This window comes from Apibacter raozihei (genome assembly GCF_004014855.1).
GTDB classification, from domain to species: domain Bacteria; phylum Bacteroidota; class Bacteroidia; order Flavobacteriales; family Weeksellaceae; genus Apibacter; species Apibacter raozihei.
Genome location: NZ_CP034930.1, coordinates 692,060 through 922,745, shown reverse-complemented (window position 1 = coordinate 922,745; position 230,686 = coordinate 692,060). Strand labels below are relative to the sequence as shown.

Here is a 230,686-nt window from a genome sequence, read left to right as displayed (position 1 = left end):
CTGCATAAGCCTCGTACCGGTTAATTAAAGCTATGTTTTTTATTTCTACAGGAGTAAGATCTTTGTTTACATCTTTTGTGTGAGGGATATACCAATCTTTACTTTCAAAATAATTTCTTAGGTCTGAAGATGTAAAACTCATTCCGTGACGTGCAAATATAGTATTTCTGATTATTCTTAGCTCATGGCGCCTTAAGTTTTCGATATGTGAAGAATTTAATAGTGATACCGACGGATTTGTCTCTATAAGTAATTGATCCTGACCTGCATTCTTATCATATACAAAGTTTATATAACTTAAACCGAAAGTTTTCTTTTTATTTGAATCGGATATCCAATATCCAATGGCAGTACCCTCAAAAATTTTGAAGTCAAAAGTTCCTTTGTTATTGCCCTCTCCAATCTCCTTGCCTTGAAAATGATAGGATTGATCTCTTAATTTAGAAAATTTACCTTCTATTTCATATATATTTCCCGCACAAATAGATCTTCCGGTAAAAGAACTATCGTTGTTTAATGAATAAATTTCTATAGCTAACGAATTTGGTGGTTTTACTTCCCAATAACCGGTGGAAGGGTTAATATAGGTGAATGATTGCAAATGTTGAGGTCTATCTTCAGACTCCAAGTTATTGATTTCCTTCCGGGCTTTCAATTCTTTTTCCGAAAGATCAAATTTTCCGAACCAAAGACCGGTGATTCCTTCACTAATTATAGAATCTTTTTTTTCTGATGGATTTGTTTTATAAGCGGAAGTCTTTTTATCATTAATTTCTTCGTTCAATTTTTTATTACATGATAAAATTAGAAACGGAATGAGAATATATATGTACTTTTGCATAGTAAAAATTTTATTAAACAAGCATTTTTATGCGTTATTTTGCAAATGTAATAAAAATATTAAGTTTAGCTGTACTCGGTTACTATACAATATTGCTACTTAAAATAAGTGTACAATATTTTACATTTGATCAGGATGTTGGGTTTTTACGTATCAAACAAGATTACTTGCATATTAAAATTTGGAAAACAGCATTTTATATTCATGTTTTTACTTCTTTTATATCGGTATTTGCCGGGTTTACTCAGTTTTCCGGTTTCCTAACAAGGAAATATCCGCGTGTTCATAGATACTTAGGTTATGTTTATATTATAGATGTGCTGGTATTTGCAGCTCCGTCAGGACTTGTGATGTCATTTTATGCAAATGGTGGTTTAATTTCCATTCTGGCATTTATAACTCTTTCGGTTGCCTGGTGGTGGACAACTTATAAAGCTTTTATACTGGCAAAAAGAAGGAACATAAAGAGCCATAAGAATTATATGATAAGGAGCTATGCATTGACTCTTTCTGCTATAACGTTACGATTATGGAAAGTAATTATATTTAGCTGTTGGGATTTACCTCCTATGGATGTATACAGACTAATTTCCTGGCTGGGTTTTGGAATTAACGGAATAATTGCTGAGATTATCATAAAAATAAAAAAATAAGAGGAGAAATTAGTTTCTCCTCTTATTTTTTTTAAATTTTACTTTTCAAATCGGCCATTCGTACAGCTACAACTGCGGCTTCAATTCCTTTGTTTCCTAGCTTTCCTCCACTCCTGTCTAAGGATTGTTGAAGATGATCATCCGTTAAAACACAAAATACTACTGGAGTATCAGTATGTGTATTTAAATGAGTTACTCCTTGTGTAACACTCGAACATACATAATCGAAATGGGCCGTTTCACCACGAATCACACACCCTATGACAATGATAGCATCATAGTTGTTTTTTTTACATAGCTGGCTGGCTCCGTACACCAATTCTACAGCACCCGGTACAAAAATAGTTTCTACATTTTTTTCACGGGCTCCTAAATCGAGAAGTGTCTCTAATGCACCTTTATGCATATTATGAGTTACTTCTGAATTCCAGTCAGAAACAACAATACCGAAACGAAAAGTTTCGGCATTGGGTAATATTTTTTTATCGTAAGCGGATAAGTTTGTTGTTGCCATTATTGTTTTCCTGTTGCGTATTTTAATCGTTCTATATATGCTTCAACTTCTCCGGACTGATCAACATCCGGATATTTGTCGTGTATTGTTTGAAAGAATTCTAAAGCCTTTTCATTTTGATTCAACGACATAGCTAAAATTCCGGCTTTTTTATTAAACTGATAAGCAGTAGCAGCATTAGAGCTTTCGTTAGCTGCCTGGGTCATATAGTTTAAAGCCTCTGTTGTATTATTTAATTCTGCATAAGCATCTCCCATAATACCATATTTTACTGCTTTCAAATCTTTGTCTGACGAATCAAAGTTTTGAATAAGATCCAATGCTTTTTGATAGTTTCCGTTTTTAAATTCTGTGGACGCAGCATATAAATAAGCTAATTTTCCGGCTTTGGTATTTTTATATTCTTCACCGATATCAACAAATCCGGAAATACCACTTGATTTACCTCCTAAAGCTTGATCCGTTTTGCCTTCATTATATAAGTTTTCAGCATCAACCATCAAATCTGAAGCTTCTATATTTTTAGGAGTAACCACGTAATTATCATAAAGTACATAACCTAAAACAGCAATAATAACTACACCGAAAATGATTCCGATAGGTTTGGCAAACTTTTCCAGAAATTTTTCACCGGATGATGCGATTTCATTTGCAGAGTTTAAAACATCTTTAGTGGTAGAGTGAACTTCTTTTTTATTTCTTTTAATTGACATGGTTGTCCGATTATATTTTAGCGAGCAAAAATAGACATTTATTCTTTGAAATGCAAATTTTTAACCCGGTCGGTATCCAGATAATTTTTAAAAGTTTTTAATGATATTTCACAGGCTCCCAGCTGAGCAAGATAGGTGGAATAGATTTGACAATCAATTACTTTATATTGATCTTTATATTTTTCAGCAAAATAAGTAAATCCACATTTTGAGGCATTAGATTTTAATGAAAACATACTTTCCCCACAAAAAACGTCAACCAAATCAATACCATAGAAACCGCCGACTAAATCAGTATTTTCCCAGACTTCCAAGCTTTTTGCAATACCTAATCTGTGTAATCGGATATAAGCTTCAATCATATCTTCTGTAATCCATGTACCATCCTGTCCTTCTCTTTTAACAGAAGCACAATGGCGAATTACTTTTTCAAAACAAAGATTTTCTGTAAAGCGAAAATGATTTTTAGAAAGTAATCTCCGTGTAGATTTAGATATTTTGATTTCTTTTGGGAAAAGAATAAATCGGGGATCAGGAGCCCACCATTGAATGATCTCATCGGAGTTAAACCAGGGAAAGATTCCGGATTTATAAGCTAGTAATACCCTTTCAGGGGATAGGTCACCGCCAATAGCAAGAAGACCGTTTTTCAGAGCTAATGAGGTTTCAGGGAATTCTAATTTTTCATTAAGAAGGTAAACTGTTTCCATAAAAAAAAGCACCTGTTGGCAGGTGCTTAAATTGTATTTTATATATGTTTAAAATGGTAAATCGTCATCTTCATCTTCCTGCATAGGAGTTGTTGGGGCAGGAGATACAGGTGGTTGTTGAGACATGGAAGAACCGCCTGAGTTCATAGTTGAATCCATTGTTAACTTTTCAATCCTCCATCCGGTAATGCTGTTAAAATATTTAGTTTCTCCTTGCGGATTAACCCATTCTCTACCTCTGATATTGATCGATACTTTTACATCATCACCTACTTTGAAAGGGTTGATAATATCAGTTCTATCACCCAATAATTCTATTAAAATATGTTGAGGATATTGTTCTTCAGTTGTAATAACCAATTCTCTTTTTTTGAATCCACTATCAAAGGTCTGAATATCAGAAATTAATTTAATCCTTCCAGCTATTTCCATTTTTTAAATTTAATTTAAGTACAAAAATATAAAAAAATTCAGACTGTAAAAAGGATGTTAATAAAAAAATAACAAATAAAAGAGCCTCATTTTGAGGCTCTTTAAACTTAACTAATTATATTTTTAAATTATTTTTTTATATCCATCAATTCCATAAACTGATCCAGTTTAGGCAAGATAACAATTTCAGTTCTCCTGTTAATCGCTTTGTTAGAAGGAGTATCGTTAGCTACTTTTGGTTGGTATTCTCCATGACCACCTGCTAGCATTCTGGCAGGGTTAACACCAAATTTGGTTTGAAGCAATTTTACAATAGAGGTTGCTCTCATAACACTTAAGTCCCAGTTGTCTCTTATACATCCGGCAGAAGAATTTCTAAATTGATCATTGTCAGTATATCCTTGAACCTGAATGTCATAGTCATTGTAGTCGTTAATAATTCTGGCAACTTTTTCCAGAACATTTTCAGCAGAAGGAAGTACTTCATAGCTTCCGGACTTATACAGCATATTGTCAGATAAAGATATAAAAACAACACCTTTTTGTACTTTAACATCTACATCAGTGTCATTTAAATTATCCAGCGAACGTTTAAGCTTATTGGATAAAGCAAGGTTAAGCGAATCATTTTTAGCACGAGCTTCAGTTAATCTTTTGATATACGCATTGGAAGCATTGATTTCTCTAATCAGATTATCTATATTAACAGAACCTGCTTTCCCAGTAGCCATACAGTCAGCAAGGTTTTTCTGTAAAGTTTCGTTCTGTCTTCTCAGTAAGTTCATTTGTTCATCATAAGACTTATTTCTTTCTTCCAGGGTAGCAATTGTTCTGTCTTTTTCTGCATTTCTTTCTAAACAAGACTGATAATTAGCTTTAGCTTGTTCAAACTCTTTCCTGCTTACACAAGACATCGCTAAAAGTCCGATGGAAGACAATAATACTAATTTAATAACTTTCATATTTACCATTTTTTGATATTAGTCAAGATCTCAGTCATCAAAAACAGAGCCAAACGCTGGGTATTTGATATAATTTTTGTTAAATCATGAGAAGGGTTTTGGTATGTTTAAAGTTCATTAAAAAAACGACATAGTCAATTCTTAGATAAATATAAACATTATCTCAAAATATGTTTTTTAATTATTAGCAGTATCTGTCTGTAAAAATGAAGATCAGATTAAAAAATTGTAATTTTGTAAATTAATTAAAAGTTTTCAATGTTATATTTTACAGAAAAAGGTAAGGGTAAGGCTGTAGTATTGTTGCATGGTTTTTTGGAAAATTCCAGAATGTGGAAATATTTTCAGGATGAACTGTCAAAAAGATACCGGGTAATAGCTATAGATCTTCCCGGCCATGGAAAATCCTCTACCAATTCTAAAGATGTCAATAGAATGGAATATATGGCTGAAAAAGTTAATGAAGTTTTGGAATACTTGCATTTGGACGAAGTAGTTATTATAGGTCATTCAATGGGAGGATATGTAGCATTGGCTTTTGCAGACCAATTTAAATATAAAGTACAAGGATTGGGCTTGTTTTATTCAACTACTTTGCCGGATGATGAAGCTAAAAAAGAACAGCGTTTGAAAGCTGCTGAGGTAGTGGTCAAAAATCCTAAAGAATTTTTTCGACTGTCGATACCTAACTTATTTGCGCAAAAAGAGGTGCCAAATTTGAGTGAAGAGATACAACAGGCGGTTTCCTGGGCTGAGGAATCTTCTTTAACGGGTATATCAGCAGCGTTGAAGGGAATGAGATTAAGACAGGATCGTACAGATGTTGTCAGGGATTTAGACAAACCGGTATTAATAATTACTGGAGAGTTCGATAATGCTATAAAAAATGCCGAATTGAAAAAAAGCATTCAAGATTTTCAAAATGTCTCCTTATATGAACTTCCTACCGGCCATATGGGAATGTTAGAAGCACCCAAAGAAAGTCTGGAAATTATACAACAATGGTTGCAGGGTGTAAAATAGGACTTTATGAAGGTATTAAAAAAAATGATTCCTTTTATATATTTTAAACATAATTTGTAACTAATTTTGTAGTAAGTAATTTAATTTAATAAGATTCAACATGATAAAAGTATCTCTAGAAGCAAAGAAAAAAATCATTGGATTAATGGAAGATGATGGCTTTGATTACTCTAAAGATTTTGTAAGAGTAGGAGTGGAAAGTGGTGGTTGTTCCGGATTATCGTATAAGTTAAGTTTTGATCATAATCAAAATCCGGAAGATAAACTATTTGAAGATAATGGTGTCAAGATTTTAGTAGATAAAAAATCATTTCTATATTTAATAGGCACTACCTTAGAATATTCAGGAGGTTTGAATGGCAAAGGATTTATTTTCAATAATCCAAATGCACAAAGAACTTGCGGATGCGGTGAAAGTTTTGCCGTTTAGTTATTTATAAAGGTATAAAATTTAGAAAGGTCTCTTTTATAACAAAAGAGACCTTTTTTGTAATTATTTATTATTTAGCAGTCATTGCGCTCTGTAACTCAGTAGTTAACTTCTGTGTATATTCAGAGAATTTTTTAGCATCTTCGGGGTTTGAAACCAACTTTTTAGAAATTTCGGTTGATTTGTTAGCCCATTCCATAGCTTTTTGCTGTAACTCAGCAGCTTTTGTCATGTCCTTAGCAGTATAAGCAGCTGTTAAATCTTTAACAAAAGAAGTATAGTCTTCAGCGAATTTTTTTATTTCCGGATCAGAAAATTCTGGAATTTCCGCATTGATTGACTCAGTTGGCTGAGAATCTGTTTGAGAAGATTCAGCTTGTGTACTTGATGAAGTCGAATCTGCAGAAGCTGGAGTAGAAGTAGCTTTTTTGTCATTGCAAGCTGACAAAGAAATTAATGAAATTGTTGCTAATGATAATATTATTTTTTTCATATAAATTTTTTTGCTAATTTAATGCAAATTATAAAAATATTATATTTTTATAATAAATATATGTTTTTAATTAAACAGAACCTAGTGTTTTGATATAGTTTACAAATATAAAATTTATCAATCCGTTGCTATATAGTAGCTAATTTCAACAAATTTCGGCTAAAATACAAAAAAGATGTATAACTAGTTTTTTTAAACAAGTTTTATATATTCCATTATTAAAAAAATCTATAGACTATTGGAATATCTAAGTATAAACTCTGTATTTTTGCGGAAGAATTGATAGATGTCAATCCTGAATTTATAATGATAGAAAATTACAATGAGCAAAACTAAATATACAGAAGAAGAACTACGGGTCGATCTTGAAAATAAAGAATATGAACATGGATGGAGCACAGAGCTTGAATATGAAGATTTTCCTATTGGCCTGAATGAAGAAATTGTAAAAGAGATATCTAAAAGAAAAAATGAACCGGACTGGATGCTGGACTGGAGGTTGGAATCTTTTAAGATTTGGAAAAAAATGGCAACTCCTCATTGGGCGAACGTTTCATTTAACGAGCCAGATTTTGAAGGGATAAAATATTATGCTGCACCTAAAAAAAAGGTTGAGCTAAGCAGTTTAGATGAAGTTGACCCTGATTTACTTAAAACATTTGAAAAGCTAGGTATTTCACTTGAGGAGCAAAAGCGACTTTCAGGTGTAGCCGTTGATGCTGTAATTGACAGTATTTCTGTGAAAACTACTTTTTCTGAAACTTTGGCAGAAAAAGGAATTATTTTCTGTTCTATCAGTGAGGCAATTCAAAATCATCCGGAATTAGTAAAAAAATATTTAGGAAAAGTTGTACCTAAAGGGGATAATTTTTATTCCGCTCTTAATTCCGCTGTATTTTCAGATGGCTCTTTTTGTTATGTTCCTAAAGGAGTCAGATGCCCTATGGAATTATCTACTTATTTTAGGATAAATCAATCAGGAACCGGTCAGTTTGAAAGAACTCTTTTAATTGCGGATGAAGGTAGCTATGTTTCTTATCTGGAAGGTTGTACGGCTCCACAACGTGATGAAAATCAGTTGCATGCTGCTGTAGTGGAATTAATAGTTTTAGAAGGAGCTGAAATAAAATATTCAACAGTTCAGAATTGGTATCCCGGTGACAAAGAAGGGAAAGGAGGAGTTTATAATTTTGTGACAAAGAGAGCCGTTTGCGAAAAAAATGCAAAAGTTTCTTGGACCCAGGTAGAAACCGGATCTTCAGTTACCTGGAAATATCCCTCTTGTATTTTAAAAGGAGACAATTCTGTTGGTGAGTTTTATTCAATAGCTGTAACTAATAATTATCAGCAAGCAGATACCGGAACAAAAATGATCCATATTGGTAAAAATACCCGTTCAACGGTTATTTCAAAAGGTATTTCAGCAGGTAAATCACAAAATAGCTACCGAGGATTGGTTAAAGTTATGCCCGGAGCAGAAAATGCAAGAAATTTTTCGCAGTGTGATTCCTTATTAATGGGAAACCAATGTGGAGCGCATACCTTTCCATATATAGAAATAAAAAATAAGTCGGCTCAATTGGAACATGAAGCTACAACTTCAAAGATAGGAGAAGATCAGATTTTTTATTGTAATCAAAGAGGAATTGACACAGAAACAGCAATCGCTTTGATTGTGAACGGATTTAGCCGTGAGGTTTTGGATAAATTACCAATGGAGTTTGCGGTTGAAGCAAAAAAACTTTTGGAAATATCTCTGGAAGGAAGTGTAGGATAAAAAAAATAAAAGTATATTATCATATAAAAGAGCGTGTTAATTCACGCTCTTTTTATTTATAAATTATTCTTGTTCAATTGCTGAAAGTAAAACTTCAATTTGAAAAGAGAATTTGTTGAGTAGGAAATATTGTTATGGAATAAGATAATTTATAAAATAAATAAAAAAATAGTTGCTCATTTTTTATTTAAACGATTAAATAAATGAATTCTATAATAGAAAAGTTAGGTGTTAAATATATAAACATTTTACACAATTAGTTAAGAATTAGTTAATTATCAGTTAAGAAATTAGAATGTAAAAAAAGATGCAAATGTATTCTTTTTCATAAAAAAACAAGTAAACTAAAGTTGTTTTTTTTTAATTATTTCAACTTTATATTTGCTTGCTAAAGAACGTATTATAAAGTACTAACATTGAGGGTAAATATCTTTATTCTATCAAAAAAGTAAGATTATTTCTTTTCATTTATCCTTTACTTATTTAAAATTCAAAAAAATAAAGTATGAGTATTCCAAAATTTACCGAAAAAAAATATTATTTAATATTATCGTTTGTAATATCCTTATTTTTCTTTTGGGCAGTCGCTCTAACGATGGGAGATGTTCTTAATAAGCATTTTCAAAACGTATTAAATATTTCAAAATCAAAGTCAGGTTATATACAGTTATCCATTTTCGGAGCTTATGCACTTATGGGAGTTCCGGCTGGTATTTTTATGAAAAAATATGGATATAAATTAGGTGTAATATTAGGTTTAGCATTATTTTCCTTAGGCTCATTTTTATTTATTCCTGCCGCCAACAATGCATCATTCAACTTTTTTAGATTTGCATTATTTGTAATGGCCCTAGGAATGGCTACCCTTGAAACAGTAGCCCATCCGTTTGTTGCTGCACTCGGAGATGAGCGTACGAGCGATCAGCGGGTAAACTTTGCACAATCATTTAATGGACTGGGAGCTATTGTTGGACCTTTGCTAGGAGGGATTCTTATTTTTGGATCAGTAAAAAACGCAAATGATAACTCATTGGATTCTGTGAAATATTTATACACTTACATAGGAATTTTAATATTAGTTTTAGCTGTTATATTTTCTTTCATAAAAGTTCCTGATTTGATAGATCCTCACGCGAACGAAGATTCAAATGAAGATATAACTTCGGGAGATGAAACAGCTGAATATAACTCAAAAGCACCCTTATGGAAACAAAGACATTTTATAGCAGCAGTGGTGGCACAGTTTTTTAATATTGCTGCACAAGGAGGTACCTGGGCTTACTTTATAAATTATGGAGTTGAAAAAATGCATTTGGCAGAAACAGAGGCCTCATACTATTTTTCATTGAGTATGGCGATGATGATGCTGGGTAGGTTTTTAGGGACTTTTTTAATGAGGTTTATAGCACCGAATAAATTACTGGCAATATTCACATTTTGTAATATTATTTTATGTCTAATAGTGGCTCAAAGTTGGGGCTGGGCATCTTTTATATCTTTGATAGGATTAAACTTATTTTTAAGTATTATGTATCCTACAATATTTAGTTTAGGTCTGAAAAAGCTAGGGACTAATACACAGAATGCTTCTTCATTCTTAGTTATGGCAATGTTTGGAGGAGCAGTGTTCCCTCCTTTAATGGGATATATAGCAGAAAAGAATGTAGCTCATGCTTATTTGTTACCTATACTATGTTATGCTGTAATTATTGTATTCGCTATCAAGTTTTATAAACCTAAAACATTTAAATAATATACAAACACAATAATAAACAGGGCAAACATTATAAATAAGAAGATCAGATGATCAAATGATTTTAATAATAAGCTAAGAATTAACCCAAAAAGAAAATCAATGAAAATTAAATTTGGAGCTTCACTACTTTCCTGGATTACTCCCCAATGGACACCTGAAGCTGGTAAATATGCAATTGAAAAAACAGCAGAAGCAGGATTTGATCTTATAGAAATTTTGTTGCCTACTTCCATGCAATTTGATACCCAAACGGTAAAAAAACAACTTGATGACAATTGTTTAGAGGCTGTATGCTCCATAAATTTACCTAAAGAAAAACATATAGCTTTTTATCCTGAAGAGGCAACCCGTTTAATTAAAGAAGCAATAAATAAAACATCAGAACTGGAAACGGACTTTTTAGGGGGAGTTTTACATGGTGGATTAGGTGCATTTTCCGGAGAACCCTTAAAAGAATCGGAAATTAATGTTATTACGGATGTATGGTCAGAAATATCGGATTATGCAGCCACAAAAGGAGTTAATATAGGGATAGAGCCTATTAACAGATATGAATCTTATGTGTGCAATACAGCGAAAAATGTACTTGATCTTATAGAAAGAACAGGAAAAAATAACCTTTTTCTACATTTGGATACATTTCATATGAATATAGAAGAAAATAATTTTTATGATCCGGTGATTTTGGCAGGGAATAAGTTAAAGCATGTGCATATGACGGATTCTCACAGAGGTATGCTAGGAGAAGGAACGGTTAATTGGCAAGAATTTTTTCAAGCTTTAAAAGATATAGATTTTGAGGGTAATTTAGTTTTGGAAAACTTCTCTTCTTCAGTACCGGGAATGCAGTCAATGGTTTCTCTATGGCAGACTTCTCCATATAATGAATCAGATCTTGCGTTGGGAAGTCTTGAGTTTATGAAAAAGCATTTATCCTAATGCTTGATTTTGGATAAAACTCATAAATGTAAAATATTTAATTGTAAGTTAAATATATAACAAACAAACTAAAAGTTTATTTTGTAAGTTCCCGAAGAAATAGAATTAGCTTTTTCTGCTTTAACATATTCTTTGATCCATTTTTTTCCGGCATTTACCATGCAAGTATTGCTTTTTCCGGAAGTTCTTTCTACAGATGTGACATCTCCGTTTTTATTAACGGTGTAAGAAAAAGTTATAGTTCCGGATTCAGTACAATTATTAACCGGAGCTTTTCCAGATTTACCATTTGTTCCAGGAATCCAACTAACTAGTTTTCGGCCGTTTCCAATACCTACACCGCCGCTACCGCTGCCTCCGGTCTCTACTCCCTGATTTTGTCCTGGTTTTCCTCCGGTTCCCTCACCTTTAGACGATGTACTGGTTCCTTTTCCTTTTAACAATGCACCTAAAGCGGCATTACCTTTAGGATTTCCTCCGGATTGGTTTCCGTTTTTACCGTTAGGTTTATCAGAATTTTTTGAATTTGAAGGATTTGAGGAAATCGTTTTTTTAATTTCCGTTTTCTTTTTCAGTTTCTCAGTTTTTTTAATCGGAGTAGATACAGCATCTTTAGCAGAAGCATCCGTAAGATATTTTTTATTTTCAATAGGCTCTTGTTTATCTGGGATGTCATTATCAGAACTGATATTTTCAGCAAGAGGATCCCCTCCGTTTCCTAATAAAACATCTTGATCTGCAGGTTCTTCATCACCTAATCCTACTTCATCCTGGCCATAGTTAGCTCCAAGTTCATCTGTCTGAAAATTAATATCGATGTACGAAGGAGGATTAACAATGGTATAAGTAGTCTTGAAAAGAAAAATTAGAATTAAAACGATTACAGATATAATAAAAGTTATACATCCGCTTATGATACGCTCTTTCTTATTTTCATTCGTTTGGATTCTATGGGTGCTCATCGCTTATGGAATCTTTATTCGTGGAATCAGGATTGGCAGCTATTAAAACTTTATATTTATTTCGGTTTGCTATATCCATTAAATAGATTACATCTTTATGAAGAGCATCTGCATCAGCAGCAATAACAAATGAAGGAGAAGGATTCGACTGAAATAATTTTTTTAAAGAAGGTTCAATATCTTCTTTGGCAATTTCCTTTTTATTAAGAAAGTATTTTCCTTCGATCGAAACTGCTATGTATACTCTTTCTGCAGGCATTTCTTGCCCTTTAGCATTGGGAAGAGTTACATTTAAGGCCGATTGACTGGCAGAGGCAGTCAGCATAAAGAAGGTTAAAAGTAAAAAGATAACATCTGTGATAGATGCCATACTAAATTCAGGTAAAACTCTGTTTCTTCTTTGTAATTTCATTCCAATTTAAAATTTAAGATTGAGTTACAGGTTTATTTAAAATGTCTAAAAAGTCAATGGCAGTTAATTGTAAAGAGTAGACGAAACGATCGATTTTTATTACCAGAATATTGTAAAAGAGATATGCCAGTAGACCTACTATTAAACCTGCAGCTGTATTAGCCATAGCTGAATAAATACCGCCTGCCAACATTTGAGCACTGGCCTGATCCTGAGAACTGGTAGCAAAAAAAGCTATGATCATACCCACTACAGTACCTAAAAAACCCAGCATAGGAGCTGCTCCTGAGATAGTTCCTAAAACCCCAACATTTTTTTCAAGCTCAAATATTTCCAGTTGTGCCGTATTCTCAATGGCATCACTTATATCCCGTGTAGGTTTACCAATTCTCATAATTCCTTTATATAAAACTCTTCCCTCAGGCGTATGAGTTCTTTTGCATAAATCAAGAGCCGCATCAATTTTACCCTCATGAATAAAATCTCTGACATCATTTAATAAAGTTGATTTTTTATTTGAAAATTTCCGTATAGTTAAAAATCGTTCAAAAAAAATATATAAAGAGATAACAAACAATGCAAAAAGGCAAATCATTACAAAAATACCTACAGGTCCTCCGTGTGTAAGCATTTCGATTAAATTGAAATGAGTAGTTTTTATTTCACCGGTTTGAGTCGCAAGTGCCTGTACAGATTTCAGGGAATCATTCATATAAAATATCTTTTTTAATGTATTTTTACTAACAATAACTATGCAAAACTAATTTTTATTATTCAATGCTGAACAATAAAAGATATAAAAGTATAATATTTGAAAAAATAAAAAAATAGGGTATTTGAGCAGAAAAATTTTTTTAAATCGATAGCGGTAAAGTAAAAATTTTTATGGTTTCAAATGTAAATCTTCTTCATAAATTCTTTCAACAATTACGCCTGCATTTTTCAGAAAATCCACACCCGAGGTATCAGAATATTCATTGATATACACTATACGTTTAATTCCTGCCTGATGAATCAGTTTACTACATTCCTTACAAGGTGATAAAGTGACATATAAAGTAGCTCCTACACAAGACTGAGTTGATGCAGCTACCTTTAAAATAGCATTAGCTTCAGCATGAAGAACATACCATTTTGTGGTTCCATTTTCATCTTCGCAAGTATTTTCAAACCCGGTAGGAGTTCCATTGTAACCATCAGAAATGATCATACGATCTTTAACTATCAATGCCCCTACTTTTTTTCTTTTACAGTAAGATAATTCTCCCCACTCAAGAGCCATACGAAGGTAGGCAATATCGTATTTTGTTTTCATTGCTTAAAAATAATAATTTAATTACAAAGTTTTAGAATACAAATTTAAAGTTTATAAATCTGTATCCAAATGTGAGTATTCCTATAATATTGGTTTGGAATAATTTTTGAATAATTAACAAGGCTTTTAGCTTAAAAGTATTAATTAACAACTAAAAAACCCATATTATGGAAAAATTATTTGATTCTCTAAAAAAAATAATTACACCTGAAGCGATATCTAATATATCCTCAGCTTTAGATGAAGATTCAGGAAAAGTAACTTCTGCTGTAGGGGCAATTATACCCAGCCTATTTGGAGCTATTTTGGAAAAAGGAGAAGATAGTCATCTGGAACATATATTAAAGCAGGCAGGAAATAGTTCTTCTGCTACAAATGTTTCAGGAATTTCTACCGGTCATCTGGATTCGGATACCCAAAAAATAAATACAGGATTTCTTGATTCTTTGTTTGGAAATAAGAAAGAGGAATTTGGAGCACTTATATCTTCTGTATCAGGTCTTGGAAAAGAAAGCACGGATAAACTTATTCAAATAGTATCTCCATTAATTGCTGGATTTTTGGGTCAAAAGTTAAACTCCGGAGTCAATTTCAAAAATATATTAAATCAAATTCATGCAGAAAAAGATCATCTTCTTTCTTCCATACCATCTGGTTTGGTGAGTGTTTTGGGAATATCTTCCTTAGCAGTATTAGGAAGCTCTTTTATAAACAAAGCAGTTAATCAGACAAAGGAAACCGTAGAATCAGCAAAAGAAAAAGTACAGGAAACTTATGAAGAGTATAAAAATAAAGTAGAAAAAAAAACGGGTGCAGGATGGATTAAGTGGGTAATTTTAATAGTACTTATAGGATTATTAATTTTCTGGCTTTTATCAAAAAATTCATGTTCAAAAAACAGTGAAGTAACTTCTGATACTAATATTTCTGGAACCGATTCTTTAGTTCAAGAAGAAGACACAGTGACAATTAATGATCAATCTGCACCATCAGCAAACAGAAATCTGATATTAGTAAGCCTGCCTAGCGGAACTGCTTTAAAAGCTTATCCAGGAGGTATAGAAGATCAGGTAGTTAAATTTCTAGAATCCAGTGATTACAAAAATGCAACTAATGAAGAGTTAAAAGACAAATGGTTTGATTTTGATGCCATTAACTTTGAGTTTGGTAGCGGGACGAAGTTGACTCCGGAATCTGAAGTACAAGGGAAAAATCTGGTAGCTATTCTTAAAGAATTTCCAGAAGCTAAAATAAAGATTGGGGCGTATACAGATAAAAAAGGAAATGAAGAAGCAAACTTAAAGCTTTCTCAGGAAAGAGCAAATACTATTAAAGATTTATTGGTGACTAACGGAATGGGAGATAGGGTAGTAGGAGCAGAAGGGTATGGATCAAAATTTGCAACTGTCAGCGCAACCGCATCAGATAAGGAAAGAGCCAAGGATAGAAGAATATCTTTACGATTTGAAAAAAATTAAAAGTGAAACATCAACTAAAAAACCCTTACTTAGTGAGGGTTTTTTAGTTTATAAAAGCATAAGTTTTAGTTACTATGCTTTTTCGCTCAATTAATAACATTGACTTCTGGTATAAGTTTTGGATGCATAGGAATAATCTTATAATCTAAAAAAATGAAAAGACTGGAAAATAAAGTAGCTTTAATTACGGGTGCCGCATCAGGAATAGGTAGATCAACAGCTTTACTTTTTGCTGCTGAAGGGGCAAATCTGATAATAACAGATACAAATCAGGAGGGTGTAAATCAGGTAGTAGATGAAATATCAAAAAATAAGGGTAATGCAGTAGGATATGTTTTAGATGTATCGGTTGAAGAGGAATGGAAAAAAGTAGTTGCAGAATCTTTGAGTGTTTATAACAAGATTGATATACTTTTTAATAACGCTGGTATTTATATAATAAGTTCGTTACCTGAAATAGAGGTGTCAACCTGGAATAAGCTTATGAATATTAATGTTACAGGTGTTTTTTTAGGAATGAAATATGTGGCACCAATAATGGCTAAGCAGAAAAATGGCTCTATTATCAATGCTTCTTCTATAGCGGGAATAGGAGGAGGAGCAGGTCATGTGCTTTATGGAGCTAGTAAAGGAGCCGTTAGAACCATGACTAAAGATATTGCAATTGAATATGCTTCACATAATGTAAGAGTAAATTCGATTCACCCGGGATATATAAAAACAGAAATGGTAGAGTATGCCTCACATAAGATGAATAAATCATTAGAAGAAATAGGGGAAGCGTATCCTATGAAACGATTAGGGGAGGTAGGGGAAGTAGCTAAAGCAGTATTATTTTTAGCCTCTGACGATTCGTCTTATATAACCGGGACTGAATTGGTCATTGATGGGGGAGTTCTGGCTCAGGCGTAAACTAAAAGCCTTCACTGGATATGTGAAGGCTTATTTATTGTTAAATTCAGTTTTTTAATTCTCATAATCCTCAATAGGGTTACATGTACAAATTAAATTTCTATCTCCAAAGGCATCATCAATTTTACCTACAGATGTCCAGAATTTTTTCTCCGCAATCCAGTTTAACGGATAAGCTGCTTTTTGCCTGCTATAAGAGTGATGCCATTCATTCGAAGTAAGTTCTTCTAAAGTATGAGGGGCATTTTTTATAACACAATCTTCGATTGTATAAGTACCATCAGCTATTTCATCAATTTCTTGTTTGATTGATATTAATGCTTCAGCGAATCGGTTTAACTCTTCCAGACTTTCACTTTCGGTAGGTTCAATCATTAAGGTACCAGCGACAGGGAATGAAACCGTTGGAGCATGGAAGCCATAATCCATCAAACGCTTGGCAATATCTCCCACTTCAATACCTAAATTTTTGAAAGGTCTGAAATCTACAATCAATTCATGACCAACACGCCCATGTTTATTGGTATATAAAATTTCATAATGTGAGGCTAATTTTTCTTTTAAATAATTAGCATTAAGTATGGCCGTTGCAGTAGCTTTTTTTAATCCCTCATACCCAAGCATTCTTATATAAGCGTAGGAAATGGTAGCAACCATTGCAGATCCATAAGGAGAAGAAGAAAAGCTAAGGCGATTTTCTTCATTTTGAGGAGCCTTGATAGTAGGAAGATATGGGAGCAGATGTTCTGCGACACAAATAGGACCTATTCCAGGGCCACCCCCACCATGAGGAATAGCAAATGTTTTATGAAGGTTTAAATGGCAAACATCAGCTCCAATATAACCGGGACTTGTGTAAGCAACCTGGGCATTCATATTGGCACCATCCATATAAACCTGACCTCCGGCTTGATGTACTATAGCTATGATCTCTTTAACATTGGTATCGAAAAAACCATAGGTAGATGGATAAGTAATCATGACGGCTGCCAAATGATCTTTATGTAATTCAGCTTTCTGTTTCAAATCTTCAATATCAAATTCACCATTATCTAAATTTTTTACAACAATAACCTTTAAACCGGCCATTACGGCAGAGGCTGGATTAGTGCCATGTGCAGATTGAGGTATTAAGGCAATATTTCTGTGCCCTTCTCCTTTTGCTTTTAGATATTCACGAATTACCATCAATCCGGCATATTCTCCCTGAGCGCCTGAATTAGGCTGTAATGAAGTACCTGCAAATCCGGTTATTTCAGCCAGATAAGTTTCTAGTTCAGAAAGCATAGTGAGATATCCTTCCGATTGATCTTTTGGTACAAAAGGATGTATTGCATTCCATTCCATCCAGGATAATGGTAGCATCTCGGTAGCTGCATTTAGTTTCATGGTACAGGAACCTAGCGAAATCATCGAATAATTCAAAGCAATATCCTTTTTTTCCAAGCGTTTAACATATCTCATAAATTCTGTTTCAGTATGATACTTCTTGAATACCTCGTGAGTTAGAAAATCAGAATTTCGTATAAGGTTATCCGGAATATTGGGTTCAATCGGTGCGCTTAATTTTTTGAATTCAGTATTTTTAAATTTTAAAAATAAAGATAAAAGAATTGCAAAGCGTTCATCTGAAACTGTTTCATCAAGACTTATACTTACTATTCCCTGAGAAAAATAGTTCAGATTAATCTGAAGAGCTTCAAATAATTTTTTAAGTTCAGTCTTATCCTCTTCCGATACATAGATTTTAATAGTATCAAAGAACGGTTCTTCCGATACATTAAAACCGATAGAAGACAAATGTTCTTTAAGTAAAATAGCCTTGAGATGTATATCAGAAGCAATCGACTTTAATCCTTCAGATCCATGATAGACCGCATACATACCTGCCATTACAGCAAGTAATACCTGAGCAGTACAAATATTGGAAGTTGCTTTTTCTCTTTTAATGTGTTGCTCTCTCGTTTGAAGAGACATTCTTAGCGCTCTGTTCCCGTGTTTATCTTTAGATACTCCTATAATTCTTCCGGGAATGCTTCTTTTGAATTCATCTTTGCAGGCAAAATATGCGGCAGAAGGCCCTCCGAACCCTAATGGAACTCCAAATCTTTGAGTGGAACCTATAGCCACATCAGCTCCAAGCTCAGCAGGATTTTTTAAGACCGCTAAAGCTAGAATATCAGCAGCAAGAACCGTTCTTATAGAATCGTCTTTTGCCTGAGATATGAAATCAGAATAATCGAAAATTTCTCCATGTTTAGCGGGGTATTGGAGTAAAGCACCAAAGAAAGACGAATCAAAGGTAAATTCTTGATGTGAACCTACAACTATTTCTATACCAAGTCCCATGGCCTTGGTTTTAACGACAGCAATGGTTTGAGGATAAACTTCTTCAGAAACGAAAAATTTATTCGAGTCTTTTTTCGACTTATTTCTGGCTTCATATAGCATGTGCAATGCCTCAGCAGCTGCAGTTCCCTCGTCTAAAAGAGAAGCATTAGTTAAAGAAAAACCGGTTAAATCAGAAATTACAGTTTGAAAATTAAGTAATGCTTCCAATCTTCCTTGAGATATCTCTGCCTGATAAGGAGTATAGGCAGTATACCAACCCGGGTTTTCAAAAATGTTTCTTAAAATAGGAGAAGGAGTGATTGTACCGGAATATCCAAATCCAATGTAGGAACTGAAAACTTTATTTTTGCCAGCCAGATTTTTAGATAAGAGAAGCATATCGTATTCAGATAAAGCTTTGGGGAGATTTAATTTATCCTGTCCTAAAATGTCTTTGGGCAACGTTTGTTCAATAAGTTCTTGTACAGTTTCTGTTTTTAATTCTTTAAGTATAATTTGCAGGGAGTCTTCATTGATTCCTATGTGACGAATAGAAAAGTCGGAAGTATTCATGGTTTAAACTTTGTTTGATATTAGTAATAATGTATTTCAAATATAAAGGTTTTTATTGTTATAATTATAAGTTATTTTGGCAACCTTATTGTTAAACGCCTTTAAAATTTAAAAATTTAATTATAGGAACGAATTTTATAATTTTATTCGACAATTTTATAAAATAAATAGAAGTTTATTAAAATATAAATGATTTATCTTATTTTTATAATATATATAAAATGTAATTTTAAATATTATTTTATCGTGTAATAGTAAAAGAATAGTAATTATTTTAAATAAAATGCTATTTTAATTAAAAAAAGTAATAAATTTGAAGCAATTAATTTTTTTAATTATTTAAAAACCTTTACACGTGAAAAAATTATTATTAACACTATTACCTTTATTTATTTTTTCGATAATAAATGCTCAGGTAGGGATTGGTACGGATACTCCCGATGAAAAAGCAGCTTTGCATATAGTATCACCCAATAGCAATCAGGGGGTTTTGATACCTAGTATGACTACCGCACAACGAGATGCAAATATTACTCCAGAAAGTACAGAAAATGGATTATTGATTTTTAATACGGATCAAAATTGTTATAATTATTATCAGGCAACAGATCAATCGTGGTTAAGTATTTGTGGAAATTATAAGTCTTCAACTTATACAGTAGATTGCAGTAAAATCAAGGTAAGCGGAAAGTATACACAGGGATCTTCGTTAAATGATACCAACTATATTACGATTCCAGTGACTGTAACATCCACGGGTACGTATTACATACTGGCAAAAACAAATAATGGATATTATTTTGAAAAATCAGGAATGTTTCCAAATACAGGAACGTATACGGTGACTTTAAAAGGGACAGGAATTCCTACAAACGGGGGTTCGGGCTATCAGGATACCGTTAGCTTTGAATTTTTAGGATTATCTGAGACCTGTTCATCTAATCCGGTTACAATAAGTGTGGCATCTTCACAGATAAGTTATACAATTAATTGTGAAAATTTTACTGTTAATGGAACTTATCTGGCCGGAGTTATACTAGATCCGGATACAAATACGGTTACAGTACCTTTAACAAATGTTGACACCGGTGGTCAGGTAATAATTAATTCGTCTACAAATAACGGGGTAAACTTTACTGCTAATGAAGCCATAACAACGGATAGTAATAGTATAACACTTGTGGGTTCAGGAACTCCACTAAATTCAGGTTCGTATACTTTTACTTTTAAAACTAATGGTGCAAATCTTCAAAAATGTATTTTGATCGTTGACTTTGATACAAGAAAAGGAACATTTGCAGATCCGGCAGATCGTTGCCTGGATATATATAATTTAGGTAAAAGGGAAGATGGTGAATACTGGATTAAACAGGGCTCTGGAAACGTAGCTCCTGTTAAAACGTATTGCGATATGACTAATGGTGGGTATACTTTGGTATGGTCATACTCTGAATTAACAGCCTATAGTCGATATTCTACAACTAGTAGAATGGAAATGAGTGGTGATTACAGGCTAAATCAAAACTTGCCTATAAACAATATAACAGATGAATCCGGAGGAACCATTAATTACTATAACTTCCGATTAGGTCTGGCAGCCATGTCTAATATAAATGATTTGAGTAATTCTGTAGCACAATTGCGTGCAAGGATAGCAGAAAATCCAACGGATATGGAAGATGCGTGGGCAAAACAAAATTATTTAATTTTTTCTCCGACATCCGATCGCTCATCTCCGATTACATCTACCACAACCTATTATTACTATTATCCAATAAGTGGAAAAATATTTAATCAAGATATGTTGATAACACATAATCCTGATTCCCGTACCTATGCAGGAGCGACTCTGGGGGACGCTGCATTTTATGCAGGAGGATCAGCCAGTTATCCGGATCACATTAACATAAATAATAATGTTACTGCAAACAATAATGCTTTTGTGTCTCCTGACGGAACCAACACATTATTGCCATCAAATTTAGACAATACATTTGGATATTTTGGACAAACACAGGTTAACCACCATTTTGGAAAATGTGGAGGATCTTCCGGCGATGAAACCAGTTTTGCTACTGCAACCTGTACTGCCACAGGATTATATCCGCATACAAATTTCAATGGTGGAGAGGGAAGAATACTTCAATGGTTTGTTAAATAAATATTTACATGAAATAGATCAGCTATGCAGATAAAATATTTGTTTACTAAAAAAAAAATAATAACTTTGCTCATGTAAAGAAAAAAGAAATGAAATTAATAACAAATATATCATGGTGGTGGAACTCAGAACTTAAAAAGTCGTGAGCAAGCTGATCTATTTGTTGAATTAAAATAAAAAACAAAAATTTAAAGGCCTATCGTACTCACGATAGGCTTTTTTAGTATAACCCATGTTAAAAAAATAAAAATGCAAAAGTATAATGTTGATCAAAACGGTTTTTATGGTGAATTCGGAGGAGCATATATTCCTGAAATTTTGTACGATAATGTAGAAAACCTGAAAACAAATTATTTAAAAGTTATTGAAGATCCTGAATTCAAAAAAGAATATTACGGTTTATTACAAGATTATGTAGGACGTCCTTCACCTTTATATCTGGCCCAACGGCTTTCTAATAAATATGGTTGTAAGATTTATTTAAAAAGAGAAGATCTCAATCATACCGGAGCTCATAAGATAAACAATACCATTGGTCAGATTTTATTAGCCAGAAGAATGGGGAAAACAAGAATTATAGCCGAAACAGGCGCAGGACAACACGGGGTGGCTACTGCAACGGTTTGTGCACTTATGAATATGGAATGTATTGTTTACATGGGAGCAACTGATGTAGAAAGACAGAAACTTAACGTTGAAAAGATGCAGATGCTGGGTGCTAAAGTTGTGGCAGTAACCAGTGGGAATATGACGTTGAAAGATGCTACCAATGAGGCCATTCGTGATTGGTGTTCAAACCCTTCTAATACTTATTACATAATAGGCTCTACTGTTGGTCCTCATCCTTATCCGGACATGGTTGCGAGATTACAATCCGTAATAAGCGAAGAAATAAGAAAACAATTAAAAGAAAAAGAAGGCCGAGAAGTTCCTGATTATCTCATTGCCTGCGTGGGCGGAGGTAGTAATGCAGCAGGTACCATCTATCATTTTCTGGATGAAGAAGAGGTGAAAATTGTTTTGGCCGAAGCAGCAGGTAAAGGTATTAATTCGGGAGAATCTGCCGCAACTATCCATTTAGGTAAGCTGGGTATTATTCATGGAAGTAAGACCTTATTAATGCAATCAGATGATGGGCAGATTGAAGAGCCTTATTCTATTTCTGCGGGATTGGATTATCCGGGAATAGGTCCTATGCATGCACATTTAGCCCAAACAAACAGATCAGAAGTTCTGGCTGTTTCAGATGATGAAGCACTTGCAGCAGCCTTTGAACTTACCGAGCTAGAAGGAATTATCCCGGCAATTGAATCAGCGCATGCACTGGGGGTTCTGGCTAAAAAAGAATTTTTACCGGAAGATGTAGTTGTTTTATGTTTGTCAGGCAGAGGAGATAAAGATATGGAAACCTATATAAAACATGCAAATGAGCTGTAGTCAATTGAATTACAAAAGAAGGAAAAAACAAATAATTAGATAAATAAAATAGGGTATAAATAAGGGTAAGTTAAATGAGGTTGTTTATCTTTATGGTATAAAAACATAAATAACAAAATTATGAGAAAAACAGTAAAGATTATTTTTTCGCTTATGTTTGTCCTACCACAGTTACAAGCACAAATAAAAGAAGTTAAATTTAACTTAAAAAGTTCGCCTGCACGTATATACACAACATCACAGGCAGATAAGCAAAAAAACAAACTTACAAATGGCCAGCCATTTATATATAAACCGCAGCCTCTGGAAACCGAAATCAGTATTTTTGTAGATCCTACCCACCAATTTGAAGAGTTTATTGGATTTGGAGGAGCTATAACAGATGCATCAGCCGAAGTTTATGCTAAACTTCCAAAAGATAAACAAAAGGAAATCATTAAAGCGTATTACGATTCCAAAGACGGTTTAGGATATCGGGTAGTTCGAACCAATATGAATAGTTGTGATTTTTCAAGTAAAAGCTACACGTATATAAAAGACAACGATGTAGATCTTAAAACCTTTGATATTTCTGTTGATAAACAATATAAAATTCCGATGATAAAAGAAGCTCAGAAAGCCATTGGAAGTGATTTTACCTTTTATTTTAGTCCTTGGTCTCCACCAGCATGGATGAAAACTACCAACTCGATGCTAGCAGGAGGTGAATTGAAAAAAGAATATTATCCGGTTTGGGCTAAATATTATACAAAATTTATAGACGCTTATGAAAAAGAAGGTATACCTGTTTGGGGACTTACTATTCAGAATGAACCAATGGCAGCGACTCCCTGGGAAGCAACTATATATACAGCAGAAAAAGAAAGAGATTTTTTAAAATACCATTTAGGTCCAGAATTGTGGAATGCAGGCAAAAAAGATAAAAAAATTATTATATGGGATCATAATCGAGATTTGGCATATCAATATATATCAACGATTATGAATGATTCAGAAGCTGCAAAATATGTTTGGGGTGCCGGTTTTCACTGGTATGAAACCTGGACAAAAAGTTTGCCCTTATTCGATAATCAACGGTTAGTAAAACAAGCGTTTCCTTCTCTTAATTTATTATTTACTGAAGGCTGTCAGGAAAAATTTGATATGTCAAGAATAGAAGATATTTCTATAGGCGAACTTTACGGACACCATATTTTAAATGATTTAAACAGTGGGTTTGTTGCATGGACGGACTGGAACGTACTTTTGGATGAAAAAGGAGGACCTAACCATTTAAATAATTTTTGTTTCGCACCCATTCATGCAGATACAAAAACAGGAAAAATTTACTATACCTATCCGTACTGGTATATTGGACATTTTTCTAAATACATAAATAAAGGAGCGAGAAGGGTAATAGCATCGTCTAACAGATCTCAGCTCGAAACAACCTCTTTTCTTAACCCGGATGGAAAATTAGTAGTTGTAGTTTTAAACAGAACTGATTCAGATTACGATTACTATTTATGGATAGCTGGAAAAGCTTCACCGGCAAAAAGCCAGGCACATTCAATATCAACATGGGTTTTATAAAAATTATCAAAAAGTACAAGATCAAAAAGTAAAAATATAAACTTTAAAATACGAAATAAATCCAATCAATGGAAATACAAATACAAACGAAAAAATTACTGGCTGATTTACAAACTCCTGTAGGTCTTTATTTAAAGATTAGAGATGTCTTTCCAGAATCTGCACTATTGGAAAGTTCCGATTTTCATGGAGGAGAAGACAGTTCCTCATTTATCGCATTAGATCCCTTAGCTAAAATAATAGTACAGGATCATCAGGTAACTACCGAAGTAAATGGTGCAGCTCAGGTACAAGAGTTAGAAAAACCACTGCCTGAAGTTTTTGACGAGTTTTTAAAAAGTTTTCATATAAAAGGTGATAACCCTACCAAAATAAATGGCTTTTTCGGTTATACATCTTACGATAGTATTCGTTATTTTGAAGCGGTTGATCCGGTTAATACTAAATTAGAAAATGCCGAAGTTCCGGAGTTATATTATATCTTTTACAGATTTATATTAGTTATTAATCATTTAAAGAATGATTTGACTATTATTGAAAATGTACCACAGGGAGAATCCAGTAAAATGGAACAGCTGGAAGCGTTACTTTTAAATAACAATTTTGCATCTTATAACTTTAAGATCAAAGGACCTGAGAATAGTTTCATCACAGACGAAGATTATAGAGAATCTGTGAGAAAAGGGATAGAACACTGTAAAAGAGGAGATGTTTTTCAAATTGTACCTTCAAGATGTTATTCACAAAATTTTGCGGGTGATGACTTTAAAGTTTACCGGGCTTTACGATCCGTAAATCCATCTCCTTATTTATTTTATTTTGACTTTGGCTCTTTCCGTATTTTTGGTTCTTCACCGGAAACACATTGCAAAATAGCAAAAGGCAGGGCATACATAGATCCGATTGCTGGAACCTATAAAAGAACTGGCGACGATGAAAAAGACAGAGTTCTTTCGGAGAAATTGCTAAAAGACGAAAAAGAAAATGCAGAACATGTAATGTTAGTGGATTTAGCCCGAAATGATCTAAGCCGCAATTGCCATGATGTAAAAGTAGATTTTTATAAAAGCGTACAATATTTTTCTCATGTTATTCATTTAGTGTCAAGAGTAAGCGGAACAGTAGATCCAGGTAAAGACAGCATATCTGTTTTTGCGGATACCTTTCCGGCCGGAACTCTTTCCGGAGCTCCTAAAGTAAGAGCCATGCAATTGATACGAGATATAGAAAAGCACATGAGAGGAATATATGGTGGATGCATAGGTTATATTGGTTTGGATGGTGATTTGAACCAGGCCATAACCATACGATCATTCTTAAGTAAAAATAATACTTTGTACTATCAGGCAGGTGCAGGAATTGTTTCCAAATCAGATCCGGAAGCTGAGCTTCAGGAAGTGAATAATAAACTGGGAGCATTAAAAAAAGCCGTGGATTTAGCAGAAACGTTAAAAAATTAAAAATATGAAAGCATTACTTATTGTAGACGTACAAAATGATTATTTTGAAGGAGGAACCATGACTTTGGAAGGCGCTTTGGAAGCCAGTGAAAATGTGAAAAAAGTACTTGAAAAATTCAGATCAGATCGATTACCGGTTATTCATGTACAGCATATAGCATTACGCCCGGATGCTACATTTTTTCTTCCATATACCAAAGGAGCAGAGTTTCATACTAATGTAAAACCTAAAGACGGTGAAATAGTGATAACCAAGTATTATCCTAACAGTTTTATCAAAACCGATCTTCAAAAGTATTTGCAGAAGCTGGAAGTAAAAGAGCTGGTTATTTGTGGTATGATGACTCATATGTGTATAGATGCCACAACCCGTGCAGCAAAAGACTTGGGATACGATTGTACTCTCATTGGAGATGCCTGCGCAACTCGCGAACTTGAAATATCAGGAAATAAAGTTTCAGCACAACAGGTACACACAGCATTTTTATCAGCATTAGGATACTATTATGCCGATGTGAAAGCTGCCAATGAATATATAAAGAGCTAATAGTTATCATTAATGAAAATACTAATATTTGACAATTATGATTCCTTCACATATAACCTGGTTCATATGGTTAAAGAACTAGGTTATATGGAAGTGGATGTATACAGAAATGACCAGATTACAATACCAGAAATTGAAAAGTACGATAAAATTATTCTTTCACCTGGTCCCGGAATACCCTCTGAATCTGGAATACTATTGCAGGTAATTCAAGAATATGCATCCAAAAAACCTATTTTAGGTGTATGCCTGGGAGAGCAGGCAATCGGAGAAAGTTTTGGAGCACAGTTGATTAATCTGGATGATGTATATCATGGAATAGCTACAGAGATTCAAATAACGGAGGAGGATTATATATTTAAAAATATTGAATTCCCGATCCAGGTTGGACGTTACCACTCCTGGATAGTTAGCAGAGAAAATCTTCCGGAAAGCCTTACCGTGACAGCTGTAGATGAAAATAACCAGATTATGGCTTTAAAACATAAAGAATATGATATTCACGGGGTGCAATTCCATCCGGAATCTATTCTGACGCCGGAAGGTAAAATAATGATTAAAAATTTCCTGGAAAACTAAATCTATGAAGCAGATATTAAACAGATTATTTGAACATCAATATTTAAATAGAGACGAAGCAAAAGAAATACTTACTAAAATGGCTGCCGGAGAGTATAACGAATCTCAGATAGCTGCTTTTATTACTGTATTTTTAATGAGAAGCATAAGTATTGATGAGTTTTTTGGATTTAGTGATGCCTTATTAAATTTATGTGCAGATGTAAGTGCTTTGCAAAAGTATAATCCGATAGACATAGTAGGTACCGGTGGAGATAATAAAAATACATTTAATATATCTACACTTTCCTGCTTTGTAGTGGCAAGTGCCGGATATAAAGTTGCCAAACATGGAAATTATGGAGCAACTTCAGTAAGTGGAGCTTCCAACGTTATGGAAAAACATGGAGTTAAATTTACTTCTGAGGTTAGTAAACTGGAAAAATCACTAGATCAACTTAATATAGCCTATCTTCACGCTCCATTGTTTAATGATGCCATGAAAATAGTTGCGCCTATAAGGAAGGCTCTTGGGGTGCGTACTTTTTTTAATATGTTAGGACCTATAGTAAACCCTATCAAACCTAAAAGAAATATGTTAGGGGTTTTCAATCTTCGAATGGCTCGTCTTTACTATTATATATACCAGAACACCGACTGCGATTATTCCATAGTACATAGTCTGGATGGTTATGATGAAATTTCTTTAACGGATAATTTTAAAGTTATAACCAAACTGGGAGAAACCATTTATTCACCGGATGAGGTAGGTCTGTCCAAATGTAAACAGGAAGACTTAGACGGAGGTAATACAGCTTGTGAAGCATCGCAAATTTTTGATAATGTTTTAAATAATAAAGCTACTATAGCTCAAAAAAATGCTGTATTAGCTAATTCAGCTTTTTCAATACAGACTATCAACCCTCAATTATCAATTGAAGAATGCCTTTTCCAGGCCAGAGAAGCCTTAGAAAGTGGTAAAACAAAAGAAACGTTTGTTAAGTTTTTAGAATTAAACTCATAAGTAATATAAATATCATCCATATGAAATTATTATTTTTAACAACTTTCTTTATAACATCCGTTATAGGTTATTCGCAGATAAAAGAAAGAGATTTAAGACTTGTTGGCACCTGGCAGGGATCTGAAAAAGGAAATCAAGAAGAGGGAATGTCAAGGTATTGGGTGCAGCAACGATTTAATGATGGTACTTTTCTTATGCTTTTTGTAACTATTGACAAAGATGGAGAAGGAAGTTCTTTGGTGGATAAAGGAGAATGGTGGACAGAAGGGGGGAAATTTTATGAAATCCACTTTAATACTAAATTAACTGATACCTATTTTTATGAGGTACTCGATGATCAGCATGTGAAATTCAGGCTAGACAGCACGAATCTGGAACTTAATAATTCCAACTATGAATTTATAGATACTAAACTTATAGAAGGATTAGATTACCAGGATTCGGAGAAATAAAATATTTAAAATAATTTAAAGATACTATAATTAATGTCTACCATACTAGATAAGATAATAGCTAATAAAAAAGTAGAAATAGAAAATCATAAGCAGCAAGTTCCTTTGCAAGAGCTGGAAAAGAAGGTGCAACAAGTAAAACCAGTACAATCTTTTAAAGAATCACTGCGAAATTCGTCAACCGGAATTATTTCCGAATTTAAAAGGAGATCACCCTCAAAAGACTGGATTTTTAAAAATGCCCGAATAGAGGAAGTAATACCTTTTTATTCACAAAATGGAGCCAGCGCTATTTCTGTGCTTACAGATTTAGAGTTTTTTGGAGGGACATTACAGGATTTGGAATTAGCAGGAAGTCTTACTCAAACACCGTTGCTTCGAAAAGATTTTATGGTAGATGAGTATCAGCTATATCAGGCTAAACTTTATGGAGCCAGTGCTATTTTATTGATTGCGGCAGCTCTTACAGTTGAAAAGACTAAGGAATTGGCAGTAACTGCAAAAAATTTAGGATTGGATGTTTTACTTGAAATTCACAATGAAGACGAATTAAAACATATCAGCGAATGGGTGGATGTTGTAGGGGTAAATAACCGAAATTTGAAAACATTTGTTACAGATGTACAGGTTTCTTTTAGTCTGGTAAATAAAATACCCGACGAATTTGTTAAAATTTCCGAAAGTGGTCTGTCTTCTTCAAAAACTGTAAAAGAATTAATGCAGGCGGGTTATCAGGGATTTTTAATGGGAGAAAATTTTATGAAAACGGAAGATCCGGGGAAAGCTTTGAAAGAATTTATTACAGAATTGGGTTAATATGGGCATAAACAAAATGAAAATAAAAGTTTGCGGGATGAAAAATCCTCAGAATATTGAAAATATTTCTTTTTTACCTATTGATTTTTTAGGGTTTATATTTTATCCGAAGTCTCCTCGATATGTAGAGAATTTAAATCCTGAAATAATGAATCTTTTATCAGATGATATAAATAAAGTGGGAGTTTTTGTAAATGAACAGGTAGGCTCACTTTTTCATAATATAGAAAAATATAGTCTTGATACGGTTCAGCTTCATGGAAAAGAAAGTCCGGAATATTGTGAAGATCTTCTGGAGGTTTTTCCGGAAACAGCAGTAATTAAGGCATTTAGCATTTCAGATAGTTCAGACATAAAGCACACGGAAAAATATGAAGAAGTGTGTGATTTCTTTTTATTTGATACTAAAACTTCTCAGCATGGAGGTTCCGGACAAAAATTCGATTGGTCTGTGCTGAATTCTTATAAAGGAGAAGTACCTTTTTTCCTGAGTGGTGGTATTTCAATTGAAGATATAGAGAATATAAAGAAAATTCAACACCCTCAATTGTATGGGTTAGATTTAAACAGCCGTTTTGAAATTGAACCAGGATTGAAAAATATTGAATTAGTAAATAAATTTATACAACAGATACGATTATGAATCGAATAAAAAAATTGTTTGAAAAGAAACAAAAAAATATATTTTCCGTATATTTTACTGCAGGATATCCTAAATTAGAAGATACAGTAAAAATCATTAAAGAGCTTGAAAATAATGGGGTTGATTTGATTGAGGTAGGAATTCCTTTTTCAGATCCTATGGCGGATGGACCTACGATTCAGGAAAGCGGAACTCAAGCTTTGCAAAACGGGATGACTTTGAAATTACTTTTTGAACAGATTAAAGAAGTACGAAAAGAAGCTAATCTTCCATTGATCATGATGGGATATTTAAATCCTATTATGCAATATGGATTTGAAGAATTTTGCAAAAAATGCAATGAAGTAGGTGCAGATGGGGCTATTATTCCGGATTTACCTTTTGATGATTATATTAAAGAATATAAAGCAATCGCAGATAAATATGATATTAAGATTATTATGCTGATTACACCGGAAACATCTGATGATAGAATCCGTTTAATTGACGAGCATACCGATGGCTTTATTTATATGGTTTCTTCAGCTTCAACCACGGGAGCACAAAAAAGTTTTGATTCAAATAAACAGGAATACTTTCAGAGAATTAATTCAATGAATTTGAAGAATCCCAGATTAATAGGTTTTGGAATATCTAACAGAGAAACTTTTGAAGCAGCTCAGTCGAATGCAAATGGGGCTATTATCGGCAGTAAGTTTATATCCTTATTAAAAGAATCGTCAGATATAAAAACAGCAGTTTCTAATTTGAAAAAAGAACTTGAAAAATAATAAAAATTAATTAGAGAAATAAGAGGATTTTATTCCGGAGCAATCAAAAGTTTTTGAATCTATAATATAATTTAGAGAACTGGTCCATTTTATAATACAATCTGGTGGAAGACTTTTTATTATATTTTTCTTTTGATCTTCAGTAAGATAATCATCACTCATATGAACTCGTTTTAATGAGCTGTTTTTTCATTGATTTAGGTAGTTCTTTTATTTGAGTTTTGATTAAATATAGATTTTCTAATGAAGATAATTCAGATAATTTTTCAGGAATAGAAGAAATGGGATTGGCACTTAAATCCAGTGTTTTAATATTTTTTAGTTCAAATATTTCTATTGGAAACTCTGAGAAATGGCAATCTTTCAACCCTAATATTTGTAGTTTCTGCAAATTTATCATACTGGCAGGTAGTTTTTTGAAATGATTTATATCTAAAGATAAATAACGGATCGTGTTGTTTTCAGGAATATCCGGAAGCTTAAAAAGATTATTATTACACAAACAAACTTCCTTTAAAGAAGTATTATCAAAAAAAGAAGAAGGTAAATAGCTCAAAAAAGCATTGGTAAATGAGGCTTTTTCCAATTGTGGTAAATTGGTAATATCATTAGGTAATGATTGAAGTTTCCATGAATATCTAAAAGATATTTCTTTAAGTTTTGAATTATTAGCTAAACTTTTGAAGTCTGTTAAATCACTAAATTGTATAATTAAAACTTCAAGATTAGGGAAATATAATTCGGAATTATTTAAAAAATTGTCAGCATCTCTTTTTTTTATATATAGATTTTTCACATCATCTTTATTTTTTAAGGCATATTCCAGTTGAGTATAATAACCATTTTCATTTATTTTATCTTCTACCGCTGCTATTAAATGTTGAGCACTTAGCTTAAAAGATAATAATATGACTAAAAAAAGTAATTTTTTCATAAAAAGTAATTAATTTAAATTATAAAAACCCTAAAAACCAGTTTAGATTTTAGGGTTTTTATATAATTGATTTATCGATTATAAACTAGTATCTACAAGTTCAAAATCCAATTGTTTTCTTTCAAGATTAGCTTTAGTTACTTTTACATGTACTGTATCACCTAGCTGATATTGTGTTCCGGTACGTTGGCCGGTAATAGAATATGTTTTTTCGTCATATCGATAATCATCATCTCTAATATCTCGAAGTCTAATTAAGCCTTCTGCGCCAAATTCGCGAATTTCAACATAAATACCAAAATCGGTAACTCCCGAAATAACTCCGGCAAAACTTTCCCCGACATGCTGTTCCATAAATTTGACCTGCATGTATTTAATACTATCTCTTTCTGCATCAGATGCTAACTTTTCCATTTCGCTGGAATGTTTCGCCATTTCTTCAATATGTTCCTGATTAGCGGAAGGTTTTTTATCCAGAAAATCCTGTAATAATCGATGTGCAATTACGTCGGGATATCTTCTGATAGGCGAGGTAAAATGGCTGTAATAATCGAAAGCCAATCCATAATGACCTATATTTTCCGTAGAATATTTAGCCTTGGACATGGTTCTTACGGCCAGTGTTTCAATCATATTTTCTTCCCCTTTGCCTTTTACATCCGTTAAAAGTTTATTTATAGTGAGATAGGTCTTCTTTTTATTAGTTATATTAATATCGTACCCCAAAGTGTTTACAAACTGTTTAAGTGATAACAGCTTAACAGGATCCGGATCATCGTGAATTCTGTAAATGAATGTTCTACCGCTAGGGTTACCTTTTTTGTTAGTACTTACAAATTCAGAAACTTTTTTGTTGGCAAGCAACATAAATTCCTCAATGAGATGATTACTGTCTTTACTAATTTTAAAAAAGACGCCTACTGGATTTTTATTTTCATCCAAATTAAATTTGACTTCAATTTTATCAAATGAAATCGCACCGTCTTTAAGTCTTTTTTCACGAAGAGTTTTAGCTAATTGATCAAGGATCAGAATTTCTTCTGCAAAATCCCCTTTTTTATCTTCAATAATCTGCTGTGCTTCTTCGTAAGTAAATCTGCGATCGGAATGGGTTACTGTCCTTCCAAACCATTGCTTTATCACATTGGCATTTTCATCCAATTCAAAAACGGCTGAAAATGTATACTTATCTTCATTAGGACGAAGAGAGCATACATTGTTACTTAAAACTTCAGGAAGCATGGGAACCACACGGTCTACAAGATACACAGAGGTGGCTCTGGAATAAGCTTCTTTATCTAATAAAGTGCCAGGTTTTACATAATGAGAAACGTCGGCAATATGAATTCCTATTTCCCAATTACCATTTTCCAGCTTTTCAATGGATAGTGCATCATCAAAATCCTTAGCATCAGTCGGGTCAATAGTAAATGTTGTAATTTTACGCATATCCCTTCTTTTAGCCACTTCTTCTTTCGTGATTCTTATATCCAGTTCTTCAGCCTCTCTTTCAACTTCCACAGGAAATTCATAAGGAAGTCCATAATCTGCCAGTATAGCATGAATCTCGGTTTCATTATCACCGGGATCACCTAACACTTCAATAATTTTACCTGTAGGACTGTCGGCCTTATCGGGCCAGTCCATAAACTCGACCAATACTATCTGACCGTCTTTTGCTCCGTTAAATTTTTCTTTAGGTATAAATATATCGGTATGTAAGGAATGCTTATTTACCACAACAAACCCAAAATTCTTATTGGAAGAGTATTCAAGCTTTCCGACGAACTGAGTTTTAAACCGCTCAATGATTTCTGTAACTTCAGCTTCTGGTTTTCGGTTTTTAAACTGATGAACCAAAACTCTGACTATATCATTCTGAAGTGATTTCCCGGTTTTTCCTTTAGGTATGAAAATATCTTTTTCTAATCCTTCAACTACTAAATAGGCATTTCCATTCTGGCTGAAATCAATTTTCCCCGTTAAAGTTTCTTTTTGGAAATTAATCTGATACTTTCCTGTTTTGACTTCTAGAAGCTGTTTTTCTGTTACCAGCTTTTGGAGCCCCTGTATAATTAGTTCTCTTTGTCTTGGATTCTTTTGATCTAAAGCTGAGGCAATTTGTTTATAATTGTATTGTTTGTTAGGGTTTCTCATAAATAATGAGAGAATTTCCCTGGTTAAATCCCGAAGTTTCGCTTTGTGTTTGGATGGGATTTTATTCTTTTTTTTCGTCATAATTTGTCAATCTGTCAAGCCTTACAAAGGCATTATCTTTTGTAAAGATAATATAAATTTATATTAAACTTTATACTTTATTGATTTATAGCAAAAAGTTAACCAAAAAGCGTTAGAATAAAGAATTTAACCAGTTTATAAGCATTGGAGCAATCAAAGGAGCAAAAATAGCTGTTAAAACTCCGTTTAAAGCCATTCCCAGAGCACTGTAAGCACCCAGCTCTTCTCCGTTTTTCACTACTTCTGCGGTACCCACTGCGTGAGCTGCAGTACCCATTGCAATACCTATCGCTTTTTTATCCTTAATACCTATCGCTTTAAGAAATCCACAACCAAATAGGGCACCTGTAAAACCAGTTATAAAAACAATGGCTATAGTTAATGAAGGTATTCCTCCTAACCCTTTGGAAATTTCCATAGCGATAGGGGTTGTTACTGATTTGGGACATAACGTATAGGCAATTACATCGGATGCTCCCAGTATTTTTGCAATTACAATGACTGAGACTATTCCAACAATACTACCTGACACCATAGCTGTAAATACCCTTAGATAGCTACCTTTCAGGTGTTTTATGTATAAGTATAAAGGTAATCCCAAAGCTACTACTGAGGGCCCCAGCCAAAACGTAATCAGAGAGGTATTTTGGGTGTAATCTTCAAAGGGAGTATTAGTGGTTTTTAGGTATAAGATTAATATCAGGATAGAAATAATGCCGGGATGGAGTATTTTAAGTTTGAACTTATTATATAACAGTGTTGATAACCAGAATACCAGTAAAGTGATCATTAAATGAAATAGTGGAGTATCAAAAAAAGGACTCATTCTTTTTTTCTTTTTATAATTAAACTTACACACAGCAATACTATAAAAGTACTTATAAAAACAGATACGAGTATAGAGAACCATTCTTTTGAAATTAGATTCCATTGGGAAGCTAAGCCAACACCTAGCGGGATGAATAATATAAGCATATTATTCAGGAAAAAAGTTGCAACGTCTTTAATGTCTTCAATTTTAATGATTTGCAATTGTAAAGAGACTAGTAAAAGCAGCATACCTAAAATACTTCCGGGAATTTTTAGTTGCAGATAATAAACTATTAATTCTCCGATGAAATATAGTAATAGAATAATTCCTAATTGCGAGATTAATTTCATGATGTAAAATTACTTCATAAAAAAAGGCAGCCATGATTTTTTTTATAAAAAATAAAAGATTTACTTAATTAAATGCAGATAATATTTTTTAGTAAGCAGAGGATCTTTCAATAAAGTCAATCACATCAATGGAATTTTCAGCATCAACTATTGAAGGTAAATTCTCCTTTAAAGAAATTAAAATATCCTGATATAGATTTTTATGATACAAGTTATCTTTGATGTGGATTTCTGGTTTTTCCAAGGCTTCAACATTATGAAAAAGAAGTTGATCCATGTATTGTCCACCTATTTTTATAGTTCCTTTTTCAGCAATAAGGGTGATGGATGAATCGAAATTTTTTTCAAAGGTTGAAATGGTATAAATCATGCTGCCTAATGCAGATTGAGTTTTAAATTGAAGAATACCGCTATCAGGAAACTCAGTACTGTTTTTGTGTGCATAATTATTACTTATGCCGCTTGTAAGCTTAAGATTGCCAAAAAGATAATGAATAATATCTATAAAATGTGAAAATTGAGTGAACAGAACTCCCCCATCAATATTTTTACTCCCGTGCCATGTACTGTTTTCATAATATTCTTGATTACGGTTCCAAAAGCATTCTACATGAACCATATAGATTTCTCCTAAAGATGTTGTATTTAAAAGCCTTTTAATGTATTGAACATAAGGATTAAAACGTAATTGAAGAGAAGAAAATATACGTACTTGATTTTTTTCGGCTAAAGATACCAGAGATTCCACTTGTTCCTTGTGTAAAGAAACAGGTTTTTCAACCAGCACATTTTTATTTAACTCCAGTATTTTTTTTGCCTGTTCATAGTGTAAAGAGTTAGGAGTAGCAATAACATACAAATCAACATCGGGGAATTGAAGATGACATTGTTCGATATCTTTAAATAAAGGAACATCCTCTTCATTGCCATCGATATCCACGATGGCAACAAGAGTTAAGTTTTTATTTAAAGAAATTACTTTTTTATGTAGTTTACCTATATGTCCAAAACCAACTAAGGCTATTTTTAAACTATTTTCGGTCAATTGTAATTTGGTGTTAACTGGTTAGAGAGGCAGTAAAACAAATTATTTTTTTATTGTAAGAATTTGTTCAAGAATTTTTTGAGTTATCAAATAGGTAGGTTTTACACCAGTTAATCCTAAACCTCCGGAAGCTAATGTGCTTCCTGTTTCCAAAGGATTGTCAGAAGCATAATAAGCATATCTCAGCTTTACGTTTTCTGTAATATGGTGTCGTATTTTTGAAGCTACCTGTATGGCTTTTTGGTAGTGGGCACCTTCCATTTCCAGTCCAATGGCTTTCCATGAAGTTTCCATAAAGTACGTAAGGACATCTTTATTTTGTAAGGATGTACCTAAAACCGTTATCATGGCTCCTTTATAAGCTTTAACATTATATCCTTCAAAATCTTTCAAATCTAATTCGTTATGCAAAGGGTAATTATCTGCCGTTCCTTCAAAAATATGAGCGTCTGGAATCATAATGTCTCCTTTATCTCCTACAAGAATTCCTGCTTTACCTAAAATTGAAATGGAATCAACATTAAGATTGATTTTTTGCTTATTGGTTTCAATAGGACGTAATAATTCATCCATAATCTCAAAAGCCTGCTCACCAAAAGCATAATCAAAAACAATCAGAATATCCTCTTTATTTAAACTCTTGATGTCTTTGAAGGTAGAATTTTTTAAATTGACTTTTGAAAGATCAAAAATCTGAAAATCAATATTTGAACCACTGGTATCCTTCATGTAAATCATTCCGTTATCCAGTGCATGTTGTTTAACGGTATCTGCAAGTTCAGATTTTTTACTTATTTCCTCGTATAATTTAAGTTCTTCTGAAATAACGTGTTTTTTACCTAAGGCTTCAAATGCATATAACATGTTACAAACACTATGCATATTAGAACTTATAATATGAATTTTTTTGTCCTGAAGTTTATTCTTGATAAGAGTTTTTTTAACACTTTCTGCCCATTTATCTCCAAATAAATGGTGTCCTACTCTTTCTTTTAAAATTGAGCTGAAAAAAATTTCTCTTCTTCTCAGATTTGAAAAATCTTCCTTACTAACCTTACCAAGGTTATAAATAATTTTTATAAATCGGTCAGGATCATTAGCTTCCTGAAAGTTTTTATAGGCAGATACAACTTCATCAAAGCTTCTTCCTAACACGGTTGATATATGTGAAAGGATAATTTCGCGCTCTTTACGTTTTAAAGGTTCTGAGCTTAAAGCTGTTTTTTCCAAAGAACCCCATATTCTCCCTGCTTTGCCATTAAAGTCATGGGTTCTCCTTCGTATTTTGTCTGCTTCGTTATATAAGAAAGTGAGGTGAGTAAGAATATCATATATTTCAGATCTACCTAAAAGTAGCTCAATATTCATTTGATGCTCGTCAACCCGATAACAGGTTCTTCTTCTTTTTTTAGGATATATAGGAGTGAACGAGGATTTATCTAACCCTTCATTTGAAGTAAGAAAAATAAAAGAACATTCTTCAATACCCTGCGGAAGTCTATCCAAAACATACATCAGGCCATTGAGTTCCACTTTTTCAGGATCTGCAATAGATCCGTAAATTTCTGGATTTAATTTTAAAAGATAATTTCTTAATTCAAGACCGGAAGTTCCGGTAGGTTTAAAGCCTCCTCTGTTAAACAGATGGCGCATAGTTATGTATAGTCTCTCAATTATATCCGTCGATTCTCTTGCTTTAGAAATTGCCATTTTATTTAAATTTTAACAAATATAGCACTTTCCTCTTGGTTATTATAAAAAATTAATAAGTCTTAACGAATTATTCACAGAAAGAAATAAGGACTAAGAAACTGTTTGGTTTTCCGTCTCTTTCATTATTTTGTTTAGCCATTTTAACAAGGCAAGTCCTATTAAAAATGAAATAGTAAGTAATAAGAAATTGACAAGAAAAAAGTTAGTTTTATGTTCATAGTCATACCACATACCAGCTAAAATACCTGAAAGTTTGTTTCCTATTGAATTAGATAAAAAATATCCTCCCATCATTAATGCAGTAATTCTAGGGGGAGATAGTTTAGAAACCAGAGATAATCCCATAGGGCTAAGACAAAGTTCGCCTACGGTTATCACACCATAAGAAATAACCAGCCATAAGGGAGAGACTTTTACTTCTCCGTTATTACCAACATATACTGCTGTAGCCATTACTAAACAGGAAAGTCCGGAAATAAAAAGTCCCAGAGTCATCTTAGTTGGAGTTGAAGGTTCTTTTTTTCTCTTTCTTAAAAAAGTAAAAAAGCCTATGAGTAGAGGGGTTAGGATTATAACCCAGCCAGGGTTAATGGATTGAAATAATTCAGGGTTAATTAGGTATACAGATTGCCCCTCTGCGGGAAGCTTATATTTATCCATATTACGGAAATAAATATCTTTTCCTTCTTTTTTACTAACGTTTCCCTGACGATCTTTTATAACTCTGTATTGATCATCATATTGAGTAACCTTTTCTGTTTGATATGTAACTTTTTCAACCTGTTTAAGGGTTTCTAAAGGTTTTTCAAAAGATGAAGAAACGGAGCGTTCAGTATAGTATTTTGCCCAATTGGTAAGTGCAGTTCCATTTTGTTTAAAAACAGCCCAGAATACCATGCACACAGCAAAAACGGTTAATAAAGCAGCAATAGGTTTTTTATCCTGTTTGTTTGCGCGGAAATAGAGTGAAAGGTAAAAGATAATAATAGGAATAGTTGCAAAAATAAATGCATCAGTACTATTACTGCCAAATAGGTTGCCGGGAATAAACCAGCCTAAAGCACCAAATACTATAGCAGGAAGAAAAACGAAGATTAAAACCTGTGAGATACCTACGTCTTCTTTTTGTTTAGGCTTTATAAGGTTGGCATGCTTAAAATGACTGATACCTGTTGTAAAAATTAGTAATCCGACAAACATACCTATTCCTGCAGTAGCAAATGCAAATCCCCAGCCATATTGGTTGCGCATAAATGCAGCAATAAAGTTGCAAATAAAAGCTCCGATATTAATTCCCATATAAAATAAATTGTATCCGGCATCTTTATGAGGTTTATATTGTTTTTCAGAATACAAATTCCCTAAAAGAGTAGATATGCTTGGTTTAAAGAAACCATTGCCAACTACAATTAATGCAATGGCTACATAGAAAAAAATAAGGTTCGATGAGGAAAAAGCTAAACTAATATATCCTAATCCCATCAGAGTACCTCCTAAATATGTAGCTTTTATATAGCCCAGTATTCTATCAGCTAAAAATCCTCCTAAAAAAGGAGTTAAATAGGTAAGGGCTATAAAAGAACCGAAAATATCATAAGAAATTTTATCTCCAAAAGCCAATCCACCTGTATCCGCATCAATCATATACAGAACAAATATTCCCAGCATTAGATAATATCCGAATCGTTCCCACATTTCTGTGAAAAATAAAAAATATAGGCCTTTCGGGTGCTTTTCCATTGTTACATATTTTTGAATACTATAAATTGGTTTTGATATAATTAGTCATTTTTTGGTAAAGCTGATAACGGGTTTTACCCCCATAGATTCCGTGATTTTTATCCGGGTAAATAGCCATGTCAAATTGTTTACCTTCCTGAACCAAAGCTTCAATCATTTCTACTGAATTTTGCAAGTGAACATTATCATCAGCGGTACCATGGATAATCAGATAGTTGCCTTTTAATTCTTTAGCATAGTTTATAGGCGAATTTTCATCGTATCCTTTTGAATTTTCCTGAGGTGTTTGAAGAAAACGTTCAGTATAAATGGTATCGTAAAATCTCCAGTTGGTTACAGGAGCGACCGCAATACCCATTTTAAAAGTTCCGTTCCCTTTGGTCATACATAGAGAAGTTAAATACCCTCCAAAACTCCATCCCCAGATTCCTACCCGGTTTTCATCTATGTATGTTTGAGCTTTCAGCCATTGAGCCGCAGCCAGTTGATCTTCCAGTTCTAATTTTCCTAATTGTTTATAAGTAGCTTTTTTAAAAGCTTCTCCTTTTCCTCCAGTCCCTTTTCCATCAACAGAAACGATGATATATCCTTGTTGAGCAAGCATTTGAAACCACCAATAATTAAATGAATCCCAAGAGTTTGTAACAGTTTGATGTCCCGGACCTCCATAAACATACATGAGTACGGGATATTTTTTTTGAGGATCAAAGTTTTTTGGCTTTATAATATATGCATTTAGTGGTTCTCCTTTTCCGTTAGGAAGTGTAAAAAATTCTTGTAATCTGATTTCTTTTTTTATAATGTATGATAGTAATGAAGAGTTATCTTCAAGTGTTTTTAGAATTTTACCGTTTTGATCTCTTAAAGTATAAACCGGAGGAGTGTTTGCTGTGCTGAATTTATCAATAAAATAGGAATAATCGGAACTGAATTCTGCATTATGAACGCCATTTTCCTGTGTTATAAGATGATGTTTTCCCGTTGTTATTTCCGAAGTACCTATTACTTTGTTGGTAGAGCCCTTTTCGGTAGATTGAAAGTAGATTTTTTGTTTATGTTCGTCTAATCCATATACTTCCGTAACCTCCCAGTTCCCTTTGGTTATCTGGTTAAGCTGTTTTCCGTTTTTATCATATAAGTATAAATGGTTAAATCCGTTTTTTTCGGAATTCATGACAAAATTTCCATTAGAAAGTAAATAAAGGAAAATATTATCGGTTTCAATCCATGTACGGGATGTTTCAGATAGTAATTTTTTTATTGAGCCATCCATAACATTAATACGAGACACGTCTACTTTATTTTGAAGTCGGTTAGAGGTTAACGTTATCAGGCTTCCGTCAGGTGCAAATCTGATTTTAACTATATAATATTTTTCGACTGTTGAAAGGTCGATGGCAGATGTTTCTCCGCTTTCCAAATGATAGGAGTGAAGAGTTACCAAAGAATTTTCTTCACCGGCTTTAGGGTATTTAAAAATCAAATGTTGCGGATAAAGATTTTTACCATACATAGGTAAATCCACCTCCTTAACTTTAGATTCATCAAAGCGCACAAACGCTAAGATTTTACCGTCCGGAGACCATTCAAAATTTCGTACAAACCCTAATTCTTCTTCATATACCCAATCTGAAATACCGTTAATAATTTGATTTTTTATACCATCAGTAGTCACTTGTGTTATTTTTAATGAAGGAATTTCCTGGTAGTATAAATTGTTATCAAAGACAAATGCGATTTTCGATCCATCCGGTGAAAATAAAGGTTCTTGGATAGGTTGATTGTTATTTATTTTAAAATAGTGTTTATTTTTAATGTCATATAATTGATATACTCCTAGTTTGGAATGCCTGTAAACCGGAGCAGCTTCCATTTCCAATAAAAGATATTTTTCATCAGGGCTAAACTGGTAGTCAGTAAATCTTCCCTGAACCAAGTCTTCCATTTTTTGAAAATTTTCATAAGAGTGCTTTTCAATTCCTTGTTGAGTTAAAACTGTATAGTGTTTGCCACTTTTCATAGATGTAATACCAGAAATAGACTTAGGAAGAAAACGTCCACTCCAAATTTCTTCTAATGTAATAGTTTGGGAATAAGCAAGGCTATTAATAAAAAAAATAAAAAAAAGGCCAATAATTAATGAGATAGGCTTAGATTGTAAATGAAATTTCATTGCTTGAATTTTTGAATTTCAAAGTTAGTAAATTTGATGTACTGAATATAACAATAAATAAAATATGTCTAGGACCTTTGTTGTGGGGGATATCCACGGTTGTTATGATGAATTGCAGGATCTTCTGAATAAGATAAATCTTACTGAAGATGATATATTAATTTCTGTTGGAGATATTGTAGACAGAGGTATGAAGTCTAAAGAAGTGTATCAATTTTTTAGAGATAGGCCCAATTCCTATGTAGTTATGGGGAATCATGAAAAAAAGCATTTAAAGGGAATTTTAAGTTATTCTCAGGAAATAGTTCGTTTGCAGTTTGGAGATTTATATGATGAATTTATAGACTGGATAAATAAGCTGCCCTACTATATTGAGACTACTGATGCGATAATAGTTCATGCTTCTTTAGAACATGATAAGCAACTTACGGAACAAAAAAATAATGTTTTGTGTGGAACTGAGTCTGGTGAAAAATATTTAAGTAAGAAATACTCAGAAAAAAAAAGCTGGAGAGATTATTATAAAGGTACAAAATCAGTAATTTATGGACATCGGGTAGTGGGAACCTCCCCAAAAATTAAAAATAATACTTATGGTATTGATACTGGAGCTAGCCACGGTGGATATTTAACAGCATTAGAATTGGGTTCATATTATTTTTTTCAGGTAAAATCAGGAATAAGTCGTACAATCAAACAAGATCATTATCAAGTATCGGTATTGAAAACAAAAAATTGGAAAACTATGACATTTGATAGTATAAAAAAACAACTGAAAAAATATGAGCAAATTGAAAATGAGGAGGTTAAAGAATATTTAAATGAAATAAAGCATTGGAGTGAAAATCTAAAACAACTTTATACTGAACTATTCATTGAGATATATAAAATTTTCTGTAAGATGGAGAAAGATAATTTTAATTATTCAAGTTTATTGCTTTCAAATGAACTTAACCTGCTTTTAACCAAGTTTAAAAAAAGAAGATTGAGTGCCCGAGACATGATAGATGTTTATGATAGTCCTGAAAAAATAGAAATGCTCAAGAATTTTATTATGCAACAGATGAATCTTGCGATTAATAAGTTCTAAATTATTTTTGATAAGTTTTAGAATCAAGCATTATAGGAGACCATTGTTCTAAAAAATTTTTAACACGCTCTATGTTATATCCATTTTCTCCATTTTCTAAATAATCCGATTGTTGCGTATGTATTTTTACTCCGTTCTGATTAAGTATTACAAATACAGGAAATCCAAACCTTTGCGGAAATTCATATTTAGTCAACAATTCTTCATTTTTATTTTCTTTTGAATAATTAAGATTATACACTAAAAAATTTTTGTTTATGATATTTTGAATTTCCGGAGTCTCTTTAATAAGTTGGTGGAATCTTAAACACCATTGGCACCAGTTTCCGCCTATTTGTATAAGTACAAATTTATTTTCTTTTTGAGCCACAGACAATAGCGAGTCAATTTTTTGCTCAGCATTTTCCAAAGGACTGTATAATTTTTTAACTTGAGAATGTACCAGCTGAGAAATTATAAATAAAAGGATAATACAAATTTTTTTCATTTTTTCATTTTTTTGTCTTCGCTTTCAGCCTTTTCTTCAGCATTTAAAATGTCTAATTGTTTTGAAGGTAATTTATTTTTTAAATTTTTTATGACTCGGTCATATATGTGTTGCATATCTTCAATATTGGAATAGTAGTAACTGAAACTTTGTTGGAAAGTTTCTTTTGATATTTTATATTTTTTAAAAATAGCAATATAAGTATCAGAAGCTATTTCATCATTTAATGGAAGCTCCGCAGGGGTTTGTTTATAAAGGTAAATATCCGTCATTATATCAACCATTTCCTCCTTAGATAATAGATCTTCAGGTTTATCCAATGCATGCTGGCAAGAGGATAAAACGCACAAAAAAAATAAAGTGATTAATATCTGTTTCATAATTTTCCTGTTAAAGCCATTATTTTCATCTTTATCACTCCAAAAACTGCTTCGCTAATAATTGCACCGCTCATTTTAGATTCTCCTTTAGTTCTATCAGTAAAAATAATGGGTACTTCTACAATTTTAAATTTTTTGCAATAGGTTCTGAATTTCATTTCGATTTGAAACCCGTATCCAACCAATTTCACCTTATCTAAAGGTAAAGATTCTAATACCTTTCTCGTAAAACAAACAAATCCAGCGGTTGAATCATGTATCGGGAGACCTGTTACCATTCGTACATACTTTGATGCAAAAAAAGAAAGTAAAACCCGATTCATGGGCCAGTTGACTACATTTACACCTTGAGAGTATCTGGAGCCTACAGCCATATCAGCACCATTTAAACAAGCCTCATATAAACGGGGTATATCTTCAGGGTTATGAGAAAAGTCTGCATCCATTTCAAAGATATAATCGTATCCTTTTGATAACGCCCATTTAAATCCGTGAATATACGCACGGCCTAATCCGTCTTTTGCTTTTCTTTCCTCCAGAAATAGTTGTTCCGGATATTGGGATTGTAGTTTTTTTACTATAGCTCCGGTACCGTCCGGAGAAGAATCATCAACTACTAAAACATGAAATGTGTTTTCAAGGTTTAGAACTTTTAAAATAATATCCTGAATATTTTCTTTTTCGTTGTAAGTAGGTATGATGACTAATTTGTTTGTCATTATTTATATTAATATATTATTTTAAAAATTAATTTTTGTGTGCGGATTAACCATCAATGTAACCATTATACAAATAGTTTCAATTGTTAGTAACATAAATAAAGAAGAAGTTAATATGTATTTTGAATAGTTATAGTTCATTACTGATAAGCTTCTAAAACGTCTGAAAAATGAGGTTAGTATACTTTCAAACAAAAAATTAAACGTACTCTTTAAATGAGAACAGGAATGAATTTCAACAAATGAGTCTTTTGTCCTAATACATATTTTTGAACCGGCTATTTTCATATAATTGACTAATAGCCATACGAATTGTTGAAAAAACAAACTTCTCATTATTCATTTATATAAACAAAAGTACAAATTTATACACAGAGATTTTTACTTATCTATAAAATATGAAAATTCCAGTAACCCGTCTGTTTCCTCTTCAGCATCTTCGAAAAGAGATATCAGTTTTTGGAATTTGTCTAAAGACGTTAGATTGAGATTATGAAATTCAATTTTTACAGGTAATTCAATCATTCCGGTTAAAGCATCCCATAAGCCGTCTCGATTATTAACGAAATCGGAATTTATCTCGAATTTATTTCTAAATTGGGAGTAAAAATCAGTAGATTTTCTGATAGTATTAAAGTCAAAATTGATTGTTTTCATTTTTTTTCAAATGTTTTATAGTGATCATGAGTTATGAAAATTAATCCATCAGATGAAAATATAACCCGTTCAGCTCCTCTTTGGTTGCATTGATAATTAATGTCAGCTTCAAACCAAATTCTTCCTTTTTTTAAAGGAAGTTTATTTTCTCTATTAGTAAATAGATCTCCGCCAATAATTTTGCCTGGCAGAATTTTACACAGGTTTCCCTGTTCAGGTTTCCAACCTGATTTTCTGGCCTCTTTCTTTGTTATATAATATGCTGGTAAAGAATGATGTAAACGAATATAAGGAATTACAACATTTTCAGAGCTTAATTCTTGTACATTAAATTGCTGTATATTAACATGTTGTTTGGCATTTTTATAGCTGAATATAATGCCGATAATGATTAATAAACCAAAAAGAATTGTATAAATTAGGGTTTGTTTTTTTAATAACATTTGTTAAAAAGATAAAAATAAGAAGTAAAATTATCAAAAAATCAGTAAGTTTCTTATTTTTGGACAAATTTATTGTACATCATGAATATTGAAAGCGATAAAAATCCAAAGATCAAAAACTTAGTCAAACTACTTGAAAAGAGCAGGGAAAGAAAGTCTCAGCGGAAATTTATAGTAGAAGGCAGGCAGGAAAATTTTTTTGCTTTAGAAAATAATTTTCAACCTTTAGAATTTTATATTCAGCCGGAAATATTTAAAAGTTCATTAAAATTGCCTCAGTCAGTACCTTTGTATGAAGTATCAGCTACAGTATATAATAAATTAGCATATCGTAAGATTACCGAAGGAATAATTGGAGTTTTTGAGTATGAAGTAAAAAAGCTTCCTGAAATATCTATGTCCGAAACACCGTTTATCTTAGTTATAGAATCAATTGAAAAGCCGGGTAATTTAGGAGCTATATGCAGAACTGCCGATGCTTTTGGAGCAGATATGGTAATCGTATGTGAAGAAAAAACAGATATTTATAATCCTAATGTCATACGCTCATCTGTTGGAAGCTTTTTCAATGTGCCTGTAATATCGGCAACAAATGAAGAAGTTTACACATTTCTTACTAATAAATCAATAAACCTCTACGGAACCTTTATGAATGAGCAATCGATTAGTGTTCAGAATGCGGATTTGGTTTCTTCCTGTGCTATACTATTTGGTACTGAGCATCAGGGAGTTTCGGATTATTGGAGAGAAAGAATTGATAAAAATGTTTTAATTCCTATGAAAGGGAAGATAGATTCCTTGAATGTAAGCAACGCAGTAGCTATTATAAGTTATGAGGTAGAACGGCAAAGAATTGCTCCAGAAAAGGCATAAAGGGGATTTTTTAAAGTGTTTTTACTTATTATGTCATAAAAATATATTACTTTTGTCCTTTATTTATAGTGATACAGGTGGTTGAAAAAAATAATTAGACAAAGAAAAAGTCCATTAATTTTGTTTTTGTTAATGTAAAGTTCAAAATACAAAATATAATGTAAAAAAATAACACTAAATGACTTAATAAAGTAACACTAAAAATTTGTACACTATGTTTGAAATTTTTAAAGACAAATCAGGGGCTTTTCGTTTTAGACTTAAAGCCAAAAATGGACAGATTATCCTTGCTAGCGAAGGATATACTCAAAAAACGAACTGTCAGAAAGGAGTAAGCTCTGTGAAAAGAAATTCTAAAAATGAAGATCGTTTCGAATTGAAACAGAGTTCTAACAAAAAATGGTTCTTTAATTTAAAGGCAGGTAACGGCCAGATAGTAGGAACCAGCGAACTTTATGACAATGAAGCAAGTGCTAAAAATGGTGTTAAATCAGTGATGAACAATGCACCAACGGCAGAAACAGTTGATTTATCAAAATAATTAATTGTGTAAGCCTAAATTTTTAGGTTTTTGAGTATTTACAAAAAAAGTAACTGTGAAGATTAATCTTCACAGTTTTTTATTTTAATAAACTAAAATTTGTTTATTCTAAAACAGATTTAATTCTACGAACAGCCTCTTTCAGATCCTCTTCAGAAGCAGCGTAAGAAAGACGGATGCAATTTTTGTCACCGAAAGATACTCCGCCAACAGTTGCAACATGAGCTTTTTCTAAAAGCATAAGAGAAAAATCATCTGAATCCTTAATTTCGTGTCCTTGAATAGTTTTTCCAAAAAATGAAGATATATCCGGGAAGAAATAAAATGCACCAGCAGGCTTATTAACTTTAACTCCAGGAATTTCCTGTAGTAGATTAAAAACTAAGTCTCTTCTGTTCTTAAAGCCATCAATCATATAATTGATTACTGAAGGATCTGCTTCCACAGCTGTGATAGATGCCATTTGAGCGATACAGTTAGCACCGGAAGTCATTTGACCCTGTATCTTGTCACAAGCATCTGTGAGCCAGGCCGGAGCGCCCATATAGCCGATTCTCCACCCGGTCATTGAATATGATTTGGATACTCCGTTAATGGTGGCTGTTTGTTCAAAAACTTCAGGGAACTGAGCAATACTTTCGTGTTTTCCTTCGTAATTTATGTATTCATAAATTTCATCTGAGATGATAATAATGTTTGGGTGTTTTGCTAATACTTTAGCCAAGGCATGTAATTCATCTTTAGTATAAACAGTTCCGGATGGGTTACATGGTGAGCTGAATAAGAAAGCTTTGGTTTTTGGAGTAATAGCTTTTTCTAACTGTTCAGGAGTTATTTTAAAATCTGTATCAATGGTAGTGTCAACTACCACGTTTTCTCCTCCGGCAAGTTTAACCATCTCGAAATAGCTAACCCAGTATGGTGCAGGAACAATTACCTCATCTCCATCATTTACGATGGATAATAAAACATTGATGATTGATTGTTTTCCTCCATTGGAAACAATAATTTGATTCGGTTTGTAATCCAAATTGTTATCGCGTTTGAACTTATCAGAGATAGCCTTTCTTAACTCAGCATATCCGGGTACAGGTGTATATGACTTTACACCATCATTAATAGCCTTTATAGCAGATTCCCTTACAAATTCAGGGATATCATAATCAGGTTCACCTAAGGTAAGACTAATGACATTAACTCCTTGAGCTTTTAATTCTCTTGCTTTGTTCGACATTACAAAAGTTTGAGAATAACTGAGACGATTAATACGATCTGATAATAGATTCATTGTTGCGATTATTTTTTTAATACTCAAAATTACAGCATTTTTTCGAAAAATTAATAGTTTTTTATGAGATTAAGAAAATTATTTAATCTATTCATTATCAAGACAAGTTAAGTGTTTTAAGGAATATATTTTTTATGTACTTTTGTAAACTTATTTAATTATTAGGTTTGAGGAGAAAAAGAAATATTCAAATAGATAATCTAGAGCTGGTTACGGCTGGTGCAAAAGGTGTGGCTATAGGCCGGACAGAAGAAGGGAAAACAGTATTAGTTTCCAATGCAGTTCCTGGTGATATAGTTAACGTACAGGTAGTTAAATCGAAAAAAAATTATTTTGAAGCAAAAATAGTAAGTTTTTTAAAGTATTCTGATGACCGAGTAGAGCCAAAATGTATGCATTTTGGAGTTTGTGGAGGTTGTAAATGGCAAAATCTCTCGTACGATAAGCAATTAGAGTATAAAGAGAAAGAAGTATACGGTAATCTAACACGAATAGGGAAAATAGAAAATTTTTCTTACTTACCTATTTGTTCATCTAAAGAGCAGTATAACTATCGTAATAAGATGGAATTTTCTTTTTCAAATGCCCGATGGTTAACTCTTGAAGAAATACAGTCTGGTAATGAAATTCAGGAAAAAGATGCCTTAGGATTTCATATACCTCAACAATGGAGTAAAGTCCTTGATTTAAAAGAGTGTTTTTTACAGGCGGAACCTTCAAATACAATTCGTAATAAGGTTAAAAAATTTGCCTTGGAACAAGAAATGGAATTTTATGATATTAAAGAGCAGAAAGGTTTTTTACGCACATTGATGATACGCTCAAATTCTAAAAATGAGATTCTGATTTTAGTTCAATTTTTTAAAGAAATAAAGGAACAGAGAGAAGCAATTCTCTCATTTATAAAAGAAGAGTTTCCTGAGGTAAAAACAGTTATGTATGCTATTAATCCTAAAGGTAATGATAGTATTTACGATTTAGATGTTCAGATTTATTCCGGAGATGGATATATCACAGAAGAAATTGAAGGTTTAAAATTTAAAATTGGTCCTAAATCCTTTTTTCAAACAAATTATAATCAAGCAGTTAATCTTTATGAGATAACAAGAGATTTTGCAGAATTAAATGGGGATGAAATCGTTTACGATCTATATACAGGTACTGGAACTATTGCTCAGTTTGTTTCCAGAAAAGCAAAAAAAGTTATAGGAGTTGAAGCTGTACCTGAAGCTATTGAAGCGGCAAAAAAGAATGCAGAGTACAATGAGGTTACAAACTGTACATTTTATTGTGGAGATATGAAGGAGATTTTTACTGATGAATTTATCTCACAAAATGGAAGGCCGGATGTAATAATCACTGATCCTCCGAGAGATGGTATGCATAAAAATGTTGTAGAAACGATATTGAGAATAAGTCCGAGAAAATTAGTTTATGTTAGTTGTAATTCAGCAACACAGGCTAGAGATTTGGAACTAATGAGAGATAAATATGAAGTTATCAAAGTTCAGGCGGTAGATATGTTTCCACAGACGCATCACGTAGAAAGTGTTGCACTATTAAAATTGAAGTAAAATGTATATAAAAAGGCTAAATATTATAGGTTTCTGCCTATTATTTATAACTGTTATTAATGCTTGCGTGGATGATGATATATGCGACAAACCTGTTACACCTAGGTTAACAATTGGATTTATAAATTCATTAGGAAGTCGCTATACTGTAGATACGCTATATGTGGATGAAGTAAATTCAGGCGGAATAGTTACTAGAGGAAATAAGTTTGCAAGTATAGATAGTGTTAGATTACCGCTAAACAGTCAAGCAGAACAAACGGTTTTTTATTTTTATAATAGGAAAAATACTATTGACACAGATAAAGATATTATTACTGTAAAATACAACACAAGCCAAAAGTTTATATCAAAAGCATGTGGCTATAAAGTCATATTTGACAATGTCAGCTATGATTTGTCAAGAGCTGTTAATATGAAAGGAATAACTCCAAACACTTCACAAATTCATAATGAATCGAAAAACTTATTTGTTACTTATTAGCTTGTTTCTAGGAGTTTTCTCTTATTCACAACAACCAACAATAGACTCAACCTTTATTAGTCCGAAGCAACGTCAAATGTTTGTAGGAGTAGATTTGTTTAATCCAATAGCTAGTTTTTTTTCAGATAAAAAAAACATTAGCGGATATATTTCCTACAAAATAAAAAATAGATGGGTAGCGGTTGGAGAACTAGGTTACGAAAAAAATATTTATAAATATAATGACTGGGACGTTTCAGCTAAAGGTGTTTTTGCGGAATTTGGAGTTAATTATATACTTACAAATAATTATGAAAATACCGGAGAAGGCTTTTTCATAGGAGCAAGACTCGCTTTTTCTCCCTATAAACAAACAATTAACCAATATCCTGTTAAAGGAGTAAATTCAGATGGTCAGACCCAAATAATTAGTTCATCTTCCTTACCTGAGAAAAATGTAAGTTCAGGGTGGTTTGAAGGTTTAGTTGGTGCAAAAGTACAATTAGGTCAATCTCCTTTTTATTTGGATTTTATGATTCGGCCTAAGTTTCTTATTTTCTCTAAGAAACAGGAAGGTATTGATAATTTGGTTATTCCCGGCTATGGAAAAAATAAAGGAAATGCTAATATATCTTTATTCTGGGGAGTAAGCTATCGAATTTTTTAGATTTTAAATATTTGAAAATTAATAAATTAAATATATTTTTGTAAAATATTTTAATATGAATATTACAATTGTAGGTACAGGATATGTGGGATTAGTCTCAGGAACCTGTTTGGCAGATTTAGGGCATACGGTTCACTGTGTTGATGTTAATGAAGAAAAGGTTGAAATGATGAAGAAAGGTCGTGTGCCTATCTATGAACCGCAGCTTGAAGAAGTTTTCTTAAGAAATATACGAGGAGAGAGATTATTTTTCACCACAAATTTAAGTGAGGCAATAAAGGTTTCGAATGTGATCTTTTTAGCTCTTCCAACTCCTCCGGGAGAAGATGGCTCTGCGGATTTATCTTATGTGTTGGATGTAGCTGGCCAAATCGGAGAATTGATTACAGAATACACAATAGTTGTAAATAAGAGTACTGTTCCTGTAGGAACTTCTGAAAAAGTTAAAAGTATAATGAAGTCTAAAACCAGCATTCCTTTTGACGTTGTATCAAACCCTGAATTTTTGAGAGAAGGATATGCAGTGGAAGATTTTATGAATCCGGAAAGAGTAATTGTGGGTTCAAGTTCTCAACGAGCATTTGAGGTAATGGATCGTATATATTTGCCATTAACAAACATTGGTGTTAAGTTAATTCAAATGGATGAAAAATCTTCAGAGTTAACCAAATATGCTTCCAATTCTTTTCTTGCGACTAAGATCACTTTTATGAACGAAATAGCTAATTATTGTGAGAAAGTAGGAGCAGATGTTGATAAAGTCAGAATGGGAATGGGCTCTGATGAACGAATAGGAAATCGTTTTTTATTTCCAGGGATTGGCTATGGAGGAAGTTGCTTTCCTAAAGATGTTAAGGCCTTAATTAAAAGTGGTAAAGAAGTAGGATATAATTTTAAGATTTTAGAATCAGTTGAAGAAATAAATATAAAGCAAAAAACTATCTTAGTACCTGAAATCGAAAAATATTTAGGAAATTTAAATGGGGCTAAAATTGCAATCTGGGGCTTAGCATTTAAAGATAACACCGATGATATAAGAGAGGCATCTTCATTGGAAATAATAGAAAAACTGTTGGGTAAAGGAGCTAATGTAATTGCGTATGATTCTATAGCAATGGAAAATGTGAAAAAAGTGTTGGGAAATAAGATTTCTTATGCAAAAAACATGTATGAATGTGTAGAAGATGCCGAAGCATTGGTAGTAGTAACCGAATGGGGAGAGTTTAAAAATCCACATTTTGATATTTTAACAAAAAAAATGAAAAACAAAGCTATTTTCGACGGTAGGAACCTATACAATCTGGAAGAATTGGCATCACATGGTTTTTATTATAAAAGTATAGGCAGAAAATTAATTAAATAGTAGAAAAAATGAAAAAAATTATAATAACAGGAGGGGCAGGATTTATAGGGTCACATGTAGTTAGAAGGTTTGTAAATCAATATCCTGAATATCAGATTTTGAATTTGGATTCTTTATCCTATGCTGGGAATTTAGAAAATTTAAAAGATATTGAAGATTGTCAAAATTATTCATTTGTTAAAGCAGATATTACAGATGAGCAACAAATCAGTAAAATATTTTCTGAATTTCAACCTGACGGAATTATACATTTAGCTGCTGAATCTCATGTAGATCGATCTATAACTTCACCGTTGGAATTTGTTAAAACGAATATCATAGGAACTGTTAATTTGCTTCATGCAGCCAAAGAATGCTGGAAAAATTCCTTTGAAGGAAAAAGGTTTCACCACATTTCAACAGACGAAGTATTTGGGGCTTTAGGTAATGAAGGTTTTTTTACTGAAGAAACTAAGTATGATCCGCATTCCCCTTATTCTGCATCCAAGGCATCATCAGATCATTTTGTAAGAGCATATTCAGACACCTATGGTTTACCTATCGTTATTACCAATTGCTCTAATAATTATGGACCTAACCATTTTCCTGAAAAATTAATTCCTTTAATGATTCATAACATTATAAATAAAAAGCCTTTACCGGTTTATGGAGATGGAAATTATACTAGAGATTGGCTATATGTTATAGATCATGCAATAGCTATTGATTTAGTTTTTCATCAAGGTAAAAACCAAGAAAATTATAATGTTGGAGGGTTCAACGAGTGGAAAAACATTGATTTGGTTTATTTATTATGTAATTTAATGGATGAAAAATTAGGGCGGAAAAACGGAGAGAGCGCTGAATTAATAACGTTTGTAAAAGATCGCCCGGGGCATGATTTACGTTATGCCATAGATGCTACAAAAATTAATAAGGAATTAGGCTGGAAGCCTAGTGTCACTTTTGAAGAAGGTCTGGATAAGACCGTTGAATGGTATTTAGCTAATAAAGACTGGTTAGAGAACGTGACCAGTGGGGCTTATCAAAAATATTATCAACAGCAATATCATTAATTTCAAAGGAGATGAAAAATATACAAATACTATTTTTTACAATAATATTCATTGCTTGTTCCTGTTCTCAAAAACAAGAGCAAATACCTGAAGAAAAAAAGTATGAAAAAGAAAATCTGGCTTTTACATTACCGATAGGATGGAGTGTAAAACAAGACAGTATTAATAATGAAGTAAGATATTTGGAGTTAGATAAAGTTGGGAATTATCAAATAGAAAATACGATAGGAATTACTATCTATAGAAAACCACTTTCTTTTGATTCAACAATGAATGATCAAATCAATAAGTTGAAATTTTATTATCAAAAAGTCAATTTTAAAGTAACCGAAGATAAAATCAAATCAAAATTAGCAGGGTTTGAAGTTTTAGTTAGTTCATATGTAGCAGATGATACTAAAAATGCAAAAGTATATGGAGATATATATATTTTTGAAGTTCAAAAAAACACAGTGATTGTTCAGGCCGTTGATTTAAAAAACAAATCGGACAGATCTGATTTTAATAAAATATTTAAAGGATTTATTATAAAATAATATGAAAGGAATTATATTGGCCGGAGGTTCGGGAACAAGATTATACCCATTAACTATTGCTGTTAGTAAACAGCTGATGCCTGTTTATGATAAACCCATGATTTATTATCCTTTGTCTGTTTTGCTTGATGCGGATATTACAGAAATATTAATAATAACCACCCCACATGATCAGGAAGGATTTAAGAAACTTTTAGGAGATGGTTCAGATTTAGGGTGTAAGCTTACTTATGAAATACAATATGAACCTAATGGCCTTGCTCAAGCATTTGTTATAGGAGAACAATTTATAGGGAAAGATTCTGTTGCATTAATATTAGGAGATAATATTTTTTATGGTTCTGGATTAGGGAAATTATTAAGAGAGAAAACCCAATTAAATGGAGCAGTGGTTTTTGCTTATCACGTAAACGATCCGGAACGATATGGCGTAGTTGAATTTGATGAAAATATGAAAGCAATTTCTATTGAAGAAAAGCCAGAAATACCTAAGTCAAACTATGCGGTTCCCGGATTATATTTTTATGATAACAAGGTAGTAAAAATTGCTAAAAATTTACAGCCCTCTAAAAGAGGAGAATATGAAATTACAGATGTCAATAAAGAATATCTTAAAACAGGTGATTTAGAAGTCGGAGTTTTAGATAGAGGGACGGCCTGGCTCGATACTGGAACTTTTGATTCTTTACATGATGCAACAGAATATATTCGGGTAATTGAGAAAAGACAGGGAATAAAAATAGGCTGTATTGAAGAAACCGCTTTTAAAAGAGGTTTCATATCAAGAGAAAAATTGCATGAAATTGCTGATAAGTATGGAAAAAGCGGATATGGTTCCTATCTAAAAAATATTACTTATCATAAACACTAAAAATTAATGGATAATACATTAAAAAATAACAAAGAAGAACAGGTTTGGACAGATGAGATATCTTCGAAACATTCTTTACTTGATTTAAATTTGAATGAAGTCTGGAGATATAGAGATTTAATATACATGCTTGTAAAAAAGGATTTTATAACTTCATTTAAGCAAACTATTTTAGGTCCCATTTGGTTTTTTGTTAACCCTATACTTACTACATTAATGTATATAATTATATTTGGTAGAGTAGCAGGGTTATCTACAGATGGAGCCCCAATGTTGGCATTTTATTTAGCAGGAGTAACATTATGGAATTATTTTTCATCTTGTTTAAACAGTACTTCAAATGTATTTGTGGGTAATGCAGTAGTATTTGGGAAGGTGTATTTTCCGAGATTAGTAATGCCAATTTCAATAGTATTGTCTAACTTGATGAGATTTTTTGTTCAATATATTCTTTTTATAGTCATAGTATTATATTACTATTTCGAAGGACAAATACAACCTAATCTTTGGATTTTATTTACGCCCTTTTTAATTTTGCTAATGGCTGCATTTGCTATGGGAGTTGGAATGATTTTTTCTTCTATGACTACCAAATATAAAGATTTGTCGATGCTCTTAGGTTTTGGTGTATCACTTTATATGTACCTCACTCCAGTCATAGTGCCTATATCTTCATTTCCGAAAAAATATAAATGGTTAATGGACATTAACCCTTTAACAGGTATATTTGAATGTTTTAAATACGGTTATTTAGGTGTTGGTGAATTTGATACTGGCATGTTATTATATTCTACTTTAGTAATTTTTATTATATTTTTTATAGGTATAATAGTTTTTAATAAAGTACAAAAAAGTTTTATGGATACGGTTTAAGCCTATTAAACAATTTTTATATGAGTAAATTATTAGCAATTAAAGCTGAAAATATATCTAAACAATATCGTCTGGGACAAGTAGGAACAGGAACCATTGTTCACGACTTAAACAGGTGGTGGGCTAGTTTGAAAGGAAAAGAAGATCCATATCTGAAAATTGGTGAAATAAACGATCGTACTCACAAAGGAGATACAGATTATGTTTGGTCATTAAAAAATATAAACTTTGAAATTGAAAAAGGAGAGGCCGTAGGAATTATAGGAAGAAATGGTGCAGGGAAATCAACCCTTTTAAAGCTTCTAAGCAAAGTTACCAAGCCCACTACAGGTAATTTTAAAATTAATGGACGTATAGCCTCATTATTAGAAGTAGGAACAGGATTTAATCCAGAAATGACTGGAAGGGAAAATATTTTTTTGAATGGAGCTATTTTAGGAATGACACGTCGTGAAATCAGACGTAAATTTGATGAAATAGTAGATTTTTCAGGATGTGAAAGATATATAGATACCCCTGTTAAAAGATACTCTTCCGGAATGTATGTACGGTTAGCATTTGCTGTTGCGGCATATTTAGAATCTGAAATATTAATTGTAGATGAAGTTTTGGCGGTAGGAGATGCAGAATTCCAAAAAAAATGTTTAGGTAAAATGGGGGATGTTTCAAAAGGTGAGGGAAGAACAGTACTTTTTGTTAGTCATAATATGGCAGCAGTAGAAAAACTATGCACAAGTGGCATTTTTCTTAAAAATGGAATGATTGATTTAATAGGTTCTACTAAACAGGTAGTTGAACATTATTTGAATACAGGAGTTAAAGATACTTTCGGCTCTAGAGAATGGAACGAAGAAGAAGCTCCTGGAAATCAAAATATAAAAATAGTAGGATTTGATATTAAAGGACATAAGAATGAATTATTAGATACAACTTCAGGATTTGACTTAAGTTTTGTTATAAGAAATTTTAAAAAAGAAACAACCGTAGGCTTTAATGCTAAAATACTTAATCAATATGATTCTGTAATGTTTACAATGGTTCAGCCCTTAGCACAAGGAGATTCTAAAGATGGTATATATAAAATAAATATATCTATTCCTTATCCTTTATTAAACCAAGGTTTTTACAAAATTAAAGTATGGTTTGGAGAAAAAGGTGTTCTTATAGCAGATTTTGATGAAAATTTATTTCAATTTGAAATTATTCCAAAAATCACAAAAAATAATGTCAATCCAGATCGGTTGCCAGGAGCTGTAATACCCGAAATAGAATATCACATTGACTTTCTTTAATATGGTAAAAAAAACGATAAAACATATAATCCAATTAGTCAAACGAATATTGGGTAATAATAAATATTTCAAACTTCAATTAGCTAGAATTAATTTTTTACATAGTCAATCGTTAAGAAAAATTAGAAAAAAGTATAGGAAAAATCAAAAAATTAATGTTTTATTTTTTTTAATTCACGAACCTGTTTGGAAATATAGCTTATTGTATAAATTATTTGAAAATGATGAAAGATTTGAGCCATTGATATTGGTTTGCCCATACGAATCTTATGGGAATGAAATCATGGTTGAGTATATGGACAAGGCATATGAAGGATTTAAATCAAAAGGATATCGTATAAAAAAAGCATTGAATAAAGATGGTACATGGATTAATGTTGAAAAGGAATTAAAACCAGATATAATATTTTTTACTAATCCACATAGGTTATCAAAACCTGAATATTTAATTGAGAATTATAAAAATTATTTAACTGGTTATGTTCCCTATAATTTTGGTAATTCACATATGTTAAATTTATTTCATGATCAGGATTTTCATAATCAGGTATGGAAAATATTTGCTGAAACAGATATTCATAAAAAGTACTCGGTAGATATAGCTAGAAATCGAGGAAAAAATGTCGTAGTTACAGGTTTTCCAGGAACAGATGACTTTTTGTTAGAGGATAAGAATATTGATAAGAGTATATTTTGGAAACATAAAAACACAAAAAAACTAATATGGGCTCCTCATCATACCATTGATGATGATAAAAATTTTATTAGCTTTTCCTCTTTTTTAGTTTATTATGATTATATATTTAAAATTTTAGACCAATATAAAGGAAAGTTAGAAATTGTTTTTAAACCTCACCCTTTGTTAAAAATAAAGCTGTATGAGCATGAAAAATGGGGAAAAGAAAGGACAGATCGTTACTATCAAAAATGGTCAGCTCATGCTTATGGAAATTTAAATGATAGCGATTATGTAGATTTGTTTAAAACATCAGATGCAATGATACATGATTCTGGTTCCTTTTTAATAGAATATTTATATACTAGCAAACCGGTGTTAAGAACGGATATAGACGATTCTATATGCAAAAGACTAAACACATTTGGCGTTATGGCTTATAGTGTACATTACTTAGCAAAAAATTATGATGAAATTGACTTGTTTATCAAACAAGTTTTAGATGGAGAAGATCCTAAAAAAGAAGAAAGAGAAATATTTAAAAAAAATTATCTTTTACCGCCAGGAAATAATTTAGCTTCTCATAATATTTATAATTATATTAAAGAACAAATAGAATGAAAAAAGTTATTACATATGGTACTTTTGATTTAATTCACAGAGGTCATATAAATATATTGAAAAGAGCCAAAGAATTAGGTGACTATCTTATAGTAGCGGTATCTTCAGATGAATTTAACGAACTAAAAGGAAAAAAAAGCTATTATACATTTGAAGAAAGAAAATATATACTAGAGTCAATTAAATATGTGGATCAGGTTATAAAAGAGGATAATTGGGAACAAAAAATCAGTGACGTTACTAAATATAATGCAGATGTATTTGTCATGGGAGATGATTGGAAAGATAAATTTGATTTTTTAAAAGAATATTGTGAAGTTGTATATTTAACAAGAACTGAAAATATTTCAACGACCAAAATAAAAAATGACTTAAAAAATGTATAAAACTCCTCAAATAATTGAGTTTAATAAAATTGGCTCATCTCAACTAGGTTTTATTACAGTAGCAGAAGCGCAAAAAAATGTACCTTTTAAAATTGAAAGAGTATACTGGACTTATTATATTCCGCAAGATATCATAAGAGGAGGTCATGCACATAAAAAATTACAACAAATTATTTTTGCTGTATCAGGTACTATTGAGTTCAATACAGAAGACATTGAAGGGAGAAAATTTGACTTTGTACTTGATTCCCCAAATAAAGGATTATATATTCCTAAGCTCATCTGGAGGGATATTAGATTTTCCCATAATGCAGTGCTTTTATGTTTAGCATCAGAACAATATAATGAACAAGATTATTTCAGAGACTATACAGAGTTTAAAAATTATAAAAATGATTAAAATTCATCCCACCGCTGAAGTGCAGACTGAAAATGTAGGAGAAGGCACCCAAATATGGCAATATTCTGTCATATTAAAACATGCAACAATAGGAGCGAATTGTAACATCAATTTTAATGTTTTTATTGAAAATGATGTGAAAATTGGTGACAATGTCACCATAAAGTCTGGAGTTCAACTATGGGATGGGATTGAAATAGATGATAATGTCTTTATAGGTCCAAATGTAACTTTCACCAATGATTTAATTCCTAGATCCAAAAGATACCCTGAAAAATTTATTAGAACTAAAATAGAAAAAGGAGCATCAATTGGTGCTAACTCTACCATAGTAGCAGGTAATAATATAGGAGCTTATAGTTTAATAGGAGCCGGAAGTGTTATTACCAAGGATGTACCTCCATATACAGTATGGTATGGGAATCCAGCTAAACAAAAAGGAGTAATTTCTAAAGAAGGAATTATAAAATATTAATAAACTTATATAATTGATAAAATAAAATAGTTAAATTTATAAAATCTGTATATTACTGTCTACATTATGAATATTTATTCTAAAAAAACAAATATAAAATTATTCAATGACTATTTGATTAATTTTAAAATTAATAAAATAATAATATGATGAAAGCATATATAAAACATATTTCATATTATTTACCTGAAAATAAATTTACAAACCAAGATATAGAGAATTTATTTCCTGAATGGAACAACGACAAAATAATTTCTAAAATTGGAGTTAAAAGTAGAAGAATTGCAGGTAAAGATCAGAAAGTTTCTGATATGGCAATAGAAGCAATTCAAAATCTTTGCTCAGAATTTCAGATCAATAAGTCAGAGATTGACTATTTAATTATTTGTACTCAGTCTCCCGATTATTTTTTACCTGCTACGGCTTGTATTGTACAAAATAAAGCTGGGTTACCGACTTCTTGTGGCGCAATAGATATTAATCAAGGATGTTCCGGATATATTTATGGCTTGACCTTAGCTAAAGGATTAATAATTTCTAAGGTTGCTAAAAATGTAGTTTTAGTTACATCTGAAATGTATTCCAAACATATACATCCTTTAGATAAAGGAAATAGAAGCATATTTGGTGATGCTGCTACAGCTACATTAATTTCAGATAATGGAGAATACGAAATCGGTGAATTTTCTTTAGGAGGTGACGGAAGTGGGTGTGAAAATTTGATGATTAAAAATGGAGGTATGCAAAATGATAAAACAGGTGATACTTCCTTTCCTAGCGATGATTATCTGTTTATGAACGGCCCAGAAATTTTTAAATTTACTGCAAAAGTAGTTCCGGACCTAATCTTTGGTACTTTGGCTAAAAACAACGAATCGTTAGATTCTGTTGATCAATTTTTGTTTCATCAGGCAAACACATATATGCTAAAATATTTGAAAAAATTAATTAAAATACCAGATAATAAATTCATTATTGATATGGAAGATTATGGAAATACTGTATCATCTACAATTCCTATTTCTTTAAAAAATTTAATAACTAATAATAATCACAAAGATAAAATTCTTATAGCAGGATTTGGTGTAGGCTATTCATGGGGGGCAGTATGTCTCTATAAAAGTTGAGATTATGATAAAATTTTTAGATCTGCAGAAAACCAATCTGCAATATCAAACTGAAATAGAAGAAAGACTAATGAAAGTTTTTCGTTCCGGATGGTATCTGTTAGGAGAAGAGGTAGCAAATTTCGAGGCTAATCTTAAAAGTTATATTAAAGTTGATGAGGCAATAGGAGTAGCTAATGGCTTAGACGCTTTAAGGCTTATATTAAAGGGATATAAAGAACTAGGCTTTATGAAAGATGGAGATGAAGTAATTGTACCTTCCAATACTTACATTGCGTCGGTGTTAGCTATCTCTGACAATAATTTAACTCCTGTATTTGTAGAACCGGATAATACTACATTTAATATTGACATTGAAAAAATAGAAGGAAAAATTACTTCTAAAACCAAAGCAATCATGATAGTCCATTTGTATGGACAAGTAGTGTATTCAGAGAAGTTAAAAGAAATAGCTACTAGGTATAATTTAAAAATTATTGAGGATAATGCACAGGCTATTGGGGCAGAGTGGAACCAAATAAAAACGGGAGCTTTAGGAGATGCTGCAGGATTTAGTTTTTATCCGGGTAAAAATTTAGGAGCATTAGGAGATGCAGGAGCTGTTACAACCAATGATAAAGATTTAGCAAAAACTATAAGAGCTTTGGCAAATTATGGATCAAATAAGAAGTATGTTAATCAATATATAGGCTTAAATAGTCGATTAGACGAAATACAGTCAGCCGTACTGGATGTCAAATTAAAATATATAGACAAGGATAATCAAAAAAGAAGAATAGTAGCAGCCCGCTATTTAAATGAAATAATAAACTCTGAGATAACGTTACCTCAGATTGAAAATTGCATTAATAATAAAAATCACGTTTGGCACCTTTTTGTCATTAAAACAAACAATAGGGATGAGCTTCAAAAATACCTTGAAGAAAAAAATATTCAGACTTTGATTCATTATCCAATACCTCCGCATAAACAACAAGCTTATCAAAAATATAATCACACAACTTATCCTATAGCAGAAAATCTGTGTAATGAAGTACTAAGCTTACCCATAAGCAGTGTTATTAATAGTGAAGAGGTTAATAAAATCATTGAATCTGTTAATAAATATTAGCATGAAAAAAGATCCTCTGATATCAGTAATTATCGTATGTTATAATCATTCGGACTATATTGAAGAGTGTTTGGGTAGTCTCTTAAATCAAACATATTCAAACTGGGAGTTGATAATAGCCGATGATTTTTCAAAGGATAACTCTACTCATGTTATCGAAAATTGGTTAAATCAACATAACGTTAAAGCTGAAAAAATTTTTCATACTAAAAATATAGGACTTTGTAATACATTGAACGAATGTATAAAATTATCTGTAGGAGAATACATTAAAATTATTGCTGCGGATGATTTTATGGATCCGAATTTATTTTTAAAACTATTAAACAAATTCAAAGAGCTTCCAGAAGAATACAAATTGGTTTACAGCAATGCTAGTTTTATAGATGAAAAAGGTAATATAGGAGGTAACTTATTGTTTAAAAATTTCGGGTTTGATAAGAATAGAATAAGAGATATTCTTTTTCAAAATAATATTGTCATAGCATTAACGACATTAGTAAAAAAAGAAGTTTATGAAAAAATTGGTACATATAACACTGAGTATTTTGTAGAAGATTATGAATTTCTATTACGATACTCTAAATATTATAAATTTGATTATGTTGATGAGGTATTAGGATATTACAGGCAGCATGCAAATAATCTTTCAAAAAATGAAAAAATGGATACCGAAATAGTTAGGATTAAGATTTATAATGATAAAAATGGTGACTACGCTCAGATTATATCCAAAAACATGGTAGAGTTATATAGAAGAAATTATGTAGATAGCACTCTTATCAAAGAGTATAAAAATTATAAAGGAAAGAAAAATATACTTTATTATTTTATGAAATTTAAAGTTCCATATCAAATCTATAATCTTAAAAATAAAATTTTGTATCGTAAAAGTCTATGACAAATAGTCCATTTATATCAATTATTGTCCCTTGCTATAATCAGGCAGAATATCTTGATGAATCCTTAAATTCAGTTTTAAATCAAACATTTAGTAATTGGGAATGCTTAATTGTTGATGATGGTTCACCAGATAATACTCAAGAAATAGCAAATTTATGGTGTCTGAAAGATGATAGATTTAAGTATTTAAAAAAACAAAATGGAGGTTTAAGTTCAGCCAGAAATTATGGAATTAAATTTGCACAAGGAGAGTGGGTATTGCCTTTGGATGCTGATGATAAAATTGCTGATAAATATCTTGAATTAGCTTATAACAAAATAAAACAAGATCAAGATATTTGCATAATATATTGTAAGGCTAAATTTTTTGGAACAAGAAATGATGATTATATTTTAGCTCAATATAGTTTTGTAAATCTTCTACTAGAAAATATGATTTTCTGTTCATCTTTTTTTAAAAAATCAGATTTTATAGAAGTTGGCGGATATGACATAAACATGAAGTTTGGATATGAAGATTGGGAATTTTGGATTAATTTATTAAAGAATAATAAAGGGATAGTTTTAAAACTTGATTATTTAGGTTTTTATTACAGAATGAAAGATGGAGGATCTATGATTCAGGATATTAACAAAGATGAATACAAAAAAAATTATAGTTTTAGATATATAATTAAAAAACACTCCGAATTGTATTTAAACAACGAAAAAATACCTAATATAATTCAGTTAAACTATGAAAATATTTTCTTAAAAGACAACAATTTAAAACTTCAAAAGAAAATTCAATTAATAGAAAATAATTTTCTGTATAAAATATTACATCGAATTTATAAATTTATTAGTGGATAAGAGGTGAGAATTTCAGTTGCGATATGTACTTATAACGGAGAAAATTATCTAAGCGGACAATTAGATAGTATTGTATCTCAAACAGTTCAACCAGATGAAGTGGTGATTTGTGATGATGGTTCAACAGATAAGACTCATTCAATAATTGAAGAATTTCAAAGTAGATATCCCTCTATGGTAAAATTCTTTCATAACACAACTAATCTAAGGGTAATTAAAAATTTTGAAAAGGCAATAAATTTATGTAACGGAGATATCATTTTTCTGTCAGATCAGGATGATGTTTGGTTTCCCTACAAAATAGAAACCGTATTGAATCACTTTCAAAAAAAACCACAATGCAAGGCACTTTTTCACGATTTAAAGCTAATGAAGGAAGATAGTGAGCTACAGCAGACTATTTGGGATGTATTATTATTTAAAAATGTCTTTAATAATATTTCACTAAACAGTAAATTTGTTGAATATCTACTTAAATACAATAATGTTGTAACGGGTGCAGCATTAGCTTTCAAAAAAGAAGTTAAAAATGATATTTTACCGTTAGATTCTGGCTTAATTCATGATTATCAAATAGCAATTAAATTAGCAATTAAAAATAGTATATCAGCAATTCCGGAAACTCTGGGTTATTATAGACTTCATAAAGGACAACAAATTGGAATCGATAATAACAAAGTAGATATAAACAAAAAAGAATCTATTTTAGAATTTTTTACAGGTATAACCGACTGGTATATAGAATTACAGTTTCTATCGATAGCATTAAACAGAGCAGAAAATTATGAAAGTTTTATTCCTGGTTTATCAAAGTATGTTTATATTTTAAAAAATAATAGTAAAGAAGCTAAAAAAAATTTTTTTAAAAAGACTCCTTTTTTTAAAAAGAAACGGATATTATTACGCTGGTATAAATACAAAATTTTAAATACGACAATAAAAGATATTTTACTTAAATAAGAATATAAAATGAAGTTAGCAATTGTAATACCTTATTATAAAAAACAATTTTTTGCACAAACTTTAGATTCATTAAAAAAGCAAACCAATCAAAGGTTTAACATTTACATTGGTAATGATGCCAGTCCTGAAGATCCCAAAGACTTGATTCAGGAATATTTGTCGGATAGACAATTCGAATATTTTGAATATCCAACTAACCTCGGCAGTAAAAATTTAGTAGAACAATGGGAAAGAGTAATTGATGAGACTAAAGGAGAGGAATGGATTATGATTTTGGGAGATGATGATTATTTATCAGATAATGTTATAGAAAGTTTTTATAGTCATCTGAAAGAAGTTGATAGCTTAAATATAAACTTAATAAAGTACGCTCAACAGTTAGTTGACGATAACAATAAATTTTATTCTTACAGGACAAGCCATCCCAAAATATATTCAACGGTTAAATGTTATATAGACCGAACCTATGGTAGATCTCGCAATAGTATAAGCGAAAATATTTTCAGATATACAGCATATAAAAAATATAAATTTAAAAAATATCCTTTAGCTTGGCCTAGTGATGATATGGCTTGGCTGCAATTCACAGATTTTGGTAACTTCTATTTTATAGAAGAAGCTACATTTTACATTCATTCTGGAAATTATAATATATCAGGTAAAAATGACAAACAAGATATTAAAGGATATGGAGCATGCTTGTTTTATAAAGATATTTTTTTAAATTATGAAAAGCACTTTCCAAAAAAAGAACTCTTTAAGTTTTTACGATTTTACGAAAATACTTCAAAAAAATACAATCTTCCAATAGAAATAAATTTAAACAAATATTATCTTAAATACGGAGGCATTTTGCCTTGGTTATTGTCAATCAGGAGAAAACTTCTAAATAACTAAATTCATTATAACCGATGATCGGCTACTTCTTTATTTAAAAAAGATTTGCAATCATAAATTAAAGATTTTTCTTTACATAAGTCTTTGATATTTATGTTTCTAAAGTCGTCGTGAGGAACCGCTAATATAATAGTATCAAAAGCCTGTAGAGGAAGGGTGGTAAGAATATCAATACCGTATTCACGCTTTACAGCTTTAGGATCTGCTACCGGATCATACACAGTTACAGATAAATCATATTCTTTTAAGCTCTTTACAATATCAATCACCTTAGTATTTCTTACATCAGGACAGTTTTCTTTAAAAGTAAATCCTAAAACTAAAATCGAAGAGTTATTAATAATAATATCTCTTTTTATCATTAACTTGATAACTTCAGAAGAAATATAGCAGGCCATTGAATCATTTAAACGTCTGCCAGCTAAGATAATTTCAGAATGGTAACCCATTTTCATAGCTTTTTGTGCAAGATAGTAAGGATCAACACCTATACAATGGCCTCCTACTAATCCCGGCTTGAAAGGAAGAAAATTCCATTTTGTGCCAGCAGCTTCTAATACTTCCGAAGTGTCAATTCCCATCAAATTAAATATTTTTGCAAGTTCATTAACGAAAGCAATATTTATATCTCTCTGAGAATTTTCTATTACTTTAGCGGCTTCAGCCACTTTTATACTAGATGCCTTAAAAGTACCTGCTTTTATAATGGAAGCATAAAGTTTATTTACAAAATCAGCCGTCTCTGAAGTTGAACCTGAAGTTACTTTTTTTATTTTAGTAAGGGTATTTACCTTATCACCAGGGTTTATTCTTTCAGGAGAATAACCAGCGAAAAAGTCAATGTTATATTTTAATCCGGATATTTTTTCTATAACCGGAATGCAATCTTCTTCTGTACATCCTGGGTAGGTAGTTGATTCGTAAATGACTAAATCTCCTTTTTTTATGACCTTCCCTACAGTTGTACTAGCCATGAGCAAAGGAGTTAAATCAGGCTGATTAGATGAATCCACGGGTGTGGGCACAGTAATTATATAAACTAAAGAATCTTTTATATCGTCAATTTGATTGGTAGGAAAAAAACCATTTGAAGACTCAATAAAATCGGATGATTTTACTAAAACGTCTGAAATTTCACTTTTTGAAACTTCTAACGTATGATCAAAAGAATTTCTTAATTGAGTAACTCTATCAGAAGATAAATCAAATCCAATGACTTTATATTTTTTTGCAAATTCCAAAGCAAGAGGCATTCCTACATATCCTAGGCCTATAACAGAAATTTTCAATGATTGAGAAGTTAAGAACATAAATTATTGTGTCAAAAAATTAAGTAATTTGATAAAAAGATTTATACCAGTCGATAAAATGTTTTATCCCGGTTTCAACAGAAGTCTCAGGTTTAAAATTAAAATCAGCCATCAAATCACTAACATCAGCAAAAGTAGATGGGACATCACCGGCCTGTAAAGGTAAAAGGTTTTTGATAGCACGTTTCCCTAATTCCTTCTCTATAGTTTCAATAAAATAGGATAATTCAACAGGTTTACTATTTCCGATGTTATATAACTTATAAGGAGCAAAAGAGGTTGATGGATCTGGATTTTGAGGATCCCAGTTTTTGTTACCGGATGGAGGGTGATCATTAACCTGTACTATACCTTCTATAATGTCCGCAATATATGTAAAGTCACGTTGCATTTTACCGAAGTTATATACACTAATGGGCTCGTTATTTAAAATAGCCTTAGTAAAGAGAAACAAGGCCATGTCAGGCCTGCCCCAAGGTCCGTAAACAGTAAAAAAACGTAATCCTGTAGTAGGTATATTAAATAAATGACTATAAGTATGAGCCATCAATTCGTTACTTTTTTTGCTTGCGGCATATAAGCTCAAAGGATGATCCACATTATCCTTTGTAGAAAAAGGTTGTTTTTCATTCAATCCATAAACACTAGAGCTGCTTGCATAAGTTAGATGTTTTATTGAGTAATTCCTGCAACATTCTAAAATATTTGTAAACCCTATGATGTTAGAATCTATATAAGCCTGAGGATTTTCTAAAGAATATCGTACTCCAGCCTGAGCAGCAAGATTGATGACTTTATCAAATGATTCTTTTAAAAATAATTGATCTAGATTTTTTTTGTCTTCAAGATTTAGTTTAATAAACGATAATTTAGAATATTTATGACTTCTAATGATACAGTTGTAAGCTAAATCAGACTCTGTAAATCCAAGATTATTTAATCTTCCGAATTTAATTGAAACATCGTAATAATCATTAATATTATCAAGACCTATTATTTCATCTCCCCTTTCAGAAAGTACAGACGCAAGGTGATATCCGATAAATCCGGCAATTCCTGTTATAAGGATTTTCATTTAATATACTTTGAATTATTTAAGGTTGAAAAAATTGAATAACAAAGATAAGCTTTTATAGTCATTTGTTTTTATTTAAAAAATAAGAAAAGTGCATATAAAATATTAGTATTTTTGAAAAATTTAAAACCTCTTTAGCTAATATTTATGAAAGTAATCAGAAAACTAAGTTTATATACGTTTTTCACATTGTTTTTGATCGGCTGCAAAACGTCGGTTACTCATGAGTTTCATAAAACCTATCTCAATTCAGTTATTGACGATGAGATACAAGAAAATAAAGAACTTGCCAGAAAAATTGAGCCATATAAGCATCAAATTGATTCTATTATGAGTCAGCACGTAACCTATGCAAACGAAGACTATACAAAATCTGGTTATTCGAGTAATGAAGGAAATTTACTTGCAGATTTAATATTAGATTATTCCAAGAAGTATGCTAATAAGCATAATCTTTCTTTACCAGATTTCTGTTTATTAAATTTAGGTGGGGTGAGAACTATAATTCCAAAAGGAGAAGTTACCGTTGGTTCTGTATTTGAAGTTGCTCCTTTCGAAAATGAAGTGGTTTTTGTTCAAATGAATGGAATATTAATGCAGGAAATGTTTGAGTATCTTCAAAAAGAAAAAGTAGGGCATCCTTTAGCAGGAATAAAAATAGTCTATAATCAAAACCAAACTTTAGTAGCAGAAATTGCTGGAAAGCCTTTCGATAAAAATAAAACGTATTGGGTTGCTACTAATGACTATTTAATGACAGGTGGAGACCGTATGTATTTTTTTACGAAATCTGAACATAAAATTATTCCTAAAATTATTTTAAGAGATGCACTTATCGAAGAAATGAGTACATATAAAACACTTCCGAATAGTAATGAAATAAGGTTACAGTTTCAAAATTAATTATAACATGAAGAGAAGAGACTTTATAAAAACATCAGCAATTGCAGGAACTGCATTAACACTTCCCAACATTGCATTTGCATCTGATATACTAAAATCGGACAAGAAAATTACCATATTACATACAAATGATCAACATAGCCGTATAGAGCCATTTCCTGCAACATATACTAAAAATCCAGGTCAGGGAGGTTTTGCACGTCGGGCAACGTTAATAGACAAAATAAGGAAAGAGCAAGAAAATGTTTTGCTGGTCGATTCCGGAGATATATTTCAGGGGACTCCTTATTTTAATTTTTTTAAGGGGGAGCTCGAATTTAAGCTAATGACAAAAATGGGATATGAAGCCTCTACGATGGGAAATCATGAATTCGATAATGGATTGGTAGGTTTTAAAAGCCAATTACCACATGCAGGATTTGATTTTTTATGTTCCAATTATGATTTTACTAATACAATTTTAGAAGGATGTACTAAAGATTTTAAAATTATTGATAAAGGAGGCGTTAAAGTAGGATTGTTTGGTATAGGAGTTGAACTGGAAGGACTTGTGGCACCCACTTGTTATTTGGAAACTCAATATAATAATCCGATAGAAATAGCTCAGGATAGAGCAAGAATGTTAAAAAAAGAGAAAAAATGCGACTTAGTTATATGTTTATCTCATATTGGATATAAATATCCGGGTGATCCTAATAAAGTTTGCGATATCAAATTATGTAAAGAAACGTCTAATATAGATTTGGTATTAGGAGGACATACGCACACATTTTTTAAAGAACCTGAAAAATACCTCAATAAAGAAGGGAAAGAAGTATTGCTAAATCAGGTAGGATGGGCAGGTCTTTTGCTTGGACGAATTGATTATCTTTTTACAGAAAGTAATACGATTAAAGAAATTGCAAGTACGGCAATTCCTATTGATAATCAATGGGTATAATCTCTGGGCCCAAATAGCTTGCTTCCAATTCGAACCATTGTGCTTCCACATTCAATAGCGATAGGGTAATCATCAGACATTCCCATAGATAAAATTGTTAAATCAAATTCTTTTTGATGGGAAACATAGAAATTATTTAGAGAAGAAAACTCTTCTTTAATCTGATTAATATTATCGGTAAACGAAGCCATTCCCATACACCCTCGAATTTTAACATGTTCAAATTTACCTGATTCTTTCTCTACTAAAAGCTTTAATGCCTCATCGAAAGAAAGTCCATACTTGGTTTCTTCCTGAGCTATTTTAATTTGCAGGAGAACAGAAATCACACGACTATTTTTTTTTGCTTCTTTATTAATGGTTTGAAGTAATTCTTCACTATCCACAGAATGTATTAAGTCAATAAAAGGTGCAATATATTTGACTTTATTCTTTTGAAGATGCCCAATTTGATGCCAGTGAATATCTTTAGGTAAAACAGGATATTTTTGAGTAAGCTCTTGAACTTTATTCTCTCCAAAATCCCTTTGTCCCGCATCATACATAGCTTGTATTTCTTCTACAGAACGAGTTTTAGATACAGCAATTAATTTAACATTTTCAGGGATACTTTTTAAAATAGTTTCCAAGGATTTATTTGAGTTCATAGTTTACAAATTTAGTAAAAGTATAGAACTTAACATATATAAATGAAATTAACTGATAATGCTAAGAATATTATATTTTAAAAAAACAATTCAAATGTTTAAGGCTTATTGTCTTGATAGCTAAACAGAAGTTAATTAAATGATATTTATAAAAAACTAATGATTAACCGGTAAATATTTTATTATTTCCAGTTTTGTACCGTATAATATCTTTTCTAATAAATGTATCTTGTGGATTAAAATATTGAAGTTCATTAACTACCATGGGATGCGAATTAATTTTATCAGCGATTATTTCATAAGCCATATTTTTTATTAAAGTTTGTAGTTCTTTGTTTTTAGTGAAAAGTTTTTTAAGAACCTTGAGAAAAATTAATTTTTGATTAGGTAAAACTAAAAAATACAAACGTTCAATTTCTTCTTTTAATTTGAAGCTATCAGTATAATTATTTAAATAAATGATAAGACAGTTATAAGCGTCAAGATTTTTATTCCATCCATCGAGCAGAATTTTTTGAGCACTATCACAATCATTCATTTTTTTACTATAAATTAAAGATGCTTTTACGAACTGATTATTTTGAATATAGTTATTAATAACCATTTGGTAATAATTGTTGGCACTATTTACATCATGTATTGCAATATATAAATCACCCACTTTTTCATATTCCTTCAATTCTCTGTATAAACTTATTGCAGAATGATATTGAAAGGCCATCACATAACATTGAGCAGCCGCTTTTTTGTCTTTAAGTAGTTTTAAATAAATAATAGCCGCTTCGCTATACAATTTTCCTTCTTTTAAAACTTTAGCTGCCTTATAATTGTTATTTAAAAGTTTTGAATATACTTTAGCCGCTTTTTTATATTCTTTTGATTTAATATAATTTTTAGCAATTTGTTCATATTTGTTTTTGATTTTATTAAAATTAGAAGAATTAATTGCAGCTGTATTTGTATTGTCTGTTGAATAATTAGTGTTGTTGTTATTCTTACGTTTTAAACGTGATATAATAGAGAGAATAATAAACATAATGACAAAAAAAATGACTAATTCAACTATAATACTTTTTACAGAAAAATCTACTATTTTGGATAATATTCCAACCAGCTTTAATATTCCAAGAATAAAAATGGCTGAATAAAATTTATCAATAAAATTTTGTTTATTTTTCATCATCTGCATTTAATATATTTTTATTTTCATCAAATAGTCGTAATAGAATCAAGAAGCAACAAAATATAATAATATATGTGAACCAGTTATATCCAAAATTTTCAATGAGAGGGTAAAGTAAATAAATGATCGTACCTAACAAAAAGATTAGTAATATTAATTTGGTTACAAAAGAAATCTTATTTCCTCCAAAATTCACAGATTTATTTTTAAATATAAATAAATAAAAAGAAGAAAGACATAATAAGAATATCGAAAGTGAAAATATTTCAATAAATGAAGTGTTCCTGTCAATAGTTTTTTTAGGTTTTTCGGCAGTAAAATCAGATGTAAAAGTTGATTTTGGAATAATTCCATATTTTTGTTCTAAAGAATCTCGTATTAATGAAGATTTTTTATTCCATATTGTATTTATTTGTTCGGTAGTAATTGAATGGTATGGGTTTACATGTTGTAAAGAATCCCGAATCAGAATTAAATAATGATTAGATTTTATACTTATATAATTTTCAATTTTCTTATTATATATTTCAACTAAAGAATCATACGAAAGCTTTATTTTGTCCATTTTCAAATCTGATATTTCTCTAATATCAGATGTATTAAGATCTTTTTGATTAGAACTTTTATTGCTCTTATCAGTAGATATTTCTTGAAGATTTTTATCAATTATTTGTTTCTGATATCCATAAATCGAATCTAACGTTTTAAAAATTTCAGTTTTACTTAACATAGAAGTTGTTGGATATACCCAAACATTCTCTTTGGAAGTGGAATTATTTTTTTTATCGGGATGAAATATAAAAATTACACAGCATTTAATTAAAATAAACCCTAAGAGATAAAGCGTCCATCTGTATGGGCCATTTGATAATTTGTTTATGTTCTGCGAAAATGATTCAAAAAAAGGTTTATTGAAAGTATATGAAGCCCAGCTGTCTCCTCTGGATGAATAGGTTACGTCTAGAGGTACACCTAAATCAACCGCCCGATTCGGATGTTTTTCAATATAGTTCAAATATTTTTGAAATTCTTTATGGTTGCCAGCCAAAACTTTTTTAAGGTTAAAAGGAAGATCCTTAATCCATTCTTTTTCTGTCTTAGGTTCAGTGAGTTCTTCTAGAAATTTATTTTCATCTATTTCAAGTATATATTCATTAATCTTACTTGGAGCTCTAATCCCTGATTCAGGTTTGAGAATTTTAATGTTTTGATTGATATTCTCGGCCTGTATAATTGTTGTCCAGTCAATAATCTCCCGGAGTTCCACTAGTCCGAATTCAGGGCTCATGATATAAAAATCAGAAGTTAAAACTATTTGATCTTCATCACATATCTGAGGGTTGATGATTGAGTATTCGGGAATAAACAGCTTATTATTAATGCATTGGTAATATAAGTTTTTTCCTGCCTCCCTAGGAATATAATCTTTTAAAATCAGAAAACAGCCATAAAGAACATTTGCTTTATCTGATGGAATAGCATAGACTAATGTTTTCTCCAAATCTATCTCCATCATTTCAATTTCCTTTAACCAGGCATATGGTGAACTATTTATGATCAAAATACCGGTTTTAGGATATAAATTTTTCCAGAAAGGTTTAACTTGCAGCATCATATTGTATAATATGTTTTATAAAGGTTTGTATATATTCAGAATACATTTTCTTTATATTTATTACTTCAAGTTGATGAATTTCAGGCAGATAATACTTGTTTCCGCTAAATGTTAGGTCCGTAGCAATAGCTAAATCTTTAAATAATACACAAGGTATATAAAATTGGGGAATATTTATATCCATACTTTTGAATATAAGAATACCATATTTATCATGAACAATCGAGCTGCCATCTGCAAACGTGTATGTATTATGAAATTGTTGGGCTTTTGAAATAAGCGGATCTTTTGTTCGGTAGTTTAATGACAAAAAATTAGTATCAGTAAGATTAAGTTCAAATTTATTAATGGTTAATTTTTCTTTGTTTGTTATACCAATAGTAGATATGTTTGTAACTAATTTGACCCCTGGTATGTTTGGGCCAATATATTGATTCTCTCCATTATTATATTCTTTTTCTATTTTTCTGCATTCATTGACTTTGTTAATTTTAAGATTTCCTTCTATGCTCAGGTTATAAACTACGGTAAATCTTTCATCATGTAAGTAAAGTTGTCCATTTAGACACATGAGGTGAATATCAGGAGTAAACCATTTATTGTTAGATAAATCCAGCTCTGAATAAATTTTGGTATCCAGATTAATTTTTGATAATAAAGCTTTTTTATTTTGAAATTGATATAAAACATGCTCTCCATTTAGATTCTTAACTAATTCAAAATCGCCTTTTAGTTTTATTGATATTTGCGAGTATAAAGTTTTATATCCTGAAAATATATTTTTAGTTACATGGTCTATTATCACCAGTTGTCTTTTAGATGTTAAAGCATAATATAAACCATCTAAATAAAAGGTATTTATCCAGTTATCGGGAAGAGGTAAAAGAATAGGATAATCACTAGGTAGTTCTACTGATTCATTATTTTTAATGTTACTAATATGAGATGGTTCCCATAGTTCCTGTAAAGGAAATATAATCTTTTGAAGATGTTTTCTGGAATTTTTGTAATGTTTGAAAATATTTAACTCTCCGGAAAAAGAAGTGGTAATTAAGTACTTTATTTTATCTCTGTTAGAATAAATAGTATTTTGTAATTCCGTATTTTCAATACTTTCTTGACAAGTCACAAAAATTATCTCCTGATCTTTTTTATATTCGTTTTTAAAATATTTTTTCAACGAAGCAGAGCTTTCTAGTAAAGGACTGACCTCATTTAGTCCTTGAATAACATCAGTAATATTTTCAAAAGCTGTTGATATAGAGTTATTGTTTAGAATTACAGCAGAGCTGTGTATCGTACTTTTCGGATGCTTGATTATAGCAATAGCAGTGGCAAATCCTAATATTTTAGGCGTTCCCCAGTTTTTTAAAGAAACATCAAGTAAAAGTATTCTTTGCGGATTGTTTTCTTCCGGAGGTATTTCCCTTTCAATATACAAAACTTCGTTATTTGCAATTCTGCTAATAAACATTTCATTTTCGTTAGCGAACTCTGATAAAATGATTCTGTGCATTTCCCCCTTATTGCTTATATCAGCAATATCTCCAGTAGGATATTCCCCCAGTAAAGGATGATACATAGGTATTTTAATTCCACTCTGAATTCTCTTAATAAGACTCCCAACTTCAAAGGTTTCTTGATTTTTTATTAGCTCCTGAATAAAATCAGTGTCAGATTTTGAAGAAATAATGGGTTCGGTAAATTCTACTTCTGGCTCTTTATTCCATCCTTTAATATCGTTTATTAGCGTTGTAGCGTTTGGATATTTTTTGTGTAACAAAGATAAAGTTCCAATATCTTTATTAAGAACAGAGTCTGTTAGTATTATTTTTTTACTGCATTCTAATGTAACTTTAGGGTTTTGATTATATTGCTCAATAAGTATTTCTGCCTTTTTAGCAGAAATAGCATTATGACAATTTTTAAATACAGTTTGTAAAAGAATTACCTTATTTTGTTTCTTTTTTAAATTATTATTTAGAGTCGAAAGCATTTCAAGAAAACATAAGGCAGGCTCAATTAGCTCACTAATTTCTTTTCTGGATTTTAATCTATTGAGGTAATAAAAAATCCCATCTAAATTTAAAGGACCTTCCTGTGTTGCATAAATAACAAGTAAAAGAGATCCGAAAGGCGGCAATCCTTGTGGTTGTAGAGCTTTTAGCACTTCAATAATATATGGGAAATAAGAAATAGTACCTACGTTGGGAATAGTAATCAGGTTGTTTTCTGTGAATTCAGATTTATCAGCAAAATCAGTATCTGTTTCCCATTGCCAGAAGTATTCTTGGTACGATTGAAAATATTGGTTTAATTTCATTTGTTTTTCTGAAGGGTTAACCGAAGAGAGCTTGCAGAAAGTTCGGTAAAATCATTTTTACTAAGCATGACATAAGCACCTTCCTCATTCCATAAAATCAAGTGATTAAGCAAAGGATTGTATTTTTTCTGAAAGAGCTTGCTATAATTACGAAATTCAAAATCATATCCACAAGGTATTAAGTGTCCGTCATTTTCCCAAAAAGTCTGTCCCGGAAGGCTTAGTAAGGGTAATCCTATTATTAAAGCCATATTATCAATTAATATCCACCGTAGTGTTTTTAATTTAAACGAGGAAGTTTTAACTATATTAGTCTCAATATCATACAATTTTACATAAATGGCCGTTGCTATATGTTCTTCAGTAGAACTTTTTAATGATGCTGTAACTTTTTCTTGAATACCGAAATAATTAGAATTACTTAAAGGCAAAGTAAGTTTAATTGCAATGTTTATAGGAGTCCAAAGTAATTTTTTTAATTTCATACTAGGAACTAAATCATTATTTTTAAATAACCATCCATCATCATATCTATACAGAACTAGCTGAGGAAGTATTTTAAATTCGGAAGAAATCATTTGTCCCATTGTAAAATTTTTCAACCAAACAACTTGTTCGTCCCAGGCTATTTCTATGTTGGACCAATTTCTGATTGAGCCTAAGTAGCTTTGATAACAACTAGGAATAATTGCAAAATAATTGGTTACTAACTGTGAAGAATTTTCTTCCATAAACCATCAATTTCTTTTAGTATGAATTTTTTTTGATCTTCGTTAGGGAGCCAGCTGCAACGGGTCTGTAAATATCTTAATTTATCTTTAATCAAATTTTGTTCATCAAAATCGTTAGAAGCATTCTCCCAATTGTAAAGCAATAAATTAAAATCTTTCATTAATTCTTCAGGATCAGGGCTTTTATTTTTAAATGCCTGTATATGAGCATTCGCTTTATCATCCTTCTCAATAATTCGGTTAATGATACCTTCAAGCAACTCTATCTGTTCCTCTGTATCCCAGGTATATTTTAAAACCCATAAATCGGATAAAATAGCTTCATTTCTTCCACATATTAAGGCGCTTGCAGCTATAAGATTTTGTATTTTAACGGCACGTCTGTCTGAAATAGCAATTCCAATATTTCTCAATTCAATTATAGCTTTTAGATAAGCTTCGTAAACTGAATGTAAATTTACTGTTCTGCAGAGGGATTGCAATTCAATAATTTCCTGAGGATTAATGGCGGGTATAGGTTCTAGATTGGTATGGTTTTCTAATTTTCTTCCTGCTATCAGAACATGCTGTAGAAGTTCAATATTTACATAATCAACCTTAATACGAATAAGAAATCTATCAAATAGAGCATTTAATGCTTCATCTTCCGGAAGGACATTACTGGCACCTACAAAAATAAGAGCAGGTAATTTTTTGTTTTCTTTCCCGCGTTTAAATATTTTTTCATTTAAGGCTGTTAATAAGGAGTTTAAAATCGCAGAATTTGCATTAAAAATTTCATCTAAAAAAACCATAGAGGCCTCCGGCATCATTCCTTCTGTATTGGTAATAAGTTCTCCTTCTTTTAATTTCCTGATATCAAATGGACCGAAAATTTCATTCGGTTCAGTAAATCGAGTAAGTAGATACTCAAAATTTTTACCATTTATAATTGAGCTAGACAGTGTTCTTACAATAGCTGATTTTGCTGTGCCGGGAGGTCCGTACAGAAATGCATTTTCACGAGCTAAAAGACAGATGCCTAATAAGTCAATAACCTCCTCCTTACCAATATAAATATTCTTGATATGAGTGAGTATAGCAGTTAGTTTTTCAATAGTATGCATAATTAATGATCTTCTGTTATATAATTTAATTCTTTCCAAAAATAGTCTTTGTTAATTCCAAATTCGCTCTTAATTAATTTATTTATATAAGGCTGTTCAGCAAGAAAAAAGGATTTTTTTTCGATAATCCTTTCTAAATACAGTTTTCTATATAAAGGTTCATCCAATTCATTTTCCCAATTTAAAGTTTTATTTAGACCGAAATATCCAATAGCGGAATAATGGAATGTATGTAAAATCTGTTCTAAATTAGGGATTAAAGGATCGTCCACATCTATTATTTTAAGAGAATCTAGAATTGGAGGTAAGAATCGCAACATTAAGTCTGCAGATAGAATGGCTGAGGTTGTTAATTCTCCCTTAAAAGGATGTATAAGAGAAGAAATTTTTTCCGTGGTATTTTCTCTTATAATAAGTAATAGGCCGCTATGGTAGACAAGCTTGGCCGCCCATAAAGCACTTTCGGGATGAAAGTCAATACAATCATTTAAAAATTCAAGTCTCTCATTTTCAAATTCTGATTTTAGATAATTAATAACTTGGTCGCTTTCTTTTTTTATAATTGGATGTATACCTGAATATAATTGAAGTATCTCACGATTCCTTAACTGTTCAATAGTTTTAAAAAAATAGAGCTCTTGGGACGACATTGCACAAAAGTATAATTTTTTGCCTGTATTACAAAAATGATAATTAGCAGTAAATATTATTTGAGGTTTTTCTTGTCTTAATTTTCTTTTTTAGTAGTCGAGAAATAAATATTTAACGCTTTTATAATTGCTTTCACATTTGTATTGGGATAAAATCCTGAACTGTTAATACAATTGATTTCAACTATCTTCCATCCATTGTAAGTTAATCCGATATCTAAAACAAAAGCCTCCTCCGGTTGATAGAGATCGATCATATTTTTCGCAAATGAAAGCCCATCTTCAGAGACTTTATCTTCATAAAGAATGTTTTCATTAAATCGGTAATACCCACTGTCAATAATTTGACTGCCAATTACCCATATTCTTGCTTCTTTTAATAACGTAGTTGATTCGGATACTAAAATTAGTGTGTCTTCTTGAAGTTTAGTGTAAGTATTATGTAAAGATTCATAAATAAAATCTGTCCATTCAGTCTCTGAGAATGCTTTTCCTGTAAACACTTTTGCATCAAGATAAGGTTTTATAAATTTTTTCTCGTCACTTTTCCAATCGAGTTGATCTTTGATTTTGTGAATTTCTACTGGATAATTAACTAAGTTAGTTGTATAGTATCTGGAATAAACTTCATACAAATGATTTCCCCCGTAAAATGAGCCTGGGTACCAGTCTGTTCGTTTTTTAGCTAAACGGGCTAATGTAACTGATCCATAAACAAAAATATCGTTTCTATTTATATTTAGGTTGATATCTTTAGTATCGTAAGTCAAGTTGATTTTATCGTATTCTATTTTTAGTTCTTCTAGAACTTTAAATATTTTATAATGATCGGGGTCTGCATAGATGTTTTCTTGAACTAAAAAGTACATTTAAATTTATTAAGATAAATATTGTTTAAAACTCAACAAATATATTTCTTTTTGAAAGAAGAAATAAATAATGTCATATTTATTTATAGAGTAGTGTTATTCTCTAAGTAGAGATTTATTTTAATAATGCTGAAAATGTAAAATAATAAGTTTTATTTTTGAAAAAAATAAAAATAACAAATGATACTTGAAAAGATAAAAACTTATCCAGACACTGTTCAATTTAACGAGGTGATTGAGCACATAGATAATAAGTATGATTTTATACCTACAAAATTTAAGAATGGAGAAATAGTTAATGAAGAAAATCAAAATAATGGATCCTGTAAATTATTTAGTTTTGCAAAGTTACACAATCTATCTCAAGAAGAAACGCTTCATCTTTTTGGTGATTTTTACAGAGAAGAGGTTTTAAAAAAGCCGATGGAAAATAATCATTTAAATATTAGAAATTTTATTAAATACGGATGGGAAGGTATTTTGTTTGAAGATATAGCGTTAAAGGAAAAATGATTTTATGCCCTACCTCGATGTTGAAAAACATATATTCATAATTTTTATATTTGTAGATTAAGATAGATAAAGCAGATGAACGAAAAAAAAATAGAACAATGGTTTAAAATAGCTTGTTATGCAGAATGTGTAAGCTGTGTATTATTGTTTTTTATTGCTATGCCGTTAAAATATTCCTTTCATAATACTATATTGATGATTCCTGCAGGAATTATTCACGGAATTTTCTTCACAGCATATTTAATATTAGCTGTTCTTGTACGAAAAATATATAAATGGGATGATGAAGATTTTGTTTTTGCCCTTATGTCAGCATTCTTTCCATTCGCCACTTTATGGGTAGAAAAAACGTTGGCTAAACCCGATAGAAATCAAAAAAAATAGAGTTTACCAATAAATGATAAACTCTAAAGTTATTCTAATTTAGAAAAATTAACTCATTGCATTTTGCAGTTCCTCTGTTATTTCCATATTGTGGAAAACATGTTGAACGTCATCATCATCTTCAAAACGTTCAAGCATTTTCATGATGACCTGAGCCTGATCTAAAGGTAATTCTTTCGTAGTATTTGGCAATCTCTGCAACTCAGCACTCTTAGGCTCTATTTTCAATTCTTCGAATTTATGGTTCATAGAACCGAAATCTTCGAAAGAACTAGTGATAATAACTTCATCTTCATCAGCTTCAACCTCTTCAGCTCCCGCATCAATCATTTCAAGTTCAAAGTCATCCCAATCCAGAGTTATAGCAGATTTATCCAGTGTAAATATACCCTTTCGGTCAAAGATAAAAGTCAACTCACCATTTTTGCCTAAGTTACCATCAAACTTATTAAATATAGCCCTTACATTAGCAACAGTACGGGTAGAATTGTTAGTAGTACACTCAAGATAAATGGCAATACCTCCAGGACCATAACCTTCGTAAGTTATTTCATCGTACTGTTCAGCATCAGCTCCCGAAGCTTTTTTAATAGCCCTTTCAACATTATCCTTAGGCATATTAACCCCTTTCGCATTAAGTAAACAACGACGTAATGCCGGATTAGCTTCCGGATTAGAACCACCGGTTTTAACTGCTATAGCAATTTCCTTTCCTATTCGGCTGAATTGTTTAGCCATTTTATCCCATCTGGCTAATTTTGAAGCTTTTCGATATTCAAATGCGCGTCCCATATTAGATTTTAATTTCTAGTGGCAAAAATAGTAATTTGTAAATAATTGTGATATTTCCCTAAAACTATTTTTTAATAAATAGATAAGGGTTTATCTGTTTTCAAAATCCGTTAAAGTAATTCTTCTGGAATTTTACAAACAGGAATAGGATTAATTTTATGCTGTGCCAGTCGGTTAAGCCTGTCATAAATATCAAAAACTTCTTTTTGTCTTCCTGTAAAATCATCAGCAGAATGATTTGCATATACACTCATGGCCCATTCAAGTTCAGGATAAGTTGCTCCGATTTGATCCTCATCAGAGCGATCATCTCCCCAAAGCCCATCCGTTGGTTTAGCTTTTTGAATATCTTGGGAAACTCCTAAAACCTTAGCTATTTCGTAAACCTGACTTTTAAGCAAATCAGCTATAGGACTTATATCCACGCCGCCGTCTCCATATTTGGTGAAAAAGCCAACTCCAAAATCTTCAATTTTATTTCCTGTACCACATACGAGATACCCGTGTAATCCGGCAAAATAGTATAAGGTAGTCATACGTAGTCGGGAACGAGTATTAGCAAGCGCAAGATAAGTGTTTTTATGAAGTTCATCTACATTCAATTCTTTTTTCAAGACTTCAAAAGACTCAGTTAAATCTACTCTTTTTGTAGAAACATTTGGGAAATTTTCAGCAAGAAACTTCATATGTTCCTGCGCACGAGTTACCTGTTCTACAGGCTGGTGTATTGGCATTTCAATCAACAATACAGGTTTTTCTGTTTTTGCTGCTAATGTGGAAACTACTGCTGAATCAATTCCTCCGGAAACACCAACTACAAAACCTTGGGTTTTGGATTGTGTAATGTAATCATTTAACCATGTAACTATATGAGAAATTACTTCTGTTGTTCGCATAATATTGTACCTTTGTCTATAGTTTATATCTAGAAAATTTAATGTAAAGATAATGAAGATTATTAAATATTTACTAGTAATTATTGGGTTGATAGGTTGTACCCGAAAAGAGAGTACAAAAAATGAAAGATGGAATGTTGATGTAAGTGGTATCGGTGTAAATTTAGATTTTACAGATATTTCCAAAGATTTTTATAATTTGGAATTTCCTATCTCCGAATTTCGGAAAAAATACACTTTTTATCTGGATTCAAACTTCCCGGACAAAGAATATGAAAAGCAAAGAAGAGACACTACTGAATTAAATATTTATACTGAAATAAAAAGCAAAGTTAACCAGGATAAAATAAAAGAGGAACTTAGCAATTTATTCAGGCATATCAAATATTATTATCCGGATTTTGAAGTTCCTAAAGTTTATTTATACTCATCATTCATTACAGATCATCTTTCTCCGGTAACCTACGTTCCCAACCAGAACTATCTGTTTATTGCGGCAGATTGCTTTTTAGGATATGGTAATAAATATTATGATATGATGAAAATTGACAGATATCTTCAGGTAACTATGGATCAGAATTTTATTGCTCCCAAGGTTGCGCGTGCGATTATAGATGAAAAATCGTGGGTTCCTAAAGAATGGACCAGCCAGTCTTTCGTATCCCAGATGATTTATCAGGGGAAAAAATTAGTCCTTGAAGATGCTTTTTTACCCAAATTACAAGATAGGTTTAAAATAGGATATACCGAAGAACAGATGAAATGGGCAAGAGATAATGAATTTGAAATCTGGAATTATTTCATTCAGGAAAATTACGTATTTAGTGATGATATATCATTATCCGATCGATTCCTTACATTAGCACCGTTTTCCAAATTTTATACGGAAGCTGATTCAAAAAGTCCCGGACAGATTGGTAGCTGGGTAGGCTGGCAGATTTCCAGAAAATATATAAACGAAAATCCGGATATAAGTTTACAGGATTTTATAAAAATTAATAATCACGATCAAATATTTGCTAAATCTAAATACAAACCGGAACCAAAATAAATCAGATACACAAAAGTAATACGATGAAAGAAACAGAAATTAATTTTTCCATACAATTAGATGAAAACCATATTCCTGAAAAAATAGTTTGGGCAGCTCCCGACGGAGGCATTATTGGAGCAGAGACTAATTCGGTTTTATTATCCGTTTGGGATGATAAAAAAAAAGAAGCCTTGCGTATTGATCTTTGGACTAAAGAAATGCCGGTAGATGAAATGAAACGTTTTTTTCATCAGGTATTGGCTTCTCTTGGCGATTCTTATCAAAGAGCTACGGATGAAGAAGACGTGGCAGATGAAATCAGAAGATTTGCTGAGTATTTTGCAGATAGAAGCGGAATTAAAATGTAACATATAGATTGCCAGTGTTTTAAAATAAGAGCTGTTTTACAGTTTATAATACTAAAATTAAATTAATGATACTCTACAATAGGAATAGAAGATTAAGAGCGAACCAGTCACTTCGTGATCTTGTTAAAGAAACCGTACTAACTACCAATGATTTTATGTTACCCGTGTTTATTACCGAAGGTCAGGGTGTAGTTGAAGAAATACCATCTATGCCAGGCATATATCGTCGATCATTAGATCAAACGGTAAAAGAAGTTAAAGAATTATGGTCCCTAGGCATTAAAGCGGTTAATTTATATGTAAAAGTAAGCGATACGTTAAAAGATAATACCGGAAAAGAAGCATGGAATAAAGAAGGCTTAATGCAGCAGTCCATAAAAGCAATTAAAGATGCAGTTCCAGAAATAGTGGTTATGCCGGATGTAGCATTGGATCCGTATTCAATCCACGGACATGACGGTATTGTGGAAGACGGTAAAATATTGAATGATGAAACGGTAGAGGCCTTAGTTAAAATGAGTTTAAGCCATGCGGAAGCAGGTGCGGATTTCATTGCTCCCAGCGATATGATGGATGGAAGGGTACTGGCTATAAGAGAGGCACTGGAGCAAAATGGTTTTTCTGATGTTGGAATTATGAGTTATGCAGCCAAATATGCGAGTTCGTTTTACGGGCCTTTCAGGGATGCCTTGGATAGCGCTCCGGGGTTTGGAGATAAAAAAACATACCAGATGGATTATACAAACAGTAGGGAAGCTATTAATGAAACCCTGCGCGACATTGAAGAAGGAGCCGATATTGTAATGGTTAAACCTGGATTGCCGTACTTAGATATTGTTTCTCGTTTGCACGAGTTGGTTGACGTTCCGGTAGCTGTATATCAGGTGAGTGGAGAATATGCAATGATAAAAGCAGCAGTACAAAATGGTTGGCTGGATAATGATAAAATTATATTGGAAAGTCTTACATGTATAAAAAGAGCTGGAGCAAGTCTTATTTCAACATATTTTGCCAAAGAAGCAGCAATCCTACTGAATCAATAAAAAATGTAAAATATTTAGATTAGAAATAAAAAAACCTCTTACTTAATAAGAGGTTTTTTTATAATAAATTTTTGTTCTTATTACATTACCGCTTTTTTGGAAGTGGCTTTAGCTGCTTTTGCTTCTTTCGTTCCTTCTTTTTTCACGTCTTTTGCTTCTTTCTTGGTTTCGTGTTTTACTGCTTTTGCTTCTTTTTTACCTTCTTTTTTTACAGACGTAGCTTCTTTTTTTGCTTCTTGTTTAACTCCTTTTACGTTTTGTGCGTTTGCGATTCCTAATCCGAAAATAGCAGCTAATGCTAAAGTTAAAAATTTTGTTTTCATGATGGGGTTTAAAATTTAAAGTTCTGATGTGTATTATGCATAATCTGTTCCAACTTATTATTTCACTAATACAATTAACAGAAGTTTAACTCAGCCATATAAAACATTAATCTTAATTAAGACATTTATAGAAATGTTAGTGTAATGTTAATAATGATAAAAAATAGCCCGGTAAAAATACCGGGCTATATTATTTTTAAAGTATTTAGTAAATACTAGTGACTATCTTTTTTGTTGTTGATTAAAAATAGTTCCTCTATAGTCTTCTATATTTGCATCCTGATATAAGGTTCTTAAAAGTAAAGAAGGCATTTGTCTGGAATACTGATTGATCAGCTGATTTTTCAGGTCTTTTTTATTACCTGCATCACCTTTAGTTATAGATTTGGTAATTATAACATATACACCTGATTTACCTTCAATTGCTTTAGATACACTATTAGGCTTGATTCCAAAAGCAGCACCTCCGACTTTAGGCTCAAAAGAACCGCCTACTGAAGGGTTATCAAAACTAAAAGAAGCTGTATTTTTAACTGTTTTGTAAGTAGAAGCAAGTTGATCTAAATTCTGTTTAGAACTATTAATTTTCTCACTGACAATTTTTGCCAGTTTTTCGTTACGCACAATAGGCTCTATTTCTTTTCTTACAATTGAAGGATCTGCAAGACCTTTTTTAAATAAAGAAGAAACACGAACCACCACATAACTCTGATCACTGGTAGTGAACATTTCGGTATCACCTAAACTTCTCTTAGAATCAAAAGCCCAGGTAACTATGTCTGAATCTTTATCAGTACCTAATCCTTGTAACTGAGTTCCGAAACGTAAAATTCCGGATTGTTGAAGGGGTGCATATTTTGATTTTTTAGCTATATCCTGAAATTCTTTAGAAGATTTACCTTGTATAGTTTGTATAAAGTTATTAGCCTGCTTACGTGCCAGCTCAGTAGTTTCCTCTGAAGATTTAATCTCTTTTGCTAAATCTGCAAGTTTGTAAACAGTACCATCAGGTTTTCTGTTTTTAATATTTATGACCATGTATCCCTGAGGGGTTTCAATCACACTTGTTTTACCCGCTGGAGAAGATTCAAGGAAATTCTGAAGAGCCTTGTAAGGAGCTGGGAAATCTTGAGAAGTTGTTAACTTAATTTCACCTCCGGTAGTTGCAGCACCCGGATCATCCGAATATTGCACAGCAAGTTTTCCAAAATCAGAAGGATTAGCACCAATTTGAGCGGCTAATTCATCTGCCTGTTTTTTTGCCTGTTCTTTGTTTCTTGGAGTTTTAGGCTGTACTTGTGCAGATGCTCCGGTATACGTAAGCAAAATATTTTCAGCAATGACAGAATCCGAACTTTTACGTCCTATAAGTTTAGAAAAAACATAATAATTTCCTTCTTTATAAGAAGGGGATATCTGGCCAATTGAAGCACTTTTTACCCAGGATTGTATAGAAGGAGACAACTGTTTTTCCGTTCGGTATTGAGGTGTAAAAGCTCTGTCAACGATTTGAGCCGTATTTAATTCACTGATGTATAATGAATCATTTCGAACAGAGCCAAAAGCTTGTATAGTATCCCCTTCAATAACAGAGGAGGATAATAGAGAGGTCAAGGAAGTTAAAGTAGCCTTTTCATCTGTACTTGTGGGTCTGCCAGAAAAGAAAACATAATCCAATGTTCTGTTATCATCAATTTTAAATAAAGATTTGTGTTTTTCAATGTAAGCTTTTAAGTCTTCATCAGTAACTTTCACAGAATTAGGATTTGCTTTATAATACTCATCATATCCTACTTTCACGTATTCAATATTTGCAGTATTCGCAAAATTCTGACTAAGTATATCTAATTCTTTGGCATTCGTAAGCATTCCGGCAGAATATGCTCCAAAATATTGTTTATACATGGCCTGATATCCAAAATTTCTTTTCAGAGTAAGAAGCGTTCTGTAGACTTCGCGATACTCAGCGGAAGCATTCTGGTTATCTTCCATTTTTTTGAACTCATCCTGTATAAGCTGAATATTTACTTTTCCGTTTTTATCTTTAAATCGGGCATCATTGGCAAACATGGGAGCTGCTTTTGCAATGTCCCAAATCATTTTATCAGTTAAAATAAAACCAGCAGAATTAAATTTCTGCTCAGTTAATTTATTTTGAACAAGCGAATTCCAAACTTCGCCTTCCAGTAAATTTTCAGGGTATTGTCCTTGATATTGTGAACTTAAAAAATTAAGCTGATCGTAATATTCCTGACGGGTAATCGCCTCTTTGTTAACTTTACCAAAAACATTAGGATCTTTTTGTCCTAAGAAAAAACTCGATACGGTATCCCAAGGCACTAAAAATGCAAGTAATGCAAGGGTTACAATACCTATCAGTAATCCAGTCTGTTGTCTTATCCTTCCAAGAATAGTCATTTATTCTAAATTTAATTATTTTAGTGTGCGAAATTACAATTTCAGGATGAAATATAAAAATAATATTGACCGGAATCTCTGTTTTTTACATGAAAAATTCCCTTTAAATATATTTAAAGGGAATTGAATTTGCTAAATATGAAAAACTATTTATCAATAGAGCCCAGAACCCTCTTCATAAATGCATTTAATGCATCTTTTGGTTCCATGCCGTCTTTGACCATTTTATTAACTTCTATTGCACCGTACATATTCGAAATAAGTTCTCCGATTACGTCCAGTTCTTCATCTTTTAATCCGGGAGATTCTGTTAAATTTTCCAGAGTTTCGATGGTTTCATTAATATAATCTTCATCATTTTTCTCAATAAATTGAGTTAAATGCTTAATTACCGGTAACTTCATTTAATAAATCTTGTAAAGGTTCAATTTTATTTGTTTGAATCTGATTAATCAGTTTTCCGTCTTTAAAAGCAGCAAATGTGGGTAAATTGGTTACATTTGCGAGTTTTCGGGATTCAGGAAATTTTTCCGCATCTGCTATTACAAAAGATATAGCTTCATTTCCTTCTGCCAGTTTTTTGAATTTTGGTTTCATTATTCTACAATTTCCACACCAGGAAGCTGAATATTGTACCATAACTATTGAAGAATCCTGTACGATTTCCTGAAGATTGTCTTGTTCTAATTCTTGAATCATGAGAATATTTTTTTAATTAACGGATTAGTGAGCGGATAAGTAATCTGCAACACCTTTGCGGTCTGCGTTCATTGCTTCTTTTCCTTCCTCCCAGTTAGCAGGACAAACTTCACCGTATTTTTGTACATGAGAGTAAGCATCTATAAGTCTTATGTATTCATGAACATTTCTACCCACAGGCATATCGTTAACGCTCTCATGGAAAACTTTTCCTTCTTCATCTACCAAAAAGGTCGCTCTGTAAGTAACATTGGATCCTTCAATAACTACTGTATCAAAATCTTCGTCATATGAAGATGATTGAATGTCAAGAATTCCCAGAATATTGGAAAGGTTACGGGTTGTATCAGCAAGGATAGGATAGGTAACACCTTCAATCCCTCCGTTATCTTTAGATGTGTTTAGCCATGCAAAGTGTACTTCGTTTGTATCACAAGAAGCACCCACGACAATCGTGTTTCTTTTTTCAAATTCAGGAAGAGCTGCCTGAAAAGCATGTAACTCAGTAGGGCAAACAAAAGTAAAATCTTTTGGATACCAGAACAATAATACTTTCTTGTTCTTTTTAGTAGCTTCTTCAAAAATATTTATTTTTAAATCATCACCCATGTGATCCATAGCATCTACTGAAATATTTGGAAATTTTTTACCTACTAATGACATATTTTTTATTTTTATAATTATTGATGCAAAGATATTGATTAAACTACCCCATAGTTCTGAGGCCTTATTATTCTTTTTTATTTTAATATAGGAAATTCTTATTTATAAATTTCTGAATAAATTATTTATACTGTAATATTTCGAATTACCTATATCATACGATACATTAAAAAGGTTTCCATTTCTAGCCATTATTAATTAATGTAAGCCAAGTAAAACAATAGAAAAGGGTTTTAAAAAAGTAAAATTATTTATCTGGTAATTTGTCAATTCTTAGGATCTAAGGAAATTATCAAGATGGTATGTCTCTGGCGAATTACTATTTAAGTAAGTGGTATATTCTTTGCTTATTTCAATACATAACTAATACAGTAGAATATGAAAAAGTATTTGTTCTTATCCGTTATAGTAGCATTAAGTTATTCCGGAATGCGATCAGAGATGCTGAAAATCAGCAATCATTTAATTGAGCAGCTGGTTACTCAGCAAAATGTTCCCGGATCAGCTCAACGATACATAGCAAAAAATTATCCGGAAGCTTATGATATTCGTTGGGAATATAAAGCAAAGGAAGGGTTGTATAAATGTGAATTTAAAGTAAGAGGGGAAAAATATAAAATTACTTTTACACCTAAAGGAAAGCAAGTATTCTTTAAGGGAATGATTTCAACTTCTCAGCTTCCAGCAAAAATTAAGAGATTTATAAAAAAATATTACCCAGATCATCAAATTGTCAAATCAATAGAAACACGTAATTACAATCAATCTTTTTATGAGATTAAATTAGGTAGCAATATAGCGGGTAAACACAGAAGTAAGAACCTGAAGTTTAATCAGCAGGGAAAACTCATGAATTAATAAATTAAGGTATGTTAAGATATTTATGGGTTTGTAATGAAATATGCCATTTAGGATTTTTCATCACATAGTCGATAATCTTAGGGGTCATTTTTTCTCTGTTGCTCCATTCCGGTTGTAAATATAAGACTGCCTTATCATTTGTTTTTTCAGCCTGCTCTTCTGCAAATAAGAAATCATGCTGATTAAAAACAATAACTTTCAATTCATGAGCACGGTCATATACTTCCTGTACAGGAAGAGAAGTTTTTTTAGGAGAAAGACAAATCCAGTCAATTTCACCACTTAACGGATAAGCTCCGGAAGTTTCAATGTGGATGGTACAGCCTAAATCCTTAAGTTGACGGGTAATCGGGTTTAAATTCCACATTAACGGTTCCCCACCGGTTAAAACAATAGTTTTAGAGTGAGATGCAGCCAAACAGGCAATTTCTTCAGCAGAACTTACCGGATGAAGATTAGGATCCCAGCTTTCTTTTACATCGCACCAGTGGCAACCTACATCACACCCTCCTATACGGATAAAATAAGCCGCAGTTCCGGTGTGTCGACCTTCACCTTGAATGGTGTAAAAATGTTCCATGATAGGCAGGGAGGTTCCCAGGTTTAAATCCATGTTTTTTTCTTTCATTATAAGTTACTTCATAAAAACCACAGCCTGCAAAGGTACAAAAAAGGAATTATTTATAAAGATTACTTCCGTCTATATAATCAAATACTTCGGGAGGAAGCATGGGGCGTATATTTTTATTTTCTTTAATCATCTGACGAATGGAAGTGGATGATATTTCAACAATAGGTGCATTAATCTCGCTTATGTTGGGATGAATAACCGGAGTTTCTTCAATTATTTCAGTAATTCGGGGATATACTAAAATCTGATGGTATTTTAATATTTGGTCATAATTTTTCCACTTGGAAAAAGTATTCAGGTTGTCTTTACCCATAAGTAAAACAAATTCCTGTTCCGGGTATTTTTCTTTGAGGGCTACCAATGTGTCAATCGTATAAGAAGGTTGCGGTAATGAAAATTCAACATTACTGGATTGAAATTTAGGATAACTTTGAATGGCAAGATTTACCATTTCCAGTCTGTGATGGTCATCCAACAGAGTTGATTTTTTTTTAAAAGGATTTTGTGGCGTTACTACAAACCATAATTTTTCCAAATCCGAACTTTCAACTATATAGTTGGCAATGATTAGATGCCCGATATGAATAGGATTAAAAGAACCGAAAAATAAGCCAGTTTTCATACTATATTTTTTTCAGATTTTAAGATTCGTTAAATTTTACATCTTTAAGCTGAAGCTGGTAAAAAGTTTTTCCCTGCCAATGATTTTCATAAAGAGAAAATACCATATCAAAAGAAAATTTTTCAAACTTGGGAAGCAGGTGTCCCATTTTAAAAGCAATTACTTCAAAACAATGATTAAAATCGTTTTGAAAAACTACCATCTTCAAATGAGATTTGTCTTTACCCATCAAAGTATAATTTCCTGCAAAATTAACGTTTTTAGCCAAAAATACAGGGCTCATATTACCCGGACCAAAAGGTTCGAAATATTTAATAAGTTTAAAAAAACGTTTATTAATAACATTTAAAGAAATTTCCTGATCAATTTCAATGGTAGGTGTTCTTTGATTTTCCTTAATGGTTTCCCGGACAATGGATTCAAACTTGTCTTTAAACAAGAGAAAATTTTCTTTTTTTATTGAAAGACCAGCAGCATACATATGTCCGCCAAATTGTTCCAGATATTCAGAGGAGGCTTCCAGAGCTTTATATATATCAAATCCGGGTACGCTTCGGGCAGATGCAACCAAATCTTTGTCCTTACCCTCAGTAAATACCAGCGTGGGACGATAATATTCTTCAATCAGACGAGATGCTACAATTCCAATGACTCCTTTATGCCAGTTTTTATTAAATACAATAGTTGAGTAAGTTTGAATTTGTCCTGTTTTAACAATTTCCTGTATTGCTTCTGAAGTTATATTGGCATCCAGTTCTCTTCTTTCGTTGTTAAGTTCATTAATCTGGGAATAAATTTTCCGGGCATCAATCTCGTTTTTTGCAATTAATAATTCCACAGCATTGCTTGCATGGCTGATTCTGCCAGCAGCATTAATTTTAGGGGCAATTCCGAAAACGACATTATTAACCGAAAAGGTTTCACGGGTTTCTTTAGGAATAAAAAGTTTTAATCCTGTTCTGGGATGATGGAGGAGTTGTTTTAATCCGAAAGTAGTTAATAAGCGGTTTTCACCCGTTACAGGTACAATATCGGCTGCAATACTAATGGCAACCAGATCAAGATAGGAATATATTTTTTCAAAAGGAATGGTAAGCTTAACGGATAGCCCTTGAATTAACTTAAAGCCAACTCCACAACCGCTAAGAAATTTATACGGATAGGAACAATCAGTCCTTTGAGGGTCCAGAATGGCTTTAGCAGCAGGCAGAGTCTCATCCGGAAGGTGATGATCGCAGATGATAAAATCGATCCCTTTTTTATTGGCATACGATATTTTCTCTGCTTCCTTAATCCCGCAATCCAGAGATATAACCAAAGTAAAATTATTTTCATGGGCATAATCGACACCGGCAAAAGATATTCCGTATCCTTCCTCATAACGATCGGGAATGTAGTAGCCAACGTTTTCGTATAGAGAAGAAATAAATAAATACATCATAGCTACGGAAGTCGTTCCGTCAACGTCATAATCACCGTAAATAAGTATTTTCTCATTATTTTTCAAAGCCTCGATAATTCGGTCGGTCGCCTGTTCCATATCTTTCATGAGAAACGGATCATGTAGCTCGTCCAGTGAAGGCTTAAAAAAAGCTTTGGTTTTATTGAATGTATCAATATCTCTTTGCAGAAGCAGTTGGGAGATTGGGATAGGGAATCCTAGTTCATCAGCTAGCTTCTGAGCTTTTTCAGTATCTGGTTGAGGTCGGATTAGCCAACGGTTATGCATAGATTACAAATGTAATTAATTTTAGTAATTACCGCAATTGTTGCAATAGAATTAAAAAATAAGGCTTCGCAAAAATCTATATTTTATTACCTTTGCTCAAACCCAATCCAAAAATGATTAATAAAGAAGAATTTTTACTTAAAGCGTATAAACTAGGTATAATAAAATTTGGAGATTTTACTCTTAAAAGCGGAATACATTCTCCTTTCTATGTAGATCTGAGACCTCTGGCATCCAGTCCGGAATTATTGAGAGAACTTTCCAATCATTTGTTATACCTGCTTAAAGATTCACAATATGAACTAATCTGCGGAGTTCCTTACGCAGCCTTACCTATGGCAACAGCTATGTCGCTAGAGTCAGATGTGCCCTTAATTGTAAAAAGAAAAGAGAGTAAGGGGTATGGAACTAAAAAAATGCTTGAAGGGATTTTCGAAGAAAATCAGGTATGTGTGCTTGTCGAAGATGTTATTACCAGCGGGAAGAGTCTTGTGGAGACTATAGAAGAGGTGGAAAAAGAAGCTCTGAAAGTTAAAGATATTGTCGTAGTTTTAGACAGACAGCAGGGAGGAATTGAACTGTTGAAAAACAGAGGATATAATGTATTTCATTTATTTAGCATAGGTGAAGTGATAGACATACTCTATAAACATTCGTTGTTAAGTGCAGAAGAGGCGAAAAAAATTAAAGAATTTTTAGAAGGAAAGCCTATGGTAAGTATTCAGAAAGTTACCAGAAGTTCCTACGAAGAAAAATTAAAAGTTCAGACTCATCCGGTTGCTCAAAAATTATTACAGATAGCAATGCAGAAAGAGTCTAATTTAATAGCTTCTTTAGATGTGACTTCCTCAGCGGAATTATTGGATTTGGCTGAAAAAACCGGAGATCAGATAGTAGCAGTAAAACTTCATACCGATATAATTTCCGATTTTTCGTCTGAATATGTTTCGGAGTTAAAGAATATAGCTAAAGAAAAAAACTTTTTATTATTTGAAGATCGTAAGTTTGGAGATATAGGGAACACACAACAGCTACAGTTTGAAAAAGGAATATATAAAATTTCCGAATGGGCGGATATGATCACTTCCCATGTAATTGCAGGAGCAGAAAGTGTTAAAGTTTTTGGTGAAACTACCGGAGTCGTAACAATTGCAGAAATGTCTTCTAAAGGAACACTTACTGACGGTGCGTATAAAGCAAAGGCTATTGAAATTTCTGAAAAAGCGGGGAATGTAATAGGTTGTGTAGCTCAGTCTAAACTTCCTGAAACCTTATTATTATTCACTCCCGGAGTAAATATGACCTCCTCGGGAGATTCCAAAGGACAACAATTTAATACTCCTGAAAAGGTGTTCAAAGAATATCATACAGATTTCATTATAGTGGGAAGGGGAATTTATGCATCATCAGATCCTCAGGCCGAAGCTGAAAAGTACCGAAAAGCCGGCTGGGAATCATACAAAAATAACGTTTAATAAACCAGAATCCTTGACAGAAAAAATTATCATAGGAATAGATCCGGGAACCAATGTAATGGGATATGGAGTCATCAGCATTAAAGGAAAAAAAATGTCGTTGCTTTGTATTGATGAGTTGTTATTGAATAAACTGGATTCTCACGCGTTAAAGCTAAAAAAAATATTTGATAAGACCCTCTCACTTATTGATACGTATCATCCGGATGAGTTAGCCATTGAAGAACCGTTTTATGCTAAAAATGTACAGTCTATGCTAAAGTTGGGAAGAGCACAGGGGGTGGCTATGGCTGCCGGATTGCTCAGGGAAATTCCAATTACCGAATATCTGCCTAAAAAAGTTAAAATGGCCATCACAGGAAACGGAAACGCATCTAAAGAACAGGTGGCAGGAATGTTAAAGACTTTATTGAATCTTAAAGATTTTCCTACTAAATATCTGGATGCTTCCGACGGTCTGGCTCTGGCAGTGTGTCATTTTTTAAATTCAGGTACAGCCGCCTCTTCCGGCAGTTCTAAAAAGTCTTATACCGGATGGGATGCTTTTGTAAAGAATAATCCGAAACGAGTAGATAAGTAATGATTTATTTTTTGAAAGGGTGAAACAATGGATTCAAAAATATATAATAGGGACCCAGATATGGGTCTCTTTAATGATGGGAGCATTATGCTTTTTTTTTGGATTAATGTTTCAGAGTGTGGATATAAAAAGAGTTTTTATAGTTATATTTTCGACTTTTGCAGGGTATAATTATATTCACTACCATGCTTCATGGAATAGGTCCTTTTTACTCCGGGGACTCATATCTGTGAGCTTACTCTTTTTTATTTTGTTTTACCTGTTATTTAAGGAAAACAGCTGGCATTTGTTTTTACATCTGGCATTTATAAGCTGGTTTGTATTTATGTACAATTCCAGTTTTCTGAGATTAAAATTTCGAAATATATCTTTAGTGAAAATCTTTGTAATCGCTTTTACATGGTCTTATTCGATTGTGTGGATTGGGAGCACAGGGGCTTCATGGAAAGAATTTGTGAGCATTTATTTTTTTATTTTAGCAATTACTCTTCCTTTTGATATTTGCGATATGAATAGAGATACGGTCATAACTATTCCTAAAATGATAGGACAAAAAAATACGATAGCCTTATCTATTTTGTGTTTAGTGATATCCGCTTTGTCTTTTTACTGGGCGCAGGGTTTTCCTAATGTATATGTTTGGTCTTGGAGTCTGGCCTGTCTTGTTTCAGCGGGATTAATTTTTTTTGTACGAAGCGGGCAGTTTTTTTACACCCGATTTTGGATTGAAGCCTGTTCGTCATTTCCGGTTTTGTTTTACCTGCTAACAAAATAAAAGCCATTCCGTTATAAGGAATGGCTTAACACTCATTGAAAAGTTGTCATGAGTTTTACCGAAATCTGTCTACAGATTTTATAAGTTTCTCGTCCTTATTGATATATTTATTTGCCATGGCGAGCAGAATAATCAGCAGAACCGGAACGAGTAACTCAACCCCTTTCTCAGGAGAAAAAACTCCTCCAGGAGTATTTAGCAGAGCATAAACCATAAAACCAATTAACACTACGTTGATAATTATATTGAAATAATTAATTTTCTTTTGTAAATTTCTGTTCTTGAAACAGAAGAGCGAGATAAAAGCTAAAAAACCAATTGCAAACAAAGTGATCATATCGATCAGTTCATTCGGAATAAAATCAGTGACATATCCCACGATAATCCCTATAACACCGGTTAGGGTAAGATATAAACTTTGAATTCTTTGAATCAATATTTTTAATTTTAAAATGCAAATTTAAAAAAAATTAGTGTTTTATTAAAATATTTTGTAATATTGCCTCACAATCTGTTACACGATTAGCGAATTATTTCCATAAAGTTACTACTTTATTTCCATTTTAAGCATTTAAAATCAGGACTTTACAATTAACAGAATATAATTTAAAATTATTTATAGGAAACATAACTTATGTTTGAGGAACAAAAGCTAAAGGCAATGAAAGTGGCTGAATTGCAGGACATTGCCAATCAATTAGAAATTAAGAGTTCAGGATTAAAAAAAACAGAATTAATAGAATCTATCTTAAAAAATCAAAACAAGGAAATTATTGATCATAAGCCTTCTGAGTCTGAAACTGATTCATCTGAAGATTCCAAACCTTCAGTAGAAAAAAGACCAAGAAAGAGAATCACTTCCGGAAAAAGCCAGAAAGAAATTTCATTTTCCGATAATCAGTTTGTTCCCCGTTCTGTTGTTAAAGAAGAAAATCAAAATTCTAAAGCCGACCCAGGCACAACTCCTGAAGTGCTGGTAGCAGAGGAAGAAGCAAAAGAAATTCCTGTTTACAGAAAACCTCAGGTTATTTTACGGAAAAGTGCAGAAAGTACACATTTTCAAAAAACCGGCGGTGCGGTAAGAGAAGATAAAAAATCTTCAGATGAAGAGGATAAAGGTGGTTTTCAAAGACAAAAAAACAATAATAATCATAGCAACAACCATAATAATAACAATAAAAATGATTACAGGCAGAATAATGGTAATAAGTACCGTTCTGCTGACTATGAATTTGATGGTATTATTAATACGGAAGGTGTACTGGAAATTACTCAGGACGGATACGGTTTTTTACGTTCCTCAGACTTCAACTATCTTTCTTCTCCTGATGATGTGTATGTTTCCCCTTCTCAAATAAAGCTTTTTGGTTTAAAAACAGGAGATACGGTAACCGGAGAAGTTCGGCCACCTAAAGAAGGAGAAAAGTTTTTTCCTTTAGTTAAAATTGTAGAAATAAACGGACGAGAACCCTCATTTGTAAGAGACAGAGTTTCTTTTGAGCACTTAACACCTTTATTTCCCGAAGAAAAATTTAAATTAGCAGGTACCGGAGCCACTATGTCTACCCGTGTGGTGGATCTTTTTTCACCTATTGGAAAAGGTCAGAGAGGAATGATTGTAGCTCAGCCTAAAACAGGTAAAACCTTGCTTTTAAAAGATATAGCTAATGTAATATCTCTTAATCATCCGGAGGTATATATGATTGTCTTATTAATCGACGAACGTCCGGAAGAGGTAACTGATATGCAGAGAAGTGTAAAAGGAGAAGTGATTGCTTCCACTTTTGACGAGTCTGCTGAAAAACATGTGAAAGTGGCAAATATTGTTTTGTCAAAAGCTCAAAGAATGGTGGAGTGCGGTCATGATGTAGTGATTCTTTTAGATTCCATTACGCGTTTAGCCAGAGCATACAACACTGTTTCTCCAGCTTCCGGAAAAGTACTTTCCGGTGGGGTGGATGCAAATGCTCTTCACAAACCTAAGCGCTTTTTCGGTGCTGCCAGAAATATAGAAGGGGGAGGTTCTCTTACCATTATAGCTACCGCTCTTATAGATACAGGTTCTAAAATGGATGAAGTTATTTTTGAAGAATTCAAAGGTACGGGAAATATGGAGCTGCAGCTGGATAGAAAAATTGCCAACAAAAGAATTTATCCTGCTATTGATCTGGTATCTTCATCTACCCGTAGGGATGACTTGTTGCTGGATGCAGTAACGCAGCAAAGAATGTGGATTTTAAGAAATCATTTGGCTGATATGAATCCGCTGGAAGCGATGGAATTTTTAAAGAGCCGGTTAGACAGGTCTCTTTCTAATGAAGAATTTTTGCTGACTATGAATCAATAAGATATTGAGAAAAAAAGTAAGCATTATATAAAATCTAAATAATAAAAACGACCCTCTGAAAGAGGGTCGTTTTTTTATCAACTATAGTGAAGATTTATCTCATAAATTTTGAGCGGCTTCTCATATTCGGATTAATCATCTGGCTTCTTGAAACACTCACTTTTTTCATTTGCTCTTTCATCATTTTAATCTGGTCGCCCAGCATGTTGGAAGTATCCAGTTTTTTAGTTTCATTCAGAAGTCTTTCCGCTTCATTTTTGTTTCCTCTCATCATTGCTCCCGCAGCCAGGTTCAACGTAGCCATAGCCCGGTCGTGCTTAAAGCTTAATCCGTATTCCAACGCAGTTTTCATATAGGATTCTGCTTTTGCCGAATTACCCTGCGATTCGGTTAATCCCATTAGGTAATGGTAGTATCCGTACTGCTTACGAATCAGCTGACTTTTTATATTAGTAATTTTGTCCAGCCATTTCCTGGCTCCGGGCAAATCCTGTTTTCTTAGTTTCCAGAATGCCAGTAAAATATACTCATTTCTTAAAAATAAAGCGATGGGTAAAGCCGAAAGTAGTACGATGAAAATACCTAAAGCAATCTGGCGGTTAAACATAAAGTAAACACCTAAAGCAATTATTGCTGCTGCAATAACAAGTTTTATATACTTATTCATTATATTGTTACGTTTAGGCAAAGATAAGAATATAGAATGATAACTGGCAAATAAGTGATGTCAGTGTTTGATTTTGTACCAATAGACACTGTCTCTGTACTTAACAGCATACTTATATATTTTGTATTTTCGGGTGTAGAAAAAATTCTCACTATGAGAGAGGGTGTCGTTGGTATTAAAGCGAATAATGGTCGTAAAATTTCCGCCTTTAATTTTTGAAAAACATACATCCATGCTTCGGTATGAACCGTTTTTGCCTTGATTCAGATTGGATTTTTTAGACAGGGAATAACAACTGTCGGATCCGGAATTTCGTAGGAACAAATAAGAAGAAGCTGTATATTTTTTCTGAAGGTTTAGCTGTTTATTCAGAAAATAAAATTCTCCTGATTTTTTAAATAATTGATATTTTTTTTCTTCCCCTGTTTTGAAAAACTGCCTGATTTGAATGGAATCCGGGGTTTCAACTACTTGTATTCGTACAGGTGTAAAGGGAAATGAGGAGAATTTCCAGTATTTTTTATCCAGTTCCAGTGTTTCGGTTTTCGTACTATCGGAACTGCACCCCAGAAAGAGGATGCAGGCAATAAAAAGAAACAGACCGTTTTTTTTATATTCAGGCCACATTTACTAATGAGAATATCCGAAATTTTTTAAATCTCTTTCATTGGATCTCCAATCCTTTTTCACTTTAACAAATAAATTCAGGTAAATTCTTTTGTCAAAAAATTTTTCTAAATCCAGACGGGCTTCCGTACCTACTTTTTGTATTTTTTGTCCTTTGTGACCCACCAGTATCCCTTTTTGTGTATTTCTTTCTACAAAGATTACCGATTCAATACGAATCAGTGAGTCATCCTCTTTAAAACTTTCCGTTACCACCTCAACAGAATAAGGTATTTCTTTCTGGTAGTTGAGAAGTATTTTTTCGCGGATGGTTTCATTTACAAAAAATCTCTCTGACAGAGTGGTCAGCTGTTCCTTATCGTAATAGGGAGGAGCAGAGGGTACCAGTTCTTTGATTCTGGGTAAAACCAGCTCAGTGTTTAATCCGTGCAATGCAGAAACGGGAAGTATTTCAGCCTCGGGTAGCTGAGCATGCCAGAATTCAACGCTGTCGGATATTTGCTGCGGCTCTTTGGATTTGTCTACTTTATTAAGCAGAACGATAACCGGAACCTTAGCTCCGCTTAATTTTTTTATTAAATATTCGGAAGGGTTTTTTTCATCTCCCAGTTCCGTAATAAATAAAATAACGTCGGCATCTTCAAAAGACTCTTTAACGAAATCATTCATTTTTTCCTGCAGTTCGTAGGCCGGTTTCTGAATAACTCCGGGGGTGTCGGAGAAAATGATTTGAGTATCCTCATCATTCCAGATACCAAAGACCCGATGTCGCGTCGTTTGTGCCTTGGAAGTTACGATAGATAACTTTTCCCCCATCAGCTGGTTCATCAGTGTAGATTTACCTACATTAGGTTTTCCAACAATACTTACAAATCCTGATTTATGTGCCATAGAGATATTATTTCGTACTTCTGTATTTTTTAATTAATGCCTGTAATATTGCCCAGGTTTCTGCATCTGCCACCCCATCGGCTTTTTCCGGACGGAAATGCCATTGAAATGCCCGAATGATTAAGGTTGTGTTTTTATCCCAGTTACCGGTTAACTCTACTTTATATCCGAATTTTTCCAAAGCTTTCTGAAACTCCAGCGGTGAGTTATATGGGTAAGTGTCCGGAATGTACTGCGATAAAAAAGAATATTTATCAATATCGTCATACCAGGCTCCTATCTGGTACTGGGTATATAATCTTTTCCAGGGAAAAGCAGGCCCCGGATCTTGTTTACGTAAAGGGGCAATATCGCTATGGCCGATTACATTGACCGGATCTATTTCGTATCGGTCTATAATATTTTTGGCTAAGGCAGCTACTTTTCTAATCTGAAACTCAGTAAAAGGAGTAAAAACCAGCGAGTCGTTAACCTTTTTATACCCGGGATTAACGATTTCTATACCTATAGAAGTATCATTCAGGTTTTCGGCACCTTTCCAATAGCTTACCCCTGCATGCCAGGCTCTTCGGTCTTCACTTACCAGTATATCGATTGAATCATTTGGTTTATCACTTATCAGGTAGTGAGAGCTTACCTGTCCTTTTCGGGCCAGAATCTTAACTGAGGTAGGATAATCGGATACGGTGTAGTGCATCACGAGAAATTTAACTCTGTAATTGGAGGCAACAGACGGGAAGTTTTGTTTAGAGATGACATACCCCGGAAGGGAGGCTTCCGTTACAAAATGATATTTAGGGTTTACATCTGTAATGTATACCGTATCGTGAACCACCTTGGTATTGACGGTAATTTTCTTCTGCGAACCACAGCTTACCAGCACTAACAGCGAGGCGGCAAGTATAAATAGTTGAAATGTATCTCTCATATAAAATGTTTGATTGACAAAGTTATAAAACCTGAAAATAAAAATAACTTAAAAAAAATAAAAAAATATTTGCATAAATAAAATCTTACCGCTACTTTTGCACTCCAATTTGATTCGATTGATTCAGATTTGGAGAGTTGCCGGAGTGGTTAACGGAGCAGTTTGCTAAACTGTCGACGGGAAACCGTCGCGTGGGTTCGAATCCCACACTCTCCGCAGGACACTAGGTTTGTTTTTTTTCGGGGTGTAGCGCAGGTGGTAGCGCATCTGGTTTGGGACCAGAGGGTCGCAGGTTCGAGTCCTGTCACCCCGACAGTATAAAATCCGAAAGGAGGGTCGCGTAGCTCAGCTGGATAGAGCATCTGCCTTCTAAGCAGACGGTCAAAGGTTCGAATCCTTTCGCGATCACAGTATAATACAAAAGCAGTCAATTTTTAATTGACTGCTTTTTTTGTGAATAAATTTTAATAATAAAATTTATTCATTTTTCTTTAAAGTACGGTCTTTCATTAGGATAAGGATAAGAAAAACTATGTGCATGCAGTCGGGTATTAACAGGTAGGTACCTTCCTTTTATTACTATTTAAAATCAATTAGCGCGGATTACATTTTAAACTACATTCATTAATTATATTTTTTATTACATTTGCTTTTTATCTTATATAATTAATATGTAGTACTCGTTAATAAATTTTAAAACATGATAAAAGCAGTCTTGGGGACAAAGAAGAGTTTCTCCTGTGTGTATAAGGTTTGCTTACGTGTCTCTGAGCAGAACCTGACCTATAAGATCTTTTTTAACTATAGCGGTTCTATAGTTAACATTCAGGTAAAAGATTTTTTATTGAACGGAGAATTACCCGATGCGCTGGCCGATCAATTAGCTCTTCAATGTGGAGAAGTTCTATATCCGTTAGAAGTAACTTTGTCTGATAAAGGCTCATTATACAAACTACACAATTACACTTTGCTAAAAAACCGCTGGAATTCGGTCAAGAATAAACTTTTCAGGTATTATTCCGATTCGTATTCTCAGGAATATTTATATAAAACCGATTCTCATTATCATACGGAAGAGAAACTTTTCCGGCAATTAAAAAACAATCCCATATTCTTCCTTTATTTTGTAGAACCTTATCGGGCGGGTATACCAGAAAACAAGTACAAAGAATATATCCAGAAATATAAAGGCGTTGATTTTGACTTTATTCAATGGATAGAGGAGGAGAAAGAAAGAGAATTTTATCATCTTTATAAAGAAGGGATTTATCCGGATCGAAAAGAAAAAATGGAGCTTTCCTATAAGATCTCTAGTGCTCAGCATATCATTGAAAAAGCTTGTTTTACATTTTTTAAGAACGAACAAGCAATTCAGCAGTTAACGCTGGAAAGAGACTCTGAGTTGTCGGATGTTACCCTTGTTGAAAAGGAAAAAATAATAGAAAAAAAATCGTTAGGATTTTGGATGGATGAAAAACAGGAAACCAGTTAAATAAAAAAGTAGTTATGAAAGAAAAACACTTAGTTTGCCAGGGAGCTATCTGTCAGTGCCTTTTTGGAAGTGCTACGGATACCCTTAAGGTAAAAACGCAGAGTAAACGTTATATAAACGATAGAGAAGCAAAAACCAAGTTAGTGGCGACTCATCAAGAGCTGGGCGCTACCTTTGAAAACAACAGTTTCGGAAGTTGCTCGCAAAAGAATGGAAATCCTTGTACAGTTTCAGTTACGGAATGGGCGGATTACTATGAAAACGTAACCCTGGAAGATAATAAGGGGAAAATACTGCTGGAAGATAGTACGGCAACTTGTCCCACCGGCGGTTCCGGATGCATTAAAATTAGTTACCACGGGCAACAAGCAGAGCTTTCCAAAAAAAATTACCAGCGGGTCAATTCTTTCATAGCTGAAGCCTTAAATCCGGCAGGAGACATGGAAACGGTACAAGAAAGTGCAGAAAACATTTATGATGCGGAATAATAAGAAAGACAGCCTTACAGGTGTAAAGTACCCGTTTCGAAGTATAAAGCAGGAATTTAATATTGAAATTTAAATAAAAAAGGAAGGAAATCCAATAACTACTCAACGATAACTTAAAATAAACATGCCCGAATATATTTTACATACAGTACAAAAAGGAGACACCCTATGGGGTATTTCCAAAAAATATAAGGTGGAAGAGCATAAAATAGTGCAGGCCAACCCGGAAAAGATAAAGTTACAAAAACGCGGCAGTAAGTATACTCCAGTTATATATGAGGGAGACGTATTGCGCATTCCGCAGGATACGGAAGAAACCGTTTCGTATAAAATTGAAGGAAAGGCGTCTTTGGGAATGGGAGAAAGCACAGAATACCAACTGCTGGATAGCGAAGGGAATATACTGCATTACCCTTCCGAAAAAATAAGCTGGCAGTTTCACGTAGATGAAGGAAGTGAAAATTGGAGGCAGCTGCGTTTAGAAAAAGAAAAAACCGGACAAAAATTTACCATTGTATTTACCAACCAAAAACTGAAAGCTAAAAAGATACGCATAGAGGCTTATTTTAAAGGTCAAGACAGTACCCAAAAACTAGCTGAATTTTTAATGGCTTTGGATGGAGAAGATACGGCTGAAATAAAAAAAGTGGAATTGCTGGATGCCAACCGCAACCTGATAAAGAGAAAATTGTCCTATGCCGAAACGTTGTTTGCCCGTGCCCAGTGTACCGGAATGGAAGGAGAAACCTTGTATTTCAGCCTTTGGGAAGACGATGCCCCCGGAGCAGGGCATAGCAAGGAAAATGAAGAGAATTTTATTGCCACCAAACAAGCACAGGTTGTAAACGGACGAGCCGAGGTTTCTTTCTCTCTTATTTACTCCACCATGGCTCCTATAGCCAACCGGAAAATCCCTGCCGGGCAGAAAGATGAAGGAAAATATCATGAATATTACGTAACCGTAACCCGGTATGAGGGGGCAGAGCCCGAAAAAAGCAGTGGGAATGTAGACGTAAATAACCCGGACTATGTGCCCCTGCCTCCCAAGCCCCAACCCAAAAAGAAAGAAACACCTAAAACCCAGCCGCAGGTACAGCCTAAGAAAAAAGAAGTGCAGGAAACGGTTGTATATGGAAAATCCCGTACAACAAATCATGCGAAAATAACAAGTATACAAATTACGGATATTCTGAATCAGGATATTAACCGAGATCTTTCATCCGGAGAAAGTGTGCGTATACACATAAATACCCAACAGTGTAAAGGTGAAAAGCTTCGGATAGATGTTTATGATAATTTTGTTTATGCCAATAATAAACTACGATTTAACCCTTCCGACCTTATAGGTTCGAATGAAATACTAGTACAACAAGATAATTTTTATTTCGACTTTCCCTTGCTTAGGTTTGTATATAACCCTGGCAGAGATTTATGGGTTGTTGTAACACTATACAAAACCAACCAAACAGTAACTACCACTACAATTACAGTAGATAAAACCGACTTTTCCGTTCCTAAACCGGAAGGAATAAACCCCGTTACTAAACAGGCTCCTATGCAGAAGAAAGAGGAAAAAGATTGCGTTTGCCAACAATATGATTTAATTTGGGGAAATAGAGTAAGCTGTGAGTTTAGAAAAAAAGTAGTGGATATCAGTAAGAAACTAGGGTTACCTCAAAAAGATTATGAAGGGGCTAATTGGTTAATGGCTGTAATGGCTCTGGAAACAAATAGGACGTTTAGTCCTGAATGTGGAACTTTTCAAAAACATAAGGATAATTTAAGGAATGGTTATGTAGGTTTAATACAAATAGGGAAAGATGCAGCCATAGATTTAGGTGTTTTAAGGACAGATTTATTGAAAATGACTGCTGAACAACAATTAATTTATGTTGAAAAGTTTTATAAACAGAAGAGATTCTCAGGGAAATTGAAAACGAAAACAGACTTATATTTAGCGGTTAATTATCCTATAGCATGTGGACAAGGAACAAATAAAAACTATATTGTTTATGCTCATCCAAAATCAGCATATGATGATAATCCTTCATTTAAAAGAGAACAACATGAATTTTATATTGATAGTAAAGGCAAAAAAAAATACTATACAGGAAAAGAATTAAAAGCTAAGGGATTAGATGCGTCTTCTTATGTTTGGGAATTTGAAGAGGCAATTAATGATCTATATAACGAAGGGAAAAAAAATAAAACTCAAGTATTTTCTTGTCAAACCATATTACAAAAAGCTGAATCAAATTCAATTGAAAATAAAGATGACTGTGTGATTGTTTTGACAGGAGAACCTGATGGAATTGGGTTAGCAAGTGCTCATAGAGGAAAATATCTAATGTATAAAGTTAAAATATATAATGGTATTGATTATAATACATATTTGAAATATAAACAAAAGAATCAGTTACCTGAGCCGATAATGACAAAATTGGCAAGAGATGCTTGGAATAAAACTAAAGGAAGGAGTACGAAGCGTTATGGAAGTAAAAATGAAACACCACCAGGTTTATATTGGTTAACTTATTATACCAATGGGATTGGGAGTAAGGGTTATAAACTAAAAGTATCTGATACTAAAAGTGGTGATTATATTGAAGGAGAACATGGGAAAAGAGAAGGAATAAGGATTCATCATTATAGCCCCCATTTTGCTGAAGGATGTATTACTACAGGAAGTAATGAAGTAAGTTCTGTTGATTTATTTATAAAAAAAATACCAGTACTTAAGTCAAAATCAGTAAGATTCATAATTGAAGACAGAAAGGCCAAATATGAAAATAATTTATATAAAGGAATAGAATAATGAGAAAAAAAAATTTAATTGGTTTATCATTGCTAATTTTTATGTTTTCACTATCTGCATGTTCAGGGCAAGATAATAAAGAAAATAAAAAAAAATTAATTATTAATACAACAGAAATGGAAACGGCAGATTTTATTTATAAAAATTATAATATTTTAAATTTTGAAGACGATAGAGAAGAATTATCACTATGGGATTTAAAAAATTATGAAATAAGAAAATATATACAAGAAAAATATAAAAATGACATACATTTAAAATATATTTTAGATGAATTAGAAAAGTTAAGAGTCTCATTTTATCAATATTCGGTTAAGGGTATAAATGATGATTATAAAAATTACAAATATTTAGATGGTCCTTTTCTAGATTATTTGGTGTTAAAAAAAGATGATCATACTAAAGAATTACTTTGGAAAATTATTAAAGATACGAGTCTGAATTTAGATAATAGAAAAGAAATGTTGATAAAATTAAAACAATATCCAAATAATAAATTTATCATAAAAGATCCAGATGGTTATAGTAATTTGAGATCAGAACCTAGTGCTTCTTCAGTAATTATTGAGAAGATAAAATCAAATGAAGAAATAAATGTGAAAAATGATAATAATATTGATTGGTGGAATGTAGAATCTAAAAAAGGAAATATTGGGTTTATACATATTTCAAGGATACAAATAATTTTATGATTAAGAAACTATATATAATTATATTAGTAATTTGTTTTACAATAATAAATTCATGTAAAACAAATGCAGATGATAATAACCAAAAATGGATAGGGAAATACTTTGTTGAATCTTATAATAAAGATAATTTAAAAACAAGCTTTGATATAACTATTTTTAATTTAGATTCCATTAATTTATTGTATATATCTGATGATAACCCACCTGAAAAATATTATAATTTAAAAGCGATTCCCAAGTCTTCTAATAAAATAAAAATAATATTTAATTTAAATTATAAAGAAATGGGGATTATATATTTAGAAAAATCAAATGATAAATATTTCATTTCTGGAGATCCTATTTATTTTATTAATCCTGGAAATGGAATATTTCAAATATCAAAAAGTCAAATAATTAAGTAATGTATCAGAATAGGAAAGATTATTTTTAATATAAATATTTGAAAATCAGTTAAATTCATAGGTGATAACAGTAAGGGGTAAAAGATAAATTTAGTTTTTTATGATAACATCAAAACCAATAATTAAGTTTTAATCAGTAAGATGCACCAAGAAGGCAAGAATTAACCATAAAGAAAGATAATTTTTATTTCAACTTTTCTTTGCTTAATATATAACACAGGCAGAGATTTATGGGTTGTTGTAACACTATACAAAACCAACCAAACAGTAACTACCACTACAATTACAGTAGATAAAACCGACTTTTCCGTTCCTAAACCGGAAGGAGTAAATCCCGTTACTAAAAATGCACCGGAACAGAAGGAGGGAGATAAAGAAGAAGGAAATTGTATATGTGAAGTTAGGGTTAGAGCATTTATGAGAATGCTTAGGGTAAAAGAAGGAACTGAGGGTGAAAGTGGATATAAAAAACGATATGGAGGAACATTTACGGATATGAGTACACATCCGCAAATCATAACTAAATCCGGAGGTTATTCATCATCTGCTGCAGGTGCTTATCAGATTATGGGATATACTTATAAATGGTTAGGAGGACAAGATCTTGATAAAAACTTTAAACCTACTGGCGTATATGATAAAAATCATGATTATATAAAAAAATATAGTATTCCTAATTTTAATCAAGAATCTCAAGATAAGCTTTGTATTATAATTTTGAGGCATAAAAGATCTGCTAATTTTTTAGATTTGATTACTAAAAATAAAATACAAGAGGCTCTTGAAGAATATGGTAGTTATGAATGGGCTAGCTTACCGCCAAGTAGATATGGACAACCAAACCAAACTATGGAAAATGCATTGTCAAATTATAATAAATTTTTAAAACTAGAACTTGCGGGGGAAACAGATTTGCACTTAAAAAAAGGGTTTCTTAAAGATTTTGGATATACATGTGATACCTGTTCAATAAAGTCTAATATATCTTCAATATGCAAATTATGCAATAAAAGACACGTTGATTTAAGTAATAAAGTAGTTTGGCAAACACAATTTAATGCTAAATGGGGAGATAAAAAAGCTCAAAATAGTGCTTGTAAAAAAACTTGTGATGCTATATTAGTCAGTTTTGGATTAAAGGAAACTTCTAAAAATAAACTATATCAAACAGCTCTAGAAAATAAAACACATACCAAATTAGAAATAAAAACTGATCAAGCAAAATTAGGTGTATCATATTTAGATTCTCAACTTGAAAAGGGTAATCCTGTTCAGGTAGGAGTTGACCATGATTTAAATTATAGAGGAGGTATTAATGAAGGAACTACAGACCACTTTATAGTTATAATTGGAAGAGGTTGTGAAAATGGAAAAATATATTATCATTTTTATGATGTTGGGACAAGCTATAAAGCTAAGGGTAGTAGTCAAAACAATAAATTATACTTAGATATTTCTGACTATTCATTAAAAGGAAAGACAGTATATAATGGAAATTTTTATACAGTAACTCAAATAAGAATTAATCAATGAAAAATATTACTTTACTAGCATTATTAACCTATTTACTTTTTTGTGGATGTAATTCTCACAATAAAAAGAATAATATAATATTAAACAGTAAGAATCCAGAAAATTTTGGAAACTGGAAAATGCTTACAATACAAAAAAATGATTCTATATTATTTCAGCCTTGTGATGCTGATAACAGGAGTATTACTTATACAAAGGATTCTATTTTTGATAATACAGGACAAGAAGATGTAAGGTGTAGAATTCAAAATACTTTTGAAAAAGGAAATAGGACTTATATTTCTTTAGAAAAAGGATGTTCATATTCAGATACAATTTCATTTGAAAAAATTAATTATAATTTAATTCATTGGTACCTATATAATGGAGTAAATTTTTTATCTACAAATGAAACTAATAAATATAAAATAGTAGAACAACCTTGTTCTGAATGTCAAAGTTTAGAAGAGTGCGAAAAGATTGATATAGTAAATAAAAAAAATATAATTAATGGAAATTGGGGGTATTCATGTGAGAGTCCTGCAAGTATTTCTATTAAGAATGAAAATAATATCCTCTTTGCAGTAATGTCAAATCAAATTTATATTAGAGCAAAACTAAAAGAAATAGAACCCAATAAATTTGAATTGTATTTGATAGAGCCAGATGATCTAGGGCCTGGTGGAATGCGCATGAATTGGAGTAATTTCTCAAAAAATAGAGCTATAGCAACTATTGATTTATTAAAGAATGGTACTGTTAACTTTTTATGGATAGGGTTTTATGATGAAAAAGAAAAGGAAATTATTTTTCCGGATTGTGAATTTAATTTAGAATCTGATAATACGAATCCTGTTGTACTAAGAAAATGCCTATAGCTATCATTATTTATAAAAAGGAGTTGTTATAACAGATGTTACAATAAAAAATCATCCTTATGAACATATCGCAATGTATAATGGAGTTCAATGGGTATCGGATTTTAAACAAAAATCGTTTTGGGTATCGACACAATATTCCGTAGAGAAAAAATATGCTATATATAGATGGAATGAATAATTTTATACTTTATAAAAATTGATACATATATGAAAAAAATGCTTCTCTTATTTTCCCTAATATTGATTTTCACAAGTTGTAAAGGTGATTCAAAAGCAACTTTTCAAGACAAAGTAATTACGGATACAATAAATTCCAATAATGATACTATTCAGGGAATTAAAACTTTAAAAGAATTTTATCTAAAATTTTATGGAAGTGATACTATTTTTGATGATGAAAATTTAAAAAGAAAATTTGTTTCTGAACGCATTATAAAGAGAATAGACAGTTTGTCTGATGGAGAAGATCTTATATTAGACTATGATCCCTTTATACAAGGACAAGATTATTTTGGACATATAATTAGAAAAACTTTAAAAATAAAACCCCTAAAAAATAAAGATGAATATAGAGTAAGTTTCTTGTTATTTGGAGAAAAAGACGAAAAAAGAACTTATGTAGATTTGTTAGTAAAGAAAGTAGAAAACGGAAAATTTTTAATATATAGTATATTAAATGATGAGTATTTAGACTTTAATGAAGATAATTTATAGATTTTGGAAGACGTAGAAAATAAATAATTATAAAATAAAAAGATGAAAAAACAATGGAATAAAAAAATAGTAATTATTACAGGTATTATACTTTTAATATGTGTAGGAATATTTTGCTATATAAAATTTTTTCAAAGAGAAAACAATTTAGTGGATAATTACAATTATTCTGATACACAATTAGCATCAGAAGCATTGCCGGTAGATGTGGGAAATATTTTTACAATTCCTGAATATTATCAAATTATGTCTCCCGAATATATGATGTGTGTATACAGTATTTTTCAACAAAATGGATATCTTGCAGGTGAAAATAATGGCAAATATTTTTTCACGAAAATAAAAGATAGAGTAAAAAAAGTAGTGGCCTATGGGAATTTTACTAATGAAGAAGATTTAAAGGATTTAGATATGGCTTTTCTTCTGGAAGAAAATGATTTTAGAAGTAGTGCTTTATATATTGTTTCTTCAAAGTGTAATTTATTATTTTATAAATATTATGATGATGAATTACCAATAATTAATTCTTTTTATAAAGGGCAAAAAATTTTCATGGATAGTCAGGAGTTGGTTCCTTCACCATCCGATGGGATTATCTTAAAATTTAAATATTCAAAAAAAGCGTTACTCTTTAATCCTAAAACAAAAACATTTGAAGAATATCATCAATATACCCGTGAAGAAATAAATGATATAAATAAGGAAGAAAGGTATTTTAGAGATGAGTATGAAGAAGAGCCAGTTACGTATGTAATTTCGGATCCTGAAGGATATGCTAATTTAAGGGAAAATAATAATGCCAATTCACAGATAATACAACAGATAAAAAGTGGAGAGAAAGTGGAAGTTTTAGATAATGAAGGAAATTGGTGGTTGATAAAGACCCAAGAAGGAAATCAGGGATATGTTTATTATAATAGAGTAATAACAAGATAAATATAAATAATACTTAGTTTTTGAAAGATTAAAAACAGATAAAACTAACTTTTCCGTTCCTAAACCGGAAGGAGTAAATCCTGTTACTAAAAATGCACCAGAGCAGAAGGGGGGAGATAAAAAAGGTAAATGCCCTAATTGTGAAAAAGATATCACAGCAGAGGAGTTAAAACAAATTTTCCAAGTGCGACAGATGTAAACAGAAAGATAGTTGCAGATACTTACAACTACTGGTGTAAGAAAATATAAGGCAGGAACTCGTAATACAAGGGCACTACCAGAAGATAGATCTGCTTGTATATTTCTAGTATTTAAAGGGAAGAATGATAGATAAGACAAGTAAAATGTTTTGATTATGGAGTTTTATAAGTAGTAATATAAAAATGAAAATTTCAATGAATAGGGTAGAATTATAGAAATTGATTTAAAATCCGAAACCTACGGACTGACTTAAATTGAAATATTAAATTTAAGCCCTCGAATTTTTGGTTCTATGGGCTTATTTTTTGTTTAATTAAAATGGTAGTTTGGGTTTCTGAAAGTAGATTAAAATAGCTTGTTTTAATTTAGTGAATAATCTGAAAAACCTACTATTAGTTAAATGATAAAAAGAGCTACTATAAAAATAGAATTTTATAATATATATGTTTTTAATATTTTTGGGAAATTAATAAACAAAATTAAATACTAATGAAAACAAGATTATTATTTTTTTTAATTCTTTTTACAGTTAATATCTATGCTCAGCATAAAGATAATCCAGAAGTGATAGGTTCAACACTTGCGTCTGACTCTTTTGTTTTAAAAGGAGATTTAACCATTTACTTTAAAGATGGAACTTCTCAAACAGGAAAGTATCATATTAAAGGAACGGAAATTAAAGAAGACCATATCAATTACAAGGATATTGATTATATCAAGACAGATTATGGTAGATATGAATACGTAAATGTGTCAGATAATAAAGTATTTTTATTAAAAGTTGAAGATACAGGGGGGGGAGAAGAATACCTGAAAAGTGAAAAATTAACCTTTTATGTTGCCAGAGCTAAATTAAAAGGCAGCGTTAACCAAATGGGTAGTTTAACAAACGTACAACCTTATTCAGGTTATTATATGGTAAAAGAAGGTATAGACAAAGCTGTCTATTTTAAATATATGAGTGATAATTTTGCGAAAAAATACTTTTCAGATTGCAAAGGAATAATGGAAATATATAATGATAAAAAAAGAAGGAAAAAATTTGAAATCAATTCATTAAGTATTTTTAGAATTTATAACAACGATTGTAAAGAGGGTTATACTAGCGATTATTATTAATTTTCTCAGAACGTGTAAATAAGGTTTAATCTTTATCTATGACAATCTTCAAAAGTACCTTACTTAAAAACAATAATTTAAACTCTGTAAATACTAATTATAGAGTTTTTTTTTCATAAAATTATGATGATTTGTATAAAATTACTCCGATTGATTTATGGTAAGAAGCAAGAAGTAGTTTACGTAGATAAAATTTTCATGCAATAGAATTTATTTATATTTAACATAATCCTTTTAGCAACTACATTCTATTCTTAATGCTTTGTTCCAGATGAAGCATAGGCATCTTTTTCATATATTTGGTTTTTATCATCAATAATATAAAGAAGATTATTATACAATAAATATAAAGCAAAAAGAATAAATTTTATGGTAAAAAATTTCAAGAAACGATTTTGGAAAATAAGTAGATGGTATCTAGGGTTATTTATATTACTGTTTATTTTTCGATTAATTTATGGATATGTAGTAGTTAGTAAAAATATTGATTCAAACGGAAGTGGTTACGGAGAAGATTTTTTTAGCAACATAGATAATTTACGTAAAAATTATGCCTCAGAGAAAATAGTTAAAGAGGGAGCATTACCTGGTGGACCTAATCTGAATACGATATCCAATCAAAAATTTGAAAAAACAGCATCTGTTAAAACTAAAACCTCAGAGTTTGACAAAGATGAAAAATCAATAAAGTCTAAAGTAAAATCATACGATGCCGTGATTCAATATGAACAGAATTTGGGGCAAAAAAGGAATCGCCAAATCCATTTATTAATCGGAGTAAACCCTGATAAATTTGATGAATTTTATCTGGATGTACAGAAGATAGGAAGGGTGAAAAATGCGGAAATTACGAAAGTAGACAAAACTAATGAATATAGGCAGCTTAATGCGAAAAAAAACTCTATAGAGAATACCTTAGAATCATTAAAAGAATTAAAATCCAGAGGCGGAAAGATTTCTGATTTCATATCTCTTAATGAAAAAATATTAGAAGTAGAAGAAAAGCTTCAGGAGCTGGGAGTGGAATTAGGAAATTTTGATTCCGTTAATGAATTTTGTACTGTAAAATTATCGATTTATGAAGAAAAACCAGAAAAACAGATAAGCTTTATTCATAGGCTGAAAGTTGCTTTTGAGTGGAGTATTGAATATATTTCGATCATTATTTTCACCTCCTTTGTACTTTTTATTTCTATTTTTGTTCTTCTTTTAGTTATTGATAAATTTAAAGTAATTACTATTTCAAATAAATAAAAAAGTTAAAATAATAGATAACAGAAAAAGAAAACCCCGGAAATCAGATGTTCGGGGTTTTCTTTTAAGTTTTTTATAGAAATATCTCGCTTTAAGAGCGGAAATATTTTTGAAATCAAAGATTTAATGATTTAAAATACAATAGGTATTGTTATTTTAATTTTTTTCTTTGTACGTAATTGTAGATGTATAAATATCAACTTCTTCAAAGTCCTTTACTGAAATAGTAACCTGAGTGGGGTAATTCGCTTGAAAATTTAACCACTTATATTTAACTAACAGGGTATTTTCTTTTTCAGAGATTGGTAAATTTGGACAATAATATCCGTTAGCACCAAGTTTTATGAAAGTTTTAAACCAAGATGGGAGATTTACATGTCTAAAAAATCCTTGTTTTTCAAGATCATAAGTAAGTTCAGTCACTCCATTATCATTTCCACTATCTATTTTAATTAAATTATTGTTTAAGTCATAATAATATCGTTCAAGTGGTCTTTTTATAGAAATTAATTTGTCATTATTTATCTCAAGAGACTTTTCGGAAGATATATCCTGTTTATTACTAATTTCTCTTATTTTTGAAGGGTAATTATTTCCATTCTCATATATAAACTCAAATGTAACTAAGTAACTCCCATCTAATGCACTATCAATTACTTGAATGGGTAAATCTCCGGAATAAGTAATGGTTTGAGAGTAAGAATCTTCAGGCTGATCAAAGCTTTTATATACTATAGATGTAAATCTATTTAAAGAGTCATAAGAAAAATAAGTAGTTTCAACGTCATTTACAATTGAAGTAGGCAACAATGCTTTGTTTTCGATGGTTTTAAGTGTTCCGTCAGTCACTATATCATCCTCGTTATTGCAAGCCGTAAATAAAGTGCATAAAAGCAAAAGAGATGAAAACGCCAGAATTTTTTTCATAATTAAATAATTTTGTAGTTTAAAATACAAATATACTTAATTTGAATTAATCATTTATATTGTATTTTATTTTATATGTACTCTGTATGATGTTTTTGAGAATAATAAATGTATATAAATCTCAATATATTATAAATATATTGTTTTTGATTGTATTTTATGTGGTATATCTGTATAAGAAAGTATTTTCACGTTTGAGTCGGTTTTCAGATGTTCTCTTTTGACAAATATTGATTTTTTAGAAGGAATTGTATTAGTTTGACAATTCAGAGTGTATGATTTTCATAGATAGTATAAAGTATTAAATGGGTTTTTTAACATGTGGGGTTGACAAACTATTTCATAAAGTTCATCCAACTAAGCTTTGAGATTAAATAATAAATAAATTAAACCGCAGTCAATAATTAAAACTTTTTATTCTTTATTTCTTCTTTTAGTTATTGATAAATTAAAAGTAATTACTATTTTAAATAAAAAAGTTAAAATAATAAATAACAGAAAAAGAATACCTCGGAAATCAAATGTCCGGGGTTTTCTTTTAAGTTTTATCACGGTTAGTTTTTTACAAAAATGTTGTTACTATCAATAAAAAAGTGTTTATAATTTGTAATGAATGGAGTGTATCAATTATTTTCTATTTGTAAGAAAAAAAATAGAATTTAAAATTATAAGTAGTCATTGAGGTACAAAATTTGATGAAAGAAAAGCTAATTTAGTATAAAATAACTAAAAAAGATAGTAATGAATAAAATGTTTAACAAATTCGTAGAATGGTTTTTACGAGTGGCAATTGCCGCAGGATTTCTTTCAGCTTCCGCAGACCGGTTTGGATGGTGGCCAGCAGAGGTTTCTGCCTGGGGAAACTGGAAAGCTTTTGAAGCATATACCGCTTCTTTATTGTTTTATCTTCCGGATTGGATGGTAACTATTTCGGCTGGGGTTTCTACAATTTTAGAAGTAATTTTCGGTATCGCATTACTTACAACCTTTAAGGCACCTCTTATTGCTTTTTGCAGTGGAGTGTTAACTCTTTTATTTGCAATGGGAATGGTGATAGGCATAGGAATAAAGGCTCCTTTAGACTATTCTGCATTTACAGCCTCTGCCGCTGCATTTGCCTTAAGTATTATTTCATACGAATCAGGGAAACATAAAAGACATTAAAATTTCCATTCACGTAACTAAATTTTATATTAAGGGCAAAAAACACGTATCATTTATCTTTGTTTTAAGTTCCCGATTAGAAAATTCACAATCACATAACACATAGTAATTACTATTACTATGTGTTGTTATATAAGTCATGCCTGAGGGCTTATTTTTCGTTATAGTATTTTTCCCATTTAGCTTTTAAGCTATCCATTAAGGCTATATAATATTCGTTTCGTTCATTAAAATCAGGAGCTGAATGATCAAGGGAATTAATTCCATCTTTCATATAATGCATGTTTAAAGATCCCCATCTCCCTACATCTAAACCATAACTTTCCAAAACCGAAACCGGATCTATTCCATGTTGCGACGCAACAGACTGATGCCAGAGTATATCCTGATAGGTTTCATAATCCGGAGCAATTTGCAAAAGGCTTTCCATATCCACTAAAGGAGTAGAAGCTTCAGCAAATCTTCCTACTTTAGGATTGGCAAATATTTCTCCAAATCGGGTGGTATATTCCATATTTTCAGCCATTAATTCTCCTAAACGGACATTCCACTGGCTTAAAGTCTCCTCCCAAACAGATTTATCCAGACCCAATATTTCTATCACCTGCTCTTCGCTCATCCCTTGCCCCAGATGGGCACTTGCTGCTGCATATTCCTCAAAGCTTACTCCGTTGATTGTTTCCATATGTATTTATATTTTTAAGTTATTTTATTTATGGTAGCATCGTTACCAAATATAATATAAAAATAATTACAAAATGCTTACGTTGTAAATTTGTATTTTTGTGTATTGTCGATATTTATTAATATTGAATCTTAACTCAATAAAAATTAGTAAAAGAAATTTATTAAAAATAAATAGTTCTTAAAACATATGAAATTGAAAAACTCTTCTTGGTATTTAAATTTATCAGTTAGCTTTATATTAATATTACTATTGGCTGGATCTCAAAAATTGCAAGCTCAACAGTCTGGCTTTACAGGTTTTTACAACTCTTTGCATAGGTTAAGCCTTCCAGTTGATACTAGAAGCCTAAAAAAACTTACAGGACATACATGCGATAATTCCTTTTTTTATTACGATTTTGATAAAAACTATTTTACTTTAGACAACCTAAAAGTTATAGGTAAGTTTGAAGTACGCAATTGTAAATTTGTAATTTATAATTTTTCTTTATTAGGAGAAGGAGAAGGGTTTCATGAAAATGTATACTTAGTAAATGCCTTTTCGGAAGGAGGAAATTATTTAGATAATATAGTTATATCTGGTCGTTTAGGTGGAGAAGGAGGAGCGGATATATTTTCTGGGAAAATAACAGAAACTGAGTTTTTAATGAAAATCAAAGAAGAGTATTATGAGTCTTCTACAGGATTAAATTACGATGTAGGTATTGAGAAAGAAGAAAGTTATACTTTTAATTTTCAAACTCGAAAATTTGAAATGATAAAAGAAGCCTACGTGTGTAAAAAATTAAATTTCAATTTGTTTTATAAACAAATAAAAAATGCTTTTCAGGATTCTGATAGAAAGATTATCGGTGGAGATTATGCATTAAAAATAAAACCTCTTTTATACTGTAATCCTTTATCGACAAAAAATATTGATAAATATAGAGACATTGTTCATTACTTAGACAAATCTGGAGCACCATATGAGGCAATTAACATATTAAAAGCAATAACAGAAAAATACCCAGAAAAAAGAGAGTCCTGGTTAAACTTGGGAGATGCTCAGTGGGCTACGGAAGATTATTCCGAAGCTAAAAAATCTTACCAGAAATATTTCTATATCATAAAAGAGCAAAATGGTGAGGTTGATGAAATTCCGGGATATATATATGAGAGAATGGAAGAGTAATGTGCACATTTTGTATTTACATTCTTTTCATATTCCAATGACCATACCCATGAATAAATTACCCAATTTCTTTCAAAATGTTCTTGATTAGAATTATAATAAACTGAATAATGAGCTTTATGCTCTTCCTTTAATTTAATATTTTTTTGGCTATTTGTAAAAAAACTCAAAAATAAATAAAGAGAGTATCATGCATACAAAAACCCGGATACTCTCTGTATATGTTAATTTTTGTTTTTCTAACTATGAGAGAGAAAAGTAATGATTTATTTAAAAATATTCATTTCTTCATTATAAATAGGACTCTGAATACCTAAAAAGTTAAGTACACTGTGAAACACATGGTTTTGGGTCAGGTGAGCATTGGGTTTCAGTTGTCTGTAATCATCCAATAGCCATACGATAAAAGGGATTTCATATTGTTCTTTTGGAGCAAGGCTGATAGGGATGCCATGCATGTACAGGTTTTTTTCACCCAAAGACTCTCCGTGATCCGAAACGAATAACATCGTACTGTGGTACTCTTTCATTTGTTTCAAATCTTCGATAACTTTAGAAAGAAGATAATCTGTATACACAATGGTGTTATCGTAAGCGTTAATCAGTTCTTCCTGAGAGCATTTGCTCAGCTCCACACTGTTACATACGGGTTTGAAAATCTCAAACCTTGAGGGATATTTTTTGCTGTAGGAAGGTCCGTGGCTCGTACTGGTATGAAGGATCACTAAAATTTTATTCTTTTTACTTGCCAGTATCTGTTCTTTAAGACCTTGCAAAAGAACCTCATCATACGCACAGTCTTCTCCTTCACAAGAAGCCTTTAAAGCTTCCTTATCCAGATAGTTTTTAATATGGATGGGAGGTTGTCCCCAATTGGTAGTCCTCCAGATTACTTCCACATCGTTTCTAAATAAATAGTTAGGGAGAATTTCATATAATTTATTAGAATTGGTATGTTCTAAAATGCATTTTACCCCGGCAGTCGTGTAAGTGGCACAGGAAGTGGCATTAAATGTATGAAGATTTTTTGTTTGGGAAAGTAAAGGATTGGTGTTTTTAGGGTATCCGTATAAAGAAAAGTTCTGACTTCTCGCAGATTCACCAATAACTAGAATAACAATTGATTTCTCATTATCTTTAATCGTAGCATCAGGTAATAAAATTTCTTTTTCGTTTTCCTGATGTTTATGAATAAAATAGAGAGGAATGTTTACAGAATAGGACCACGGCATGGCAAGTCCACCCAGAGTCTTGGAATTTTTATCAATCCATAACCAGTTGCTTGCATTTGCAAATACAAGGATAAGCATAAAGGCCAAAGACAAGGCAGACGTTAAAGCAAATTTTTTGAAAGTGGTTTTAATTATTTTAACCCTTATGATATAAAGGCTGGGAAGTACACCCAGAATAATAAAATATAAGACTAGCTTTACAGAAAAAAAGCTGCTGGACTCTTCATAATTAGTATTGAAAATATTCCCAATCATACTCTCGTCAATAATAACCCCATACGTATTAATGAAATAAACAGCTACCGAGTTAATAAGAAAAGTGAGTACCAGTAAAAATTTTCCTACAAAGCGTGAAAGGTATGTAAATAAGAAAAAAACAAAAAAGTTGGCGACCAGCATAATGATTACAAGGCATACAATCAATATGGCACCACCCAATGACTGGTAATCAACATTCTTGAAAACAAATCCAAAAAACGGGTAATGATAAAGCAAGAAATTAAGAATGCTCAATAATAAAGCGAAATACGATATTTTTAGATTATTTTTTAACATAACTATGAATAATTAAATAAAGGGATATGATCAGGCTAAAGATAGAAAAATAAAATATAATTAAATCTGATTGAATGATTTTTGCTATCAATACACCTATACAAACAAGAAAAAGTACAATGAAAAAAGGATAAAACTTTTTATTTCCTATCCACTGCCATAATTTACATTTCTGATCAATTAAAATACCTAAGACACCGGAAATGTATCCTATAATAGATCCGATAATTACATCTAACGGATAATGGGCTCCTACACCTACACGGGTAAAAGCAAAAATAAGTCCCAGTAATATGATAAAACTGCACCAGACAATAGTGCACATCATTTTTTTAGGCATAAAAGCAAACAAAGAAACGGTTAAAATCGTAAAAACTGTGATGGAATGACCAGAGGGTAAACTATTGTTTCCGCATAACAAGTTACCTACAACCGTAAAGTGTTGATGTTCGTAAACCGCAGCTGGACGAGGCATTTTAAAGAACCATTTAAGCAGGCTGCATAACACCGCGGAAACTAAGGAAGCGGTAATCATTACCTCCCATAATTTAGGGACATAGATGATAAAGACGCTTAAAAAAGATAAAAACACCAATGCATCACCAAACTGCGTTAAATTGTAAATGAAAACAGGATATTTTGATAATATCGAATTAATATATAAAAACCAGTCTTTCTGGGATAAAGTATAGGAGCTGCCATCTAAAGCATATTCTTTATACAAAAAACCAGCAATTAATAATAATAGAAAAAGAGGTAGATATAAAAGAGAGGAACTAAGCTTGGCAAAGTTATTTATAGCTATTTTATTCATAATATTTTACTAGTAGTTCTTTCAAACATAGCATTTAGCATAAGTATAAAACATCTTCATGTTTTTAATTTATCACAAATAAACTAAAAACAAAAAGCTCTCGGTAATGTTTATAATCTGCAAATTTAGATTTATAATGTGTGTACGTTCTTTCTTAAGTATAACATTTCATAAAAATGTAACGAAAATTATGACCTAAGATTGGGTGCAAATTTAAGATTTTTTTTAAAAGACAGTAATTTTATATATTTAAAAAGCAACGGATTTACGAATATCTTAAATTATATTTATAAGGATAAGTGTCAATTAACGAATTGTGTTGGAAAATATATAGCAATAAAGCCGTATCTTAAGATGCAAGAAGCAATTTTGATACGGCTTACAAAGTTGTACTAATTAATTTCTGAATTTAAGCAATGTCACTAAGCATAAAATAGCTCCGGATTCATACTAAATTTTTAAAAATTGTAAATAATTAAAAAGGCAGGTTTTTTAAATCAACATTACCTCCGGATAATATAATTCCTATGTTTTTGTTTTTATATTCCGCTTTGTTTTTTAATAACGCAGAAAAAGCTACTGCACTGGAAGGTTCAACAATAATTTTCATTCGTTCCCAAATCAGCTTCATGGCACTTATAATTTCTTCTTCTTCTACACGGATAATGCGATCGATTCCATTTTGTATGATAGGAAAATTAATATCACCCAGTACGGTCTTTAATCCGTCAGCAATAGTAGGTGCGTTCGAATGATTTTCAATTTTTCCGGATTTCAGCGAACGGTAAGCATCATCCACCCATGCAGGTTCACCTCCAACCACCTGAGTTTTAGGAGAAAAATGTTGTGTAGCCAAAATTGTTCCGGCAGCTAAACCACCTCCGCCTACAGGAACAAACAAAAAATCAAGGTTTGGGTAAATTTCTATAAGTTCCATGGCAGCGGTTCCCTGTCCTTCAATAACTTTGAGATCGTTGGATGGGTGTATAAACGTAAGCCCTTTTTCCTGTATCAGTCTTTGAGTATATCTTTCCCGATCCTCATTAGTTGGCGGACATTCAATGATAGTTCCACCATACCCCTTAACTGCATCTTTTTTAACAATTGGAGCTGTTTCTGGCATAACAATATAAGCTTTAATTTGAAGGCTTTTCGCAGCCAGAGCAAGCGCTTGAGCAAAGTTGCCTGAAGAATGGGTAATGACACCCCGTGCTTTCTGAGCCTCAGTCAAATGCAAAAGAGCATGAATTGCCCCTCTCATTTTAAAAGCACCCATACGTTGAAAGTTTTCGCATTTAAAATACAGAAAGCAATCAGTAATTTCATTAAGTAAATGTGAAGTAAGAACCGGAGTACGGTGGATATAAGGGAGTATCTGTTTATATACTTCTTCTAAATGGTTTTTCATATATATATTCTTTAAATTAATTAGTATATTTCGGCAATAGCTTCGATTTCTAATAAATAACCATAATGTAGTTCAGGTACAGGTACAATACATCGGCTAGGTTTGTGTTTACCCAAATAGGAGGCATAAATGCGATCAAAAGAGTCCCACAAACCAATGTTAGTCATGTAAACAGTTACTTTAACCAAGTGGTTTTTTGTACATCCGGCTTCAGACAAAATAGAGTCCAGTTTTTTAAAAATTATTTTTGCCTGAGTTTCAAAATCTTCTTCAAAATAATGGTTCCCGTTTGCTATGGGTAACTGACCGGAAATAAACAAAAAATTTCCCGAAATTATTGCAGGCGAATAATGACCGTTATTTATCTCTGAGGTTGGAATAATTTGCATAAGCTTAAATTTAAATTGACTTCAGTTTTTTACAATTATAAATGAATAGGAAGACAAAATTAATTGGTAAGCTCAAAGAAAAATAGAATGAAATTAGTCGGAATTATACTTGTCTGAACTTTTTAGGAATAAAACCTGTATAAGATTTAAAAGTACGGACAAAATGGCTTTGATCGCTAAAACCGCATTCAAAAGCTATATCTGTTAAAGATTGTGAAGTATGGATGATCAGAGAAGTGGCTTTTTGTATCTTGAGTATGCGTAAATACTCACTAGGGGTACATCCGAAATAGTGTGTGAAATATTTAGAAACCGTAACCTTGTGTACTGAAAATAAATCAGAGATTGTTTCCAGACATAAAGGTTTATCCCAGGTGTCATGAAGATAGTCTTTAATTTCATAAATCCATTCCGGTTTATTTTTCAAATTTAAAATCCGGTGATTTTTATAAAATATACTCAAAATTAACTGTTCAATACCTGCTGCACTTAAATTATCTTGTACATATAATTCATGATAAAGCTTGATTAAAGTAAGAGATAGACTAGGATCTGAATTGCAGGTCATTCGTATATCTTCAAAAGTAAGATCTTCAGAAAAAAAATGATTTTCAAAATCTATATTAACATGTATGGACTCATCAGCCATTTCACAGATTTGATGATGTTCACCAGGATCATAATAGATAGTTTTTCCGGGATTTCTTGAGTAAGTGTTTTTTTTCTTTTCCAGGCATCCTCCACGTAGAACAAAGCTTAGGTGAGCATTAGGATGGTAGTGCCTGCTAGTATCAAAAGAACTGGGTGTATATGTAGTAACCGAACAGGAATAAGCATCAGTAACAAGTTCATAAATTTTATTTCCAGAGTATTCTCTTTTTGATAATTCTCTCATAAATCCGTATAATTTAAAGGATTAGCGATAATATTTTACAAGGTACAAAAAAAATAAATTTTATATGCTTTAATAATAATGAATGTTAAATCATGTAAAAAATTAGTATGATAGTTTGTTAATAGAGATAAATAAAGACGTAAGTTGTCTAAATAAAAAGAGGTAAATGATATTAATCAGTAAATTGAGAAAAAAAACTTTATCTAAATCTTAAAACTACAGAATCACTACAGAATTGTAAGCTAAATTTGCTATATAATTAAATAAGAAATTAAAAATTTATAGTATGAAAAAGTTAATAATACCAGTTTTGGCAGTAGTTTGTTTTACGGGAGTGTTTGCCGCAGGTACTAGTTCCGTACTAAAAACATCAGAATATGAGTTTGGATATTTTAAAAATCCGTATTTTAGTTTTATATCACCCTCTCAATTACCGGCATCCGCACAAAATTATTTAAACACCTATTTTGGAGGATTGTCTAACGTTTCAAGAGCCAAAGTAGATCGTCATAAGTACGAAGTAGAAACAAGAGACGGTTTTGAAATTAAATTTAACCTGGATGGTTCAGTAAGAAAAATCGAATCCGATTACAAATCGATTCCTATGGGTACTTTAAGTAAGCTTCCCGGAAATGTATACTCTTATACGAGTACACAGTTTGCCGGATGGAATTTATTAAAAGTCGAAATTAAAAGTTCTAAAATCGAATTGGATTTAGAAAAAGGTAGATACGAAGCCGAAGTTAGATTTAACGGAGCCGGTAAATTGATTAAAGTTAAATACGACGATTAAACGTTTTAGTTAAAATTACATTGAACTGAAGAGCTTTCGTAACGGGAAGCTCTTTTTTTGTCAGAAAAAATAGTTATAAAGTCATTAAACAATTATGATAAGAATAGGTTAGCTGAGTAATTATTCGTTTATCGGTAAAATTTATTTTCCCAAATCACTTCTCACAAATTTAATTTCATCATAAGAATAATCTTCTCCCAGTAAATCTTTGAGTTTTTTTAGTTCCAAAGTTTCCATTTCCTCAATTTTTTGTTTAATGACATCATATTTATCAGAAGACACAAAAGCAAGTACAGGTAACTTGTTTTTGGAAATAAGTTGAGCTACGTGGTTACTGATAGTTGATACTGTTAAATTTCTTTCTTTCGCTACCTGTTCCAAAGACTTTCCTTCATTAATCAGTTCAAGCGTCAATAAAACTGTGTCACCTTTACCGGAAGATGAAGTTACTGTTTTTCCTGAATCACTTATAAATATAGATTCCTTGTAAGTAAGACGTTGATCAATGAGTTCTGCAGAAAGAATTTGTTTTATTTTTAGTTTTATCTGGCCTTCAAGTTCTTCAATTTCTCTTAAATAAAGGGTGATTCTTGACTTATTTTTATATTCAGTATAGTGCAATATCAACGGCTTCCAAACTTTTTGAAATAGTTCATCGGCAAAGTATTCCACAGCGTTAGTACTTCTGTTTTTTATCTTTTCCCACTGCGATGAAGATTCAGTAGGCTGGCTATACCAATTAAGTAAGGTGCCTTCAAATTTTCTTGCAACAATTTGCAACGAATGTAAGCATTCATCAATACTAGAAATCAGTTCAAGAACCAATTGTTTTTCAGGAATACTTTTTTCAATGGTCATTTTTCGCCATTCATAAACTCCCAAAAGTAAAGACTGTATATCAAGAGTACGAAACAAAGATTGCAGGGCAAATAAATACTTTTCCTTTTCAAGTATAGCTTCTAATTCTTTAACATTCCACATTTGATTTTGGAATTCGTTAATTTTTTCGTCCTGAATGATATTATGATTTCGAATCATAGATTTTAAAACGATTCCTTCCAGAGTACGGCATCTGCTCAAAGCCACATAGACCTGTCCGGAGGCGAATGATTTTCCGGCATCAATAATTACCTTGTCGAAAGTAAGTCCCTGACTTTTATGTATAGTAACAGCCCAGGCCAGGCGAACAGGGTACTGGGAAAAAGAGCCTAATTCTTCTTCCTTTATTTTACCGGTTTCAGCATCAAAGTTGTATTTAATATTTTTCCACACTTCATGCTCCATCTTAAAGGGGTCTTTCTGATTTTCAAAGCGAATGTAAATATCAAAATCTTCAATTTTTTCAATAAGTCCTATTTTGCCATTGAAATATCGTTTTTCACCGGAACTATCATTACGAATAAACATCACCTGGCTACCTTCTTTTAAAACCAATTCGGGTTCTGTCGGGTATGAATTTTCAGGAAATACTCCATCAATAATAGCCTCAAAAAACTTTATAGGTTTATTTAGTTTCTCTAATGCTTGTTGATTGATGGTATCCGCAATATAATTATGAGTGGTTAGAGTAATATAGCCAGTTTCTTCCGGCATAAAATCAGGATCATACCGTTGGTGTAACAATTCATAATCTATAGAATCATAATCCTGAAAACGAACGGCGTTTAACAAACTGATGAAAACAGGATCTTCCTGACGATATACTTTTTTAAACTCAATGCAAATCGGCTGTTCTATTTGTAAAACTTGTGCATCAAAAAAGAAAAGACTCTTATAATATTTTTTTAAAAGGTTCCATTGCTCGTCTTTTATTACCGGTGGCAACTGATACATATCTCCTATCATAATAACCTGTACTCCGCCGAAAGGTGCCGGATTTTTCCTCACGCTTTGTAACGCCCAGTTAATTGCGTCCAGAATATCTGCTCTTAACATGGATACTTCATCCAGAATTAAAAGCTCTACCTCAATTAATAATTTTTTCTTTTCTTTATTATAGCGGAAATGTTGGTGAAGTTCAGACTTTGTAATAGCAATATTTCGATCCACCCACCCATCATTAGCAGGAACAAAACTGGTAAGAGGAAGTAAAAATAAAGAATGAATGGTTACACCCCCGGCATTAATAGCAGCAACACCCGTAGGAGCAGCAACAATTGTATTTTTTTGAGTATTGTTTTTCAACTCTCTTAAAAAAGTAGTTTTACCGGTTCCTGCCTTCCCGGTTATAAACAAATTCTTATTCGTATAATTAGCAAGATTAAAAGCCAGTTGCTGTTCTAAATTTATGATTGGCTGAGAAGAATTTAACATACTTTTTTCAATATTAGGACAAAGATAAGTGAAAACTTAAAATAACCTGACAACTGTTTCTTCTGATAAGAAATATCCGATTAGGAAAACTGATTTCTAATTGGTTACATTTCAGCTAAGAACAGAGGAATGATTGGATTTATTTTTTAAATAATAAAAATATCGTTAAGAAACCAAACGAACTTACAACATAAAATGGTTAGGTAAAAATGTAACCAATAGATAGATAATGGTTTATAACTATATTATTAATTCACATAAAATTAACAAAATCGTGTATAACACGAAATAAATAAACGCAATTTTTGCTGGTAAAATAATTACTATTTCTATGAAAAAAGTTTTTCTGTACTGTTTATCCTTTCTATTTTCAACCTTACTAATAAATGCACAAGAAAAAACCATTCAAGGAATTATATCTGATTCTGAAGGAAAGCCGATTGAAGATGCTTATATAAAGAATATAACTACTGGCTCAGAAACCTATAGCAATGAAAACGGCAGTTTTAGTTTGTCAGCTAACCTTTCTGATTCAATTAAAATTGAACATTTTAATTATGAACCTTATAAACTAAATAACATTACGAGTGAAAATCTTAAAATAGTGCTGGAAAATAAACATCAGGAAGTAGAAAAACAAGTAGGTGAAATAGTGATAACAGCCTTAGGTATTACTAAACAAGATAAAAAGGTTGGTTACTCTACACAGGAAATAAAAAATGATAAAGTAGAAAAAATAACTACTCCTAGCCTGGGTAATTTATTTACCGGTCAGGTAGCCGGATTGCAGGTGTCAAATCCCACAGGATTGCAGCAAGCGGCAGTTTTTAAACTCAGAGGAAAAGACCCTTTAATAGTTATAGATGACGTTCCTGTTTCTCAGGAAACATTTGAATCCTTATCACCCAACGAAATCAATAGTATCAATATTTTGAAAGGAACGTCAGCATCTGCTCTATACGGCTCCAGAGGAAGAAATGGGGCAGTAATGATTACTACCAGATCTGCCAAGAAAAATGGAATAAGTATAGAATTATCCCAAAGTTTACTTTTTTCTTCCGGTTTTACATTAAGGCCACAGACTCAAAAAGAATATGGTAATGGTTCAAATGGTAAATATGAATTTTGGGATGGAAAAGACGGAGGAGTAAACGATGGTGATATGATATGGGGACCTAAGTTTGTAACAGGATTAAAATTACCTCAGTGGAACAGTCCGGTAAGGGATAAGCAGACTGGCGAAATTATACCTTGGTACGGAACCACTGAAGATACACCCTATGCCGATCAGTCTAGATATGAAAGAGTACCGATTGATTGGACCTACCACGATAATCTTAAAGAGTTTATGAAGACAGGAATGATCCAAAATACAAATTTTTCAATAAATTTTAAAAATGAAAAAGGGAAATATAGAGTATCAGGTAACTATATAAATATGGTCGATAGGATTCCAGGGTCCAGATTAAGTAAAGGAGGATTAAACTTTACTTCATCCACCTTACTAGCAGAAAATCTGGAATTTAAAGCAGGCCTTTCTTATAGTCGACAATTTAGTCCCAATATTCCTAATTATGAATACAATCCAAGTGGGCATATGTATACCGTTTTAATATGGATGGGAGGTGATGTGAACGGCAGAGATCTGAAAAACCATCTGTGGCTGCCCGGACTGGAAGGATACAAACAGGCAAACTGGAATTATGCTTGGTACAATAACCCTTGGTTTGGAGCTGAATATTATAAAAATAAAAGAGAAAAAGAAATCATAAACGGAAGGTTAGGACTGACGTATTATATTACTGAAAAACTAAAACTACAAACTAAAGTTTCATTAATCAGTAATCATATAGACGATGAAACACGGAGTCCAAAATCCTATTTTAATTATAGTGCTTCCCGCGAAGGAAAATTCGGAATCAGAAAAAGGAAATTTACAGATGTAAATTATGATATACTGGCATCCTATGATACTCAATGGGGAGATAATATAGAATTCACTGTAAATGCTGGAGCTTCCGGATATTACAATGAATATACGGATGAAAGCTCAGAAACTGATGGATTGCTCATCCCCGGGGTTTATAATCTGGGAAACTCTTCAGGAGCAGTAAAAAGTAAAAATTTTTTAAGTAAAAAAGCAATTTACAGTTTGTACAGTACTGCAGAACTAGGAATATATCGATTCATTTATCTGGCTCTTGCAGCTAGAAACGACTGGTCATCAACCTTACCTGAAAATAATCGTTCCTTTTTCTATCCCTCAGCTTCCCTCAGTGTATTATTATCTCAGATAATTCATATGCCCCGGCAGGTTAATTACCTGAAATTATATGGCTCTTGGGCAAAAGTTTCCGGAGACTTAGATCCTTATAGCTTAAAATCATATTATTTAAATAATCAGTTAGGTCATAACGGAAATCCGGTAGCAGTTTATCCAACAGATTTGGTTAACTCAAACATCAGACCCGAGACTACCATTTCCTATGAAACAGGTATAAGTTCAGCATTTTTTTCCAATCGGCTATCTCTAGATATTGCTTTGTTTCTGGCTAAAGATAAAGATCAAATAATAAGACTTCCCGTTTCTGAAAGCTCTGGATTTGAAACTCGCCTGGTTAACGGAAATGAATACACTACCCGGGGAGTAGAAGTATCTATAGGAGCAACAGTTATAAAAAACAAAAATTTTAGCTGGAAGACACTAATTAACTGGAGCACAAGCGTAAAAAAAATCACGAAAATATATGGTAATGCTTATCGGTTCGGTGATTTAAAAGTAAATGACCGTGCAGATGCATATTATGATTATGGATGGATGAAATCAGTTGATGGAAGAGTTATACTGGATGCCGGTACGGGTTTACCCACCCGGGATAATTATAAAACTTATCTGGGACATTTTGCACCGGACTGGACCTTCGGCTTTAACAATACATTTAAAATTAATAATTTTAAAATAGATATAGGAATTGATGGAAGCATTGGAGGGGTTATGAGATCGGAAGTAGTAGAAAAAATGTGGTGGGGAGGGAAACATCCCAAGTCCACTCAATATAGAGATTTGGAATATGCTAAAGGAGAGGCGGTATATGTTCCACAGGGTGTTAATATAATTAGCGGAGAATTAATCAGAGATGTAAACGGAAATATCATTTCGGATACTCGTATCTATCAGGAAAATACATCAACAGTCAGTTGGCAGACTTGGGCACAAAACTACCCTTATAAAGCAAGAGTCACTCAAAAAGAAAACAGTGAATTTGCAAATGTTTTCGACAAAACATTTGTCAAATTGCGCTCAATTATTCTCGAATATGATTTTTCTTCTTTGTTAAATGAAAAGCATGTATTTAAAGGTATAGCAGTTAATATCTTTGCCTATAACCTACTGATGTGGAAGAAATCTAAGAACCTGTATTCCGATCCCGATTTTAACTTTGAAAACACTAATGACATACAAGACCCCTCAACCCGTTGGCTGGGAATTGGATTTAATGTTAAATTTTAAGTAATCTCAATTATGAAATATTTTCAAAAATTAGTAATGTTTATTATTTACACACAATTTGCGGTTTCATGCTCAAACTTGGATGATATTAACGAAAATCGTAATTATCCTTCTCAGGTATCTCCCCAGTTGCTTCTTACCAAAATACAGAAAGAAGCTGGAAAAGTAGAAGGCTTGGATCCACTTTACAGTGTGCGTATGGTTATTTTAACCAGTGAAGAAAATCCGTATCAGTATTATAAATGGAATTCCGGGAAATTTGATGACTATCTGAACTTATTGCAGGTAATAAAAATGATTGAAGAAGCCAACCGGGTAAATAATACTAATTACTTGGCCATTGGAAAATTTTTCAGAGCCTTTTATTTTTATCGTCTTACACTTACTTTTGGAGATATCCCATACAATGAAGCATTGTCAGGAGAAACGCAGGAAATTTTTACCACACGTTATGATACGCAGGAAACAGTATTAGAAGGAATCTTAAATGAATTGGAAGAAGCTGTAAATATGATAAATGCTACACAATCGGTCAATGGAGATTTATACTATAGTGGAAACATGCAAAAATGGAGAAAACTTATGAATTCATACCGATTAAAAATTTTACTGTCCTTATCTAAAAAAACTAAGGTAGGTTCTATAATTATAGGTCAGAAATTTAAAGGAATTTTTGAAAATGAACCTATTATTTCTTCCAATTCTGACAATGCACAATTGCCGTTTTATGATCAGGAAGGAAGCCGGTATACTCAATTTAACAGTAGCACGTACGCTTCAAGTCTTTATCTGTCAGATTCTTTTATAGAGTTTTTCAGAGAAAGAAAAGACCCGCGAATATTCACCTTTGCCCAGCAAACTGTAGCCTCGGCAGAAAAAGGGATTCCCATTACAGATTACAATTCCTATCACGGAGGAAATCCTATAGTACCCTATGCAGAAAATGAAAAATTAGTGGCAGAAAAAAATATATCTAAAATAAATAATCGTTTTTATTCAGATCCGGTGAACGAACCATATACTCTGTTAAGCTATTCCGAAACCGAGTTTATTCTTGCAGAAGCCACAGTAAGAGGATGGATTGCTTCAAATGCTGGACAGCACTATGAAAATGCAATTAAAGCTTCATTTGAATACTATCAAACGTACGTTAAGAATGCTGAGAACTATTTTAAAAATTTCAATATGAATGAATATTTATCTCAGGAATCAGTAAAATACAAAACGGAAAACACACAATCCCAGCTAAATCAGATTCTCACTCAAAAATACATGATCATGTTTCATCAGTCTGGTTGGACAGCCTATCAGGATTACCTTAGAACAGGATATCCTGAGCTACCGCAACAACAACAGATATCAGCTCCGGTTCGGTGGATGTATCCTATCACCGAATATAACAAAAATCCTGTAAATGTAAAAGAGGCTATAGAACGTCAGTTTGGCGGAAATGACAATACACGTTCAACTCCCTGGTGGTTAAAATAATTAAATTACGAATAAAAAAAATGAAAAAGATGAAAATTACCGTACTCATAACCCTTTTTTTAATAATAGTTGACAGTAATAAAATACAATCTCAGGAAAATAAAGTTTTTCTGATTACACTGGACGGATTAAGGTGGCAGGAATTATTCAGAGGAGCTGAATGGGAGCTTCTTCAAGACAAAAACTATACACAGGATATAGAACGGCTAAAAAATAAGTTTTGGAAAGAATCGGATGAAGAACGAAGAAAAGCCTTATTTCCTTTTATATGGGACAAAGTAGAAAAACAGGGAGTAATCATTGGGAACAGAGATAAAAATAGCAGGGTTAACGTAAAAAATGGAATGCATTTTTCTTATCCGGGATATAATGAAATTATAACAGGAAAACCTGATGATACAAGGATTAATAATAATAATAAGGTAGGGAATCCTAATGTTTCCCTCTTTGAATTTGCAAATCAGGATCCTATGTTTAAAGGTAAAATAGCCATATTTGGAGGATGGGATGTTTTTCCATTTATATTTAATGAAGAAAGAAGTAAGCTTCCCGTTAATGCAGGTTATAGACATAGCTTGTCTTCAAACCCATCATTTCTTGAAAAATTTTTGGACAAATTTCAGGATGAAACACCTAAACGTTGGCAGGGAGTCCGATTCGATGTTTTTACCCATAACTATGCATTGGAAACAATCAAGAAAGAAAAACCCAGATTAGTTTTTATTGGTTATGGAGAAACGGACGATTTTGCTCATGACGGATCTTATAATCACTACTTGGAATCGGCTCATGTAAATGACCAAATGATCAGAGAATTGTGGGAATATGTACAGTCAGATTCCTATTATAAAGATCAAACTACATTTATAATTACGACTGATCATGGCAGAGGTACAGGAGATCATTGGAAAGACCATTATTTTGCAATTCCCGGTTCATCAGAAACCTGGCTGATTTTAATCGGTAATCAGGTTCATCCTCCACTATTTGACAAAGAACAATATTATAATGATCAAATTGCCGCTACAATAGCAAAAATTCTACAAATTGATTATAAACCCAAAGATGTTGGAAGTGCCCTTTATTAAAATATCCTGTAGTAAGTATTAAGTAAAACGATAAATTTTGATTTATCGTTTTTTTATATAATTTATTCAGTAAATAACAGATTTAACAAGAATTTTTGCTTCTGACTTTATTCTTATATTCAGCAAATTTTTCAATACTATAGACTGAATCAATTGTACCTCCCTCTAAAATACCTATTCTATCGCAGCAATTTTCAAGGGTTTCCATAATATGCGAACTAAGAAGGATGGTTTTCCCAAGACTTTTCAGATGATTAATTAGTAGATAAAGTTTTTCAACACTTTCAAAATCCAGGCCGTTAAAAGGCTCATCTAGTAAATAGATATTCCGATTTAGTAAAGTAGCTCCGGTTATAGCAAGTTTTTTCTTATTTCCAGTAGAAAAATTTTCAACGTACTGCTCCAATTCAAAGGAAAAGTATTCTTTCCATTTATAAAGAGAATCTGAAAAAGTGAAAAAATCAAGATACTCTTTACATTTCATAAAAGGATAAAAATAATTTTCTGCTTCAACATAAGAAAGATTCTTTTTCTCAAGAGTTTTTCCCTTAAATAAAACTTCTCCCTTGTATTTATTGTTTTGATAAATACTTTCGAAAAGTGTAGTTTTGCCAGCCCCATTCATACCAAGAATTCCGAAAACTTCACCCATAGGAATAGTTAGATTTAGTTTGTTAAGGACGACCTTAGAACTATAAGACACAAGTAAATTTTTAATTACTAACATACACTGAGATTTTCTTATTTGCAATTTGAGTGTTATTACGTATAGAATATAAGCTGGGTACAATAAGTATAGATTTGATCAGTAAAATAATCAGCAGAACAGGATTGAATTCGATGATTCTGCGATTATCTGAGTAATTTTTATACTTTCTGGAAATAATTTCTAAAATAAATAAATTGACAGGAAAAAAAAGTAATAAAAATTCAGAGTATAAAGTATTTATAAATCCAAATAGAATGAATGGAGGAATGATTATTACGTTAAAAACCTTTAAAGATATTTTATATTTTTCTACTAATGAAAACTTTTGAAAATAAGATTTATATAACTCTTTAGGTTCCAAATATTTGTAAATCTCTATAAATGAAGATAAAACCAACAGCAACATAACTATATAAGTAAATGGATGATAACTGGATAAAAAAAGTAAAATATATAAAATCAGGTAAGAAAATATGTTTTTTCTTAACGCAGATTTCCACTCGAAAATATGCACAGGCAAAAGATCAATAATTTTAAGTTGCAATATATCCATATTAAAAGAGATCTTAGGAGATAAGATTGCCCAGAGAAAACAGAATATAAGTATTTTAAAATCAGTAATTTTTGAGTAAATCAATAATGTAACAAAAGCAAAGACGATGAGATTTTCTTGTATTTGCATCAGAAAAGATTTATTTTCAAATAGCTTAGCTAAAAATTTTGTATCCCTTCTTTTATTAAGAAAAGAAAAACAAGTGAAGTATATAATTAAATAAATGTAATCAGGCAGTTTTATAAAATAAAGTATGATACTTGCAACAGTCAAACAAACAGAATAATCTAAGCTGTTATTTAGTAACCGTAGAATTTGTTTACATCTAAAGTATAAATATTTTAAAAATAAGCGGTTTTTCAAATCATTCAATTTACAGATTAGTTAAATATATTATAACTTTGTTACAAATTAATGTATCTTTCCAAGGATGAAAAATAAAATAATAGAAGGATTTTCCAGATTAGGTAAAATAGATAAAATTAAGTGGTTGGTAAACAATTATACAGACAACTCTGAAGAAGTTCAAAATATTTTAACACAATATTGGAATGAAGATGCCGCTTTACAAAAATTGCATGAAGAATTTTCTGAAAATACAATATCCAATTTTTATATGCCCTATGGAATTGCTCCGAATTTTTTGATAAACAATGAAGTGTTTGCAATACCTATGGCTATAGAAGAAAGTTCAGTTGTAGCCGCAGCCTCAAAATCTGCTAAATTCTGGTTAGATAAAGGAGGGTTTAAAACCTCTATCCTTGGAGCTTCAAAACTGGGACATGTTCATTTCATTTTTAAAGGTAATCCAGAAAAATTAAAATCATGGTTTGCCTTATATTTACAAGAAGAACTTTATAAGCAAACAAAAGATATAACTCGTAATATGGTATTACGGGGTGGGGGGATAAATGCTATTGAATTGATTGACAAAACTTCAGAATTAGAATGCTATTATCAGATTCAGGCTTCGTTTGATACAAGAGATAGCATGGGAGCTAATTTTATCAATTCATGTTTAGAACAGTTTTCTCAAACATTAAAATACGAAATTCAAAAAGCAGAAAGTTTTACTGAAGACGAAAAAAACTCTATGCAGATCATAATGTCCATACTGTCTAATTATACTCCTGATTGCTTAGCACGTGCAGAAGTAAGCTGTAAAATCGAAGACTTAATTGATGAAAGTGGAATTTCTCCTCAAGAATTTGCCTGGAAATTTAAACAGGCAGTTGAGATAGCTGAAATAGAACCTTACAGAGCTACCACACACAATAAAGGAATTATGAATGGGGTAGATTCCGTAGTAATAGCCACAGGTAATGATTTTAGAGCCGTGGAAGCCTGCGTACATACGTATGCCTCACACTCTGGAAAATATAGGAGTTTGACCCATTGTGAAATTCATAACGGCATTTTTAAGTTTTGGTTAGATTTGCCTTTATCGTTAGGGGTTGTCGGAGGATTAACCAAGCTTCATCCTCTGGTTATTGCATCCTTGCAGATTTTAAACAAGCCCTCTGCCGAAAAACTCATGCAGATAGTAGCCGTAGCAGGGTTAGCTCAAAATTTTGCTGCATTACGTTCTTTAGTAACTACAGGTATTCAAAAAGGGCATATGAAAATGCACCTTTTAAATATACTAAATCAACATGCAGCAACAGAAGAAGAAAAAAATTATTTTGTAAGCTTTTTTAAAGATAAGACAGTTTCTCATCACGTAGTGATTTCAGAGTTAGAAAAACTTCGCAACAAGTAATATATAGCAATTTAAAAAATTGTATAAAAAGCCGGATGATTTCGGCTTTTTATATTTAAACATATTTATACCAAAGATTATTAAAGAAAAAAATGATAGAAATATATCTATTCCACACATATAAATTAAGAGTCAAATGATAGTAACACAATTAGGAAGTATTTACTATACATTTGAAATTAAGAAAATAGTGATAATTTAGCGTAGATAAAAATAATATATAGATGAAAAGAATAATTTTAGGATTATGCCTATCCGTATTAACCCTTATACCAGCCAAAGCAGATGAGGGAATGTGGTTAATGATGCTTATTAAGCGTTTAAATTACGTTGATATGCAAAAAGAAGGACTCAAATTAACCCCCGAAGAAATATACAGCGTTAATAACTCAAGTCTAAAAGATGCAATTGTAAGTTTTGGTGGGTTCTGTACAGGTGAAATTGTTTCTGACCAAGGACTGATACTTACAAATCACCATTGTGGATATTCTAACATTGCTGCGCTTTCTACACCAGAGCATGATTATTTAAATGATGGTTACTGGGCTAAAAATAAAAAAGAAGAAATTCCCGTAAAAGGATTGTATGTCCGTTTTTTAATACGAATGGGAGATGCAACAGAAAGAATAAATGCCCGGCTTAATCAAAAGAAAATTACTGAGAAGCAAAGACAGGAAATAATAAAAGAAGAATTTGAAAAAATAGAACAGGAAAATAATGAAAAGGGGAAATATACAGTTGTAGTGCGATCTTTTTTTCAGGGAAATGAATTCTATTACTTTGTATATCAGGATTTCACCGATATACGATTTGTTGGAGCTCCTCCGGCATCTATTGGTAAATTTGGAGGAGATACAGATAATTGGGAATGGCCGAGACATACCGGAGATTTTTCTATGTTCAGAATATACGCTGATAAAGCGGGGAATCCTTCCGAATACTCTGAAAATAATATAGCATATCAGCCTAAGCATTCGTTGCCTATAAATATTTCCGGAATAAAACCCGGAGATTATGCTATGATTTTAGGATATCCCGGTGTTACCAGTCGATATCTTACATCTTATGGAATACAGCAATTAGTAGAATATGAATATCCACCATTTATTGAAGCGTCCAGACATGCGTTGGATATATTGAAAAAACATAGTGAAAAAGATAAAGCTATAGAATTAAATTACGCAGGAAAATATGCAAGTATAGCAAATTACTGGAAAAACAGAATCGGAATGATTGAAGCTATAAAAAAAAATGAGGTTATAGCTTATAAAGAAAAAGAAGAAAAAGAATTTACACGATGGGCATTACAATCCAAAAATAAAGATAAGTATTCCTCCGTTTTGTCCAGTCTTAAAAACTATTACCAGCAAACTAACCTTATGGTTGCAGATAAAATGTATTTATTTTGGTTTTTGAGAGCCAGTTCTTACGTGAGTATGCCCAACCGTATAGGAGATATGCTTTCTACTTATCTGGATCAGTCAGATGAAGGAAGAGAAGCAATGAAACCTAAATACATCGAAACTATCAATTCAATGTATGAAACCCTTCACCCGGAGGTAGAAAAAGAGCTGGCAAAAGAGCTTCTTCAATTATATGTTGAAAGAGTACCGCTAAAAAATCAGCTTAAATCCATTTCACAAGGTAAAATTACTGTAAATAACATAGAAAATTTAACAGAAAGCTCTTTATTTAAAGATAAAGAATCCATTATCAACTTTATTAACCATCCATCCAAAGAAGTTTTACACAACGATCCCCTCTATGTATTGTCTAAAGAAGCAGCAACTACATTAATGAACAAAACTGAGGGAGAGATTCAATTAAACGACACATTTGAAAAGTCTCAAAGACTTTTTATTGATGGATTAAGAAAAACTTTCCCTAAAAAAGTCTTTTACCCTGATGCTAATTCAACCATGAGACTAACCTACGGAACAGTTAAAACCTTAATGGATAATCCGGAAAAACCCAACGATGCCCGATTAAATTATTACACAACCTTAAAAGGTATGATTGCTAAATATAAAAAAGGTGATGCGGAATTTGATTTACCTCAGAAGTTGATCGATTTATACAATTCAAAAGATTATGGAGATTATGCTAATGAATATGGGGAATTACCGGTTGACTTTCTTTCAGATAATGACATAACTGGAGGGAATTCAGGTTCGCCCGTCATTAATGGTAATGGAGAACTAATAGGATTGGCATTTGATGGGAACTGGGAAGCCATGAGTGGAAATATTCAGTTTGACGAAAAGTTACAGCGATGTATAAATACGGATATTCGATTTGTATTATTTATAATAGAAAAATATGCAGGAGCAGAAAATCTAATTAACGAAATGAAAATAGTAAAATAAGTATTAATAGATATAAGTAGAAATTACGGGCGGGCGTCAAATGATTTTGGCGCCCGCTCGAATATAAAAACCCGTTCGTATGATTTAACCATTAATTTAAATATTAGTTTTTGTACAACTATAGATATTGCAGAACGACATCCCAATTAAAAGAGGGTGAAGAGTTAAGTATATCCTAGAATAGATGAATAAAAATAGAGTAGGATAAGAAGGAAATAAAATCGGGTTAACAGTGGAAAATAGGAGAAGTGAGAGAATTGGAAAAAAAAGGTTAAAAAAAGGTAAAAAAAAGTTAATGATTTATCTAATTGTTTAATAGTGAGTTATAGGTTTGGGGTTAAAAAAAGTCAAAAAAAAGTGCAGAAATATTTGGAGGATAAGAAAAAGTCTGTATCTTTGCACTCGCAATCCGGAATTACTGAGATAACGAAAGTAGCGAAGGGGCGCAAACAAAGAAGATCGTTGACATAAAGTTTCTTTTTTAAGAATGAAAAAAGAGACACAAGATAAAAAGACAAAACAGCAAACCTGGAATAATAACAAAGTTAATTCCATTTGAGTTTTAGGGATAACTACCATGTTAAAGAAACAAAAATTTTACAATGGAGAGTTTGATCCTGGCTCAGGATGAACGCTAGCGGGAGGCCTAACACATGCAAGCCGAGGGGTATTAAGGAGCTTGCTTCTTGAGAGACCGGCGCACGGGTGCGTAACGCGTATGTAACTTGCCTCTATCACTGGGATAGCCCGGGGAAACCCGGATTAATACCGGATATACTAAGTAGTAACCTTACTATTTATTCAAAGATTTATCGGATAGAGATAGGCATGCGTAGGATTAGTTAGTTGGTAAGGTAACGGCTTACCAAGACGATGATCCTTAGGGGGCCTGAGAGGGTGATCCCCCACACTGGAACTGAGACACGGACCAGACTCCTACGGGAGGCAGCAGTGAGGAATATTGGACAATGGGTGAGAGCCTGATCCAGCCATCCCGCGTGAAGGACGACAGCCCTATGGGTTTTAAACTTCTTTTGTATGGGGATAAACCTATCTACGTGTAGATAGCTGAAGGTACCATACGAATAAGCATCGGCTAACTCCGTGCCAGCAGCCGCGGTAATACGGAGGATGCAAGCGTTATCCGGATTTATTGGGTTTAAAGGGTCCGTAGGCGGATTTGTAAGTCAGCGGTGAAATCCTACAGCTTAACTGTAGAACTGCCGTTGATACTGCAAGTCTTGAATAGTATTGAAGTAGCCGGAATGTGTAGTGTAGCGGTGAAATGCATAGATATTACACAGAACACCAATTGCGAAGGCAGGTTACTAAATACCGATTGACGCTGATGGACGAAAGCGTGGGGAGCGAACAGGATTAGATACCCTGGTAGTCCACGCCGTAAACGATGGATACTCGCTGTTGGGCTTTAGGGCTCAGCGGCTAAGCGAAAGTAATAAGTATCCCACCTGGGGAGTACGACCGCAAGGTTGAAACTCAAAGGAATTGACGGGGGCCCGCACAAGCGGTGGAGCATGTGGTTTAATTCGATGATACGCGAGGAACCTTACCAGGGCTTAAATGGGAATTGACGTACCTAGAAATAGGTATTTCTTCGGACAATTTTCAAGGTGCTGCATGGTTGTCGTCAGCTCGTGCCGTGAGGTGTCAGGTTAAGTCCTATAACGAGCGCAACCCCTGCCATTAGTTGCCAGCGATTCAAGTCGGGAACTCTAATGGGACTGCCGGTGCAAACCGCGAGGAAGGTGGGGATGACGTCAAATCATCACGGCCCTTACGCCCTGGGCCACACACGTGCTACAATGGCCGGTACAGAGGGCAGCTACACAGCGATGTGATGCGAATCTCTAAAGCCGGTCTCAGTTCGGATTGGAGTCTGCAACTCGACTCTATGAAGCTGGAATCGCTAGTAATCGCATATCAGCCATGATGCGGTGAATACGTTCCCGGGCCTTGTACACACCGCCCGTCAAGCCATGGAAGCTGGGGGTGCCTGAAGTCGGTGACCGTAAAAGGAGCTGCCTAGGGTAAAACTAGTGACTGGGGCTAAGTCGTAACAAGGTAGCCGTACCGGAAGGTGCGGCTGGAACATCTCTTTTTTAGAGTACAGGAGTTATCACAAGATAACCCAAATGGAATTATTTTATTCCAGGAGTTTGTCTGTTTATTATTTAAGCTATAAATAATTATAATGATTAATATATAGTAATAAACAATAAGATTAAAAAATATCAAGTGTCACATGAAAGCAAAGAAAAATAAAAAAAGAAACACACAATATAATAACACACCCCTGGAACCATCTACGAGCACAGGAAAGACAGAAAGAGCTTAAAGTAAGTACAGGAAAGACCAAACAGACAGAGTCTCATAGCTCAGCCGGTTAGAGCGCTACACTGATAATGTAGAGGTCGGCAGTTCGAGTCTGCCTGAGACTACAAGATGACCAAGGGGAATTAGCTCAGTTGGCTAGAGCGCCTGCCTTGCACGCAGGAGGTCAAGGGTTCGACTCCCTTATTCTCCACAAGTATTAATAAAAATAACGAAAAAGCGTTATTTTTATAAAAGATACAAGATTATAACAAGTGTTGTTATACAGATCATTGACATTACTGGGATTTTATATAAAGAAATTAAACCGAGCAGCCGTCCTGAAAGGCGGCTAAGGAAAGAAATCGTTAAGAGCGTACGGCGGATGCCTAGGCTTTGAGAGGCGAAGAAAGACGTGGTAAGCTGCGAAAAGCTGCGGGGATTGGCACACACGAAGTGATCCGCAGATGTCTGAATGGGGCAACCCACTGTACCTAAGTACAGTATCCCGCAAGGGAGGCGAACCTTCTGAACTGAAACATCTAAGTAGGAAGAGGAAAAGAAATCAACCGAGATTCCGAGAGTAGTGGCGAGCGAAATCGGAATAGCCCAAAAGTTTATCTATGCGTAACAGAATACTTTGGAAAAAGTAACCAGAGAAGGTGAAAGTCCTGTAAGTGAAATTCATAAATAAATGACAATGAGTAGGGCGGGACACGTGAAATCCTGTCTGAATATGGGGGGACCATCCTCCAAGGCTAAATACTCCTCAAAGACCGATAGCGAACTAGTACCGTGAGGGAAAGGTGAAAAGCATTTCGATAAGAAAGATGAAATAGATCCTGAAACCGTACGCTTACAAGCGGTCGGAGCATCGTAAGATGTGACGGCGTGCCTTTTGCATAATGAGCCTACGAGTTAATTTCACTAGCGAGGTTAAGTAGTTCAGCTACGGAGCCGCAGCGAAAGCGAGTCTGAATAGGGCGTTATAGTTAGTGGGATTAGACGCGAAACCTTGTGATCTATCCATGGGCAGGTTGAAGCTTTGGTAACACAAAGTGGAGGACCGAACCGGTTGACGTTGAAAAGTCTTCGGATGACCTGTGGTTAGGGGTGAAAGGCTAATCAAACTGGGAGATAGCTCGTACTCCCCGAAATGCATTTAGGTGCAGCGTTAAGACAAGTATAATAGAGGTAGAGCTACTGATTGGATGCGGGGGTTTCACCGCCTACCAAATCCTGACAAACTCCGAATGCTATTATATGTTTCTTAGCAGTGAGGGCATGGGTGCTAAGGTCCATGTCCGAGAGGGAAACAACCCAGAGCAGCAGCTAAGGTCCCGAAATGTATACTGAGTTGAAAAAACGAGGTCGGACTGCCCAGACAGCTAGGATGTTGGCTTGGAAGCAGCCACTCATTTAAAGAGTGCGTAACAGCTCACTAGTCGAGCGGTCCGGCATGGATAATACTCGGGCATAAGTATACTACCGAAGCTCTGCGAAATAATATATTTCGGTAGGGGAGCATTCTGTTGGCGTCGAAGGTGTGAGGTGACTCATGCTGGAGCAGACAGAAAAGAAAATGTAGGCATAAGTAACGATAATGGGGGTGAGAAACCCCCACGCCGTAAATCCAAGGTTTCCTCAGCTATGCTAATCAGCTGAGGGTTAGTCGGGTCCTAAGGCTAATCCGAAAGGAGATGTCGATGGCCAATCGGTTAATATTCCGATACCCGCTGTAAATTCGAAGGAGGGACAGAGTAATGAAACTACCGCGTACTGACGGAATAGTACGTTAAAGCGTGTAGGTATATCTTTGATAGTTAAATGCGTCAAGGATGCCGAATGTGATAGTACCAGGAAGCTTCGGCCGAATGGATAGTGTAGGTAAGAGCTCTCAAGAAAAACTTCTAAGGCTAGTTTACAGTGGCCCGTACCAAAACCGACACAGGTGGATGAGGAGAGTATCCTAAGGCGCTCGAGTGAATCATGGTTAAGGAACTAGGCAAAATAGACCTGTAACTTCGGGAGAAAGGTCGCTCCCCGTAAAACGGGAGCCGCAGTGAAAAGGCCCAGGCGACTGTTTATCAAAAACACAGGACTCTGCAAAATCGAAAGATGACGTATAGGGTCTGACACCTGCCCGGTGCTGGAAGGTTAAGGAAGGATGTTCGGAGCAATCCAAAGCATTTGACTGAAGCCCCAGTAAACGGCGGCCGTAACTATAACGGTCCTAAGGTAGCGAAATTCCTTGTCGGGTAAGTTCCGACCTGCACGAATGGTGTAACGATCTGGGCACTGTCTCAACCATGAGCTCGGTGAAATTGTAGTATCGGTGAAGATGCCGATTACCCGCAATGGGACGAAAAGACCCTGTGAACCTTTACTATAGCTTCGTATTGACTTCGGGTAAATGATGTGTAGGATAGGTGGGAAACTATGAAGCGGCTTCGCTAGGAGTCGTGGAGTTGACGTTGAAATACCACCCTTTATTTATCTGGAGCCTAACTTCTGCAAAAGAAGGACATTGCGTGGCGGGTAGTTTGACTGGGGTGGTCGCCTCCAAAAGAGTAACGGAGGCTTTCAAAGGTACCCTCAGCACGCTTGGCAACCGTGCGTAGAGTGTAATGGCATAAGGGTGCTTGACTGTGAGGCCAACAAGCCGAACAGGTGCGAAAGCAGGACATAGTGATCCGGTGGTTCCGCATGGAAGGGCCATCGCTCATAGGATAAAAGGTACTCCGGGGATAACAGGCTAGTCTCCCCCAAGAGCTCACATCGACGGGGAGGTTCGGCACCTCGATGTCGGCTCGTCACATCCTGGGGCTGGAGAAGGTCCCAAGGGTTGGGCTGTTCGCCCATTAAAGTGGCACGCGAGCTGGGTTCAGAACGTCGTGAGACAGTTCGGTCTCTATCTATTGCGGGCGTTAGAATTTTGAGCGGAGTTGACTCTAGTACGAGAGGACCGAGTTGAACAAACCTCTGGTGTATCAGTTGTGCCGCCAGGTGCACCGCTGAGTAGCTAAGTTTGGATGAGATAAGCACTGAAAGCATATAAGTGCGAAACTCGCCGCAAGATGAGAGTTCTTTTAAGGGTCGTGGGAGATCACCACGTTGATAGGCTGTAGGTGTAAGGGCAGCGATGTCCCAGCCGAGCAGTACTAATTACCCGTAGGTTTCGTCCAATAGTATTAAAACAAACATACAGAAAAACAAGCCGTTTTTCAGGAAGCTGGAAGGTTCAATTTATTTATATAAAATCCCATTAAGATATTTTAGGCGGTTATAGCGTCAGGGCCCACCTGTTCCCATTCCGAACACAGAAGTTAAGCCTGACTGCGCCGATGGTACTGCTACTTGCGGGAGAGTAGGACGCCGCCGGATTTTTAAACATGAAAACCCTTAATCAGAAATGATTAAGGGTTTTTTTATTTAATTTATCTTTTTTAATTCTATTTCTACTACTCAATAAAAACCATTATAGTTATATCTATAACCAATTCTATACCTAGCTCTATCGCTCTGATTGTTTTTGATTAATTCAATTTTTTTTATATTCTCTCTTTAAGTTCAGCTTTTATTTATTTAAGCCTTTAAAAAATAAGTAATAAACCGATAAGAAATTAATAACATAGTCATAATATATATTTAGCATAGAATATTGAAATTAGATTAAATTTTTAAATCTTTTCAATTACTACAAATTCATAGTACTTAATTTTTTCTAATTATCCTGGATACTTATACATTATATTTAGTAGTAAAAAAGTATGATATATGTCTCATTGCGAAATTTTATTGAATGTATTAACTTCGCAGCAGAATTAAATAATAAATGGTTGTTATATTTTGAAAAAATGAGTTTTTTATAATAATTTTATTTCGGATTTAAAAATGTTTTAGGATAAGTTAAATGACTTTCTATCAATTTTACTTCTGAATTATAAATTAATTATATGTCTGCTATTTAGTTGCACAAATGGTATATGCTATAAGCTCCATATGTATGTTTAAACTGCTAAACATTAAAATCATTTTTTATTATTAAAGCTCCGTGTTATTAGATAATAACATTGATATTATTATTTATAAAATTATATTATGAACACAAATATATTAAAATTTTTATTAGTTATCTTCATAGGTGTTGTGCTTTGGTTTATTCCAGCACCTGAAGGTGTCAACGAAAAAGCGTGGCATCTTATGGCAGTATTTATAGCTACGGTATTGGGATTGATACTATCTCCATTTCCTTTGGGAGCGATGGCTATATTTAGTATGACCGTAGTAGTAGCTTTAGATTTGGTTCCTATGAAAGGAGCCTTAAAAGGATTTAGTGATACTACAATCTGGATGATTGCTTGTGCATTTTTTATATCAAGAGGATTTATCAAAACAGGTTTTGGTAGAAGAGTGGGGTATCTGTTTATAAGTAAACTTGGAAATAGTTCACTGGGATTATCTTATGGATTGGTCATGACCGATTTTATTTTTGCACCTGCAATGCCTTCGACTTCAGCACGCTGTGGGGGGATTATTACTCCTTTATTTTTATCAATTTCTGATGTGTACGATTCTACTCCCGAAAAAGGAACTCAAAGAAAAATCGGTGCATTTTTAGTACAGTGTATATTTCAGTGTAATGCAATTACCTGCGCAATGTTTTTAACATCTATGGCAGGAAATCCTATGATTGTTAAACTTGTTAAAGATATGGGATATTCTATATCCTGGACAGATTGGGCTTTAGCTGCTATAGTTCCTGGATTAATATCGTTAACGGTAATACCTTACATCATATATAAAATATATCCTCCGGAACTCAAAAATACCCCTGAAATGAAAGCAATTGCAAAAACTAAGCTTAAAGAAATGGGTAAGATGACTACTAAAGAATGGATTGTTTTAGCTGTGTTTGCTTACTTAATAGTTTTTTGGATATTAGGCTCATTTTTAAATATAGATGCAACATTTACCGCTTTTGTTGGTCTATGTATTTTGTTATTAACAAAAGCATTGGACTGGAATGATGTAATCAGTGAAAAGGAGGCCTGGCATACCATCATCTGGTTTTCAATTTTAATGACTTTAGCTGCCCAGCTTAATAAACTAGGATTTATTCCATGGTTTGGGAATTATGTTGCTAAATCTGTTGAAAACTTAAATTGGATGCCAATGCTGCTTATTTTACTCTTGGTTTACTATTATATACATTATCTTATGGCAAGTGCAATAGCTCATATCAGTGCAATGTATGTCATATTCGTTTCTATATCCATTGCTGCAGGAGCTCCACCTTTGCTAGCAATTCTTTTATTTGCATTTTTTAGTAATCTAAATATGTCTATTACTCACTATTCCAGTGGACCGGCACCTATCTTATTTGGTTGCGGCTATGTTCCATTAGCAAAGTGGTGGAAAATAGGATTTATTATGAGTTTGGTAATTCTGTTTATATGGTTATTTATAGGTACAATATGGTGGAAAATTTTAGGACTTTTTTAAACTAAATAATTATATGATTATTAATACGTCTTTTTACTGGAATGATAATCAATAAGATACTAAAATAATCATTGATTACTAAAATGTTATAATTAAAGATCTAAAATTTCTAAAATTGTATACTATTTTTATCTTAAAAGTAGTGTAGGTAAATAGGTGTAATTTGTATATAAATCTATTTATAATAGATATAAACTACACCTTTATAAGTGTTTGATGTAGTTAATACATATTTTTTTTATTATCAAATGAAATTATATTTATGATTTTTGATTACTTTTGAAAGTTAGTTAGTCATCTAATTATAACAAATTTAAAAAGTAAACTAATGTATTACAGTATTCACTTATAAAACTACTCATGGATAAAACGATAGAAAAAAAATCAATAACCTTAGAAGAAATTCAAAATTTTAAAGGTAGGTATCCTAAACAATTATGGTATCTCTTTTTCTCAGAGATGTGGGAACGTTTTTGCTTTTACGGAATGAGAGGGATGCTAACCTTTTTTATGGTTAATCAATTATTTTTTAAAGAAAAAGATGCCCAACTACAATATGGAGCAACACAAGCTTTCGTTTATGCGTTTACTTTTGTAGGAGGTTTATTTGCAGATAAAATATTAGGTTTTAGAAAATCTTTATTTTGGGGTGGTTTATTAATGATTGTAGGTAGTTTAATATTAGCCTATGATCCCAGACAGTTTTTCTTTTTAGGTATAAGTTTTACAGTTATAGGAACTGGTTTCTTTAAACCTAATATCTCTACTATGGTAGGTTCGTTATATAAAAAGGGAGATATAAGAAGAGATGCAGGTTTCTCTTTATTTTATTCAGGAATTAATTTAGGGGCTTTATTAGGAGGATACATTTGTGTATCTATAGGAAAAGTAGGTTACATAAAATTAGGTTCATTGGAAATCGGGAAATCCATAATTCCAATTGAAGATTCATGGAATGTTGCTTTTGGTTTAGCAGCAATTGTGATGGCTATTAGTTTGGTTACCTTTACATTTACTCAAAAGTCTTTAGGTCCTATCGGTTTGTCACCGTTTAAAAATTCTTCTATTTCTGATAAAAAAGTCAGATGGTATGAATACGGGACCTACATAGGTTCATTAGCAATTATACCCGTTATTATGACAATGGTGGCTAAAACTCAATTTACAGATTGGTTTATGTATATAATAGGGCCTGGAACTTTAATTTATTTGTTCTATGAAATGACTAAATATTCAAAAGTAGAAATCAAAAAATTATTTGCTGCTTTAATATTTATTATTTTCTCTATTTTATTTTGGGCATTTTTTGAGCAAAGCGGGGGATCATTAAGTATTTTTGCTGCATACAATCTTAATGATACAATTTTAGGATCTATTAAATTAGATCCAAATGCTGTTAATAACTCTTCCAATGCGCTATTTGTTATTATTTTCGCCCCGATAGTGGGATTATTATGGTTTGCTTTAGCAAAGAAAAAAATAGAACCTAATACAGTAGTCAAATTTGGTTTAGGTTTTTTATTCTTATCTGGTTCATTTTATATATTATATATAACTAGGTTTTTTTCTGATGCCAATGGAGTTACTTCTTTAGATGTATTTACCATTGCTTATTTTGTTATGACTTTAGGAGAGCTTTGTCTATCCCCAATAGGATTATCTATAATGACTAAGTTATCACCTATAAAATTACAAGGTGTAATGATGGGAATGTGGTTTTTAGCTAGCGCTTACGGGCAATATGTGGCAGGAATTTTAGGAGCAGGTATGACAAATGCTGATGAGAACGCATCTAAAATGGATAAGCTGATTGCTTTTACTGATGGATATCAACAACTTTCACTATACGCTTTAATTGCAGGTTTGGTTTTGATAATAATATCACCATTAGTAAGAAAACTAATGCAAGAAATTAAATAAAGAATAATTGAGCCTATATAAATTTATGAAAGAACAAAATACTACAACCACTAATTTTTTTGACACCAAGGTTTTAGGTCATCCTGCAGGATTATTTGTATTATTTTTCACAGAAATGTGGGAACGTTTCTCTTTTTACGGGATGCGCGTTTTACTTATCAATTTTCTTACAATGGCAGTTATAGGTTCCAACCCTGGTTGGGAATGGACATCTACTAATGCCGGAGCTTTATTTGGTACTTATGCAATGCTTTTATATCTAACTCCTATAGTCGGTGGAATTGTAGCAGATCGAATTGTTGGTTATCGCTGGGCCGTAGTAATAGGAGCAATTATCATGACTTTGGGACATGTATCTATGGCTGTGGAAACAGAATTTTCACTTTATTTAGGATTAATTTTATTAGTAGTAGGAACCGGTTTTTTTAAGCCTAACATGACTTCAATCATTTCTGAAATGTATAAAGACTTACCGGAAAAAAAAGATGGAGCATATACCATATTCTATATGGGTGTAAATGCAGGAGCTTTTTTCGGAATGATGCTTTGCGGATATCTGGCCGAAAAGATTGGATGGAGCTGGGGATTTGGACTGGCAGGAATATTTATGCTTTTAGGAACTATACAATTCTGGTTAGCTAAACCTTTATTTGGGAATATTGGAGGGATTCCATCAAGAAATGAAGAAATCAAGCCTATAAATGTAAGAGAAGAAGAAAGTGTAGAAAAGAAAAACCCATTCACTATTTTAGATAAAATAGTAATTATAATTGTTTCCATAATTGGATTAGCTTATGCAATTAATGATCCATTATCTAAAATTGGTAATATACATATACTACCGGAAGAATTTATTATAAGTAAAGACATATTAGAAGGCCCGTTAGTGTTATCAATCATAGGTCTGATACTTTTACTGATAGTAGTTATTTCAAGAATTTCCCGTTACGAAAAAGTGGTTAGAGACAGAATGATAGTTGTCATCATATTTGCTCTGTTTACTATTTTCTTTTTCCTTTCATTTGAACAGGGAGCTACCTCATTAGTGCTTTTTGCCAGAGATTTCACAGGAAGGGTAGTTGAAGGGCAAGCAGCAACTATATATATAATTATAAATACGTTGCTTACCGTTGTTCCTTTAGCAATTGTGTCATGGGTACTTTTCCTTTTGTTTAAAAGGACTCATCATAAAATTTTATCTTCTAATATTGTCTTAGGATCAAGTTTTTTAATCATTTGGGGAATTGTTATCTGGATGCTCAACAACGATATTAATTCGCATGCCTATGAAATTGAATATACAACCGTTAGAATACCCAAATTAGATAAAAAAACACAAAAACAAGAAGTTGATAAACAAGGGAATTTAGTTTTTGAATATGTTCCGGTTACAGAATCTTATGAACTTAAGCCCACAGATAAAACAGAGAAATTTAAAACTACTATAGGTTCCTCTAAAGCTCATAATATAGGTGATAAACTGATTGTTCATGAAGAAATAGGGACCTTAATACCATTAACTAAAGAGCAGGAAGAAAAAGTTCGTCTTGAATACAAATTAGCGAAAAAACAATCCGGACTAATTGAAGCTAAGATTTCTGAATTCAGAGACAGTAAAGTAGAAATTACCACCTCGTGGTTCAGTATTTTAAATTCTTTCTTCATCATTGCATTTGCATCTTTATTCACTAAGTGGTGGGATAGTAAATATAATCCGAGTGCCGCAGTAAAATTTGGTCTTGGATTAATCATTATGGCAATAGGTTTCGGAGTTTTAGCTTTTGGTTCTCAGTCAATTCCACAAGGAGCTACGGCAGGTGTAGTACGAGTAAGTATGATATGGTTGATTCTGGCCTATTTATTTCATACTTTAGGTGAGTTATGTATCTCGCCGGTAGGCTTATCTTACGTAAGTAAACTGGTTCCGGGAAGAATGATAGCCTTTATGTTTGGTATGTGGTACCTGGCCATTGCAATCGGTAATAAGTTAGCTGCTTCATTGGGAGGTATGATAGAAGATATGGCAGAAAAATCAAGTATGACCAATTTTTTTCTTATTTTTACCATTATACCAATTATAGCAGGAGTTATTGTAATTTCTCTAAGTCCACTAATGAAAAAACTCATGCATGGTGTAAAGTAAATCATAAACTAACAAAAAATAAATATGAAAATTATCATTGTTGGGATTATTGCCAATTTGATCCCGTTATTAAGTTTTTGTTTTCAGATAATAGAAGACAGTACGATTTTAGCTTATACCTTTATTGTTGTAATATCATTATTTTGGATTCTTTCTGTGATCGGAGCTATGATTCTGCCAAAAAAAAGAAAGGCAGGTGCAATAATGGTTATAATAGGAAGTTTTATATATATTCCTATAGGGTTTATTGCAATAATAGGAGCTAGAAAACTATTAGATAAAAAAAAATTAACTGATTTAGAAGAACGCAGAAAAATATCCAGAAATTTAAGTCAAAAATCATAGATCATTATGGAAAATAATCAAATCACAGAAGAAAAACATTATTACGCAAGAAAATTTTTATTATTTTTAATAATAACCTTTACTATTTTATTATTTACGAGTATTTTTTTATTAAATAATGCAACATTTGTCGTATCAATTTGTATTTTAAATATAGTTATACAAATAATTAGATATAATTCAGCTGTAGTTGAAATAGGAAATGATTATATAAAGTTAAAAAAAGGGATTTTTGCTGCATCAAGATATATATTGTTTAATGAAATAACTTCTTGGCATCAAGAGGGTAAAAAAATTATAGTTAATTATATTCTTAATGACTCTAGTGAAGAAAAAAAAGAATTTATATATACAGGGGCTATGGAAGAAAATGTTAAAGAATCTTTATTAAAAGATTTAAACAAAATACATACAGTATAATTCTTTTACATAATAAAATATTATTTAATATAATTTCAAAAATTGTATCAATTACCTATACAACCGTTTCAATTTCCGGATTTACATGTAGAAAATCAGCTTTTTATTAAAAGAGAAGATCTGGTACATCCTATTATATCAGGGAATAAATTCTGGAAAATGAAATACAATCTGGTAAGAGCAAAAGAAATGCAATGTGAAACACTGGTTACTTTTGGTGGAGCCATGTCTAATCATATTGTTGCTACTGCCGCCGCCGCCAATGAAAATGGTTTTAAATCTGTAGGAATAATCCGAGGGGAAGAGTTGGCAGATAAATGGCAAAATAATCAGACTTTAGCAGAAGCCAGCAGTTTAGGGATGGACTTTTACTTTATTTCCAGAAGTGAATACAGGTTGAAGGACAAATCAGTAGTTACGCAGGGAATTTTAAAAAATATAAAAAATCATTATCTTGTTCCTGAAGGAGGAACTAATTCATTAGCAGTACAAGGAGCAGCAGAGATCTTAAACGAAGAAACCCATAAGTTTGATATTATAACTACGGCTATGGGAACCGGGGGCACATTATCCGGACTATCAGTCGGAGCACAAAATCATCAACAAATTATGGGTTTCCCGGTTCTTAAAAATGCAGGCTTTTTAGTTAAAGATATCATAAAACTAACTGACAAACAAAATTTTACTGTAAATTTGGATTATCATTTTGGTGGATATGCTAAAGTGACCCCGGATTTGATTGATTTTATCAATAATTTTTACCTTCTCAATCATATCCCTCTCGATCCTGTATACACTGGTAAAATGATGTTTGGACTCAAAGAAATGTTAAGAAAGGGAGAAATAAGCTCTGATAAAAAAATTTTAGCCGTTCATACTGGTGGATTGCAGGGAATACGCGAGATGAATAAGTTATTGTCTCAAAAAAATAAAAATATTATTATTACATGAAAAAAATACTATTATTTGTAATATTAGTTCTTTCAGGTAGTTACATTATAGCTCAGGAACAAATTAAAAAAGATGAACTGTATATCCAAAGCTTTGCAAAAATGGCTGTACAGGAAATGGAATTGTATAAAATACCAGCCAGTATTACTTTAGCTCAGGGAATATTGGAAACAGGTAATGGACAAAGTGATTTAGCACAGTTTGCTAACAATCATTTTGGAATTAAATGTAAAGCGGAATGGGTAGGAGAAAGGATGTATCATGATGATGATTTAAAAGGCGAATGTTTTAGAAAGTATACATCCGCTGAAGAATCTTACAGAGATCATTCACGCTTTCTTGCAGAAAGGCCTTATTATAAAAATTTATTTTTATTAGACTCTAAAGATTACAAAGCATGGGCACATGGTTTAAAAAAAGCAGGGTATGCAACTAATCCGAAATATGCATATACACTTATCGGCTTAATTGAAAGATACCGATTAAATGAATTTGATTCTATAACGTCTATGGATGTATATGACAAATTAGCTCAATTATATCCGGACAGTTTTAAACTTCCACAGGAAAACAAACCTGAAATACAATTTGCAAAACTAAAGTCTGAATCAGTTAAAAAAACTGAACCTACAGCAGTTTTAGCTTCATATAACCCTGAGAAACCTCAGGCAGCAGTAAGAAAAAGTATAAATAAACCGAAAGATAATTTTGAATTTCCCAGTCTTCGAATCAGATTTCATCCCAATGGTAATTTAAAATTTATTGTTATAAGGGAAGGAGATACCTTGGAAAGTATAGCGAAAGCTTATAGTATATCTATAGATAAATTGCGTAGATATAATGACTTAACATCTAAAATAGAATTAAAAATTAATCAAAAAATATTTTTAGAGCCTAAAAAAAGTTCTGGTACTATAAAAGAATATGTAACCAGAGAAGGGGATAATATGTACAATATTTCCCAAAATAACGGAGTTTCATTATATGAATTATATAAAAAGAACTTAATGATGCCCGGACAGGAACCTAAAATTGGAGATATAATTTTATTAAAAGGTAAAAAAAGTTAAAAAGTACATTCAATGTTATATCAGAGAAGTAGTAAACTATTTGAAGAAGCTAAAAAATATATACCGGGAGGAGTGAATTCTCCCGTTCGTGCATTTAAGTCAGTAGGAGGAGTTCCTGTATTTATGAGATCAGCAAAAGGAGCTTATTTGACAGATGTGGATGGCAAAACCTATATCGACTATATCAATTCCTGGGGGCCTATGATTTTAGGACATAATCATCCGAAGGTTTTAGAAGCTGTAACCAAACAATTGGAAAGCGGTTTTTCATTTGGTACTCCAACAGAACTGGAAACAGAAATAGCGAAATTAATTGTGGATTCAGTTCCCGGAATAGATAAAGTGAGAATGGTAAATTCCGGAACGGAAGCGTGTATGTCCGCAATAAGACTGGCACGAGGTTTTACATCCAGAAATAAAATTATAAAATTTGAAGGCTGTTATCATGGCCATTCAGATGCTTTTTTAATCAAAGCCGGAAGTGGAGCAGCCACGTTTGGTAATCCCAACAGTCCGGGCGTAACGCCAGGTACAGCACAGGATACCTTATTAGCCGTATACAATGATATTGAATCAGTTAAATTACTATTTGAAAGCAATGAAGATCAGATTGCAGCTGTAATAATTGAACCCATTGCTGGTAATATGGGATGCGTGCCACCTGAAAATGACTTTCTTTTGAAATTAAGAAAACTATGTGATGATTATGATGCATTGTTGATTTTTGATGAAGTAATGACTGGTTTCAGAGCCCGGATGGGAGGAGTCCAGGAATTATTCAATATAAAAGCTGATATTGTTACTTACGGAAAGGTTATTGGAGGAGGAATGCCTGTTGGAGCTTTTGCCGCAAGAACTGATATAATGGACCATTTATCACCCGTCGGTTCTGTGTATCAGGCAGGTACTTTATCGGGGAATCCTATTGCAATGAGAGCAGGATATACCACTTTATCTTTATTGAAAGCAGATTCCGGAATTTTTGAAAGAATTACAAAATCTACAGAAAAATTAGCGGAAGAATTAAATACCATTTTTAAAACTGCGGGTATACAAACATGTATTACACAGTGTACATCCATGATGACTGTGTTTTTTGGAATAGATAAAGTATCTAATTTTGAAGAAGCAAGTAGAGCCGACCATTCTTTATTTAACAAGTATTTTCATTTTTTACTAAAGCATGGAATTTATCTTCCGCCTTCAGGATATGAAACATGGTTTATATCAGATAGTATCAAAAAACAGGAAATTGATAAGACATTAGATTTAAGTCGGAAATTTGTTTCAGACTTATCATATTAAATTGACAAAAAAGCAGCCCGATTGCAATTTGGCTGCTTTTTTTAAAAATCAAAAACTTCAATTACTTCAAGTTCTGTTTTAAAAGAAAGTATCTGATTTCCAAATCGGGAAAATATTAATTGATGTACTTCCTGAGAATCTTCTTTGTAGTATTCATTTAGTTTCTCTTTAGTGTCAGCATAAAGTTGAATAGAATATGTATTTCCGGTTTCCTCGGGATGAGAAATAACTTTGGTAAATACTGATTTTTTAAATTTTTGAGTTTGGTATATTTTGGGAATATACACTTCTTTAAACCATTGAATCCAATCCTTCTCAATGGTATGTTCAACATGAAAACTTTCCGAGTATATGATCATTTTTTAGAACTTTTTAATTTTTATAAAAATTTTTAAAACACTTTATTGTGGCGGAAGAGCATATCCTTTAGAGAATCCAAACATACCTCGCTCTTTAATCATATTAGCAACCTCTTTAGGTACCTTATCTTCCCATCCCGTAATTCCCATTGCTATCTGTGCTAAAATCTTTTTACCATAGATTCTTAAATGGGCTTCGTCATATTCTTTAATGTCAACAATTCTTTCATTTTTCTTAAAATATTTATACAGATCTTTTAAGTTGTCATTAACTCTTAAATTTTCTGAAGTTAAAAGCTCTTCAGAATTAATATCTATATAAGGATATAAATAAATTTTCATTTGTTGCTTGAAAAGTTTACCAAAAGCTTCCATTATACCTCCTCCGAGATTACTGTAATACCCTTCTTCAAATATGTCAAGCAAATTGTTAACCCCCATAGTAATTCCGATTTTTTCAGTAGTAAAACGGCTAAAATAATCTACAAGTCTATAATATTCGGAAAAGTTGGAAACCAAAACCGTGTATCCCAATTTTCCCAACACATCGGCACGGTCCAGAAAATCACGTTCATTAATTTCTCCTGCGGCTCTTAAATTAGTTATGGTTATTTCAAATAAAACTTTTAAATTTTCAGAAGTCACATTCTCTTCGTTCATAAACATTTTTAATCCCTGATTACACATATCAATATTGACGTTGGTTACAGGCCGGAAACTACCTCTAAGGGCAAATATATTTTTTCTATATAATTCATCAGCAGGGAGAACATTTTTTCCGTTAGGTTCAAATACTATTGCATCTGTCATCCCGTTCTTAACCAATTGCAAGCTCATAAGTCGGTTATCAACATATGCATATCTGGGACCGCTGAAATTAATCATATCAACTTCAATTTGATCTGTGTTGATTTCGTCGTATAAAGATTCAATAATGGTTTTAGGATCCTCAGCATAATAAAAAGCCCCATAGATAAGGTTTACTCCTAAAACTCCCAAAGTTTCCTGTTGTAATTTAGCATCATTTTCGTGAAAACGTACATGTAAAATAATCTCATTGTAATCTTCCAGTTCGTCTAATTGGAATCTTATGCCCACCCAGCCATGTCCTTTAGATGTTTTATTAAAATTTATAGTGGTAACTGTATTAGCATAAGAGAAAAATTTTCTGCCTGGTGCACTTTGGCGATTGATTCGGTTTTCAATAAGTTTAATTTCATGATCCAGCATTCGCAATAACCGAGTCTGAGAAACATATCGGTTGTCTACTTCTTTTCCATATATGGAATCGCTGAAATCTTTATCATATGCAGATATGGCTTTTGCTATGGTTTTGGAAGCAGCTCCGGCTCTAAAAAAGTATCGAACGGTCTCTTGTCCTGCTCCTATTTCAGAAAAAGTACCATAGATATTCTTATTTAAATTTATTTGAAGAGCTTTTTGTCTTGGAGTTAATACTTGTCTGGAAGTAAGCATAAATTTTAAACTTTTGTTCGTAAATTTACAAAAATTATGGAATTAAGAAAATCTAAGATAACCTTCTTGGGCACAGGGACTTCGCAAGGTATACCGGTGATTGGTTCAACGCATCCGGTATGCCTGTCAAGTAATCCTAAAGACAAAAGATTGCGTACTTCTGCTTTGGTTGAATATTGTGGTTTGGATCTTTTATTAGATTGTGGCCCCGATTTTAGAATGCAAATGCTCAGAGAGAATAAATCTAATGTGGATGCAGTATTACTTACTCATGAACATAACGATCATGTGGGCGGATTGGATGATTTGAGACCTATAAATTTTATAAAGGGAGAAGACATACCTATTTATGCATTGCCACGTGTTTTGAATGAAATTCGAACCCGTTATTCATATGCTTTTGCAACTATAAAATATCCCGGAGCTCCCGGCTTTGATACAATTGAAATTGACGGAGCATTTAAAATTAAAGATAATATTATTTACCCGATACAAATTTTACACGGAGAATTGCCAATTTTGGGATATAAAATAGGAGAGTTAACTTATATAACCGATGCTTCTCATGTTTCAATAAATGTAATAGAAAGTGTAAGCAAAACGGGTATTCTTGTTATTAATGCATTGCGTCAGGAACCTCATCATTCTCACTTTTCTTTGGAGCAAGCCTTGGAAGTTGTTGAGAAAATTAATCCGGGAATAGCATTTTTAACACATATCAGCTACAATTTAGGATTTCATGATGAGGTTCAGAAAGATCTACCACCTAATGTATTTTTGGCATATGATGGTTTAGTGGTTGATTTTTAATGTATTATATTTTATTTTATAAAAATTGGTTTAAAAAATAAAAGTTAAAAAGCATAAGAAACATTAATTTATTTCACTTATTTATTACGATTTTGTAAGTTTGTGTCAACCTAAATTTTAAATGTAGATGAATAGATCAGTATATGTAGCAACGACCAGTCCTAACAGTGGAAAATCATTGATTAGCCTGGGAATTGTGCAGATGGTTATGAGAAGAACTCCTAACATAGCCTATTTCCGACCGATTATTGACGATATTGAAGAAGGTATGAAAGACAATCATATCGAAACTATGATTTCTTATTTTAATCTGGAAGAGAACTATGAAGATGCATATGCTTTTACTAAAAGTGAAGTTATAGATCATCAGAATAACGGTAGATTAAACGAACTTTATGATGTTATTATACAAAAATATAAAGCACTGGAAGATAAATACGATTTTGTTTTAATAGATGGAACAGATTTGTCGTCCGAAAGCAACTCACTTGATTACGATTTAAATATTGTAATAGCTAAATCTTTAAATATACCGGTAGTTTTAGTAGTTAAAGATTCTTTTAAAACCACTCATGATTTATCTAAGAATATAAGTCTTGAAGTTGATAATTTCTTGAAAAGAGATAATAAAGTTATTGCAGTTATTGTAAATAAATCAACTAAACCTATTGATGAGATAACAACCAAATTCAGAAAAAGAATTACTGACGATTCTATTTTGTTTTCAGTTATTCCGCAAGATAAATCTTTAAGCTTTCCCACATTGAAAGAAGTTGCGGATGCCTTAGGTGCCGAAATTTTATTTGGAAAAGATAATCTTGACAGGCCGATAAAGAAATTTATTATCGGAGGTATGCAACTGACCAATTTTATGAACTATGTTGAGGAGGATTGTGTAGCAGTGATTCCTGGAGACAGGTCAGATTTAATTGCTGGTGTATTGTTGTCTAACTTATCTAATTTTCCACGTGTTTCCGGATTGATATTGACTGCCGGAATGTCGCCTGAAGCTACTATTGTGAAACTGATTGAAGGTTCTAATGTAAATCTGCCGATTATGTTGGTTGATTCTGGAACTTTTGAGACGGCAACTACAGCTGCAAATATAAAATCTTCAATTTATCCGGAAGCTATTAATAAAATTAAAAAGAATATTGATCTATTTGAAGAATATGTAAATATACCTGAACTGGATGATAAAATATCTTCTTTTAAAATAGGAGGGATAACTCCCCGAATGTTCCAATATAATTTACTAAGAACTGCTAAGTTAGCGCAAAAGCATGTAGTTCTTCCTGAAGGAAGCGATGATAGGATATTAAAGGCAGCTTCAATGCTGGCTGAAGACGAAATAGTAAAAGTAACCATATTAGGAAAACCGGAAGAAATAAAACAAAGAGCAAATCAATTAGGATTGCCGTGGAATGAAAATTATATTTCGTTGTTGGATAATACGGAAAGTGATAAAATGGATGATTATGCCCAAACACTTTTTGAGCTAAGGAAAGATAAAGGTATGGAGCTTGCTCAGGCAAAAGATTTAATATTGGATGCTTCATATTTCGGTACTATGATGGTTTATAAGGGAGATGCTGATGGAATGGTTTCAGGAGCTCAAAATACAACAGCTCACACCATACGTCCGGCATTGCAGTTTGTTAAAACAAAACCGGGAATAAAAACGGTTTCTTCTGTATTCTTTATGCTTTTGCAGGATAGAGTTTTAGTGTATGGAGATTGCGCTGTCGTTCCTAATCCTACTTCCGAGCAACTTGCAGATATTGCAATTTCTTCTGCCCAGACAGCTAAAGCTTTTGGGATAGAACCAAAAATAGCTATGTTGTCCTATTCTTCAGGAAATTCAGGTTCGGGAGAAGAGGTAGATAAAGTAAGAAAAGCAACGGAACTGGTTAAAGAATCACGCCCTGATTTACTTGTTGAAGGACCTATTCAATACGATGCAGCTGTGGTTCCTAGTGTTGGAAGTAGTAAAATGCCGGGTTCACAAGTTGCAGGTCAGGCAAATGTGCTTATTTTCCCTGATTTAAATACGGGGAATAATACGTATAAAGCCGTACAGAGAGAATCCGGTGGTTTAGCCTTAGGACCAGTTCTTCAAGGGTTAAAAAAACCTATTAATGACTTAAGCCGTGGCGCTAAAATTGAAGATATTTACAACACAGTAGTTATAACAGCTATTCAGGCTGCAAATGATCAATAAAGAGTTAAATTGACAAAAATATGTAAGGAAATCAGCGGCCGAAAATATCTAAGAAATTAAAAGTTTCTTTAAGTCTGATTCCTTTATCTGTTTTTTGTAAAGTACATAGTTCATGACTAACATCATGTTCAAAAAAGAAAAGATAATCCTGTTGTTCCGCAAGACGCAGGATTTTTTCTTTTTCATTTAAAGTTAGTAATGGCCGTGTATCATATCCCATTACATATGGCAAGGGAATATGTCCGGTAGTAGGAAGAAGATCTGCTGCATAAATCATCGTTTTTCCCTCAAATGATATAACCGGAAGCATTTGTTTATCAGTATGGCCATCCACAAATAGAATGTCAAAACCAAGAGGAGAATCTTTAAGATAATTATCCTTAGGTATATCAATAAATTTAAGTTGTTCACTTTCCTGAATTGGAAGAATGTTTTCTTTTAAAAATGAAGCCTTTTCTCTCGGGTTAGGATTTACAGCCCATTCCCAATGATTCTGATTACTCCAGTAAGTTGCATTTTTAAAGGTTAACTCATACTTGGTTTTCTTTTTATTCCATTTTACAGCTCCTCCGCAATGGTCAAAATGCAGGTGAGTCAGAAAAACATCCGTAATATCATCTGTGGTAAAACCATATCGAGCTAAAGATTTTTCAAGAGTTTCCTCTCCCCATAAATGGTAATAACCGAAAAATTTGTCAGATTGCTTATTTCCCAGACCAGTATCGATTAAGATTAATTTTTTTCCGTTTTCCACCAATAAGCATCTCATTGTTAAATCAATAAGATTATTAGAGTCGGCAGGATTAGTTTTTTGCCATAGAGATTTCGGTACCACACCGAACATGGCTCCCCCATCTAATTTAAAATTACCGGTTTCAATAGGATATAGCTTCATAAATTTGTTTAAATTGGTTCTTGTAAATTAAGGATAATTTTTTACTTATAAAAAACTTAAGGAACAAATAATATGAAAACGGGTAGAAAGCGTGCAGTATATTGACCCAAGCGTAAAGAAATCACAATTAATTGAAATTTTAATTTATAAAGTTTAAATTATTTTTGATATAGATAACTTTAAGAAATAGTAATAAAATTATAATATAACTAAAGGCAAATATAGTTTTAATTTGATAATAGTTAACACAGCACATATCATAAACAGATAGTTATAATGGGGAAGACTGAAGGCTGACTAATTGGTATAATTTGTGAATTTAGAATCAATAATATATAATTATAAAAAGTATGAATGATGCAGTTAATTTAAAGTTAGAAAATCAGAATACTATCATAGATCAGCTACATTATTTTATTGCTGATAATTTTCCAGATGGTACTGTGCTTTTTTTTCAAATTTTTGTAAAAGCACTTTTATTACTGAGTATATTCATTATTCTGGATCTGTTTCAAAGAAAAATTTTAATCCGCTTAATCCGTAAGTGGGTTCCCAAAACTAAAAATATATGGATCAACACGTTTATCAAAAAAGATGTTTTTACTAGTTTTTTTCATTTACTTCCGTTAGGAATCTGTTATTGTCTGGTTCCGCTCATATTTTATCATCATCCGCAAAGCTTTCATATTTTAGATTTAATTTTTAGTATTTTACTATTAATATTTCTTTCCAAATTTTTTATTCATGTAATAGATGTATACACTGAGATAAAAAGTAAAGACCAAAGTTATAGGACAGTAGCATTAAAGACTTTTTCGGAACTGTTTAAATTGCTGATTATTTTGTTTACCTGTTTTATAGTTGTTTCAATTCTTTTTAATCTTTCAAGTGCTAAGATATTTGCCTTTTTGGGTGCTATTATGGCTGTAATTCTACTTATTTTTAAAGATCCTATTCTTGGTTTTGTGGCTGGATTAAACATTGCTAATTCTAAGCAGATAAAGGTTGGTGACTGGATTTCGGTTCCAAAGTACGGACTGGATGGTAATGTGAAAGATATTAATTTGGTAACTACTAAAATTCAAAATTCTGATAAGACTGTTTCAACGATACCGACTTATGATTTAATAGCTACAGAAGTTAAAAATTACGAAATTATGCGTTCTTCAAATACTCGAAGGATAAAAAGATCTCTAACTTTTAACTTTAAGTCTTTTAAATTGTTGGACGAGTCTATATTAAATAATTTAACTAAGATTGAGTTGCTCAGTTCTTATCTGCAAAAGAAAGAGAAAGAGATTAAAGATCAGAATAGTACAGATTTTGTGTATCCTATTCTTGATGAGGATAATGATTATATTACTAATATTGGAGTATTTCGTTATTATACTCAGTTGTATCTTGAAAATAATCCCAGAATATCAAAAAAGGATACTATTATGGTACGACAGTTAGAACCTACAATATACGGTCAACCGGTAGAGGTGTATTGTTTTTCCTCAACCTCAGACTGGAAAATGTATGAGGATACCCAAGCCTTGCTTTTTGAGCATTTAATTGCAGTTACCCATTTATTTCAGTTAGAGCTTACCTTGGTTAGTCCATCCTAGTTTATTTTGACTAATTTCTCCAGTTCTTTAACCCCTTTTTTAGTAGCAATTGAACGGATTAAAAGATCCGAATAATTTAGGTTAACCTGATTTTGAACAGAGCTAGTGTCATCAGTTTTTGTTTTATCCATGATAAGCTGAATAGTTAGGTAAATATATTCGGCAGTTATTTTCTTGTTTATTTTTGCTCGGTATACTCCCTCATCAATCCCCAGACTTATATTGTTTTTCAATAAGTTTTTAATGAAGGTTTGTTGCGCAGCAAGGATTTCATGAAATATTTCGGGATAGAATTTTTCAAGTTGAAAAGTTATTTGATCTTTTTTTATCAGAAACATTTCGCTCAGATTTTCCAGGATTAGTAATATTTGATGAATTATGTTCTGATAATTTTTTATTTTGCATTCCATATCACTCATAGAACATGAGAGGCACTCTGAAAAGGTGATTTTAATAAGTTCCTCTTTACTTGAAAAATGCTCATACAAAGTTTTTTTGGACATTCCCAGCTCGCTACTTATCATATCCATAGTTACCACTTTTACTCCGATTTGTGTAAATAAATCTAAAGCTTTGGATATTATTTTTTCTTTTATTATATCCATTTGGATTATTTTTATTGCGTAAAGATATAAATAAAAACCGATTAAGTATAATCGGTTTTCTTGACAGTTGAAATTTTAATATCTATTATACAAAAAAAGCACTCTTTTTAAGAGTGCTTTTTTATATATAATTTTTAAATGTTTTAGAAATTGTAAGTAATACCTGCGTTCCAGGTTCTTCCGTTACCAAAATAAACCCGGTTGTTTACGTTGATACCTTTAAAAGTGTCGACTCCACTAACCGCTTGTAGATTATCCTTAGAGTAGGTCATAAATACATCATTTAATGCATTGTTAACATTTACTCTGAACCTTAGATTACTTGAGTTAAAATAAATGCTGTAACTAGCACCTAAATCCAACGTAAAATATTTAGGTAATTCTATCAATTCAATTTTTTCATTAGCTTTAATATAAGCAACATCAAAATCAGAATATAATTTTTCATAACGGTTCAGGTCTGCATCGAAAGAAAAGCCTTTAAATGGTTTATAGATTACTCCGACTCCGTAACTGAATTGAGGAGCGTTAGGTGTCTTAACACCATCAAGAAGTATATCTTTTTCAGCGATAATAGTTGATAAATTGTCGGCATCGTAAGTTGTAGAGTGGGCATTACCGCTATATTCCCATTTACCTATGGATAAATGTCCTTTAAAATTTAATTGTCTAAAAGGTTTAGCTGTAAAGTCAACTTCAATTCCCTGGTGCAATTCATCAATACCTGTTCTGTTTTCAATAGTATTTGCAGTTTGATTTGAAATTGTTTCTACTCTGTTATTCCAGGCAGTTCTATATGCATTTATATTAATATCTATAAATGAATAGCGTATTTGGTATCCAACTTCCACACCAACTATTTCTTCATTTTTAGCAAGTGGATTTACATCATTTTTATAATTTAAAAATAAATTATCTTGAAATGGTTGTCTGGAGTAGTATCCGCCATTTCCAAAAATATTATGGTGTTTATTAATTTTAAAGTTTATCCCTCCTTTTACATTGTAACCGGTATTATTTACTGTTCTTGATTTTTGATCTCCTGGAACATAATTAAAACGGTCTTTTCTGGAATGAGATTGTTCAGATACAGAACCTTGGATAAAAGCTGATATGAAATTATTAGAATACTCTAATTGTCCAAACCCACCAATATATTGAATAGTTTCATCGTAATCATAACCTATTCTTTGGCCTTTGCTTACATTTTGAAATAATGCGCTCCAAGGGTTTATACTGTAAGATTTGGTTATTATATTGCTTCCCCCATTATTAACATTAGGCGTTTTGTCATCAATACCCTCAAGACCTAGAAAATTGTAGGCTTTTCTAAAGTGTGTACCCGTATAAGTTCTTCCGTCTACCCCTACATTAAATTGTAAATTTTTGGAAATTTTATGATTGAAATTAGATACTAATCCATACCATTGATGATTGTTTACAGATGTTCTAAGTATGTAGTTCGATTTACTTGATCCAATTCCATCAATGTTATTTGATTGATTGTAATCAACTACCGCATCCCAGTTAATTTGTCCTGTTGTGCTATTTCTGTAATCTAATATACTTTTAGTACTTCCGAATCCTCCGGTACCACCACCTCTTCCCCAGGAAGCGTATAAAACGGTAGATAAGCTACTTTTTTCACTTATTTGCCAGTCCCAGTTTAAGTTGGCTACAGGCTTGTGGTAATAGTTAGTTCTTTCGGAAAGTTGTTGTCCGTCTAGCCAACCCTCATTTACGTTATATTTATATCCGTATTTTTTGTAATTATATATATTAGTAAAATAATTTTGATCATGTTTTTGAGGAGCGCCATAAATCATAAAGTTTATATTATGATTTTGATTTGGTTTGTACCCAATAGAAAAGAAGTAAATTTGACCTTCTCCTTTGGTGCCACGGTTATAACCGTCTCCTCTCCAGGTGGAGGTTAAGAATGAAACTCCCCATTTTCCTTGAAGTCCGCTGTTGTATTCATAAGTTGCTTTCCAGTAACCGTCATTACCTGCAAGAAAACGTGCGCTTGAACCGGCTTTTTTCTCAGTTGCATTGGTTACAATGTTTACGGTTCCACCTACTGATGAAATAGCTAGTTTAGAAGAACCTAGACCTCTTTGTATTTGTACGGTATTTGCAATATCGGTTAACCCTGACCAATTAGACCAGTAAATTTTACCGTCTTCCATTCCGTTTACCGGTTGTCCGTTAATTAAAAATGCGGTGTTGGACTGGTCAAATCCACGTACGGTCATACTAGATTCACCATATCCTCCAGATTCACTTCCAACAAAGACAGAAGGAGTGTTTTTCATAATTGCAGGAAATTCCTGATTTCCTGATTTGTCTTTAATTTCTTGTTTTTTTATGATAGATACAGCAACAGGGGTTTCTCTGTCTTTTGCAACGTCTATCACTCCTCTTCCAACGATTACGATGTCGTTTAGGATTTTGTCATTATTCAAAGAGTCTGATTCCACATTTTGAGAGTAAGCGGGAATCGAAAAGATTGCGGCCAGTACAACTGTGCCTAATACCCTTGTTTTAAGGTTCATACAAAATAATTTAATATTAGTTAAGTTGATTTGTTTATGTATGGCAAAAATAATAGTATTAATTAAATTTTAACAAATTAAGTTAAAAAATTAATAAAATCTTAATATCGCTAAAAAAAAGTATAAAATATAGTTTTATTTTATTTAAAAAGGCTAAATTAGTATGATATTTTTACTTTTTTATCTATTCTTTTAATTAATAGCTTGTATTTTTAGTTTAATTAAGTGAGTTAAAATCAGAGATATAATATATTAAGTATTTTACAAAGAGAAAATTTTAATTTTTTTTAACAATTTTTATTTAGAATGTTAAATATTGGGAAGCATCCATATTCTTTTTTCTTGTTTTTTTTAATTGTAGGAATTTTTTTAGGTAAAAATTTGGATTTATCTTATAAGCTCTGTTGTTTTTTACTTATTAGTACATTAATTATTTTATTCTTCATACTGAAACAGATAAAGTTTAAGATCATATATTCTTTAATAATTTTATTTAGCTGGTTTATATTAGGAGTTTTAGTATTAAAAATAAATTCATTTGTTCCAAACAACCATTATGTAAACTTTATAAATGAAAAAGAATTGCAATGCCTTACTGTAATTGTTGAAGAACAAAATAATTCATCTGAAAAATTTAGAAAGTATACAGCAGAGGTCCAATCAATTTCAAGTAATAATAAAAAAATAGTTACTGAGGGTAAAGTGCTATTATTATTGGATAAAGCTTTATATAAATCTGTACTGACTTTGGGGGATGAGTATGTGTTGACAGCGAAATTAAAAGATCCGCAAGGCTCTTTAAATCCACATCAGTTCGATTATAAAAAATATTTAGAACGTAATTATATTTTAAAAACAGCCAATGTTAAAAAAATAGTAGATAATAAGCCTCATAATTCCATCCTGTTTAAAATTAAAAATTTTAATCAGCAAATGGTGAAAAAAATAGAAGAATCAACATTAAGTTTAGATTCAAAAGAGTTCTTAAAAGCTTTTTTACTTGGAGACCGGGCGGATATGAAAAAACAGAACATTGATGCTTATTCCAAATCTGGTGTAATGCATTTAATAGCTATTTCGGGTATGCATGTTGCCTTTATATTTGGAATGATTTACAGTTTGCTGTCATTTTTGTTTAAAGGAAAGCATTGCAAATTACGAATTTTATCTTGTTTAGTGTTTGTCTGGCTATTTGGAATATTTGTTGGATTATCATCTTCTGTTTTTAGGTCGTGCCTAATGATCTCAATATATTATTGCTTTGTATTAGGTAAGAGATCTGCTAATATCTACCATAGTCTTTCTTTATCAGCTATAATTATTCTTTTATATAATCCTAATGAATTGTACTCCATCGGTTTCCAGTTGAGTTACATAGCTGTATTTTTTATGTCTTGGCTTTCTCCTATATTTGTAAATAGATGTAAGACTAAAAATAATAAAATAAACACCTATTTTATAGAGCCTATAGCAATATCCGTATCAGCTCAGCTGGGGACATTTCCATTTGTTATTTATCATTTTCATCAGTTTTCGATACTATCTATACCTACAAACATTCTAATTATTCCTTATAGCTTTATTATTACTTATTCCTCAATATTAGAATTGTTGATTATGTATTTTCCTACGTATATTCAATCGTACTTTTCTCATATTTATAATTTTTTAGTAGAAGTGCTCGTAGTGTTTACGCATAGTGTTTCATCTGTGGAATCTTGTAATCTTTCAAATGTATCTATTGGTTCATTAGAGTTATTTTTATTGTTTTGTGCCGTATTATACTTAAGGTATATATTCATCAATCTAAAAATGAAATTTTTTTTGTACCTATTACTAATACTTTCTTTTTTACAGATATTACGATTAATCGATCACTATCAATTTTCTGATCGTAAAGAAATTGTGGTATTTAACAATTATTTACCTTTGATAGGTTTGAGGGAAGGAGAGCAGCTTGTAGTATTTAAAAATGAAGAAGAGGATCTGAAAAAAATTAATTCATTTATATTGCAACCTTATATGACCGGAGAAAAAATCAAAAAAATTTATATATATAATTATTTAAAAAATAAAAAGATTCAGTGGAACTCTAAAACGATAATGGTATCTGATAATTTTAATTTGAAAAAAGTAAATGAAAAATCGGTTGATTATTTAATACTTACCGAAAATTTAATTACTAAAAATGCAGTTTTTTATAATCATTTTAAAAAAATAATTGTTGTAAATTATAAGTATGCCCATGATAATTCAAATGAAAATATGAATAATACAAAGATATGGAAAGTGGAAAATCAAGGATATTTTAAAGAAATATTTAAAGACTAAATTTTATCAATTATTTCTTTTTTTACATTTTTTACTGTTTCCAGAAAATCATCAGCCTGATAAAATCCGGTAATAACAAATACGGTTTCTCCACGGGCATTGATTAGTGCTATAGAAGGATAGCTTACTTCTCCTCCTAAAGTAAAATATGCTAGAGCCTGAATTCCACCACCTCTTCCATTAGATACCCATTGATAGCTTTTTCCTTTAAATGTGACATTCTCCTTAGATTCAGCATTAAATTTCACAGGAATGAAATTTTCATTAATGTAATCAACTACTTTTTGATCATGAAAAGTATAACGATCCATAAGTTTACACGGACCGCACCATTCAGTATAAATATCTACAAGAATAAGTCTCTGATCTCCCTTTTGTTGAATACTGTCTGCCTGTTGTATAGATTTCCATTGTATTAAATCATTTTCCTGAGAAAAAAGATGTATAGATACCATGAATAGTATATAGCATATAATATTTTTCATAACTGACTATTTGATGCAAAATTAGCTATTTAAGCTAACATAATCAATCAATTTAAAATTTTTAACAAAAGATGCGGTACAAAATAATTTTGATCATATTTTAATGCTAATACCCGTCAGAAAATTAAAACCACTTTGTGGATAATAATAAGGGGTATCATCATAATAATAGCCATTATTTTCGTATAAATTATTAAAAATATTATTAAGCAGAAGTTTTATACTGAAATTATTGACTTTTAAAAATTTAGGAGAATATTCAAAAATAAAATCAGAAGTAAAATATCCGTCCAATTTACCATTTCTAGGCTCTTCATTGGTAAGAAACTGGCTGCTTACATATTGATTGGCCCAGTGTATGGTGAAGTTTTCTAATGCTTTCCAGTCAATAATAAAATTCCCAATATAGTTGGGTGAAAAAGCAATATCCGTATTTCCTAGGTTAATTATAGTTCCTTCGGTTTCTTTTTTAAAATTTATATTTTTATTGATGCTCCAGGTTGAATTTGCATTCATACTTATTGCTGGAGATAATTGATATCCTGCAGAAAGTTCAATTCCGGTTCGAAAACTTTTACCACTATTTTCTCGGATAAATGTACCTACGTCATTAATTTTACCACTAAGAATTAATTGATCTATATAATACATACCGTACCAATTCGCTGAATACGAAAATGAGTTTAAATTTTGTTTAATTCCTAATTCTATATTATGTAAAAGTTCTGGTTTAACGTGAGTATTGTTTAAAATATCGTTTCTGCTGGGTTCTCTTTGTGCAAGACCATAGGTTAAATACAAATTTCCGTTATTAAAATCATAAGAAGTTCCAATTTTTGGATTTATAAAATTATAATTTTCACTGAAACTTAAAGGCCCTCCGTTTTTATAAATACTTTCACCACCAGGAGCATCATGTCCGTTATAATGGATGTTTCGATATTGAATATCACCAAATAATTCCAAAGATTTAGTAATTTTATAAATAGATTTTACAAATCCGGAAATTTCTTTCTTTTTAGCCTTGTTTCTATAGTACTCATGATCTTTTTGACTATTGGAAAAATATTCGGCCCAGATAACATTACCAAAATGATCTCCATCATAAATATTTGCCCCAAGACCTATTTCAATTTTCCATTTTTCGAATGAAGCAGAGAGGCGGTTAGTCGTTCCGTAAAAAACATTATCTAACCACTGCCTTCTGATCAAGTCAGAAGAAGTTATCGTTTCATTCCCAATAACTATAGGGGTAATTTTGTAATTAATTAATTTTGAGTTTTGCTTATATTCTTCATAATATCCTTCTCCCTTAGTAACAAATAAGGTAGAACTTAATTTCCAATAAATATTCAATTGTTGTTCAAAATATAAATGATAATGCTCTTGTTTATAATTATCAGTTTCGTTGTTGTAATATCGCTTAATATTGCCGTTTTCATCATAAATTGCCCCGCTGCTGTTAAAAGTCCTTCGTTCGGTCATTTGAATTTTATCGACCCCATTCCATGCTTGATATGACTTTTGTTTTCCTCCGAAAAGCATGATACCTATTTTTGTGTTATTTTTTTCATAAACACCATGAGTATAATATGAAAATAAATCGGAAAAAGCTCGATCTACATATCCGTCAGATTTAATAAATGATACTCTACTGTCAATTTTTATTTTGTCATTCCATAGATTACCCGTTCCTGCTGCAAAAGTATGCTTATGAGTTTTGAAAGAACCTATAGACTGATCTGTCTGGAAATATGCGGTAGATGAGGGTGATTGAGTTTTTACATTGATGCTGGCACCAAATGAACCGGTTCCTTCAGTTGAAGTACCTACTCCTCGTTGTATTGTCAGGTTTGAAACTGAAGAAGCTAAATCGGGCATATTAATCCAAAAAGGACCTTGCGATTCAGCATCATTGACAGGTACGCCATTTAAAGTTACATTAATGCGGGTTTGATCACTGCCTCTGATTCTCATTCCCGTATATCCAACACTATTACCTGCATCTGAAGAAGATACTACGGATAAATTATTTTTTAATAAAGAAGGAATGTCCTGACCTAAATTTTTGCTTTCAAGTTGTTTTTTACCTATACGTTCTCTACTTATAGGAGCTTTAGCAGTAACTACAATATTTTCGAGCTGTATTGAATCTTTTTTTACCTGAGCGTTCACGTAGCAGCCTGTCAAAATGCTAATAAAAATAAAATCCCTTTTTTTCATATTATTAATTTTAATAATAAAAAAGGGGGTGTTTTATATAGGATTAAATAAATAAAGGCTTCAATTTTTGAAACCTTAATCTAATTCTAAGATTTCCCTTGGCAACATTACTTGCCCAGGTTCTTAGGGTATAATCTCAGCCGTTAGTAACAGCACCCCTTTTTATATTTTGTATACTTAATTAAAAAGTAGCTTTAACAAATCTTATATCGTCTTGTTGTGCTTCAGTATTAATTTGATTATCCTCAATTTCTTTTAACACTCTTTTTCCTGCTCTGAATCTTTTTTTCCAGTAAGCCATGTCCAGAGATGAAATTGTTACTCCTTGTGAAGATGAAGCATGAATGAAAAATATTTCACCGCTTGGGCTAACGCTTTCTACAATTCCAACGTGAGAAACTCTGCTTTTAGGTGTATGCGCAAAAAATATTAAATCTCCTTTTTTCAGCTCCTCTTTCGATATCCATGTTCCTTGTTGCGATTGCATAGCAGATGTTCTTGGTAATGAGATATCGAAAGCATCGAAAACATGTTGAACAAATGAAGAACAGTCAATACCGTTTCTGGTTGTTCCTCCATAACGGTAAGGAGTACCCAGATAAGTTTTAGCTTCTGTAATTAAATTATATGCTTCTTTTGTAAAAGACTTTTCGGCATAAATATTGATATTTTCTATTAGAGAATTGTCACTAACCAGAGAGTTGTCTGAAATTAATGCTTTTTCATCTACTTTAGCAACATTAGGCCCTTTAGCTCTAGAACCAAAATTATGAACTAATAAAAATTCATTGGTGGAAGGGTATTTATAAGAATTGTTGCTCACAACATAATTGGAAACACAAGAAGTTGTTGTTGCTGATACGATGAATAAAACAGTAAATAATTTGAATACAGACCTCATATTGGGATGAAATATTTTTTTAGCAGACCAAAAGTACTAATACACACACCAATAAGAAGACTAATTTAACTTTTTTTAGATATATTTAACACACTCCGTATAAGTGTTAAATAAAAGTTAATAAATTTTATGTGATATTTATTGTTATAGGAGTATCTTCTTTAAGATAAAACAGGCCTGATATAGTTTATCCAGGCCTGTTATTTTTTTATTATAATTTGTGATAATTATTAAATGTCTTCAAAATCTACGTTTGTGTAGTTGGAAATATTGGCAGGGTTAGGAGTAGTTTTGTTTTCATCTGCCTGAAGATGAAAGTCATCGCGATGTCTTTCAGAAATAACTTTTTCTCCTGTTTCTTTTATGATGAATGAAGTGGTTTCTTCTAGTATATCTTTAAAATTTTTAAAATCTTCTTTGTAAAGATAGATTTTAAATTTTTTGAATCCCATAGATCCTTCTTCAGATACATTTTTTTTACTTTCAGTAATTGTTAAATAATAATCTCCAGCTTTAGTTTCTCTTACATCAAAAAAATAAGTTCTTTTACCAGCTCTTAACACTTTAGAGAAAATTTCATTTTCTTTCTTCTCTACATTTTCTAAATCATTCATCATATTTAATTTTAGTTTCTATTTACTTGATATAGGTATCAAAAAAATAAATTATTTATCTTTTGCTTATTTGAACGGGACAAAAGTATAAAAATACTCGTATACACACAATTGTTTTTTTATGATTGTTGCTCGGTGATTTGTTTTTTATATAAATCTGAATATAAGCCTTGTAAATCCATTAATTCCCTATGAGAACCTGTTTCAGCAATTCTCCCTTTTTCCAGAATTATAATACGGTTTGCATTTTTAGCCGAAGACACCCGGTGAGTTATAATTATAGTGGTTTTAACATCCATATCATTCTCAATATTAGATAATATTTTTTCCTCTGTTTCTGTATCTACAGCAGAAAGGCTGTCATCGAATAAGAAAATTGTAGGATCTTTAATTAAAGCTCGGGCTATGGAAATACGTTGTTTTTGACCACCGGATAAAGTAACTCCTCTTTCACCGATTTCAGTTTGATATTTATCTTTAAATTCAATAATATTGGAATCGATTTCTGCCTGTCTGGCATACTTTTCTACTTTTTCTAAAGTGGGATTTTCTATACCGTATGCTATATTATTATATATAGTGTCTGAAAAAAGAAAATTTTCCTGAGGCACATATCCTGTTTTTTCTCGTATTAATTCAAGATTGTGTTTATTTAAAGGTATTTGATCTATATATATAGTACCAGAGTCTGGTTCAATGAGACGCTCTAATAATAAGGTGATAGTAGATTTACCAGAGCCGGTCTTACCCATAAAAATAACTGTTTCTCCGGCTTTTATTTCGAATGATATAGAGTTTAGTGCTTTTATGCCTGTGTTAGGGTATGTATAGCTTACATTTTCAAATTTTATGTTTCCTGTAATAGGGTATATATTATAATTATTGTTAATAATATCTTCTTTAACATCTAAAAATTCATTGATTCGTTCCATAGACGCCTCAGCTCTCCTTGTCATAGAGGTAACCCATCCTAAGGCTGTAAATGGCCATATAAGAATGTTTAGGTAAAGAAAAAAGTCTGTTATGGTTCCTACATCAATTTTGCCGCTAATATAACGTTGCCCACCTATATAAAGTATAAAGAGATTACTTAATCCTATGATAAGAAGCATGAGTGGAGAAAAAAATGCTTCTGTTGATGCTAGCGATAATGATTTTTCTCTATATTCATTGGAGCGGGAAATATATTTTGAAATTACATTATTTTCCTGAGTGAAAGATTTAATAACTCGTATACCCGAAAATGAATCCTGCACAAATGAAGAAAGATTTGACTGTTTTTCCTGAACGATTTTAGTCTTTTTATTGATAATTGTGCTTTGACGGTAAATAAAATAAGAAAGAAAAGGAAGAGGTAGAAGAGCATACAATGTCATTATAGGATCTGATAGAAGCATATAAAATAACACAATGATCAGCATGATCACCAAATTAATGCTGTACATAATTCCGGGACCTAAATATTGCCGTACGTTTACCACGTCTTCACTGATCCGGTTCATTAAATCTCCTACTTTTGATTTTTTCAGGAAAGTGAAAGACAAAATCTGATAATGTTTATAAATATTGTTTTTTAGTTCAAATTCAATTTTTCGTGAAGTTACAATGATAGTTTGCCTCATATAAAACTTCATGATTCCAGATAGAATAGGAGCTAATACAATAATACCACCATAAATTAATAATTGTTTGTACAATGCATTTTCATCAGTAATTTTTGTGTTTTTGAGAGTTTCAGCAATTATATTAATGGCTTTGCCTACAAATTTTACAGGGTAAATTGTCAGGAAATTAGCAAGAGTAATAAAAACAATTCCTAAGAAGAGTAATCTTTTATGTTTATAAAAATAAGGATTTAAAGTCTTTAAAGCACTCATATTTGCAAAGGTACAAAAGAAAGAGTTGGTAGTAAAAAATAAAGTGTAACTATATTTTTCTAATTACAGTTACACTTTCTAGGGTTATTATTTTTCCGTCAGGAGTATTATTTTTCTTGTTTAACCAGATATTCAGCAATTTGAACGGCATTTAGCGCCGCACCTTTTCTGATTTGGTCACTTACATTCCAAAATGTAATTCCCTTCGGATTCGTTAAATCTTTTCTTATTCTTCCCACAAAAACTTCATCTTTACCTGACAAAAATAAAGGCATTGGATATTTCTTGTCATTGGGTTGATCTTCCAGAATTACTCCGTCAAAGTTTTCAAATGCCTGTCGAACCTGGTCTACACTAAGTTCGTCTTCAGTTTCTACCCATATGCTCTCTGAGTGTGCTCTTAATACAGGAACCCGTACACAAGTTGCTGAAACTTCAATGTCTGAATGCATAATTTTACGGGTTTCATTAAACATTTTCATTTCTTCTTTTGTATAACCGTTTTCAGTGAAAACATCTACCTGAGGAATTAGATTTAACGCTAACTGATAAGCAAATTTTTCAGAGATTATCTCTTTATTTTCTGCGGCATCTTTCAATTGTTGAATTAATTCGTCCATAGCTGCTGCACCTGCTCCGGAAGCAGATTGATAAGTAGAAACATGTACTTTCTTGATATGAGAAAGTTGTTCAATAGGTTTTAGAGAAACTACCATTTGTATGGTGGTACAATTAGGGTTAGCTATAATGTTTCTCGGAGCATTTAACGCATCCTCTGCATTTACTTCCGGCACTACTAACGGAACATCATTATCCATGCGAAAAGCTGAAGAATTATCAATCATAATAGCTCCATGCTTAGTAATAGTTTGTGCATATTCGATTGAGGTTCCTCCACCAGCTGAAACTAGTGCTATATCAATATCTTTGAAGTCATCGTTATGTTGAAGTTCCTTGACCTTGTACTCCTTACCTTTAAAAGTATACACTTGACCAGTACTTCTTTTTGAACCAAAAAGTGCTAATTCTGATAAAGGAAAATTTCTTTGGTCTAATACTTTGAGAAGTTCTTGCCCTACGGCACCACTTACTCCAACAATTGCGATTTTCATTAATTTATTATTTTTATAGATTTGAGTTAAAATTAAGGTAGCAAGGTACTCCAGAAAACCCTGGGTATCATACTTATGACTAGTGCTAAAGATAAAGCCATAACTATAAGCATCCAAACTTTAATGTTCTGAACTTTTTTTAGTTTACTGTTAAAAATAGTAATTAGTATGGCTACTATAACCATACTGGTAGGATGTTCCACATAATTTCTTCTCATTACTGCATTCGGCATAATTTCTTTAAAGCTTATTTGAGACATACTAAAATATGTAATCAGTAAAGCGATACCAATCAATACCTGTATATGAGTAAGAATTAAAGTGGTTAAGGAAATTTTTCTTACCTGAACTGAAAGTGTACGTTTCTGAAGAAAATAGATAAAAGAAACTACGGTTAATAATAAGACAAATATTAATACAGCCATACCTGTATAATGGTGAATATTCTTTAAAATTAAATACATAAAAAGGTTTATTTTACTTTGCGCTAACAAAAATAGTAAACCTTTACAATATATAGTTAACTTTTATATTTTTTCTTGCAATATAAATGTATCTTTTTACACCTGATCTAAAATATGCTGTGTGATTAATTTTAAGTTAAGCTGATTGGCTACAAAAAATCAGATTTTATATAAAACTATAAAACTTATTTTTTTATAAATAAAGTTTTAGACAAAGGTAATTTCCGTTAATTAAAGTTTAATTTCAACTAATCTATTAGTTAAATGAGTATAATTGTGTAGTCTATTTAATCATTATAATTCTCACTGTGTATATATGTGTATTAATATCCACTTCTTATTAACAACAAAAAGAAGATATTTGGAGATTGATAAACTAGCTTAACGTTTTTATAAAACAAAAGAATCAAGATCATTAAATATATTTACTTAAACTATGAAAAAATTTATTTTATTGTGCTCAATAATGTTTGCTCATTTGGCAACTGCACAGGTTGGTATCGGCAATGATACCCCTGATCAAAAATCAATGTTAGACATTGTTTCTCCAAACAATGACAAAGGAATATTAATTCCGAGAATTACAGAAGCCCAGCGTGATGCAATAAGTGTCGAAAATGCTCAAAATGGCTTAATGGTATATAACACTACGGAAGATTGTTTCAATTATTGGAATCGATTAGAATCAGTTTGGAGCAGTATCTGTGGGAAAGCAGGTAAAGCTGTTTTTGAAATTACCGACTGTTCTACAATTAAAGTTTTCGGCCAATATTTGAATAAAACAGCTTTGGGAAGTAGTAATTATATAAAATTGACTGTAAATGTAACTAAGATTGGTTCATACTCAATTACAGGAATGCCTAATCCAGACAATGGTTATTATTTTTTAGATTCTGGAGAGTTTTTAGCCACTGGTCAATATGAAATTATACTTAAAGGAGCTGGTACTCCAACAAATGTGAATGAAACTCCTGGTGATCTTATCAAATTTGCATTAAATGGTGTTGATTCGTCATGTAATACTACTTATGTAAAAGTTGAAGATTCTTCAATTAAACCATTGTTCACTATGGGTTGCAACAGTGTTAAGGTTAACGGAGTTTATATATTAAATAAATCATTAAATGCTTCAAGTAATACCATTACATTAACATTAAATGTTGATCCATCTGCTTATGGATCAACATATATAATATCAACTAATGAAGTTGATGGAATTAGTTTCAGTGGTTCTGGTCTCTTATCACAAGCAAATCAGGAAGTAACTTTAGTAGGTACTGGTACGCCCACTTCTCTAACTCCTAAGGTTTTGACTATTACGTCAAATAGCATATCATCTGTTGCAACATGTACAGCCACTGTTAACATCGCTTATACAGCAAAAAAAATTCTTGGTATTGGATATTATAATAATGCTTATGGCTATCATTTACAATCAGGTTCAGCTCCGTACAATATGCTAATGGCTCAACAAAATTTTGGAACTTCGGAAAACAGTCTTGTAAAGATTGAAGGATTATCATTTAATTATATTGACGGTGAAACTCAAAGAATGATATCTGGTACTGGAATTATAAATCAGACAGCATTGACTAATGCCTTAAGTCAGAACCCTGATATTATCGTAGTAGGTTATTTCTTAAATTATGATTCAGCAACAATACAACAGCTAACCGATTATGTTTATAAAGGCGGTGTATTAATTTTATTTAGTGAAAATACTTATGCCAATGCAACTATTGTATCGGCTTTTTTCAAAAATTTGTTTGGAGATAATAGCATAAGTGGCTCAGGTGTTAATGGAGGAGGTGTTGCGTATCAATTATCAGGTGTTAACGATGATATTATGGTCGGGCCTTTCGGAGATTTGCGAGGTAAACGATGGGGAGAAGATGCTTCTGCTACATTATCTTTAAGCGGAATTCCATCAGGTAATATTGTAACTTATAGTGGTGCTAACACAGCTACAGGAACAACTACTTATAGTGGAGTTACCATGTTTAAGCATTCTTCATTGAATATTTTCTGGTGTGGAGATGGTGGATTTTTGTCAAATTATAATAGCTATGTAGGACCATCTTATGGCTCAACTTCAGCTGCTCCGTTTGCTGTTGACGCAAGTTATAATCCTATTACAAGGACAAATTGGGCAGGGGGTGATGTTGAAAATTCCAGATTGTTCGGTAATTTAATGTCTTGGGCTATAAAACAAGCTCAATTTAATGGAATAAATACTAACAATTAATATATTTGAATATCTATCTAATGAGAGAGCTTCCGAATAATTCGGAAGCTCTTTTTTTTGTAGGCTTATAGGTTTTTTATAAGATGGGTATATAGGAATAATGTAGTAGGTATGCAAACTGTATAATTAGTGCATTTTTTAAGGTAAATAGAGAGTGTATTATATATAATCTAATGAAGAAGTATTAAGAAAAATATTTGCAGGCTATAAAAGCAAGTAAACCATATAATATTTTAAAACGAAATAACGGATGATCTCTTTGTTTATAATCAATAATGTTTTAACAAACTATAATCAGATGTCTGAGTATTTATAGAATCAATTTTACAAATAAAATAAGGGAGAAAACAAGAGAAAAAGAAGATTTAAAATAAAGCGAAATTTTCTGAGATTATAAAAATAAAAAAAGCATTAAACAAAAGTTTAATGCTTTAGTAGCCCGTAGGGGAGTCGAACCCCTCTTGCCAGAATGAAAATCTGGAGTACTAACCGATATACGAACGGGCCTCGATATCTTGTTACGCTAATGCGTTTACGTGCTTACTTAGTTTTGATTTTAAGTTAGAAGCTTTATTCTTATGAATAATATTTCTTTTAGCTAACTTATCAATCTGAGAAAAAACAGCGGGTAATTTTTCGCTAGCAACAGATTTATCAGTTTCAGTTCTCAACTCCTTAATAGCAGTTCGAGCAGATTTATGATAGTACTTGTTACGTAATCTTTTTACGTGATTCTGTCTTACTCTTTTTAATGCTGACTTATGATTTGCCATATTATTAATTCTCTTTCTTATTTTATTTGCGGGTGCAAATGTAATACATTTTTTTGAACCAGCAAATAATTTTTCATTTATTACTTACTTAGTAGACCCACAGGGATTCGAACCCCGACAAACGGTACCAAAAACCGGTGTGCTACCGTTACACCATGGGTCTGTACCAACAAAAAAACCTTTAATAAAAAGGCTTGTGTTTGTTGTGGGCGATGCAGGGTTCGAACCTGCGACCCCCTGCTTGTAAGGCAGGTGCTCTGAACCAGCTGAGCTAATCGCCCAATTTAAAAAACAAAGATGTTTAAGAACTTATGTTGTTACTTTGTTTCGTAATTGGATTGCAAATATACGTACATTTTTTAATCTTGCAAATAATTTTTTAAAAAATTTCGGAGACTACAAAATTGCTTCCCCCTACAAAGATTATATCGTCTTTGTAAGATTCTTTAACAGCGACTTTTAGCCCTTCAGGTACTGAGCTGAATTTTTTGTAATTTTCAAAATATTTTTTTATTTTTTCTTCATAGTCATCTGGTGAAAGACCTCTTTCTAATGATGGTTTGACAAAATAGTAATAAGCATCTTTTGGTAATAACGGAAAAATCGAATCAAGATCTTTACCCTGAACAAATCCGATCACTATTCTCAGGTGTTGATAAGTAAGTTGTTTAAATTGTTTTGCCAGGTGCCGAAAACCATCTTCATTATGAGCCGTATCACAAACAATCATCGGGTTCTTATCCTGTAGTAATTCCCATCTTCCTCTGAAACTCATATTAGCATTAACATTTATAAATCCATTTCTAATATTTTCTTCTGATATCGTATATCCCTTTTTCCGAAGGGCGTAAACTATCCCCAAAGCTGTTTTTTTGTTTTGTTCCTGATAATTGCCTTTTAAATCAGAAGGATAAGATTCTTTAATCAAATTAGCATCATAATAATCGGAACCTCGTTCTTCCGCAATTTGAAAAAGCAATTGTTTTATGTCAGTCTTGGTTTCACCAATTATAACAGGAATTTTAGGTTTAATTATGCCTGCCTTCTCCCAAGCGATTTTTTCAAGTGTATTTCCTAATAAATCGGTATGATCCATAGATATGTTGGTAATAGCAGCAACTTCCGGATTAATAATATTTGTAGAATCCAGCCTTCCGCCTAAACCTACTTCAATAACCGCTATATCAACATTTTCACGGGCAAAATAAGTAAACGCCATAGCCGTAGTAAGCTCAAAAAATGAAGGATTGAAGTTACTTGAAAAATGTGCTTTTATCTTTGTAAGAAATTGATAAACAAATTCTTGAGAGCATTCATTTCCGTCAACACGAATTCTTTCAGTAAAATTTTTCAGGTGTGGGGAAGTATAAAGACCGGTTTTATAACCTGCTTCTTTTAAGATAGAGGCTGTCATATTTGAGGTGCTTCCTTTACCGTTTGTGCCAGCAATATGAATCGATTTGAATTTATTTTGAGGATTATCCAAAATAGCGCAAAGCTTTAAAATATTTTCAAAGCCAGGTTTATATGCAGATTTTCCAACATTTTGAAAATTTGAAACCTGTGTGTATAACCACTTAAGTATATCTTCGTAATCTTCCATAAACTAATGCTATTTTAATTTATTAAAAATCAAAAATACAATAATTGTTTGTTTAATATTAAGTTAATTTTTTCTTATCCTAAAGTGAATTTGTAATCAGATTAATTTAAATTTTTAAAATGTTAACTTTGGTACCTAATTTTTTTAATAAGTATAAGTTTAAAATCAGCTCCAAACATCATGAGTAATATTAGCAAGGTATTTTTAGATTTATTTAAAAATGAGAAAACGGCCGGTATTGTATTAATAATCTGTACAGTATTTTCATTAATCATAGCTAATTCAGTATTTCAAACCTCGTATCTTGAATTTTGGGAAACTCCTTTAAGAATACAGTGGGGCGAATTTAATTTTTTAAGTCATCATGGAAAGCCTTTAACTCTTGCAGCATTTATAAATGATGCATTAATGGCTATATTTTTTCTGATGATTGGGCTTGAACTAGAGAAAGAAATATACATCGGAGAGCTTTCAAACCCTAAAAAAGCGCTTTTACCGGTTATGGGAGCGCTGGGAGGAATGCTGGTTCCTGCTGGTATCTATCTATATTTCAATTACGGCACAGATACACAGTCTGGTGCGGGAATTCCTATGGCTACCGACATTGCTTTTGCATTAGGTATTTTGTCTTTAGTGGGTAAAAAAGTTCCTTTAGCATTAAGGGTTTTTCTTACAGCACTTGCAGTTATTGATGATTTAGGAGCGATTATAGTTATTGCCCTTTTTTACACTCAAGATCTTTCATTGATTTCATTAAGTGCAGCCGCAGGAATTTGGCTGCTATTATTTATTTTAAATAAATTAAAAGTAAAGCTTTTACTACCGTATATGGTAGGAGGAATTATAATGTGGTATTTTATGCTTAATTCCGGAGTTCATGCAACGATAACCGGGGTACTTCTTGCATTTGTTATACCCTTTGGAGATGGAGAGAAAAATAGTATTTCTAACAAGTTGCAATCAGCTCTGCATTATCCTGTAAGTTATCTTATTTTACCGGTATTTGCACTAGCCAATACAGCGGTAATTATAGAAGGTGACCTGGGCGGAATATTTGCTCAGCATTATAGCATGGGTATTTTCTTAGGATTATTTGCCGGTAAACCTCTCGGAATAGTTTTATTTGCCTTCATAGCATGTTTGTTAGGCCTTTGTAAACTACCTCATGGAATAAACTGGAAGCAAATGATTGGAGTTGGCTTTTTAGGCGGTATAGGATTTACTATGTCTATATTTATTACTTTGTTAGCTTTTGACCCTATAACACATCAGGATTATATAAACAATTCCAAATTTATGATTTTGATAACTTCGTTATGTTCAGCACTGGCAGGCTATTTATATTTGTCATTTATTTACAGGGAAAAATAGGCTGTTACTAACATATATTAAATACATGATTTTTACTTAACGGGCCATGAGGAAATTATTTCTAACCATTTTATTAACATCAATTATTATGATAACAAACTCTCAGATATACAAGACGGAAAAATATATAGACGAGAATGGATATGAATTTGAATCGGTAACAAACGATACATCCAAAACCAGAATTTATACATTAAAAAACGGGTTAAAGGTATATTTATCACAAAATAAAGATGAACCACGTATACAAACATATATTCCGGTTAGAACAGGATCTGCTAACGATCCGTCCGATAACACAGGGTTGGCACATTATCTGGAGCATATGATGTTTAAAGGAACATCCAAAATAGGTACTATTAATTGGGAAGAAGAATCACGTCTTCTCTCAGTTATAGAAGATTTGTATGAACAGCATAAAGCGGAAAAAGATTCGCAGAAAAAGAAAGAAATTTACAGAAAGATAGATGAAGTTTCTCAGGAAGCTTCTAAATATGCGATAGCTAATGAATATGATAAAATGCTGTCAGCTTTAGGGGCAAAAGGAACTAATGCTCATACTTGGCTGGATGAGACTGTATATAAAAATAATATTCCTGCAAATGAATTGGAAAGATGGCTGACAGTAGAAAGTGAACGCTTTTCCGAACTGGTTTTGAGATTATTTCATACAGAACTCGAAGCTGTATATGAAGAATTTAACAGGGCGCAGGATAATGATAGCCGGTTGGTTAATTATGAATTGATGGCAGCTCTTTTCCCCACTCATAATTATGGACAGCAAACGACAATAGGAAAGCCTGAACATCTTAAAAATCCTTCTATGAAAGCAATACATAAGTATTTCAGTACTTATTATGTACCTAATAATATGGCTGTGATTCTTGTAGGGGATTTACAATTTGATACGACAATTGTTTTAGTAGATCAGTACTTTGGCTCATTTTCATATAAAGAACTGCCGATAAAGAAAAAAGTAGAGGAGAAACCCATCACATCTGTAATAGAAAAAATAGTTAAAAGTCCTTCTGCAGAGAGGCTGCAACTAGCTTTTCGCACAAAAGGAGCCGGTAGTAAAGAGGCTTTATATGTAAAAATGATTGATATGATCTTAAATAACTCCGGTGCAGGGCTTATAGATATGAATATAAATCAGAAGCAGAAGGCTCAGGGAGCAGGTTCTTATACTATGGCATTTAATGAATATGGCATACATTCTTTATATGGAGCACCCAGAGAAGGGCAAACGCTTAAAGAACTGGAAAAATTACTTGTTGAACAGATTGACCAAATAAAAAAAGGTAAGTTTGAAGACTGGTTATTAAAAGCTGTTATAAATGATTTAAAAACTCAGAGAATCAAGCGATGGGATTCCTCTGATGGAGTTGCAACTCAAATGTATAATACATTTATCCAGAATAGATCATGGGAATCAGTATTAGAAGAATTTAATACCTTAGATACAATAACTAAGAAAGATTTAGTAGATTTCGCTGAAAATTTCTATAGTTCCAATTATGTGGTTATTTATAAAGAAGAAGGGAATAATGAAAAATTAGTAAGAGTAGAAAATCCAAAAATTACTCCAATAAAATTAAATCGTATAGATGTCTCTGAATTTTATCAAAAGTTCTCCAATCTTACTGTAAGTGAAATAGAACCTCATTTTATTGATTTTCATAATCTGATATATAAGGAAGATCTAAAAAGTATACAGTTTAGTTCAATTAAAAATAAAAGTAATGACCTGGGGGAATTATACTATATTTTTGATTTCGGTTCCGATAATGATAAGTATCAGGCATTAGCATTAAGTTACTTAGATTATCTGGGAACAAATCAATATAATAAATCCCAGTTAGAACAAGAATTTTATAAAATAGGAATAACCTATACCTTAAGAATTCAAAATGAAAAAATTTATATAAGCTTACAAGGTCTTGAAGAAAATATACCAAAAGGTATTGAACTTCTTGAGCATTTGTTAGCAGATGCCATACCTGATAATGAAGCATATAATGACTATGTACAGACCATAATTAAAAGCAGAAAAGATTCAAAGCTCAACAAACAATCCATTTTTAATGCATTGGCACAATATGCGAGGTTTGGAAAAAATAACCGTTTACGCGATATAATTTCTGATGTGGAACTTCAGGCGATAGAACCAGAGCAACTTATGCGGTATATACATCAATTGTTATCGTATGAGCACGAGATATTTTATTATGGACCATCTGAAGATTTCATAAAACAAGCGATAATTAAATTTCATAATTTAGGTAAAAAGAGCAAGTTTCCTCAAACCTCTCCATATGTAGAACAATCTCCCGAAAGTATCATTTATTTTACTCCTTATGATATGGTGCAGACGGAAATATTATTTCAATCGAAAGGGGATAAATTTGATGTGAAAAAGCTGCCATTGGCAAAAGTATTTGGAGAGTATTTTGGAGGAGGACTTTCCTCAATAGTCTTTCAGGAAATCAGAGAAAGTCGTTCGCTCGCTTACTCTGCTTATGCAGGTTATTCTGTAGCAGCAGAAAAAGATAAAAACGATTTTATTATTTCTTATATTGGAACTCAGGCAGATAAGCTTTCTGAGGCTGTACAGGCTATGAATCAGTTAATGGATACCATGCCGGAAGTTGAAGAACAATTTGAAAATGCCAAAAGAGGAGCACTTAAACAAATAGCTTCTGATAGAATTACTAAAGCAAATATTTTTTGGGCCTATTTTGCTGCAAGAAAAAAAGGAATTGATTATGACGTAAGAAAAGACGTGTATAACAGAATATCTACCTTGAAAATATCTGATTTAAGAGACTTTTTTAATAAGGAAATAAAAGGACGAAAATTTAATGTTTCATTAATTGGTAAAAAAGAAAACCTTGATTGGGAATCTGTTCAAAAATTAGGACAAGTTAAAGAACTTAATTTGCAGGAATTATTTAATTATTAAAAAAACAGTCCTATTTTATTTAATAATATGAAAAAAGGTACAGAGTTTTAATCTGTGCCTTTTTTCATAATTAAAATATATTTTGCTTTCAATTGTCTACTCTTATAAGAGCGCTCTTATTAAATAATTAATAACAATAATAATAAGTATTATGGACACAAAATTTGAAACAAAACAATATTGGGAAAATGAATACAAAACAATAACCCAGTTTGATGGAGATGAGCCGGATCGCTGGATTAAAGCGCTGGAAAAAGAAAATAAAATAAAGGGAATGGTGTTGGATTCAGGGTGCGGGTCCGGAAGAACTTCTGTGTATCTTGCGAAGCTAGGCTATGATGTAACCGGAGTAGATATATCTTCCAACGCGATAAATAAAGCTAAAAATAAGTTAAAAACAGAAAAACTGACATTTCATCAAGGTGATATATGTGAATTTTCTGAATTTAAAAATTGTTTTGATACAATTATAGATATTGGTTGTTTTCATTCAATAATGAGTCACGAAGATTGTTTAAAATACACACAAAATCTCTTTCGGATTTCAAAACCTAAATCAAGAATATATTTAAGAGCCTTTAGTGACAAAAATATAAAACAAAATAGTAAGATGGATAAGCCAGGACTACCTGCTATATCAGAGCAGAAAATAAGAACATGTTTTCCAGCTGACTTTTGGAATATAGTTCAATGTGAAGAAAAAGAAATAGATTTGTTGGTTTATGGGAATCTTTATAAGAAAGGTTATTGTTGGTTTGTAGAAATTGAATGCAAAAAAAGATAAATGCAACTTCTAACTCCCAGATTATTATTGAATAGCTTTAAACCGGTTAATCTTCATATCATCCGTACATTAAAAGGTTATTGGGAGTATTAAGTTTCTCAGTAAATTCCGAAGTAAGTGAATATTAAGGAATCTTTTTCAACCTATAATTCATCCCGCTTTCAATATGTTCGTTAAAAATACGGTTGAAAGCAGGATGAATTAAGCTGTATGTGAGTTGGGCTGAAAATGAACACATTAACTCATTCTGAAATTTAATAAGATGCAAATTGAATATAGGCATTTAGAAAGTACGGATCTTTTATTATAAAAGATTTTTTATAAAATTTAATATATAAAGTCTGATACTTCATGAATTTTTTTTAATTTGGCATTAAGTAATAAATCATTTATTATGAATTTCGAAATAAATTGGGAATAAACAAATTAATCAATATAAATTTAAAATCGGTATCCAGGCAAGTGAATTTGCTTGAAATATTTATTGCCTACCAGATTACCTAACAGATTTTGCACGAAAAAAAGATGTAAACATAAAGAACAGCAATTTATATCTTTGGTAAAACATTACTCTGTAGGTAAAAGAAGATTTTTATTAGTGTGATTTAATTTTTTTATGTTTTTTATTTAAAAACATAAAATTTTTTCAAAAAAAGTATGAAAATTTTCATTTAATCCAAAATAAAAATTGCTTAAAATAATAAAAATGAGAAAAATTTTAGTTTTAGTATTAGCACTGTCAGCTGTGGCAGTAAATACAAGTTGTAAGAAAGAAATAAATAAAATTGGAAATACAGTTTTAAAAAGTAACCTGTCTGATGCAAATGCTATAATAGATTTTAATAATAATTTTCTAGATTCTTATAAAAGTTCTACTGATAATATTGAAAGTATTTTAAAATATTCTCAGGCTGCAGAAACTAAAGCAAAAGGCGGAAGAGTATTAATTATGCCAATGGTCATAAATATTAGAGATTTTAATATTAGTAAAATAAAAGAAATTCCTTCAGGGTTTGGTAAAGATAAAGATGCTATCGAAAAAGATTTCAACACGTATAAAGCAAAAATTGAAAGTATAAGAAAAAAGAGTGAAGAATTAAAATCTTACATAAATGCTGAGGATTATAAAGATGACAGCGGAGCTAAAGCAGAAAGATTAAATAAGGAAATTGAAGCAGAAGCTCAGGCTTTTTATATTGTTGGCGAAAGTATAATTACTAAAATAAAACCGGCAACCGATCTGGCAGAAGAGGAAATTTTAAAAGATCATCCTATGAAGAAGTATATTATCTCTTCAAAAGGAATTATAAATTTGTTGGACTCTACGATGGAAATTTTGGAAAAACAGTATACGGGAGGGTTTAATGAGTCCGTTGCAAAAAACAAATATGATGAATTGGAAAAAGCCGTTGGAAACAATGAAAAGCTTGATTTTAACGTGACAGATTCTCAATATTCCAGCAAAAAAACGCAGTTTGAATCAGTAAATACAAAAGCGAGAAACTTTCTCGATAATTACCGGAAATTAATACGAAATTCTAAAGAGACCGGTACAATTTCTGACGGTGATATTAGGAGTTTGGACTCCTCATATGAATCTGTTCTAAGTTCTTATAACTCATTTGTAAAATAAACAATACTATAAATAATTATTCTGTTTACAAAATACAAAAATCTCTATCCGTTTTTTTGTTTTATAAGTTGGCAGCTAAGTATTTATAATATATAAAAATAACCTCCGGAGCAGATTTTATATAAATCCATCTCCGGAGGCTATTGTATATGTAAACTTGTAACTTACTTTAATTTGTTAAATATATAAATCCAGATCGCCTTTCCCTTTCCTTAAAAGAACGGGTTCGCCGGAAGTTACATCAACGACCGTAGAAGCCGTATAATCACCAACCCCGCTATCAATCACTAAGTCTACTAACTTATCATATTTTTCTGCAATTAATTCAGGATCTGTTGAGTATTCCATAATTTCGTCATCACTATGAGTAGAAGTAGAAGCAATGGGATAACCCAATTTTTCGACAATCATTCTTGGAATGTTATGATCAGGAACTCTGATTCCTACCGTTTTTTTGCTTTTATAAGTAGTTGGTAAGCTATTAGAAGCATTAAGAATAAAAGTAAAAGGTCCGGGTAAAGCTCTTTTAAGTAATTTAAATATAGTATTGTCTATAGGTTTGGAAAACTGAGATAAATTGCTTAAATCGCTGCAAATAAAAGAAAATTGAGCTTTTTCAAGTTTTACACCTTTTATTTTAGATAAGCGTTCCATAGCTTTATGATTAAAGATATCACAACCCAGTCCATAAACAGTATCGGAAGGATAAACAATAATTCCTCCTTTTTTTAGAACTTCCACTACCTCATTAATTTGTTTTTCTGATGGATTGTCTGGATGAATCTTTAAAATTTTTGCCATTTTATTTATTGACTTTTAATTCGTTTTTTCAAAATCAAGAGATACAGAATTAACGCAATAACGCAAACCTGTCTGTGTTGGCCCGTCATTAAATACATGTCCCAAATGACTACCGCAATTGGCACAAAGAATTTCCACCCGGGTCATGTTATGGGATCTATCTATTTTCTCAATAATTCTTCCTTTTTCAATTTCTCGGTCAAAACTTGGCCATCCGCAATGTGAATCAAATTTTGAGTTACTGTCAAATAAAACAGCACCACAAGCTTTACAGGTATAAATTCCTTTATCAAAATGCATGTAAAATTTGCCGCTATAAGGAGCTTCCGTACCTTTTTCCCGAAGCACATAATACTCTTCCGGTGAAAGTTCACTTTTCCATTCTTCTTCAGTTTTTTCAGTCTTCATGTCCTGTATATTAGATTCAGATATTTTTCTCTTACTAAGAAATATAATAATGATAAAAATTAATAAAGTTTTATAAACATTTTTAAAATTGCAAATTCCGTTCCAATAATTAAATGCTTATTCTTTCGTATTTTTTTTATCAGAAAATTCATCAGTATAAACTTCAATCAGTAGGAAGAAACAGGACAACAGAATAGGACCGAAAATTAATCCTAAAAATCCAAAGATATTCATTCCGAAAATAACACCGAATACAGTGATTAAAGGATGCACGTTATCAAGTTTTTTTAAAAGGGTAAATCTTACTATGTTGTCTGAAAGTCCCACAACGATCGTTCCGTATAAAAGTACGAAAACAGATTGCCAGGTTTGTCCGGAAGTAAAAAGCAGAATAGCAATAGGAACATATGCAAGAGCTGCCCCGACAATAGGTATCATGGAAGCAAAAGTAGTTACTGCAAACCAAAACCATAAATTGTCCAGACCTATAATTGCATATCCGATAACTGCTACTATCCCCTGAATTAAGGCTACTGCAGGAATACCTATAGCATTGGACTGAATCATCTTTTTTAATTTTTGTCCAAGTTTAATAGTGTTTTCATTTTTAATAGGAGACCATTTCATAAATGTGCTTTCCATTTTACGAATATTCATAATCATAAAAAAGAAAATAAAAAATGAAAAGAAAAATACGACTACAGAATTCATCGTAGAATTTAAAATCTGTGGAACAAACTTTCCTGCCCAGGATGTGGCCTGAAGAATATTGTCTTTACTCAGTATATTAAAATGATATCGGGCCTGTACGTCGTGAACGATTTTTGCAATTGATTCATTGATACTCTGAGAATAAGAAAGTGCTACCTGTACTTTTGAATAGGCTAGCTCTATAATGAGATAGACAGGGGCTGAAATGATTAAAATAGCAAGTAAAAATATAACCAGAACTGTAACCCATTTGTTCCATTTCTTCTTTTCTGTAAGAAACAGAAAAAAATTCCGGGAAAGAGCGTATAAAGTCGCTGCTCCTAATAAGCTGGGTAAAAAAATAGCTAACTGGCTGATGATGAGAAAAAACAAGGCTATTATTACAAGAATGAATAATACTTGATGAATAACTTTTCCATTAATACGGTCTTTCATAAAAAATAATTTAGGTTAACTTTTTTTGTTCAGGCTGTTTGTGAAATAGTTAATTGCTTCATCGTAGCCGGGCAGGCCTTTTCCTTTTATTTGTAAAATACAGGCATCTCGGGTCACTGATATTTTTCTGAAATCTTCTCTTTTTTCAATATCAGAAATATGTATTTCAATAGCCGGCGTAGTTACTGATTTAAGTGCGTCGTGCAGAGCATACGAATAATGAGTTAATGCACCGGGGTTTATTACAATTCCATCATAACTGAAACCTACCTCATGAATTTTGTCTATCAGAAAACCTTCATGATTAGATTGAAAATACTCTAAATCTAAAGTATTGAATTTTTCTTTTAAATGCATAAAGTACTCATCAAAAGTTGTACTCCCGTAAATTTCAGGTTCTCTTTTTCCCAATAAATTTAGATTAGGCCCATTAATAATCAGTACTTTCATACCTTATTTTTTTTACGAAGATATAAAAGATTAAAATATAGAATATAAATTTTGAAAGAAAAAAAATAATTAAGTATATTTGCCGTCACAATTCGAAGCCCGGGTGGCGGAATTGGTAGACGCGCTGGACTCAAAATCCAGTGATAGCAATATCGTGCGGGTTCGATTCCCGCCCCGGGTACTTTAACGCAATCGGTTTAATAAATACTGGTTGCGTTTTTTTATTTCATTTGATTTATAAGGCCAGTGAAAAAAAAAGAAAAATATTTGACAGAAATGATATATTTAGGTTAATTATGGCTTAATTAAATTATTTTAATTAATTTATGCGTATATTTGCATTTACATAGCAATTTGTGTAGGCACTACGTTCAGTTTTCTCCCCCACTTCTTGTATTTAAAAACAATTTAAAATAGCTGAATAGCTATACATTCAATTTATGACTTTTAACGATTTAAATATCATTGAGCCCTTATTAAGAGCTTTAAATGATAAAGGATATAATTCACCTACCCCAATACAGAAAGAAACAATTCCTCATATACTTAATGAACGCGATGTATTAGGATTGGCGCAGACAGGTACTGGAAAAACAGCTGCATTTTTATTGCCTGTTATTCAACAGCTGGTACAAAAAGAAAACGTTGGAAAACATAATAAAAAAGCAATAAAAGCATTGGTTTTAGCTCCGACAAGAGAATTAGCAATACAAATTAGTGATAGTTTTAAAGATTATACTACTTATTTAAATATTAATCACGGAGTTATTTTTGGCGGTGTAAACAAAGATCGTCAAATCAAAACATTGCAAAACGGTATAGATCTTCTAATAGCAACTCCCGGAAGGCTTTTAGATTTGATGAATCAAAAAGTAGTAGACTTAAGATTTGTTGAATTTTTTATTATAGATGAAGCGGATAAAATGTTGGATATGGGATTTATCCATGATATGAAAAAAATAATTCAATATTTGCCTAAGCAGAAGCAAACGCTTCTTTTTTCCGCAACTATGCCTTCTATGATAGCTTCGTTGTCAAAGAATTTACTATCAAATCCGGTCAAAGTAGAGGTAACTCCGGTTTCTTCGACCGTGGATACCATTCATCAGCGAGTTTTTTTTGTTGAAAAATCAGATAAAAATAAATTATTGGTAGATTTACTTTCAAAAAATAAAGATCAGCTGGCATTAGTATTTTTACGAACCAAACATGGCGCTGACAGAATTGTTAGAACTTTAAAAAAGGCGGGAATATTTAGTGAGGCAATCCATGGAAATAAATCTCAGAATGCACGTCAGCGCATATTAACTGATTTCAATTCAAGAAAAAATAAGATTTTAATAGCTACAGATATAGCAGCAAGAGGTATAGATGTAAGTCACTTGGAATTAGTTATAAATTATGATTTACCTAGTGAGCCTGAAACTTACGTACATAGAATCGGAAGAACCGGTAGAGCCGGTAATTCAGGAACTGCTTTTTCTTTTTGTTCTCAGGAAGAACAAAAAACGCTTAGGAGTATACAAAAACTTACAGGTAAAAAATTAGTCAGCGAAAAAGTTTAATTTATTAAATCATTAAAATGTCTAACTATATAATTAAAATTACTGATTCCAAAAAACTAAAAGATTACTATATGGAATACTCTACAGATAATTATTCACCGGTTTCTTCGGGTATGAATATCAGTAGTTTTAAGAATTGGTACAAGCATACTTATGGAAATACTGAATACGATAATTTAAAAGAAAAATTGTTGCTAGTTGAAAGTAACGGTTGTAGTGGACTGTATCCTTATGATACGGTTGAGTCTATTGTATTAGAAAGTATAGAAACATTAATATATCACTATTGCAATAATAATTAGACGACTAATTTTTTTGTATTTTGAATTTCAGCGAAGTATTTTAATAGAATTTTGTAAAAAAAATAAGCATCTGTTTTATATTTTATAAGACAGATGTTTTCATTTAATACTAGACGTTTAAGAAGTTTGTCATGCCTAAACCTTTTATTTAATTAGTATACTTTATTAAGGAAATATACTAAATAAGTTTTTTAATCGTTATTGGAAGTATAAAGATTGAGATATTTATAAAAAAGCGTTTGCAACAGATAAATATTTCAAATATAATCTTTTTATAACCTCTCTTAGTATATATGCAATTAATCAGTTTTTTAATCTTTTATCCATTATTATGGATAGTTTCAAAAGTTCCATTTAGAATTTTATACATTTTATCAGACATCTCTTATTGGGTTCTCTACAGAATTGTTGGCTACAGGAAAAAAACGGTAAGGGAAAATTTGCAGATTGCCCTTCCTCATTTTTCCGATTATAAACGAAAACAAGTTGAAAAGAAGTTTTATCAGCATTTTTGCGATAGTTTTTTAGAAATGATTAAAACTATGACTATTTCTGAAAGGGAAATGGAAAACCGTTTTAAAATAAAAAATATAGATTTAGTTAAAGAGTTTGAAGCGAAAGGAAAAAGCGTCATTTTAGTCTGTGCACATTATTCCAGTTATGAATGGCTTTTAATCATGAACAAATATTTAAACTTTAAAGGTTTTGGAGTCTATAAAAAGTTGAGGAATAAATATTTTGATCAAATGATTAGAAATGTAAGAGGGAAATTTGGAGGGACATTGGTTAATTCTAAGGACATAAAAGATACACTGAAATCTAATCAGGAATCAGGAATTAAAGGTTATTATGGGTTTGTAAGTGATCAATCCCCTAAATTAAGAAAAGTAAATCACTTTACTCAATTTTTTGGGGTCAATGTGCCTGTTTTTACCGGGGCAGAATTTCTGGCTAAAAAACATGATATGAGTATTATGTTTGTAAAAGGTAAAAAAGTAAAAAGAGGCTATTATACAGCTGAATTTGTATCTCCTAAAAAAGACATTTACGAATATTCTGACTATGAACTAACCGATGAATTTTTCAGACTTTTGGAAAGTCAGATTCTGGAAGCTCCGGAATATTATTTGTGGACACATAAGAGATTTAAACACAAGAAACTTAATATACCTTCAAAGTGTTCTCGGGTTTTTTGTCCTGTTTATCCATTAGTACTCAAACAGCAATTAAAAGTTTCGTAACGGTTTACATTTTTTATTGGATAAAAACTTTGTTTAATTTTGGAATTTATTATGTATTAATAATAATCTCATTTTCATTATCAGATATTAAAGTTATGAATCGTTCATACTCTCTTAGTATATCAGCAATTATTTCATTTTTAGTCATATATTGTATATCGTGTCCTCTTCGTCCATCGCTAAAATAAGTAATAGGCACAAACATGGTTCCTTTTTGAACATCAGGTGCATTATTTTCTTTAATCATAGAATCTGAAATTACTTGAGGCTCAGCAGAAACTCCGTAAACAAAATTTTTAAATTTATCATGTGTTATCACTAGTTCAATAGACAAATCAGGGGTCTCTTTTTTATTAATGACAGCTTCTATATTGTTATCAGATAGTTGGTTTTTAAACTCAGTGAATGCTACAAATACAACATCCTGAAAAAATGTTTTGACGTCTTTCTTTTTTGAAAATGTAAGAATTTGTTCAAGTCTGTTTTTCCAGTTGCTCCCATTCCAGGCAAAGCTTCCATACGAAAAATCGGATTGATGAAATTTTACGTCAACCTGTAAAGCTTTCCAGAGACAAAAACAAAGCAAGAGCATTATCAGGCCAAAGGGTAACGCAGTTATCAAAGTCATTGTTTGAAGTGATTTTAAGCCTCCGGATCTAAGCATTGCAAGTGAAAGAACAATTAATAAAATGCCCCAGAATATATTTTGCCACTTAGGGATTTTTTGATTTTGTTTGGAAGCGATACTATTCATAACCAGAATTCCGGAATCTGCCGAAGTAACAAAAAATACCGTTATAATACCTATGGCTAGAATATTTAAAATTTTAGTAAGTGGAAAATATTCGAAAAATTTAAATAGTAATATATCCGGATTATTAACCATGGCGCCCAATGCCCCATCTGCCTCAAATTTATCTATCCAAATGGCACTGCTTCCGAAAATGCTCATCCATAAAAAATTAAAGATTGAAGGGATAATCAAAACCGCAATAATAAATTCTCGTATAGTTCTTCCCTTAGATATCTTAGCAATAAATAATCCCACAAAAGGAGCCCATGAAATCCACCAGGCCCAGTATAAAATAGTCCATTGAGAAAACCACTGCTGTCCATCGGTTTCAAAAGCGAATGTATTAAATGTTAAGCTGGTAAAATTGCTTATATAATATCCTACACCTTCACTAAAAGTTCCTAAAATGTATATCGTAGGACCTGTGAAAAGAATGAAAAGCATAAACAATAAGGCTAAAAGTAAATTTAATTCACTTAATTTTTTAACTCCTTTATCTAAACCGCTTAATGTTGAGCCAATAGCAATAGACATGACTACAACGACAATAATAATCTGAAAGATAAACCCGGGATTTTCAATCAGACCTGTGCTGGTGAGTCCTGCACAAAGTTGAACGATTCCAAAACCAAGGGTAGTAGCGATTCCGAAAAAAGTACTGCAAAGAGCAAAAGTATCAATTATATTTCCGAATGTTCCGTTTATTTTATCTTTTAGTAAAGGATACAATGCACTTCTAATAGCTAAAGGTAGTTTATATCTGTATGAAAAATAAGCAAGTATTAAACCAAGAGTAGCATAGATGGCCCAGGCGTGTATTCCCCAATGAAAAAAAGTATAGAGTTGTGCATTTTTTGCTCTTTCAATTGCATCACCACCCGGAATCGGAGGATTACTATAATGAGACATGGTTTCTGCTACTCCAAAATACATAAGACCTATTCCCATTCCTGCCGCGAAAAGCATAGCTATCCATGAAAAAAAACTATACTTAGGTTTTGAATTATCAGAGCCTAAACGAATATTTCCAAGCTTGCTCAATGCTAAAATGATTAGAAAAAGGATGAAAAAAGTAATCAGCAAAACATAAACCCAACTCAGTTTTTCGAAGATGTAACCTTGAATAATTAATAATATAGTATTAGCCTTTTCAGGGAAAAATCCGCAAAATATAGATACAAATACAATAACTAAAAGCCCTGGTAATGCAACAGACTTGGAAAAAGAGGTTGTGAATGATAGTTTTTGTTTAATAGACTTACTCATAATTTATTTTTAGCAAATTATTAAAATTAACCTGTTGGATTTGATGTAATAATGAGTAGTTATAGTTTCTTTTTTATGTTATATAGCACATAAATAGTAGACTAAAGACCGAGAAAATTACGGCTTTATTTAAATTAGCAGGTTATAATTTATTTTGTTAAGGCAGAGTAGCAAAGTTAAGTATTTTTTTATAAATGATATTTGTAGCTATTTATAATTTTAAATTGCTTGTTTGTGTTAATTATCTCAATTGAAGGATTAAATAATTAATTTAGGTTAATTAAATTTAAAGAGATAAAGTTAATATTACAAATATTTATGGTGTGAATAATTAAAAAAATGTTTATAAATTAATATATAAAATGTTTAAACATGCATCTCTTTATGAGTAACGTTTATAACTAATAAATATAATTCTGTTTTTTTATTTTTGTATTCTAATTATTTAAACTTGTGTATAAAAAAAGTAAATAAATATTATCTTATTCGGATAAAATGATTAAAAATACAATCATTTTACGGATTTCCGTATTTTAAAGTTCAGTTTATGGTGTACATTAGCAATAATAAAAATGTTATTCTCTTTTTTCATCGGACAACTGATTAATACAGAAAAGCCTTCTTTGTTAAAAAGAAGGCTTTTTTATTCAAATTGTTTAAACAATTTTATTTTAGCTGAATTAAAAAATCTTTTTTAGGATGTCTCACCTTTTTCATATTAACCAACCAATCATTTTCTGAATCTCTATATCCTAGGGGTAGTACAGTTACACTTCTTAATTTTTGTTTTTTTAAGTCTAATAAATTGTCTAAAGCTTCATTATCAAAACCTTCCATCGGAGTAGTATCAACTTTAAGCTCTGCAGCAGCAGCAATTGATAAACCGAAAGCAATATAAGCCTGTCTAGCTGTGTGAGCAAAGTTTAGTTCATCTTCCTGGTTAAGATAAATGCCTTTAATTCTGTCAGTATAGCTTTTATATGCATCATCTGGCTGATTGCGATTTTGTGTTATGTGACTGTAAATAGTATCAATTCTGTTTTCTGTATAAGTATCCCAGGCCGCAAAGACAAGAACGTGAGAACTGTCTGCAACTTGTTGTTGATTCATAGAGATGGGAACCATTTTTTCCTTAAGTTCTTGATTGGTAATCTCTATAATTTTGAATGGTTGAAGACCCGATGAGGTCGGTGCTAACCAGGCAGCTTCTATTATTTGATCGACTAAAGATTGTTCAACTTTTTTTGAAGGGTCAAATTTCTTAGTAGCGTATCTCCATTCTAATGCTTTTATTAATTCCATATTAATTTACAATTTGAAAAGTTATTTTATTAAATTATGTTTTGTTTTACATTTATTTGAAATGAAAGAAAGTAAATCATTTAATTGATTTCTTAAATCATCGAGGCGTCCGTCTTCATCACTAAGCTCTTTTTTTAAAATACAAGGTAATTCAGACACCAAAGGCTTCAGATTAATACCTTTCTCAGTCATATGAATAAGTACAATACGTTCATCATCTGCGCAACGGCTTCTGCTTATCCATCCATTTTCCTCCATTCTCTTCAACAAAGGAGTTAACGTACCACTATCTAACCATAATCGTTCACCAATATCCTTTACACAACAGGTACCTGTTTCCCAAAGGACAAGCATTACCAGATATTGAGGATAGGTGAGTCCTAATTTTTCAAGATAAGGTCTGTATAAAGTTGTTATTTGTCTCGATATGACGTAAATAGGGAAACATAACTGTTCGTTGATACTAGGAATTTCTTTCATTATTTAATTAATTGTTTAAAATTAAATAGTGCACAATTTAAATACGGAAATTTATCATCATTTTTATTTATAGCAGACATCAGAAATTACTATGACAATGAAAAATTACTTATAAGATTAGATTTGCTGTAAATAAAAAAAGGAAATATATTATATTTCCTTTTTCAGATAAAAATATTATAAAATAACTACTAAATATGATAAGTTATAAATTATGTTCATTCTATTTGTACATTGTTTTTTAAACAAAAAAAGCAAGAAATTGTCACTTAACTTTCAATATTTAACTATCAAATTTAGACTAAATATGTATAACTTACATGAACAAAATTACCGTATTAAATTCTTAAATTATCACAACAGTCAATTAAATATTTGTTAATAAACAAACGTGATATTAGATTTTAATAAAAGTGATTAAATATTTATATTTGTTGAATACATCTTAAATCTAGCGTGATATGCTGCTAAAAAAGAGTTTTATAATATTAGGTATACAAGTTCTCATAATTGCTTTAAACTTTATCTCTTGCGGAGCGAATAAAGTGCCCGTTGATAACTTTAAATATAGCTATTGTACATCAGCAAACTCATATCATCAGGATAATTTTTTAATGGATACACTCCAGGTAGATGCAAATTATAAAGATCTTTATTCTAGCTCTTTATCTCAGTATGATATCTCAATGGGAAAAGTTCTGGGAATTAATAAAGAAATTAATAATTTAATAAAATTGAGAAATGATCCAGTTAATGATAATCGTTTGGATATTCTCGAATTAAAGCAAATAATAACTCAGCGTATTTCGCTGGCAAAAACAGAATTGGATGCAATAATCTCAGAATTGGATTGTGAGGGAGAAAGAGCAGATTTGGCTGCTGCCTATCTAGATGATTTAAACGATGGAAGAAATACGCGGCTTACTGTAGGATCGGTTGTTATAGGAGCTTTAACTACCGTAGCTACAGTTTTGTTTAAAGACAGTAATACGCAAACGGCTGTAGGTGTTGGGGGAGGATTGTTGAGTGCAGGTTTGGGAGCATTGACTATAAAGCCTAAAGGGAAAAAAATTGAATTCTATCATTCAAAAAATATATTGTCTCCCATATGGGCTAATGAAAATCATGATGAGTATCCTAATTTAGTCTGGAATATATTTCAAATTATCGAATTTAATAGCGAAGAACATATGTCATTACAGGAAAGTACAAAAAAAAGATGGAAAAAATTTGTTTTAAAAGGAGATATTGATAGTACTGAAGAAAATCTTTTTTTTGGAACCGGAGGAAATTATACGGCAGATGAGCTTCATATGAGATCTGAAATGATCGATCAAATTAAATCATCCACAAGATATATTAACCAGCTTCTTTCCGTTTTTGAATCAGATTTGTATAAAGTATATCAGCAATAATAGGCTAATAACAGGGAATAAGGTAAATATATTCGTGTTTTAATAACTATTTATCAATCTGAATATTGTATTTTTGCAAACAATTTTAAAAGAAATTAATAGGAATATTTTTTCACATAAATGATTGAATTAAAGAATATTACGAAGATTTTTGAGCTGAATGGAAAGAGGACTTCAGCCTTATCCGGAGTTGATTTGTCAATTCCTCAGGGTAAAATAGTTGGAGTTATCGGAGAATCCGGTGCGGGGAAAAGCACCTTAATCCGGTGTGTTAATCTGCTGGAAAGACCTACCTCAGGAGAAGTTTGGGTGGATGGAAAGAATCTTATGGAAATGACATCAGGAGCTTTGGTAAAAGCAAGACGAAACATAGGAATGATATTTCAACATTTTAACCTTCTTTCATCAAGAACAGTTTTTGAAAATATTGCCTTTCCTCTTGAGCTGAGTGGCATGTCAAAAAATAATATTGAAAAAAGAGTTTATGAATTAATTGAACTGGTTGGACTTAAAGAGAAAGCATATGTTTATCCTTCTAATTTATCCGGAGGTCAGAAACAGAGGGTAGCAATTGCTAGAACACTGGCAAATAACCCCAAAGTACTTCTCTCAGATGAGGCTACCAGTGCTTTAGATCCAGCGACCACCCATTCAATACTAACTTTGTTGAAAGACATCAATAAAAAGCTGAACATTACAATACTTTTAATCACTCACGAAATGGATGTAGTAAAAGAAATATGTGATGAAATAGCAGTAATCAGCAATGGGCAGCTTATCGAAAAAGGTTCCGTTTCCGAAATATTTTCTCATCCTAAAGCAGGGCTTACCCGCCGTTTTATCGCTTCTTCGCTACATTTGGAAATACCCGTTGACTATCAGGAACGATTAATACCTAATCCTGAATCAGGAAAACACCCCTTATTAAAATTACAAATTACCGGTAATACAGTAGATGAACCTATTTTATCAGAAGCTGCAAGAAAATTCGATATTAACAATAATATTATTAGCGCACGTATGGATTATGCCGGAGGGGTTAAATTTGGTGTTATGCTGACAGAATTTATGGGAGATCCGGAGCAGGAACAACAGGCTATAGATTATTTGAAAAGTAAAAATATTAAAGTAACAGTATTAGGATATGTCTGATTCAATGATTGAACTTTTAATTAAAGGAATAGGAGAAACATTGGTTATGACTTTTGTTTCAGGAATATTTGGTTTTATTTTAGGGCTTCCCATGGGAGTGCTTCTCTTTATTACTCGTAAAGGGCAGATTAAAGAAAATGTTGTATTTAATAATACGGCATCAGTAATTGTTAATATTTTTAGGGCAATCCCATTTATCATATTAATTGTCTGGATGATACCTTTCACACGGATGCTGGTAGGAACTTCTATCGGAGTAAGTGCGGCTTTAGTGCCGTTAAGCATAGGGGTAGCTCCTTTCATTGCTCGGATGGTTGAAAATAGTTTGCTGGAAGTACCTAATGGGTTGATAGAAGCCTCTAAAGCTATGGGTGCTACATCGTTTCAGATAGTATGGAAAGTGCTTCTACCTGAGGCTATGCCATCACTTATAAATGGAGCAACAATAACACTAATTACTTTGGTTGGTTATTCGGCCATGGGAGGTGCAGTAGGAGCCGGAGGATTAGGGCAGATTGGCTATCAGTACGGATATGTTGGGTATGATGTCACTATTATGAATACCGTTCTAATTTTATTAATACTTCTTGTTTTTGCCATTCAGTTTACAGGAGATTATCTTTCTAAAAAAGTAAATCATAAATAATAAAACAATAACTTTGTAAGAAGTAATAAAAATTCAAAAAATGAAAAAATTATTAGCTGTATTTAGTATAGTAAGCTTGTTTTTAGTAACATCATGTCACAATGATAAAAAAAATGATCCTAATCACATAAAAGTAGGAGTAATATCAGGACCGGAATATGTAGTAGCACAAACGGCTCAGAAAGTTGCTAAAGAAAAATACGGTTTAGATGTGGAATTGGTACAATTTAACGATTATGTGCTTCCAAACTCTGCCTTAAATGATGGAGATATAGATGTGAATGCCTATCAAACCAATCCTTTTTTAGATGATGTTAGAAAAAACAAAGGTTATAAACTGGCTGTAGTAGGAAATACATTTGTTTATCCTTTGGCAGGATATTCAAAAAAAATTAAATCGTTAACAGAATTAAAAGATGGAGCTGGAGTAGCCATACCTAACGATCCGGCAAATAGAGCCAGAGCTCTAATACTTCTTCAAAAACAAGGGTTAATAAAACTTAAAGATTCTACTAATTTGTTTTCACAGGTGACAGACATTGTTGAAAATCCAAAGCATTTGAATATTATAGATTTGGAAGGTCCACAATTACCTAGAACTTTAGATGATCCTAAAGTTGAAATATCAATTATCAATAATACGTTTGCAGCAAAAGCCGGATTTTTACTAAAAGATGGTTTGTTTGTAGAAGACAAAGAATCTCCCTATGTAAATATAATTGTTTCCAGAGAAGAAAATAAAGATGCTGAAAATGTGAAAAAATTTGTAAAAGCATACCAATCCGATGAGGTAGCAGCAACTGCTGACAAAGAATTCAAAGGAGGAGCAGTTAAAGGTTGGTAATAAACTTTAAACATTAAAAATGAAAATATTTAAGTGGATAAAAAGAATATTGATAGGATTATTTTTATTATCCATTGTAATGACTTTCGTTTATAAATGGGTTCCCGTTCCCTTTACTGAACTTATGTTGAAAAGATATTTTGTCAATGGAAGTTCAATAAAAAAAGAATGGGTACCCTTAGATCAGATTGCCAATTCAATGCAGCTGGCTGTAGTATCCAGTGAAGATCAGAACTTTCTCACTCATAGTGGATTTGATTTTAAAGAAATTCAAAAAATTATTGAAAAAGACGGAGCACCTAAAAGAGGTGCCAGTACAATTTCCCAGCAAACCGCAAAAAATGTTTTTCTTTGGGATGGAAGAAACTATGTAAGAAAAGGACTGGAGACTTATTTTACTGGATTAATAGAGCTGATTTGGAAGAAACAGAGAATATTGGAAGTATATTTAAATGTTGCTGAATTCGGAGACGGTATTTATGGAGTTCAGGCTGCCGCAAATCATTATTTTAATAAATCAGCATCAAATCTTACAAAAGCAGAGGCGGCTACACTGGCAGCCTTGTTACCAAATCCAAGAGAATATGGAAAAAAAATAAACGGAAGATATATTCAAAAGCGAAAAATTTGGATCATGAGGCAGATGTCTAATTTAGGCGGAAAATTGGTCTTTTCTTAAAACTGATGGAGTAGTAGGCTCCATTTTTTATTTTTTACAAATCCTAACTTTTTTTAAAAATAGTATAGTTTCTAAAAAAAATTAGATTATAAATTTTCACATATTATAATCAGAAATATTGATTCTGATGGAGATTTTTTTTATTATCTTGACCCATGTAAATAGGCAAGAAGTATTTAAATTATAATTATTAAGTATCTATGAGAAAATTACTGATAAATTTATTATTTCCTTTGGCCTTAATGGCACAGCAGGCAGAAGAAAAAGTTTACGACAAGAGTGTGAATGGAATACAGTTTTTTAATCCTGAAACTAATGATGAAACTACAATTTTAAAACTAGGAGATAAATTTATATTATCATTTGATATGTTGGATAAAGGCTATGAAAGGCTTTATTATTCAATCAGGCATTACGATAGAAACTGGGAAAAAGACAATCTCTTTGAATCGGAATACATAGATGGATATACTCAATCACAGATTTATGAATATCAATCTTCATTTAATACACGACAAAACTATACGCACTACACTCTGGAATTTCCTAATAATGACATGCGTCCGAAAGTATCAGGAAATTATCTCTTTACAGTATATGATGCAGATAGGAAACCAGTGTTTAGTAAAAAAATATTGTATTATGAGCCGCAGGCAGAAGTTGGAGTGAAATATGAAAGGTATTCATCAGTACAAAATCCGGATATAACACAACGTGTGATTGTAGAGGCATCCATTCCTTCTAATCAAGGTTCAATAAGAAATAATCAACTTTCCTTATGTATCTTACAGAATAATAATTGGAAAGTTGCTCAATGTAATATATCTCCCCAGTTTATTAATGGAAATTTATTCACTTTTGGTCAATTAACCAATGCATTTGAAGGAGGTAATGAATTTTTTACATTTGATACAAAAAACATAACAGTAGCCGGATACGGAGTATATAGAGTTTTTGAATCAGAAGGAAAATATAATATCTGGTTATATCCGGTGATACCATATCCTTTAGATTATACGTATAATCCAGATGTAAACGGGGCATTTTATTTTCGTAGATTTGATTTAAGCCAGGAAAGGGATGCACGAAATGAAGGTGATTACACACCCGTAAGTTTTTTTGTAAATTCAACTAATCCGGTTGACGATAAAGATCTTTATGTTGTGGGTCTGTTTAACAATTATGATATATCGGAAAGTAATAAAATGGAATTTAATGAAGAGCAAAGAGGATATGAAAAAACATGTTTACTTAAGCAGGGGTTTTATAATTATACCATTGCTACCAAAGATAAAAAATCAGGTAGAATTAGTTTTTCAGAAATTCCCGGTTCATTTTGGCAGACAGAAAATTTATATCAGGCATTAATCTATTATGTGCCATTTGGAGGTACTTATGATGCTCTCATAGGTTACGGAGAAGTTAGAGCCACCAGACAGTAATTAATAATTTGTATTAGTATCACAGCCTTTTATATCTGAATTTATGACTAAGGTTAATCTCTTATGGAGAATTAAGTTATTGCTTTTATGCATTTTATTCTGTTTAGGATTTCAAAAAACAGCAACCTTAACAGGGAAAGTGATAAAAGTGGCTGATGGAGATACGATTACAATTCTTACAGAAGATAAAAAACAAGTAAAAATCCGGTTGTATGGAATTGATTGTCCGGAAAAGAAACAGGATTTCGGGACTAAAGCACGAACATTTACCAGTACAATATGCTTTGGTAAAAATGTAACTGTAGAAATTAAAGGAATCGACAGATATAAAAGAACGTTAGGAATTGTTAAAGTTGAAGGAAAAAACGTTAATGAAGAATTGCTGAAAAATGGTTTGGCATGGAAGTACAAATACACCTATTCAAGTCATTATTTAAAGCTGGCACAGCAGGCAAGAAAAAGCAAATTAAATATATGGAGCTTAAAAAAGCCGATAGCTCCCTGGGATTTTAGAAAACGTAAATAATAAAAATGTCCTGAACCAGTTCAGGACATTTTTATTTCTCTAAGAATATTTTATAAGTTTTTAACCTTAATAATTTTTAAATTTTGATCCAAATCATACTCACGAGGTACGCCAGTTGCAATTTCAAAATTGATTATTTCATCAGGAGTAAGTTTTTCAAGATACATAATCAGAGCTCTTAAACTATTACCATGAGCTGCAATGACTATGTTTTTTTCCTCTTTCAGTTTCGGAATAATTTCTTTTTCAAAATAAGGAATAACCCTTTCTGCTGTATCTTTAAGACTTTCTCCGTTAGGGGGAGCTATATCATAACTTCTTCTCCATTGGTGCACCTGTTCATCTCCAAATTTTTTAGCAGTCTCGGCTTTATTTAATCCTTGCAAATCACCGTACATTCTCTCATTTAATGCTTTATTATAGATGGTAGGCACATTTTTTATTCCCGCTTCATTCAAAGCTATATTGAGTGTCTCCTGAGCTCTTTTAAGTTCGGAGGAATAAGCATAATCAAAATGCATTCCTTTTAATTTGTCTCCAGCTTCCTTAGCTTCCTCTCTTCCTTTATCGGTAAGATCAACGTCTACCCATCCTGTAAATTTATTTTCCAGATTCCATACACTTTGTCCGTGTCTGAATAATACTAAAATTGCCATATTAAATTATATTTTATATATTATTATTCCGAAATAATTATGCCATTCCGTAAATATTAAAGTAGGAAATTATTAAAATTTTAAATCTCTATGTAAGTGAAGGTATAATACTGGAAATAATGTAAATTTGAATTTAAAATAAGTGAAGTATTAATGAAAAAAATTAGTCTGTTAGCGGCTGTTTTATTAGGAATTTTTTCTATGGCTCAAAAACAAAATTTAACTCCTGAAATGCTTTGGAGTTTAGGAAGGGTATCAGTTGATGCAGTAAACGAAAAAGGAGATATCATTTACGGTGTTCAATATTATAATATTAAGGATAATAATAGTTCCCGTGATTTATACAGAGTAACTTTGGAGGGTAAAGTTAAGCAGATTACTCAAACGCCTGAAAAAGAAAAGGCTTTATTCTTCAAAGGGGATAATATTTTATATTATTCTTCCGGAGATGCAGTTTTCTCCTATAACCTTATAAACGGAGAGTCTGTAAAGATTAATGAAGAAAATGAAAAGCTTGCAGGGTTGGTTTTGTCTGAAGATTCTAAACAGATGGCTGTTTCCATGCCAGTAAAATTAGAAAAAGTGTCTGGAGCTGATATGTATCCCGAATTAGAAAAATCGGATGCGAAAGTATATGATCATTTGATGTATCGTCATTGGGATAGTTGGAAAGATGGGAATTTTGAACACATATTAATTGGCTCATCAACAAAATCACTTACAGATATCAACAAAGATGAAATGTTTAATTCCGAAAATTATTCGTTTTCTCCTGATGGAAAGTATCTGGTGTATCAGTCAAAAAAAATGTTCGGAACCGCAGATGCTATTTCTACAAATACAGACATTTACTTGTATGAAGTATCTACACAAAAAACAATAAACATAACTTCGGATAATCAAGGATATGATGTTAATCCAACATTTAGTCCCGATGGGCAATATATATCATGGCTTTCTATGAAGACCGATGGATACGAAGCTGATAAAAATGATATTAAAATATACAGTTTAAAAACAAAGAAAACAGAAAACCTTACGTCCGGATGGGATAATACAGTTGGAAGTTACATTTGGGGTAAGCTGGGAAATTATATATATTTCATCGCAGGAATAAATGCTACAGAACAGTATTATGAGTTAGATGTAAAAACTAAAAAAATCCGTCAGATAACTAAGGGGCAACACGATTTCACAAGCATTTTTCAGTGTGGTGATTACCTGGTGGGAGGAAGAGAGGATATGAACCATGCCTCAGAAGTATACAAAGTTCATATAAAGACAGGAGAGCAGACCAAGCTAACAAGTGTTAACGATGAAGCTTATAGCAAAATAGCGATGGGAAGGGTTGAAGAAAGATGGGTCGATACAACGGATGGAAAAAAAATGCTGGTATGGGTAATATTTCCGCCAAATTTCGACAAAAACAAGAAATATCCAACATTATTGTATTGTCAGGGAGGTCCTCAAAGTACAGTTTCCCAGTTTTATAGTTTCCGATGGAATTTTCAGATTATGGCTGCAAACAATTATATAATTGTAGCTCCTAACCGTAGAGGTTTACCTTCCTTTGGTGTAAAATGGAATGAAGAAATCTCAGGAGATTGGGGTGGTCAGCCTATGCGTGATTATCTATCAGCAATAGACGAAATTTCAAAAGAATCGTATGTCGATAAAAACAGGCTAGGAGCAGTAGGGGCAAGTTATGGAGGATATTCAGTGTATTATCTGGCGGGTATACATAACAAAAGATTTAAAACGTTTATTGCTCATTGCGGCGTATTTGATTTAGAATCTATGTATGGAACTACTGAAGAAGTTTTCTTCCCGAATTATGATCTCGGAGGTTCCTATTGGAATAATCCACAGCCAAAAGCTTATAAAGAATTTAATCCGATAAAATTAGTAGAAAAGTGGGATACTCCAATATTAGTGATTCATGGAGGAAGGGATTATAGAGTACCTTATACTCAGGGTTTGGAAGCTTTTCAGGTAGCTCAGTTAAAAGGTATAAAGAGCAGGTTGCTATTCTTTCCTGAAGAAAGTCATTGGGTTCAACAGCCACAAAACGGAATTATCTGGCAAAAAGAGTTTTTTAAATGGTTAAAAGAAACTCTTTAAAAATTTCTAATATAAATTCTGAAAATAAATACAAAGGCATACTCCATCGGAGTATGCCTTTGTATTTATTTAAAAATGTGGAAGCATTTATTTATTTAATTCTATAGAATTTTCTAAAAGTCTCTGATAAAAAAACAGGGCACCCTCACTATGTGCACCTATAGTAGTTTCAAAAGTAACATTTCCTCCCATTTGATTGGTTTCATCTGCGAATCTCTTAGCTGGTTCATAGTATGCAGTATGGTCATTTATTGCATGAATCATTTGAAATTTCGTTTTATTCTTCCATGGGCTAAAACTATTTTCAGTAAGTATCTGTTTTAAGTAGGCATAATCAGAATTACTGCTTTCGGAAGATCTGAATTCAGAAGTATAAAAATCTGAGCTGTTAACAGGAAATAAATTATTGGTAATAATATCCAATGCAGAATATTTACCGGATAAAAGATATTCGTTTATATTTGGTTGCTGATCTTTAAGAATTACATTATCCAGTTTTAGATTAGGATATCCATTATGTTGATAAGCCATGACAGCCCAAGGGAAAATTAAATGCTCCATAGTTTGATGATCTTTTTTTACTTCATCAGCAAGATAAGGTAATGAAGTTAAAGCACCACCAACTAGAAGTAAATCAACGTTTAATTCATTTCTATCTGTTTCATTTTTTTTGCCGGCTAATCCACTGGTATACCCTCCTAATGAATATCCGGAAAGAATGACGCCGTTCTTTTGGCTGTAATTAAGTTTAGAAATTACTCGTTGAGCTGTTTTAGTTAAATTAATAAGGGAATTAGCCATAGGCTGTGCTTCTAGGACAGGAATAGAGCATTCACCATAAGAGTCTCCAAACCCTGGGTAATCCGGAATTAATACAGCAAAACCTTCTACGGCTAAAAGATTATTAAAAAAGTTGGTAAGCTTGTTTTCAAATACCTGGTTGTTTAATAATTCTTTATCCTGATAAATTGCTGAAGCAGCTTCATTCTTACCTGTGTATGCTCCCGGAGCAATGATAACCAGCTTACAGCTTTTTCCATCGGAAAGAATGCTTTTACTAGGTAGGAGTAAAATCCCGGAATTATTTATAAAAGTACCCTTTCGGCCCGGATGTTGTTCCTTATAATTAATTTTGTATACACTTACGTATAAACTATCCAAATGCAGTCCCTTATTAGTTAAAGTTTCTTTTTGTTTAGCTAAATTAAAATTGCTGAAATCTAAATTAATCCCCGGAATACTGTTGTAAGCTGAGATTGAACTTTTAAAAAATAGCTCCATTTGTGAAAGATCATCATAAGACAGTCTGTTTATGCTTTTAATATTTTGTTGAGATGTATGGATGTAAATATCATCATCCGTACAAGAAGTAAAAGTCGATAATATACAAATAAAGGCAAATAATGTAAATTTTTTCATAAAAATTAGTATTTTAAATTGAATTTTTTATTTCAAAGGTAAAATATTTATTTTATATTTATATATTAAGAATTAATTAATTGGTTTTTTTATATACTTTTTAAATTAAGTACCTGTTAATTTGTATATTAAGGTAAATAATCATTAATTTAGATATTATATTTTACAAAATGTAAAAATCAATCCTGATTATTAGCTGATAAATAATCAAATAAGCGGTTGTAAGCAGAACAATAAATTTATATACATCTGACAAAAATCAGTATATTTGTCAACTTTACGTTTATTAAAATAATATTAGTGTAAACCGCAAAAAAATATCATACCATGAATTTACATGAATATCAAGGAAAAGAAATACTTTCATCATTCGGAGTAAGAGTTCAAAGAGGAATCGTAGCAACTACACCCGATGAAGCTGTTAATGCAGCAAAAGAAATGACCGATAAAACCGGAACAAACTGGTGGGTGGTTAAAGCTCAAATACATGCAGGTGGAAGAGGAAAAGGCGGTGGAGTAAAACTAGCTAAAACACTGGATGAGGTTAAAGAAAAATCGTCTGAAATTATCGGGATGAACCTTATAACTCCCCAAACATCAAAAGAAGGGAAAAAAGTACATCAGGTTTTTATTGCTGAAGATATGTATTATCCGGGAGAGTCTGAGGTTGAAGAATTTTATATGTCTGTTTTATTAGACAGAGCCAAAGGTAAAAATATGATTATTTATTCTACAGAAGGAGGAATGGATATTGAAGCCGTGGCAGAAAAAACTCCGGAAAGAATTTTCACTGAAGAAATAGATCCTGCAGTAGGACTGCAAAGTTTTCAGGCAAGAAAAATAGCATTTAACTTAGGAGTTACAGGAGATGCATTCAAAGATATGGTTCGGTTTGTTACTTCTCTTTATAAAGCGTATATTGAAAGTGATGCTACTTTGTTTGAAATCAATCCTGTATTAAAAACATCTGATAATAAAATTGCAGCAGTAGATGCTAAAGTAACCATAGATAATAATGCATTATTTCGTCATCAGGATTACCTAGCATTGAGAGATGTTAGAGAAGAAGATCCTACTGAAGTGGAAGCCGGTGAAGCAGGTCTTAACTTTGTTAAGTTAGATGGGAATGTAGGTTGTATGGTAAATGGAGCAGGATTAGCAATGGCTACAATGGATATCATTAAGTTATCTGGAGGAAATCCTGCAAATTTCTTGGATGTCGGAGGAACCGCAGATGCTGAGAGAGTAGAAAAAGCTTTCAGAATCATATTAAAAGATGATGCAGTAAAAGCTATACTAGTAAATATCTTTGGCGGAATTGTTCGATGTGACCGGGTAGCTCAGGGAATCTTAGACGCATATAAAAATATGGGGGACTTTATAAAAGTACCTATCATAGTACGTTTACAAGGAACCAATGCTGAAATAGCTAAGAAAATGATTGATGACAGTGGACTGAAAGTATTGTCTGCAATAACTCTAGAAGATGCAGCCAATGCTGTGAAAGAATCATTATCGTAAATTTAATTTCAATTTTTTTAAATATATCAGCCGGAATTAATTAATTCCGGCTTTTTTTAACTCAATCTACACGATTTACAATAGATATAACCTTTTGCAATATAAGACTATTGGGTATAGTAATAAATTCCCCCTCAACGGTTCTCAGATTTATATAAAAAGCCTTTATATCTTCAACTACAGCTTCAATAGGATTATCTTTATCAAGAATTTTTATCGTGTCACCAATTCTAAAAGGAACAGTAAAATATATGATTAATCCAGCTGTAACATTACTCAACAACGACCATTGAGCAAAAAATGCAACTCCAACAATAGCAAATACAGAAGCGAATGAGGCAAATATCCATTGAGGAGTGACACCCCATATTGTAATAAGAAATACAGAGAATAATATGTTAATTAAAATATTAACGTATTTTATTACAATCTTTGTACGTAAATCGTTGATTTGAGAATTAACCCCATAGCGGTAAATAATTTTCCTTATAATGATTTTTAATAAAGGGGTAGCGACACATGCCGCTAAAGTGCTTATGATTTGAAGATGATAATCGTGAAAAAATTTTTCAATAAATTCCATTTAATACAATTATAATATTTGATTTATATTTTCTTTAGGCCTTCCGATGACAGCTTTATTACCATTGATAATAACAGGTCGTTGAATTAATTGTGGGTTCTTTGATAAAATTTCCAAAAGTTCAATTTCCTCTAAATGCATGTCTTTAAACTGTTCATTCCACAGAGATTCGTTTGTTCTAACTAAAGCCATCGGTTGAATTTGTAGTAAATTCACCAGTTCTTTTAATGTGTCAACATTTATTCCGGTTTGCATATAATTAATTATGTGAATCTCTTTAAACTTTTCACTTAAAAAATCCAAAGCCTCCCTGCTTTTACTGCATCTGGGATTATGGTATATAGTAATCATAAACATATTTTGATCCAAAGTTACAAAATTGGTTATTTATTTTACACAGGCAAATATTTAGTAATTTATGATCAAATTAATATCCGGAGTTTTTACTTAAAATATAACAAGATATAATACTCTGACTATAATAAAGATGAATTTAATACTATTGTATAAAAAATATGCATCCGGATAGTTACGAGTATAGTATTTTTTTGTATTTTACATTGTATTTTTGCAATAATATGATTACTCAGGAAAATTTAAAAGAAATTCAATCCAGGCTAAATGATTTATATGAATATCTGGAAATAGAAAAGAAACTTGTTGAAATTCAAAATGAAGAAGAAAAGTCTGCCGACCCTGCTTTTTGGAATGATCCCAAGCAGGCTGAAGTTATTTTAAAACAACTTAGAGGAAAGAAAAAATGGGTGGAAGAATATCAGGATATTAAAACAAAATATGAAGATTTAACCGTTTTATTTGATTTTTACAAATCCGGTGATGTTGAAGAAGAAGAAGTTGAAAGTCAATATCAGGCAGTAAGTAAGCTTTTAGAAGATGTGGAATTTAAAAATATGCTTTCAGCTGAAGGAGATGATTTAAGCGGAGTCTTGCAAATAACTGCGGGCGCCGGAGGAACTGAGAGTTGCGATTGGGCAAGTATGTTAATGCGTATGTATATTATGTGGGCAGATAAACATAAATTTAAAGTAAGGGAGCTCAATTATCAGGAAGGAGATGTTGCAGGAATCAAAACAGTGACTCTGGAAATTGATGGAGATTATGCTTTCGGATATTTGAAAGGTGAAAATGGAGTTCACAGATTGGTGCGTATTTCACCTTTTGATTCAAATGCAAAAAGACACACATCTTTTGCCTCAGTTTATGTTTATCCATTAGTAGATGATTCAATTGATATACAAATTAACCAATCTGATATATCTTGGGATACTTTCCGATCTAGTGGTGCCGGAGGTCAAAATGTTAATAAAGTAGAGACGGGAGTGCGTTTACGATATAAATATAAAGATGAAATAACAGGAGAGGATAGAGAGATTATAATTGAGAATACAGAAAGTAGATCACAGTTACAAAATAAAGAAAAGGCCATGCAATTACTTAAATCTCGTTTGTTTGAAATAGAGTTGGAAAAGAGAAATGCTAAAAGAGATGAGATTGAGGCTGGAAAAATGAAGATTGAGTGGGGAAGCCAGATCAGAAACTATGTGATGCAACCGTACCGTTTAGTTAAAGATGTACGTACAGGGGCAGAAACCTCAGATGTAGATTCAGTAATGAATGGTAATATAGATGAATTTTTAAAATCCTATTTAATGTTGATGGGGCAAAAAGTAACAGAATAAAAAATATTAATATAAATAAATAGCTTATGGAAATCTTTGGGGGATTAGTTTCAATTGTACTAGTATTATTTTTCTTAATTTTTATATTCACAATATTAGGAGCTTTTTTTATTGTGAAACAGCAGACTACTGCTGTCGTTGAACGATTTGGTAAATTTCATTCAATTCGACAGGCGGGTTTTAATTTTAAAATACCGATTATAGATAGTATATCTGGAAAGGTAAACCTTAAAATACAGCAATTGGATGTGATGATAGAAACTAAAACTAAAGATGATGTATTTGTTAAACTTAAAGTTTCAGTTCAGTATCAGGTAGTGCAAACGGCGGTTTATGATGCTTTTTATAAACTACAAAATCCTTATGCTCAAATAACTTCATATGTCTTTGATGTAGTACGTGCTGAAGTTCCCAAATTGCGTTTAGATGATGTTTTTGAAAGAAAAGATGATATAGCAATTGCCGTTAAAAGTGAGATTCAGGAAGCTATGCAGAGTTACGGCTACAGCATAATAAAAGCTTTGGTGACAGATATAGATCCTGATGAACAGGTTAAACAAGCAATGAATCGTATTAATTCAGCGGAAAGAGAAAAAATTGCAGCTGAATATGAAGCAGAAGCAGAGCGTATAAAAATAGTGGCTAAGGCCAGAGCAGAAGCTGAGAGTAAACAGTTACAAGGTAAAGGTATTGCTGATCAGAGAAGAGAAATTGCCAGAGGACTGGAAGAATCCGTTAAGGTTTTAAATGGAGTAAATATAAATTCACAGGAAGCGTCTTCTCTTATTGTAGTTACACAACATTACGATACTCTTAATTCTATAGGAGCCAGTTCTCGTTCAAATCTTATATTATTGCCGAATAATCCGAGTGCTGCAAGTGATATGTTAACTAATATGATTACTTCTTTTGCAGCTTCTCAGCATGTAGGAGAACAATCAAACGAGGCTAAATAGTCTTGGTAATAATAAATTATAGTAAAAATAAAAAGAGGAAGTATTAAGTACTTCCTCTTTTTATTTTAATTCAGTTAATGTTAGGTAACCTACTTATTTTTTTAAAGCGTCTTTAGCTCCTTTTGCAGCTTCTTTTACTTCATTAGCAGCACCTTTTGCAGCATCTTTAATATTAGTTGCAGCTTCTTTGCTTCCTTCTTTAATTTCATGAGCAGCTTCTTTTGCAGTTTCTTTAACTTCACCTGCAGTTTCTTTTAAATCGCTAACAGCTTCATTTGTAGTGCTTTTTATTTTAGATTCAGCTGAATCAGAAGCAGTTCCGATTTTTTGATCAGCAGCACCAGCAGTTGAGTCGATGGCTGTTGTAGCAGAATCAGCTTGAGCTGAAGCATCTGTAGCATTTTTTTTGTCACAAGCGATGAAAGATGTTGTAGCGATAACAGCGATAGCGGCGATGTTTAAAATAGTTTTTTTCATAATTATAAATTTTTAAATTAATATTTTTATGTTTGTTTAAATTAATTTCAATATAAGTACTAGAATAATCATCATTTTTATATAAAAATAATGAATGTCTAAAATAGTATAAGACTATGGATGAGTTTTACAATAAAGTTAGTTTCGTTGAAGTGCTTATTATAACAATTTTACACTTTGAAATAAGGAGTTAAATTAGGTAGTTCAGTAGTGAGTTAGAATTAAAGGTTACACTCTGAGGTGTAACCTTTAAGTAAATTTTGTTTAACTTTAAACAATAATTATTTAGTTTCTTCAGCTTTTGCAGGAGCAGCTTCAGCTTTAGCAGCATCAGCGTGTGCAGAATCAGCTTTAACAGCAGTTGAGTCAGCAGCAGGAGCAACTTCAGCAGGAGCAGCAGCAGAATCACCAGCAACAGCAGTTGAATCAGCAGCAGGAGCAGCATCTGTAGCTTTTTTGTCACAAGCGATGAAAGAAGTAGTAGCTATAGCAACGATAGCAGCGATGTTTAAAATTGTTTTTTTCATGTGTTTTTTAATTTTTAATATTTTTGTTATAAGTTTACACTGCAAATATAGAAGAGATAATCCGGTTAAAACATTTATTGTGTTGTAACACTCTTGTAAATCAAGAAAAGTTATTTTACAAAAAATATATACTGGTATTCAGTGGGTTATAATTAATTTACAAATGACAGATCAGGAAGAAATACTGTTTAAACAGCTTAAAAAGGAGGTTACGGAGACTTTTTTACAGGACTTCCCTTCCTCAAATCCTGATATTTCTAAGTGGAAAGGTTTAGATATTATATATTTTCAGGAACATCTTCGTCAGAAAGTTCGAGGAAATGTAAGTGAGAAATGGTTTTATACCTATTTCAAATCTTCTTTTGAAAAACTTCCAAGAATTGATATGCTTAATCTTTTGTCTCAGTACTGTGGTTATAGAAGAGGTTGGGCAGAATTTACAGAAAATCATCACCCGTATATAGCTCTAAACAATGATGTCATTGGGGGAGGATCTGAAGAAAAAGAGGTCGATATTAATCCAAACTCGGAAGAATCAGTATCTATCGATTATAACAAACCTTTCGAAGATACAAATAAATCAAAGTTGCCGGCAGTTAGAAAATCAAATTATAAAAAGATAAGTTTGATTGTTTTATCAGCAATTTTGATTTTAGGTTTAATTTTTGGAATAGCTAAATATTTTGAAAATAAAAATACCTACGATTTTTGTTTTTATGATACAGATAGAGGCTCCCTGATAAAGTCTCGATTGGAGATAGTTATTCAGAAACAGGGGGTATCACCTGAGTTTTATACTATTAATAATGGATGCTTCTCCTATCGGTCATCGTCAGATACACTAAAGATGATTGTAAGTTCACCAATGTATAAAAAAGAAACTTTTGTAGTAGGTTTAAAAGAAATCAGAGAAAAAGGAGAAGATAATCATAAGAATTTTAAATTGAGACCCGATGATTATGCTATCATGCTCTATTATTATTCAACCGCTGTAAATAGTACGGACGAAAAACAGAAAGCGCAATTAATCAAACAAAGAAAAGAAGAATTGAATAAGTTAATATCTGATGATGCTTTAATATACCAAGTATATGATAGTGAATTATTCGGAGTTGAAGTATTAGACAAAAAAAAGTATATTGATTTTATGACAACTCCTACTACTTCTCTTAAAAATTATGTATTAATTACCAGTCAGGTCAATAATAAAAATAAAATCAATTTAATTAAGTTTAAAATCCAGAAAAATGAAAATTAAATATATTATTCAGTGTATTAGCGTTATGCTCGTACTTTTTTTTATGGCTTGCAATAAAGGGAAGTATTACGAAGGAGAAAAAGATCCGGATAAAATAAAAGGATATAAAAATGAGAATTATTATACGTCCGGAAAAATGGATTCTACCCAGGTAATTGCTCACATAACCGAGCAAAAATTACAGGAAGTCTATGACTTAGCAATTCTTGCAGCTGAAAATAAATCTAATAAAGATATTGATACACTCCTTCTTTCACAGCTACAAGGGTACTTTCCTAAAGGTGATACACTTTATGTTGCTCAAATTGTAAATACGCTAGATTCCCTTAAAGTTAAATATGTCAAAGTTGAGCTAAATAAACAAATGCTTTCAGATACTGCTATTCTCAACGATTCTATTGGAAAAGTTCAATTTAAAGCCCATTATTACGATAGAAATAAAAAATATTTTTCAACACAGGAACAGCAAGCAGATTATATTTTGAAAAAAAATCCTGAAAAATTTAAGGCAGAATTTAAATTTTATTTTTCTTCAATAGGAAAAGCAGAGTAAAATTCCGGAGTGATAATATAATCTAAAGGTATATCAGTAACTTCTAAATCTTCAATCTTGCTTACTGGATTGAAAAATGATAATCCTATTTTTGTTGCATTCGGATGCGATGATAGGAATTTATCGTAATATCCTTTTCCATAACCAATTCGATTTCCAGAAGTATCGTAAGCTAATAGAGGTACAAAAACACAATCTATCGTATTAAGATTTATAGGGTTTTCATTATAAGGTTCAGGAATACCCCATTTACTTATTTTCAACGAAGTGTCAGAAGTGAGTTTAAAATGTTCTAATTGATTTTTTTTAGTTTTAGAACAGTATACATTTTTGTTATTTAGCCATAAGTATTGTACAAAAAAAGAAGTATTAATTTCTTTTTTTTCAATGATCGAAAGAAAAATATGAAAACTTTGAAAATAATTCAATCCTGAAACGAGCCATTGATTAAATATTTTTTCTGATTTTTCATTAATTTCATCTTCAGATATTTTTTTTCTAAGATTTGTAAAGTAGTTCCGGGCCTGTAATTTGGTCATCTAGATTTTTTTTACGGAAATTATTTTTACAGGGCATGCTTTAGCCGCTTTATCAGAAGAATCAAAAATAGAATCGTCAGGATTTTTAATAGTAAAAAAACCTTTTTTCTCCTGTGAGCGTAAAAGTACCGATTTTCCATCTTTTTTGGACATGCGGAAGTGTTCGGGATCAAATTCTGCGCAATAATTGCATCCAATACATTTATCTCTTTGAAGAGTAATGATAACCATTAATTTGAATATTCTGTTTTAACAACCTTGTATAATTTATCTGATGGGCGTACTTTAAAACCTATAGGAAGGGTAAGAATATCTCCTTTCTTAGCTTCCTGAGCCGGTAAATCATCAACCATCATGGAAGCTACTTCTGCTTCCTGAGATCCCGTGGTAGGGCCTTGAATCAAGATTTTATCTCCTATAGCCAAGCCGTAAGCCTCTATTTCAAATTCACCAATTTGTGTTTTTGGATAATAATGTCTCCCTTTTCCAACATACACTTTTTTTTGTGTTGCATTAGAACCTGGATTGTCAGACCATTCTCCAAGTTTCTGCCCCAGATAATATCCGCTCCAGAATCCTCTGTTATATACTGTTTCAAGCCTTTTCATCCAAACATTGATTTTATCTTTGGTAAAAGTGTTGTCTGCAACAGAGTTTATTGCTTCACGATAACAACGGGTTACTTCAGCAACATATTCAGGAGCTCTTCCACGTCCTTCAATTTTAAGAACTTTAATACCGGAATCTACGACCTGATCAAGAAAGTCGAGTGTGCATAAATCTTTTGGAGACATCATATATTCATTGTCTATCTCAATTTCAAAACCAGATTCCTGATCAATAACAGTATATTTTTTTCTACAGTTTTGTTTGCAAGCTCCTCGGTTTGCAGAAGAATTATGTGAATGCAGGCTTAAATAACATTTGCCGGATACTGCCATACATAAGGCTCCGTGCCCGAATATTTCTATTTCAATTAAATTTCCCGAAGGACCTTTAATTTGTTCTTTCTCAATCTGTGAAGTTATTTTTTTTACCTGGCTCAAGCTTAATTCTCTACTTAATACCATAGTGTCTGCAAAAAGGGAATAAAATTTTACAGTTTCAATATTAGTAATGTTAATTTGAGTTGATATATGAACTTCCATATCAATTTGTCGGGCATAAGCTATAACAGCCTGATCCATCGCTATAACAGCTGTTATTCCTGCTGATTTTGCTCTGTCTAAAACAGTTTTTATGATAGATAAATCATGATCATATATAATGGTATTGAGGGTAAGATAAGTTCTTACGCCTTTGGCCTGGCAGCGTTTAGATACTTCTTCCAGATCGTCAAGAGTAAAGTTAACCGATGAGCGGGCTCTCATATTTAATTGCTCTACTCCAAAATATATTGAATCAGCACCATTATCCAAAGCAGCTTGCATAGATTCGAAATTACCCGCAGGAGCCATTAGCTCAATTTTTCCGCTTTTTGTCATTCTTCAAATTTGGCGCAAAAATACAAAATATAACATATACCAACTGATATTTGTCATTTAGTATTTAAATCCTTTAATATGATTTTCTTAATTGGTCAAATCTTTATTCTGTTAAAAATTTATTAACTCATTATGGCATCGTAGAGAAAACTGTATATTTGTAAGCTAAATAATGTATGGTAAAGAAAATAGCTATATTTCCCTTTATACTGCTGATACGATTTTATCAGTTAGCTATTTCTCCATGGCTGGGTAAAAATTGCCGATATACGCCTACATGCTCTAGCTACATGTTGGAAGCACTTAAAACGCATGGACTAATAAAAGGTTTATGGTTGGGAGGAAAAAGAATTTTTCGATGTCATCCATGGGGAGGTTGTGGCTATGATCCGGTTCCACCAAAAAAGAATATAATAAATAAATGAATCAGATTTTAGAAATTATATGGGATCCTAGTTTGGGGATTCACATAGGTAGTTTTACTCTTAGATATTATAGCCTGATGTACGTCATCGCTTTCGGATTAGGGTTTTATCTTATGGATTTAATATTTAAAACAGACCATGAAGATAAAAAATTACTGGATCCGTTGTTTCTTTACATGTTTGTAGCAGTCATTTTAGGTGCCAGACTTGGTCATGTTTTATTTTATCAAAAAGAATTATTTGTACAGGATCCCTTAGCTGTGTTTTTACCTATAAGGACACAGCCTAATTTTGAATTTACTGGATTTTCAGGCCTTGCAAGTCATGGTGCCGCTATAGGGATATTAATTTCTCTTTATTTATTTACCAGAAAATATCTCAAGAGAAATTTTTTATGGATTCTTGATAGAATTGTTATTCCTGTTGCCATTGGTGGGATGTTTATACGATTTGGTAATTTTTTTAACTCAGAAATTTTAGGTAAACCATCTGATCTTCCTTGGGCGGTTCTATTTGTTCAACAAGACACCGGAGAGTATGGAGGAGTTGTTCCTCGTCATCCCGCCCAACTGTATGAGGCTTTTGGTTATCTGATATTATTTATAATGCTTTTATTTATATATTTTAAAACGGATAAAAAGAAATATCTTGGTTGGATTTTCGGTTTCTTTTTAATAATTCTTTTCGGTATACGTTTTATGGTTGAATTTTTCAAAGAGCCACAAGGAGAAGAATATATCAATTGGTTAGGTCTTAATACAGGTCAGTGGTTAAGTGTTCCTTTCATTATTGCCGGATTTATAATATTAGCTACAGCAAAAAATAGAATTTACATTCCTAAAAACAAACAATAATGAAATTTTTTATAAAATACAAGCTGTTTTTGTTATCCTTGTTATTTATTACATGGGTTACAAGCTGTAAAAATGATTCAGATATCAGTGTCAGTACTAATTTTGAGCAGCTTGACACGATGGGGTTACATATTGGAGATAAACTCCCATTAGAGTTTACTTCCTCGGATGCGACTATAAATTCTTATACAATAAAATTAAATGACAAGTTGTATTCTGATCTTAAAGAGATTACATTAGATTCTACAAATGCTCAAATCGGAACTAACTATTTAGTTCTTACCTTAAATTATAATGGTAAACATCAAAAACTTATTGATGCTACCTTTAGTGTTTATTCTAAAGAAAAAGAAAAAGAGTTGACTTACAAAATTGTTGGAGAATATCCACATAATCCTGAATTATTTACACAAGGTTTCACATACCAAAATGGAGTTATAACAGAAAGTTCAGGACAATATGGTAAATCTAAATTGGTGAGATATCCGTTGGGTTCAACTACATATACACAGTCGGTTGATATAGATTCCAAATTTTTTGCAGAAGGTTTCGCCGTCCTTAATAAAAAGTTGTATCTGTTAACATGGAGGGAAAGAACATGTTTAGTTTTTGATGAAAGTGATTTTAAACTAACTAATCAATTTACTTATCCGGGTAGTATTATAGAAGGTTGGGGAGCTACAACAATGGGAAAAGAAATAGTAATTTCTGATAGTTCTTCAAATCTTAAATTTTTTGATTCGGATTTCAATTTAAAAAAGACAGTTACCGCAGCAGGATATGATACTATTTACACCTATCTTAATGAATTAGAGTATGCCAATGGGTATATATATGCAAATGTTTTTGATGCACCCATTATTTTAGTTATAAATCCAGCAACAGGTTCAGTGGTTGCTAAAGCTGATTTTTCAGAATTAGTAAAACAAAATAAAACCAATAGTGAAGCTGTGTTAAATGGAATTGCTCATGTTGAAGGAAATACATTTCTGATTACCGGAAAACTTTGGTCAAAAATTTATAAAGTAGAATTTAATATAAAATAAACAGTTTTAATAGTCTTAATTAAGAAAGCCTGAATATGAAAATATTCAGGCTTTCTTAATTAAGGATAATACAAAAAAGATTAATTTTTTAAATAATTTATTGCGACATAATTGCATTAATAAAAAAAATATTTATATTTGTCAGCATAAATTAACTATAAAATATTAAAAGAAATGAAAAATAAACTGAAGGAAAATTTATTATTGAGATTAATTGTACTGTGTGTTATTACAATATCACTTATTTCTTGTAGCAATGATGATGAATTTATTGATACTGATAGAATACAGAAAAGTGAATTGGTTTTTACAGAAGTCAGTGGTGAAGGTTTATATGCACATGGAGATCATTTTCATGGTATAGCAGGATCAACTGAAGGAGACAAAACAACAATTCAATTTAATTCTAAGGGAGATGCAATATCGGGAAATCCTGTTAAATTAAAACCTGGGGCTATTTATAAAGTAGAATTAAAATCATGGAATCAGAACGGTGCTGAAGTACAACAAAACTATATTGCTAATAAAACCATAGCAGATAGTTACAAAGCTTTTATAATAGGAGGAAATTTTGTACTTAATTCTAATTCAGCAACTGGTACTGGAGCTGTTTTTCAACCAAGAGAATTAAACTATGCCGATGGAACTGCTGTAAGTGGTAAGTATGAAACAACCGGTGTGTTGTCTTATTTCACATTAGGTAGTGATAATGCTGAAGGTGCTAAAAACGTAAAATATGTAATGAGAAAACTTGTAACAAATGTTAAAAAATCGATTGAAAGAGTAGATTGGAATAGAGAAGATTATCAAACTTCATTTATAGGAAATGATGAATTAGTGTTAAAATATATAATTGCTTCTAAATAAATATTTTCAGAGCAAAGTAAATTATATTATTTGTTTTAATTTTGAGGAAAGTAATTTTTATTACTTTCCTCTTTTTGTAAAATATGCAAGATATTTAATTATATTAGTAAAACTAAAATTGATACTCTTATTAGATATTTATAAATTTTTACTTTTAAGTTGATTACTAAGATAAATGAAACAGATAAGAAATACTAAAGCAAAAGTAGAAATATTAACATTGTTACAAACTTCGTTAAAAGCATTGTCTGGAACGGAAATACAGAATTTTTTAGGTGATACTTGTGATCGTGCAACAGTATATAGAGTCCTGGATCGATTAATTAACGAAGGGTTAGTGCATAAAGTAATTGACATTGATAGAGTAATTAAATATGCAAAATGTAAAAACTGTAAAAAGGCTCATCAACATAACCATTTGCATTTTAGTTGTGAAAAATGTCATACGTTAACATGTTTGGAAGGTGTTCAGGCCTCTTTTGAATTACCAAATGGTTATCAGATTTCAGATATAAATTTTACAGTTATAGGTATATGTCCGGCCTGTAATTCTGAATAACATATATTATAAAAAAAAGAGCGAGATATATCGCTCTTTTCTATTAAAATTTGTAATGCAAATCTTCTAGTCTAGTTTCCGATTATTAAAAAAGTAAAAGGTCTGTTCGCTAAAGTACCTGCATCATCACCAGTTTTTAATCTGAAAAGATTATTTGATAGATATGCTACCTGGCAATTATCATTAGTTTTTAGTTTTATTCCCGGAGTATTAGGATCAGGAGATTGACCTGGATTCACACTACCGCTTGTTGGGCCATATGCATCAACAATATTAAGTGAAATACCGTATATTTCAGTCATGGGTGTATCTAATTTAATATCGAACACACCGTTAGATGGGTTAGATATAGTGAATCCATTACCAATTAATGAATTTATACCACCTTTGGATGATAGTTGGGTAGAGCCTCCCACCGTATAGCTGGTACCTGATGCTCCACCTATAACTTTAGTGCTAGTTAGTGTTCCTCCGGAAATAGAATTAAATTTAACATAAACAGTTCCACCTAAAAAACGAGTAGCATCAGAATCTGTTGTTTGAGGGTTTAACAATTCCCAAGTTGAGCCGTTAAAGAAATAATATCCAGCTGTAGTAATATTAGTTGTTTTATCGGTTGGATCTGCTGCGGAAATTCCTGAAGTAGCATATATAATAGCACCTGTTTGATTTATCCCATATTTAGGGTTAGCTGCTTTAATTTGATCTCCGGTCAGCCTAGGGGCTATTATACCTTCAGCTGTGCTACCATCTGATTTTATGGCGCTAATATCAAGTGTAGCATTAGGGCTTTGATTGTTTATGCCAATTTGACTAAAAGATAAGCTTGTAAACAAGAGAGCTGAGAGTACAAAAATTTTTTGTTTCATTATAAAATTATTAAAAGTTAAAATATATATTTTTTATTTCTCTATTTAAAATTCAATTGATATATATCTTATTAATAAATGATAATGTTACTGTATTTATTAATTATATATTTTTTTTGTAAGTATAATTGAGTAAGCTTTAAAATTTATGCAAGAATAGTGAAATTATTTCTTTCTTAAAATTAATGAATATTTATGCTTTTATAAAGCAAAAATAGTTAAATATTTGAATATTAAAAATAAATTTTGCATATTGTATATTTTATATTTAATTAAAAATTTAATGTTTAGACCTTTTTTTTATATTTAATCGATTTATTTGTATTTAAAAATGTATACATTGAATAATTAATTGATTAAATACTAATTAATTTAAATATCCATTAAATATTAATCTGAGAACAATAATTATAAAATTTATTTGGTAATAAGGTTAAGATTACTAATTATAAGAAATATATGAACGTATATTTGCAGATTAAGTTTTAATATTCACACGTTGACATTATCATTTTATGAGCCATTCTAAAAATCAAAACGCAGCATTAGGTTTTATTTTTATTACAGTATTAGTGGATGTAATGGGATTCGGAATTATTTTGCCAATTCTCCCTCAACTTATTTCAAATATGGTAGGAGGGGATATTACGGTTGCTGCAGAATATGGAGGAGCATTAATATTTGTCTTTGCACTAATGCAGTTCCTGTCTGCACCATTTTGGGGTAATTTAAGTGACAGATATGGGAGAAGGCCTATATTATTAATTTCGCTTTTCACATTAGGTATCAACAGTATTTTTATGGCGTACGCACCTACTATGTTTTGGTTGTTTATAGGTCGCATTATAGGAGGTTTTACAGGAGGAGGATATGGAGTAGCCTCAGCATACGTTGCAGATATAACACCGTCAGAAAAGCGTTCAAGAAATTTTGGTTTGCTTAATGCCGCTTTTGGTTTAGGGTTTATTATTGGACCTGTTTTAGGGGGGGTGTTGGTGAAATACGGAATTCATATACCTTTCTTAGTAGCTGCGGCCCTGTCTTTTATAAATCTTTTATATGGATACTTTGTATTGCCAGAGTCTTTAAGTAAAGACAAACGACGTGCTTTTGACTGGAATAGAGCTAATCCTATTGGAACATTTATACAACTTAAAAAATTTCCAGTTATTTCAGGTCTTTTGCTGGCATATACTTTTATTTATACAGCTGGTCATTCTATGGAAAGTGTATGGATGTATTACACTATTGAAAAATTTGGTTGGAGCGAAGAGCAAATTGGATATTCTATAGGTTTTATGGGGTTGATGTTAGCTCTCGTTCAGGGAGTTTTAGTGAAGTTTATTCAGCCTAGATTAGGGGATCGGCGTTCCGTATATGTCGGATTAATAATCGAATGTATCGTATTGGTTTTATTTTCAATGGCAACTCAAGGATGGATGCTTTATTTTTTCAGTGTATTTTATGCTTTAGGAGGAATTTCTTCGCCTGCTTTACAAGGAATTGTAACCAATCAGGTACCAGAAGATTCACAAGGTGAGTTACAAGGGGGTATGAGTTCTTTAATAAGTATTACAGCAGTCATTAGCCCGCCGATAATGACTATGTTATTTGCTTGGTTTTCAGATAGGTCTGGAGGGTTATATTTTCCTGGGATGCCTTTTGCCTTTGCTGCATTTTTAGTTTTAATAGGATTGATTTTGGCAATACGTACTTTAAAGAAGGGGTAAATAGACTATTACTGGATGGCTGTGCTTATCATCCTATAGTGGTTTTATCTTATAAAAAATTATTTGTTAAAATATACAGAGTTGACTTACTTCTATCTCCATTTCCATTTATCATTCACGATATAATCAATATTAATATAAGAAGCAAGTTCCTGCAAGTGTGATTTTAAGAGTTTAATATCAGGTATTTGATTTTTAGGAATTATAAGAGATTGGCCATTACTTAATTTAATTAAAATTAAAGAAGGAATTTCTGTGATTTCTTTCAGTTCGGAAGTCATTATTTTATTTTCATATCCTTTTTCCTTAGAAAAGAGAAAATCATTAGTAAGCTCTAATGTTATAGTTTTACCAAATATGTTGCTGAAGTTTTCTTGTATATATATCTGAAAGTATTTTTTATAATAATTTTTTTCCCATTTAGGGAATAAAAGAAGCCAGAAAAGTCCGAAAATAGAGCAAAAAATTAAGTAATACCAAATTTGGGTTAAGAAATAAAATAGAACTCCTATTATAATTAAAAATATAGGAAGTCTAAACTTAGACATTTTTCTTGTTTTGGTAATTTTTGGAGATTTTGAGGCAGTGAAGAGTTGGTAAATTAAAAAGTCGTTTTCATCAATAGTATAATCTATTTTCATAATGGTATTGTTTATTGGACATGCAAAGGTAATGGGAATTTCTGTTTAAGCTCTATCTTTAGTGGTTCTAAAATATTATATACCTACAAAGTTAAAAGATTCGATATAAAATTTGTAGTTTAAATTGAATCTTAAGCTTTTTATTGAGTTGTTTTTTTATGTCCTGATGATGCTCAAGTCTTGCTAATTTCATCTCCTCTATAATGTCGAAACGAGTTTCGTTTTTCATAAATAATTTAAAATATTAAAGCAGGTAAATATCTCAATAAAAACTGTTTCGCATAAATTATAAAAAAAATTATGCGAAACAGTTTTCTTATTCTTCATTAGTTTGAGGACTAAAAATCTTCTTGTTTTCAAATTCAGCATCTCGTGTATTTTTTTGAACACAGATAGCGCCAAATAAAGCAAGAATAAATCCAAATGCATAAAATCCTTTTTCGCTTGGAAGCAAATCGGCATTAATAAGTCCGATTGTGAGTAAAGCAACGGATGCAAGTAGCGAAGCCCAGCTTAATCCATAATAGAGATCAGTTACTGGAATGCCTTCTAATCTGTCCCTCACTGATTTTTGAATTGATACACCAGAAAATAATCCATAAAGTAAAATTAAGAGATAATATCCTTTTTCATTTAACTCCATTTCTGCTCTCCAAAGCCCTATTAAATAACCTCCGACACCTACGATTAAAATAACCCAAGAAGCTCCGGCAAAAGCTATTGATGTTTGTTTTTTTTCCATATGTTAAAAATTGATAATTTAATAAAAATTAAAGATCCCTTGTTGGAAAGGAGTCCATAGACAAGCTTTCATTCCGGCATATTTAAGTCCGGAATTAGCCCAGGTATTACAGGTAAATAAAAAATTGTAGGAGCCTTTAGCTTGATAAAAAGAATCCGTTGCGCCATAGGTTTTATCGGTCTTAATATGTATTATATCTCCATTAGAATCTCGCTTAAAATCCTTCTGGATATACTCAACTAGTTTTTTATACTGCGTTTTTGAAATCATAATTTTTTTACATTGATTATCTTCTGTAACTTTTTTTAAATAAGTCGTATGAATTGCAGTAGTACTCAATCCGAAAGCAGCTTTAAATGCAATTGAAAATTTAACATGATCCCAATCCGGAACATCCAAAAAGAACCCCTTATCACCCCATCCGATGGCAATGTATTTTTGAAGACTGTCTTTACTTTTGATGTCAGCAAATTTTATTTCATTGCTCCAGTCAATTTCTTCAGTTTTTATTGGAAATACAAAGTCTGTATGCATACCATTAGTAGAAATATATATAGGTATTTCTGTAAGGTTGTTTTTATCTCCTTGAACAGGAATTCTGGATAAGATAATAGCAGATAAAAAATATAAAACAATGGCTCCTATTGCAATACTTAGTGTATATACGATGATTTTAAAAATTTTTTTCAATATTATTTAAATAGTAGTTAGTGTCTAAACGGAAAAAAACATATAAATTATATCTATATGATTTCATAAGTTAACAAACCTGTAAAATTTTATGCAACAATGACTAATTCACATGTCTTTCTGCATGATAGGATGATCTTACCAAAGGACTACTCTCTATATGACGGAAATTACCTAAATTTTTAGCAAAATCTTCATAATCTTTAAATTGTTCTAATGATATGTATTCTTTGACAGGCAGATGCTTTTTACTTGGTTGTAAATATTGACCGATGGTTATCACATCAACATTGGCGTCATGAATTTCTTTAATTGATTCATAAACTTCAGAGGGTTTTTCTCCTAAACCTAGCATAATGCCTGTTTTAGTACGTCTTTGTCCCTTTTCCTTCATGTATCTCAAAACTTCAAGGCTTCTGTCATATTTTGCCTGAATACGAACTTCTCGTGTTAAACGTCTGACCGTTTCCATATTGTGGGAAATTACTTCAGGAGCTGCATCTATTAATCGATCTATATGTTTTTCAATGCCTTGAAAATCAGGGATTAGGGTTTCCATTGTAGTGCCAGGGCTTATTCTTCTAACCGCTTTTATAGTTTCTGCCCAAATTATAGAACCCATGTCTTTTATATCATCTCTATCTACAGAAGTAAGTACGGCGTGCTTGATTTTCATCAATTTAATGGAGCGAGCCACTTTTTCAGGCTCCTCCCAATCTATCTCTGCAGGTCTTCCGGTTTTAACACCACAAAATCCACAGCTCCTGGTGCAAACATTACCAAGAATCATAAAAGTAGCAGTACCCTCTCCCCAGCATTCTCCCATATTAGGGCAACTACCGCTTTGGCAGATTGTATTTAATTTGTATTTATCTACTAGCCCCCTAAGCTCTTTATAATTTTTTCCTGTAGGAAGTTTAACCCGAATCCATTTTGGTTTTGAACCAGCTGTAGTCTCCATAAATATTGATACTAATCTTACAAAACTACTAACTTTTATTGGTATACCAGTCATATGGATTATAAAAATAGTTGATTAGTTAATTTAATCAATTTAGTATGGGAGACAAAGACTGCACAATTTTTGGTATAAATTTTAACTAATTATTAATACATCATTTCATCCAAAATATAGAAATTTGTTTTAAGTTAATAGTAAAATTAGGAATGGATTATACATCAGCATCAGAAGATATTAAAGTTTTAATTGAAAAAGTTCAGGAAAAAAGTCAGGACTTTACACTGTTGGTTAAAGAAATTAATCAGGTCATTGTTGGTCAGCATTATATGATTAACAGATTGCTTATAGGTTTATTAAGTAATGGGCACGTTCTTTTAGAAGGAGTGCCTGGTTTGGCTAAAACTCTGGCAATAAAAACTTTAGCGGAAGCTTTGGATGGAGACTTTTCCCGGATACAGTTTACTCCCGATTTACTTCCTGCAGACGTTGTGGGAACGCTTATATATAATATAAAAGATAATGATTTTTCAGTAAAAAAAGGTCCTATTTTTGCTAACTTCATTCTGGCAGATGAAATCAATCGTTCTCCGGCAAAAGTACAATCGGCATTATTGGAAGCAATGCAGGAAAAGCAGGTTACCATAGGAGATGAAACCTTTAAACTTAAAGAGCCGTTTTTGGTGCTGGCAACTCAAAATCCGATAGATCAGGAGGGGACTTATCCACTTCCAGAAGCTCAGATAGACCGTTTTATGCTTAAATGTGTGGTTACTTATCCAGAGTTTGAACAGGAAAGAACCATACTAAGACAAAACATGTCACAACAAAAACACCAGGTTAAAGAAATATTGAGTCTGGATAAAATATTTGAAGCACGTAAACTGGTAAAAGAAATATATATGGATGAGAAAATAGAAAACTATATTCTCGATATTGTTTTTGCAACCCGATTTCCGGAAAAATATAATTTGTCACAGTTAAAACCTTATATGTTATTCGGATCATCCCCAAGAGGAAGTATTAGCATGGCTTTGGCAGCAAAGGCGCACGCTTTTTTGAATCAAAGAGGATTTGTTATCCCGGAAGATGTAAAATCAGTTGCTAAAGATGTTCTTCGCCATCGTATTGGTGTAACTTATGAAGCAGAAGCTGAAAATATAACATCAGAAGATATAGTAGATCAGATTCTTAAGTCGATTGTTGCGCCTTAAAAAAGATAGATAAAAAGATAGTTAATTTGACAACAGAAGAATTATTAAAGAAGATAAAGAGGATCGAGCTGAAATCTAAGAGAAAAGTAAATTCTCTGTTTTTAGGTGAGTATCATAGTTCCTTTAAAGGAATTGGAATGACTTTTTCAGAAGTCAGACAATACCAGTTTGGAGATGATGTAAGGAAAATTGATTGGAATAAAACAGCCAGATTTAATGAACCTTATATAAAGATATTTGAAGAAGAAAGGGAAATGATATCTATGATTCTTATAGATATAAGTGCTTCAATGAACTTTGGAACTCATAAACAATTTAAAAATGAAACCGTTGCAGAAATTAGTGCAACTCTTGCTTTTTCAGCAATAAAAAATAACGATAAAGTAGGAGTAGTTTTATTTTCAGATAAAATTGACGTTTTTATACCTCCAGCTAAAGGTAATTCGCATGTAGTTAGGATTATAAAAACTATCCTAGAAACACAACCACGAGAAGTTCCGGCAAATTTAAATGTTGGTATAGATTTTTTATTAAAAACAATAAAGAGAAAATCTGCAGTTTTCCTGATATCAGATTTTGATGTTCCAAATTTTGAAAGAAACTTAAATGTTGTTTCCAAAAAACATGATGTAACAGGAATCAGAGTTTATGATGAACTTGAAAAAATTTTTCCGGATATAGGTCTGGCTCTTCTTAAAGATTTGGAATCAGGAAAAACACGCTGGATAGATACATCCTCATCATCAATAAGAGAGCGTTATTCAAAATACTATCAGCAATTGGCTTCACTTACAGAAAATGGGTTTATGAAAAATGGTTCTGGATTCTTAAACATACCTGTAGACTCAGACTATAGTAAAGTTTTATTTAATTATTTTAAAGGACATCATAAAATATGAAATTAAAAATTTCCATAGTCTTATCAATATTAGTAAACTTCTATATTTATTCTCAGAATATAAATACTCATATTTCAACTAATAAAATTAAATATGGAGAACCTATAATATTGAAAATCGAAGTTAAAGCTTCTGGTAGGGATAAGGTTATTTTTCCCTTTATTAAAGGTACCCTGACTTACCATTTAGAATTAATTGAAGATAAAAAAGATACATTAATTAATGATGCTAATCATTACATATATACTGACAGCATTACGTTTTCAGCGTATGAAATAGGAACCTTTACAGTACCATCTTTGCCAGTGCTGGTTAACTCAAGAGAATACAGTACACCTGAATATAATATTACCGTTGATTCAATGGAGATTGATACTATAAAGCAACCTCTTTACGATATATATCCTATAATTTCAGAACCAAAGACATTTAAAGACTATTTCGAACAATACTGGGTATATATGGTCATGGGAGTGACTATACTTTTAGTTGCTGTAATTTTAGCTGTTTTATACTATTTGGAAAGGAAAAAGAAAAAATCCGGAAACTTCAAAGACGCCAATCCGGATAAAATAGCCATAAAGAAACTATTAAAATTAGAAAAGTCAGGATATCTAATCAAGGGATTAAGTAAGAAATATTATTCTGAAATGATTTTGATACTAAAAGAATATATGGAAGCCAGATGGAAGTTTCCCGCTACAAAATTATTGTCAGACGACTTATTAGTTTATTTAAAAGAAAATAAATACGTTGATGAAGAAGAAGCTAGAGATTTATCGACAATATTTCAATCTGCAGATTTAGCTAAATTTGCAAAGTCACGACCTACTATAGCAGAAACTAAAGTTCACACAGAAATGGCGAAAAAATTTGTCAACGAAACTAAAACAGAATTTTTAAATTACAGACAACCTGATGAATACTAATCTGGAATTTGCTAATCCGTGGTTTTTAGTTCTGCTCATACTAATACCTATATTACTGTTTTTAAAATATAAAAAGAAAGTAAAGCCCAAATCTATTGCTATACCTAATCTTTCAGCATTAAGCACTCATAGCAGTTGGTTGGGAACTATCAGGCCTGTAGTTTATTGGTTAAGAATAGTAGTCTTGATATTATTAATTTTAGCTATATCCAGGCCCAGGGTAGTTGATGTAGCTCAAACTTTAGAAAATGAAAAAGGAATAGATATAATGCTTACTGTAGATGTTTCCTTAAGTATGCTGGCCAAAGATCTGGATCCGGATCGGCTAACAGCACTAAAAGGAGTGGCAGTAAAGTTTGTCATGGAAAGACCTATTGATCGTATTGGACTCATTGCATACTCAGGAGAAGCATTAACGTTAGTACCTTTAACTATTGATAGAAATATACTTAAACAACAGTTAGAAGATCTCAAAACCCAGACACTCGACGGGGGAACAGCAATAGGAGTTGGGTTGGCGACTGCTGTGAATCATTTAAAAGATAGTAAGGCCAAGTCTAAAGTAGTTATTTTAATGACTGATGGAGTTAATAATGATGGTTTTGTTGAGCCTGCTACAGCAGCGGATATTGCCGCAAAAAATGGTATTAAGGTTTATACAATAGGTATCGGAACGAATGGCTGGGCTTTATTTCCTACATCCATTGATGCATTTACAGGGAAAATATATTTTGAAAAGCAGAGAGTTGAAATAGACGAAGAATTATTGAAAGAAATTGCTAAAAAAACAGGAGGAGAATATTTCAGAGCTACCAATACTCAAAGTTTACAAGATATTTACGACAATATTAACCAATTGGAAAAATCGGACATTAATAATCTAAAGTATTATAATTATACGGAAAAGTACAGAATGTTTCTTCTTCCAGCTCTTATCCTTTTATTGCTGGAACTTATGTTAAGAGGTTTTGTTATCAGAAGTATTAATTAGTTGAAATTATGAACTGGGAACTAGAAAAAACATCCTATTTATACCTGCTTTTATTGCTACCCTTTCTTATATGGAGAGTTTTATACCTATACAAGTGGAAAAAATCAGCTGTAAATAAATTTGCTGATTCGGAAATGCAAAAACGTATTTTTGGAAACATTAATTTTTCTGCTTTTATACGAGATAATATATTGGTAATTATTTCCTTTTTTATGATAGTACTTGGTCTGGTTAACTGGCTGGGAGGAATGGAAAAAAAACAGGTAAAAAGAGAAGGTATAGATATGGTATTTGTCATAGATGTTTCTAATTCTATGAATGCGGAAGATGTAATTCCTTCAAGAATGGAAAAAGCAAAAAAAATTGTCAGCGATTTAATAACCAAATTGGGAGGAGACAGGGTCGGAATCGTAATTTTTGCAGGTCAGGCATATTCTGTAATGCCATTATCTAACGATTACGGTGCAGCGGAATTATATTTGAGTGGAGTTGATACTAATTTAATTTCGGCTCAGGGAACCAATATAGCAGATGCGGTACTGGAAGCTTCAAATATGCTTTCCAATATAGCCAATACATCAAAAGCAATAATCTTGGTTTCAGATGGTGAAACTCATAAAGGAGAAGTAAATAAAGCAGTAAATACAGCGAATAAAAATGATATAACTATTTTTTCTGTTGGAATCGGGACACCACAGGGAGCTCCTATTCCAGTACAGGATGGTGGTGGGTATACCAGTTATAAAAAAGATGAAGAAGGAAATGTTGTATTAACCCGATTAGTAGATACGTCATTAAAAAATTTAGCTTTTGAGACAAAAGGCGCTTACTTTTACGGAGGAGGACCATCAGAACAAATTACGAAAGAAATATTTGATGAAATGTCAAAACTGGGTAAAAAAGAGCAGTCTCTTAGCTATACATATGATTCAAAGCAATACTTTCAGTTTTTTATAGGAATAGCATTACTACTGTTAATTATTATTTCTTTAACAAACTATAAGCGAGATTTTAACGTATAAACTTTGTAAATTTGTTAAAATGTATCTGAGAATAAATATAGCAGGTTTTATCTTTTTATTGTTTCCTTACATCTTGTTTTCTCAGGGTAAGGCAAGGAAATATTTAATTGAAGGGAATAAAAATTATGTTGTGCAGTCATATGATGAAGCTGCTGCAAACTACCTTAGAGCCATTCAGGAAGGAGGCGATTCCTACAAATCTAATTTTAATTTAGGAAATGCCATGTATCGGCAGAAAAAATACTCTGATGCTATATCTCAATTTGAAAAATCAATTAAATTTGCATCCGGAAAATTGGAAAAGTCTCAGGCTTATTTCAATGCAGGAAATGGATATTTTAAAAAGAAGGATTATAAAAAAGCAGCAGAATCATTCAAAAAAGCATTGAAACTTAACCCCAGGGACGATAAAGCAAGATATAATTATGCTGTGACAAAAGAGAAATTAAAAGAACAGGAAAAACAGCAACAAAAAAATAATAATTCTGATTCTAATAATCAGAATGAAAATAAAGATGGGGAAAAGGATCAAAATCCTGATAATTCTGAAGATAAAAAATCACAATCCCCACAAGAAAATAAAGAAGGTCAACAAGGTCAGTCAGGAGGGCAGGGAGATAATCAGTCGGGTCAGGGAGTAGGAAACCAGGAAGGGCGCGAAGGAATTAAAAATTCTAACTCCAGAGAACAAGAGAATGTTTCAGGTTCAATGCAAGAGCAGTATTACGAAGGTATTTTGGGAGCAATGAAAGAACAAGAAAGAAGGGCTCAGCAAAAAATAATTAATAAAAGAATTCCTCCGTCAGGGGATTCTAGAGGAAAAGATTGGTAATGAAGGGATTTTTATTATTTTGTAATATTTTTTTTGGAATATACTGGCTGGGAGCTCAGGTAACGTTTCAAGCTGTTCCTCAAAAAAAAGAGGTAATACTTAACGAACCTATTCACGTTCAGTTTATATTAAGTATTAAAAGTAAATCGTCTGCTAACTCTGTCTCTACTATTAAGCTGCCTAATTTTTCCAATTCCCAGGTTGTAGCCAGAAATGTGATTCAAAAACAAGGGTACGAAAATGATGAAATGATACTTCTTTATGGTGAAGAAATCACTTTAAGAGCAATTAAACCGGGAAGTATAAAAATCGGAGCAGCATCTGTAACAGTTAATGGAAAGACTTATACATCAAAACCGTTAAGTATTTCGGTACAAGAAGAGCGAACAGATATTCAGGAAGATCGAATTAATATGTTGGGCATGGGAGATGCTTTTCTCGCCTTTAAAGTTTCAGATCGAAATCCTTTCCAGAATGAAGGTATTACAGGTAAGCTGAAATTTTATACAAAAAAAGTCGATTTGATTAACAGTTTGAGTAATTTATCACCTCCTAATTTTCAGGGATTATTTGTACAGCCTATCAAAGAAAGAAATAACACTTATGAACAGGAAATTATTAATGGTGAGGCTTATCTGTCAAGAGTTATAGGTTCCTATGTGATTTTTCCATCAAAACCGGGAACATTAACCATATATCCATTTACTTTGACTTTAACTGTTGCAGAAGGTTTTTTCGATGAACAGGAAATTTATATAAAATCAGCTCCGGTGACACTTCAGGTTAAGAAAATACCGGACAATGCTCCGGAGGGATTTTACGGAGTTGTAGGAAATTATAAAATAAAGGCACATTCTAATAAAGAAAGTTTAAACTTATCTGAAGCAGCCACCGTTACGGTTGAAATTACCGGTAAAGGAAATATAGGATTATTGAAATCTCCAGAATTGATAATTCCTAAAAATATAGAGCAGTATAGTCCAAAGAATAAAATGGAAACTTTACCAGGAACCGATGGTGTTGTAGGGAAAATAGTCATGTCGACAGTTCTTGTACCTCAAAAGAGC

The 230,686-nt window shown here is 32.1% G+C and carries 216 protein-coding genes, 9 tRNA genes and 3 rRNA genes (2 of these 228 cut by a window edge); 127 read left to right on the top strand and 101 right to left on the bottom strand.

Annotation, left to right across the window (positions count from 1 at the left end; translation table 11 throughout):
• Nucleotides 1-841, bottom strand: the 5' portion of a protein-coding gene (locus EOV51_RS04225) for a YARHG domain-containing protein (protein WP_128150178.1). 29 nt of this gene lie to the left of the window's left edge; the window shows 841 of its 870 coding nt (coding positions 1-841); its start codon is at nucleotides 839-841; the stop codon falls past the left edge of the window.
• 29 nt (nucleotides 842-870) lie between these two features.
• Between EOV51_RS04225 and EOV51_RS04220 the strand changes: the two genes are divergently transcribed.
• Nucleotides 871-1,494, top strand: coding sequence for a DUF2306 domain-containing protein (locus EOV51_RS04220; RefSeq protein WP_128150176.1), 624 nt, complete (start codon nucleotides 871-873; stop codon nucleotides 1,492-1,494).
• Nucleotides 1,495-1,525: 31 nt separating this feature from the next.
• Here EOV51_RS04220 and ribH read toward each other — a convergent pair whose 3' ends face one another.
• The 5 genes from ribH to EOV51_RS04195 form a co-directional block, all read right to left on the bottom strand.
• Nucleotides 1,526-2,008, bottom strand: a complete 483-nt coding sequence (gene ribH, locus EOV51_RS04215; protein WP_128150174.1) for a 6,7-dimethyl-8-ribityllumazine synthase — start codon at nucleotides 2,006-2,008, stop codon at nucleotides 1,526-1,528.
• Nucleotides 2,008-2,721: a tetratricopeptide repeat protein gene (locus tag EOV51_RS04210; RefSeq protein ID WP_128150172.1), complete on the bottom strand. Its 714-nt coding sequence runs from the start codon at nucleotides 2,719-2,721 to the stop codon at nucleotides 2,008-2,010. The genes ribH and EOV51_RS04210 overlap by 1 nt, the downstream gene beginning before the upstream one ends.
• Nucleotides 2,722-2,759: 38 nt before the next feature.
• Nucleotides 2,760-3,431 (bottom strand): leucyl/phenylalanyl-tRNA--protein transferase, encoded by a 672-nt coding sequence (aat, locus tag EOV51_RS04205; protein ID WP_128150170.1) that lies wholly within the window; start codon nucleotides 3,429-3,431, stop codon nucleotides 2,760-2,762.
• A gap of 48 nt (nucleotides 3,432-3,479) precedes the next feature.
• Entirely contained in the window at nucleotides 3,480-3,863 is a 384-nt protein-coding gene (locus EOV51_RS04200; RefSeq protein WP_128150168.1) for a DUF3127 domain-containing protein, read from the bottom strand.
• Between the two features lie 128 nt (nucleotides 3,864-3,991).
• Nucleotides 3,992-4,825 carry an OmpA/MotB family protein gene (locus EOV51_RS04195; protein WP_128150166.1) on the bottom strand — a complete coding sequence of 278 codons (834 nt, stop codon included), beginning with the start codon at nucleotides 4,823-4,825 and terminating at the stop codon, nucleotides 3,992-3,994.
• A gap of 258 nt (nucleotides 4,826-5,083) precedes the next feature.
• Here EOV51_RS04195 and EOV51_RS04190 point away from each other — a divergent pair, with 258 nt between their 5' ends.
• Nucleotides 5,084-5,848, top strand: coding sequence for an alpha/beta fold hydrolase (locus EOV51_RS04190; protein ID WP_128150164.1), 765 nt, complete (start codon nucleotides 5,084-5,086; stop codon nucleotides 5,846-5,848).
• 100 nt (nucleotides 5,849-5,948) lie between these two features.
• A complete protein-coding gene (locus EOV51_RS04185; protein ID WP_128150162.1) occupies nucleotides 5,949-6,278 on the top strand; it encodes a HesB/IscA family protein in 330 nt (109 codons plus the stop codon).
• Nucleotides 6,279-6,348: 70 nt separating this feature from the next.
• On the opposite strand, the gene EOV51_RS04180 is transcribed toward EOV51_RS04185, so the two are convergent.
• Complete coding sequence (locus EOV51_RS04180; protein ID WP_128150160.1) at nucleotides 6,349-6,771, bottom strand: hypothetical protein; 423 nt, start codon at nucleotides 6,769-6,771, stop codon at nucleotides 6,349-6,351.
• Nucleotides 6,772-7,093: 322 nt separating this feature from the next.
• Between EOV51_RS04180 and sufB the strand changes: the two genes are divergently transcribed.
• The 3 genes from sufB to EOV51_RS04165 all read left to right on the top strand — a co-directional run bounded on the left by sufB (nucleotide 7,094) and on the right by EOV51_RS04165 (nucleotide 11,243).
• Entirely contained in the window at nucleotides 7,094-8,548 is a 1,455-nt protein-coding gene (sufB, locus tag EOV51_RS04175) for a Fe-S cluster assembly protein SufB (RefSeq protein WP_128150158.1), read from the top strand.
• Nucleotides 8,549-9,053: 505 nt separating this feature from the next.
• Nucleotides 9,054-10,301: an L-fucose:H+ symporter permease gene (fucP, locus tag EOV51_RS04170; RefSeq protein WP_128150156.1), complete on the top strand. Its 1,248-nt coding sequence runs from the start codon at nucleotides 9,054-9,056 to the stop codon at nucleotides 10,299-10,301.
• A gap of 102 nt (nucleotides 10,302-10,403) precedes the next feature.
• Nucleotides 10,404-11,243 carry a sugar phosphate isomerase/epimerase family protein gene (locus EOV51_RS04165; protein ID WP_128150154.1) on the top strand — a complete coding sequence of 280 codons (840 nt, stop codon included), beginning with the start codon at nucleotides 10,404-10,406 and terminating at the stop codon, nucleotides 11,241-11,243.
• Nucleotides 11,244-11,311: 68 nt separating this feature from the next.
• Here EOV51_RS04165 and EOV51_RS04160 read toward each other — a convergent pair whose 3' ends face one another.
• The 4 genes from EOV51_RS04160 to EOV51_RS04145 form a co-directional block, all read right to left on the bottom strand.
• The gene (locus EOV51_RS04160; protein ID WP_128150152.1) at nucleotides 11,312-12,205 is read right to left on the bottom strand and encodes a hypothetical protein; all 894 of its coding nucleotides are present in this window, start codon (nucleotides 12,203-12,205) and stop codon (nucleotides 11,312-11,314) included.
• Nucleotides 12,192-12,617, bottom strand: a complete 426-nt coding sequence (locus tag EOV51_RS04155) for an ExbD/TolR family protein (RefSeq protein WP_128150150.1) — start codon at nucleotides 12,615-12,617, stop codon at nucleotides 12,192-12,194. Before EOV51_RS04155 ends, EOV51_RS04160 begins: the two co-directional genes overlap by 14 nt.
• A 13-nt stretch (nucleotides 12,618-12,630) precedes the next feature.
• The gene (locus tag EOV51_RS04150; RefSeq protein ID WP_128150148.1) at nucleotides 12,631-13,329 is read right to left on the bottom strand and encodes a MotA/TolQ/ExbB proton channel family protein; all 699 of its coding nucleotides are present in this window, start codon (nucleotides 13,327-13,329) and stop codon (nucleotides 12,631-12,633) included.
• A gap of 171 nt (nucleotides 13,330-13,500) precedes the next feature.
• The gene (locus EOV51_RS04145; RefSeq protein WP_128150146.1) at nucleotides 13,501-13,932 is read right to left on the bottom strand and encodes a deoxycytidylate deaminase; all 432 of its coding nucleotides are present in this window, start codon (nucleotides 13,930-13,932) and stop codon (nucleotides 13,501-13,503) included.
• 167 nt (nucleotides 13,933-14,099) lie between these two features.
• On the opposite strand from EOV51_RS04145, the gene EOV51_RS04140 reads away from it, so the two are divergent.
• Together EOV51_RS04140 and EOV51_RS04135 are read left to right on the top strand one after the other, a co-directional pair.
• Nucleotides 14,100-15,410 (top strand): OmpA family protein, encoded by a 1,311-nt coding sequence (locus EOV51_RS04140; RefSeq protein ID WP_128150144.1) that lies wholly within the window; start codon nucleotides 14,100-14,102, stop codon nucleotides 15,408-15,410.
• Between the two features lie 153 nt (nucleotides 15,411-15,563).
• Nucleotides 15,564-16,322, top strand: coding sequence for an SDR family NAD(P)-dependent oxidoreductase (locus EOV51_RS04135; RefSeq protein WP_128150142.1), 759 nt, complete (start codon nucleotides 15,564-15,566; stop codon nucleotides 16,320-16,322).
• A 54-nt stretch (nucleotides 16,323-16,376) separates the two neighbouring features.
• Here EOV51_RS04135 and gcvP read toward each other — a convergent pair whose 3' ends face one another.
• Nucleotides 16,377-19,226 (bottom strand): aminomethyl-transferring glycine dehydrogenase, encoded by a 2,850-nt coding sequence (gene gcvP / locus EOV51_RS04130; RefSeq protein ID WP_128150140.1) that lies wholly within the window; start codon nucleotides 19,224-19,226, stop codon nucleotides 16,377-16,379.
• 355 nt (nucleotides 19,227-19,581) lie between these two features.
• Between gcvP and EOV51_RS14975 the strand changes: the two genes are divergently transcribed.
• The 11 genes from EOV51_RS14975 (at nucleotide 19,582) to trpA (ending at nucleotide 30,666) form a co-directional block, all read left to right on the top strand.
• On the top strand, nucleotides 19,582-21,387 hold the full coding sequence (locus EOV51_RS14975) for a fibrinogen-like YCDxxxxGGGW domain-containing protein (RefSeq protein ID WP_228427719.1): 1,806 nt from the start codon (nucleotides 19,582-19,584) through the stop codon (nucleotides 21,385-21,387).
• 249 nt (nucleotides 21,388-21,636) lie between these two features.
• Complete coding sequence (gene trpB, locus EOV51_RS04120; protein WP_128150138.1) at nucleotides 21,637-22,824, top strand: tryptophan synthase subunit beta; 1,188 nt, start codon at nucleotides 21,637-21,639, stop codon at nucleotides 22,822-22,824.
• A 120-nt stretch (nucleotides 22,825-22,944) separates the two neighbouring features.
• A complete protein-coding gene (locus EOV51_RS04115) occupies nucleotides 22,945-24,396 on the top strand; it encodes a glycoside hydrolase family 30 protein (RefSeq protein ID WP_128150135.1) in 1,452 nt (483 codons plus the stop codon).
• A 68-nt stretch (nucleotides 24,397-24,464) separates the two neighbouring features.
• Nucleotides 24,465-25,856: an anthranilate synthase component I family protein gene (locus tag EOV51_RS04110; protein WP_128150133.1), complete on the top strand. Its 1,392-nt coding sequence runs from the start codon at nucleotides 24,465-24,467 to the stop codon at nucleotides 25,854-25,856.
• A gap of 4 nt (nucleotides 25,857-25,860) precedes the next feature.
• Nucleotides 25,861-26,403 carry a cysteine hydrolase family protein gene (locus tag EOV51_RS04105; protein WP_128150131.1) on the top strand — a complete coding sequence of 181 codons (543 nt, stop codon included), beginning with the start codon at nucleotides 25,861-25,863 and terminating at the stop codon, nucleotides 26,401-26,403.
• Between the two features lie 12 nt (nucleotides 26,404-26,415).
• Complete coding sequence (locus EOV51_RS04100) at nucleotides 26,416-26,982, top strand: anthranilate synthase component II (RefSeq protein WP_128150129.1); 567 nt, start codon at nucleotides 26,416-26,418, stop codon at nucleotides 26,980-26,982.
• Nucleotides 26,983-26,986: 4 nt separating this feature from the next.
• The gene (trpD, locus tag EOV51_RS04095; RefSeq protein WP_128150127.1) at nucleotides 26,987-27,985 is read left to right on the top strand and encodes an anthranilate phosphoribosyltransferase; all 999 of its coding nucleotides are present in this window, start codon (nucleotides 26,987-26,989) and stop codon (nucleotides 27,983-27,985) included.
• A 20-nt stretch (nucleotides 27,986-28,005) separates the two neighbouring features.
• A complete protein-coding gene (locus EOV51_RS04090) occupies nucleotides 28,006-28,437 on the top strand; it encodes a hypothetical protein (protein WP_128150125.1) in 432 nt (143 codons plus the stop codon).
• 33 nt (nucleotides 28,438-28,470) lie between these two features.
• Entirely contained in the window at nucleotides 28,471-29,253 is a 783-nt protein-coding gene (trpC, locus tag EOV51_RS04085) for an indole-3-glycerol phosphate synthase TrpC (RefSeq protein WP_128150123.1), read from the top strand.
• Nucleotides 29,254-29,269: 16 nt separating this feature from the next.
• The gene (locus tag EOV51_RS04080; protein ID WP_128150121.1) at nucleotides 29,270-29,896 is read left to right on the top strand and encodes a phosphoribosylanthranilate isomerase; all 627 of its coding nucleotides are present in this window, start codon (nucleotides 29,270-29,272) and stop codon (nucleotides 29,894-29,896) included.
• Nucleotides 29,893-30,666 (top strand): tryptophan synthase subunit alpha, encoded by a 774-nt coding sequence (gene trpA, locus EOV51_RS04075; RefSeq protein ID WP_128150119.1) that lies wholly within the window; start codon nucleotides 29,893-29,895, stop codon nucleotides 30,664-30,666. The genes EOV51_RS04080 and trpA overlap by 4 nt, the downstream gene beginning before the upstream one ends.
• A gap of 6 nt (nucleotides 30,667-30,672) precedes the next feature.
• Here trpA and EOV51_RS14625 read toward each other — a convergent pair whose 3' ends face one another.
• The 9 genes from EOV51_RS14625 to EOV51_RS04035 form a co-directional block, all read right to left on the bottom strand.
• Nucleotides 30,673-30,828: a hypothetical protein gene (locus tag EOV51_RS14625; protein ID WP_164875242.1), complete on the bottom strand. Its 156-nt coding sequence runs from the start codon at nucleotides 30,826-30,828 to the stop codon at nucleotides 30,673-30,675.
• On the bottom strand, nucleotides 30,821-31,600 hold the full coding sequence (locus tag EOV51_RS04070) for a leucine-rich repeat domain-containing protein (RefSeq protein WP_128150117.1): 780 nt from the start codon (nucleotides 31,598-31,600) through the stop codon (nucleotides 30,821-30,823). The genes EOV51_RS14625 and EOV51_RS04070 overlap by 8 nt, the downstream gene beginning before the upstream one ends.
• Before the next feature lie 78 nt (nucleotides 31,601-31,678).
• Nucleotides 31,679-33,838, bottom strand: coding sequence for a ribonuclease R (gene rnr / locus EOV51_RS04065; RefSeq protein WP_128150115.1), 2,160 nt, complete (start codon nucleotides 33,836-33,838; stop codon nucleotides 31,679-31,681).
• Nucleotides 33,839-33,950: 112 nt separating this feature from the next.
• Complete coding sequence (locus tag EOV51_RS04060) at nucleotides 33,951-34,664, bottom strand: LrgB family protein (protein ID WP_128150113.1); 714 nt, start codon at nucleotides 34,662-34,664, stop codon at nucleotides 33,951-33,953.
• On the bottom strand, nucleotides 34,661-34,999 hold the full coding sequence (locus tag EOV51_RS04055) for a CidA/LrgA family protein (RefSeq protein WP_128150111.1): 339 nt from the start codon (nucleotides 34,997-34,999) through the stop codon (nucleotides 34,661-34,663). Before EOV51_RS04055 ends, EOV51_RS04060 begins: the two co-directional genes overlap by 4 nt.
• Before the next feature lie 88 nt (nucleotides 35,000-35,087).
• The gene (locus EOV51_RS04050) at nucleotides 35,088-36,044 is read right to left on the bottom strand and encodes a Gfo/Idh/MocA family protein (RefSeq protein WP_128150109.1); all 957 of its coding nucleotides are present in this window, start codon (nucleotides 36,042-36,044) and stop codon (nucleotides 35,088-35,090) included.
• Between the two features lie 42 nt (nucleotides 36,045-36,086).
• Nucleotides 36,087-37,754 (bottom strand): DUF6909 family protein, encoded by a 1,668-nt coding sequence (locus tag EOV51_RS04045; protein ID WP_128150107.1) that lies wholly within the window; start codon nucleotides 37,752-37,754, stop codon nucleotides 36,087-36,089.
• Between the two features lie 93 nt (nucleotides 37,755-37,847).
• Nucleotides 37,848-39,497, bottom strand: coding sequence for a peptide MFS transporter (locus tag EOV51_RS04040; RefSeq protein WP_128150105.1), 1,650 nt, complete (start codon nucleotides 39,495-39,497; stop codon nucleotides 37,848-37,850).
• 19 nt (nucleotides 39,498-39,516) lie between these two features.
• Nucleotides 39,517-41,670 carry a S9 family peptidase gene (locus EOV51_RS04035; RefSeq protein WP_128150103.1) on the bottom strand — a complete coding sequence of 718 codons (2,154 nt, stop codon included), beginning with the start codon at nucleotides 41,668-41,670 and terminating at the stop codon, nucleotides 39,517-39,519.
• A gap of 64 nt (nucleotides 41,671-41,734) precedes the next feature.
• Here EOV51_RS04035 and EOV51_RS04030 point away from each other — a divergent pair, with 64 nt between their 5' ends.
• On the top strand, nucleotides 41,735-42,760 hold the full coding sequence (locus tag EOV51_RS04030) for a metallophosphoesterase (RefSeq protein ID WP_128150101.1): 1,026 nt from the start codon (nucleotides 41,735-41,737) through the stop codon (nucleotides 42,758-42,760).
• 1 nt (nucleotide 42,761) lies between these two features.
• Here the strand turns inward: EOV51_RS04030 and EOV51_RS04025 are convergent, their stop codons facing one another.
• The 5 genes from EOV51_RS04025 to EOV51_RS04005 all read right to left on the bottom strand — a co-directional run bounded on the left by EOV51_RS04025 (nucleotide 42,762) and on the right by EOV51_RS04005 (nucleotide 45,446).
• Complete coding sequence (locus EOV51_RS04025; RefSeq protein ID WP_128150099.1) at nucleotides 42,762-43,247, bottom strand: thioredoxin family protein; 486 nt, start codon at nucleotides 43,245-43,247, stop codon at nucleotides 42,762-42,764.
• A complete protein-coding gene (locus EOV51_RS04020; protein WP_128150097.1) occupies nucleotides 43,244-43,627 on the bottom strand; it encodes a DUF4296 domain-containing protein in 384 nt (127 codons plus the stop codon). The genes EOV51_RS04025 and EOV51_RS04020 overlap by 4 nt, the downstream gene beginning before the upstream one ends.
• Nucleotides 43,624-44,346 (bottom strand): polyprenol monophosphomannose synthase, encoded by a 723-nt coding sequence (locus EOV51_RS04015; protein ID WP_128150095.1) that lies wholly within the window; start codon nucleotides 44,344-44,346, stop codon nucleotides 43,624-43,626. Before EOV51_RS04015 ends, EOV51_RS04020 begins: the two co-directional genes overlap by 4 nt.
• 381 nt (nucleotides 44,347-44,727) lie before the next feature.
• On the bottom strand, nucleotides 44,728-45,003 hold the full coding sequence (locus EOV51_RS04010) for a barstar family protein (protein WP_128150093.1): 276 nt from the start codon (nucleotides 45,001-45,003) through the stop codon (nucleotides 44,728-44,730).
• Complete coding sequence (locus EOV51_RS04005; protein ID WP_128150091.1) at nucleotides 45,000-45,446, bottom strand: ribonuclease domain-containing protein; 447 nt, start codon at nucleotides 45,444-45,446, stop codon at nucleotides 45,000-45,002. Before EOV51_RS04005 ends, EOV51_RS04010 begins: the two co-directional genes overlap by 4 nt.
• Nucleotides 45,447-45,527: 81 nt before the next feature.
• Between EOV51_RS04005 and EOV51_RS04000 the strand changes: the two genes are divergently transcribed.
• A complete protein-coding gene (locus tag EOV51_RS04000; protein ID WP_128150089.1) occupies nucleotides 45,528-46,319 on the top strand; it encodes a TrmH family RNA methyltransferase in 792 nt (263 codons plus the stop codon).
• A gap of 214 nt (nucleotides 46,320-46,533) precedes the next feature.
• Nucleotides 46,534-46,860, top strand: a complete 327-nt coding sequence (locus EOV51_RS03995; protein WP_128150087.1) for a YegP family protein — start codon at nucleotides 46,534-46,536, stop codon at nucleotides 46,858-46,860.
• Between the two features lie 103 nt (nucleotides 46,861-46,963).
• On the opposite strand, the gene EOV51_RS03990 is transcribed toward EOV51_RS03995, so the two are convergent.
• Nucleotides 46,964-48,148 carry a pyridoxal phosphate-dependent aminotransferase gene (locus EOV51_RS03990; RefSeq protein WP_128150085.1) on the bottom strand — a complete coding sequence of 395 codons (1,185 nt, stop codon included), beginning with the start codon at nucleotides 48,146-48,148 and terminating at the stop codon, nucleotides 46,964-46,966.
• Between the two features lie 167 nt (nucleotides 48,149-48,315).
• Here EOV51_RS03990 and rlmD point away from each other — a divergent pair, with 167 nt between their 5' ends.
• The 19 genes from rlmD (at nucleotide 48,316) to EOV51_RS03895 (ending at nucleotide 65,253) form a co-directional block, all read left to right on the top strand.
• On the top strand, nucleotides 48,316-49,722 hold the full coding sequence (gene rlmD / locus EOV51_RS03985; protein WP_128150083.1) for a 23S rRNA (uracil(1939)-C(5))-methyltransferase RlmD: 1,407 nt from the start codon (nucleotides 48,316-48,318) through the stop codon (nucleotides 49,720-49,722).
• A gap of 1 nt (nucleotide 49,723) precedes the next feature.
• Entirely contained in the window at nucleotides 49,724-50,206 is a 483-nt protein-coding gene (locus EOV51_RS03980) for a DUF6452 family protein (RefSeq protein ID WP_128150081.1), read from the top strand.
• Complete coding sequence (locus tag EOV51_RS03975) at nucleotides 50,175-50,852, top strand: DUF6048 family protein (protein WP_128150079.1); 678 nt, start codon at nucleotides 50,175-50,177, stop codon at nucleotides 50,850-50,852. The genes EOV51_RS03980 and EOV51_RS03975 overlap by 32 nt, the downstream gene beginning before the upstream one ends.
• Before the next feature lie 55 nt (nucleotides 50,853-50,907).
• The gene (locus EOV51_RS03970; RefSeq protein ID WP_128150077.1) at nucleotides 50,908-52,215 is read left to right on the top strand and encodes a UDP-glucose dehydrogenase family protein; all 1,308 of its coding nucleotides are present in this window, start codon (nucleotides 50,908-50,910) and stop codon (nucleotides 52,213-52,215) included.
• 8 nt (nucleotides 52,216-52,223) lie between these two features.
• Nucleotides 52,224-53,270 carry a dTDP-glucose 4,6-dehydratase gene (gene rfbB / locus EOV51_RS03965; protein ID WP_128150075.1) on the top strand — a complete coding sequence of 349 codons (1,047 nt, stop codon included), beginning with the start codon at nucleotides 52,224-52,226 and terminating at the stop codon, nucleotides 53,268-53,270.
• An 11-nt stretch (nucleotides 53,271-53,281) separates the two neighbouring features.
• Nucleotides 53,282-53,806: a hypothetical protein gene (locus EOV51_RS03960; protein WP_128150073.1), complete on the top strand. Its 525-nt coding sequence runs from the start codon at nucleotides 53,282-53,284 to the stop codon at nucleotides 53,804-53,806.
• A 1-nt stretch (nucleotide 53,807) separates the two neighbouring features.
• On the top strand, nucleotides 53,808-54,677 hold the full coding sequence (gene rfbA / locus EOV51_RS03955) for a glucose-1-phosphate thymidylyltransferase RfbA (RefSeq protein WP_128150071.1): 870 nt from the start codon (nucleotides 53,808-53,810) through the stop codon (nucleotides 54,675-54,677).
• 6 nt (nucleotides 54,678-54,683) lie between these two features.
• Entirely contained in the window at nucleotides 54,684-55,550 is an 867-nt protein-coding gene (locus EOV51_RS03950; protein ID WP_128150069.1) for an ABC transporter permease, read from the top strand.
• Between the two features lie 20 nt (nucleotides 55,551-55,570).
• Nucleotides 55,571-56,842 carry an ABC transporter ATP-binding protein gene (locus EOV51_RS03945; protein ID WP_128150067.1) on the top strand — a complete coding sequence of 424 codons (1,272 nt, stop codon included), beginning with the start codon at nucleotides 55,571-55,573 and terminating at the stop codon, nucleotides 56,840-56,842.
• A gap of 202 nt (nucleotides 56,843-57,044) precedes the next feature.
• Nucleotides 57,045-58,139 carry a CDP-glycerol glycerophosphotransferase family protein gene (locus EOV51_RS03940; protein ID WP_228427717.1) on the top strand — a complete coding sequence of 365 codons (1,095 nt, stop codon included), beginning with the start codon at nucleotides 57,045-57,047 and terminating at the stop codon, nucleotides 58,137-58,139.
• On the top strand, nucleotides 58,136-58,525 hold the full coding sequence (gene tagD, locus EOV51_RS03935) for a glycerol-3-phosphate cytidylyltransferase (protein ID WP_128150063.1): 390 nt from the start codon (nucleotides 58,136-58,138) through the stop codon (nucleotides 58,523-58,525). The genes EOV51_RS03940 and tagD overlap by 4 nt, the downstream gene beginning before the upstream one ends.
• The gene (locus tag EOV51_RS03930; protein WP_128150061.1) at nucleotides 58,518-58,925 is read left to right on the top strand and encodes a sugar 3,4-ketoisomerase; all 408 of its coding nucleotides are present in this window, start codon (nucleotides 58,518-58,520) and stop codon (nucleotides 58,923-58,925) included. Before tagD ends, EOV51_RS03930 begins: the two co-directional genes overlap by 8 nt.
• Nucleotides 58,918-59,400 carry an acyltransferase gene (locus tag EOV51_RS03925; RefSeq protein ID WP_128150059.1) on the top strand — a complete coding sequence of 161 codons (483 nt, stop codon included), beginning with the start codon at nucleotides 58,918-58,920 and terminating at the stop codon, nucleotides 59,398-59,400. Before EOV51_RS03930 ends, EOV51_RS03925 begins: the two co-directional genes overlap by 8 nt.
• Nucleotides 59,401-59,546: 146 nt before the next feature.
• Nucleotides 59,547-60,527: a 3-oxoacyl-ACP synthase III family protein gene (locus EOV51_RS03920; RefSeq protein ID WP_228427716.1), complete on the top strand. Its 981-nt coding sequence runs from the start codon at nucleotides 59,547-59,549 to the stop codon at nucleotides 60,525-60,527.
• Nucleotides 60,528-60,531: 4 nt separating this feature from the next.
• A complete protein-coding gene (locus EOV51_RS03915; protein ID WP_181951008.1) occupies nucleotides 60,532-61,638 on the top strand; it encodes a DegT/DnrJ/EryC1/StrS family aminotransferase in 1,107 nt (368 codons plus the stop codon).
• A gap of 1 nt (nucleotide 61,639) precedes the next feature.
• Nucleotides 61,640-62,539, top strand: a complete 900-nt coding sequence (locus tag EOV51_RS03910) for a glycosyltransferase family 2 protein (RefSeq protein ID WP_128150055.1) — start codon at nucleotides 61,640-61,642, stop codon at nucleotides 62,537-62,539.
• Complete coding sequence (locus EOV51_RS03905; RefSeq protein ID WP_128150053.1) at nucleotides 62,536-63,393, top strand: glycosyltransferase family 2 protein; 858 nt, start codon at nucleotides 62,536-62,538, stop codon at nucleotides 63,391-63,393. Before EOV51_RS03910 ends, EOV51_RS03905 begins: the two co-directional genes overlap by 4 nt.
• Before the next feature lie 3 nt (nucleotides 63,394-63,396).
• Nucleotides 63,397-64,353 (top strand): glycosyltransferase, encoded by a 957-nt coding sequence (locus EOV51_RS03900; RefSeq protein ID WP_128150051.1) that lies wholly within the window; start codon nucleotides 63,397-63,399, stop codon nucleotides 64,351-64,353.
• Between the two features lie 9 nt (nucleotides 64,354-64,362).
• Nucleotides 64,363-65,253, top strand: coding sequence for a glycosyltransferase family 2 protein (locus EOV51_RS03895; protein WP_128150049.1), 891 nt, complete (start codon nucleotides 64,363-64,365; stop codon nucleotides 65,251-65,253).
• 5 nt (nucleotides 65,254-65,258) lie between these two features.
• Here EOV51_RS03895 and EOV51_RS03890 read toward each other — a convergent pair whose 3' ends face one another.
• Nucleotides 65,259-66,563, bottom strand: coding sequence for a nucleotide sugar dehydrogenase (locus EOV51_RS03890; RefSeq protein ID WP_128150047.1), 1,305 nt, complete (start codon nucleotides 66,561-66,563; stop codon nucleotides 65,259-65,261).
• Between the two features lie 19 nt (nucleotides 66,564-66,582).
• Nucleotides 66,583-67,638, bottom strand: a complete 1,056-nt coding sequence (locus EOV51_RS03885) for an NAD-dependent epimerase (RefSeq protein WP_128150045.1) — start codon at nucleotides 67,636-67,638, stop codon at nucleotides 66,583-66,585.
• Nucleotides 67,639-67,785: 147 nt separating this feature from the next.
• Here EOV51_RS03885 and EOV51_RS03880 point away from each other — a divergent pair, with 147 nt between their 5' ends.
• Together EOV51_RS03880 and EOV51_RS03875 are read left to right on the top strand one after the other, a co-directional pair.
• Nucleotides 67,786-68,541 carry a 5'-nucleotidase C-terminal domain-containing protein gene (locus EOV51_RS03880; protein WP_128150043.1) on the top strand — a complete coding sequence of 252 codons (756 nt, stop codon included), beginning with the start codon at nucleotides 67,786-67,788 and terminating at the stop codon, nucleotides 68,539-68,541.
• A gap of 7 nt (nucleotides 68,542-68,548) precedes the next feature.
• A complete protein-coding gene (locus EOV51_RS03875) occupies nucleotides 68,549-69,481 on the top strand; it encodes a metallophosphoesterase (protein ID WP_128150041.1) in 933 nt (310 codons plus the stop codon).
• Here EOV51_RS03875 and EOV51_RS03870 read toward each other — a convergent pair.
• The 8 genes from EOV51_RS03870 to EOV51_RS03835 all read right to left on the bottom strand — a co-directional run bounded on the left by EOV51_RS03870 (nucleotide 69,469) and on the right by EOV51_RS03835 (nucleotide 78,605).
• Nucleotides 69,469-70,128, bottom strand: coding sequence for a YggS family pyridoxal phosphate-dependent enzyme (locus EOV51_RS03870; protein WP_128150039.1), 660 nt, complete (start codon nucleotides 70,126-70,128; stop codon nucleotides 69,469-69,471). The genes EOV51_RS03875 and EOV51_RS03870 overlap by 13 nt on opposite strands.
• Nucleotides 70,129-70,291: 163 nt before the next feature.
• Nucleotides 70,292-71,311: a tetratricopeptide repeat protein gene (locus tag EOV51_RS03865; protein ID WP_228427712.1), complete on the bottom strand. Its 1,020-nt coding sequence runs from the start codon at nucleotides 71,309-71,311 to the stop codon at nucleotides 70,292-70,294.
• Nucleotides 71,298-72,926, bottom strand: coding sequence for a hypothetical protein (locus EOV51_RS03860; protein WP_128150035.1), 1,629 nt, complete (start codon nucleotides 72,924-72,926; stop codon nucleotides 71,298-71,300). The genes EOV51_RS03865 and EOV51_RS03860 overlap by 14 nt, the downstream gene beginning before the upstream one ends.
• Nucleotides 72,910-75,249: a hypothetical protein gene (locus EOV51_RS03855; protein ID WP_128150033.1), complete on the bottom strand. Its 2,340-nt coding sequence runs from the start codon at nucleotides 75,247-75,249 to the stop codon at nucleotides 72,910-72,912. Before EOV51_RS03855 ends, EOV51_RS03860 begins: the two co-directional genes overlap by 17 nt.
• On the bottom strand, nucleotides 75,246-75,980 hold the full coding sequence (locus EOV51_RS03850) for a hypothetical protein (RefSeq protein WP_128150030.1): 735 nt from the start codon (nucleotides 75,978-75,980) through the stop codon (nucleotides 75,246-75,248). The genes EOV51_RS03855 and EOV51_RS03850 overlap by 4 nt, the downstream gene beginning before the upstream one ends.
• Nucleotides 75,956-77,125 (bottom strand): AAA family ATPase, encoded by a 1,170-nt coding sequence (locus EOV51_RS03845; RefSeq protein ID WP_228427711.1) that lies wholly within the window; start codon nucleotides 77,123-77,125, stop codon nucleotides 75,956-75,958. The genes EOV51_RS03850 and EOV51_RS03845 overlap by 25 nt, the downstream gene beginning before the upstream one ends.
• Nucleotides 77,089-77,736, bottom strand: coding sequence for a hypothetical protein (locus tag EOV51_RS03840; RefSeq protein ID WP_128150026.1), 648 nt, complete (start codon nucleotides 77,734-77,736; stop codon nucleotides 77,089-77,091). Before EOV51_RS03840 ends, EOV51_RS03845 begins: the two co-directional genes overlap by 37 nt.
• Before the next feature lie 77 nt (nucleotides 77,737-77,813).
• On the bottom strand, nucleotides 77,814-78,605 hold the full coding sequence (locus EOV51_RS03835; RefSeq protein ID WP_128150024.1) for an ATP-grasp domain-containing protein: 792 nt from the start codon (nucleotides 78,603-78,605) through the stop codon (nucleotides 77,814-77,816).
• 180 nt (nucleotides 78,606-78,785) lie between these two features.
• Between EOV51_RS03835 and EOV51_RS03830 the strand changes: the two genes are divergently transcribed.
• Entirely contained in the window at nucleotides 78,786-79,118 is a 333-nt protein-coding gene (locus EOV51_RS03830; protein WP_128150022.1) for a HopJ type III effector protein, read from the top strand.
• A 75-nt stretch (nucleotides 79,119-79,193) separates the two neighbouring features.
• Complete coding sequence (locus EOV51_RS03825; RefSeq protein WP_128150020.1) at nucleotides 79,194-79,502, top strand: DUF3817 domain-containing protein; 309 nt, start codon at nucleotides 79,194-79,196, stop codon at nucleotides 79,500-79,502.
• 48 nt (nucleotides 79,503-79,550) lie between these two features.
• Here EOV51_RS03825 and EOV51_RS03820 read toward each other — a convergent pair whose 3' ends face one another.
• Both EOV51_RS03820 and nadE read right to left on the bottom strand, forming a co-directional pair.
• Nucleotides 79,551-80,294: a YebC/PmpR family DNA-binding transcriptional regulator gene (locus tag EOV51_RS03820; protein WP_128150018.1), complete on the bottom strand. Its 744-nt coding sequence runs from the start codon at nucleotides 80,292-80,294 to the stop codon at nucleotides 79,551-79,553.
• A 110-nt stretch (nucleotides 80,295-80,404) separates the two neighbouring features.
• A complete protein-coding gene (nadE, locus tag EOV51_RS03815) occupies nucleotides 80,405-81,190 on the bottom strand; it encodes an NAD(+) synthase (protein WP_128150016.1) in 786 nt (261 codons plus the stop codon).
• A gap of 52 nt (nucleotides 81,191-81,242) precedes the next feature.
• On the opposite strand from nadE, the gene gldB reads away from it, so the two are divergent.
• The 3 genes from gldB (at nucleotide 81,243) to hemB (ending at nucleotide 83,634) form a co-directional block, all read left to right on the top strand.
• The gene (gene gldB / locus EOV51_RS03810; protein WP_128150014.1) at nucleotides 81,243-82,241 is read left to right on the top strand and encodes a gliding motility lipoprotein GldB; all 999 of its coding nucleotides are present in this window, start codon (nucleotides 81,243-81,245) and stop codon (nucleotides 82,239-82,241) included.
• A gap of 23 nt (nucleotides 82,242-82,264) precedes the next feature.
• A complete protein-coding gene (gene gldC / locus EOV51_RS03805) occupies nucleotides 82,265-82,591 on the top strand; it encodes a gliding motility protein GldC (RefSeq protein ID WP_128150012.1) in 327 nt (108 codons plus the stop codon).
• Between the two features lie 65 nt (nucleotides 82,592-82,656).
• Nucleotides 82,657-83,634 (top strand): porphobilinogen synthase, encoded by a 978-nt coding sequence (gene hemB, locus EOV51_RS03800; RefSeq protein ID WP_128150010.1) that lies wholly within the window; start codon nucleotides 82,657-82,659, stop codon nucleotides 83,632-83,634.
• An 80-nt stretch (nucleotides 83,635-83,714) separates the two neighbouring features.
• On the opposite strand, the gene EOV51_RS14620 is transcribed toward hemB, so the two are convergent.
• The 5 genes from EOV51_RS14620 to EOV51_RS03775 all read right to left on the bottom strand — a co-directional run bounded on the left by EOV51_RS14620 (nucleotide 83,715) and on the right by EOV51_RS03775 (nucleotide 87,737).
• Nucleotides 83,715-83,957 (bottom strand): hypothetical protein, encoded by a 243-nt coding sequence (locus EOV51_RS14620; protein ID WP_164875241.1) that lies wholly within the window; start codon nucleotides 83,955-83,957, stop codon nucleotides 83,715-83,717.
• Nucleotides 83,958-84,179: 222 nt separating this feature from the next.
• Nucleotides 84,180-86,375 carry a peptidylprolyl isomerase gene (locus EOV51_RS03790; RefSeq protein WP_128150006.1) on the bottom strand — a complete coding sequence of 732 codons (2,196 nt, stop codon included), beginning with the start codon at nucleotides 86,373-86,375 and terminating at the stop codon, nucleotides 84,180-84,182.
• A gap of 146 nt (nucleotides 86,376-86,521) precedes the next feature.
• Complete coding sequence (locus tag EOV51_RS03785) at nucleotides 86,522-86,779, bottom strand: DUF6952 family protein (RefSeq protein WP_128150004.1); 258 nt, start codon at nucleotides 86,777-86,779, stop codon at nucleotides 86,522-86,524.
• Nucleotides 86,760-87,074 carry a thioredoxin family protein gene (locus tag EOV51_RS03780; protein ID WP_128150002.1) on the bottom strand — a complete coding sequence of 105 codons (315 nt, stop codon included), beginning with the start codon at nucleotides 87,072-87,074 and terminating at the stop codon, nucleotides 86,760-86,762. Before EOV51_RS03780 ends, EOV51_RS03785 begins: the two co-directional genes overlap by 20 nt.
• A gap of 24 nt (nucleotides 87,075-87,098) precedes the next feature.
• Nucleotides 87,099-87,737 (bottom strand): peroxiredoxin, encoded by a 639-nt coding sequence (locus tag EOV51_RS03775; protein ID WP_128150000.1) that lies wholly within the window; start codon nucleotides 87,735-87,737, stop codon nucleotides 87,099-87,101.
• 378 nt (nucleotides 87,738-88,115) lie between these two features.
• Here EOV51_RS03775 and EOV51_RS03770 point away from each other — a divergent pair, with 378 nt between their 5' ends.
• Nucleotides 88,116-88,595 carry a PepSY-like domain-containing protein gene (locus EOV51_RS03770; RefSeq protein ID WP_128149998.1) on the top strand — a complete coding sequence of 160 codons (480 nt, stop codon included), beginning with the start codon at nucleotides 88,116-88,118 and terminating at the stop codon, nucleotides 88,593-88,595.
• A gap of 4 nt (nucleotides 88,596-88,599) precedes the next feature.
• On the opposite strand, the gene EOV51_RS03765 is transcribed toward EOV51_RS03770, so the two are convergent.
• From EOV51_RS03765 to recJ, 3 genes are read right to left on the bottom strand one after another with little or no spacing between them, the layout of a single operon-like run.
• Complete coding sequence (locus EOV51_RS03765) at nucleotides 88,600-89,226, bottom strand: 7-carboxy-7-deazaguanine synthase QueE (RefSeq protein ID WP_128149996.1); 627 nt, start codon at nucleotides 89,224-89,226, stop codon at nucleotides 88,600-88,602.
• A gap of 49 nt (nucleotides 89,227-89,275) precedes the next feature.
• Entirely contained in the window at nucleotides 89,276-89,851 is a 576-nt protein-coding gene (gene nadD, locus EOV51_RS03760) for a nicotinate (nicotinamide) nucleotide adenylyltransferase (RefSeq protein ID WP_128149994.1), read from the bottom strand.
• 19 nt (nucleotides 89,852-89,870) lie between these two features.
• Nucleotides 89,871-91,580 carry a single-stranded-DNA-specific exonuclease RecJ gene (recJ, locus tag EOV51_RS03755; protein WP_128149992.1) on the bottom strand — a complete coding sequence of 570 codons (1,710 nt, stop codon included), beginning with the start codon at nucleotides 91,578-91,580 and terminating at the stop codon, nucleotides 89,871-89,873.
• 113 nt (nucleotides 91,581-91,693) lie between these two features.
• Here recJ and pyrF point away from each other — a divergent pair, with 113 nt between their 5' ends.
• The 3 genes from pyrF to EOV51_RS03740 all read left to right on the top strand — a co-directional run bounded on the left by pyrF (nucleotide 91,694) and on the right by EOV51_RS03740 (nucleotide 94,410).
• On the top strand, nucleotides 91,694-93,055 hold the full coding sequence (gene pyrF / locus EOV51_RS03750; RefSeq protein ID WP_128149990.1) for an orotidine-5'-phosphate decarboxylase: 1,362 nt from the start codon (nucleotides 91,694-91,696) through the stop codon (nucleotides 93,053-93,055).
• A gap of 13 nt (nucleotides 93,056-93,068) precedes the next feature.
• Nucleotides 93,069-93,635 carry a crossover junction endodeoxyribonuclease RuvC gene (ruvC, locus tag EOV51_RS03745; protein ID WP_228427708.1) on the top strand — a complete coding sequence of 189 codons (567 nt, stop codon included), beginning with the start codon at nucleotides 93,069-93,071 and terminating at the stop codon, nucleotides 93,633-93,635.
• A gap of 118 nt (nucleotides 93,636-93,753) precedes the next feature.
• Nucleotides 93,754-94,410, top strand: coding sequence for a hypothetical protein (locus EOV51_RS03740; RefSeq protein ID WP_128149986.1), 657 nt, complete (start codon nucleotides 93,754-93,756; stop codon nucleotides 94,408-94,410).
• Between the two features lie 55 nt (nucleotides 94,411-94,465).
• Here EOV51_RS03740 and EOV51_RS03735 read toward each other — a convergent pair whose 3' ends face one another.
• Nucleotides 94,466-94,846, bottom strand: coding sequence for a DUF4293 family protein (locus tag EOV51_RS03735; protein WP_164875239.1), 381 nt, complete (start codon nucleotides 94,844-94,846; stop codon nucleotides 94,466-94,468).
• 198 nt (nucleotides 94,847-95,044) lie between these two features.
• Here EOV51_RS03735 and rho point away from each other — a divergent pair, with 198 nt between their 5' ends.
• Entirely contained in the window at nucleotides 95,045-96,757 is a 1,713-nt protein-coding gene (gene rho, locus EOV51_RS03730) for a transcription termination factor Rho (RefSeq protein ID WP_128149982.1), read from the top strand.
• Between the two features lie 94 nt (nucleotides 96,758-96,851).
• Here the strand turns inward: rho and EOV51_RS03725 are convergent, their stop codons facing one another.
• The 4 genes from EOV51_RS03725 to EOV51_RS03710 are packed head-to-tail and all read right to left on the bottom strand — an operon-like array spanning nucleotide 96,852 to nucleotide 99,870.
• Nucleotides 96,852-97,424: a tetratricopeptide repeat protein gene (locus tag EOV51_RS03725; protein WP_128149980.1), complete on the bottom strand. Its 573-nt coding sequence runs from the start codon at nucleotides 97,422-97,424 to the stop codon at nucleotides 96,852-96,854.
• Nucleotides 97,425-97,484: 60 nt separating this feature from the next.
• Complete coding sequence (locus EOV51_RS03720) at nucleotides 97,485-98,051, bottom strand: hypothetical protein (RefSeq protein ID WP_128149978.1); 567 nt, start codon at nucleotides 98,049-98,051, stop codon at nucleotides 97,485-97,487.
• A 3-nt stretch (nucleotides 98,052-98,054) separates the two neighbouring features.
• On the bottom strand, nucleotides 98,055-98,942 hold the full coding sequence (era, locus tag EOV51_RS03715; protein WP_128149976.1) for a GTPase Era: 888 nt from the start codon (nucleotides 98,940-98,942) through the stop codon (nucleotides 98,055-98,057).
• 7 nt (nucleotides 98,943-98,949) lie between these two features.
• Nucleotides 98,950-99,870 carry an N-acetylmuramoyl-L-alanine amidase gene (locus EOV51_RS03710; RefSeq protein ID WP_128149974.1) on the bottom strand — a complete coding sequence of 307 codons (921 nt, stop codon included), beginning with the start codon at nucleotides 99,868-99,870 and terminating at the stop codon, nucleotides 98,950-98,952.
• Between the two features lie 131 nt (nucleotides 99,871-100,001).
• Between EOV51_RS03710 and EOV51_RS03705 the strand changes: the two genes are divergently transcribed.
• From EOV51_RS03705 to EOV51_RS03670, 8 genes are all read left to right on the top strand, one after another.
• Nucleotides 100,002-100,086, top strand: a tRNA-Ser gene (locus EOV51_RS03705).
• 24 nt (nucleotides 100,087-100,110) lie between these two features.
• Nucleotides 100,111-100,183: transfer RNA gene (locus EOV51_RS03700), tRNA-Pro, on the top strand.
• Between the two features lie 21 nt (nucleotides 100,184-100,204).
• Nucleotides 100,205-100,278, top strand: a tRNA-Arg gene (locus EOV51_RS03695).
• Nucleotides 100,279-100,570: 292 nt separating this feature from the next.
• On the top strand, nucleotides 100,571-101,362 hold the full coding sequence (locus EOV51_RS03690) for a hypothetical protein (RefSeq protein WP_128149973.1): 792 nt from the start codon (nucleotides 100,571-100,573) through the stop codon (nucleotides 101,360-101,362).
• A 14-nt stretch (nucleotides 101,363-101,376) separates the two neighbouring features.
• Entirely contained in the window at nucleotides 101,377-101,850 is a 474-nt protein-coding gene (locus EOV51_RS03685) for a DUF4280 domain-containing protein (protein ID WP_128149971.1), read from the top strand.
• Nucleotides 101,851-101,974: 124 nt separating this feature from the next.
• Complete coding sequence (locus EOV51_RS03680) at nucleotides 101,975-104,665, top strand: LysM peptidoglycan-binding domain-containing protein (RefSeq protein ID WP_128149969.1); 2,691 nt, start codon at nucleotides 101,975-101,977, stop codon at nucleotides 104,663-104,665.
• A complete protein-coding gene (locus tag EOV51_RS03675; RefSeq protein ID WP_128149967.1) occupies nucleotides 104,665-105,357 on the top strand; it encodes an SH3 domain-containing protein in 693 nt (230 codons plus the stop codon). The genes EOV51_RS03680 and EOV51_RS03675 overlap by 1 nt, the downstream gene beginning before the upstream one ends.
• Nucleotides 105,354-105,761, top strand: coding sequence for a hypothetical protein (locus tag EOV51_RS03670; protein WP_128149965.1), 408 nt, complete (start codon nucleotides 105,354-105,356; stop codon nucleotides 105,759-105,761). The genes EOV51_RS03675 and EOV51_RS03670 overlap by 4 nt, the downstream gene beginning before the upstream one ends.
• A 161-nt stretch (nucleotides 105,762-105,922) precedes the next feature.
• Here EOV51_RS03670 and EOV51_RS03665 read toward each other — a convergent pair whose 3' ends face one another.
• Entirely contained in the window at nucleotides 105,923-106,279 is a 357-nt protein-coding gene (locus tag EOV51_RS03665; protein ID WP_128149963.1) for a hypothetical protein, read from the bottom strand.
• On the opposite strand from EOV51_RS03665, the gene EOV51_RS03660 reads away from it, so the two are divergent.
• The 6 genes from EOV51_RS03660 (at nucleotide 106,257) to EOV51_RS03635 (ending at nucleotide 112,378) form a co-directional block, all read left to right on the top strand.
• Nucleotides 106,257-107,294 (top strand): lysozyme family protein, encoded by a 1,038-nt coding sequence (locus EOV51_RS03660; RefSeq protein ID WP_128149961.1) that lies wholly within the window; start codon nucleotides 106,257-106,259, stop codon nucleotides 107,292-107,294. The genes EOV51_RS03665 and EOV51_RS03660 overlap by 23 nt on opposite strands.
• Nucleotides 107,291-108,151: a hypothetical protein gene (locus EOV51_RS03655; RefSeq protein WP_128149959.1), complete on the top strand. Its 861-nt coding sequence runs from the start codon at nucleotides 107,291-107,293 to the stop codon at nucleotides 108,149-108,151. Before EOV51_RS03660 ends, EOV51_RS03655 begins: the two co-directional genes overlap by 4 nt.
• A 210-nt stretch (nucleotides 108,152-108,361) precedes the next feature.
• Nucleotides 108,362-108,868 (top strand): DUF3828 domain-containing protein, encoded by a 507-nt coding sequence (locus tag EOV51_RS03650; protein WP_128149957.1) that lies wholly within the window; start codon nucleotides 108,362-108,364, stop codon nucleotides 108,866-108,868.
• A 42-nt stretch (nucleotides 108,869-108,910) separates the two neighbouring features.
• Nucleotides 108,911-109,804: an SH3 domain-containing protein gene (locus EOV51_RS03645; protein WP_128149955.1), complete on the top strand. Its 894-nt coding sequence runs from the start codon at nucleotides 108,911-108,913 to the stop codon at nucleotides 109,802-109,804.
• A gap of 690 nt (nucleotides 109,805-110,494) precedes the next feature.
• Nucleotides 110,495-111,124, top strand: a complete 630-nt coding sequence (locus EOV51_RS03640) for a hypothetical protein (protein ID WP_128149953.1) — start codon at nucleotides 110,495-110,497, stop codon at nucleotides 111,122-111,124.
• 369 nt (nucleotides 111,125-111,493) lie between these two features.
• Complete coding sequence (locus tag EOV51_RS03635; RefSeq protein WP_128149951.1) at nucleotides 111,494-112,378, top strand: DUF4349 domain-containing protein; 885 nt, start codon at nucleotides 111,494-111,496, stop codon at nucleotides 112,376-112,378.
• Between the two features lie 156 nt (nucleotides 112,379-112,534).
• Here EOV51_RS03635 and EOV51_RS03630 read toward each other — a convergent pair whose 3' ends face one another.
• Complete coding sequence (locus EOV51_RS03630; protein ID WP_128149948.1) at nucleotides 112,535-113,305, bottom strand: hypothetical protein; 771 nt, start codon at nucleotides 113,303-113,305, stop codon at nucleotides 112,535-112,537.
• A gap of 741 nt (nucleotides 113,306-114,046) precedes the next feature.
• Between EOV51_RS03630 and EOV51_RS03625 the strand changes: the two genes are divergently transcribed.
• Entirely contained in the window at nucleotides 114,047-114,469 is a 423-nt protein-coding gene (locus EOV51_RS03625; protein WP_128149946.1) for a DoxX family protein, read from the top strand.
• A 151-nt stretch (nucleotides 114,470-114,620) separates the two neighbouring features.
• Here the strand turns inward: EOV51_RS03625 and EOV51_RS03620 are convergent, their stop codons facing one another.
• On the bottom strand, nucleotides 114,621-115,154 hold the full coding sequence (locus EOV51_RS03620) for a hypothetical protein (protein ID WP_128149943.1): 534 nt from the start codon (nucleotides 115,152-115,154) through the stop codon (nucleotides 114,621-114,623).
• Nucleotides 115,155-115,343: 189 nt separating this feature from the next.
• Here EOV51_RS03620 and EOV51_RS03615 point away from each other — a divergent pair, with 189 nt between their 5' ends.
• Nucleotides 115,344-116,327: a tetratricopeptide repeat protein gene (locus EOV51_RS03615; RefSeq protein WP_128149942.1), complete on the top strand. Its 984-nt coding sequence runs from the start codon at nucleotides 115,344-115,346 to the stop codon at nucleotides 116,325-116,327.
• Between the two features lie 266 nt (nucleotides 116,328-116,593).
• Here EOV51_RS03615 and eptA read toward each other — a convergent pair whose 3' ends face one another.
• From eptA to EOV51_RS03590, 5 genes are all read right to left on the bottom strand, one after another.
• A complete protein-coding gene (gene eptA, locus EOV51_RS03610; protein ID WP_128149940.1) occupies nucleotides 116,594-118,114 on the bottom strand; it encodes a phosphoethanolamine--lipid A transferase EptA in 1,521 nt (506 codons plus the stop codon).
• The gene (locus EOV51_RS03605; protein WP_128149938.1) at nucleotides 118,101-118,928 is read right to left on the bottom strand and encodes a phosphatase PAP2 family protein; all 828 of its coding nucleotides are present in this window, start codon (nucleotides 118,926-118,928) and stop codon (nucleotides 118,101-118,103) included. Before EOV51_RS03605 ends, eptA begins: the two co-directional genes overlap by 14 nt.
• Nucleotides 118,929-119,403: 475 nt before the next feature.
• Nucleotides 119,404-120,336 (bottom strand): threonine/serine dehydratase, encoded by a 933-nt coding sequence (locus EOV51_RS03600; RefSeq protein WP_128149936.1) that lies wholly within the window; start codon nucleotides 120,334-120,336, stop codon nucleotides 119,404-119,406.
• 20 nt (nucleotides 120,337-120,356) lie between these two features.
• The gene (locus EOV51_RS03595) at nucleotides 120,357-120,725 is read right to left on the bottom strand and encodes a RidA family protein (protein ID WP_128149934.1); all 369 of its coding nucleotides are present in this window, start codon (nucleotides 120,723-120,725) and stop codon (nucleotides 120,357-120,359) included.
• Between the two features lie 103 nt (nucleotides 120,726-120,828).
• Nucleotides 120,829-121,620: an AraC family transcriptional regulator gene (locus tag EOV51_RS03590; protein WP_128149931.1), complete on the bottom strand. Its 792-nt coding sequence runs from the start codon at nucleotides 121,618-121,620 to the stop codon at nucleotides 120,829-120,831.
• A gap of 286 nt (nucleotides 121,621-121,906) precedes the next feature.
• On the opposite strand from EOV51_RS03590, the gene EOV51_RS03585 reads away from it, so the two are divergent.
• Nucleotides 121,907-122,413: a PepSY-like domain-containing protein gene (locus tag EOV51_RS03585; RefSeq protein ID WP_128149929.1), complete on the top strand. Its 507-nt coding sequence runs from the start codon at nucleotides 121,907-121,909 to the stop codon at nucleotides 122,411-122,413.
• A gap of 141 nt (nucleotides 122,414-122,554) precedes the next feature.
• Here the strand turns inward: EOV51_RS03585 and EOV51_RS03580 are convergent, their stop codons facing one another.
• A complete protein-coding gene (locus EOV51_RS03580; RefSeq protein WP_128149927.1) occupies nucleotides 122,555-124,726 on the bottom strand; it encodes a helix-turn-helix domain-containing protein in 2,172 nt (723 codons plus the stop codon).
• A gap of 331 nt (nucleotides 124,727-125,057) precedes the next feature.
• Between EOV51_RS03580 and EOV51_RS03575 the strand changes: the two genes are divergently transcribed.
• The 3 genes from EOV51_RS03575 to EOV51_RS03565 are packed head-to-tail and all read left to right on the top strand — an operon-like array spanning nucleotide 125,058 to nucleotide 130,813.
• Complete coding sequence (locus EOV51_RS03575; RefSeq protein WP_128149925.1) at nucleotides 125,058-128,237, top strand: SusC/RagA family TonB-linked outer membrane protein; 3,180 nt, start codon at nucleotides 125,058-125,060, stop codon at nucleotides 128,235-128,237.
• A 12-nt stretch (nucleotides 128,238-128,249) separates the two neighbouring features.
• Nucleotides 128,250-129,725: a SusD/RagB family nutrient-binding outer membrane lipoprotein gene (locus EOV51_RS03570; RefSeq protein WP_128149923.1), complete on the top strand. Its 1,476-nt coding sequence runs from the start codon at nucleotides 128,250-128,252 to the stop codon at nucleotides 129,723-129,725.
• 20 nt (nucleotides 129,726-129,745) lie between these two features.
• Nucleotides 129,746-130,813, top strand: coding sequence for an alkaline phosphatase family protein (locus tag EOV51_RS03565; protein ID WP_228427706.1), 1,068 nt, complete (start codon nucleotides 129,746-129,748; stop codon nucleotides 130,811-130,813).
• Between the two features lie 82 nt (nucleotides 130,814-130,895).
• Here EOV51_RS03565 and EOV51_RS03560 read toward each other — a convergent pair whose 3' ends face one another.
• Together EOV51_RS03560 and EOV51_RS03555 are read right to left on the bottom strand one after the other, a co-directional pair.
• Complete coding sequence (locus EOV51_RS03560; RefSeq protein ID WP_128149921.1) at nucleotides 130,896-131,540, bottom strand: ATP-binding cassette domain-containing protein; 645 nt, start codon at nucleotides 131,538-131,540, stop codon at nucleotides 130,896-130,898.
• The gene (locus EOV51_RS03555; protein WP_128149919.1) at nucleotides 131,527-132,075 is read right to left on the bottom strand and encodes a hypothetical protein; all 549 of its coding nucleotides are present in this window, start codon (nucleotides 132,073-132,075) and stop codon (nucleotides 131,527-131,529) included. The genes EOV51_RS03560 and EOV51_RS03555 overlap by 14 nt, the downstream gene beginning before the upstream one ends.
• Nucleotides 132,076-132,505: 430 nt before the next feature.
• On the opposite strand from EOV51_RS03555, the gene EOV51_RS03550 reads away from it, so the two are divergent.
• The 15 genes from EOV51_RS03550 to hemL all read left to right on the top strand — a co-directional run bounded on the left by EOV51_RS03550 (nucleotide 132,506) and on the right by hemL (nucleotide 152,190).
• Nucleotides 132,506-133,834, top strand: coding sequence for a hydroxymethylglutaryl-CoA reductase, degradative (locus EOV51_RS03550; protein ID WP_128149917.1), 1,329 nt, complete (start codon nucleotides 132,506-132,508; stop codon nucleotides 133,832-133,834).
• Nucleotides 133,835-134,058: 224 nt separating this feature from the next.
• Nucleotides 134,059-136,200 (top strand): S46 family peptidase, encoded by a 2,142-nt coding sequence (locus tag EOV51_RS03545; protein WP_128149915.1) that lies wholly within the window; start codon nucleotides 134,059-134,061, stop codon nucleotides 136,198-136,200.
• Nucleotides 136,201-136,799: 599 nt separating this feature from the next.
• Nucleotides 136,800-138,320: ribosomal RNA gene (locus EOV51_RS03540) — 16S ribosomal RNA — on the top strand.
• Between the two features lie 265 nt (nucleotides 138,321-138,585).
• A tRNA-Ile gene (locus EOV51_RS03535) sits at nucleotides 138,586-138,659 on the top strand.
• 12 nt (nucleotides 138,660-138,671) lie between these two features.
• A tRNA-Ala gene (locus tag EOV51_RS03530) sits at nucleotides 138,672-138,745 on the top strand.
• A 144-nt stretch (nucleotides 138,746-138,889) separates the two neighbouring features.
• Nucleotides 138,890-141,716 (top strand): 23S ribosomal RNA (locus EOV51_RS03525).
• A gap of 90 nt (nucleotides 141,717-141,806) precedes the next feature.
• Nucleotides 141,807-141,915 (top strand): 5S ribosomal RNA (gene rrf, locus EOV51_RS03520).
• Together the 16S, 23S and 5S rRNA genes with 2 tRNA genes alongside form the textbook arrangement of a ribosomal RNA operon.
• 717 nt (nucleotides 141,916-142,632) lie before the next feature.
• The gene (locus EOV51_RS03515) at nucleotides 142,633-144,036 is read left to right on the top strand and encodes an anion permease (RefSeq protein WP_128149913.1); all 1,404 of its coding nucleotides are present in this window, start codon (nucleotides 142,633-142,635) and stop codon (nucleotides 144,034-144,036) included.
• Between the two features lie 360 nt (nucleotides 144,037-144,396).
• Complete coding sequence (locus EOV51_RS03510) at nucleotides 144,397-145,956, top strand: peptide MFS transporter (RefSeq protein WP_128149911.1); 1,560 nt, start codon at nucleotides 144,397-144,399, stop codon at nucleotides 145,954-145,956.
• Between the two features lie 25 nt (nucleotides 145,957-145,981).
• Nucleotides 145,982-148,099 (top strand): peptide MFS transporter, encoded by a 2,118-nt coding sequence (locus tag EOV51_RS03505; protein WP_128149909.1) that lies wholly within the window; start codon nucleotides 145,982-145,984, stop codon nucleotides 148,097-148,099.
• Nucleotides 148,100-148,123: 24 nt separating this feature from the next.
• On the top strand, nucleotides 148,124-148,444 hold the full coding sequence (locus tag EOV51_RS03500) for a hypothetical protein (RefSeq protein ID WP_128149907.1): 321 nt from the start codon (nucleotides 148,124-148,126) through the stop codon (nucleotides 148,442-148,444).
• Nucleotides 148,445-148,450: 6 nt separating this feature from the next.
• The gene (locus EOV51_RS03495; protein WP_128149905.1) at nucleotides 148,451-148,864 is read left to right on the top strand and encodes a hypothetical protein; all 414 of its coding nucleotides are present in this window, start codon (nucleotides 148,451-148,453) and stop codon (nucleotides 148,862-148,864) included.
• Between the two features lie 42 nt (nucleotides 148,865-148,906).
• The gene (locus EOV51_RS03490) at nucleotides 148,907-149,815 is read left to right on the top strand and encodes a 1-aminocyclopropane-1-carboxylate deaminase/D-cysteine desulfhydrase (protein ID WP_128149903.1); all 909 of its coding nucleotides are present in this window, start codon (nucleotides 148,907-148,909) and stop codon (nucleotides 149,813-149,815) included.
• Nucleotides 149,812-150,885 carry a glucosaminidase domain-containing protein gene (locus tag EOV51_RS03485; RefSeq protein ID WP_128149901.1) on the top strand — a complete coding sequence of 358 codons (1,074 nt, stop codon included), beginning with the start codon at nucleotides 149,812-149,814 and terminating at the stop codon, nucleotides 150,883-150,885. The genes EOV51_RS03490 and EOV51_RS03485 overlap by 4 nt, the downstream gene beginning before the upstream one ends.
• A 12-nt stretch (nucleotides 150,886-150,897) precedes the next feature.
• Nucleotides 150,898-152,190 (top strand): glutamate-1-semialdehyde 2,1-aminomutase, encoded by a 1,293-nt coding sequence (gene hemL, locus EOV51_RS03480; protein WP_128149898.1) that lies wholly within the window; start codon nucleotides 150,898-150,900, stop codon nucleotides 152,188-152,190.
• 41 nt (nucleotides 152,191-152,231) lie between these two features.
• On the opposite strand, the gene EOV51_RS03475 is transcribed toward hemL, so the two are convergent.
• The gene (locus tag EOV51_RS03475; protein WP_128149896.1) at nucleotides 152,232-152,549 is read right to left on the bottom strand and encodes a DUF4286 family protein; all 318 of its coding nucleotides are present in this window, start codon (nucleotides 152,547-152,549) and stop codon (nucleotides 152,232-152,234) included.
• Nucleotides 152,550-152,591: 42 nt separating this feature from the next.
• Entirely contained in the window at nucleotides 152,592-154,025 is a 1,434-nt protein-coding gene (locus EOV51_RS03470) for a TonB-dependent receptor (RefSeq protein ID WP_128149894.1), read from the bottom strand.
• A gap of 36 nt (nucleotides 154,026-154,061) precedes the next feature.
• On the opposite strand from EOV51_RS03470, the gene EOV51_RS03465 reads away from it, so the two are divergent.
• Together EOV51_RS03465 and pta are read left to right on the top strand one after the other, a co-directional pair.
• Nucleotides 154,062-154,835 (top strand): MBL fold metallo-hydrolase, encoded by a 774-nt coding sequence (locus tag EOV51_RS03465; protein ID WP_181951007.1) that lies wholly within the window; start codon nucleotides 154,062-154,064, stop codon nucleotides 154,833-154,835.
• A gap of 127 nt (nucleotides 154,836-154,962) precedes the next feature.
• A complete protein-coding gene (gene pta, locus EOV51_RS03460; RefSeq protein WP_128149890.1) occupies nucleotides 154,963-157,056 on the top strand; it encodes a phosphate acetyltransferase in 2,094 nt (697 codons plus the stop codon).
• Between the two features lie 31 nt (nucleotides 157,057-157,087).
• Here the strand turns inward: pta and EOV51_RS03455 are convergent, their stop codons facing one another.
• The gene (locus EOV51_RS03455) at nucleotides 157,088-157,951 is read right to left on the bottom strand and encodes an MBL fold metallo-hydrolase (protein ID WP_128149888.1); all 864 of its coding nucleotides are present in this window, start codon (nucleotides 157,949-157,951) and stop codon (nucleotides 157,088-157,090) included.
• A gap of 350 nt (nucleotides 157,952-158,301) precedes the next feature.
• Between EOV51_RS03455 and EOV51_RS03450 the strand changes: the two genes are divergently transcribed.
• On the top strand, nucleotides 158,302-159,561 hold the full coding sequence (locus EOV51_RS03450) for a mechanosensitive ion channel family protein (RefSeq protein ID WP_128149885.1): 1,260 nt from the start codon (nucleotides 158,302-158,304) through the stop codon (nucleotides 159,559-159,561).
• On the opposite strand, the gene EOV51_RS03445 is transcribed toward EOV51_RS03450, so the two are convergent.
• Nucleotides 159,558-160,166: a TetR/AcrR family transcriptional regulator gene (locus EOV51_RS03445; RefSeq protein WP_128149883.1), complete on the bottom strand. Its 609-nt coding sequence runs from the start codon at nucleotides 160,164-160,166 to the stop codon at nucleotides 159,558-159,560. The genes EOV51_RS03450 and EOV51_RS03445 overlap by 4 nt on opposite strands.
• 143 nt (nucleotides 160,167-160,309) lie before the next feature.
• Nucleotides 160,310-162,721: a TonB-dependent receptor gene (locus tag EOV51_RS03440; protein ID WP_128149881.1), complete on the bottom strand. Its 2,412-nt coding sequence runs from the start codon at nucleotides 162,719-162,721 to the stop codon at nucleotides 160,310-160,312.
• A 306-nt stretch (nucleotides 162,722-163,027) separates the two neighbouring features.
• On the opposite strand from EOV51_RS03440, the gene EOV51_RS03435 reads away from it, so the two are divergent.
• Complete coding sequence (locus EOV51_RS03435; protein WP_128149879.1) at nucleotides 163,028-165,052, top strand: ComEC/Rec2 family competence protein; 2,025 nt, start codon at nucleotides 163,028-163,030, stop codon at nucleotides 165,050-165,052.
• On the opposite strand, the gene EOV51_RS03430 is transcribed toward EOV51_RS03435, so the two are convergent.
• The 7 genes from EOV51_RS03430 to EOV51_RS03400 all read right to left on the bottom strand — a co-directional run bounded on the left by EOV51_RS03430 (nucleotide 165,049) and on the right by EOV51_RS03400 (nucleotide 172,728).
• A complete protein-coding gene (locus EOV51_RS03430) occupies nucleotides 165,049-165,537 on the bottom strand; it encodes a thioredoxin family protein (protein ID WP_128149877.1) in 489 nt (162 codons plus the stop codon). The genes EOV51_RS03435 and EOV51_RS03430 overlap by 4 nt on opposite strands.
• A gap of 93 nt (nucleotides 165,538-165,630) precedes the next feature.
• Nucleotides 165,631-167,760 (bottom strand): TonB-dependent receptor, encoded by a 2,130-nt coding sequence (locus EOV51_RS03425; RefSeq protein WP_128149875.1) that lies wholly within the window; start codon nucleotides 167,758-167,760, stop codon nucleotides 165,631-165,633.
• Between the two features lie 181 nt (nucleotides 167,761-167,941).
• Nucleotides 167,942-168,661, bottom strand: a complete 720-nt coding sequence (locus EOV51_RS03420) for a C40 family peptidase (protein ID WP_128149873.1) — start codon at nucleotides 168,659-168,661, stop codon at nucleotides 167,942-167,944.
• 230 nt (nucleotides 168,662-168,891) lie between these two features.
• On the bottom strand, nucleotides 168,892-169,275 hold the full coding sequence (locus tag EOV51_RS03415; protein WP_128149872.1) for a DUF3276 family protein: 384 nt from the start codon (nucleotides 169,273-169,275) through the stop codon (nucleotides 168,892-168,894).
• A gap of 119 nt (nucleotides 169,276-169,394) precedes the next feature.
• Entirely contained in the window at nucleotides 169,395-171,152 is a 1,758-nt protein-coding gene (locus EOV51_RS03410) for an ABC transporter ATP-binding protein (protein WP_128149870.1), read from the bottom strand.
• A 107-nt stretch (nucleotides 171,153-171,259) separates the two neighbouring features.
• Complete coding sequence (locus EOV51_RS03405; RefSeq protein ID WP_128149868.1) at nucleotides 171,260-172,264, bottom strand: aspartate-semialdehyde dehydrogenase; 1,005 nt, start codon at nucleotides 172,262-172,264, stop codon at nucleotides 171,260-171,262.
• A 32-nt stretch (nucleotides 172,265-172,296) separates the two neighbouring features.
• Nucleotides 172,297-172,728: a hypothetical protein gene (locus EOV51_RS03400; protein ID WP_128149866.1), complete on the bottom strand. Its 432-nt coding sequence runs from the start codon at nucleotides 172,726-172,728 to the stop codon at nucleotides 172,297-172,299.
• A 436-nt stretch (nucleotides 172,729-173,164) separates the two neighbouring features.
• Here EOV51_RS03400 and EOV51_RS03395 point away from each other — a divergent pair, with 436 nt between their 5' ends.
• The gene (locus tag EOV51_RS03395; RefSeq protein ID WP_128149864.1) at nucleotides 173,165-174,973 is read left to right on the top strand and encodes a hypothetical protein; all 1,809 of its coding nucleotides are present in this window, start codon (nucleotides 173,165-173,167) and stop codon (nucleotides 174,971-174,973) included.
• Between the two features lie 435 nt (nucleotides 174,974-175,408).
• Here EOV51_RS03395 and EOV51_RS03390 read toward each other — a convergent pair.
• From EOV51_RS03390 to EOV51_RS03370, 5 genes are all read right to left on the bottom strand, one after another.
• Nucleotides 175,409-175,480: transfer RNA gene (locus EOV51_RS03390), tRNA-Glu, on the bottom strand.
• An 11-nt stretch (nucleotides 175,481-175,491) separates the two neighbouring features.
• On the bottom strand, nucleotides 175,492-175,746 hold the full coding sequence (gene rpsT / locus EOV51_RS03385; protein WP_128149862.1) for a 30S ribosomal protein S20: 255 nt from the start codon (nucleotides 175,744-175,746) through the stop codon (nucleotides 175,492-175,494).
• A gap of 92 nt (nucleotides 175,747-175,838) precedes the next feature.
• Nucleotides 175,839-175,909 (bottom strand) — tRNA-Gln (locus tag EOV51_RS03380).
• Nucleotides 175,910-175,952: 43 nt separating this feature from the next.
• Nucleotides 175,953-176,027: transfer RNA gene (locus tag EOV51_RS03375), tRNA-Val, on the bottom strand.
• A 98-nt stretch (nucleotides 176,028-176,125) separates the two neighbouring features.
• Nucleotides 176,126-177,349, bottom strand: coding sequence for a bifunctional folylpolyglutamate synthase/dihydrofolate synthase (locus EOV51_RS03370; protein ID WP_128149860.1), 1,224 nt, complete (start codon nucleotides 177,347-177,349; stop codon nucleotides 176,126-176,128).
• Nucleotides 177,350-177,529: 180 nt separating this feature from the next.
• Here EOV51_RS03370 and nhaA point away from each other — a divergent pair, with 180 nt between their 5' ends.
• The 4 genes from nhaA (at nucleotide 177,530) to EOV51_RS03350 (ending at nucleotide 184,099) form a co-directional block, all read left to right on the top strand.
• Entirely contained in the window at nucleotides 177,530-178,720 is a 1,191-nt protein-coding gene (gene nhaA / locus EOV51_RS03365; RefSeq protein WP_128149858.1) for a Na+/H+ antiporter NhaA, read from the top strand.
• 46 nt (nucleotides 178,721-178,766) lie between these two features.
• Complete coding sequence (locus tag EOV51_RS03360; protein ID WP_128149856.1) at nucleotides 178,767-181,682, top strand: M16 family metallopeptidase; 2,916 nt, start codon at nucleotides 178,767-178,769, stop codon at nucleotides 181,680-181,682.
• 151 nt (nucleotides 181,683-181,833) lie between these two features.
• Entirely contained in the window at nucleotides 181,834-182,466 is a 633-nt protein-coding gene (locus EOV51_RS03355) for a class I SAM-dependent methyltransferase (protein ID WP_128149854.1), read from the top strand.
• Nucleotides 182,467-183,172: 706 nt separating this feature from the next.
• Nucleotides 183,173-184,099 (top strand): DUF3829 domain-containing protein, encoded by a 927-nt coding sequence (locus tag EOV51_RS03350; RefSeq protein WP_128149852.1) that lies wholly within the window; start codon nucleotides 183,173-183,175, stop codon nucleotides 184,097-184,099.
• A 177-nt stretch (nucleotides 184,100-184,276) separates the two neighbouring features.
• On the opposite strand, the gene EOV51_RS03345 is transcribed toward EOV51_RS03350, so the two are convergent.
• The 4 genes from EOV51_RS03345 to EOV51_RS03330 all read right to left on the bottom strand — a co-directional run bounded on the left by EOV51_RS03345 (nucleotide 184,277) and on the right by EOV51_RS03330 (nucleotide 186,904).
• On the bottom strand, nucleotides 184,277-184,900 hold the full coding sequence (locus EOV51_RS03345) for an L-threonylcarbamoyladenylate synthase (RefSeq protein WP_128149850.1): 624 nt from the start codon (nucleotides 184,898-184,900) through the stop codon (nucleotides 184,277-184,279).
• A gap of 15 nt (nucleotides 184,901-184,915) precedes the next feature.
• Nucleotides 184,916-185,308 (bottom strand): peptide-methionine (R)-S-oxide reductase MsrB, encoded by a 393-nt coding sequence (msrB, locus tag EOV51_RS03340; protein WP_128149848.1) that lies wholly within the window; start codon nucleotides 185,306-185,308, stop codon nucleotides 184,916-184,918.
• A gap of 117 nt (nucleotides 185,309-185,425) precedes the next feature.
• The gene (locus EOV51_RS03335; protein ID WP_128149846.1) at nucleotides 185,426-186,454 is read right to left on the bottom strand and encodes an AI-2E family transporter; all 1,029 of its coding nucleotides are present in this window, start codon (nucleotides 186,452-186,454) and stop codon (nucleotides 185,426-185,428) included.
• Between the two features lie 15 nt (nucleotides 186,455-186,469).
• Entirely contained in the window at nucleotides 186,470-186,904 is a 435-nt protein-coding gene (locus EOV51_RS03330) for a type II 3-dehydroquinate dehydratase (protein WP_128149844.1), read from the bottom strand.
• Between the two features lie 97 nt (nucleotides 186,905-187,001).
• Between EOV51_RS03330 and EOV51_RS03325 the strand changes: the two genes are divergently transcribed.
• The 4 genes from EOV51_RS03325 (at nucleotide 187,002) to EOV51_RS03310 (ending at nucleotide 190,012) form a co-directional block, all read left to right on the top strand.
• A tRNA-Leu gene (locus EOV51_RS03325) sits at nucleotides 187,002-187,085 on the top strand.
• Between the two features lie 259 nt (nucleotides 187,086-187,344).
• On the top strand, nucleotides 187,345-188,469 hold the full coding sequence (locus EOV51_RS03320) for a DEAD/DEAH box helicase (RefSeq protein ID WP_128149842.1): 1,125 nt from the start codon (nucleotides 187,345-187,347) through the stop codon (nucleotides 188,467-188,469).
• Between the two features lie 17 nt (nucleotides 188,470-188,486).
• A complete protein-coding gene (locus EOV51_RS03315; RefSeq protein ID WP_128149840.1) occupies nucleotides 188,487-188,771 on the top strand; it encodes a hypothetical protein in 285 nt (94 codons plus the stop codon).
• A gap of 293 nt (nucleotides 188,772-189,064) precedes the next feature.
• Nucleotides 189,065-190,012 carry a lysophospholipid acyltransferase family protein gene (locus EOV51_RS03310; RefSeq protein ID WP_128149838.1) on the top strand — a complete coding sequence of 316 codons (948 nt, stop codon included), beginning with the start codon at nucleotides 189,065-189,067 and terminating at the stop codon, nucleotides 190,010-190,012.
• Nucleotides 190,013-190,061: 49 nt separating this feature from the next.
• Here the strand turns inward: EOV51_RS03310 and EOV51_RS03305 are convergent, their stop codons facing one another.
• The 3 genes from EOV51_RS03305 to EOV51_RS03295 all read right to left on the bottom strand — a co-directional run bounded on the left by EOV51_RS03305 (nucleotide 190,062) and on the right by EOV51_RS03295 (nucleotide 193,853).
• Nucleotides 190,062-192,071: a BCCT family transporter gene (locus tag EOV51_RS03305; protein ID WP_128149836.1), complete on the bottom strand. Its 2,010-nt coding sequence runs from the start codon at nucleotides 192,069-192,071 to the stop codon at nucleotides 190,062-190,064.
• Between the two features lie 666 nt (nucleotides 192,072-192,737).
• Nucleotides 192,738-193,373 carry an NAD(P)H-dependent oxidoreductase gene (locus tag EOV51_RS03300; RefSeq protein ID WP_128149834.1) on the bottom strand — a complete coding sequence of 212 codons (636 nt, stop codon included), beginning with the start codon at nucleotides 193,371-193,373 and terminating at the stop codon, nucleotides 192,738-192,740.
• Between the two features lie 21 nt (nucleotides 193,374-193,394).
• Nucleotides 193,395-193,853, bottom strand: a complete 459-nt coding sequence (locus EOV51_RS03295; protein ID WP_128149832.1) for a MarR family winged helix-turn-helix transcriptional regulator — start codon at nucleotides 193,851-193,853, stop codon at nucleotides 193,395-193,397.
• Nucleotides 193,854-194,314: 461 nt separating this feature from the next.
• Between EOV51_RS03295 and EOV51_RS03290 the strand changes: the two genes are divergently transcribed.
• The 7 genes from EOV51_RS03290 to EOV51_RS03260 all read left to right on the top strand — a co-directional run bounded on the left by EOV51_RS03290 (nucleotide 194,315) and on the right by EOV51_RS03260 (nucleotide 200,557).
• A complete protein-coding gene (locus EOV51_RS03290) occupies nucleotides 194,315-195,268 on the top strand; it encodes a hypothetical protein (protein WP_128149830.1) in 954 nt (317 codons plus the stop codon).
• Nucleotides 195,269-195,388: 120 nt separating this feature from the next.
• A complete protein-coding gene (gene metN / locus EOV51_RS03285; protein WP_128149828.1) occupies nucleotides 195,389-196,420 on the top strand; it encodes a methionine ABC transporter ATP-binding protein MetN in 1,032 nt (343 codons plus the stop codon).
• On the top strand, nucleotides 196,413-197,066 hold the full coding sequence (gene metI / locus EOV51_RS03280) for a methionine ABC transporter permease MetI (RefSeq protein ID WP_128149826.1): 654 nt from the start codon (nucleotides 196,413-196,415) through the stop codon (nucleotides 197,064-197,066). The genes metN and metI overlap by 8 nt, the downstream gene beginning before the upstream one ends.
• A gap of 40 nt (nucleotides 197,067-197,106) precedes the next feature.
• Nucleotides 197,107-197,910 (top strand): MetQ/NlpA family lipoprotein, encoded by an 804-nt coding sequence (locus tag EOV51_RS03275; RefSeq protein WP_128149824.1) that lies wholly within the window; start codon nucleotides 197,107-197,109, stop codon nucleotides 197,908-197,910.
• A gap of 19 nt (nucleotides 197,911-197,929) precedes the next feature.
• Nucleotides 197,930-198,589 carry a monofunctional biosynthetic peptidoglycan transglycosylase gene (gene mtgA, locus EOV51_RS03270; protein WP_128149822.1) on the top strand — a complete coding sequence of 220 codons (660 nt, stop codon included), beginning with the start codon at nucleotides 197,930-197,932 and terminating at the stop codon, nucleotides 198,587-198,589.
• 200 nt (nucleotides 198,590-198,789) lie between these two features.
• Nucleotides 198,790-200,031 (top strand): type IX secretion system plug protein, encoded by a 1,242-nt coding sequence (locus tag EOV51_RS03265; RefSeq protein WP_128149820.1) that lies wholly within the window; start codon nucleotides 198,790-198,792, stop codon nucleotides 200,029-200,031.
• Nucleotides 200,032-200,074: 43 nt separating this feature from the next.
• Nucleotides 200,075-200,557 (top strand): thermonuclease family protein, encoded by a 483-nt coding sequence (locus tag EOV51_RS03260; protein ID WP_128149818.1) that lies wholly within the window; start codon nucleotides 200,075-200,077, stop codon nucleotides 200,555-200,557.
• A 50-nt stretch (nucleotides 200,558-200,607) separates the two neighbouring features.
• Here the strand turns inward: EOV51_RS03260 and EOV51_RS03255 are convergent, their stop codons facing one another.
• Nucleotides 200,608-201,213, bottom strand: a complete 606-nt coding sequence (locus tag EOV51_RS03255) for a 2,3-bisphosphoglycerate-dependent phosphoglycerate mutase (protein WP_128149815.1) — start codon at nucleotides 201,211-201,213, stop codon at nucleotides 200,608-200,610.
• A 153-nt stretch (nucleotides 201,214-201,366) separates the two neighbouring features.
• Between EOV51_RS03255 and EOV51_RS03250 the strand changes: the two genes are divergently transcribed.
• Entirely contained in the window at nucleotides 201,367-203,334 is a 1,968-nt protein-coding gene (locus EOV51_RS03250; protein ID WP_128149813.1) for a S9 family peptidase, read from the top strand.
• Nucleotides 203,335-203,421: 87 nt separating this feature from the next.
• Here EOV51_RS03250 and EOV51_RS03245 read toward each other — a convergent pair whose 3' ends face one another.
• On the bottom strand, nucleotides 203,422-204,753 hold the full coding sequence (locus EOV51_RS03245; RefSeq protein ID WP_128149811.1) for a lipase family protein: 1,332 nt from the start codon (nucleotides 204,751-204,753) through the stop codon (nucleotides 203,422-203,424).
• A gap of 327 nt (nucleotides 204,754-205,080) precedes the next feature.
• Between EOV51_RS03245 and sucC the strand changes: the two genes are divergently transcribed.
• The gene (gene sucC / locus EOV51_RS03240) at nucleotides 205,081-206,274 is read left to right on the top strand and encodes an ADP-forming succinate--CoA ligase subunit beta (protein WP_128149809.1); all 1,194 of its coding nucleotides are present in this window, start codon (nucleotides 205,081-205,083) and stop codon (nucleotides 206,272-206,274) included.
• Between the two features lie 61 nt (nucleotides 206,275-206,335).
• Here the strand turns inward: sucC and EOV51_RS03235 are convergent, their stop codons facing one another.
• Together EOV51_RS03235 and arsC are read right to left on the bottom strand one after the other, a co-directional pair.
• Nucleotides 206,336-206,857 (bottom strand): mechanosensitive ion channel domain-containing protein, encoded by a 522-nt coding sequence (locus tag EOV51_RS03235; RefSeq protein WP_128149807.1) that lies wholly within the window; start codon nucleotides 206,855-206,857, stop codon nucleotides 206,336-206,338.
• 9 nt (nucleotides 206,858-206,866) lie between these two features.
• Entirely contained in the window at nucleotides 206,867-207,208 is a 342-nt protein-coding gene (gene arsC / locus EOV51_RS03230) for an arsenate reductase (glutaredoxin) (RefSeq protein ID WP_128149805.1), read from the bottom strand.
• Nucleotides 207,209-207,435: 227 nt separating this feature from the next.
• On the opposite strand from arsC, the gene prfB reads away from it, so the two are divergent.
• Both prfB and EOV51_RS03220 read left to right on the top strand, forming a co-directional pair.
• Complete coding sequence (prfB, locus tag EOV51_RS03225) at nucleotides 207,436-208,557, top strand: peptide chain release factor 2 (protein ID WP_128149803.1); 1,122 nt, start codon at nucleotides 207,436-207,438, stop codon at nucleotides 208,555-208,557.
• A 26-nt stretch (nucleotides 208,558-208,583) separates the two neighbouring features.
• Nucleotides 208,584-209,513, top strand: coding sequence for an SPFH domain-containing protein (locus EOV51_RS03220; protein WP_128149801.1), 930 nt, complete (start codon nucleotides 208,584-208,586; stop codon nucleotides 209,511-209,513).
• A 93-nt stretch (nucleotides 209,514-209,606) separates the two neighbouring features.
• Here EOV51_RS03220 and EOV51_RS03215 read toward each other — a convergent pair whose 3' ends face one another.
• Together EOV51_RS03215 and EOV51_RS14615 are read right to left on the bottom strand one after the other, a co-directional pair.
• Entirely contained in the window at nucleotides 209,607-209,990 is a 384-nt protein-coding gene (locus EOV51_RS03215; protein ID WP_128149799.1) for a hypothetical protein, read from the bottom strand.
• Between the two features lie 281 nt (nucleotides 209,991-210,271).
• Nucleotides 210,272-210,517, bottom strand: a complete 246-nt coding sequence (locus tag EOV51_RS14615) for a hypothetical protein (protein WP_164875238.1) — start codon at nucleotides 210,515-210,517, stop codon at nucleotides 210,272-210,274.
• A gap of 163 nt (nucleotides 210,518-210,680) precedes the next feature.
• Here EOV51_RS14615 and EOV51_RS03205 point away from each other — a divergent pair, with 163 nt between their 5' ends.
• Together EOV51_RS03205 and EOV51_RS03200 are read left to right on the top strand one after the other, a co-directional pair.
• Nucleotides 210,681-211,775, top strand: coding sequence for a hypothetical protein (locus EOV51_RS03205; RefSeq protein WP_128149795.1), 1,095 nt, complete (start codon nucleotides 210,681-210,683; stop codon nucleotides 211,773-211,775).
• On the top strand, nucleotides 211,765-212,328 hold the full coding sequence (locus EOV51_RS03200) for a hypothetical protein (RefSeq protein WP_128149793.1): 564 nt from the start codon (nucleotides 211,765-211,767) through the stop codon (nucleotides 212,326-212,328). Before EOV51_RS03205 ends, EOV51_RS03200 begins: the two co-directional genes overlap by 11 nt.
• Here EOV51_RS03200 and EOV51_RS03195 read toward each other — a convergent pair.
• The 3 genes from EOV51_RS03195 to EOV51_RS03185 are packed head-to-tail and all read right to left on the bottom strand — an operon-like array spanning nucleotide 212,298 to nucleotide 214,351.
• Nucleotides 212,298-212,867: a 5-formyltetrahydrofolate cyclo-ligase gene (locus tag EOV51_RS03195; protein ID WP_128149791.1), complete on the bottom strand. Its 570-nt coding sequence runs from the start codon at nucleotides 212,865-212,867 to the stop codon at nucleotides 212,298-212,300. The genes EOV51_RS03200 and EOV51_RS03195 overlap by 31 nt on opposite strands.
• Nucleotides 212,868-213,098 carry a ferredoxin gene (locus EOV51_RS03190; protein WP_128149789.1) on the bottom strand — a complete coding sequence of 77 codons (231 nt, stop codon included), beginning with the start codon at nucleotides 213,096-213,098 and terminating at the stop codon, nucleotides 212,868-212,870. It lies immediately after the preceding gene.
• Nucleotides 213,098-214,351 carry a peptidase U32 family protein gene (locus EOV51_RS03185; protein ID WP_128149787.1) on the bottom strand — a complete coding sequence of 418 codons (1,254 nt, stop codon included), beginning with the start codon at nucleotides 214,349-214,351 and terminating at the stop codon, nucleotides 213,098-213,100. The genes EOV51_RS03190 and EOV51_RS03185 overlap by 1 nt, the downstream gene beginning before the upstream one ends.
• A gap of 176 nt (nucleotides 214,352-214,527) precedes the next feature.
• On the opposite strand from EOV51_RS03185, the gene yidD reads away from it, so the two are divergent.
• From yidD to EOV51_RS03160, 5 genes are all read left to right on the top strand, one after another.
• A complete protein-coding gene (gene yidD / locus EOV51_RS03180) occupies nucleotides 214,528-214,776 on the top strand; it encodes a membrane protein insertion efficiency factor YidD (RefSeq protein ID WP_128149785.1) in 249 nt (82 codons plus the stop codon).
• Nucleotides 214,773-215,630 (top strand): prolipoprotein diacylglyceryl transferase, encoded by an 858-nt coding sequence (lgt, locus tag EOV51_RS03175; RefSeq protein ID WP_128149783.1) that lies wholly within the window; start codon nucleotides 214,773-214,775, stop codon nucleotides 215,628-215,630. The genes yidD and lgt overlap by 4 nt, the downstream gene beginning before the upstream one ends.
• Complete coding sequence (locus EOV51_RS03170; protein ID WP_128149781.1) at nucleotides 215,630-216,676, top strand: glutaminyl-peptide cyclotransferase; 1,047 nt, start codon at nucleotides 215,630-215,632, stop codon at nucleotides 216,674-216,676. The genes lgt and EOV51_RS03170 overlap by 1 nt, the downstream gene beginning before the upstream one ends.
• A gap of 174 nt (nucleotides 216,677-216,850) precedes the next feature.
• Nucleotides 216,851-217,543 carry a hypothetical protein gene (locus EOV51_RS03165; protein WP_228427702.1) on the top strand — a complete coding sequence of 231 codons (693 nt, stop codon included), beginning with the start codon at nucleotides 216,851-216,853 and terminating at the stop codon, nucleotides 217,541-217,543.
• A 175-nt stretch (nucleotides 217,544-217,718) separates the two neighbouring features.
• On the top strand, nucleotides 217,719-218,102 hold the full coding sequence (locus EOV51_RS03160) for a Fur family transcriptional regulator (RefSeq protein ID WP_128149779.1): 384 nt from the start codon (nucleotides 217,719-217,721) through the stop codon (nucleotides 218,100-218,102).
• A 71-nt stretch (nucleotides 218,103-218,173) separates the two neighbouring features.
• Here the strand turns inward: EOV51_RS03160 and EOV51_RS03155 are convergent, their stop codons facing one another.
• Entirely contained in the window at nucleotides 218,174-218,971 is a 798-nt protein-coding gene (locus EOV51_RS03155) for a hypothetical protein (protein WP_128149777.1), read from the bottom strand.
• A 515-nt stretch (nucleotides 218,972-219,486) separates the two neighbouring features.
• Between EOV51_RS03155 and EOV51_RS03150 the strand changes: the two genes are divergently transcribed.
• Complete coding sequence (locus EOV51_RS03150; protein WP_128149775.1) at nucleotides 219,487-220,701, top strand: TCR/Tet family MFS transporter; 1,215 nt, start codon at nucleotides 219,487-219,489, stop codon at nucleotides 220,699-220,701.
• Nucleotides 220,702-220,793: 92 nt separating this feature from the next.
• Here the strand turns inward: EOV51_RS03150 and EOV51_RS03145 are convergent, their stop codons facing one another.
• From EOV51_RS03145 to lipA, 4 genes are all read right to left on the bottom strand, one after another.
• On the bottom strand, nucleotides 220,794-221,342 hold the full coding sequence (locus EOV51_RS03145) for a YcxB family protein (RefSeq protein ID WP_128149773.1): 549 nt from the start codon (nucleotides 221,340-221,342) through the stop codon (nucleotides 220,794-220,796).
• 316 nt (nucleotides 221,343-221,658) lie between these two features.
• Nucleotides 221,659-222,084, bottom strand: coding sequence for an inner membrane protein YiaA (gene yiaA / locus EOV51_RS03140; protein WP_128149771.1), 426 nt, complete (start codon nucleotides 222,082-222,084; stop codon nucleotides 221,659-221,661).
• A gap of 18 nt (nucleotides 222,085-222,102) precedes the next feature.
• A complete protein-coding gene (locus EOV51_RS03135; protein ID WP_128149769.1) occupies nucleotides 222,103-222,774 on the bottom strand; it encodes a TIGR02117 family protein in 672 nt (223 codons plus the stop codon).
• A 103-nt stretch (nucleotides 222,775-222,877) separates the two neighbouring features.
• On the bottom strand, nucleotides 222,878-223,735 hold the full coding sequence (gene lipA / locus EOV51_RS03130) for a lipoyl synthase (protein ID WP_181951006.1): 858 nt from the start codon (nucleotides 223,733-223,735) through the stop codon (nucleotides 222,878-222,880).
• A gap of 206 nt (nucleotides 223,736-223,941) precedes the next feature.
• On the opposite strand from lipA, the gene EOV51_RS03125 reads away from it, so the two are divergent.
• The 7 genes in view from EOV51_RS03125 to EOV51_RS03095 are tightly spaced (at most 26 nt apart) and all read left to right on the top strand, a layout consistent with a single transcriptional unit that may run on beyond the window.
• The gene (locus EOV51_RS03125) at nucleotides 223,942-224,946 is read left to right on the top strand and encodes an AAA family ATPase (RefSeq protein ID WP_128149765.1); all 1,005 of its coding nucleotides are present in this window, start codon (nucleotides 223,942-223,944) and stop codon (nucleotides 224,944-224,946) included.
• Nucleotides 224,947-224,972: 26 nt separating this feature from the next.
• Nucleotides 224,973-225,845, top strand: a complete 873-nt coding sequence (locus tag EOV51_RS03120) for a DUF58 domain-containing protein (RefSeq protein WP_128149763.1) — start codon at nucleotides 224,973-224,975, stop codon at nucleotides 225,843-225,845.
• Entirely contained in the window at nucleotides 225,842-226,774 is a 933-nt protein-coding gene (locus EOV51_RS03115) for a BatD family protein (RefSeq protein ID WP_128149761.1), read from the top strand. The genes EOV51_RS03120 and EOV51_RS03115 overlap by 4 nt, the downstream gene beginning before the upstream one ends.
• The gene (locus EOV51_RS03110; RefSeq protein WP_128149759.1) at nucleotides 226,764-227,765 is read left to right on the top strand and encodes a VWA domain-containing protein; all 1,002 of its coding nucleotides are present in this window, start codon (nucleotides 226,764-226,766) and stop codon (nucleotides 227,763-227,765) included. Before EOV51_RS03115 ends, EOV51_RS03110 begins: the two co-directional genes overlap by 11 nt.
• Nucleotides 227,766-227,773: 8 nt before the next feature.
• Entirely contained in the window at nucleotides 227,774-228,787 is a 1,014-nt protein-coding gene (locus EOV51_RS03105; RefSeq protein WP_128149757.1) for a VWA domain-containing protein, read from the top strand.
• A gap of 19 nt (nucleotides 228,788-228,806) precedes the next feature.
• On the top strand, nucleotides 228,807-229,619 hold the full coding sequence (locus EOV51_RS03100) for a tetratricopeptide repeat protein (RefSeq protein WP_128149755.1): 813 nt from the start codon (nucleotides 228,807-228,809) through the stop codon (nucleotides 229,617-229,619).
• Nucleotides 229,619-230,686 carry the 5' portion of a BatD family protein gene (locus EOV51_RS03095; RefSeq protein ID WP_128149753.1) on the top strand. The gene runs 732 nt beyond the window's last position, so only the first 1,068 of its 1,800 coding nucleotides appear in the window; the start codon lies at nucleotides 229,619-229,621; its stop codon lies off the right edge, out of view. Before EOV51_RS03100 ends, EOV51_RS03095 begins: the two co-directional genes overlap by 1 nt.

What these genes read in the sequence shown, in the direction of transcription:
- EOV51_RS04220 (WP_128150176.1), top strand. Translation starts at nt 871, where the DNA reads ATGCGTTATTTTGCAAATGTAATAAAAATATTAAGTTTAGCTGTACTC.
- ribH (WP_128150174.1), bottom strand. Translation starts at nt 2,008, where the DNA reads ATGGCAACAACAAACTTATCCGCTTACGATAAAAAAATATTACCCAAT.
- EOV51_RS04210 (WP_128150172.1), bottom strand. Translation starts at nt 2,721, where the DNA reads ATGTCAATTAAAAGAAATAAAAAAGAAGTTCACTCTACCACTAAAGAT.
- aat (WP_128150170.1), bottom strand. Translation starts at nt 3,431, where the DNA reads ATGGAAACAGTTTACCTTCTTAATGAAAAATTAGAATTCCCTGAAACC.
- EOV51_RS04200 (WP_128150168.1), bottom strand. Translation starts at nt 3,863, where the DNA reads ATGGAAATAGCTGGAAGGATTAAATTAATTTCTGATATTCAGACCTTT.
- EOV51_RS04195 (WP_128150166.1), bottom strand. Translation starts at nt 4,825, where the DNA reads ATGAAAGTTATTAAATTAGTATTATTGTCTTCCATCGGACTTTTAGCG.
- EOV51_RS04190 (WP_128150164.1), top strand. Translation starts at nt 5,084, where the DNA reads ATGTTATATTTTACAGAAAAAGGTAAGGGTAAGGCTGTAGTATTGTTG.
- EOV51_RS04185 (WP_128150162.1), top strand. Translation starts at nt 5,949, where the DNA reads ATGATAAAAGTATCTCTAGAAGCAAAGAAAAAAATCATTGGATTAATG.
- EOV51_RS04180 (WP_128150160.1), bottom strand. Translation starts at nt 6,771, where the DNA reads ATGAAAAAAATAATATTATCATTAGCAACAATTTCATTAATTTCTTTG.
- sufB (WP_128150158.1), top strand. Translation starts at nt 7,094, where the DNA reads ATGAGCAAAACTAAATATACAGAAGAAGAACTACGGGTCGATCTTGAA.
- fucP (WP_128150156.1), top strand. Translation starts at nt 9,054, where the DNA reads ATGAGTATTCCAAAATTTACCGAAAAAAAATATTATTTAATATTATCG.
- EOV51_RS04165 (WP_128150154.1), top strand. Translation starts at nt 10,404, where the DNA reads ATGAAAATTAAATTTGGAGCTTCACTACTTTCCTGGATTACTCCCCAA.
- EOV51_RS04160 (WP_128150152.1), bottom strand. Translation starts at nt 12,205, where the DNA reads ATGAGCACCCATAGAATCCAAACGAATGAAAATAAGAAAGAGCGTATC.
- EOV51_RS04155 (WP_128150150.1), bottom strand. Translation starts at nt 12,617, where the DNA reads ATGAAATTACAAAGAAGAAACAGAGTTTTACCTGAATTTAGTATGGCA.
- EOV51_RS04150 (WP_128150148.1), bottom strand. Translation starts at nt 13,329, where the DNA reads ATGAATGATTCCCTGAAATCTGTACAGGCACTTGCGACTCAAACCGGT.
- EOV51_RS04145 (WP_128150146.1), bottom strand. Translation starts at nt 13,932, where the DNA reads ATGAAAACAAAATACGATATTGCCTACCTTCGTATGGCTCTTGAGTGG.
- EOV51_RS04140 (WP_128150144.1), top strand. Translation starts at nt 14,100, where the DNA reads ATGGAAAAATTATTTGATTCTCTAAAAAAAATAATTACACCTGAAGCG.
- EOV51_RS04135 (WP_128150142.1), top strand. Translation starts at nt 15,564, where the DNA reads ATGAAAAGACTGGAAAATAAAGTAGCTTTAATTACGGGTGCCGCATCA.
- gcvP (WP_128150140.1), bottom strand. Translation starts at nt 19,226, where the DNA reads ATGAATACTTCCGACTTTTCTATTCGTCACATAGGAATCAATGAAGAC.
- trpB (WP_128150138.1), top strand. Translation starts at nt 21,637, where the DNA reads ATGCAAAAGTATAATGTTGATCAAAACGGTTTTTATGGTGAATTCGGA.
- EOV51_RS04115 (WP_128150135.1), top strand. Translation starts at nt 22,945, where the DNA reads ATGAGAAAAACAGTAAAGATTATTTTTTCGCTTATGTTTGTCCTACCA.
- EOV51_RS04110 (WP_128150133.1), top strand. Translation starts at nt 24,465, where the DNA reads ATGGAAATACAAATACAAACGAAAAAATTACTGGCTGATTTACAAACT.
- EOV51_RS04105 (WP_128150131.1), top strand. Translation starts at nt 25,861, where the DNA reads ATGAAAGCATTACTTATTGTAGACGTACAAAATGATTATTTTGAAGGA.
- EOV51_RS04100 (WP_128150129.1), top strand. Translation starts at nt 26,416, where the DNA reads ATGAAAATACTAATATTTGACAATTATGATTCCTTCACATATAACCTG.
- trpD (WP_128150127.1), top strand. Translation starts at nt 26,987, where the DNA reads ATGAAGCAGATATTAAACAGATTATTTGAACATCAATATTTAAATAGA.
- EOV51_RS04090 (WP_128150125.1), top strand. Translation starts at nt 28,006, where the DNA reads ATGAAATTATTATTTTTAACAACTTTCTTTATAACATCCGTTATAGGT.
- trpC (WP_128150123.1), top strand. Translation starts at nt 28,471, where the DNA reads ATGTCTACCATACTAGATAAGATAATAGCTAATAAAAAAGTAGAAATA.
- EOV51_RS04080 (WP_128150121.1), top strand. Translation starts at nt 29,270, where the DNA reads ATGAAAATAAAAGTTTGCGGGATGAAAAATCCTCAGAATATTGAAAAT.
- trpA (WP_128150119.1), top strand. Translation starts at nt 29,893, where the DNA reads ATGAATCGAATAAAAAAATTGTTTGAAAAGAAACAAAAAAATATATTT.
- EOV51_RS14625 (WP_164875242.1), bottom strand. Translation starts at nt 30,828, where the DNA reads ATGAGTGATGATTATCTTACTGAAGATCAAAAGAAAAATATAATAAAA.
- EOV51_RS04070 (WP_128150117.1), bottom strand. Translation starts at nt 31,600, where the DNA reads ATGAAAAAATTACTTTTTTTAGTCATATTATTATCTTTTAAGCTAAGT.
- rnr (WP_128150115.1), bottom strand. Translation starts at nt 33,838, where the DNA reads ATGACGAAAAAAAAGAATAAAATCCCATCCAAACACAAAGCGAAACTT.
- EOV51_RS04060 (WP_128150113.1), bottom strand. Translation starts at nt 34,664, where the DNA reads ATGAGTCCTTTTTTTGATACTCCACTATTTCATTTAATGATCACTTTA.
- EOV51_RS04055 (WP_128150111.1), bottom strand. Translation starts at nt 34,999, where the DNA reads ATGAAATTAATCTCGCAATTAGGAATTATTCTATTACTATATTTCATC.
- EOV51_RS04045 (WP_128150107.1), bottom strand. Translation starts at nt 37,754, where the DNA reads ATGGCAATTTCTAAAGCAAGAGAATCGACGGATATAATTGAGAGACTA.
- EOV51_RS04040 (WP_128150105.1), bottom strand. Translation starts at nt 39,497, where the DNA reads ATGGAAAAGCACCCGAAAGGCCTATATTTTTTATTTTTCACAGAAATG.
- EOV51_RS04035 (WP_128150103.1), bottom strand. Translation starts at nt 41,670, where the DNA reads ATGAAATTTCATTTACAATCTAAGCCTATCTCATTAATTATTGGCCTT.
- EOV51_RS04030 (WP_128150101.1), top strand. Translation starts at nt 41,735, where the DNA reads ATGTCTAGGACCTTTGTTGTGGGGGATATCCACGGTTGTTATGATGAA.
- EOV51_RS04025 (WP_128150099.1), bottom strand. Translation starts at nt 43,247, where the DNA reads ATGAAAAAAATTTGTATTATCCTTTTATTTATAATTTCTCAGCTGGTA.
- EOV51_RS04020 (WP_128150097.1), bottom strand. Translation starts at nt 43,627, where the DNA reads ATGAAACAGATATTAATCACTTTATTTTTTTTGTGCGTTTTATCCTCT.
- EOV51_RS04015 (WP_128150095.1), bottom strand. Translation starts at nt 44,346, where the DNA reads ATGACAAACAAATTAGTCATCATACCTACTTACAACGAAAAAGAAAAT.
- EOV51_RS04010 (WP_128150093.1), bottom strand. Translation starts at nt 45,003, where the DNA reads ATGAAAACAATCAATTTTGACTTTAATACTATCAGAAAATCTACTGAT.
- EOV51_RS04005 (WP_128150091.1), bottom strand. Translation starts at nt 45,446, where the DNA reads ATGTTATTAAAAAAACAAACCCTAATTTATACAATTCTTTTTGGTTTA.
- EOV51_RS04000 (WP_128150089.1), top strand. Translation starts at nt 45,528, where the DNA reads ATGAATATTGAAAGCGATAAAAATCCAAAGATCAAAAACTTAGTCAAA.
- EOV51_RS03995 (WP_128150087.1), top strand. Translation starts at nt 46,534, where the DNA reads ATGTTTGAAATTTTTAAAGACAAATCAGGGGCTTTTCGTTTTAGACTT.
- EOV51_RS03990 (WP_128150085.1), bottom strand. Translation starts at nt 48,148, where the DNA reads ATGAATCTATTATCAGATCGTATTAATCGTCTCAGTTATTCTCAAACT.
- EOV51_RS03980 (WP_128150081.1), top strand. Translation starts at nt 49,724, where the DNA reads ATGTATATAAAAAGGCTAAATATTATAGGTTTCTGCCTATTATTTATA.
- EOV51_RS03975 (WP_128150079.1), top strand. Translation starts at nt 50,175, where the DNA reads ATGAATCGAAAAACTTATTTGTTACTTATTAGCTTGTTTCTAGGAGTT.
- EOV51_RS03970 (WP_128150077.1), top strand. Translation starts at nt 50,908, where the DNA reads ATGAATATTACAATTGTAGGTACAGGATATGTGGGATTAGTCTCAGGA.
- rfbB (WP_128150075.1), top strand. Translation starts at nt 52,224, where the DNA reads ATGAAAAAAATTATAATAACAGGAGGGGCAGGATTTATAGGGTCACAT.
- EOV51_RS03960 (WP_128150073.1), top strand. Translation starts at nt 53,282, where the DNA reads ATGAAAAATATACAAATACTATTTTTTACAATAATATTCATTGCTTGT.
- rfbA (WP_128150071.1), top strand. Translation starts at nt 53,808, where the DNA reads ATGAAAGGAATTATATTGGCCGGAGGTTCGGGAACAAGATTATACCCA.
- EOV51_RS03950 (WP_128150069.1), top strand. Translation starts at nt 54,684, where the DNA reads ATGGATAATACATTAAAAAATAACAAAGAAGAACAGGTTTGGACAGAT.
- EOV51_RS03945 (WP_128150067.1), top strand. Translation starts at nt 55,571, where the DNA reads ATGAGTAAATTATTAGCAATTAAAGCTGAAAATATATCTAAACAATAT.
- tagD (WP_128150063.1), top strand. Translation starts at nt 58,136, where the DNA reads ATGAAAAAAGTTATTACATATGGTACTTTTGATTTAATTCACAGAGGT.
- EOV51_RS03930 (WP_128150061.1), top strand. Translation starts at nt 58,518, where the DNA reads ATGTATAAAACTCCTCAAATAATTGAGTTTAATAAAATTGGCTCATCT.
- EOV51_RS03925 (WP_128150059.1), top strand. Translation starts at nt 58,918, where the DNA reads ATGATTAAAATTCATCCCACCGCTGAAGTGCAGACTGAAAATGTAGGA.
- EOV51_RS03920 (WP_228427716.1), top strand. Translation starts at nt 59,547, where the DNA reads ATGATGAAAGCATATATAAAACATATTTCATATTATTTACCTGAAAAT.
- EOV51_RS03915 (WP_181951008.1), top strand. Translation starts at nt 60,532, where the DNA reads ATGATAAAATTTTTAGATCTGCAGAAAACCAATCTGCAATATCAAACT.
- EOV51_RS03910 (WP_128150055.1), top strand. Translation starts at nt 61,640, where the DNA reads ATGAAAAAAGATCCTCTGATATCAGTAATTATCGTATGTTATAATCAT.
- EOV51_RS03905 (WP_128150053.1), top strand. Translation starts at nt 62,536, where the DNA reads ATGACAAATAGTCCATTTATATCAATTATTGTCCCTTGCTATAATCAG.
- EOV51_RS03895 (WP_128150049.1), top strand. Translation starts at nt 64,363, where the DNA reads ATGAAGTTAGCAATTGTAATACCTTATTATAAAAAACAATTTTTTGCA.
- EOV51_RS03890 (WP_128150047.1), bottom strand. Translation starts at nt 66,563, where the DNA reads ATGTTCTTAACTTCTCAATCATTGAAAATTTCTGTTATAGGCCTAGGA.
- EOV51_RS03885 (WP_128150045.1), bottom strand. Translation starts at nt 67,638, where the DNA reads ATGAAAATCCTTATAACAGGAATTGCCGGATTTATCGGATATCACCTT.
- EOV51_RS03880 (WP_128150043.1), top strand. Translation starts at nt 67,786, where the DNA reads ATGAAAGTAATCAGAAAACTAAGTTTATATACGTTTTTCACATTGTTT.
- EOV51_RS03875 (WP_128150041.1), top strand. Translation starts at nt 68,549, where the DNA reads ATGAAGAGAAGAGACTTTATAAAAACATCAGCAATTGCAGGAACTGCA.
- EOV51_RS03870 (WP_128150039.1), bottom strand. Translation starts at nt 70,128, where the DNA reads ATGAACTCAAATAAATCCTTGGAAACTATTTTAAAAAGTATCCCTGAA.
- EOV51_RS03865 (WP_228427712.1), bottom strand. Translation starts at nt 71,311, where the DNA reads ATGATGAAAAATAAACAAAATTTTATTGATAAATTTTATTCAGCCATT.
- EOV51_RS03860 (WP_128150035.1), bottom strand. Translation starts at nt 72,926, where the DNA reads ATGATGCTGCAAGTTAAACCTTTCTGGAAAAATTTATATCCTAAAACC.
- EOV51_RS03855 (WP_128150033.1), bottom strand. Translation starts at nt 75,249, where the DNA reads ATGAAATTAAACCAATATTTTCAATCGTACCAAGAATACTTCTGGCAA.
- EOV51_RS03850 (WP_128150030.1), bottom strand. Translation starts at nt 75,980, where the DNA reads ATGGAAGAAAATTCTTCACAGTTAGTAACCAATTATTTTGCAATTATT.
- EOV51_RS03840 (WP_128150026.1), bottom strand. Translation starts at nt 77,736, where the DNA reads ATGTCGTCCCAAGAGCTCTATTTTTTTAAAACTATTGAACAGTTAAGG.
- EOV51_RS03835 (WP_128150024.1), bottom strand. Translation starts at nt 78,605, where the DNA reads ATGTACTTTTTAGTTCAAGAAAACATCTATGCAGACCCCGATCATTAT.
- EOV51_RS03830 (WP_128150022.1), top strand. Translation starts at nt 78,786, where the DNA reads ATGATACTTGAAAAGATAAAAACTTATCCAGACACTGTTCAATTTAAC.
- EOV51_RS03825 (WP_128150020.1), top strand. Translation starts at nt 79,194, where the DNA reads ATGAACGAAAAAAAAATAGAACAATGGTTTAAAATAGCTTGTTATGCA.
- EOV51_RS03820 (WP_128150018.1), bottom strand. Translation starts at nt 80,294, where the DNA reads ATGGGACGCGCATTTGAATATCGAAAAGCTTCAAAATTAGCCAGATGG.
- nadE (WP_128150016.1), bottom strand. Translation starts at nt 81,190, where the DNA reads ATGCGAACAACAGAAGTAATTTCTCATATAGTTACATGGTTAAATGAT.
- gldB (WP_128150014.1), top strand. Translation starts at nt 81,243, where the DNA reads ATGAAGATTATTAAATATTTACTAGTAATTATTGGGTTGATAGGTTGT.
- gldC (WP_128150012.1), top strand. Translation starts at nt 82,265, where the DNA reads ATGAAAGAAACAGAAATTAATTTTTCCATACAATTAGATGAAAACCAT.
- hemB (WP_128150010.1), top strand. Translation starts at nt 82,657, where the DNA reads ATGATACTCTACAATAGGAATAGAAGATTAAGAGCGAACCAGTCACTT.
- EOV51_RS14620 (WP_164875241.1), bottom strand. Translation starts at nt 83,957, where the DNA reads ATGAAAACAAAATTTTTAACTTTAGCATTAGCTGCTATTTTCGGATTA.
- EOV51_RS03790 (WP_128150006.1), bottom strand. Translation starts at nt 86,375, where the DNA reads ATGACTATTCTTGGAAGGATAAGACAACAGACTGGATTACTGATAGGT.
- EOV51_RS03785 (WP_128150004.1), bottom strand. Translation starts at nt 86,779, where the DNA reads ATGAAGTTACCGGTAATTAAGCATTTAACTCAATTTATTGAGAAAAAT.
- EOV51_RS03780 (WP_128150002.1), bottom strand. Translation starts at nt 87,074, where the DNA reads ATGATTCAAGAATTAGAACAAGACAATCTTCAGGAAATCGTACAGGAT.
- EOV51_RS03775 (WP_128150000.1), bottom strand. Translation starts at nt 87,737, where the DNA reads ATGTCATTAGTAGGTAAAAAATTTCCAAATATTTCAGTAGATGCTATG.
- EOV51_RS03770 (WP_128149998.1), top strand. Translation starts at nt 88,116, where the DNA reads ATGAAAAAGTATTTGTTCTTATCCGTTATAGTAGCATTAAGTTATTCC.
- EOV51_RS03765 (WP_128149996.1), bottom strand. Translation starts at nt 89,226, where the DNA reads ATGAAAGAAAAAAACATGGATTTAAACCTGGGAACCTCCCTGCCTATC.
- nadD (WP_128149994.1), bottom strand. Translation starts at nt 89,851, where the DNA reads ATGAAAACTGGCTTATTTTTCGGTTCTTTTAATCCTATTCATATCGGG.
- recJ (WP_128149992.1), bottom strand. Translation starts at nt 91,580, where the DNA reads ATGCATAACCGTTGGCTAATCCGACCTCAACCAGATACTGAAAAAGCT.
- pyrF (WP_128149990.1), top strand. Translation starts at nt 91,694, where the DNA reads ATGATTAATAAAGAAGAATTTTTACTTAAAGCGTATAAACTAGGTATA.
- rho (WP_128149982.1), top strand. Translation starts at nt 95,045, where the DNA reads ATGTTTGAGGAACAAAAGCTAAAGGCAATGAAAGTGGCTGAATTGCAG.
- EOV51_RS03725 (WP_128149980.1), bottom strand. Translation starts at nt 97,424, where the DNA reads ATGAATAAGTATATAAAACTTGTTATTGCAGCAGCAATAATTGCTTTA.
- EOV51_RS03720 (WP_128149978.1), bottom strand. Translation starts at nt 98,051, where the DNA reads ATGTGGCCTGAATATAAAAAAAACGGTCTGTTTCTTTTTATTGCCTGC.
- era (WP_128149976.1), bottom strand. Translation starts at nt 98,942, where the DNA reads ATGGCACATAAATCAGGATTTGTAAGTATTGTTGGAAAACCTAATGTA.
- EOV51_RS03710 (WP_128149974.1), bottom strand. Translation starts at nt 99,870, where the DNA reads ATGAGAGATACATTTCAACTATTTATACTTGCCGCCTCGCTGTTAGTG.
- EOV51_RS03690 (WP_128149973.1), top strand. Translation starts at nt 100,571, where the DNA reads ATGATAAAAGCAGTCTTGGGGACAAAGAAGAGTTTCTCCTGTGTGTAT.
- EOV51_RS03685 (WP_128149971.1), top strand. Translation starts at nt 101,377, where the DNA reads ATGAAAGAAAAACACTTAGTTTGCCAGGGAGCTATCTGTCAGTGCCTT.
- EOV51_RS03680 (WP_128149969.1), top strand. Translation starts at nt 101,975, where the DNA reads ATGCCCGAATATATTTTACATACAGTACAAAAAGGAGACACCCTATGG.
- EOV51_RS03675 (WP_128149967.1), top strand. Translation starts at nt 104,665, where the DNA reads ATGAGAAAAAAAAATTTAATTGGTTTATCATTGCTAATTTTTATGTTT.
- EOV51_RS03670 (WP_128149965.1), top strand. Translation starts at nt 105,354, where the DNA reads ATGATTAAGAAACTATATATAATTATATTAGTAATTTGTTTTACAATA.
- EOV51_RS03660 (WP_128149961.1), top strand. Translation starts at nt 106,257, where the DNA reads ATGAGTACACATCCGCAAATCATAACTAAATCCGGAGGTTATTCATCA.
- EOV51_RS03665 (WP_128149963.1), bottom strand. Translation starts at nt 106,279, where the DNA reads ATGATTTGCGGATGTGTACTCATATCCGTAAATGTTCCTCCATATCGT.
- EOV51_RS03655 (WP_128149959.1), top strand. Translation starts at nt 107,291, where the DNA reads ATGAAAAATATTACTTTACTAGCATTATTAACCTATTTACTTTTTTGT.
- EOV51_RS03650 (WP_128149957.1), top strand. Translation starts at nt 108,362, where the DNA reads ATGAAAAAAATGCTTCTCTTATTTTCCCTAATATTGATTTTCACAAGT.
- EOV51_RS03645 (WP_128149955.1), top strand. Translation starts at nt 108,911, where the DNA reads ATGAAAAAACAATGGAATAAAAAAATAGTAATTATTACAGGTATTATA.
- EOV51_RS03640 (WP_128149953.1), top strand. Translation starts at nt 110,495, where the DNA reads ATGAAAACAAGATTATTATTTTTTTTAATTCTTTTTACAGTTAATATC.
- EOV51_RS03635 (WP_128149951.1), top strand. Translation starts at nt 111,494, where the DNA reads ATGGTAAAAAATTTCAAGAAACGATTTTGGAAAATAAGTAGATGGTAT.
- EOV51_RS03630 (WP_128149948.1), bottom strand. Translation starts at nt 113,305, where the DNA reads ATGAAAAAAATTCTGGCGTTTTCATCTCTTTTGCTTTTATGCACTTTA.
- EOV51_RS03625 (WP_128149946.1), top strand. Translation starts at nt 114,047, where the DNA reads ATGAATAAAATGTTTAACAAATTCGTAGAATGGTTTTTACGAGTGGCA.
- EOV51_RS03620 (WP_128149943.1), bottom strand. Translation starts at nt 115,154, where the DNA reads ATGGAAACAATCAACGGAGTAAGCTTTGAGGAATATGCAGCAGCAAGT.
- EOV51_RS03615 (WP_128149942.1), top strand. Translation starts at nt 115,344, where the DNA reads ATGAAATTGAAAAACTCTTCTTGGTATTTAAATTTATCAGTTAGCTTT.
- eptA (WP_128149940.1), bottom strand. Translation starts at nt 118,114, where the DNA reads ATGTTAAAAAATAATCTAAAAATATCGTATTTCGCTTTATTATTGAGC.
- EOV51_RS03605 (WP_128149938.1), bottom strand. Translation starts at nt 118,928, where the DNA reads ATGAATAAAATAGCTATAAATAACTTTGCCAAGCTTAGTTCCTCTCTT.
- EOV51_RS03600 (WP_128149936.1), bottom strand. Translation starts at nt 120,336, where the DNA reads ATGAAAAACCATTTAGAAGAAGTATATAAACAGATACTCCCTTATATC.
- EOV51_RS03595 (WP_128149934.1), bottom strand. Translation starts at nt 120,725, where the DNA reads ATGCAAATTATTCCAACCTCAGAGATAAATAACGGTCATTATTCGCCT.
- EOV51_RS03590 (WP_128149931.1), bottom strand. Translation starts at nt 121,620, where the DNA reads ATGAGAGAATTATCAAAAAGAGAATACTCTGGAAATAAAATTTATGAA.
- EOV51_RS03585 (WP_128149929.1), top strand. Translation starts at nt 121,907, where the DNA reads ATGAAAAAGTTAATAATACCAGTTTTGGCAGTAGTTTGTTTTACGGGA.
- EOV51_RS03580 (WP_128149927.1), bottom strand. Translation starts at nt 124,726, where the DNA reads ATGTTAAATTCTTCTCAGCCAATCATAAATTTAGAACAGCAACTGGCT.
- EOV51_RS03575 (WP_128149925.1), top strand. Translation starts at nt 125,058, where the DNA reads ATGAAAAAAGTTTTTCTGTACTGTTTATCCTTTCTATTTTCAACCTTA.
- EOV51_RS03570 (WP_128149923.1), top strand. Translation starts at nt 128,250, where the DNA reads ATGAAATATTTTCAAAAATTAGTAATGTTTATTATTTACACACAATTT.
- EOV51_RS03565 (WP_228427706.1), top strand. Translation starts at nt 129,746, where the DNA reads ATGAAAAAGATGAAAATTACCGTACTCATAACCCTTTTTTTAATAATA.
- EOV51_RS03560 (WP_128149921.1), bottom strand. Translation starts at nt 131,540, where the DNA reads ATGTTAGTAATTAAAAATTTACTTGTGTCTTATAGTTCTAAGGTCGTC.
- EOV51_RS03555 (WP_128149919.1), bottom strand. Translation starts at nt 132,075, where the DNA reads ATGGATATATTGCAACTTAAAATTATTGATCTTTTGCCTGTGCATATT.
- EOV51_RS03550 (WP_128149917.1), top strand. Translation starts at nt 132,506, where the DNA reads ATGAAAAATAAAATAATAGAAGGATTTTCCAGATTAGGTAAAATAGAT.
- EOV51_RS03545 (WP_128149915.1), top strand. Translation starts at nt 134,059, where the DNA reads ATGAAAAGAATAATTTTAGGATTATGCCTATCCGTATTAACCCTTATA.
- EOV51_RS03515 (WP_128149913.1), top strand. Translation starts at nt 142,633, where the DNA reads ATGAACACAAATATATTAAAATTTTTATTAGTTATCTTCATAGGTGTT.
- EOV51_RS03510 (WP_128149911.1), top strand. Translation starts at nt 144,397, where the DNA reads ATGGATAAAACGATAGAAAAAAAATCAATAACCTTAGAAGAAATTCAA.
- EOV51_RS03505 (WP_128149909.1), top strand. Translation starts at nt 145,982, where the DNA reads ATGAAAGAACAAAATACTACAACCACTAATTTTTTTGACACCAAGGTT.
- EOV51_RS03500 (WP_128149907.1), top strand. Translation starts at nt 148,124, where the DNA reads ATGAAAATTATCATTGTTGGGATTATTGCCAATTTGATCCCGTTATTA.
- EOV51_RS03495 (WP_128149905.1), top strand. Translation starts at nt 148,451, where the DNA reads ATGGAAAATAATCAAATCACAGAAGAAAAACATTATTACGCAAGAAAA.
- EOV51_RS03485 (WP_128149901.1), top strand. Translation starts at nt 149,812, where the DNA reads ATGAAAAAAATACTATTATTTGTAATATTAGTTCTTTCAGGTAGTTAC.
- hemL (WP_128149898.1), top strand. Translation starts at nt 150,898, where the DNA reads ATGTTATATCAGAGAAGTAGTAAACTATTTGAAGAAGCTAAAAAATAT.
- EOV51_RS03475 (WP_128149896.1), bottom strand. Translation starts at nt 152,549, where the DNA reads ATGATCATATACTCGGAAAGTTTTCATGTTGAACATACCATTGAGAAG.
- EOV51_RS03470 (WP_128149894.1), bottom strand. Translation starts at nt 154,025, where the DNA reads ATGCTTACTTCCAGACAAGTATTAACTCCAAGACAAAAAGCTCTTCAA.
- EOV51_RS03465 (WP_181951007.1), top strand. Translation starts at nt 154,062, where the DNA reads ATGGAATTAAGAAAATCTAAGATAACCTTCTTGGGCACAGGGACTTCG.
- pta (WP_128149890.1), top strand. Translation starts at nt 154,963, where the DNA reads ATGAATAGATCAGTATATGTAGCAACGACCAGTCCTAACAGTGGAAAA.
- EOV51_RS03455 (WP_128149888.1), bottom strand. Translation starts at nt 157,951, where the DNA reads ATGAAGCTATATCCTATTGAAACCGGTAATTTTAAATTAGATGGGGGA.
- EOV51_RS03450 (WP_128149885.1), top strand. Translation starts at nt 158,302, where the DNA reads ATGAATGATGCAGTTAATTTAAAGTTAGAAAATCAGAATACTATCATA.
- EOV51_RS03445 (WP_128149883.1), bottom strand. Translation starts at nt 160,166, where the DNA reads ATGGATATAATAAAAGAAAAAATAATATCCAAAGCTTTAGATTTATTT.
- EOV51_RS03440 (WP_128149881.1), bottom strand. Translation starts at nt 162,721, where the DNA reads ATGAACCTTAAAACAAGGGTATTAGGCACAGTTGTACTGGCCGCAATC.
- EOV51_RS03435 (WP_128149879.1), top strand. Translation starts at nt 163,028, where the DNA reads ATGTTAAATATTGGGAAGCATCCATATTCTTTTTTCTTGTTTTTTTTA.
- EOV51_RS03430 (WP_128149877.1), bottom strand. Translation starts at nt 165,537, where the DNA reads ATGAAAAATATTATATGCTATATACTATTCATGGTATCTATACATCTT.
- EOV51_RS03425 (WP_128149875.1), bottom strand. Translation starts at nt 167,760, where the DNA reads ATGAAAAAAAGGGATTTTATTTTTATTAGCATTTTGACAGGCTGCTAC.
- EOV51_RS03420 (WP_128149873.1), bottom strand. Translation starts at nt 168,661, where the DNA reads ATGAGGTCTGTATTCAAATTATTTACTGTTTTATTCATCGTATCAGCA.
- EOV51_RS03415 (WP_128149872.1), bottom strand. Translation starts at nt 169,275, where the DNA reads ATGAATGATTTAGAAAATGTAGAGAAGAAAGAAAATGAAATTTTCTCT.
- EOV51_RS03410 (WP_128149870.1), bottom strand. Translation starts at nt 171,152, where the DNA reads ATGAGTGCTTTAAAGACTTTAAATCCTTATTTTTATAAACATAAAAGA.
- EOV51_RS03405 (WP_128149868.1), bottom strand. Translation starts at nt 172,264, where the DNA reads ATGAAAATCGCAATTGTTGGAGTAAGTGGTGCCGTAGGGCAAGAACTT.
- EOV51_RS03400 (WP_128149866.1), bottom strand. Translation starts at nt 172,728, where the DNA reads ATGTATTTAATTTTAAAGAATATTCACCATTATACAGGTATGGCTGTA.
- EOV51_RS03395 (WP_128149864.1), top strand. Translation starts at nt 173,165, where the DNA reads ATGAAAAAATTTATTTTATTGTGCTCAATAATGTTTGCTCATTTGGCA.
- rpsT (WP_128149862.1), bottom strand. Translation starts at nt 175,746, where the DNA reads ATGGCAAATCATAAGTCAGCATTAAAAAGAGTAAGACAGAATCACGTA.
- EOV51_RS03370 (WP_128149860.1), bottom strand. Translation starts at nt 177,349, where the DNA reads ATGGAAGATTACGAAGATATACTTAAGTGGTTATACACACAGGTTTCA.
- nhaA (WP_128149858.1), top strand. Translation starts at nt 177,530, where the DNA reads ATGAGTAATATTAGCAAGGTATTTTTAGATTTATTTAAAAATGAGAAA.
- EOV51_RS03360 (WP_128149856.1), top strand. Translation starts at nt 178,767, where the DNA reads ATGAGGAAATTATTTCTAACCATTTTATTAACATCAATTATTATGATA.
- EOV51_RS03355 (WP_128149854.1), top strand. Translation starts at nt 181,834, where the DNA reads ATGGACACAAAATTTGAAACAAAACAATATTGGGAAAATGAATACAAA.
- EOV51_RS03350 (WP_128149852.1), top strand. Translation starts at nt 183,173, where the DNA reads ATGAGAAAAATTTTAGTTTTAGTATTAGCACTGTCAGCTGTGGCAGTA.
- EOV51_RS03345 (WP_128149850.1), bottom strand. Translation starts at nt 184,900, where the DNA reads ATGGCAAAAATTTTAAAGATTCATCCAGACAATCCATCAGAAAAACAA.
- msrB (WP_128149848.1), bottom strand. Translation starts at nt 185,308, where the DNA reads ATGAAGACTGAAAAAACTGAAGAAGAATGGAAAAGTGAACTTTCACCG.
- EOV51_RS03335 (WP_128149846.1), bottom strand. Translation starts at nt 186,454, where the DNA reads ATGAAAGACCGTATTAATGGAAAAGTTATTCATCAAGTATTATTCATT.
- EOV51_RS03330 (WP_128149844.1), bottom strand. Translation starts at nt 186,904, where the DNA reads ATGAAAGTACTGATTATTAATGGGCCTAATCTAAATTTATTGGGAAAA.
- EOV51_RS03320 (WP_128149842.1), top strand. Translation starts at nt 187,345, where the DNA reads ATGACTTTTAACGATTTAAATATCATTGAGCCCTTATTAAGAGCTTTA.
- EOV51_RS03315 (WP_128149840.1), top strand. Translation starts at nt 188,487, where the DNA reads ATGTCTAACTATATAATTAAAATTACTGATTCCAAAAAACTAAAAGAT.
- EOV51_RS03310 (WP_128149838.1), top strand. Translation starts at nt 189,065, where the DNA reads ATGCAATTAATCAGTTTTTTAATCTTTTATCCATTATTATGGATAGTT.
- EOV51_RS03305 (WP_128149836.1), bottom strand. Translation starts at nt 192,071, where the DNA reads ATGAGTAAGTCTATTAAACAAAAACTATCATTCACAACCTCTTTTTCC.
- EOV51_RS03300 (WP_128149834.1), bottom strand. Translation starts at nt 193,373, where the DNA reads ATGGAATTAATAAAAGCATTAGAATGGAGATACGCTACTAAGAAATTT.
- EOV51_RS03295 (WP_128149832.1), bottom strand. Translation starts at nt 193,853, where the DNA reads ATGAAAGAAATTCCTAGTATCAACGAACAGTTATGTTTCCCTATTTAC.
- EOV51_RS03290 (WP_128149830.1), top strand. Translation starts at nt 194,315, where the DNA reads ATGCTGCTAAAAAAGAGTTTTATAATATTAGGTATACAAGTTCTCATA.
- metN (WP_128149828.1), top strand. Translation starts at nt 195,389, where the DNA reads ATGATTGAATTAAAGAATATTACGAAGATTTTTGAGCTGAATGGAAAG.
- metI (WP_128149826.1), top strand. Translation starts at nt 196,413, where the DNA reads ATGTCTGATTCAATGATTGAACTTTTAATTAAAGGAATAGGAGAAACA.
- EOV51_RS03275 (WP_128149824.1), top strand. Translation starts at nt 197,107, where the DNA reads ATGAAAAAATTATTAGCTGTATTTAGTATAGTAAGCTTGTTTTTAGTA.
- mtgA (WP_128149822.1), top strand. Translation starts at nt 197,930, where the DNA reads ATGAAAATATTTAAGTGGATAAAAAGAATATTGATAGGATTATTTTTA.
- EOV51_RS03265 (WP_128149820.1), top strand. Translation starts at nt 198,790, where the DNA reads ATGAGAAAATTACTGATAAATTTATTATTTCCTTTGGCCTTAATGGCA.
- EOV51_RS03260 (WP_128149818.1), top strand. Translation starts at nt 200,075, where the DNA reads ATGACTAAGGTTAATCTCTTATGGAGAATTAAGTTATTGCTTTTATGC.
- EOV51_RS03255 (WP_128149815.1), bottom strand. Translation starts at nt 201,213, where the DNA reads ATGGCAATTTTAGTATTATTCAGACACGGACAAAGTGTATGGAATCTG.
- EOV51_RS03250 (WP_128149813.1), top strand. Translation starts at nt 201,367, where the DNA reads ATGAAAAAAATTAGTCTGTTAGCGGCTGTTTTATTAGGAATTTTTTCT.
- EOV51_RS03245 (WP_128149811.1), bottom strand. Translation starts at nt 204,753, where the DNA reads ATGAAAAAATTTACATTATTTGCCTTTATTTGTATATTATCGACTTTT.
- sucC (WP_128149809.1), top strand. Translation starts at nt 205,081, where the DNA reads ATGAATTTACATGAATATCAAGGAAAAGAAATACTTTCATCATTCGGA.
- EOV51_RS03235 (WP_128149807.1), bottom strand. Translation starts at nt 206,857, where the DNA reads ATGGAATTTATTGAAAAATTTTTTCACGATTATCATCTTCAAATCATA.
- arsC (WP_128149805.1), bottom strand. Translation starts at nt 207,208, where the DNA reads ATGATTACTATATACCATAATCCCAGATGCAGTAAAAGCAGGGAGGCT.
- prfB (WP_128149803.1), top strand. Translation starts at nt 207,436, where the DNA reads ATGATTACTCAGGAAAATTTAAAAGAAATTCAATCCAGGCTAAATGAT.
- EOV51_RS03220 (WP_128149801.1), top strand. Translation starts at nt 208,584, where the DNA reads ATGGAAATCTTTGGGGGATTAGTTTCAATTGTACTAGTATTATTTTTC.
- EOV51_RS03215 (WP_128149799.1), bottom strand. Translation starts at nt 209,990, where the DNA reads ATGAAAAAAACTATTTTAAACATCGCCGCTATCGCTGTTATCGCTACA.
- EOV51_RS14615 (WP_164875238.1), bottom strand. Translation starts at nt 210,517, where the DNA reads ATGAAAAAAACAATTTTAAACATCGCTGCTATCGTTGCTATAGCTACT.
- EOV51_RS03205 (WP_128149795.1), top strand. Translation starts at nt 210,681, where the DNA reads ATGACAGATCAGGAAGAAATACTGTTTAAACAGCTTAAAAAGGAGGTT.
- EOV51_RS03200 (WP_128149793.1), top strand. Translation starts at nt 211,765, where the DNA reads ATGAAAATTAAATATATTATTCAGTGTATTAGCGTTATGCTCGTACTT.
- EOV51_RS03195 (WP_128149791.1), bottom strand. Translation starts at nt 212,867, where the DNA reads ATGACCAAATTACAGGCCCGGAACTACTTTACAAATCTTAGAAAAAAA.
- EOV51_RS03190 (WP_128149789.1), bottom strand. Translation starts at nt 213,098, where the DNA reads ATGGTTATCATTACTCTTCAAAGAGATAAATGTATTGGATGCAATTAT.
- EOV51_RS03185 (WP_128149787.1), bottom strand. Translation starts at nt 214,351, where the DNA reads ATGACAAAAAGCGGAAAAATTGAGCTAATGGCTCCTGCGGGTAATTTC.
- yidD (WP_128149785.1), top strand. Translation starts at nt 214,528, where the DNA reads ATGGTAAAGAAAATAGCTATATTTCCCTTTATACTGCTGATACGATTT.
- lgt (WP_128149783.1), top strand. Translation starts at nt 214,773, where the DNA reads ATGAATCAGATTTTAGAAATTATATGGGATCCTAGTTTGGGGATTCAC.
- EOV51_RS03170 (WP_128149781.1), top strand. Translation starts at nt 215,630, where the DNA reads ATGAAATTTTTTATAAAATACAAGCTGTTTTTGTTATCCTTGTTATTT.
- EOV51_RS03165 (WP_228427702.1), top strand. Translation starts at nt 216,851, where the DNA reads ATGAAAAATAAACTGAAGGAAAATTTATTATTGAGATTAATTGTACTG.
- EOV51_RS03160 (WP_128149779.1), top strand. Translation starts at nt 217,719, where the DNA reads ATGAAACAGATAAGAAATACTAAAGCAAAAGTAGAAATATTAACATTG.
- EOV51_RS03155 (WP_128149777.1), bottom strand. Translation starts at nt 218,971, where the DNA reads ATGAAACAAAAAATTTTTGTACTCTCAGCTCTCTTGTTTACAAGCTTA.
- EOV51_RS03150 (WP_128149775.1), top strand. Translation starts at nt 219,487, where the DNA reads ATGAGCCATTCTAAAAATCAAAACGCAGCATTAGGTTTTATTTTTATT.
- EOV51_RS03145 (WP_128149773.1), bottom strand. Translation starts at nt 221,342, where the DNA reads ATGAAAATAGATTATACTATTGATGAAAACGACTTTTTAATTTACCAA.
- yiaA (WP_128149771.1), bottom strand. Translation starts at nt 222,084, where the DNA reads ATGGAAAAAAAACAAACATCAATAGCTTTTGCCGGAGCTTCTTGGGTT.
- lipA (WP_181951006.1), bottom strand. Translation starts at nt 223,735, where the DNA reads ATGGAGACTACAGCTGGTTCAAAACCAAAATGGATTCGGGTTAAACTT.
- EOV51_RS03125 (WP_128149765.1), top strand. Translation starts at nt 223,942, where the DNA reads ATGGATTATACATCAGCATCAGAAGATATTAAAGTTTTAATTGAAAAA.
- EOV51_RS03115 (WP_128149761.1), top strand. Translation starts at nt 225,842, where the DNA reads ATGAAATTAAAAATTTCCATAGTCTTATCAATATTAGTAAACTTCTAT.
- EOV51_RS03110 (WP_128149759.1), top strand. Translation starts at nt 226,764, where the DNA reads ATGAATACTAATCTGGAATTTGCTAATCCGTGGTTTTTAGTTCTGCTC.
- EOV51_RS03105 (WP_128149757.1), top strand. Translation starts at nt 227,774, where the DNA reads ATGAACTGGGAACTAGAAAAAACATCCTATTTATACCTGCTTTTATTG.
- EOV51_RS03100 (WP_128149755.1), top strand. Translation starts at nt 228,807, where the DNA reads ATGTATCTGAGAATAAATATAGCAGGTTTTATCTTTTTATTGTTTCCT.